Raw genomic sequence first — 194676 nt, forward strand, 5'->3', positions numbered from 1 at the left:
GTTTCACGCACAAATGGTAAAGATGCCATTGCGATTCAAATCGTGAAAGGTCAAGATGCAAATACAGTAACTGTCGTAAATGCAGTAAAAGACCTTATTAAAGATGAAGAAAAAAGAATTGACGGCTTAAAAGTAGATATCTCACTTGACCAAGGTGCGCCAATTGAAGATTCCGTCTTCACAATGATTGAAAAGGCAGTATTCGGTGGCGCTATAGCTGTATTAATTATTTTACTATTCTTACGCGATTTCAAGTCAACAATTATTTCAATTATTTCTATTCCAGTTTCTGTATTCATGGCTTTACTATTACTAAACTGGATGGATATTACGTTAAATATTATGACACTTGGTGCAATTACCGTTGCAATTGGGCGGGTTATTGATGACTCCATTGTCGTAGTTGAAAATATTTATCGACGTATCCACTTAAAACAAGAAAAATTAACAGGTCGCGCCCTTATCCGTGAAGCGACAATCGAAATGTTTAAACCAATCTTGTCTTCTACATTAGTTACAGTAGCGGTATTTGCTCCACTTATTTTCGTTGGTGGTATGGTTGGCGAATTATTCATGCCATTCGCCTTAACAATGACATTTGCTTTAGGTGCGTCATTATTAGTAGCGATTACAATCGTACCAGCTTTATCTCATTTCTTATTCCGTAAAAAAATATATGGTGAGAAAAAAGAAAGTCAACATCAAGAAGTTGGTAAATTAGCTACATGGTACAGAGGTGTATTAGAAAAAGCGTTAAATCATAAAATCATTACGTCTACGATTGCGATTTTAATGCTTGTTGGTTCACTTGCCCTCACACCATTAATCGGTTTCAGTTTCATGGGATCTCAAGAGGAAAAGGTGATGTACTTAACATATACACCTGGTACTGGTGAGTTAAACGATGAAACAGAAGCAAATGTGGCAAAAGTAGAGCAAGAATTAATGAAACGTAAAGATATTGATATTTTACAAGTTTCTATTACAGATGCTACAAATGCAGACCCTGCAACAATGATGATGGGTGGCGGAGCTGGCGGTGCATTAATGTACCTAATCTTTGATCCAGAGATGGAGGACTTCCCTGCAGCACGTGAAGAAGTAGAAGATTACGTCTTTAACATTGACCAATCAGGTGAATGGAAAAGCCAAAACTTCTCATCAATGTCTATGTCTTCAAACGAAGTTAGCTACACATTATACAGCGAAAACTTAGATAACCTACGTAGTGCTGTAAAAGACGTTGAAGAAACGTTAAAAGATGTTGATGGTTTAGAGGATGTTAAATCCGATAATGAAGACCCTTATGTAGAGCATGTCTTAAAAGTAGAGCAAGAAAATGTCTTACAATATGGTTTAACGACTGCTCAAATCGTCATGGCTTTAAATTCTACAACATCACAAGAAGTGTTAACAACAGTTGAACGTGATGGTAAAGACATTAATGTTATTGTAAAACGCGATGCAAAGGCAGCAGCCTTATCAATCGATGATGTTCTAAAAACTGAAATTAAAACAGCTTTAGGCACAACGATGTCTATTGGTGAATTAGTGGATGTTGAAGAAGGTACAACACTTAATTCATTATCACGCTCAAAAGGTGAATACTTTGCAACTGTATCTGCCACAATTATCGGCGATGATATTTCAAAAGCAACAACTGCAGCAGATAAGAAAATTGATAAGTTAGACTTACCTAAAGGTGTGACAACAGGCGTATCAGGTGTAGCTGCAGATATGCAGGAAACATTCACACAACTTGGCGTAGCTATGTTAGCCGCAATTGCCATCGTTTACTTCATTCTTGTCGTAACGTTTGGTGAAGGCTTAGCACCATTTGCAATCCTCTTCTCATTACCGTTTGCGGTAATTGGTGCATTTGTTGGCTTATACGTAACAAATCAAACAATTTCTGTTTCAGTTATGATGGGTCTATTAATGTTAATAGGTATCGTTGTCACAAATGCCATCGTACTTGTTGACCGCATTATCCATATGGAGCGCGACGGTCTCGGTATGCGCGAAGCAATTTTAGAAGCAGGTGCAACGCGTTTACGTCCAATTTTAATGACTGCTATTGCAACAATCGGTGCAATGATTCCAATGGCACTAGGCAGTGGCGGTAGCGGATTAATTTCCAAAGACCTTGCCATTACAGTAATCGGCGGTTTATTATCTTCTACATTATTAACATTAGTAGTCGTACCAATTGTGTATGAAATGCTATCAAAAATGTTAAAGAAAAACCGTAAAGATATTGAAGAAAATTAATTAATCTTAGCAATGCAAAAGAGGGCATTCCAGAAATGGAGTGCCCTCTTTTTACGTTGTGATAACTAAAAGTATTCTTAATATTTAATAATTGTTCTACCCAAATGTTGGCCATTCTTAATTGCTTCAATTGTATGGGGTAATTTTTCAAGTGAAATTTCATTGATGAGAGTTGTTTGAGAAATATTCCATTCATTCGCTATTTTCTCCCAAATATAATCACGATCTTCAATTGGTACATTTACAGAATCAATTCCCAAAAGGTTAATTCCTCTAAGTATAAATGGCAACACGGTTGATGCTAGTTTTATACCACCTGCATTCCCACACATACTCATACTTCCACCGTAGGAAATTTGAGAAATTAATACAGAAGCAATATCCCCACCAACAGTATCTAGGACAAAATCAAAATTTTGTTTATTTAATGGCTTATTTTGTTCTCCTAATTCATTTACGAAAATAACATTGGTAGCTCCTAAAGATTTTGCTACCTCTTTCTGATGTTCTTTTCGAACTAAAGCAGTAATATTTTTGTAGCCGATTTTAGCTAAAATCTGTAAAGCTATACTACCTACTCCACCAGTTGAACCAGTGACTAGAATCCTAGGGTTTTTATTTAAATCCATACCTTTCTCCTCTAATGCTATGATTGAAAGAGCAGCAGTAAACCCAGCTGTTCCAAAAATCATAGCATCCTTTAACGAGAGATTGACTGGTAATGGAACAATCCAATCTCCAGAAACTCTTGCATATTCTGCAAACCCGCCTGTATGGCTCATACCCATCGTAAAGCCTGTAACAATCACTTTCTGTCCCTCTGTGTAACGATTATCTGTCGTATGAACAATGGTTCCACTTAAATCAATGCCTGGGATCATCGGATAATTCCGAATAACTCCTCCATTTTTTTGAACAGCCAACATGTCTTTATAATTTATTGAAGAATACGCTACCTTAACTAAAACCTCACCATCAGAGAGACTGTCGAGATTAACATCTTCCAAACCATAAATTACTTGATCATGATTTTCTTTTACAACAATTGCTTTGAATGTATCCATTGATATTTCCCTCCTTTTGATACAAAACATTTTTGCACCAAAAATGTTTCTTATCAAAAACTAACATGATATTATAGGTAATGTCAATACGGAGGAGATGCTATGGAATTAAAAGATTGCATGAACTTTTTACTAAGTGCTAGTCAGAATAAAGTTTTTAAATATTTCAGTAAGCTTTTAGAAGAGTATGGTGTAACACCTGCTCAATACGGTGTGTTGAATTGTTTGTGGAGAGAAGGGCAATTATCTCCTAAACAAATCGGAGAAATGGTTTTTTTAGAAGCCCCTACTGTCTCAGGAATATTAGATAAAATGCAAAAAGCTGAATTAATAGAGCGTTCGGTAGATCCAAAAAATCGTAGAAATGTTTTAGTAATGGCTACTCAAAAATCTAAAGAAATTAGAGATGAAGTTGAAGCTGCAACCATTAAGTTAAATAATAAGGTACTTCAAAACTTGACAGACAGTGATAAAGAAGTGTTAAAAAAAGCATTAGAAGTAATAATAAAGTCTGAGTTTTGATTATACAACCTATGTTCTTTTAACAAATAGATGGAACAGTACTTGAACGTAGATTAAAGGTTGTAACTTTCTCTAACTATTTATGTTCGTAGTATAAAATTAAAGTAACCCCCATCATAATTTGTTGATGGGGGTATTGAGTATTTGCATTGGAAATTTTTCTTTATAAACAATCATTTAATGTGAAATACCAATCATTATTTTAAAATTTACAGCTGGAGCCGCCTTCTACGGGCATGGCTTAAATGTCTCCACCATTTTCAACTTGCGTTGCCTTTTACTTACCGATTTAGCCCCTAACCATCTTAAGTTGTTTTCAATAACTGATAGACAGCTTGCTCATGACCAAACCTTTCTAAAACCATTATTTTTTGCATCCCTAACTTTTCTAATACACGACAGGAGGCAATATTTGCAGTTTGCGTTTCCGCAACTATCTTCGATAAATTAAGACTGTCAAATCCATAATGGATAACTGCTAATAATACTTCAAACGCATACCCCTTGCCCCAATATTGAGGCAAAAATTGATAACTCAGCTCATATGTTGATTTTTCATGATATGCATCAATCGATACTAAACCAATAAACTCATTTTTATTTTTTAATGAAATGCAAAAATAGGAATTAGGATAAGGTGCCTTTAGCATGCTGTCAAAAGAAGCATAAATGTAGCTTTTATCTGGTATCCCTCCGAGAAAGGCTCTGACATCTTCATTACAATACAATGAATAAACATCTTCAATATCGTTTGGCTTCACAGACTGTATTTTACAATTTTCAGTTATTATCATAACTTGTTGCCTCGCTATTCAAATTTTCTTTATTATGACAAAGCTATAACAGGAAATCAAACACAATTTTACATAAATATGTTCCATTTACTAAAAATAAAAGACCTGCTTCGATACAATATCGAACACAGGCCAAAACGTTATTTCATTATTGGAAGCTCCTTTAAGCTTTCTTGTCTAGCTTCCCACTCTTCTCTTAACAAACCCATACGTATGGAATCATAATAGACACCCTCGTAAAAACGTACTTTACGAATTTTCGCTTCCAATTGCATCCCCAATTTTTCTCCGACGCGAATCATCCGCTTATTTCCCGACCATGTCGTAAAGCCAACACGGACAAGTGGCATCGTTGAAAATAAGTGATCAATCCATAGTGTCATTGCTCTAGTGCCAAGTCCTTTGCCCCAATTATGAGACTCATGAAAAACAATGCCCATTTCTAACCATTTAGAAGGCTCATGCTCCCAATAATAAGAAATAACGCCACAAATAATGCCATCAGCCTCGATTGCCCAAAAGTTTTTCTGATTAATAAATTGCTGTGATGTTAACATAAAATCATGCAATGATTTAGCTTGATGTGGAAAATAAGGAGCATCCCATTTTTTCCATTCTGGTTGCTCGTCTTTATAAATAAGCTCCCAAATGCGCTCTAAGTCTGACTCAATGATAGGACGAAGGTTTAATTCTTGATCTGTGTACATAAGCAGCCTCTTTTCAATGATTATTCATTTTTTTACTATTGAAAAGTGGCATATCCTCTATATGCTACTTCTCAATCACGTTCCCAAGCTGTTTCATATTCATCATTCCTTCCATTGTAATTAGGAAAATTATAGCATATTTCCATTTCTAGTATGCTTACTTGCAATTTAAAAATTACTTATTTTCTTTTTCGACCGATTAATAGTGTTACTTGTGCCATTGTAAATGGTAATGAAGATTTTTTTCGGTACGCCACATATTTTGGTTCCCAAAAATCAGCATATTTTAATTTGAAATTTTTTAATCCTTTAAAATGATAGAAGTAATGGCCATGTAAAAATATTTGTGCTGCAATTTTTTCGCTTAAAAAGGAGTATCTCGATTGACCAACATTTGATAATGGCGACATGCCCATATTAAACACGCGATACCCTTGTTCTTTCGCCCATTCAAACAGCGATAAAAAAATGAAATCCATCGTGCCAGACGGTGCTCCTGGTTTAAAACGCATAAGATCGACGGAAATTCTTTCGCCATCGTCATACATTGGCATAATACTAGCAAAGCCCATCACACCTTGAGCTCCTCTTAACACAGCAATGTTCGACTTACTCAAATAGTTTTCATCGAAAAAGCCAAGAGAAAAGCCCTTTTCAGCTCTTCCTTGTAGCCACTTTCTTGATACATCTTGCAATTCTTTCATGACTTCCTGTGAATAAGGCGGGCTTAATAATGCAACAGTGTAGTTCTCTCGTTCAAACTTATTCTTTACTGCCCTACTACTTTTCATCTCTTTACCAGTAAACGTGAATTTTTCTAAATCAACAAACGCTTCCTCACCAAGTTTAAAAAAGCTATAGCCATGCTCATGTAAAGAAGGGAAAATTTTATTGTTTATTTCATAAAAAACAGGTGTATACCCATGTTTATCTGCTAACTCTAAAAACTCTTCCATTGCCTGTAAGAAATCACTTTCTTGACCTACTGGATCGCCCAACACAACAATTTTATCTGCAATTATTTGATACGCAAATAATACTGTATTTTTCTCATTCCAGTATACAAATTTATCATGCAAAAATATTAAATGAGAAAACTCCGTCCCTTTATATTCCATTAAATGATTTTTAATTTTATCTTCCTGCTCTTTTGATAGGAGCTTCTCCATTTTTTTAGGTCCGCGCGTAAAATAGCCGAAGTAAAAAATGATACACGCTATGAGGATACCAATAATTGCACTATAAAATAAATCCCGATAGTCGGTAAGAATATAGTATTGTAACGCTGTCGGAATATGAATTTTTGCTGTAGGTAAGTTGACATAGCCGATTAACAAATACATTGTAGTAATGAAAATAACAGCAGCAATGTCAAATAGGATGGCACCCCATGTGAGGACATAACTTTCTCGATAAAATTGTTTTTTCGATGCCATGAGTAACACGGCGACAATTAGTAAAAAAATCGCTTCTTCATAATCAAAACCTTTAATAATGGAAAATATAGCTGAACTACCAAGCACAATAATTGCAAGCTGATAAGCTTTTTTCACCTTATAATTAATTCCCCTACACAACCCTAAAAGGATAAACGCTGCTGCGACTGTCAATTGATGGGAAATATTCATAATGGGTGATGATAAAAACTCCTGGGCAATTTTTAGCCGACTTAGAACGCCTGGTACCGAAGCCGATAGCAATAACACAATACCTGATACAAAAACTAATATCGTTAACAACTTATGACTAATTTTTTGAAAAATAACATTCGGTAAGTCATCCCAAGAACGATTCCAGCGTTCCCAATAATCTTTAATAAATAATAGTACGGATACTAAAAATGGTAATACAAAATAACCAACGCGATACAAAATTAATAAGAAAAGTACTTTTTCTTCACCTATGTCTACACTTTGGGTCCCCCACAGAAAAACAAGGTCGAATGAGCCGACCCCTCCTGGTATCATACTAATTATGCCAGCACACGAGGCTATTAAAAATATGGGTATAAGGGTCGTTAACTCAATAGGAATGTGCAAGATTAATGTTAACATCCAAATAACGAAAAAAACCGCAAGCCATTCTGCTACTGAAGTAATTATTAACTGAAAAGAAACTTTTATGGATAAGGAGCTGCCTTTTTTATAACGAATAAGGTGCATCCCAATAAACGCGGGAACATATAAGCTGACAAGAATAACAGCAATTGAAAGCCACCGATATTCTTTTAGCAATGGGAAATCCCAAAAGAAAATATACATTAGCCACGCTAGTAAGGAAATGCCAGTCAAATAAAAAAGAGTAACGGTGGCAATACTTTTCAGCAAACCTTCTCGATCCTCTTTATATTTTGAATAAAAATAATTGCGTAGAAAAACGCCTACTAAACCACCAAAGCCAATAAGGTTCGAAAATGTATTGACGATAAATGAATTGTTCACCAAAGTACGCTTCTTCATTTTAATTCCTAGTAGTTTCGTTAAAATGACATCGTAAAAAATCATCGGAGTAATCGCACAAAATGCGATGACAAAAATCAATAACAGTTCCCATATTTGCAATTGACTAACTTCATTCCGAAGTAAATGAACATCTACCCCACTTAACGATTGCTGAATTTCATAAATAGCTATCGCTAAGAGTACGATTGGAAATAAAATTTTCAGAAACCGCATTAATGGTTCTTTTCTAATTTTGAACATGTGCTAAACCTACTCCCAAGCTTTCTTAAAAATTTAAAATTGTGTGCGTGCCTGGCACCCAATTTTTATTCTTTCATCGCTTTTTTCACAAAACGATTTATATCCACATCTGCACCAATAAGAAGCATAATATCCCCAAGTAAAATTTTGTCACTTGCCTGTGGCGAAACAATAATATCTGATCCACGCTTTATACCTACGATGTTAATGCCATATTTTGCTCGGATATCTAAATCCATAATAGAGTAGCCTGCAATGGCATCATTTGCTTTTAACTCCATGATAGAGTGCTCATCTGAAAGCTCTAAATAATCGAGCACCGTATTAGACAGCATATTATTAGCAATACGAATCCCCATATCACGTTCAGGATGCACGACAAAATCTGCCCCAATTTTTCTTAGCACTTTTTCATGATAATCATTTTGGGCCTTTACAGTAATTTGCTGAACACCGATTTCTTTTAAAATAATTGTCGTTAAAATACTAGCCTGAATATCTTCGCCAATCGCGACAATCACATGTTCAAAATTACGAATGCCTAATGAATTTAAAACCGATTCATCTGTTGAATCTGCAATAACAGCCTGAGTAGCAATCGCAGCAAATTCATCCACACGTTCTGATGAATGATCTATCGCCATCACTTGCGCTCCTTGACTCATTAATTCACGAACAATGCTTCCCCCAAAACGACCAAGTCCAATGACAGCAAATTCCTTTTTCATCATTACAAATCCCTCCGAAAACTACAATTACTTTATTTTAACTTATATTTCCCCATATGTATCGTCAAAACTGGATACGATTCCCCATTTTATATATTCTATCTATAGCTTTCGACATTCTATCATACAACTATTATTTATACATAAGCTTAACAACATTTAAATATTTTCGAGCACGCTTGAAACGCATCTCTTAAATACCATGACATTCCATCTGCACGTTTCTATAATGGAAGTTAAAAAAAGACGAGGATGTAAATATCCCCGTCTTTCTACAATCAAAATTATGCGTTACGCATTTCATCAAGCACTCGATTTACACGCTTTTCAAGCATTTTCATGCCACTTCCACCAGCTTGCATATGACGAAGCTGACCATCTTTATCGAAAACGAAGTACGCTGGAACATATTGGTTTTCAAATGCATCCGTTAGCTTCATTTCACTATCAACAAAAATTGGTTGCGTAATATCATGCTCTGCCGCAACAGCTTTAATTGTATTTAAATCCGTATCTTCTTCAGAACGAGGCATATGCACAGCAATCACATTTAGTTCATCTTTATATTGATCACGGAAATTATTCACATCTGGCATTGCTTCTTTACATAAATGACAGCTAACTGACCAAAAATGAATTAAAGTTGGTTTTTCGCCTACTAACTCTGCTTTTGTTACTTCCCCATTTAACCACGTTGTTGCGCCTACTAGTTCAGGCATTTGTTCACGAAGTTTCATTAAAAATCCTCCCTAGAAAAAAATATCCCCACAAGCGTATCGTGGGGACCCATTATTTATTTTATGCATCCATAACGTTCTAGCGTAATGGTGTTTAGATTTTTTTCGAGCATGCTCGAAAATTATCTTATAAAATCAGTAATTAAAGTGTTGCTTGACCTGGGCGCCAGTTTGCTGGGCATAGACCACCTGTTTGTAAAGCTTGTAGTACACGTAATGTTTCATCAACATCACGGCCAATGTTATTATCGAATACTGTTTGATATTTTAATTCGCCTTCTGGGTCAATAATAAATAAACCACGTAGTGCGATACCTTCTTCTTCAATTAAAACACCATATTCTTTTGAAATCGCATGGTTTGTATCTGCTGCTAATGGGTATTTTAAATCGCCAAGCCCATTTTGAGTGCGATCTGTGTTGATCCATGCTAAGTGTGTGTGGATTGTATCAGTTGATACACCGATTACTTCTGCATCTAAGTCTTCAAACTCGTCATAACGATCGCTCATTGCAGTAATTTCTGTTGGACATACAAAAGTGAAGTCCATTGGGTAGAAGAAAAGTACAGTCCATTTGTCTTGTGCTTTAATTTCTTCTAAAGATACTTTACCAAAAGATTTGTCTGGAAGTACTGCTTCCATTGTGAAGTCTGGGGCTTGTTTACCTACCATGCGTTCTGCCATTATTAATCCCTCCGAATAATATGTAGTTTTATATTCTATTCGCACATGCGAACCGTCTTCTACGATAGCAAAGAAAGCTCAGTTTTTCAACGAAGTTCACTTCTCTATGCTAATCGTTTCCAACGCATTGACAATTATTTGTCATATACCCAAAAATAATCAACTCTACACATTAGTTATTCGCTTCTTTTCGCAAATTTATTCTTGAAAAGCCTAAAAATTTGCATGAAAATACATATGCATTTTTTCTATAAATTTCTTCTACTTTTTTTCTTTCAAAACGATTGCAAATTTTTTATTATTATGTATAATAGTAATGTTTTTAGTAAACTAAAAGTTTCGTTAAAGTAAACTTCGTTTTCTGAAAGTTTATGATTGCTAAACTTCTTCTAGGAGGGAAAGGATGCAAATTGGAGGAAAAATTAAAGCACTTCGTTTGAAAAAAGGTCTTACCCAAGAAGAGCTTGGAGAACGTACTGATCTAAGTAAAGGCTATATTTCACAACTGGAGCGAGATTTGAATTCGCCTTCTATTGAAACGCTTTTTTCATTATTAGAAGTTTTAGGATCGACGCCAAAAGAATTTTTTGATGATGATGCACCAGAACAAAAGGTTGTCTACACTGAGGAAGATCAATCAACCTATACTGATGAAGAAAAAAAATATGAAATTCAATGGCTCATTCCTACATCCAATGAGAAAGAAATGGAGCCTATCTTTTTGACACTCGCTGCTGATGGTGAATTTAAACAATTCGAGCCGTCTCTATCTGAAACTTTTATTTATATTGTCAAAGGGCGTATTCGTCTCGTTTTAGGGAATGAACAATATATAGCTAGTGAAGGCAATGCGCTCTATTTTGACGCAGCCGATCATCACCAAATTTTTAATGCACATGACGATGAGACGAAAATTTTACTCGTCGCAACAGATTCTTATTTATAGCTTAAGGAGGCGCTTCAATGACAACAAATTCAATTATCCGCTTTGAAAATGTTTCAAAATCATATAGTGACGGTACAGTCGTCCTACAAAATATTAATTTAGAGCTTGAAAAAGGAAAGTTTTATACGTTACTTGGTCCTTCTGGTTGCGGTAAAACAACTATTTTACGTATTATTGCTGGTTTCACAGAACCTTCTACAGGTAATGTCTTCTTCCACGATAAAAAAATAAATACTGTTCCAGCTAATGAACGCCAAGTTAACACAGTATTTCAGGATTATGCGTTATTCCCCCATTTAAACGTTTTTGAAAATGTTGCATTTGGACTACGCATTAAAAAGCTTCCTGAAAAAAATATTAAAGAACGTGTGTCAGAAGCGCTTAAATTTGTCAATTTAGCAGGTTATGGAAATCGTGAAATTTCTGAGATGTCAGGTGGTCAGCGTCAACGCGTAGCTATCGCACGTGCCATTGTGAATGATCCAGAAGTAATTTTACTTGATGAGCCACTTTCTGCATTAGACTTAAAACTACGTACAGAAATGCAGTATGAGCTTCGTGAATTACAGCAAAGACTCGGCAAAACCTTTGTATTTGTTACACACGATCAAGAGGAAGCCCTTGCCATGAGTGATGAAATTTTTGTACTAAGCGAAGGTCAAATTCAACAATCAGGCACACCTGTAGATATTTATGATGAACCAATTAACCGTTTTGTTGCCGACTTTATCGGTGAATCAAACATTGTTAACGGTGTGATGATAGAAGATTTTACAGTTGAATTTGCTGGTGAAGTGTTCGAGTGTGTTGACCAAGGGATGAAACCAAATGAGAAAATTGATATTGTTATTCGTCCCGAGGATTTAGAAATTACAACAGTCGACAAAGGAAAATTAGTTGTTAAGGTAGATACACAATTATTCCGTGGAGTACATTATGAGCTTTCCACGTATGACAAGGCAGGCAATGAATGGCTTGTTCATTCATTGAAAAAAGCTGAAGTAGGGACAGAAATAGGACTAGACTTCGATCCAGAAGCCATTCATGTAATGCGCTTAAATGAAACTGAGGAAGAGTTCGATAAACGTCTAGAATCCTATGGAGATGACGAAGATGCAAACTAAAACTTCGAAATCAGCGTTATTTCCATACGTTTTATGGATTGCACTTTTTGTTATTGCGCCGATTGCTCTCGTTGTTTACTATTCCCTACTAGATTTACATGGCAATTTTACGCTTAATAACTACAAAGCCTTTTTCTCTTCTGTCTATTTAAAAATGACGCTTAGTTCGTTTTGGTATGCGTTTTTAATCACTTTCTTTACACTGCTTATTTCATACCCGACGGCTTATTTTTTAACAAAGACGAAACACAAGCAGCTATGGTTATTGCTTATTATTATTCCGTCTTGGATTAATTTATTGTTAAAAACATATGCGTTTATTGGGATTTTTGGTTTATATGGCCCAATCAACGCTGCTATTGAAGTATTTGGCTTTGATCCGAAACAAATGCTATTCACCGATATTAGCTTTGTCTTCGTTTCCGTATATATTTTCATACCATTTATGATTTTACCGATTTTCAACTCATTAGATCGTCTAAATCCAACGCTTGTATACGCAGCGCGCGATTTAGGTGCATCTGCTTTTACAACATTCCGTCGCGTTGTATTACCATTGACGATGGATGGTGTTAAATCAGGGATTCAAGTTGTATTTATTCCAGCTTTATCTCTATTTATGATTACTCGCTTAATTGCAGGAAATCGTGTCATTACACTTGGTACAGCAATTGAACAGCAATTCCTTGTGACGCAAAACTGGGGCATGGGATCAACAATAGCCGTATTTTTAATTTTATTTATGGTGATCATTATGCTTATTACAGGTCAAAAGGATAAAGGAGGTCGCGTACGATGAGCAAACTTTCAACATCTGCAAAAGTGTATTTAGCGATCGTTTTTATCGTCCTGTATGCACCTATTTTTTACTTAGTCTTTTACTCATTCAATAGTGGGGATTCCATGAATAACTTTCAATCCTTTACATTGGACCATTACAAGGCAGTTTTCGAAGATTCAAGGCTAATCGTTATTTTAATTAATACGGTAATCGTGGCACTGCTTTCTGCCCTAATTTCCACAATTATTGGCACATTAGGAGCAATCGGTATTGTCACAGTAAAAGATTCAAAAATGCGCAATACCCTACTTTCCTTAAATAATGTGTTAATCGTTAGTCCAGATGTAATTATTGGTGCAAGCTTTTTAATATTATTTACAATGGTTGGCATTAAACTAGGCTTTGCTTCGGTATTATTAGCCCATGTAGCGTTTAGTGTTCCTATTGTTGTACTTATGGTTTTACCGAAGTTGCTTGAGATGAATAAGTCGTTAATTGATGCAGCTTTAGATCTTGGTGCTACAAAAAAAGATGTGATGATGCGCGTTATTTTACCGTATATTCAGCCTGGTATTTTTGCAGGTTTCTTTCTCGCTTTAACTTATTCATTGGATGATTTTGCCGTAACATTTTTCGTAACAGGAAATGGCTTTAGTACATTATCTGTTGAAATTTACTCGATGGCACGTGCAGGTATTTCGTTAACGGTTAACGCAATTTCTGGTTTAGTATTCTTCGTAACGATATTAGTTGTAGTTGGCTACTATTTCTTTACAAGCCGTACAAATAAAAGAACGGAGGGACAACGATGAAAAATTTAATTCAAGCAACCATTGCCATTCTTGTCGTGTCCGCCCTTTTAATGTACGCTGCTGACGCAATGAGTGCGAACGGTGGTAAAAGTGGTAAAGATACATTAACTATTTTTAACTGGGGAGAATATATCGACCCTGATTTGCTAAAGCAATTCGAAAAAGAAACGGGTATCCATGTTATTTACGAAACATTTGACTCAAATGAGGCTATGATGACGAAAATTAAACAAGGTGGTACGGCTTACGATATTGCCGTGCCGTCTGAATACATGATTGAAAAAATGAAGGAGGAAAACCTACTCCTTCCTTTAGATAAAACGAAAATACCTAATTTTAAAAATATCGATCCGTATTTTCTCGATTTACCATTTGATGATAACAATGAATACTCTGTTCCTTATTTCTGGGGCACAGTAGGTATTGTTTATAATCCAGATTTAGTCGGTGACTTAGATTTCTCTTCTTGGGAAGATTTATGGGATCCCTCGTTAAAACGTAAAGTCTTTTTAGTAGACGGTGCACGTGAAGTTATTGGCATGGGCTTAAATAGTCTTGGTCATTCTCTTAACTCGTTAAATAATCAAGAATTACGTCAAGCTACAAATAAGCTAATTACACTCGCTCCAAATGTGAAAGCAATCATCGGTGATGAAATTACACCTTTGATGATTAATAATGAAGCGGCTGTCGCCCTCACTTGGTCTGGTCAAGCAGCAGATATGTTATTCGAAAATGAAGATTTAGACTTCGCTGTTCCAGAGGAAGGCTCGAACTTGTGGTTTGACAATATGGTTATCCCAAAAACTTCGAAAAATGTTGATGGTGCACATGCTTTTATTAACTTTATGTTAAATGCGGAATCTGGTGCTCAAAATGCGGATTATGTAGGCTACTCTACTCCTAATATTGCAGCGACAAAATTAATGGATAAAGAAGTTGTAGCTGATGAGCGCTTCTACCCTTCCGAGGAGCAACGTAAAACATTAGAAGTATATAAAAACCTTGGTCCAGATTATTTAGGAAAATATAATGAATTGTTTTTAGAATTTAAAATGAGTATTCGATAAATACTAAAGAGAAAAAACAATATTTTTCTCTCTCATAGCGTCGACAAAAGACATCAAGAGTTAAATATTTGATGTCTTTTGTCATTTTTTCTTTTAATCGTTCTAATATAGAATTTCACTTTCGATGTGTTCAGTTGATTGGAGCGGAGGGGCAGCGACTCCTGCGGTAACACACAACACGTAAGAAGCAACAGACCACGCGCACCGAAATGGTTGAGGCTTACCGTGTGCCCACGAAAAGCGACCGCAAGGAGCGGAAATCAACGGTATTATTCTGAGGAAAAACAATGTCTTCGTTCCGCTAACCAAGTCATTCACCTACGACTATAATCTGATAGCCAAGCAATATTTCTTTATGATAGACTGTAGGAATGTTTCAATAGAAAAAAGGGGGGTATACGATGACCCAGCAGAAGTCCAACAAGGCGGCTTTGTACATTTTAATGTTTAATATGTTTATCGCAATGGGGAGTATCGGAATTATTATTCCTGTCATGCCAAAGTACTTACACATATTTGGTGCTGCAGGACAAGTTCTTGGCATGTTAATTGCAACGTTCGCCTTTGCACAGTTTATATTTTCTCCAATTGCTGGGAATCTTTCGGATCGATATGGTCGAAAAAATTTGATTGTTTTTGGTCTGATTGTAACTGGTATTGGGCAAATTTCATTTGGGCTATCTACAGATGTGTGGATGCTTTTTGTTGCTCGTTTCTTAGGAGGGCTAGGTTCTGCCTTTATAGCACCTCCAATTATGGCATTTGTAGCAGATATCACAACGTATGAAGAACGAGGTAAAGGGATGGGCATGTTAGGTGCTGCTATGTCTCTTGGTTTTATGATTGGACCAGGTATTGGCGGGTTCCTCTCTAAAGTTAGTTTGCATTTCCCATTCTTTATGGCTGGAGGAGCGGCTATTATAGCCTCTATCCTTTCGTTGGTGTTATTACCTTCTACAAAACCAACTGCTGCTCAAAAAGCACAAAAGCAAGAAAATCTTGCGAAGCAGATGGCGCGTTCAGTCCAAATGCCTTACTTTGTCATGCTTATTATTATGCTAGTGTTTTCGTTCGGAATCGCCAATTTCCAAACGACATTATCATTATTTGTAACCGAGAAATTTAACTATACACCTCCAGATATTGCAATCATCTTAACTGTAGGTGGCGCATTCGGTGTTATTGTGCAAATGTTCATTATCACACCACTCTTTAAGCGCTATGGGGAAATGAAAGTTGTATTAGTCAATTTATTTATTGCTGCTGTAGCAATCTTCCTCATATTATTTGTTTCTGGCTTCGCATTAATTTTAGTTGTCGCAACAATTTTCTCTACGGCAACAACACTTATTCGTCCAGCAGTCAACACACTGATTTCTAAGCTTGCTGGCAATGAGCAAGGCTTAGCCGCTGGACTTACCAATGCCTATATGAGTCTTGGAAATATGATTGGTCCTGCACTTGCGGGTCTTTTATTTGACTGGGATATGAACAGTCCGTATATATTCGGGTCGATTATTTTAATGACATGCTTCTTACTAGCGCTCATTTGGACCGTAAAAAAGGCTCCACATCTTATGCATCCTGATTCAAATTAGTCCATTGACAATTATTTCAAATATGGTACATTTATTATCGAAAAATTAAATCGTTTAACACCACTAGGGGAGTCTTTACAAGGCTGAGACGTATATGTTCATATACGGACCCTTTGAACCTGATCTAGTTCACACTAGCGGAGGGAAGTGGCGACACTTGCTTTTGTGTAATTTAAAAATGCAAGGCCGCTTCCTTTCGTTACTAGGAAGCGGCTTTTTTGTATTCATCAGGCAGTGCTATCGGCGATTTGTCCGATTTTATCGGCGATTTTGTGAGGTCTCTCGGCGATTTGCCCCGTTTTATCGGCGATTTCTCACATTTTATCGGCGATTCACTGAGTTCTATCGGCGATTCATCGCACAAAACTAAAAGGAGTAACTATCATGTCTATTCGAAAACTAACTACTATGGCTTTATTAGTAGCTATTGCAGTAGCAGGCTCTATTTTTGTCTCCATTCCAACTGGCATTGCACGTGCCTATCCTGTACAACATGCGATCAACGTCATCTGTGCCATTCTATTAGGTCCTATGCCTTCTATCGTCGTTGCTATAGTTACAGCATTGATTCGTATCTTAACAGGCACAGGCTCCCTTTTAGCGATTCCTGGAAGCGTCATCGGTGCAGCATGTGCGGCCTTTGCTTATAAATACAGTCGCAGCAATTGGCTTGCTGGTGCTGGTGAAGTATTTGGCACAGGTATTCTTGCCTCATTAGTCGCTGTTCCATATGCGCAATTATTTATGGGAACGTCTGTCGGTGCATTATTTTTTATGCCTGCATTTTTTACATCTAGTTTAATCGGGGCCGTTCTTGGCATGATGATGGCTAGCAGTCTACGGAAAACTGCGCCCCATTTTCTTATTACGAAATAGCTATGTTTATAAAAAAACGATGACACATGCTTTTTGCATTGTGCCATCGTTTTTTATTTATGAGCGTTTTTTCATGCCTTTTAATAACTGTGCAACATTCGTATCCTCTGACTGGACAGTCGCTTCTTCAACAGGCTTTTCTTTCTTATTCCTTGTTATAAAGCTCCATCCAAAGCGTCGAATCGTAATATCTACGAAGAATAATAGCATCCCCGTTAATAGTAACCATGTTGCAATATTTTGGCGCTCTGCTCCTTTGTTGGTGAAATTACGGAACACGTCTTGTGGTTCTTTCAAGACAGAGCCACCCGTTTGCTTCGTTAGTTGCTCGACAAGTGTTTCATTCACAGGACGTAATTCATATTCTGCACTGTACGGTACGCTTAGACCAGCCTGGTAAATAGCCTGCTCTTCGTCAGCAATACGGAAAAAAATCAATCCTGGTTTCGCTTGCACTACTGCCCGTACTTGCGATGCGGAAATCGTTTCAAGCTGTAAATCAAGCTCCTCACCCGCTTCATCGACAGCGACAATATCTAAAAACGCTGCTTCATTTGTCGGATCAGTGATGAGAAATGAGCCGTCTGTATCGAGTCGTACATCATAGGCCACATCATTATAGCTTGGTAGCATTTGCGAAATGATTGTTTGCCAAAATGATCCCCATTCCTGCCATCTTGCCCAGTCACCAGCCCATTTCCCTGTCGAATCTGATGTGAAAGCAAAAGTTTTACCAAGCCCATATTGCCATTGGGCCAATACAGGGTCTTCCTTCTCACTTTCAGCTATCACAGCAGCTCCCTGCTTTGCCGTCGTGCCAATATATGCATTCATTTGTGGCACACCTTTTGCAAATAGTGTATTCCATCCAGTTGCATTATAAATTGTAGGATAAAACGGATTGTCCTCTATATAAGTACGGGAAATCATCGCTGTTTCACGGGATAAAATTGAAGGAATTGTTTGTTCATCAATAACATCATAGAAACGACCACTACCCATTTCACTTAATGACTGAAGTAAGTTGCCATCTGCATCTTGTCCAATCGCCACTGTAGAAAGTGTAATCCCTTGTTCCTTCCCATTTTCAATTAAATCCTCATAATTGCCTGATTGTGACTGTCCATCTGTTAGTAAAATAATATGCTTTCTCTGCAATTTTAAATCTGCCAAACTATCATATGCTGCTGAAAGGGAGCTATATATTTCCGTACCCCCACCAGGCGTCACTGATAAAATCGTATCGACTGCTTCCTCTTTATTACCAAGGGGGGCCGTTTCGATGATTTCCCAAGGGCGATCATCGAAGGCAATAAACCCGAGCGTATCCTCATCACGTAACATTTCCACTGATCGTGCGGCTGCTTCTTTCGCTAGCTCTAATTTTGAACCATACATACTTCCTGAACGGTCTAGTACGATGACAAGTCCTAGCGATGGTAATTGCTCTTTACCTTTTATCTCCATTTCAACAGGTAACAATGTTTCAATCGGCGTTTTGAAATAGCCACCCAAGCCAAAGCTATTTTCACCACCGACCATTGTAAAACCAACACCGAAGTTTTTAACTGCCTGCTCAATAACACTCATCTTCGCTTCACCGACTAAGTGGCCTGGTACATTATCAAAAATAATAGCGTTATATTGCAAATAGCTAGAAAGTTCATTTGGCAAGCTTGCTGCATTTATCACATCATAGGAAATTGAATTCGTCCCTAGCGCTGCAGCAATAGGTGATGCCGTATCGTAGCCGTTAACAATAAGTAAATGTGGCTCGCTTTGCACCATTGTAATACTTGTTAATTTATTATTTTCAAAAATAGCATCCTGTCCAACTTGCACCTGTGCCTCATATTTTACAAGCCCCTCTGCAGTTGCGGTATGTTTATATGTGAAAACATTTGAACCTTGTGCAAGTTCCACCGACTCACGATGAATGAGTTCATCATTTTCGTACAGTAATAGTTCACCTTGTTCTGCAGCTGTAGCATTTACTTCCGTTACAAGCTGCTGCTGTTCACCTACATAAGCTACTTGTGGTGTGACAAAACTTTTAAGTGACACATCATTCGTCACGTTTTGATGGAACGGAACGACATCTACACTAATATTGGAGCCCTTTAGCTTCGTAGCAAAATCTATCGCACTGCCTTGGGTTTCATTAGCATCCGTTAGTAAAACAAGTCTTGTTGCCTTTTTCGGATCGACAATACCCGTAGCCAGTTGAAGACTTTGCTCAATATTCGTTTGGTCAGTTCCTTTAACTTCAGTAAATTTAGGAACTTCTTTTAAAGATTTCGATAAAATCGCTTCTGTTTGGAGAGTTGATGAAAAAGAGTAAATCCCTGCAAGTTGTTCATCCTTTTTCGATTTCAAACTTTCCTCTATAAAACTAGTCATTTCCGCTTCTGTGTTATTCATTGAAGCAGAACGGTCCATTAAATATAATACTTGCTCGTCCTTTACTGGTAATAAAATATAGGGCGCTGCGAGTGCGAAAACCAAACAACCGATTGCTATTATACGAATGCTCATGACGACTAGATGACTTTTTTTCAGGCGCATACGCTCTTGCCAATAAGACCATCCAAAGTATATAAACAATGGTACTAATAACAATAAGGCTAATGGCGTATCAATTCGTAAATCCACGGCGTCGTTGCACCTCCCACTCTGCTACAAGCAAACATAAAATAATGAGTATTAACCAAGGAACAAATGAAGCCTTTGATACTTCTTCCTTACCATTAGGCTGAAGTTCTCCAAGTGTATAACTTGTTCCTTCTTCTATTACACGTTCAGGTGCCTGTAGTTGCACGATAAGGCGTTTTTCTTCACTGCTTGAGCGAGCCGTGTAAATACCTGGCTGCATCGGTGCAGTTATTAAGCCATTAGTGATTGTCGATAAAAATTCATCGTCCTGAGAATAGACACTCCAATCACCTTGTGCTAACGCAACTGAACGTTGCTCATTTGGTACGAAAATGCCAAGAGAGCCTACTGATTCAGATAATTGTTGTGTCGCACTCCATAAAAATAACGGGAACGAAGGATATAACGGCCAGTCCGTATCAGCAATATCAGCTAAAACGATGATATCGCCTTGCGGTGATCGTTGAATAAATGGTTTATCACCTACTGTGGCAATTGTCTTATAGCCATCAAAAGCAGGATACAGAGCACTTACATAAATATCATTTAACTCACTAAATGCAAATAAAGCATCGCTCGTTGTTTTGACCTCACCATTGATTTCCCTTTTTTCTACATCATCACGTCCAATTAACACTAACGGTCGCTGCATGTTTTGAAGTAATGACGTTTGGTTTGTTACGATGGTAGCATTTTCGTTATCCGCTAGTTGTAATGACGGTACTATCTTTACATGATCGCTAATCGATTGGAAGCCCTTTTGAATAAGTTGATGCATGTTTTGATCGACAACGATATTCGATGTAGCTGTTTGAAGCACAACTGATTGTTTATTATCCACCACATAATCATCTTCCACATTAATGTTAGCTGTTATAGTATCCATTAACGGTAAATCTTTAAATGTTTTAGTCGTTGCCTCGTTTTCTGCTAAAGAAATTTGCTCTTCGATTACTACTTCACCTTGACTATTTTGTAATGCAATTGTCAGCTCATGTTTCTGGTCGGTATCATTTTGCAACTGCACTAATGCCATTGTAGATTGCCCATCTGTAGTAGCGGCAAAGCGTGTTATCGCAACATTTGCTAACCCCTTCTCAGAACCATATACGAGCCATTTTACTGAATTTTTCTCCATCGGCAATTGCTTTTTATCAAGTGAATCTGTAAAGACGTAAATCGATGTTTGTGTATCACCGACAAATGCTTGTGCGACGTCAAGCGCTTTATTCATTTGCGCAGTTTCATACGTTACATGTAAATCTTGTATCGCTTTTTCAATACTTTTCACATTCGTTTCCTGCTGTAGTACTGCTTGTGGCGTATTGCCAGTTGTAATCAACGTGATAGGTCGACCTTCAAGTTGATCTACTAATGATTGCATTTCTTTTTTATGTGCATCAAATGTGGATTGCTCTTTGCCAGCGAGCATTGTAGCAGACGTATCCACGATAAATATCGTCTGCGCACCAGCAATAGTGCTTTTTTTCATATACGGATTCATTAGTGCAAGCACTAATAGGAGCAATGCCAGCAATTGCAAATAGAGCAACGCATTTTTTTGTAAATGCTTTAAATATGGGGAAACCCTTGTTTCTTGCATAATTTCAGACCAAAAAAGTGTTGAGGACACCGTTTGATCGGTATATTTTTTTCGAAAGAAATAATAGAGCAGGACAATGACCGGGATGATGGCCGTCCAGCTAAACATAATTTGACTAAAGCCCAAAACGGCTCACCTCACCTAATCCAATGTGCTTTTAATAATTGCTGAAAGATTGCATGTTGCAACCCGTCCTCCACCTTAAGCTGCAGTTTACGTACACCAAAGCGACGGCAAATCGCTTCAAATTCCTCTTCGTGCTGGCGACGTCTTGCCTCATACGTATTTAGTACTTTTGATGACATTGTGACATTTACATCACGTCCTGTTTCACGGTCGAGTAAACGCACATCTCCTGCATAATGAGGGGATAGCTCCTCCTCCGTAACGATTTGTAAAATGCGGACATCACCTGCAAAACGGGGTAATCTTCTCAATAATTGCTCCCATTCCTCAATAGGTTCAAGCCCATCCGTCACGATGAATAGCACTGTACTATCCTTTGGTAAAGCCTTTAATGCACCTTGTGCAAAGCCTGCTGTATAAGTTGCTTCTTCAATATCTGTTACAACTTGCAAAAATGCACGACGATACATTGCTCCTTTCCGACGAAAAGGTGGCTTTACGTCATCTTGCACATAAGTAAACGATAAACGGTCATCTCGTCCAAGTACCATTAAACCAAGTGAAGCAACGATTTGCCTTGCGAACGTCCATTTAGCCGAATCGCCCATTGACTTTGTTGCATCTAATAAAATATGCACGCGCATTTCTTGCTCGTCTAAAAAACGTTTAATAAAATATTTATCGGTTCTTGCAAAAACGTTCCAATCTACTTGTCGCACGTCATCACCTAAATGATATTCGCGAAAATCAGAGAAATCGAGGGATGCCCCGAAGCGCTGCGAACGATGCGAGCCTTTATGTTGACCACGCAATTTGGAGGCAGTCGCCACTTGGAAACGACTAATTTTCGCTAACCAATCTTCGGGCAGGATGTTTTTTGTCATCGACTTACGCCTTGCTGTACTTTTTCTAAAATCACATCGATCACGTCATCTGCTGTCTTACCTGAAGCCTCCCCTTCATAATTCAGCAGCATTCGGTGACGGAATACTGGCTTCGCCACTGACTTAATATCACCTACAGATACATGAAAGCGTCCACTCATTAGTGCTCTAGCTTTCGCTAATTTAATTAAGCTTTGTAAGCCCCTTGGACCACTGCCATATTGTACATAGTGTTTTACTTCATCTATAGCTTCTTCTCTTTCTGGATGTGTTGCCACTACAAGATCTGCTGCAAACTCAAGCATCTCATCAGCAATCATCACTTCCTTAACCATTTGTTGTGCCAATATTAGTCCATCTGTATCCAAAACTTTTTGTAAGCTTACTTCTTGCGCACCTGTTGTTCGCTTCATAATTTCCATAAGCTCACTTTTCTCGGGATAAGGAACAAGTATTTTACAAAGGAATCGGTCCATTTGCGCCTCTGGCAACGGATATGTACCTTCCATTTCAATAGGGTTTTGTGTAGCTAAAACGAAAAATGGTTTTGCCATTTTCTTCGTATCACCTAAAATCGTAACTGTTTTTTCCCCCATTGCTTCAAGCAAGGCACTTTGCGTTTTTGGTGTTGCACGGTTAATTTCGTCCGCCAATACCATTTGACTAAAAATCGGCCCAGGCTGGAATGTAAATTGCTGTCTGCCGTCTGCTGTTCGCTCAATCATGCTTGTTCCTGTAATATCAGCGGGCATTAAGTCCGGTGTAAATTGAATACGAGAAAAAGATAAATCGAGCACTTCAGAAATTGTACGAATGAGCATCGTTTTCCCTAAACCTGGAAGCCCCTCTAACAGCGCATGGCCATCTGCAAGGACCGCATATAACGTGTAATCAATTGCTTCTTCTTGTCCAACAATAAAGCGATGAATTTCATCCTTTACTTGTTGTAATTTCGTACCCATTTCAACATACTGTTGTTCTGTAAATGCCATGTTTTCTCCTCCTACTGCTGCTCAATAGTCGTGAAATAAGATTGCACGACTTGTTGTAAATCCTTCGGCAATTGTAAACGCTCAGAGCTTTCTAAATAGCTATCTTTATACGAGCCAATTACTTCTTCATACGGTCGGATAGAACCTTTCGTAATCGGTCCATTTCCTTGTTGCTCCGATACATGCGAACCGTCCCCTAATTGCCCACTATCAACAGACGTTTCATTAGTTCCACCAAGTCTAGGTGTAGTTAATAAGTTGCGGCTACCTTGACCGCTCCCCGCACCTTTTCCAGAACCAGAACCAGAGCCGCTTCCTTGTCCTTGTCCTTGCCCTTGACCCTGTCCTTGACCTTGCCCTTGACCTTGCCCCTGTCCTTGACCTTGGCCCTGTCCTTGGCCTTGGCCTTGTCCCTGGCTCTGTCCTTGTCCTTGACCCTGGCCTTGCTGATTGCCTTGTGATTGCCCATTGCCTGTTGCTTGTTGGGAACCATTTTGTGAATTATTTTGCCCTTGCTGTCCCGCTTGCCCTTGTTGACTATTTGGCTGAGCGTTACCCGAAGTTTGATTAGCATTGGCATTACTTTGCTTGTTATTATTTGTACTATTCGCACTAGCAATCGCATTTTGTAACGTATTGCTTGCTGGTTTACCTAGATTGCTCATTGCAGTTTGTGTTGTATTTGCACTTTGTGTAAGCTGTTGCTGCATCTGAGCAAGCTCTTTTAACTGGGCGATTTCCTCTTTTGATAATGCATCATTGTTATTGTCTGCAGCGCCTTCATTACTCGCTGTTTGCTTATCTTTTAATTGCTGTTCTTTTAGAGCTAATTCCTTCTGCTTTTTCACAACTTCACGTAACGCTTCTTCCGCTGTTTGTGTTTCTTTTAATGTATTTTGTAATTCTTTTAACTGCTCTTTCACTTCTTTTGTCTCTGCTTTTTTCTCTAACTTGGCAACTTCTTTTTTAATGTCCTCAATAACCGCTTTTTCTTTTTCAACTTCAATCGCCTCGATTTGCGTTGCAGCTGGGAACATATAAAGTATTGCTAATACGACAGCTGTCACAAAAAGTCCGACGAATGCCTTAGGACGAAACAAATTCTTTTTTCGACCTTTAAATTCTGTATATGCTTTATCCGACTTTTGCATTGCTTTCGCAAGTAAAGACTGCACGAGTGGGTCTTTATCATCTTTAAAAGATAGTGCGGTTACTAATTCATTATGAGAAAAGTAATGATCAAGCGCATGCAATGCTTCCTTCTCTTTCACACGCCGCCACCACATTAAAATAACAGTAGCAAGTATGCCTATAATAAAGGTAGCAACAGCAATCTGACGGTAATAAGGCCATACAAATAATCTTGATATAAGGACGAGTGAAGCACTCGTAAGCAATGCTAAAAACAACCCGTACTGTGCAATTGGAAGACTTCTCTCAAAAGTTAAACTACTTTGTGCACGCTGAATAAATTTTCGTAATTGCTGTCGACGCTCCATGCTGTTTCCTCCTCATCGATTACTCTTCATATTGGCACGTAATTTTTTAATCGCAATCGATAAACTTAACACGATAATTAAAATATAAATTACTAAATAGGTAATCCATACAGGGAATTCTACTCCGCTTAGCTCTGTTAACGCATCTCCCATAGATGGAGAAATCAGTGTAAGCATTAAAGCTCCTGGATTAATAGATGCCCAAAAGTATGTCATAAATGAAGTACTTGTTGCGATCGTATTCCCCATTTGATGGAATGCCATTGATAGGAAGAAGAAAAACGCTGTAATTCCTCCTAAAAAAATGATAGAGCCATACGTAGCTATCATGGCAACAATGGTTTTCTTCGTAATAGTTGAAAACATAACTCCAATGCTGCCAATTGCAACGACTGTTAATAAGTAAAATAAAAAGATTGAAATAAGCTGTGAAGGTGATACACCACCAAATAAAAATACTAAACTATACAACGGTAGCCCTGCGATTAACATTAATACTAAAAACGCCACTGATGATAATAATTTACCAATAATAATTTGTGTTGAACTTTGTGTCGTTGTTAGCAAAATATTTAATGTTTGCTTTTCTCGTTCACTACTAATTGCCCCTGCAGTTAAACTTGGGGTAATGAAAAGAACGAGTGCCATTTGTAAAATTGTCAGTACGGCAAACATCATAAAGCTCGTATCAGGTCTAAAGAAGCCTCTGCCAGTAAATCCAGTCGTCAGCAGTAAAAACCCTGCGATAAAAATACAAATCACCGCTAGATAAAACATTAAACCTGAAAAGCTTTTAAAAGAACGGAAGCGTAACTTCAATTCTTTCACGAGTACGGGGTTATAAAACCTTTCCATCATTGATTGTCCGCTCCCTTCGTAATGGCCATAAAGACATCCTCTAAATCTTTTTCTTCCTCACTTAATGCATAAATTGGTAAATCCGCAAGCATTGCTTTTTTCAGTAGCATAATTTGATCGCGGTCTGTTCCACGATAATTAAAGGCAATTTCCAATCGATTGTCGATCACATCTATTGAAGAAATAAGTGGATCTTCCTCCAAAAATGCACGTACATCGTTTAATCTATCCGAAACCTTTATGACAATGCGTTTTTCTCCTTGTAACTGCGCTTGAATAGAAGCAACATTGCCATGAGCAATCAGCTTCCCATTATCTATAACGCCAATTTCATCACACATTTCAGCTAGCTCTGGCAAAATATGCGAGGAGATTAAAATGGTTTTCCCCATGGATTTTAAATTTCGTAATATATCACGCATTTCTACGCGTGCACGTGGATCTAATCCTGAAGCAGGCTCATCCAAGATTAATACCTTTGGATCATGGATGAGGGCTCTTGCTAAACATAGACGCTGCTTCATTCCTCGCGATAGTAAATCTACATATTCAAAACGTTTATTTGTTAAATTGACGAGCTCTAGTAACTGCGGTATTAATACTTTACGCTCCTGTATGCCAATGCCATAGCTCGCACCATAAAAATCTAAATATTCGTCTACCTTTAGTTGATCGTAGACACCGAAGAAATCTGGCATATAGCCTATTTGTTTACGAACTTCTTTTGGTTCCTTAATAACACTTTTTCCATTAATCAATGCATCGCCTGAAGTAGGGGAAAGCAATGTTGCTAAAATCGAAAATGTTGTCGATTTCCCAGCACCATTGGCACCTACAAAACCAAACACTACCCCTTCCTCCAATGACAGATTTAAATGATCTAGTGCTATGAAGGAGCCATATTTTTTTGTTAAATCACGAATTTCAATCATTACTTCGCCACTCCTTTCAGCTCTATTTCAGGTAATTTTGTCTGCTCTCCAGTTTGATCTGGTCCAAATTTAATTTCTAAAAGCAGTTCACCCTTATCATTGAAATACTGGGTAATATCTTTTGTAAACACCTGCTTTGTATCAACTAATGGCTCATAGGCACTCGTTGTATTATTCCAAATTGACAGCTGCATACGTTTCACATCTTTATTAGAAATTGTGAGCTCATTTAAAGATTGAACGAAGCTCATAAAGTTATCTGGCATCTCTATTGATAATTCATATAAGCCGTCTTGCATGTACCACGTATTCAACTGCTCATCTATTTTATCGAAATAAGCATTTGATGATTGTGGACTCAAATTATACGAAAAGTTGTTACGTTTCATCGTAAACGGACCAGACATTTCAACTTTTCCATCGAATGGCTGTACAAAATAGGAAATAGGCGACATTTTGACGCTTGTGTCAAGTTCTACGCCAACAATAGCTTGTTCCGCCCATGCAGTAATGACAGGTTGTTTTTCATTTTCTACTAAAAGAAGTGCTTGAGACTTCATGCGATCTATACGTAGTGGGTCAACTTCTTCCTTCTTCTTTGGATAATCATAATTATAATTATTAAAGTTTGAAGGCTTTTGAAGAACCGTTGTTTTCATCTCTTGATCTACCTTCAGTGTAGCATTTGGCTCAATATCACCAAGCTTCACTTCTTTCGTACCTGATATGACCGTGACATCCTTTAGAGCAAACGGGAAGTTATTTTTAACTGTTCCAGAAAGCTTTTCATCTTTTAATGTAATATCAACATCCATTTTACCAATATTTTGCGCTGCTGTTTTCCCTCCAAAAGATTGTACGGACCAGTAGCTTAAATCACGTAATGTTAATGTAGAGCCATTTGCGTGCTCCTTAATGTACGAAGATTCATGTAATGAACCCGCTGTACCAGTAAGATTATAGTTATTGCGGAATGCTAATGCAGAGGTGTTATTATCTGCATTCACAACAAAATCACCACTTCGATTGGTTAAAATGGATTCTACATAATAACCATTTACACTACTATCTTCATTTACTTTAAAAAATGCGGATTGTTGAACTTGTGGCTGTACTATACGATCTTTTGCACCAAATATAAATAATGCGATTGATAGGACAACAGAAATAGCAGGTATTACCCACCAAGCATGCTCTCGTTTATCCATTTTCTTTAGAACGAAGTAAAGGAGTGGACCAATTACTAAAATATAAAGAATGATGACGATAAGCATATAGCTAACAGACACTTCAAATGATGGGAATAACTCATTTATACTACCTAGCTCATAGGATAGCTGATCCATCGTAGATTGACCTTGCATTTGCGTTTGCTGAGACATTGTTTGAATATCTAGCATTTTCGCTGTTAACGCCGCATAGCCATCCATTGATGCTAGAGGTTGATCTCCTAAAGAGAACGTTGTTTGTACAACCTCTCCACTACCAACCTGTTTCTTAGCTGCTAGTATAATATTATTATCCTTTAATACAGGAATACTTCCTTTGTTTTCTGTTGCTGTATAAACAGGGATTGCTTGCGTGAAAATGCCGCCTCCAGATAATTTTGTTAAGCTATCTGCTGAGACGCTTGCCGTTTGTTGAGATAATGAAAGTGGTAAATAGTCTTTAAAAACGCCCGCTGTTTCATTAATCTGCTCAGCGCCTCCAAGTAATAATGTACCGCCATCTTGTACCCATTTTAATAACGCTTCCTGTTGTTTTGGTGATAAATCAGCAATGGCTATCTCATCTACTGCAATGATATTCGCCATCGCAAAGCCTTGCGCAACCTCTGGTAATGTATAGTCTTTTAATTGATTTAAATTAAACACTTCAACACTAGTGGATGGTGCAAATTGAGATAATCGCAAATATGCTGATAAACGGTCACTTTTATCTGTTAGCGTATAAACAAATGTGGAATTTGCTTCTAAGAAATTAGCTTGCAAACGTTTTGTTCCTTTATAAGCAACCTTTTTCCCTTTTTCAATATCGCCCTCATAAAAGGCAAATAAGTCGGCATCGGAATAGCCGTAGTCAGCTAGGCTGTCTAAATATAATGTGAATGTTTTTTCCTCACCAGCCGCTATATCAATTGGAACGACTAGTGCTGATGCAGCCTGATAAGAATTAAAGGCATTGATGGCCATATCACCCGAAAAATCAGCACCATTATTTTTTACTGTTACTTGCAATGGTGTAACGGATTGATATTTAGCCTTTCCTGAAATTCCTGCCTTAGCTTGTACCTCTAAAGTAGGTGCTGCACTCGCCTCGGAGACAGGCAGAGCATAACCTACAACAAGCATTAATAGTAATATTAGTACTGTAATATTTATTTTTTTCAAAAGCTCAACCCCTTTTTCTTACTTTTAGATGATTACATAATTATACGTTTTATCGGGCATTTTGTTCCATTTCTTATGATATCTTCATGAATATTCATAAACTCTTAAGATTTAGGGAGCTATTGTTGATGTCCGCTTCGGCGGATGCTTTCCGCGGGCACACACGTAAGCCGCAACCCTCGCTAACGCGCGGCTTGTTGCGTCTTACGTTCTGTGCGTTCCCGCAGGAGTCACCGCCTTCGCTACCATCAACTAGTGTGCTCTGCTAAATTTTTTCTTTGGCAGAAGAAAGTATTTCGTAGTTCTCCTTTTTATTAGGTATTGCAAAAAAGTGTTAGATTGACTGAAATCAATCTAACACTTTTTGTCCCAGACCCTTTTAGCATTGGGTTATTTATTTTGTATAATCAAACAGACATCGCGCATGATCTTGTACGACTTCTACAAATGCCTCCACTTGTCGTAATTCGAATGAAGACTCATAGCCAATTAACCATGTATCTCTAGTTAAACCGAATTCTTTTTCATCGTTTGTTAGTGCGATTTTATTGATATTATCATGCTCATTTAAAGTAATGGACGGTAAAATAGCATAGCCTATGCCATTTAGCGCCATCTGCTTACATATTTCAATTTGGTCCACTAAAATTTGTCTTCTTGGATTTGAAGCAAAATGCTGTTGCCACCATTGCTGTATTTCTTGATAATAATTCGAATCACTTTTGAATTGAATAAAAGGGCGATCAGTCGTTAACACATCTTCAACTGTTTTTAATTCCTGATCGACTAAGTACAATGTATCTCGGAAAAGATGAATCTTTTCACCTTTCCAATCGACCTGCCCACGCACAATTCCGACATGGGCTTCTCCTTCATATAAAGCTTTTACAATTTCTGAGCTCCAGCCAGTCATAAGTGAAATTTTAGCTTCAGGATATTTTGTCACAAAGTCCTTTAATATTTGGGGCAACCAGTTTTGTCCAACAATTGAAGCACAAGCAATCTTTAAAGTCCCATTAACTTTTGTCGTTAAGGATTGAATCATTTCAAAGATTTCCTCTTTTTTAGTGAGCATATCTGTTGCATAGGCAATAACATGCTCCCCTGCTGGTGTGGCTGTTAGACCCTTTTGTGAACGAATAAAAAGCTGTGCACCCCAATCTTTTTCAATCGATTGCAACCGTTGTGAAAGTGCAGGCTGCGATAAAAACAACCGCTCCGCTGCCTTACGCATATTACGTTCCTCAGCTAAAACTTTCAAAATTTCCGCCTCTGTTGCCATCAATTACCTAAACCTCCTAATACAAGTAAAGGGGGACCTCATGATTTTCATCTGAGCTCCCTCTTACACTACTTTTCTTTTTGATAGATATATTTTTTCAATTGCTTTAAAATAACGCGTCTTGTTAAAATCCCTGTAAATGTACCATCTTCATCTATAACACATAAAAATGCATGGTTAATAACCAAATCTAAAGCGCGTTGGAATGTATCCGTCATATTTAAAACGGCTATATTTTGCTCCATTATTGTATCCACTTTAATATCTGGTAATTTTTCATATTCAATATGTTCGAGACCTAGAATGGATTCGGTAATCATTTTCATGCTCAATAAACCTTGAAGTCGATATTTTAAATCTAATACAGGTATTGATGAGTACCCCGTACGTGTTAGAACAAGGAGTGCATGCTCAGCACTATTACCAATTTGTACATGCGCGACCTTTTCGGATGAAATAATAAAATCACTAATTGGCATTGCTAATAAGTCTTTGCTGTTAGTTGAAATCATGAAATTCTTCTCCTTTTCTGTCCTTGCTTTGCAGAACAGGATCCTTCTCTTTTATCATATCACAATGTTTCCGAATATGACCACGACAAGGTCAAGAAGAGTTTTTTATACACAACGCATAATATGGGCATTTCCCATTAACACCTTCTTCTGTTCTAAGCGTATTAGGAGGAATAATTTTATATTCTCCTGTTTTACAATAGATAATGCATATTTTAATGTACTATCTATTTATGTATGTAATGCTGAAATAACTTTATGTCGTTTACTAATAAAATTTCCTCATAACCCTTCGACTAAACCAGTAAGGCCTCTTTCCATATACAAAATTCATTTCACCTGTTCTCTACAATGTATTCGCATATGGAAAGGACATTTGTTCCTGTTAACTTAAATTTTCAGAATTTTTTGTGTGCCTGACACCCAATATAATAAAAAATATAATGCCTGTTAGTATTTCCAGAGTGCCACTTATGAGTGGGACAAATCGGATACCTAACCCTTCGATAATGATACCAGTAAGTAATGCACCCAATTGAATTGCAGCCAATGTAACAGTATTCCACAAGCCAAAGACTCTGCCCTGTAGATTTTCTGGAACTTGAGTCTGCATAATATATCTTTCAAATGGAGCTAGTATAGCTGCGCCGATTGAAAATATTATTAGTGCAAGAATGCCTTGATATATCCCGTTAGTAAAACCGAATAGTATCCATCCTAATCCAATCAAGCCATAAATAAAGCTATAGTTAATTTTATTGCTTAGCATAAATTTTTTCTGCGCTATTTTATACCCAACAATAATTGCGATGAAACCTTCCGCACAATACAAAATACTAATTCCGTAATTTTGCATTTCATAGATATTCGTTACATATTGCTGAAGCATTAAATTGAATGTCCCAATAATGATTCCCATTGAAAATGCAGAAATTAAGACGATTCCTACTAATTTATTTTGCTGTACCACTTTTAACCCCGTTATAAATTCTTCTTTAAAATTCTTTTCAGTTTTTATTTTCTCACTAAGCTTCCAGTTACATAAATAAATATTAACCGCTGATATTAGATAGAGGAATGAGGCAATAATCCATGCTATTTCAAGGGGGAAAAATGATATTACTAGTCCCCCAATTGAGGCACCTGTCAGTCTTATAACACTTGTAATTGTATAACTTAAAGAGTTAGCAGCAACTAAATCTTCTCCATTAACGATATTTTTCACTACTTTTTGAGAGGCAATAGAGGAAAACGAATTTGAAATACCAATTATAAATCGAATAACAAAAAATAAAACCCAAGATATTTTCATATCTAATTGAGGTACAAATATATAAACTAAAAACAACATTGCATTTAAAAAATCAGCCAATACAATGAACTTCCTAATATTTACCCTATCTACAAATACCCCTGTAAATAAGCTAAATAAAATAGGTGCAAGTCCACTTATTGACCATAATAACCCTAACTGTATTCCATTTTGTGTTATTTTATCTAATAGCACTAGCATCCCAATAAACGAAATCCATGATCCTAAACCCGTAAAAATGGAGGACATTTGTAATCTTTTAAAATCGGGATACTTTCTCCATATAGACGAAATTGTATTTATTTTAATGTTAATCACCTGTCTATACTAGTAGAGTTATAATAAATTTGATAAGGATTAAGTCGTATTAAATGCTCAAATTGTGTTTGGGGTGCCTTCTTCATAAATTTATTAACAATGTAATATCCCATCGTATAACCTAACCACAATGGATAATCCAACGTATTACCATACATAAATTTTTGAATTTCATCCACTTTCGTTAAAGAAAGCTTATGTTTAAAACGTCCTATATACTGATCTATTTCATTGTTACTTATAGCTGTTGCCCATCTTCCAACATAGTCTTTGCCCAGCGCATATTCTACAAATAATTCTGAGCAACCTTCATCTATTATTACGTCTAGTAAAGTTTTTGGATCTTTCTTTTTGACGATTGTATTGCGAACAACATGCTGGTATTCATGGAAGGAAATACTGTGAATATATTTTGACTCCACCCTTTTATCAACATTTAAATACATAAAAATATTCGATGTGCCATCTGTATGTGCCAAAATTCCGTTCATTTTTTCTAAATAAAATCTATCTGTCGTAATTAACGGGAGAAGGAACACATTCGTAGGAACTTCTATTAAATTGTTACTCGCTGACTGAATATAAGTCGCCACTTCATGTTCGATGTCATTATATAAGTTTTCCTTTTTATCATGTATCATTTGACTAAAACCAGTTTGTGATAATTGATTGATATCGAAAGCTGAGCTAAATATAACAAGCTTTTCTTTTACCTCGTCGATAGGTTTGTCAATTAAATTAATTACATTAACTATATCACTCACCTCATCTTGCTTTTATTATGTTGGTCCAATAAATAAATATAATCGTTCCCATCCACTTTAAAATTACTGACAAGTAAGTTCTTTAATTCTACTGAATTTGTATAGTCAAATTGGATATCTTGAATTTTTTCCCCTTTGTAAAATTCCTTATAGCTATTGTTAACTAGAAATAAAAAAGTCTCTGGATTCTTCCACTTATTAATATATAAATTTTGAAGAAATGTATTGTCTTCATGCATAGAATTTTCCCATTCGCACCAAAAATCATTAACAGTTAGGAAACGCCCATCCCACCATTTTGCTGGTTCTCCGCCACATAGAAGAGTACCACTTTGCGTTTCAGGTACATAGCGCCATTCAACAGAATGCACATGATTAGTTACAATCCAATTTTCCCTTAAAGGAAAGGGCTTAAATAACGGTGCCCAAAAACCAACATCTACGTAATACTCTTCTGCATCATAGCTGACAACTAACGCAAAATGTAGCTCCTCTAATTTAATTATTTGTACGTCATAATGAAGTGCACGTAACAGATTATAAAGACCCCACGTGAGATGAAAGCAGGTCCCTCCATAACCATTTTCACGAACAGATTCAATATATTTATTCACATCTGCATAATTCTCTTTTACAGTTTTTTTAGCATTATAATCTTGAAATTTTCTAACTGTATCGAATGGTATTGCTAACTGGTGATTTAAAATAATTCGTGAAAGTAACTCAAAACGCGGCAGTTGTAAAAGCATAGATTCATCAATGTTTAATAACCTTAAATATTCTTTATATGCCATCATCTATCCCCCCTTTTGACCAATACAATATAAATATAACGGCACTTCATCTAACGGTAGATTTAGTGCACGATGTAATTTGTCATCATAAAAGCCACCAATAGCACAACAACCTAAATTTGGATTATCTAACACTGCCCTCGAAATATTTTGACCTATATGCCCCGCTTCAAGAAGGGCGTATCTATATCCTCTAGCGCCATATTTATTAATTATTTCTTCCATTCTTGCCGTCATTACTATGACAAAGGAAGCACTATAAACAAAACTATTATTAATCGGTAGAAATGAGTCAAACGGGATTGCATCACGAATATAATTTAGCTTTGCTTCTGATCTAAGATAATGATAAGTTCCTTTTAAATAATGACTAGCAGATGTTAGTACATACATTTCAATTGGATATAAACCACCTGCTGAGGGGGTTAAAGATTTAATTTCATCCCCCTTTTTCTCTAAAAAGTAACTCTTTTTTAGTATTTGTAAAAGTACTTCCATTGTTAAATCCACTTGTTCATAATTTCTAAAAGAACTCGTTATAGTACCGTTCACATTCGGTACATCACCATAATTTTTATTACTAAGTGGATAATGTTTGCCGTTACTATCTATAGTAAAACTTTTCCCCGGAGCATTTAAAATTTGCGAAAGATAGTTTTTTGAATTGTTATGATAAAACTCGTATATATATGAATCTTTCAAATAAAGCCCTCCTTATGGAAATGGGTGTGGTTCTAGATTTATTTTTCTCCCTAATTTAGAAGCTGTTTCTTGTAATCTTAGACAATTGAGTAGAGGATCATTAATTGAGAGAAAACACAAAGTGGGTATTATCACCCTTACAACGGATAATCCCATTTGTTTTACATCTTCAGTTGTAATTTCGCTAAAATATATTTTATGACCTAGACGATTTATCCTTTCGACTGCATCAGTAAATTGCATACGATGGTTTTTGACAGCAATTTTAGGTAAAGAACTAGGCAGTAGTTGCGATAAAATTTCATCATTATTGCCAGCTAAATAATATAGCGGATGATCATCTAAAGTCGATGTATGGTCAAGTTTTTTAGGAATTGGTTCTTCATAGTGATGAATTAGCTCATAATAAATAGAAAATCCTCCCAAACCCTCTTCTAATGACTTTCTTATAGCTTGCAAATATTCAAGTGAGCTAGCACAACCTAAGTAAAATCCAGCATTCCCTTTAACTTTTACAACAGTTAATATTGTAGGAACTTCTAAATCAGTAGTAATATCATACAGACGCAATTGTAGGTTGCTATTTTCCGCAAGCTCTAATAGCCTTTTTATATATTCGTTGTGAACCGTATTTAAATCGATTTCTCCTCTAACACATCCAAGCAACCAAAATTGAATAAACGCATCGCGTTCTATACACTCATTAAAGCCACTTAATACCGCCTTCTCTAAATTTTGACCACACGCCAATCCAGTAGAAATTAAATCCCGTAATGGTAAATGATTAGGCGGTGATGCTAAAAAAATGAGTTCAAATGGAACTAATATTTTTTTATTATCTACGACATCTTTAGCCTCAACCCATGTTCTCTCTTCATGAAAGTTGACCTCTTTGTACTTCGTATTATTTTTGTATTGTTCTTCTGTATATCGAGTAATGATTGTTGGGTTAAGTGCCTGATGGCGAATATCAGCATATTTACCGACATAAATGTCTTTCATATGAAACTGATTAGCACAATACCTCTCAATACTCTCCCCAATTGCAGCAGACCGAGCATACTCCTTATTTATTGAAAAGCCAGAGCCGCTACTTAAATGATGATCCCCATTAATGACTGCTAAATAGCGAAATAATCTTGGTGACCCTGGCAATGGGTGAATTTCGTTTATTGTTGAAATAAAGCTTGCTCTTAAAGTATCCTCAATGATTATTTGATTACTCATAAACTAACCTCACCCCTACAATACTCACAGTCAGGCATTTGGAATACAGGGTATTTTTTAATTTCAAGTTCCTCCACATCAAAGACGATTTCAGTATTAAAACAAAGTGTTGGCGTTTTCGCTCTACAATACTTTAATAATTCTTTCTCCATAAAAGGTGCTAGAAAAGCATCTAAATTGCCTAAACTTTTATTTTTTATAGGCTCTTCTTCTGCTCTACTAAGACGTTTTTCGAAGCAATTGTAACAAGGACCCCCATCAGGAAAGAAAATTGGTCCCATAAAAATTTTAGAATAGCTAAAGGAATACTTTAACCATGGGACTTCAATCGCTCTTAAACGTCTATGTACCTGTGAAAAAAAACTACTACCATCATTATCAAGTGCTATTACAATGTCTGTATTTTCTATAGAGATATTTTCTAAAGTTGTACAAGTAATAATTTGATTTAAAGTAGGAATGTCAAAAATTCGTTGTAACTTCTCACTTTTTAAACTTCCAGAAACTATGCTTACTTTCAACAATGGTGCTTCATTAATGGACACAATCCCAACTTTCTCTAAATCACTTATATTATTCAATAATTCATGTTCTTCCATATGCACTAATTCACTTATTTTTGTCAAAGGAATTGTTCCTGTTAAATAAGGAAATAGTTCATTAAAATTTGTTACACCTTCTCCATCTATCTCATAACCTACTCTATCATTAATAAATATTAGCTTTTCAGATAAACGTTGTAGTTCCCCGTTTGATTGAATATACATATTTATCACCTCAAAGTTGCAAAAAAGTAGCAAATTTAAAATTCGCTACTTTTTTTAAATTTTTATATCTAGATGGTACGAAAATATTTGCTCTTATTTTTTTAATGGACGAGCTTCACTTCCACCTCCACAACAGCAACCAGCTTGAAGTAATTGTTGTGAATCTTTTGTAGTTTTTGTGTTTAATGCTTGAACATCTACACTTTTAATTGTTAATTTCATATTTAACACCTCCTTGTAAATAATTATACTAATTTTTAATATTTTTACAATAAGTTTATTTATTAAATTATAAAATTATTTATTTTAAATAGTATTTTATAAATAAATTTATTACATTAGTGTTATAATTAGAAAAAACAATTGGAGGAACCTTATGTGGACACAAAATATGATTGAAACCCCTCGAGGTAACTTTGAGTATTTTCAAATGGGCAGTGGAAAACCAATATGTATTACACATCAATATACAGAGTTTAATAGTAAGGGCAATATCTTTGCTGCTCCATTTACTAAATACTATACGGTCTATTTAATTAATTTAAGGGGCTGCGGAAACTCTATTGATTCAACATCACCTGATGACTTTAGTTTTATGAATAGTGTTAAAGATTTGGAAGCTATCAGAATTGCACTAGGCTTTTCACAATGGAGCTTTGCAGGGCATTCTGCTGGTGGTATGTTAGGTTTAACTTATGCCATAACGAATCCTAATTCTTTACAAAAAATTATAGTAGGTGGTTTGTCCGCATCGTCAAAATATATGTCGCATCCAGATAGCATATATTGCAAGAGTAATCCGTATAATTCGAGGTTATTAGAAATTTTAAAACTTCTTAAAGATCCTTCTAAAACTTTAGAACAACGAAGAGCGTTAAATAAAGAGTGGAATCTAATGTCCTTTTATAAAAAAGAAGATTATGACCGCATAATGTCTCGACCTAATAGTGGAAAGGCAGTAAACAAAAGATTAGATTATTTTATAACTACTGAATTAAAAGACTATGATGTCACTGATAGATTAAAAGCAATAAACATACCTGCTTTTATTTATTGCGGAAGGTTTGATACACAATGCCCTTTAGTTTTTTCTGAAGAAATTGCCAGGGCAATTAACCATTCTAGCTTAACGATATTTGAAAAAAGTAGTCATAACCCTTTTGTTGAAGAAGAAGAGGCATTTCATCATTTCGTTAAGTCTACTAAATAAAGAAAGAAGCTATTCCCCCACGTATAGGAGGAATAGCTTCTTTTCAACATAGGATTAGTGTTGGCTAGGTAAATCAGGTATATCCAGAACTTCTATTATATTGACTACTTCAATATTTTTCGGACTATCCACCATTGCTGTCGGCGTAGTTGTTGGTCCACTAATAAAAGTTACGAAAAGAGTAGATACTACTAAAAATTGCGCTATTATTTTCTTCATATATTACCCTCCTTTTGAAATATTATACATAAATATTTTGATTTTTTCAATAAGTATTTTTATATAAATATTTTTTATTAAAAAATTCCCGATAGCAGATTGCAATCAGGAATCCATTATTGTTATCGTTTTTCAGTGAAATAATCCAATTTTACTTTTTCTATCACATCAAGGAATTCATAGTTTCCTTCAATTTCAAAAATATGCTGCGCTTTCTCAAAATATTGTTCTGACTCCTTGACCCTATCTAAAATAACTAAGTTTCTACCTATTTGGAAATAAAGCTCTCCCAATAAATATAGTGACTCTTCTGTAACACAGATTTTAATTGCCTTTTTACATTCCAAAATAGCTTCTTCTTCTCTTTTTAAAGCAACTAACGTTTTAGATAGACCATATAAAATCCTAATCTTTAAAACACTATCTTTTAAATTACTTAAATCGTATTCCGATTTGCATTTTTGGAAGAACTCTAAAGAATTTTCATACTGTTGTACTTCAAAATAAATGATCGCAATACTATTATTTATACTAATAGTTTGCTCAGTGTAATTTTCTTTACCAGTTAATTTTAATGCAGTGTTTAATATATCTATAGCGTTTACACTATCTTTATTTAAATAAAAATCACATATGCCCTCATGCCATAGTAAAAACTGTTTGTCTTCATTGCTGCTAAAATTCGCCTTTTCTTTTTCAGTTTTGACAATATAGTTTATCGCTTGATAATCTCGATTTCTAATTAGTTTCCTTATTAGTTTTTTTGTTTCCTCATTATCATCATGGTGAGTTTTCATTGAATTTTGTCCGAAGAAGTAGTTAATATCTAACTTTAATTTTTGAGAAATTTTAAATAACACTATACTAGATGGTACACTTTCACCTTTTTCAAAATTACTTATCATCGCCTGCGTACAAATTCCATCTGCCAGCTCGGCTTGTGTAATGCCTTTATCCTTACGTGCTTCTTTTATTTTACTTGAAATAAGTTCTAACATAATTCTCCTTTTCTTCTACAGTATATTTGGTTCTTATACTTCCCTAATCACTACATTTTTTTATGTGAGCGCCACATGGTGCAAATTTTTTGAAGAAATTTGTTATTATATATTATTACTTATAATATAAACTCCTTATCATTATAACTATTCTAATAATAAAAAAGTAATATGTCCATAACACAATTATAGCTTCAAAAATATTACGGAGTGTTTATGTCATTCATTTCAAATTTACGGTTAAAAAGAAAAAAGTGCTGTCGCTCCAAATGTTTGAGCTCAGCACCGATTAGACGTTTAATTAAAGATAATAAAAAACACCTTATAATTTCTTTATTTTAAGGAAAAATAATAGTTAACACTTTAGCTTTTGCTTTTATTAAAAATGAAGTACCACATGTAAATGTGATACTTCATGTAAATCATGTTAATATCCTATTTTACTCCAGTAGTAAAAAATCATAATCCCTAAAAAAAGTAAAAAAACAATATACACCCAAACAATTGGATTCAGCATTGTTGCAAATTCTTCGACTGTCCCTGAAATCGGTTTATCTTTCTCCGATTCCCGCTCTGAAGTCATTTTGGCAATTCGCATTGTTGATACAAAGGAAATAACCGCAATGATTGTAATCGCAATTAGAGCTGGTATTAACCACATACCCATAGACAAAACTCCTTTCTTTGTCCTTAGTATGCATCAATACAGCGCTTCCTTATGCAATGATTTTATTCAAGACTTTAAATGCTCCCTTTCAAAATAAAGAAATCTTCAAGTGTATTGAACTGGATTCAACCATTCATACTTTTGCTGAAGCAAGTTAAAAAGGTGATTGATTTAGCCACTGTCCTCCATCCAATGTGACACATTCCCCATTCATATAACGCGCTTTATCCGACATCATGAATGTTGCTAAATCCGCTACTTCCTCTGGTGTACCAATTCGCCCAAGTGGAACGGAGTCAAGAGTCATGGCAGCTGCTTCCTCTGATACCCATAGTTTCGCTGCCCCACCTGTGCGTTCAATTGGACCAGGCGCAATAGCATTTACACGAATTCCATAACGTTTTCCCCACTCAACCGCTAATGTTCTTGTCATTGATAATACGCCTGCTTTTGCAGCAGATGAATGGATTACACCTGCGCCTGCATTCCAAGCATAGGTTGCCACCATATTAATAATGGAGCCTTTAATTTTATGTTCAATCCAATATTTACCGATGGCAGAAGAGCAAAAGAACGTACCATTTAAGACAATATCCACAACTGCTTTCCAACCATTTGGCGTCAAATCCTCTGCCCGAACGATAAAGTTACCTGCAGCATTATTCACTAGTCCATCAACTTGGCCAAATTTATCAACAGCAAACGCAACCATTGCCTCAGCCTGCTCTGGTATACGAACATCCATTTGGAATGTTTCAATTGTTTTTCCAGCTTCTAATATAAACTCCTTTGCCTTTGCTAATCGCTCTTCATTACGACCAGCAATAACTACATTTGCCCCTTCTGATACGAATTGCTTCGCCATATAAAGCCCCATACCACTTGATCCACCAGTAATAATAATTGTTTTCCCCTGCAACATTCTACTTCCCCCTTTTTTTTCAAAAAAATGAATACTCATTCATTTTATTTTACTATATTTTCTCGTAAATGTCATATTAATTCTACAAAACTCTTTTTTTATAGAAGTGTATTCACTATCTTTTCATACTTTCCTAACTTATTTATGTATTTTAAATTAAAAAATACTGTAGACAAACTCAAAGTTTTACTATGTTTGTCTACAATATAAGTGATTATTTAAGTATATTTATAAATTCTATTATTTAACAAAAGAAACTACCACTTTCAAAATAATATGATTTTCAAAGTAATAGTTCCTTTTTAATTGCATTATAATGACACAAGCATGAATGTGACGTCTAATTTTATGAAATATCAACTCCTTTTTATTTTCAACATAAATTTTCAAATAAAAAGTGCCTTCCTCTATTGCATAAAGGAAGACACTCTGACTCGAATTGTTTAAAATTCATAATGATAGGCAATTTTGTATAGCTCCATTAATTCGTCCTGTGTGGGCACTTTAGGGTTATTTCCTGGGCTACCACTTGCAATTGCATCGGTTGCCATTTTTGGAATTGCTGCATAAAAAGCTTCCTCCTCGATACCCCATTGGCGTAAATTACCGATCCCCATCTTTTTACATAGTTCTTTTATTGATTCGATAGCTAAAGTTGCTAGTTCTTCTTGTGTACCGCACTGTCCATCTTTGTTAAAGAATTGGCCTATGTCCGCTAACCGTTCTACACATGCATCCTTCGTATATTCTAATACCGCTGGTAGCAGCATTGCATTTGAAATTCCATGAGGCACATGGAAGAGTGCACCTATAGGACGCGACATCCCATGCACTAAAGCTACTGACGCATTGGAAAACGAAAGTCCTGCTTGCATCGAGCCTAGAGACATCGCCTCTCGCGCATCGATATCATCACCATGCTCATAAACTTTTAACATATTATGAATAATTAAATCCATCGCCGATAATGCCAGTACATTTGAATATGGATGTGCTAAACGTGATAAATAGCTTTCAATTGCATGGCTTAATGCATCAATGCCAGTCGCCGCTGTGATGGCTGGTGGAGAAGTTATCGTTAACATTGGGTCAACAATTGCAACTGGTGGCATAAAAGCTGCTTGTTTTATCATCATTTTTACATCATTTGTCGTGTTGGTAATAACGGTAGCATCTGTTGCTTCAGAGCCTGTGCCTGCTGTAGTCGGGACTGCTATATGTGGAATAGGTGCTTGCTCAGCGATTTTCGCCATTTTCATGTAATCACCAATGTATCCACCGTTTGTTGCTACAACAGCAATCGCTTTCGCTGTATCAATGCAACTTCCGCCACCAACAGAAATGATGACATCACATTGCTCAGATAGCAAAATTTCAAGACCTTCTGCTACATACGTATCTACTGGCTCAGTTGTTACCCCTAAATACGAAACCGCTTCCAAACCATTCGCTGTCAATAATGACTTACATTGATTGACAAACCCTAAGCTATCCATTATTGGATCGCTAACGATTAGTGCCTTCGTACCTAGTTTTTTAGCATATACCCCAACCTCTTCGAATGCATCTCTTCCATAAATAATCGTCCCTGGAGAATTTACAGTGAAAGTTGTTTTAGTTTGAATCATAACGCATCTCTCCCCCATTATTGAGCAGTATAACCACCATCTAACACTATCGCCTGACCAGTTAAGCCTTTTGCTACATCACTAGCTAGATAGAGAGCAAGTCCAGTAATCTCTGAAACGTCTAGCAAGCGCTTTTGAGGGACAAGTGGATATAACACCTGCTCTAGTACTTCTTCTACTTGGATACCTCGCGTCTTCGCTAAATCTGTAAACTGATTTCGGACTAATTCTGTATCCACATATCCTGGACATATAGCATTTACAGTAATGCCATCATTGGCTACTTCAAGTGCCGCGACTTTTGTTAATCCTATTAGCCCATGTTTTGCAGCATTGTATCCTGCTTTACCAGCAAAACCAATAACACCGTTTATTGACGCCATATTAATAATGCGACCAAATGTATTTTTCTTCATATGAGGTAATGCATATTTCATTGTGACAAATGGTGCAACAAGCATTACTTTTTGCATTTGTTCAAAGACTTCAGTCGGAAAATCCTCGATATAAGAAACATGTTGGAACCCTGCATTATTTATTAAAATATCAAGAGTGTTAAATTTCTCAATTGTAAAAGCGATTGCATCGCTAACTGCTTGTTCATCTGTAACATCACATGTAAAAGCTGTTAATCGTGGATTTTGTTCTACTGCCTCAGCTAAACGTTGCTCATTCATATCTGAAATAACAACATTCGCCCCTTGCTCAGCAAATGCTTGAGCGATTGACAGACCAATTCCACGTGCAGCGCCAGTAATAAATACTGTTTTGCCATCTATCACTTCGTTTCCCTCCTACATTCCAATTGAAAATAATAGTATTGCAATGATTGTACCAATAATTGGTATAACGACTGTCAATGCACCGAAAGGCAAATAGGCATCTTGATGTTTCTCATTACAGACAGAATTTATCGTCGTCACAACGTAACCACCATGTGGCAATGAATCAAGGGAGCCAGAAGCTATCGCGATTGTTCGGTGTAATGCTTCTGTATCTACGCCCATGTCAATATAGTGTGGAGCAAGTAATGGCATCGCAATCGTTTGCCCACCTGAGGCTGACCCTGTTAAGCCTGCAATAACAGCAATTGCAATAGCACCGCCAATCAAAGGATTACCAGGAATATTGGTCATTAAATCTACAGTTGCTACGAATGATGGTGTAGCTTTTACAACGCCTCCAAAGCCGACTACTGCTGCCGTATTTGCAATAGCTACAACAGCACCCATAGCACCTGCTGCAAGTGTCGCACTTACAGACTTTGAATATTTATAACTTACTAAATACGCCATAATACAACCACTCGTTAGCGCAACGATTAAAGCCGATGTGCCAAGTGAGTCGTGGAAAATAAACGAAATCACTAACACGACTAAAAGAGGCACTAAGCTTAATATAGGGCTAGGAAGCTTCTTCTTTTCGTCAACTACTGGATCCGTTGAGCGCTCAATAAATACTTCCCCATTTTTCACTGCACGCTTAATCATCCAATTTAGCCATAGCGCCCCTCCAACCCCCATAAAAATCGCGACGACTATACTCACTTCCCAACCTGCATATGGTGAAGTATGTAAATATTCAATGGGAATCCAGTTCTGAATCTCAGGTGAACCTGCAGATGTCATCGTAAAGGTCACAGAACCTAAGCCAAGTGCCGCAGGAATAAAGCGACGTGGGAAATTTGCTTGCTTAAATAAACTTATAGCCATCGGATAAACAGAGAAAGCTACAATAAATACAGAGACACCACCGTACGTTAAAACTGCTGCTGCAGCCACCACCGCAAAAGTCGCATATTTCACGCCAATTTTTTCAACAATCCACTTAGAAACACTATCCGCTGCACCAGTATCTTCCATCACCTTCCCGAAAATTGCACCTGCCATGAACATTAAATACCAAGAACCAACGAAGCCAGTAAAGCCATTCATATAACTCGTTAAATAATTTGCTTGATTGTCGTGTGCAGTTTGTGGAAAGATTGCTAGACCATTCGTTACAGCTGCGATTAATGCGGTTAATGGTGCTGAAATAAGTAAATTGACACCTCTCATTGTTAAAAAGACCAAAAGTGCTAAACTACCAAAAAGTCCAATATACGCTAACATTCACATCCCACCTATCTTTGTATAGAAAGTGCTATGTTACATCTCATATATTCGTATCAGTAAGCTGCAGGCAGTTACTTTCTGCTATCAAGCAGCGGGAGTCGCCGCCTACAGCTCCCTTGATGTTTGTTATAAAAAAATATGAAGTTTACTTAAGGGATACAACTTTTTCTTTAGCATTAATCGTTATTACTTGGGAAAGCAAATGTAGATGCTGAGGAAGCATTACTAGTCATCCAGCGTTCTGATATTGTTTTAGTTTTTGTAAAGAAACGTGCCTGATCTGGTCCAAACATATGCCCCTCACCGAAACGTGAGCCTTTAAATCCAGCAAAGTTATGGTAGCCAACAGGAATTGGAATTGGTACATTCACACCGACCATTCCTACATCAATCTCTGTTGTAAATTTTCGAGCTGCAAGCCCATCATTTGTAAAGATCGTGACACCATTTCCTAGCTCGTGCTCGTTAATAAGCTCGATTGCTTCTTCTAATGAATCAACACGTACAACATTTCGAGCTGGTCCAAATACTTCTTGTTCATAAATTTCCATTCCAGGTTTTACATGGTCTAATAATGTTGGTCCTACAAAGAACCCTTTTGATTCGTTAACGATAGCTAGCTCACGACCATCACATACAACAGTTGCCCCTTGTGATTGTCCTTTTTCGATTGCAGCAAGAATTGCTTCTTTTGATTGTTGTGAAATAACTGGACCAAAGTCTGTATCTGCATCTGTGTAAGCGCCTACTTTTAATGCCGTAATTTTTTCTTTTAATATCGCTACTAAACGATCTGCCGTTTCTTTACCAACAGGCATAATTGTAGAAATCGCCATACAACGTTGTGATGCAGCCCCATATGCTGCACCGATAAATGCATTTGCAACTTGCTCTAAATCTGCATCGGGCATTACGACCATATTATTTTTACCACCACCTAAAGCAGTGACACGTTTCCCATATTTTGACCCTGTTTCATATATATATTTAGCAACAGGTGTTGACCCTACAAATGAAATCGCTTGCACAATAGGGTTTTCTAAAAGCTCATTCACTGCATCTTTATCGCCATTGACTACTGTCCAAATACCATCTGGCAATCCAGCCTTTTTCCAAAGCTCACTTACATATAAGGCTGTCATCGGTACTCTCTCTGAGGCTTTTAATACAACGGCGTTCCCTACAGCAATAGCCATACTTGTTTGTGCTAACGGCACCATAATTGGGAAATTAAATGGAGAAATTGCTGCTACAACGCCTAATGGATACTTGGCTGAATAGGCATTAATTTGACCACCGACGTTAACAGAGTACTCACCTTTCACTAGATGAGGAGCACCAATTGCTAAATCCACGGACTCTAGCCCTCGTGTAATTTCACCTCTTGCATCTTCAATCGTTTTACCACTTTCCGTACAAATTATTTGTAATAATTCTTCCATATTATCTGTCACTAAATTACGGAACTTTAGTACAACCTCCGCACGTTTGGATACAGATGTATCACGCCATTTAGGGAATGCTTCCTGCGCTTTAGCAATTGCCTCACGTGTCTCTTCTACCGTTGCTAGCGGAACTTTCGCGATGACATCACCTGTTGTAGGATTATAAACCGAACCATACCGACCGCTTTGCCCCTCAATCATTTCTCCACCGATAAAATGCGTTAATGTTTTCACTTCTTGTGCTGTTGTCATAATTGTTTTCCTCCTTTAATGTTTAATGTTGTTTAATAATGCATTTTTCCTTCAAACTTAAATAAGCTGCAGACATATCGTTCTCACCATAGCCTTCCGCTGCTATATCATTGTAAAGATGGACTAGCTGTTCGCCTATTCGAAGAGGGACACCTGCTTCATCAGCCATATTTTTAGCTAGCCTTAAATCTTTTAGTAATAAATTCGTAGAAAACCCAGGCTCATAATTTTCATTTTTCATGTATTCTAAGTAATTACGTTCGTAAATACGACTTTGACCATAGCTATTACTTAATACTTCGTAAAGTGTATTAGCTGAAATCCCCATTTTTTCTCCGAGGACAATCGTTTCCGCTACAGCCTGCGTATAAAAACCAATCATTAAATTGTTAAGTAACTTAATACGTGTACCGATACTAGGTGATGTACCAAGGTGATAGATGTTTTTTCCAACTATTCCGAAAATTTTTTCACCACTTTGATAATCTTTTTCTTCTCCACCAACCATAATTGTTAAAGTTGCATTTATTGCTCCAATAACGCCACCACTTACAGGAGCCCCAAGATAACGTAAATCAAATGATTGCGCTTTCTTATATAGCTCATCATTTAGCTCAGGATTTACTGTACTAAAATCAATTAGCAGGCTGCCTTGCTGAGCATTTTGTAAAATCCCTTCTTCTGAGGTGAAGACATGTTCAACGACTTGCGGTGTAGGTAAGCTTGTCATTATAACATTACTGTGCTGAGCAAGTTCTTTCGTTGTTGATAGACCAATACCACCTTCTGCAATAAATTGCTCCATTGCTTTCGTATTCGTGTCAAAACCGTACACTTCATAACCAGCACGAAGTAGATTAATCGACATTGGTAACCCCATATTGCCTAGGCCTATAAAACCTAACTTCTCTTTCATTTGAGTCCCCCATTTCCTGCGATTTGCATAATAAGTGCTGATACACTAGCAAACTTTACGTTTTTATCGTAACATTAATAGCGAGATACTCTCGATGACCGCAGTCACTGACTTCGGTCACTTAAATCATAAACAAACTTAATAGAGCGCGTCAATTAAATTTTTTATATTTTCTGAATAAATTTGATTTTTATTATTATAGAATATTTTATTTACGGAGGCAGAAGGGCATGAATTCGTTAACTACACGCCAAAAGAAGGCATTAGAAACAAGGGAAAAGTTACTCAAAACATCATTAGAATTATTTAATAAGCATGGCTATGAGCATGTGTCTGTTGAACAAATTACGAAAGCATGTAACGTATCAAAGGGGACATTCTATACACATTTCCCATCTAAATATGATGTTATTTTGGAAAAGTTCGAGGAGCTTGATAGTTTTTATAGTACAGTTGAAAAAAAAATTGATCAAACATTATCAGCAAATGACAAAATTCTTGCGCTTTACAAGGAACAAATGTTGTATTTGACGAATGTTGTTGGCAAAGATTTATTACGAACAGTCTATTCTGCCGCAATGACTAATCAAGTTGAGCAAAACCATTATTTAATTAGCCCTCAGCGCAAAATCTTCCAAATAATTAATCGCTATATTGATGAAGGCGTGCAGCAAGGAGAGTTTGTTAACGAACTACAAGCGCAACAAATGCAACAAATTATACAGCGTTGTATGCGCGCAAATGTTTATGATTGGTTAATTCATAACGAGGAATTTGATTTAGTGTCAGAAATGGCAAACTTCACAGCGATTGTATTAAATGGCATGAAGGCATATCCTACAAAATAGGCAAAATTATAAAAAGAGCACCTCGATATTTTCGAGGTGCTCTTTGTGTTGACAGAAGGCATATAGTTCATGCTCTCTTTTTGTTAATTAGTTGATTGGCGCAGAGGGTGGGCGACTCCTGCGGGAACAGCACAAAACGTAAGACGCGGGCATTCCGCACGTTAGCGAGGGTTGCGGCTTACGTTGTGCCCGCGGAAAGCGCCCGCCCATAGCGGAAATCAACGGCAATGTGATATCAATTACCCTACAAAATATTGTGCAACAATCGTTTCAACAGGCAAAGGTTTATTGTATAAGTAGCCCTGCCCTTTTTGACAACGATGACGTTTTAAAAATGCTACTTGTGACGGTTCCTCAATGCCTTCTGCTATTACTTCAAGCCCTAAATTATGAGACATGGAAATAATTGCTTTAATAATCGCCTCATTTTTATCATCCTTTTCGATATCAGCAATAAACGATTGGTCAATTTTTATAATATCGATTGGATAACGTTTCAAGTAGCTAAGTGATGAATAACCCGTACCAAAATCATCTACCGAAACATATACCCCTAGCTGCTTCAGTTCCGTTAGGATTGAATATGTTTCATGAACATTGGTCATTGAGCTTTCAGTAATTTCTACTTCAATTAACTGTGGTGCCACATTATATTTCTTTAGTGTTGCTTTAATCTTGCGAGCAAAGTTTTCTTTTCTAAATTGTTTTGGCGATATATTTATCGCGATTCGGACTGGGCGATAGCCTTTCGCACTCCATTCTTTTTGATAGCGACAAACCTCATTAATAATCCAATCACCAATTTCAACAATTAAGCCTGTCGCCTCGGCAATTGGTATAAATTGCGCTGGGGAAACAAAACCAAATTTACGATTATTCCATCGTAATAATGCCTCAAAGCTATTAATGCTATTATCATTTAAATTCATCTGTGGTTGTAGATGGATACTTAGCTCATTAAACTCGATCGCACGACGTAAATGAGCCTCCATCAATGCCTCATTTGGAAACACATTTGTCATATCATCACGATAATAGCGATAATGTGAACGCCCATGCTCCTTAGCCGAAAATAATGCTTGATCGGCTTTTCTCACAAGCGTTTCTATATCCTTGCCATCAGCTGGACTTAACGAGATACCGATTGAAACACTGATAAAATACTCTTGTTCATCAATCATAAAAGGCTGTTTCAATGAGTCTAATATTGAATTCGCTAATTGCTCGATTTTGTCAATTGTTGCATCCTTTAGAATAAAAATAAATTCGTCACTATTATAACGATATAGTGCGCATTTTGCGTAACAAAGTTCACGAAGTCTATGACTAAACATCCGCATTAGCTCATCACCCTTGCTTTCACCAAGGGACTCATTAAATTTTTTAAAGCGATCTATATCTACTAAAATAATTGTTGCTTGCTGATGCTCATTTTGATTATCGTTCAAATGCTGTAGCCAATGCTCTTTAAATGCTCTACGATTCCAAATACCTGTTAGTTCATCCTTTAACGCTAAATAATAAAAGGCATCATGATCATTTATAAACGATTTCGGGTCTTTTACAAAAAAATGAACTCCTATTATTTCACCGTTAAAATAAGTTGGATGGATACGTAAATAAAATGGCTCGCTACTTAGTAAATTACGCTTAAATAAACATTTAGGCATGTCCAATGTAGCGCCCTCAATCGATTTAGCAAATAATAATTGTACTTCGTTTACATAGTTGCACTCTAATAATGAAAAAATATCAAGTCCTATTAGACTGTGATGTTCACTCGACAATACAGACGTAGCAGCGACGTTTTGATGGATAATATGACCTTGTAAATCAGTCGTCAGCACAGGACATACATGTTGTTCAACGAATTGCAAATAAGGCTTCGTATCCTTCTGTTCTTCACGTAAAATAACAGCTATCAGTGATGCCTCCAATTGCTGTACACTTACAGCAAATGTTTTTTTCATTTGCTCTGTCTCTGAATAAAGCTCCATCTTACGCGCAATGTTAAATTCTTGTTGCACGATTTTCAATAATTGTTGCCAACATTGCTTAGTAAAGAATTGGTCTGCTTTCGTTGCTTTCACATCCTGCAACACTGAAAATGGGAGTTTATCGTTATAGTGAACTATTTCAAATTCCCCATTATTAGCTTTTTTCAAGCATATAACTGCATCAAACGGATTAAGCATTGCCATCTGTCGATAGTTTGCGAATTGCGCTACATTATCTCTATATTTTTTCATTATATCCCTCTCTAGGTAGCGTGTTTACTCTAAGTCGTCTAGTACGCTTATTATTTATTCTTCATCTAGCGTAGGCTTTAGAGCATCCTTTAAGAAAATTTCCTGACTATTAATAGGGTCTTCGCTTCGATCAAATTCTTTATAATGATACTTTCCATTGGAATCTTGAATACGAGCCTTTGCTGTATCCTCAAGTTGTTTGTTCATAATATCCATAATACGGGCTTTTGCTTCAATTGAATAGACAGGGAAAAGAATTTCAACTCGTTTTATCATATTTCTTGTCATCATATCTGCTGAAGATAAATACACTTTATTTTCACCATTATGATGGAACCAATAAATCCGTGAATGTTCCAGGAATCGACCAACGATGCTTGTGACGGTGATATTGTCACTAATGTTCGGTATACCTGGCCGTATACAGCATATACCACGAATAATAAGCTCCACTTTTACACCAGCAATGGAGGCTTCGTAAAGCTTCATCATTAAATCCTTATCCGTTAATGAATTCATTTTAGCGCGAATAAACCCATTACCGTATTTCTTATGACAGCTAATTTCTTCATCCATTAAACGGATAAATTCATCACGAATATCGAATGGAGCAACGACTAAATGATTAAAAGTAGGCTTTTCCGTATAGCCACTTAAATAATTAAAGAAGTTTGTTGCATCGATACCAAATTCCTTATCAGACGTTATAATGCCCATGTCCGTATAAATTTTGGCTGTGGCATCATTATAATTTCCTGTGCCAAGATGTACAAAACGTTCAATTTTTCCATTTCGACGACTCACTACTAGCGTTATTTTAGAGTGTGTTTTTAAATTATTCATACCGTATATAACAAGACAGCCTGCTTGTTCCAGTTGCTTCGCCCAATGTACATTATTTTCTTCATCAAAGCGGGCTTTTAGCTCTACTAAAACGGTCACCTGCTTACCATTTTCAGCCGCGAGTTTTAATGCTTGTATTATTGGGGAATTACCACTAACCCGATACAATGTTTGCTTTATTGCTAATACATTGGGATTGATAGCGGCCTCTGAAATAAAGTCCACAATCGGTGCAAATGACTCATATGGATGATGGAAAAAAATGTCCTGTTGTAATGCTTTCTCAAAAATATTTTCATCTGATTGTAAATCTAAAGGTGGCTGCGGGATAAAGCTTTCGTACTCTAAATGTTCTCGTCCTACAGAAATACCTTTCACAAACGAAAACATAAATGTTAAATCCAATGGACCATCAATATGAAAAACATCGTTCTCTTCGATTTCAAACTCTTCTAATAAATAAGCAAGGACTTCTTCATTCATTTCTCCGACGCGTACTTCAAGGCGACTGCCGACTCCCCATTTGCGTTTCTTTAACTCTTTTTCAATTTCCACGAGTAAATCGCGTGCGCCTTCTTCATGAATCGTTAAATCCGCATTACGTGTTAAACGGAACGCCTGTGCAGATTTAACACTGTACCCATAAAAAAGCTTTTCAATATGGGCAACAATAACATCCTCAAGAAGTACAATAACCGTTTCTCCCTCAGCACAAGGTACTTTAATATAGCGATCCAATACAGATGGTACTTGCACTATTGCCACTTTTTCACGGCTTTCAAAATCTGTTTCATCTTGTTCCAATAGTACAAGTAAATTTAAAGTTTTTCCAAGCAATGTTGGAAATGGTCGATAAGCGTCTACTGCAACAGGTGTGAGTACAGGGAAAATTGTCTCAGCAAACATTTCATTAATAAATGCTTTTTGCGTACTATTTAAATCCTTCATGTCCGCAATATGTACATTATGCTGTGGCAATAAATCATATATTAAATGTCTGTATACTTCTGTTTGGCGACGTACTAAAGCTTGTGTACGCTCAGCAATTTTCGCTAATTGTTCTTTCGGTGTTAAGCCTGATTTATTTTCAGGTTTATGAAAGCCTGCACGCACTTGGTCCTGTAGCCCTGCTACGCGCACCATAAAAAACTCATCTAAATTGGAGCTAAATATCGCTAAAAACTTCAGACGTTCCAGCAGAGGATTATTGACATCCTCTGCTTCTTCTAAAACACGCTCATTAAATGCCAGCCAGCTTAATTCCCGATTATTATAATATTGAGGCTTTGCAATTTCTTCGAGTAAACGGCTATGTGCTTCTGAAAATTCATCTTCATGTAAGCGGTTGTTCGTTACTTCCGTTGTCATCTTGGTTCCACCCTTCTTCAATGAAATTTACTTTAATTGGTGTTTTTAGAGCACGTTCTAAATGTTTTTTATGACGATTGGCTTGATATTTTTCAGCAGCCGCATTTTTTTTAACATAGATGTTTAACTGAACAAAATTGTCCTTAGGTTGCAGTTCAATCGCATGCACGATATTTCTCTTTGATACATTTAACGCATAGACAAATTTTAACAATGAACCGAAATCACGCATTTTACGATATTCTTCGCGACTCATCCATTCTATAAAAGGTGCAGCAAATCGTTGAAAATAATCTTTATTTTTATATGATGCTAAAAGTGCAAGTTTTAGTCGTTCTTTATGGTTTAATCCATCAATGGATTGATTGGCAACTAAATAAAAGGTATGTTGACTCGCAGAGCTTAACTCGATATATTCCCCGATATTAAATATCTTTGCTGCCTTTCTCAACAATTGCCAATCTGACTCGTCAAATTGTAAAAATTTTAAATGACAACACTCACGGTATAATTGGTCTGCTAGGTGCATTAAATAATCAACTTCTTCCTCAGAGCGACCATACTGCCTAGCTAACCTTCTAGCGTTTCCCTCAAACACATTATACTTATCAAAAGCATTGGCATCCTTTTGCAAAATACGATGGATAATAAGCCCTTCTCGTAAACCTTTTTTCGTTAGTTGGAACACTTCACTACCAACAATGTCCATAAGTACGCGGAACACCTCTAAGGCAGGTACAATAATATCTGCGCGGTCTGTCGATAATCCATCTAAGTGTTTTAATTCTTGAAAGCTTAAACTTCCTAAAAACAAACTAAGCTGATCTAAATCACCTTTAGATATTTCGTAACCATGCACACTGGCAATGGGATATTGATGTCGTTGCTGATGAACTTGCGCAATATTTCTGGCACTGCCACCAATCGCAATAATCGGTAAGCCGACTTGCTGAATCCAAGGAAGTGTTTTAAATTGCTCTTTCACAAATGCAATTAGTTCTTTCTTTTCACTACTATTCATAATGTCACCTTTAACGAAACGTTGCTTTAACGACACCGTTCCAAAAGGAAAGCTGAAAGATTCAATCAGTTCTTTATTTTTAAACAATGTTATTTCCGTACTTCCTCCACCAATATCAATGGTCACAGCAGAAAGTGTGCCAATGGAATGTGCTACAGCAACATAACCGAAATACGCCTCTTCCTCCTCAGACAACAGCTCTATTTGTATACCAGTTCTCTCTTTCATTAACGCTATTATTTGTTGTCGATTCGTTGCTTGACGAATTGCAGCGGTCGCAGCAGCTTTCACATCCACAATTTCAAAATCATCGAGCATTGCTTTAAATGTTAATAATGTTTCTGTTAGTACTTGTATACCTTCTTCTGACATGTCACCAGTTGGTTGCAAATATGTACGTAAACGTGCAACCGTTTTAATATTCCCTAGCTCTCTAAGCCCTTCTTCATTATCATACTGATACAGTACTAAACGAATCGTATTCGAGCCAATATCAATAATAGCCGTTTTCAATTCATCCAAATAATCACTTCCTTTATAGAACAATCGGTAGTCTCATTATTTTGTGTAAGTAGCCCCTTCATTTATACAAAAAAAGTCGGAACCTAAAAGGTATCCGACTTTCATTTTTTATTAATATTTCAGGATACCAATTATTATAATTGTGAAGTTCCTTTTCACTAGCTTTATAAAATAAGTTGATCAACGCGTAAAATAAGCTCTGCAATTTCGGGTTTACTAATTTGGTCCTCTGCCCCTACTTGATCACCTTTATGGCGAAGATCATCTGTAATTAAACTAGAGAAAATAATGACTGGTAGCTTTTGTAAATCGGGATGCTCTTTAATTTTGCGTGTAAGATGGTGACCATCCATTTGTGGCATTTCAATATCTGTTACTACTAATTGAATGTGCTCAGTTACATTACTGCCACTTTTCGCCAATGTTTCTAAGTATTCATAAGCATCACGGCCATTTTCAAAGAACTCTACATTCTCGTAACCGGCTTCCTTCATCGTATCGAATAATAACTTACGTAATAATGGTGAATCCTCAGCAATTAAAATGCGTTTTTCTGAGCGTTCACGTTTACCAAGTTTTTTTACTGACTCTACACTTATACCCGAATCAGGGTTAATATCAACCATAATTTTCTCGAAATCTAGCAATAAAATCATTTGTTCGTTTTGCTTAATCACACCAATGACTTGTGAAGTACCACCCTGATACATATCTGAGGGTTTTTCAATTTGATTCCAAGAAATACGGTGAATTTGTGTTACGTTATCTACATGGAAAACAACTCGTTGTTTATTAAACTCAGCAACAATATATTTTTGTTGTGGATTACGTTCTGCGCTTTGTATCCCTAGTACTCGTAGCATGTCTACTACAGGTAGTACTTCGCCTCTTAATTGAATAATTCCCTCTACATGCGGGTGCGCGTGTGGAATAAACGTTACTGGAATCGGTTGAATAATCTCTTTTACTTTAATAACATTAATACCGAATTTATTGTTAGCTACTTCAAATTCAACGATTTCTAGCTCATTTGTGCCACTTTCTAATAATATGCCTTTATGTTCCAAAGCAACCCCGCTCCTTTCTATATCAACATCAAATAATAATTCAATTGTATCATAGGCGATACAATTCTCCTATCTGGTATTTCCATTTTTATCATTTACTTTTAGATGAACCAATAGACCAATAACCGTCATCAAAATTAATGTTGATAATGCAACGCGGCTTGCTAATGTACCGTAATCTTTCATCCATAATGTAACCGTTCCATATACAGCTGGTCCGATTATCGATGACACTTTACCAGAAAAGGCAAATAGGCCGAAAAACTGCCCTCGCTTTTCATCTGGTGATAGCTCAATAATATATGTTCTTGATGTAACCCACATTGAGCCTAATGAAATACCAAACATACTGCCAGCAATCCAAAACATCCACTGTTCTGTCGCAAAAACAGCAAAGGTTAATGCAATAATCATTAATACGGCTACAATGGTAATAGCCCGCTTAGCGCCAATTGCTTTCGTAATATAACCGAATGCAAGTGAGCCAATAATTGTCGATACAGTGGAAACTAAATATAGGATAATAAATTGACCTGAAGAAAACCCTACAATAGTCGTTGCATAAACAGCCATCATCGCTATTGTTGTCGCAATTGCATCATTTAAAAAGAAATAAGCAATCATAAAAGTAAAAATTGCTTTATGTTGCTTCATATCCTTAAATGTAAGAATAATTTCTTTGTATCCTTCAAAAAACTTAGCCGCTTTACGCTGTTCCTTCGGTATCGGCGTATCTTTATTAATAAAGAATAATGGTAATGAAAATAACAAATATAAAATTGCTGTTGGAATAAACGCACGGTGGAAATCACTGTTTCCTACATATAAATAAACAAGAAGTCCAAAAATAGTTCCTAAGTAACCAATTGCGACACCATAACCTGATATTAATGGCATTTCTTCTTTTGTTCCAAGATCCCCCATCATCGAATCATAAAATACGAGACTCGAATTAAAGAAAAATTTCGCAATGACAAAACTTGCAACGACTAAAAATAAACTGAGCGGTACACCTGAATAATTTGTTGTTGTCTCTAAATTAGCGAAAACACCCATCATAAAGGTAAATAAAATAGAGATTGATGCGAACCATACAATGAATCGCTTTTTATAGCCTGTTTGATCTATCCATACTCCAAAAAGCGGTGAAAAAACTACTAGAAAAAAGCTTGCTAATGCATTGGCATATGAAATAAATGTACTTGCTACTTGCTGCATGACTTCATTCGTACCTAAAACTTCGTCCATATAAAAAGGGAAAAAAACTGTATTAATATTTGAAGAAAATATCGTATTAGCAAAATCGTAAAACGCCCATGATAGAATTGGCAATGATAAATAGAGTGCTAGCTGACTGCGATGCTGTGTTTCCCCTGCTTGCCTCTGTTTCATTAAATCCCTCCTTTTCCTTTATATAATATTAAATTAATTCCTACTTGTATTAAAAAATACCTTTTGTTTAATAAAAATTAATATTATTTACAATATAACAAACATACCTATTAAAAGACCATAAATTGGTTAATCCTTTACTAAACCATTTTAAAAGAAAGAAAAAAAGATATTCAAGCCCCTCGCTTGAATATCTTTTATATTATTCCTCAGCAATAGTTACCCATTTACTAGACCATTGTTCAATTTCTTTTAGAACGGGTGTGATGGCATATCCTTTTTCTGTAAGCTCATACTCAATAACAACTGGTGTAGAAGGAATGACGGTACGTAACACGATTTGCTCGGTCTCCAACTCCTTTAATCGCTCCGTTAATACCCGACTACTAATATTCAACTGATTTTTAATTGTTGAAAATCGTTGTGGCCCATTAAGTAACTGATAAATAAGTAATGTATTCCAACGATGATTCAATAGCATAAGTGCTTTTTCAAATCGCGGACAAATATTTTTTTGATTCATATTACTCCCCCCTTTATTACTAGTTCCTATAAAAGATTATATCATTTTTTAAAAATCAGTTCTTAAAATCTACTTAGTTACTTGACAAAAGTTGTTTTTAAAAATAAACTAAGTTACGAAATGTAAGTTGAAGAAAAGGAGTAATTACATTATGCAAAACATTGGTTCAACTATTTTACGTGTCGTTCTCGGCATTATTTTTGCAGTACATGGTTTTCAAAAATTCCAAGGCGGAATTAGCTACACAGCTGACTTTTTTAATAGTCTAGGTATACCAGGTTTTATGGCGTATATCGTTGCGATTATTGAATTAGTTGGCGGAGTTGCCCTTATTTTAGGCTTTGCAACAAGGATTTTTGGTGCTTTACTAACAATGACAATGATTGTTGCTATCTTTACAGCAAAGCTTAGTATTGGGTTTATCGGAGAAAATGGATTGGCAGGCTATGAGCTTGATTTAGCATTAGGTGCTATAGCTCTATACTTTGCTCTTGCAGGGGCGTCTAGATTTTCTTTAGATTCTCAACTTTTTAGTAAAGAATAGTGCCAGGCACTCAACAACAATGCAAAAAAAGTGTTAGATTGATTGCATCAATCTAACACTTTCTCTTTTATTACTGTCTATTGATAATACTTTAAAAGAGCCTGTGTACCATTGTCACCATAGCCCTCAGCGATCAGCTTGTTATACATTTCATAAGCTAATGCTAGTCCTGGTAAAGAAATACCCATATTCTTTGATTCATCTAAAGCAATTTTCATATCCTTTACAAAATGTTTAATATAAAAGCCTGGTGCAAAATCTTCGTTCATCATGCGTGGAGCTAAATTGCTTAACGACCAAGAACCAGCAGCACCTGATGAGATAGATTTTAACACCGTAGCTAAATCTAACCCAGCCTTTAAGCCATACGCAAGTGACTCACATACACCAATCATGCCAGATGCAATAACGATTTGATTGCACATTTTGGCATGCTGTCCTGCACCTGCTTCACCTTGATACACTATATTTGCTCCAAATTGTTGTAGTACTGGTGTAACTTTATTAAAGGCATGTTCATTTCCACCAACCATAATGGATAATGTGCCATTTTGAGCACCAACATCTCCACCAGAAACAGGTGCATCCAAAGCTTCCACCCCTAGCGTTTGAGCATGGGTATAAATCTTCTTCGCTAACGTCGGCTCAGATGTTGTCATGTCGATAACAATATTGCCAGCCTGTGCAGTTTTGAATAGACCATGTTCACCGAAGTATACTTCCTCAACATCAGTTGGGTAACCAACCATCGTTAACGCTATATCCTTATCTTTAAAAGCTTCAGCTGGCGAACTAGCCCAACCAGCACCTAATGCCATTAACGGCTCTGCTTTTTCTTTAGTGCGAGTGTAAACTGTGACCTCATGTCCATTTTGCAGTAAGTGTTTGATAATGCTAGCACCCATAACACCAGTACCAATAAATGCAATACGCTCTTTTCCCATATGTAAGGACTCCTTTACTTGAATCAATTTCATTCGCAGCAGGATGCACTATTTGCGGGCAAGCACCGAGCACTTCGTTCGCTTATCTTTCCGCCAAAGTAGTCGCATTTTACGCGTTTAAATGCTATTAATTCATTTAGTAAAACTAAACAATTGTTTCCTCTGCCCATAAACTGAGCTATAAGGAGTTGTTGCTTAGCTTATGATGTGTTTTTAGTGTAGTTGAATCAGTTCAATAATTCAAATTCTTCTTAAAACTTGTACTAATTTTATTATGTATGGCATATATACCGAATAAGCAAAAAAAAGAGAGCAGGTGATGGGAATCACTGCTCTAAAGGGGGAAATGAGAATGTTGCTGTGTTCATATTAACTATTCCCCAGTAAATGCATTTTTAAACATCTAATCTAAAAAGTTTTACTCTGAATACTGAAACAAATCATCCTGATCTTCTTCTTCTAATGTTGTCTGTCTATAATAAGTATTCATTAACTGATCTAGTCTGCGACTCAGTTGAATGGTTTTTGCATTCTGTAACCCGTTTTCAACACCAGAGCGAATCATCATCTCACGAGTTTGTTCCATTTGTTTCAAGAGTAGATTGACCATTCATACAACCCTCCAACATACAAATAATCATACCATTATTATACATTTATATTTCATTTCTTACAGCATTAAGTTACGACAATGTTCGACAAATTTAACTCCTAGGAATTTCCAAATAAGTATAGATGATAATCCCATTTTGTTTTGCTTCACCTCTAAAATGTTTAAATAGCGGGTGCTTCACTAATACTTCACGAAACTCATAAAATTGGTCTTTCGTAATTTCAATACTTTGTATTTCTCCCTCTTGTAATTGTTTAAGTATTTTTTCATATTGTTCCATTTTTTCTATTCCCTTCTCTTTCTTTATTTTGTGTATCAAAATTATGAATTATTCAAAAAAAGCTTTACGTTTTCCTTTTTTTCATGCAAACTGTATATTATTAGTCGATGAAGGAGCTGACTGTCTGTGAAAATAGCTGAAGTTGGAAATATTATCGAGTTTAAAAATGGTTTGCAAGGTATTGTTGAAAAAGTAAATGAAAATTCGGTGATCGTTGATCTAACATATATGGAGAATTTTGATTCCCTTGAAATTGAAGAGAAAACGGTCGTCAACCATAAACGTTACAAAATCTTATATGCAAGTGAAGCTTAATATTCTGAATAGTCCCTTTTTGTCTTTATAGATGATTAGGGACTATTTTTTTGGTAAAATTAAAGTATGGAGGTCGAATTATGCAAACAAATTCGAAACAAACAATAATACTTCTCCTTTCTTTATTATTCGTTTATGGTATGCTTGCTTTCACATTTGCTAATCCAGCTGTATTTTGGTACTTGTATGCATTCACACTGCTCGTATGTATAGCTATTGCTATTCTTTCAGGTACGATTGAAGATCAATTGCCTACTTGGAAGTTTCTAATTTTCGGCATAGGGTATGGTACTATCACATATGGCATTATACGTTTTGGTTATTGGCTCGCTCCATATATAAATGATCGGCTAGTAGTAACTGTGAAAAAGTTTTTAACTGTTTACGGTCCACAAAATATTTGGCACTATATTTTACTTGTGTTTATTGTTGCCATTGGCGAAGAACTATTTTGGCGTGGATACGTACAACAACAATTAAAGCGTTTTATGCGCCCTGTTTTAGCAGTGGTCGTAACAGCCATTTTATGTTCCATCTCAATTGCATTTAGTGGTTTTAAGCTAGGTATAGTTGCAGCTCTTGTTACAAGTCTTATTTGGGGCTTTATTTATGAATGGCGCAAGAGTATGCCGTTAGTTATTGTGGCCCATGTTGTTTTTGTTCTACTGTTGTTTTTAGTGTTACCTTTAACATCATAACAAAAAAAATTGGAAACATTTTATCTTTTATTAGCGTTTAATATAGAAAAGGAGGGCTTTTCATGCAAAAAAAATTATTTTCAATGCTTGCATTATTACTAACAGCTGTTATATTCGTGGGGTGTAATACCTCTGATAAGACAGAACAATCAGATGCTGAACAAAATGAACCAGCGAACTCACAACAACCATCTGACAATGAAACTGCAGGCGATGACAAGCAAGAAACGCCTACATCAAATGATGCCAATACAGACACACAAGCTAAACCAGAACAAGAAGTGCAATACGTTCAAAATGGTGTCGACAAAAAGGAAACAGCAACTGAATCTGATAGTGTGGATCAAGGCTATAAATTCCAACAACTACCTGAATTTACGCTTTCTCAAGAAGAACCAGGAAAAGACATGTTAGTATCAAATGCTGATGATGAAGTATTTATGCGTATTGAAGCTACAAATGCTTCTGAAACAAGCTATGATGCTGTAAAAACATCTATGCAAGACTACATGAATGCAGTTGGAGGCACAGTACCATTATCTGCTGAAGAACTTTCTGCATTTAAGGATATTAAAAATATCGAAGGCTATGTTGTAGACTTTGATACAGAAAAAGTAGTGGGTGTCGTATTTGAAAAAGATGGACTCATTACAAAATTAACAATTCATGATAATGATAAACAAGATTTAACTGCTGCAATGCTTGCCATGGCAGCCACTATTTCTAAAAAATAATATAAATTATTTAAAAGGCCTTAGAATTCATTCTAAGGCCTCAGCTTGTCGACAAAAGGGATTAAGAATAGAATTCTTAATCCCTTTTTGTTATTTTCTTTGTAAAAAATGGGTTCTTACTTTAATTTTGACCATACTCTTCGAGCATTTCCTCTCTATGAAGCAGCTTGCCATGTCCAAGTAGCAAGCTTTTTCAAATTCATGGCAGCAAAAGTAATCATCGCCTGCATGGACAATTTTTTAAGACCTCTTAAGGTTGTCCATCGCATACCATGCTTTTCTTTTGCATCCGCAAAGACACGTTCTATCGTTTCTTTGCGCTTTGCATAAATTTGTTTAATATCATAAGAATGGCGCAAATGTTCAGCTTCTTCCATATAGGTTTCCCATATATGCCGTTGAATCAGTTTTTGATGATTCCTGCTTTCTGTACATTGTGATAGCAAGGGGCAATTCGCACAAATCGTTGGATTCGATTTATATTGGCGATACCCTTCCTTCGTCGTTGTCGTATATTTCAATACCTGCCCTTGTGGGCAAAGATAACAATTATAGTACTCATCGTACACATATTCATGCTTTCGAAAGAAACCATCTTTTGTTTTAGGACGTGTATAAGGGAGAACAGGTAACATTTGATTCTCTAATAAAAAGTTAGTGATGGCAGGTGTTTTATAAGCAGCGTCCGCAGCAATCGCTAATGGCTTTTTCACTTTTTCAATGATTTTTTCAACAAGTGGCTGCAATACATAGCTATCGTGCACATTTCCTGGAGTCACAATCGTTCCTAATACAAAGCCTTTTTCATCTGTCGCTGCATGAAATGAATACGCAAACTGCTTAGTCCGTTCATCCTTAACATAATAACCACTCTCAGGGTCTGTCGTACTTTCTTTGATTTCTTTCCATTCATCTTTTTCAAATTTCTCTGGAGGGAAGGGCTTTTTTCCGTTTTCCTCACGATCAATATTTAATTCCAGTTGGAGTTTCTCTTCATAAGCACGTGTTTCTTTTCGAACGACTTTTTTATCATACTTTCGTTTATTGGCGCTCGCTTTTACATGCGTCGAATCAATAAATACATGGTCCGCATGAAGGAGCCCTCGATTCATAATTTCTTTTAGAATACGATAGAATATCTGTTCAAACACATTTGTGTCTTGGAAGCGTCGTGCATAATTTTTACCGAAGGTAGAGAAGTGAGGAACTTCTGTATGGAAGCCAAAACCTAAAAACCAGCGATAGGCCATATTCGTTTCAATTTCTTTGATAGTTTGACGCATAGAGCGAATACCAAAAACGTATTGAATAAAGGTCATTTTAAAGAGAACAACGGGGTCAATACTTGGACGCCCTAAAGATGAATAGAGGTTTTCGACTAATGGATAGATAAACGAAAAATCAATCGCTGCCTCTAGTTTTCGAACTAAATGGTCTTGTGGCACCAATTGGTCAATTGTCAGCATTTCTAATTGGTCACGTTCATTGATTTGATTTTTCGACATCATTTTCCATCACCTCAAATAGATTATTTTATTTATAGTTGATTGATAGCAATTCATATCAAGTTGATTGGAGCGAAGGGCGGGCGACTCCTGCGGGAAAGCACAGAACGTAAGACGCAACAAACCGCGCGTTAGCGAGGGTTGCGGCTTACGTGTGTGCCCGCGGAAAGCGCCCGAACGTAGCGGAAATCAACGGCAGTAGACATCTATTTTTATTTTAAAATGAAAAAAGACTGTAGGCAAACTCGAAATTTTTCGAGTTTGTCTACAGTCTGAGGCCTTAGAATTCATTCTAAGGCCTTTCTTCTATTCACTAACAAAAAACATAGGGCGACGGAGTCATCCCCTTAAAAAACCTTTCTAACAGGCAAAAATAGCTATTAAAATCGATTCCTTGCCAAAAACTATGTTATGTTCCTTTTTAACATCCTATATTTGGGCATAGAAAAAAGAATCGCCTCAAAATCCATTTGAGACAACTCTTTTTAATAAGACAAGTCTTTAATCGATAGTCCTAATTTTTTTAATAAGCCTATTGCTTGATCTTTTTCCTCGACTGATAAAGCACTCATCAATTCATGTAGATGTTGTTCATGCTTTGGAAATAATTCGCCCATAAACGCTTCACCTTCCGCTGTAATTTCTGCATAGGTAACGCGACGGTCTGATGGACAGGAAACTCGTAAAAGATAGCCTCTTTTTTCAAGCTTATCAATTACATACGTAATAGACCCACTGGCAAGTAAAATTTTATTACCGATTTGCTGTAATGGTTGTCTCCCTTTATGGTAAAGGAGTTCTAAAACCGCAAATTCAGTAGGATTCAGACCATTCTCTTGAAAAAAATGATTTGTCATCTCATTAATTGCTTTATGGGCACGGGATAATACAATATATAATTTTAAAGTTTGCTTTAAATCTTCTTCTGACGTCATAACCTAGTCCTCTCAATTCGCTCTTTATACATGTCATTATAGCGACTTTTGAAAAGCATTGTCAAAAGCAATCAATAATAGCGCACTATTGAAATAATTTTCACTGTATTTAGGTTACTAAATACGCAGAATCCTTCGCAGAAACATCTAACGAGTCCAATTGATTGAATGTGTAAACTGGAAACTGCATATGGAAGCATGTCCCCTTCTGTACTTCACTTTGTACGCCTATTATACCTTCATGCTCTTCGATGACCTTTTTCACGAATGCAAGGCCTAGTCCTGTCCCTGATGATTTCGTCGTGTAAAAAGGTTGGAATAGGTTTTGGATTGTTTTACTATCCATACCACTGCCTTCATCTTTAATCATTAATTCTACAATCGTACAGTCAATAACATTCATTTCTACCGTAATTGTACCGCCATTATGCATCGCTTCCATCGCATTTTTTATAAGGTTCATAAATACTTGCTTTAGACGATTTTCATTGCCTCCAATATACACTTCTGTAGCAGTAGGAATATATTGAATCATAATTTTCTTCATCAAAGCATCTGGTAACATAAATTCGATTACTTGTTTTACAATTTGATCTAATTCGATTAATTCGATCTTCATGCTTGTCGGCTTCGACAAAACTAACAATTCTGACAAAATTTGCTCCATCCGTTGTAGCTCACTATCGATGACAGATAAATACATGCGCGATTCCTCATCTGCATTCAGCTTTAAAAGTTCCGTAAAGCCCTTTAAAGACGTTAAGGGATTACGAATCTCGTGTGCAATACTTGCCGCCATTTGTCCAACTACATTTAATGCTTCTTGATGCTCCACTTTATGTTGCAACTGCTTTTTCTCAGTTTCATCATTAATAACTGTAACGATAATATTATTATATTCATCGAAAACACTTGAGATTTCGTAATAGCAAGTTCTGCTTACTTGGGTTTCATCTACGACATGAATATTGGCATGTTTTTCACCCATCAATTTGGATAAATATGTTGTAATTTGTCCATTCTTCATTGTAAATGAGTCAAATATATGTTGATGCGCTTTATGAAGAAGCTGCGATTTTTCTATTTTTAAATACATTTCTGCATATTTGTTTAAACCAAGAATAATCCCACTCGCATCACTCACAATAACAGCATAGGGTAAATGATCATATGCACTGAAGGATTGTGAACGTTCCTGTTCCTTGCTAACATATAATTCAATCGCTCTGTCATTATTGATAGTTGATAGCTGTGCGACTATTTCTTCTGTGTTTGGATCATAGAAACATTTAAAGGACATCATTTCTAGATCGTTGTTATTTTTACGAATATTAAATATTTCTTCTGATCTTAACTCACTTTGTAGCTCCTTAACGAACTTAGCCCACTTAATATTGGATGGCTCGTCCATTGTTATATAACCTTTAAATGATGAATTAAGATCAAAAAGTTTAATAGCTGCCTCATTACAATTCAAAATTTTCCCTGATTTATTTAGAATAAGTGTTGGTGACGAAGTACTTTTCATAAGATTTCCAAAACATTGATTTATATCATTTTGCTTCAACTTTCTCACCGAACCTTTCAAAAGAGTAAAAAACCTCTCATTCGAATTTTGAGCCTTTACTATACTTTATGACTGTACGATTCTATTATTACAAAATTTAGTAAATTTAAGTATTTAAAATTATTTCACGAACCGTTCACAAAATAAATAGGTCTAAAGGATTATATTGTTTGTCAGCTACTTGACTGTTACAATTAGAAAGTGAAAGGAAGATTAATGCATGAATACTATTTTAACTACTTTAAACGCAAAATATATCCACACAAATTTAGCATTGCGTTATTTAAAAAGTGCTGCTTTACCTGAATACAATCCTGTCATTGCAGAATACACAATTAAAGACCCTGCATTTAATATTGTATCAGATTTATTTCAAAAAAACCCCGATATCGTAGGTTTCAGTTGCTATATTTGGAATATTGAAGAAACAATACACGTTATTAAAATGTTAAAAACGGTTTGTCCAAATGTTAAAATTTTGCTAGGCGGACCTGAAGTATCTTACGATGTCCATCATTGGTTACGTCGTATAGAAGAAGTTGATTTTATTGTCATGGGCGAAGGAGAAACTTCATTTAAGCAGTTACTACACCATTTGCATGGAGAAATACCTTTAGAAGATGTTCCAGGCATTTGTTACTTAGAGGACGGTAAAGTTCGAATTCACGCGCAAGCACCTAAAATTGACTTACGTGAATTGCCGAGCCCATTCCGCTTTGAAGAAGATCTACCACATCTAAGCAAGCGAATTCAATACATTGAGACAAGCAGAGGCTGTCCTTTTAGCTGTCAATTTTGCTTATCTTCTATTGAAGTGGGCGTACGCTATTTCAATAGAGAAAGTATAAAAGAAGATATTCGTTATTTAATGAATAATGGTGCACGAACTATTAAATTTGTCGATCGTACATTTAATATTAGCCGTAGCTATGCAATGGAAATGTTCCAATTTTTAATAGATGAACATCAGCCAGGTGTAGTCTTCCAGTTTGAAATAACAGCAGATATAATGCGTCCCGAAGTTATTCAATTTCTAAATGATAATGCACCAAAAGGGCTTTTCCGCTTTGAAATTGGTGTACAATCTACAAATGATTTAACAAACACACTAGTACAGCGACGTCAAAACTTCGAAAAATTAACGCGTACAGTAACAATGGTCAAAAATGGCGGCAAGATCGATCAACATTTAGATTTAATTGCTGGCCTACCAGAAGAGGATTATAGTAGCTTCAGACAAACATTTAATGATGTTTTTGCTATGCGCCCTGAGGAATTACAGTTAGGCTTTTTAAAGCTATTGCGTGGTACAGGTCTACGTTTGGAGGCTGAAAAGTTTGGCTATACGTATGTGGACTTAGCTCCATATGAAATTTTTTCGAATAATGTCTTAAACTTTGATGATATTGTTCGTATTAAACATGCGGAAGATGTACTCGAAAAATATTGGAATGCTCACCGAATGGATCATACAATCGAATATTTAGTAACAGAAGTATTTGATACACCATTTGATTTCTTCCAAAACTTCGGAACTTATTGGGAAACAAAGGGATGGTCACGTATTGGTCACCAGCTTGAAGATTTGTTCCGCCGTTTACTAGAGTTTTTAGAAACAGTGGAAAGTGCTAATTTACAAGTTATCCAAAGCTTAATGCAGCTTGATTATTTAAAGGCACAGCAATTCCAACCACGGAAATTATGGTGGAAAGATCGCCCAACCGAAGTGCAGCAAAAAGCACTTTACACTGCTCTACGTGAAAATCCTACCATTGCAGGCGAAGAATTTGCTAACTTGAATTTAACTGAAAAAGAATTATTCAAGCATACCCTTATCATTCCGCATAATTTAGATTATCAAAAATTTGCAAATGGCAAAATTGTACAAAAAAACGGCTATCTTTTAACCTACTTCCGACACGGCCAAGAACCGTATTTTGCAACAATCCCTTCTGTTTAATAAAAAAGCGCTATTCACTTGAAATATTTCAAGGAGTAGCGTTTTTTTTAATTTGAAACTAAAATAATTCCATTTTTTAATTCATTCCATATCCTTCGCATTACGAATCAATTATAAATTCTGCCTACTAATACTAACTTTTAGCGCTAGTAACGGACTCACAATGACAATAAAAACTATTAGAACAAATTACTTAAAATCTAGTTATTCACAACAAGTACTTTTTACCTATTATGCACTATTTTTATTCAGGAAATATTTTGTTAAATTTTCTAAATTTTTAGATATATTTTCGACAAATTTACTTTTTCGCTATTAAATGCTTAGTCTGAACGACTTTCAAAGGCAAATTTAAGCTTGTAAATTGCATAAAAAAACAATCAAACATCCTAAAAAAGCCTAGCGAATAAACCGAAATATAGTTTCGCATCCCTTTGTTTTCCATTGAGCAAAACCACATACTTCATAAATCCACTACTTTACAATTGCTTACATCTGTTTACATATTAAATATTAAATACAATATAATAGTAGAAAGTCATTAAGCCTCGTCCTTTTCGATATTACAGTAAAGTACTTAATCTACTTGCTTTAGAGTATAGCAATGTACATAGAACCTATTGTAGCATGTAGCTATTTCGATTAGTAAAATTTTACAATGTACGTTTTACAACAGAAATTAATAATCCTAATGCTTCGCTATCTGTCATACTGCTTACTCGATCACTATGATCTCTTTTCATAATTCCTCGTTTATGTGTTTCTTTTAGTAAGTCCTTTAATTCTTGTTTAGCTGTGCTTGTAAGTGACATAGTTAAGTTCTCCTTTTGTTTCTTTTTCATAACTGGGTTCACCGTTATCTGTTTTTTCTACATTCTATTTTAGATGCCCCTCAGTTCTAGTACAAGGTGGTGGTATTCAACCACTCTTAATAAGTTGTACCCGCACCCTAAAACAACTAAACTTTTTCTGCAGTATTTTTTCAGTGTATTTTTTCAGTGTCAGGCACGAAACAATTTTGAAAATTTAAGGAAAGCCCATATGACCTGTAGCACAAATCTACGACAATTAAATGCAAAAAAACTGTAGCTAAACGCTCGAAAAATTTCGAGTTTAGCTACAGTCTCGGGGGCACAACCATTTTATGCCCATTAAATCATTCTCGCCCCATACTTCTGAATAATTATCCGATAATCACTCGTTCTTTCGGGTAATGGTATTTGGATTTTTTACCTCTTCCGCCTCCACCAAGTGAATACAGGAAGGAAATTAAACCTACTCGCCCTATGAACATTAAAATAATAATGATGATTTTACCTACAACCGATAAATCGGAGGTAATTCCTAAAGACATACCGCATGTTCCGAACGCAGATGTAATTTCAAAAATGATTTGTATAAGCGTCGCATGTGGCTCTGTAATAAGTAAAATGATTGTCGCAATTAGCACCATAAAACAAGCTACTAAAATAACGACAAATGCTCGGAAGACATCAATTAAATGGATTTCACGCCCAAAAATTTGAATATCCTCTCTTCCACGTGCAAACGTGATTAAAAATAAAATCGCGATAGCGAAAGTTGTCGTCCGTATACCGCCCCCAACTGAGCTTGGAGATGAACCAATGAACATTAAAAAACTCATAAAAATATCTGTCGCCTCACTGAAGGATGTTACATCATATGTTGTAAGTCCCGCAGAACGTGTAGATACGGAATGGAACATTGCGGAAAAGATCGCTTCATGCCAAGGCATTCCTTTAAATGAATGGAATGACTCAAGCAGTAAAATAACGAGCGCCCCTACTACAAATAAAATGGCATAAGTCGTTGTCGTTATTTTTGTAAATAAGCTAAATCGGAAATTAGCATGTCGATTAAGTAAAAATGTTTTTATCTCGACGAGCACTGGGAAGCCAATTGCGCCTAACACAATCAATACCATGGTGATTAGTTGGACGAAATAATCATTATGAAATGGCAGTAAACTCATTCCTGTAATATCAAAGCCTCCGTTAGTGGTAGCTGATATAGAAGCAAAAACACCATGAATTAGAGCTTGTTCAAATGTATCGAAATAATTCGTAAAATGTGCAGTTAAAATAATAGCTCCTGCTAATTCTATACCGATTAAGATTTTCAAAATTTCTCGAATCAATTGGACAACGCCTGATAAATTATACTGATTATGATCAATCATAATTAGTTGACGTTCACGCATGCCGATTTTTTTTCCTACAAGCAACCATACAAAGGTTCCCAGCGACATAATACCAATCGCGCCGAGCTGTAAAATAACAAGTACCATGACGAGCCCAAATGTTGTATAGGTCTCTGAAATATTAAACGTTGTTAAGCCAGTAACACTAACAGCACTTACGGCAGTAAATAAGCTATCTAATAATGATACCTTTACACCCGTTTGATGAACGCCAGGCAGTCGTAACAATAGGAAGGATATTGCTATTGCTATGAAATAATAAGAAACTAGTGCCTGAAACGGTGTAATTAATTTATTTGATGATTTTTTCCAAGGCACCTCATCAACTCCTTCCATTCATGATGCCAAGATAGATATTAGTATAGAAAAAAACTATAAAAAAAGAAAGAGGCTGTTCTACACAGTATAAAATGAGCAACCTCGAGCTATTTATTCGATATAAAACAAAAATCCGCATTGAGACTTTCGCAGAAAAAGCAAGCACACAAAATCATGCTAGTGGAAGCAAGTAATGCGGCTCTGCCTTGCCCGCAGAAAGCAACGCGGATTTAAAATATATTTATAAAAAATATAAACGGCTATTTTGTTTGTTTTTTATTACGTACTCCTACTAAATAACCGACAAATGCAATGCCTATTAACACAATCCAAAACGTTAATTCCCAGCCTGTTGAATGAGGGAATTCTGTAGGTAATATGCCCACTTTTTCATGTGCTAATGTTAAAACAACAAGTTTTACCCCAACCCATCCAACAATTAAAAAGGCTGCTGTTTCAAGTGAAGGATAGTCGTTTAAAACTTTCACAAACCATTGTGCAGCAAAACGCATCATGATGACGCCTATAAAGCCACCTAATAGCATAATAATAAATTGTCCACCATTAATGCCACCAATATCAAAATTACCTAAGTGTGGAAGCGTCACAGCAATAGCAACTGCAGCAAGCATTGAGTCAATTGCAAATGCTATATCGGCAAGCTCAACTTTTAAGACAGTCATCCAGAAGCCAGAACCCTTTTTCACAGCCGCCTCATCATTTTCTTCTTCTTCATCTTTACCTTTTCTTAAGTCATAAATATTTTTCGCTGACATAAACAATAGGTAGGCAGCTCCAACCGCCTGAATTTGCCAGTAGTTAACTAATACTGTAATAACAAAGAGCGCAGAGAATCGGAATATTAATGCTCCAAATAATCCGTAAAAAAGTGCCTTTTTTTGTAGGTCATGCGGTAAGTGTTTAACCATAACAGCCATTACAACTGCGTTGTCTGCTGCTAGTAATCCTTCTAATACGACGAGTACAATCAGTACCCAGCCATATTGTAATAATATTGCTTCCATCCTCTGTTCCTCCTTTAAACTCTGTATACCCAAAATTGCGGTCATTTACTAGTCAAATGCAAAAGAAAAAACCCCTGCCTGAAAGAAGGCAAAGGTCTTGCTAAGCAAATTTGGATTTGTTACTTCTCTCATTACAAGTCTCAGCTTTGCACCTATTGCAAAGTAACAACATTTGCTATCACACCCGATGGCAAATACCATGTCTTGACGAATGTGAAATCAGATGCATCGCTCGCATCTGCTAGCTACTCCCCTTTAACAAATTGTCTAAGGATATTTCTTTTGTTCGTTTATTATAGCACTATCATTTAAAGCTGACAAAGAAATCCATCATTATTTAATTTGAATTTGGTAGTTTTTATCGTCTTTATGTGCTAGATAAAAATCCACCATCTTCGGCATTGTTTGTATAAAATCAGGACATGTAATATTTCCTTTTTGTAAAATGGCAACCGCTTCTGTTGTATCAAAGACTGCCTGCCATGTTAAATAATCTAAAGATTCTTGCTCCACGCCCAACATCTTCCGAATGAACGGTACTTTTAGCGATTGTTTTGCTAAAGACAAAGGAAAACGTCCTTTTGGATAATGATCCGTTAATAATTTTACCATTGTGCGATATACCTCTTGTACAGGATGTGGATTCGGATCTGTTAAATGTAAAGTTTTCCCTTCCGCACTTTTCTCATCCATTATATAAGTTACTGCATTGATAATATAATCGATCGGCACAACATTAATTGCCGTACTTGACACGCCTATATACGGTATAATCGGTAAACGTTTTAATTTTTCTACCATATTTAAAAAGAAATATGGCCCATCAAATTTAATCGTTTCCCCAGTCTCTGAATGCCCCCGCACAATGCCTGGACGAATTATCGTTATCGGTATCTCCGACTTTAAATCTTCTACACGATGCTCCGCCTCGTATTTTGTCTCCTCATAATAGTTTTTAAAAGCAGGAGGTCGAATCAATTCATTTTCACGTAAAACCCCTTCACGCAGTCCAGCAACATATGCTGTACTGAAATACATATACCGCTTTAAATTCGGTAGTGTTCGTACAAAATCATTTACCATTGCTGTGCCATGGACGTTAACTTTCCAAGCGATATCTCTCGGCACAGCTAAATCATAAATAGCTGCTAAATGCCAAAACACTTCAATTTGATGCTGAATTTCCTGTACGACTTGATTTGTCAGCCCTAAATTAGGTAGTGTAATGTCTCCTTCGACGATTTGTATCGAACAATGAGGGTAGTCTACTTCTATCTTGCTTTTTTCAACAGTTGCTTTTGGTAATTCCCCCGCTAGCACAATTGCGATAACTTGTTGCGTTTTATTTTTGTGAAATAGCTCACGTATTAATTGACTTGAAATGAACCCTGGAAAACCTGTAAAAAAATGAACACCCATATCTCATTTCCCCCTTATACTTAAGGCAATCTTCTAGTTTCTTTATCCATTAAGCTATAAACAGCTGGCACTATATATAATGTCAGTAAAGTCGAAGTAATAAGCCCACCAATTACAGCGATACCCATTGGCTGGTTCATCTCCGTACCTTCGCCAATACCAAGTGCAAGTGGTAGCAAACCTAATATAGTTGTTAACGCCGTCATTAATATCGGTCGCAGTCGATCTTGAGTAGCAAGTAATATCGCATCATAGGACTTCATGCCATTCATCTTTTGCTGATTAATATAATCCACTAGCACAATACCGTTGTTCACAACAATGCCCACAAGCACCAAAATCCCAATAACAGATGTCACACCTAGTAATGTCTTTGTAGCAAACATTGCAATCGTAACACCAATAATCATAAGCGGTACCGTAAACATAATGACGAAAGGATATTTAAATGACTCAAACTGCGCTGCCATTACAATATAAACAAGCACCACAGCCAACGCTACAGCTAAAAGCATATCATCAATTGCGCTATCATAAAGCTCACGATCGCCACTAAACACCACTTGTGTTTCAGAAGGTAAATTAGCTTTTTCAAGAGCCTTATCGACCTCTTTTGAAATACCCCCTAGTGACTCCTTCGTTGTATAATCAACGAAAAATGCAACTGCAGCAGCCTGATCGGAACGTCTAATCGATACTGGCCCTTCTTGTATAGATACGTGCGCGATTTCATCGAGCTTAACAAATAGACCTGCTGGAGAACGAAGCTCCATTGCCTTTAAGGACTCAATACTTTCATTAAATGACTGACCAAAGCCTGTATACACTGATAACACAGTTCCATCATCATCAATCATTTGCGTCGTCAGTTGCCCCTTTGTCATTTGATTAACCGTTTGGGCTATTTGAGCAGGTAAAAAGCCATAATCCTTAGCTTTTTCACGATCTACTTCAATTTGAATTTCTTGGACTGTATTATCTAAATCTGTCATTACATTTGTGACAATGTTAATGCGCTTTAGTTCTTGCTGTACTTTATCAACTGACTCTTGTAAACGTTGTTCATTTGAATCAGTTAATCGGAATGTCAATGTATTAGGAGATGAACCCGACGATGTTGATACATTAAATGTGATGTCAGCTTGCTCACCTAGCTCATTGTTTAAATCCTTTTCTACCTCTTCTACAAATTCAAAAATTGAACGTTTACGATCTGCAAGTGGTACTAGCTTCACATAGATTTCCGCTCGATTTGCACTTGTTTGTCCACGTGCTTGCGACTGCTGCGTACCGCCAATTAGGCTAACATAGACATCCACATCTTGCTCTTCTTTTAAGCGCTCCTCTATTGCTGTAACAACCTGTTCCGTTTTTGTTACTGCAGCCCCTCTATCAAGATCTACACTGATAGAAGCAAATCCTTCATCTGTTGCTGGTAAAAATTCCGTACCGATTCTCGATAAGCCAAACACGGATAAACCGAAGAGGATAACGGCCGATAAAATAACTAAAAAACGATGTTTTAAAACCCAAACAATAGATGCATTGTAGTGCTTATAAAATGCCGATGCCTTTCGCATTTCATTTATGTTTTGGTCTTTCATTTTTAACAGACGGCTTGCCAACATTGGTACAACGGTTAATGCGACTAATAATGAGGCAATTAAACTGAAGGAAATTGTAAGTGCAAATTCCGTAAAGATTTGCCCTATTAAACCTTCTATAAACATTACGGGAATAAACACAGCAATTGTTGTTAATGTAGATGCTGTTATTGCTAGCGCCACTTCCTTTGTGCCTTGCTTTGCTGCTTCGATTGGGTTTTTCCCAAGCCCTAGATGCCGTTCCACATTTTCAATAACAACGATTGCATTATCAACAAGCATCCCAATGCCTAATGCCAACGCACCTAATGTCATAATATTGAGAGTGAAATGAGCAAAATACATTAATACAAATGTGACGATGACAGAATAAGGTATGGCAATGCCAATAATAATTGGGCTTTTCACGCCTCGTAAAAAAACAAATAATACAAGCATTGCAAATAAGCCACCTAATAGTAATGAAGAACCAATGTTACTGATCGCTAAATTCACATAATTCCCTTGATCTACTAATACATCTGCTACTACACCTTTATATTGCTCCTGTGCTAGTAAGTCATTTAAGGATTGTTGGAACGCTTTTGATACTTCGGCAGTATTTGCCCCTGACTCTTGCAAAACGGACATTAATACAGCTGGATGGTCATTAGCACGCGTTTCGGTTAAGGATTTTTGCTCTGCACGCTCGACGGTCGCTACATCTCCTACCGTTAGTGTTTCCCCGTCTATTGGATTGACGGATACAATTAAATCCGCAATATCTTCTGGTTTTGTTAATGTGCTAATAATACGTGTCGACAGCATTTGGCCATCAGCGGTCAATACTGGTTCTCCAGGCAGTGACACATTATTCGTTTGAATGATTTGAATAATATCAGCTTGGGTTAAGCCTTTGGCAATTAATTTCGATTCATCTAATGTTACTTGTACTTCTTCTATAAGCTTGCCAGAGACATTTACACTTGCAACTCCTTCTGTACGACGGAGCTCTTTTTCCAATGAATCTGCTAAAATACGCACGTCCACCTGATCATTGTCTGCGCGTAATGAAAGCTGAATAATTGGAAACTGTGATGGGTCAAATTTTAAAAAACTTGGTTTTTGTGCATCACTCGGTAACGGTGTCATATCAATTCGCTGTAAAATGTCGAGTTGAACTTCTTCTATATCCGTTGTCCAATTAAACTCGAGCACAATTAAATTTGAACCTTCCTGTGAGGTAGATTGAAGTTTTTTTATGCCTGGCAAGGTGGCCAATGTCGCCTCTAAAGGTTTTGTTACCTTCTCATTCACTTCCGTTGAGCTCGCACCAGGATAGGAGGTAACAACAACACCTATTGGTGGATTTAATTCAGGAATTAAAGTGATTGGTATTTTTAACAATGATACGCCACCTAAAATAATGATTAGTAGCATCGACACAAGTGTAAAAACAGGCCTTTTTATCGAAAAGTTGCTAATGTTCATTTGTAAATACTCCTTTTCTTTCTCTTCTTTCCTATGATAGCCGAAAAGGGGGATTTTTTATAAATTAATACATTATATTGAAACAATTTCATAATTCGCATTTTCATCATTGTTTTTTTGAGAAATAAAATATTTCAATGGAGCGGAAGGCGGCGACTCCTGCGGGAAAAGCAAGCAAACCGAGACCCTGGACTGAGCGTAGCGAGGGAAGCGGCTCGGTGCTTGGCCGCGGAAAGCGTCCGCCTGTAGCGCAATGATGCCAGTACTCATAATGATTAAACATTTCCTTATATTGTATACATTCTACACCAATCGCTTATTTTCCTTGTAAAAAAACACGAATCGATGAAATGTCGATTCGTGTTTCTTTTTATAGAAGGCTATATAATTTAATATTTTCGTTTTTATCTGAGAACCAGCGCATAGCAAATTCATTTTCAAATAGGAAAACAAGATTGTCAAAGCGGTCTTTTACAAGCATTGAACGACTTGAAGACATTGATTCTTTTACATCTTCTTCATTTTCAATCCAACGTGCCATTTTTGAACCAATTGGCTCCATTCTTACTTCTACATTGTATTCATTTTTCATGCGGTGTTCAAATACTTCAAATTGTAATTGCCCAACTGCACCTAAAATAACTTCTTCTGTATGAAGTGTTTTGTAGTACTGAATGGCTCCCTCTTGCACCAATTGCAAAATCCCTTTATGGAATTGCTTTGATTTCATTACGTTTTTCGCCGTTACTCGCACAAATAGTTCAGGTGTGAACTGCGGTAATTTTTCAAATTGGAACGTTTTCTTGCCACCTACAACAGTATCACCAATTTGGTATGTGCCTGTATCGTACAAGCCAATTATATCTCCAGCTACCGCTTCGTCAACTGTTTCACGGTCGTCAGCTAAAAACTGTGTAGACTGGGTCACTTTAAACGATTTTCCTGTTCGAGATAGCGTCATATTCATACCGCGCTCAAATTTACCAGATACAATTCGTACAAAGGCAATACGGTCACGGTGTGCAGGGTTCATATTCGCTTGAATTTTGAAAATAAAGCCAGAAAACTCTGGATGCTCAACAGGGTCAATGAACTGCTCATCTTCTGTAATACGAGGCTGGGGTGTTGGAGCAAATTGTAAATAAGTTTCAAGGAATGTTTGTACCCCAAAGTTTGTTAAGGCAGAACCGAAGAACACAGGTGTTAATTCACCACGACGAATTTTTTCTTCTGAATAAGCATTACCTGCCTCATTTAGTAGCATAATGTCATCCATCGCTTGTGAGTAATAGGAAGTGACTTTCATCGGATTATCAACTGCTAACTCACCGTTCTCATCGATTGGTAGGAAACGTTCTCCCTCTTCAGTACGGAATTGCTCAATACGTTTGTTATAACGGTCATAAATACCTAGGAATTCTTTCCCCATACCAATTGGCCAGTTCATTGGGTAGGCTTGAATACCAAGCACTTCTTCAAGCTCTTCGATTAGCTCAAGAGGCTCTTTCCCTTGACGGTCCAATTTATTGATAAATGTAAAAATCGGAATACCGCGCATTTTACAAACTTTGAATAGTTTTAATGTTTGTGCCTCAATCCCTTTAGCAGCATCTACAACCATGACAGCACTGTCTACTGCCATTAATGTACGATACGTATCCTCAGAGAAATCTTGGTGTCCTGGTGTATCCAAAATATTAACGCGTGAACCACTATAATCAAACTGCATAACAGAAGATGTTACCGAAATACCACGTTGTTTTTCAATTTCCATCCAGTCTGATGTAGCAAATTTCCCTGATTTCTTACCTTTTACTGTACCTGCATCACGAATCGCTCCGCCAAAAAGTAAAAGCTTTTCTGTAATCGTCGTTTTCCCAGCATCCGGGTGACTAATAATAGCGAACGTACGTCTTGCTAATATATCTTTTTCTAAATTTGAAGTCATCTCTTCATTCTCCTTTTTTCATACCTACTAATAATAAAAGAAGTCTAGCCCTTCGTACAACCTTTTTACATGAATTCCCCAAAAAGAAAACCCTTTAGTCACTACTAAAAGGGTTCAGACTGTCGATACGTTTGAATTATTGTACGCATGGAAGCCATCACTACGTTGGCTGCCTTGCTAGTTGGGCTTGCTACTAAAGTTTTTTTCGCAATTAATTTAGACAAATTTTAAGTGTCCAGCCTCTATCGCAATTTCTGCATCACTATGTGGATATTTTGTATTTTCGATAATTTGGTAATCTTCATGACCTTTACCAGCAAAAATAATCATATCCCCTGGTTCAGCAATTTCTATTGCATGACGTACTGCCTCTGCTCGATCTCCAATACATGCATAATTTTTATGCAGCATGCCTTTAGCAAGATCACCTGTAATACTATCGTACTCCTCATAGCGTGGGTCATCTGTCGTTAAAATTACATAATCTGCTGCTGAAGCTTTTTCAGCCATTGCAGGGCGTTTAGATTTATCACGATTGCCCCCTGTGCCAACTAAGAAAATAAGCTTTCCTTTTTTATAAGGCGTAGCTGCTGCGATAGCCTTTTCTATAGCATCTGGTGTATGCGCGTAATCAACAAAGATTTGCACTGGCAAATCAGAGCATACTTTTTCCATACGACCTTTTACTGGTGGTAATTGCTCTATCTGTTCAATAATCGATTCCATAGAATAGCCTCTGCCATAAAAGGCAACCATTGCAGCAAGTACATTATAAATATTGAACTCACCAAGTAAATGCATTTTCACAGGGAATATCCCTTCAGACATCACTACATCAAATGAAGTCATGTAATCATGGTACTCACAGTTAATAGCACGAAAATCGGCTGTCTCATTGTTTAATCCATAAGTCCATACTGGGAATGGCGTCATCGCTGCATAGCGTTCTGACCAAGCATCGTCCGCATTAAGCACTACGAGTTTATTTTTTTCTAAGTCTTGTCCAAGTTGAGAGAATAATAAGCCTTTTGCATTCCCATATTCCTCCATCGTACCATGGAAATCAAGATGATCATGAGTAAGGTTTGTAAAAATAGCAACATCATAATCAACACCTGCTAAACGGCCAAGTGCTAAACCATGAGAAGAAACCTCCATCGTCATTAAACGGCAGCCTTCCATTTTTGCACGGAAAATCATTTGTTGCGTCGATAATGCATCACTTGTGGTATTCGCAGATTCATATAAAATACCATTTAAATTAAAACCAATTGTTCCCGACAATGCAGATTTCTCGCCCATACCGTGCATGATATTTTGAATAATACCTGTTACAGATGTTTTCCCATTCGTCCCTGTTACACCAATCATTGTCATATCTTTTGAAGGATAGTCAAAAAACTTAGCAGCTAACAAACCAACTGCACGATCTGTATCCTTCACAACAACTTGTGCAATCGCATCAGCTAATGGTAGTTCTCGTTCAGTGACAACAATTGTTGCACCACCATCAACAGCTCTTTGCGCGTAATCATGGCCATCCACTGTGTAACCTTTAATACATACAAACATGCTATTCGGTTGCACACTTCGAGAATCAATCACAATATCCGTCACTTGGTCTGGTAACACGCCAATTATTTTTTTCAAAGGTAATGCACTTAACAATTCCTCTGCATACATTTCATAGTCCTCCAATCAATCTCAACATTCATTTCATCATTTCTTGTTTTTCGACAAAAAAAGACAATCTGAATACCCCCACTTACCTAATGAATTTATTTTACTACTTATTCGCCTAGAAATGAAATGCCTCACAAGACGTTTTTTAAATGAAAACGCTACCATTTATAAAATTAAGTCCGATTTTTCCTATCTTATCAAAAATCGGCATTTATCGACAACTGCGAATCATGTATGATGGAAATATTGATTAAAAATTGAGGTGCTAAATATGCAACAATTGGAATTTTTACGTATGCGTAATGAGATTATCTTGCTATTTTATGTGACAGCTATTTTTGCCTATGGAGTGCTTATTATGTTAAATCTCTATAGTAGCCTCGAAGTACTGATCTGTATATTGCTAATATTATTTTTACCTTTACTAGCAGGCAAAATATTTAAAATTAAACCAGTGCCCATGCAATGGGTATTAATTATATCAGGCAATATAGCCATCGTTTACCTTAATATCTTTAGCTTTTCTTTAACTAGTTTTATTTGCTTTATTTTCTATATATTATTAATAACTATCTATCAATCGATAAAAATGAATACCCTTATTAGTATTGTTTCTTTGTTAGAAATTATAGCTCTATCTTATTACCACCATTTTCCCAGTGAATCCTTTGTGAATGCTCAGTATTTCGATACATTTATTTTTGTTGTCCTTTTACTTACTATTATTGGATGGATTCAATCACGCTATTTACAACATTTTTGGTATCGACTAAACGAAATGAATTTAGAGAAGAAACAAGAGCTGCTTTCGCAAGAAGCCTATTTGCATTTGTTTTTTCAACATGCCAATGATTGTATCGCGGTTTTTAGTTTAGATAATCGCATTATTGATGTAAATCCAGCTTTTGAGGAAGTATATGGCTGGACTAGAGCTGAAATTGTTGGCAAAAGCATCCCACTCGTGCCACCAGAAAATGTCTTGGAAGCAGAACAGCGCTATGCCAGTTTATTAGAGGGAAAAAGCATCAAACTATTAGAAACACAAGATATGCGAAAAAATGGTACAGTTTTCGATGTTGAAATTTCACTCTCGCCTATCTATGATCGCACAAACAAAATGATAGCTATTTCTGCTATTACACGCGACATATCTTATAAAAAAGAAAATGAACAACTTTTACTACAATCAGAAAAACTAAAAATGGCAGGCGAAATTGCAGCTGGTGTAGCACATGAAATTCGTAATCCTATGGCTGTTATATCAGGTTTTGTACAAATGATGAGTATAGAAAAGGATTCATCCTGTTATGCTTATACTGAAATTATTCAATCCGAAATCGAGCGTATTAATTTAATTATTGGTGAATTTTTAGTGCTGTCTAAGCCTCATGTAGAACAATTAAAAATCGTTTCCATAGACGATATTATTAATAGTATTAGTCACCTATTTCATCTAGAATTTCAAAAGCATAACATTACCTTTTCACTGCATACCGTCAGCGAAGATAATCGAATATTAGCTAATGAAAATCAATTAAAACAAGTATTCATCAATATTATTAAAAATGCCATTGAAGCCATTGAAGCACGTACAGCTGAAGGAGAAATAATTATTTTCATTGCTAAAGATACGGAAGGATTAATTATGGTGACAATTACAGATAATGGTGTTGGAATGTCTGAGGCTATGATTAAGCGTATTTTTGAACCATTTTATACAACCAAGTCTACAGGAACAGGTCTTGGTATGCTCATCACAAACAAGATTATCCAAGAACATGGTGGCACTATTGCAATTGAAAGCAAGTTAAACTATGGCTCAACGATAAAAATAAAACTACCGCCAGTAGAAAATGAAGAGGATGGAGGTGTCTAAAAAATAGACACCTCCATCATTTTTACTTCATAATAGTACGAATAAGTTTAACCTTTTGTTTATACGGTGGAAAAAGAATATTTGTCTCGAGCTTTGAAGATTTTTTTAATATTGATTTTGGATGTGTAAAATTATCAAAGCTTGCCTTTCCATGATACGCATTAACCCCTGAAGGACCAACCCCACCAAATGGCAAATGCTGATTTCCTACATGTGTTACCGTGTCATTTATACAGCCACCACCGAATGGCAATTCCTCTAAAAAGTATTGAATCGCTTTTTCATGTTCTGAGAAAAAATATGCTGCTAAAGGCTTCGGCAATTGTCGAACTTGATGAATAGCAAGGCGTAAATCATCATATACCATAACAGGTAAAATCGGTCCAAATAGCTCATCTTGCATGGAAGGACTTGACCACTTTACATATTCAATAATGGTAGGTTCAATATATAAATCATCCCGATCTGTCCGCCCACCATATGTAATAGTGTCCCGTTCCTCCACTAAAATTTTTTGCAGACGATCAAACTGTCTATCATTCACAATACGACCGTAATCGGGGCTTTTTATCGCATTTTTCCCGTAGAAAGAACGGACAGTGTCCTTTAACAATTTCATAAACCGATCATATATGTCTTTATGGACAAGCAAATAGTCTGGCGCTACACATGTTTGACCTGTATTTGTAAATTTCCCCCAAGCAATTCGTTTGGCAGCAACTTCTAAATTTGCGGTTTGGTCGACTATTGCAGGACTTTTACCACCAAGTTCGAGTGCTAATGGCGTTAACCGTTCAGCTGCTGCTTTCGCCACTATTTTACCGACAGCTACACTGCCAGTAAAAAATATATAATCAAACGAAGCATGAATTAGGGCAGTTACTTCTTCCTTTTCCCCTTCTACAACGCGAATATAGGATGGTTCAAATGTTTCTTCAATAATTTTCTTCACGATATTTGCTGTATTCACAGATGTTTCAGAAGGCTTGACAATAGCTGTATTCCCACCAATAATTGCACCAATTAAAGGTTCCATCACAAGTTGAAATGGGTAATTAAATGGCCCAATAATTAACGTAACGCCATATGGCTCTCGAACAATAAAACTTTTTCCCATTTGAAGGTGAATTGGCGTTTTAGCTATTTCCGGCTTCACCCACTCCTCTAAATTTTTCACCATATAAGAAATACTATCAAGGACAATTCCAATTTCTGTTGCGTATGCCTCAAACTCACTTTTTCTTAGATCTAAAAACAACGCATGTAAAATATCTTTTTCATACTTTAAAATACTTTTCTTTAAGTTCATTAATTGGTTTTTTCGAAACTTTACATCTTTTGTAGCGCGAGAAAAATAAAATTGTCGCTGCTCTGTAATCATATTTTCAACATCTTGTGGCGTAAAATTCATAAATAAACACCCCTTTTTTTTTATTGCAATACATAGTTTGGTCTTTTTTGAAACAAACTATCTTTGTCTATACGATACAACATTGAAGGCGAAAATTCCTCCTTCTGAAACAGGTGGTGTTGTAAAAAAAAAGTAATAGCAACTAATGATGCCATGTTTTTTTTTGTGAATCTCGGGAAATATACAATTACATATTAATTTGAAACGGGGGCGTAGATAATGACAACAACAACAGGAACTTGGTGGGAATCCATTTTTTCAGGAGTATTATCGCACGGGATATGTGAAGAGAAATTATTGTTATTGCAAGATGAGGCATTTTTATATCTTTCTACAATACCGTCGGAGAAAGAAACTTTATTGGATGAATCTGAAGTAAATTAATCGATTAAGCGCATCTTAGGAGTGCATTTCCTGCGATGCGCTTTTATACATTAGTTTACAGCTACAATATGCTGTATTTTTTTTAATTCGACCTCAAGGCGATGAATGGCATCCTCCTCAATAGCAAAACTGCCATCCTCTAGCCGAATAATTTGCTTATCGATAATATAAACAGAATGGGCAATATCTGTTGCACCTAATACAGCCAATACAGGTTTTAGAGCATATTCTAATGCGAGTAAATGCCCAATAGAGCCACCCACTGCCAATCGTTGCCACGCTTTATTTCTTGCACTAATTTACTGTGCTCTAACAAAATTTTAGATGGAATACAGCCAACATTATAGCAAGCGCCTCCCACTTTATCGCGTTCTACTAAAGCTACTTTCATACCACTTTTAGCTGCATGAATTGCTGACACATATCCTCCTGGACCTGCGCCAATAATAGCGATATCAAATTGTTTCACATCTATTCACCTCATTTATCACCTTAACATTTACAAAATTTGAATGCAATGACACATCCTTCTTCTTACCATATATAAAGAACTTCCGACATAACGGGATTCCCGCGGAATAAAACAATATTTCCGCGAAGTGAAATGTTATTTCCGCGGAACAAATCAGGATTCCCGCGAAGTGAAATGCTTTTTCCGCGGAGCAAATCAGGATTCCCGCGAAGTGAACTGTTATTCCCGCGGGACAAATCAGGATTCCCGCGAAGTGAAATGCTTTTTCCGCGGAGCAAATCAGGATTTCCGCGAAGTGAACTGTTATTCCCGCGGAACAAATCAGGATTCCCGCGAAGTGAAATGTTATTCCCGCGGAACAAATCAGGATTCCCGCGAAGTGAAATGTTATTCCCGCTGAACAAATCAGGATTCCCGCGAAGTGAAATGTTATTCCCGCGGAACAAATCAGGATTCCCGCGAAGTGAAATGTTATTCCCGCGGAACAAATCAGGATTCCCGCGAAGCATAGCGGTTTTTATTATTTATTAAAATTAATCCAAAAAACTTCTTTACTTCCGTCTTGTTTAATCATAATCGCTTTAACGGAATAACCACCCGCTTCATATTTTGCGATATTTTCTTCGGTTGACATCACTCTTGTACTCTTATTTGCTGTCACACAGTAACTGCCAAAATCACGTTGAAGCTGGCGCTCTCCATTCACCATTTTATAAAGCTCGAAACGTGTTTCTTTTGCTTGAAGTGGTCCTTTATTCATATCACTTTTTAACCAAGCTTTGAGTGTCACTTTATTTGAAGTCACTTGAGCCTCGACTTGTATATCTCGTTGTCGATATTGTTGCTCTGCAAGTGAATAATTTTTTTCTAAAATCTTTTTTAACTCATGCGCCGACACTCGATTGCTAGAATCGATACGTTTAATATGAACGGTTCCTTGTCCAAATAAATTATAGCCACCCTGTGTAGAGTAATCGATCGTGTAACCTGCTTTTTTGATTGCCTGCTCAGCAATTCGATCATAAACACCATATGGATATGCAAACGATTTAGGTGCTATCCCTGTATATTTTTCTATTAGCTGATGTGCCTTTGTAACATCCTCTTGAATGTATCGAAGACGCTCCTCATTTGTAAGTGGCTCTCCATTTTTTTTCTGATTAAGTATCATTGCCTCGTGTTTTGACTTATCATTGTTCCCTCGCCAATGTAAATCATATGTATGATTGCCAATACGCATAATACCAGAATCGGACATTTCCTTTATTTGTTGCCAATTCAACATAGGTACATTTTTTCTGGCACCTGTCTCTACATCATTTGCGATCACAAACAATGTTGCCTGCATGCCCATTTCTTTTAAAATAGGGTATGCCATTTTATAGACACTTTCATAGCCATCATCTATCGTTAAAAATACTGCTTTCTCAGGAATGCGACCATGCCCTTGTAAATATGCGATTAGCTGCTCCTCCGTAATGGTTGAATAGCCATTGTCCTTTAGCATCTTCAACTGCTCACGAAATAGCTTTTCTGTAATATTTATATTCGCTATTTCTTTATAATCCCCAAATGAATGATAGTTAATGACCGTAATACCTTTAGCATTACTATATTCATAGAATTTTGTTGCTTTTGCTGCCATTGCCTGTTCTGATATTGAGAGAAAGCAGCAAACAAGTACAACAAATAATAATATTTTCCTTATGTATTTCATAATATTGGTCCCTTTCTCAAACTATAGTCCATATAAGTATATACGAAATAATGACATACTGAAAGAGACTGTGCTATATTGAACAGTCTCTTTCTTGTGACAAATCGCTAAATTGTTTGAGTGCCTGACACTTATAAGCTGTTTCCGCACGGACCTCTTGCCAGCGCGTGATTTGATACGTCTAACATTGCATACGTTCTGAGCAGAAATCTAAGTTGGCGAAGAAGCACATGCTAAATTGTTTGAGTGCCTGACACCCTCATACAACACCCTCATACACCCGTCATGGACGTATATTAGAAAATATTGCGCTGCCAAAAACGTTGCTGAGCAATGGCATCAACAAATTTTTTGGCAAATCCAGCATTTCCAGTTGCTAAAATAATGCCTGGCCCTACGTTAGCATTGGACATATTAAAAAATGTTGTGCCTGTTGAGGCAATGCCAATTGGCTTAAAATGTCTGTACGCTTCATTAATATAATTGACAATATAAGTGTTAAACTTTGCTTGATTGTCAGCTCGAACTCCGACAACATATAAGGAATCAAAAAGCACCGCATCCGTTGTAATAAATGTATCGCTCGCTGTTAACTGCACACCATTAGTACCCGTCACCACACCGAGCCTATCAGAAATGATGCTATAGCGAACACCATTCTTTGTTAAATATTTAAGTACTTCTCCCACCTCATTGGCGTCAAACCCATCCCCTATTAATACTCCCACTTTAAGTGTCTGTGGCAATTTCACAGTATTCGCCTGACTCAATGCAGGTGAGGATATAGTAACGTTTGATTGCTCACCTGTAGGTCGATTAACACCAATATTATTGGCAACTATTGTAGCCATCTCTTTATCGACACGGACAAACATATCTACAACTTGCTGACGAACGTATTTACTTTTAACCTTCCCTACCTCGAAGCTAAAGGCGTCAATAATATGCTGCTTTTCAGGTGGCGACATACTATTCCAAAATAGTCGAGCTTGTGAGAAATGATCATTAAAGGACTTACTTCGAGCTCTTGTAATACGTCCCTCCACCTTTTCTTCATAATGGACAAATCCCCCTTCTTTTGCAGTGGATGTTGAAGGCGTATTACCTGCAAGCGAGTTTTTATGATAACTAACCTTTCCCGTATTAATCGTTTGTCGACTGAATCCATTTCGTTGGTTATTATGAATCGGGCAAACTGGCCTATTAATAGGAATCTCAGCAAAATTTGGTCCGCCTAAACGAAGAAGCTGTGTATCGATATATGAAAATAAGCGACCTTGAAGCAGTGGATCATTTGTAAAATCAATGCCTGGCACAACATTTCCAGGATGAAAAGCGACTTGCTCCGTTTCAGCAAAAACATTATCTACATTGCGATTCAATGTCATTTTTCCAATTCTTTTAACAGGTACTAGCTCTTCAGGCCATAATTTTGTTGCATCTAAAATATCAAAATCAAATTTAAATTCTTCCTCTGGCTCAATCATCTGGACACCAAGCTCATACTCTGGAAAATCCCCGATTTCAATTGATTCCCATAAATCTCGTCGTTGAAAATCGGCATCTTTGCCCCCTATAATTTGTGCTTCATCCCAAACAAGTGAATGCACACCTAGCACTGGCTTCCAATGAAACTTTACAAATCTCGACCTACCTTTGTCATTTACAAAACGGAACGTATGCACACCAAAGCCTTCCATCATCCGAAAACTTCTAGGAATCGTTCGATCAGACATATGCCACATAATCATATGCGCTATTTCTTGATTATTTGCGACAAAATCCCAAAATGTATCATGTGCAGAAGCCGCTTGTGGCATATCATTATGAGGCTCAGGTTTTACAGCATGAATTAAATCTGGAAACTTAATAGCATCCTGAATGAAAAACACTGGTATATTGTTACCAACTAAATCATAATTGCCCTCTTCTGTGTAAAATTTTGTTGCAAAGCCGCGTACATCTCGGGCCGTATCCATTGAGCCTAAGCTCCCTACTACGGTCGAAAATCTAACAAAAACAGGCGTCTTCTTTCCAGGCTCCTGCAAAAATTTGGCCCTTGTATACTCTTTCATCGATTCATATAGTTCAAACTCTCCGTGCGCGGCAAATCCTCTAGCATGTACAACACGTTCGGGAATCCGCTCATGATCAAAATGCGTCATTTTTTCCCGAAAATGAAAATCCTCCATAATGGTTGGTCCACGAACGCCAGCTTTCAATGAATCTTCATCATTGGAAACCTTCAGCCCCTGATTGGTCGTCATCTTTTTCCCATCATTATTGACGCGAAATGCCTCTAGTTGTTGATCCTTCGCATTCTCAGTCAAATCCTTGCCCTGATTTGATTTAGACTTATCCACGCGATCCCCTTTCCTTTTGTACTAATTACGCTCTATATACACTGTATGTTTTTCTGAAATAAACATGAATGGATGAGTCCATTCATAAAAAAGAACCTTGACTCAATAACGCCAGTCAAGGTTTCTTCATTCTCTATTTCGCTTTCGCTGTTGCCGTCATCTTCTCAAGCTGTCTAACTGTCGGTGTTAAATTAGCAAAGAAGTAGGCCTCGCGTAGCTTACGTGATGGTGTACTTCCTGCAATATAACCCGCTGAGCCATTATGGAGCATGTTGGCCTGCACTGCAGCCAATGTATTATAAACGACTTGTAAACGAAGCTGACAAATTGCTTGTAAATTTACTTCACCAGATTGAATTAGTGCTTGAAGTGTTTCTTGTAATGAGTGTAGATTTTCTGTTAGTTCATCCGCTTGCACTTGCAAATATTCATTACAACCATTTTGCTTAGCTTTAACTTTTTCTATCCCTTCAATGGCTGAGTCTACAACACCAAAACCTAGCGGGATTTGATACAGTACAAATATCGGGCGAATAGTATCTACAAATGTGCTTGCATCTTGTGCAATGATATAGTTATCAGCAACAAACACGTTGTCAAACTTACATGTATAGGTCGCACTGCCGTTGACACCTAAAAAGTGGATTTTTTCCTTTAGTGTAATGTTCTCATTGTCTGTATTAACGAATACCATCACTTCCTGCTCACCGTTATGGGCAATCGCCCCGAACCAGTGATTCGCTGCTAAGTTTGAAACAGCGGGTAACACTCCATTTACGACATAGCCACCGTCCACACGCTCAGCTGATAAATGAAGCTTCTCTAGTCCAGCATAAAACTTCATCGGATTCGATAAACCTGTCGCACCAAGTACTTTTCCACGTTCTAGTAATGGTAAAATATTTTCACGTAATTGCATATTATTCGTTTTACGTAAGTAAGTTAAAGCGGCAAGGTGGCACCATAAGCAAAATGCAGTTGTCATACAAACTTTCGCTGTCTCTTGTACAATCGTTAGCTCATCTAATAGCGTTGTTTGTTCATCTTTTTGTGTTGAAGCAAAAAATCCAGCCTTGCCGAGCTCCAATAAAAAATCCTCCGCGTAATAAGCTTCCTCATCAATCTTTTTTACGAACGGTTTTAATTTTTCTTCAATTAACGTTTGTAAAGCTACTGCATCTACTGCCATGGTTTCCACTCCTATCCTTTACTTATCAGCTAATTCAGTTAAAGACGTAATTGGTGTTTGCACTGCCTCACGAGCACGTTTTACAGCTGCTTCGTCTGGTGCGTCATAGAAGCACAGGCACTTTGTCATATCTTCACATACATATGTGCGAGAAAAATGTACTTCTGGTACTTCTTCATAGTGAACGGAGTTTTTCTTTTTACGTGCTAAATATTGATCCATTGTAATTTCTGCTGGAATTTCCCACTCTACTAAATAGTTCACAACTTCTTGATTTGTTTTAACTTCATCCAACTCTTTCCCAACTAGGCGAACTTCTTTTACTAAATCTGTTTGAATGTTTTGAGCTGCTAGTGCTGTTGTTGCTTGAGATTCTTCATTTGCCTCCACGATAAAGTACGCACGACTAAAATCCTTCGCTACTTGTACTTCGATAACAGTTACATCCTGCTCTTGTCCTACACGCTCTACTAATGCTGCAAATTGCTCTTTGTTCGTTACTTCACTAACTGTTGATTCTACCAAAAATAAACTCATAGTAAATACCTCCGAATAGTTTGTTTTTTCTTTATGTGAGTTATTTTATTATACTTACTTAATAAAAACAACTGAATTTACTAAAAATTATGATTTGTGCTACACTACTGCATGGAGGGAACACTATGAAAACACGATATGACTTACCATGCAATATTGCACAAACATTGAACATTATCGGTGATCGTTGGACATTGCTCATCTTACATGAACTATTAATCGGTCAATCGAACTTTAATGACATTAAATTAAATTTACCAGGTCTTTCAGCAAATTTATTGTCTGCACGTTTAAAATCTTTAGAAGAAGCAGGTTTAGTTGCTTCCACTCTTTACTCTGCACATCCACCGCGTTATGCCTATTCATTAACTGAATCAGGAAAGGCATTAGAATCTGTATTTAATGCAATGATTTTATGGGGCAGCGAATATTTGGACCCTTGCTATAAAGAAATTGTTGATGCGCATTCAGGTGACCGAGTAGAAATTGGTTACTATTCAAAAAACACTGGTGAGCGTAGCGATACGATTCAAATACGTGCCATTCAAAACGGAGCTAACCAATAATTTATTGGGCTAGCTCTTTTTTGCCCGCTCTAAGCCCCTTGTCCGCCCCAAATTTTCGAAACCCAGCCTTCAAAATAGCGAATGACCTTGTCGAGCAACAGACCAAGTACGCCAATAACAATAATGGCCGCCATAACTAAATCTAAACTAAGTGAATTTCTAGCATCGACTATTAAAAAGCCTAATCCTGATTGCGCCCCTACCATTTCTCCAGCAACTAAGAATATCCAGGCACTTCCTAATGCCATATGCAACCCGTTTGCAATCATAGGAAAAGCAGCTGGAAAAACAATTTTACGCAATAGGTTAAACTGCGACATTTCAAAATTGGCCGCAATTCGTAAATAAGTAGCATCAACTTTTTTCACTGCAGTCACTGTGGATAATAACACGGGGAAAAAGGCTGCAATAAATATTATGACAATGGCTGGCATATTGCCAATGCCAAACCATAGTACGATAAAAGGTGACCAAGCAATCGGTGATACAGGACGTAAAATTTGTACAATCGGATCTAGCACAGCCCAAACTTTCACCAATCTCCCGACAACTAATCCGACAATTACAGCGACAACAACCGCTAACAAATAACCGCTAAAAAAGCGAAACAAACTAATTTGTATATGCTCGAATATGGAGCCATCTTTGATAGTATCCAGTAATGCCGTAAAAACAGCTAATGGTGGAGGAAATAATGCTGCATCATGATCACCAATAATCGTTACTACTTGCCAAACGCCTATTAATAACACAAATCCAAGTAAAATTGGTCCTATTTTTTTCATACATATGCACCCTACTATTCTTCCAATAATGTCGTATCAACAAATTCCTCATATGATGGTGGGTTCTCTGACAAGCCCATCTCTATTAATGAATCTCTTAAAATGGTATACGCATCCACTTCAATTTTTAAGTTATGATACGAAATCCAATTCAACGATAAATCTAAAACATCCTTATCGACTTTAATATATTTAGCAACAACATCATTTGCATGGTCTCCCTCTGCATTCATGAGCTCACCAGCAGCGGCATAATCTTTAACGAATTGTTTTGCAATATTTTTATTTTTTTCGATAAAGTCATGACGAAGGACTAGTCCACAGTCAATTGAATCCTGCCAAATTTCCTCTGATTGGAATAACACTTTACCCTTTTCAAGCGCCACAGAAATAGCACCAAATGGTTCTGCTACTACATATCCTGCAATGCGACCTTCTGCAAGGGCAGCTGGCATTTCTGCTGGTGGTAGCTCTACAACATTTACGTCTTCATAATTTAAGCCCGCATTTTGTAACATCCGATATAACAAAATATTGTGTGTAGAATATTTATTTGGAATCGCAAAGCTTTGCCCTTTCAAATCCTCCACATTTTCTATCGTAGGGGCTACCACTAAAACATTGCCATCTCGATGTCCTAAAGCTACTGCCTTTAAGTCAATTCCTTGTTCTTTTGCCTTCATCGCTAATTGAATAAGCACTGATGCACCATCAATTTTTCCTGTATTTAAAGCATCCATTAGTTCGGGCCATGAACCAAATTTCACAAGCTCAATGGCATAACCTTCGTATTCTCTATCTGTTTGCATGTAAAGTGGTGCAGCATGCGTAATTGGTAAATACCCAATTTTCACTACCTTTTTATTGCCTTCTGTTTGGGATACTGCCTCTTTTTCATCCGTTCCACATGCCGCAAGTGTCAGCAATAGTATTAACGCTAGTAAAAAAATGCCTACCTTCTTGTTCATCGTTTTCCCCCTATTTTAAATGTTGTATTCAATCGTATCTTGCGGATGCGTAAACTGAAATTCATTGAAAATAATCTCACGAAAATGCTGGAATTCCGAATCTGAACGATCGCGTGGTTTCGTACTACGAATATGTAATTCACGATGGACGCGTCCGGGATTTGGACTCATAATAAAAATGCGGTCAGCTAAATAAATAGCCTCGTCTATATCATGTGTCACCAATAAAATAGTTGTTTGCTCCTTTTTTTGAATAGCAAGTAGCTCGTCCTGTAAGTAATAACGTGTAAAGGTATCAAGTGCTGCAAATGGTTCGTCCATTAAAATTACCTCTGGACGAATCGCTAATGCGCGTGCAATGGCAACACGCTGTTGCATACCGCCCGATAATTCACTAGGTAATGCGCTTAATCGATTTTCTAAGCCAACAAGCTTCAAATAATATTGCGCACGTTGCTGTCGTTCACTCTTCGTTAAAGTCTCTCCCTCTAATGCGAGCTCTACATTTTTTTGCACAGAACGCCAAGGAAGTAATCCATAATTTTGCATGAGCATAATACAACGTTTACTTGCTCTAGTAACAACTTGGTTTTCTAACAATACTTGTCCACTAGTTGGCTGCTCAAAACCCCCAACTAAATTTAACAATGTACTTTTGCCACAACCACTCCTTCCTAATATGGCAATAACCTCTCCCTTTTGAATATCCAACGAAATTTCATGAAGTACTGTCTGCTCAGCAAATGTTTTACTAACTTGTTGTATAGAAATTAACGGTGCTGTCATCATGCAATTGTCACCTCACACTTTAATCTTATAATTTTACTAGGTTTAATATGTTTTAAGTTATTTTATTATACTCAGTTTAAAATTTCAACCTAATTTTAAGAAGAATATTTGTATTCCGACAATTCGCATAAAAAAACAGGTTTTCTATTTTTAAATAAAAAACCTGCAAACTATTCATCGCCTGTACTTAAATAATGCTTCACCTTTCTCATTACGTTAGCTGAACAAGACATCCACCAGATTTAGAATATGTATTGAATCATGTCATGTATATTGCAATAAGGATTATCACGATTTTCTGTCGTTCGTAGGGACATCATTTCCGCACAATTTTTAATGGCTACCTCATGTAGTAGTGCAATCGGAGCAATAATAGACTCGTCTGCCTTGTGACGAAAATAGCGTGTTACCCCTAAATGCTCCTCCATCTTGTTGTTTAAAACAGCACGTGGATATTTTTCAGATACATCTACTTCTTCAAAATGTAGTAATAGCCACAATTCAAATGCCTCATTTGAATAAGCGATGTGAATATTTTTTTCCTCACAGAACATATTTACTTCGTCTAGCTGTTTATCTGTTAAATCATCCTTATCAAAAACAATCCATACTTCATCAAAATATTGGTAGCTGGAATCACGGAAGGCGTGTTGTGCTAGCTTGATCGCAGAGCGCTTAACGTTTTTTATTTTCACGCTCACTGTTTTCGAGCGCTTTAAAATACGCAATTGCTCAAAGTAAATGCGCTCCGTTTCTCCCTCACAATAAATTAATATTGTTTTACGTATTGTCCGATTACCATGTTGATGTACGCTCACTGGTCAAATACCTCCACTCCACGTAAATATTGATTGGATAAGTATTCATTTATAACTGGTATTGCAATGAGTACACTAGAAAAAATCGCCTTTCTTTTATTGTATGCAGCTACTATGACTCATGCTAAATACACCATTTGTACGTGCCTATAAAATCCATTTGATGAAAATGAACATAAACAAACACCCCATAGAAAAACTGCACCTCCAATTGTTAGATGTGTCTAACAATTGGGGTGCAGTTCACTCCTTGAGGTGTTTGCTTTTTTTACAAATTATGCTTTTAGAGGTTCTCCACTAAATACTCTAAGATCCATTGGTGCAGCCATAAAAGTTAGTGCTTTTTGAGTAAAAGCAGTAAAATGCTCACTCGTATTATGGATTGCAGTAGCTTCTACGTCTTTCCAAATTTCAACCATTGTATAATGGCAATCATGTTCAGTAGACTTCATCAAATCGTAGCTAATGTTACCCTCTTCAGCTCTTGTTGCTGAAAGAAGGATCTTTGCTTCTTCCAAGAATGCTTGCTCTTGCTCTGGTTTTACTTGTAAGTGTGCGTGAATAATAATCATAGTTACCCATCCTTTTAATTAAATTCATTTATTGAACTAAATGCTTCATTTTCAAATCAGTATATTGGTCAAAAAATTCAATAATCGATAATGTTGTTTTGCATGCGATTTAGCATGACAGGTAAGGATTCTAATTCTTCTTGATTAAAATCATGAAGCATTTGGTTAACGAAACGAACCTTTTCTTTTTTGTAACCGACAATTTGTTTACGACCTTCATCAGTCAGTCGAACAAATATTACACGATTATCGGTGGGGTTTCGTCGTCTTGTCACCATACCGCTTGCCTCAAGTTGTTTTAAATGACGAGTAATGGCACCACTGTCTATATTAACTGCTTTTTGGAGGGTAGATTGATTAATTTCTTCTGTTTTATAAAGCTGGTGTAGCAATTCATAGCGTGATGCGCTAATGCCTGTACATCGTTCAAATTTAGGGCTAATTTGATTATTCAGCTCTTTAAGAAGCTGTAAAATTTGTTCATGATTTGAAAGTGAACATTGCATCAATAACCCTCCTAATAATTTTGTGGTCAACTTTATAGAAGTGTCAACTAATCATTGAGTGCTCAATCATTGACCCGTCAATTAATATAATACAAAATGATCGATCCAGCAACAAATGACAACTTACCTAAATCAGGAAATCAAAAAGGTCTGTGCTCGAAAAAATCGAACGCAGACCGAATAAACCGATTAGTAGACTTCATTTTCAAAACAGCTCTTCTGTGTTTACCATTATTAAATTTCAACAATTTTCTCTTTCTGTAATGCCTGTATAGTAAGCTCGATGCCTTCTGCAAATGTTTTTTTCGGCTTCCAGCCAATCGCATTAGCAAGCTTTTCATTATTTAAAAATGAATGCTCAATATCGCCTTCTCTTGCAGGGGCATATTGGATTTCTAATGGATGATTTAAATGTTGTAATAATAATATCACTTGATGAAGTGACCACGCTTCGTTTGTTGAAACATTGTAGATACCTTGAAGTCTAGCTTCTACTCCAGCATAAATGGCATCTGCGATATCATCTACGTAGATGAAATCACGCGTCTGTTCACCGTCGCCATAAATAGTAAAAGGTCTACCTTCAAGACTACTTTTCAACATACTAGGGATAACAGCCGCCTCCCCTTGCATACGTTGTCTTGGACCAAAAACATTAGCAAAACGATAGATGAGCGTTGGTAAACGATAATCACGTTGCCACTTTTCACAATATGTTTCACCAATACTTTTATTTAGCCCATACATTGAAACTGGCTCACTAATATCTGTTTCCTCTAACGGTGGATAGTGACTATTACCATAAACCGCTGCTGAAGATGCGAACACGAAATGTTTCACCTTGTATTTAGAAGAATAAAAGAGCATTTGGCTTAGCCCCACGATATTTGTTAATATGTCCTTCATTGGCTCTTGGATAGAGAGCTGAACGCTCGTTTGCGCCGCACAATGAACGACTACATCAAATGCTACTTCCTTAAAGAAATGCTCACATACTTCATCTTCAACATTTAATAAGTACGATTTATGTTCGAAATCAATATTCCGTAAATGTCCTGTACTTAAATTATCAATTATATAAATATTGGCGCCTTCTTCAAAAAAACGCCTCGCCACGGCACTACCAATAAACCCATAGCCACCTGTCACTAATACATTCATCCCATCGCCCCCAAAAACAATATGATGTTTTATATGCATTAATTGCTAAAAATATGCAAGGAACATACTACTGGATTATTTTAACAGACCTTCGTCCGCAGGTAAAAGATTAATGAGCATTCTATTAAAAGACAAAAATCCACACAGTCTTCCAAGCATGTACACAAGAGAATCGCAAGCGTTAGCTAGCGACCCACCTCATACTATGCTCATGAAAGCCGAGCGGATTTTCACAAACTTATTCTTTATTTTTTTACAACATGGGCTAACATTATTACGCAGGGTTTACTTCTAGTTCAACTGAAATTTTAATATCTTTCCCTACAAGTACTCCACCAGTTTCTAAAGCAGCATTCCAAGTTAAACCGAAGTCTTCACGGTTAATTGTAGTTTCTGCCTCGAAGCCATATACTTCCTGACCCCATGGGTTTGTACCTTTACCATTGAATTCAGTATTGAAAGTAACTGGTTTTGTAACATCCTTAATTGTTAAATCACCAGTTAAGGCATACTCATCACCTGATTTTTTTGTAATGCTTGTTGATTTAAACGTAATATTTGGGTATTTTTCTGTATCAAAGAAATCAGCTGCTTTTAAGTGATTATCGCGATCTTCGCTACGAGTGTTAATGCTTGCTGCATCAATTGTAATGCTAATGTTTGCTGTTGTTAAATCTGCAAGATCTGCTGCTTCAATATCAGCTGAATAAGAATCGAATACACCTTTTACTTTTGATACCATCATGTGTTTTACTTGAAAGTTAATTGCTGAGTGTCCTAAATCGATATTCCATTTTGCCATTTTAAATTCCTCCAATTTGAATTGTTTTATATCTCGAATTCGAGATATATGTTAAAATATGAAGTAACTACTCTAATTATGTTACCCAAAAATAAATGGGTTAAACATATGTAGTTACTTCGCAGTACATCTTAGTTAATTTTCCGTTACTAAAAGTAATCAATTACTTTATGTAACTTACTATATATTAATAATTAATTTACGTCAAGTAATTTATTTAAATTATTTTCGACGTCATTCTTACTCATTTCAAGATGCAAAAGTAATGCTGATATCCGATGCTTTACGAAGGTTTACTGGCGATTTATAGTCTTTTATCGGCGATTTCTCCTGTCCAATCGGCGAAACGCGGACTGTAACCAGCGATTCATAAGTTTCTATCGGCGATTTTCAACTTAGTTAACGTTTCACTAATTTCCCTTGTACAACAAATCGATGGTCATCACTAATTACGGAATCTTTACATGTAGAAAGCGTAATAATTTTATCATCTGGTCCTATATCTACATTCATATCAATTGTAGAACGCTTTTGAACTTCTCCGATAAACTGAAGAAATTCCTCGTCTGTTTTAAATTCTGTTTCAATATAATAAAAATCAATCGTTGTCTCATATGCAGCGAATACTTCAATATCATACCCTTCATATAATGTATCTAAATAAATTGTACGATGTGCATCGGCATAATCCTGATTCAAGTAATTTTTCAAACTACCAAACATCGTCCCATCTTTCATGGCATGACCATACAAAATGGTATTACGACTAATATCAAGTGCGTCATTTCGATAATCCATAAAAACACTGCCTGCACGACTTTCCCGATCTTTATAATTATGGTTTAAATAGAATTCATTGTTATCCGCATGTAAAATTGGATTGTTGAGCTTTGTATTATCTACTGAAATCCAGCCAACTATGCGCTTATTTACAGCTAATAAATCATGAAATTGAGGTCTAATCGTATATTTGGTTTCTATTTCAGTAGTTGAAATGTCTTCCTCAACTACTTCTTCTTGAATCGTCGCCAATGTTTCAGCGTAAATCGTTTGCACTTCTTTTAAAGATTTTGATGATTCATAGTATGTGTAGACGTACTTTACTAGCACAAAGCCAGAGTATAAAAATATAGACAAGTATAAAACTGTTAAAAGCTTCGATTTCCATTTTTTCATCGTTTCACCAACTTAAATACCAAGAGGCACCATATAAAGACCGAGCTGTTCATCTTCATTGAAGATTGCGTCAACTCCATAGACTTCTTTAATAACTTCCTTTGTGATGACGTCACGCGGTGCGCCCTCAGCTATAATTTGTCCTGCTTTCATCAAAATAATATGATCACTATAACGAATTGCTTGGTTAATATCATGAAGCACCATAACAATTGTTAAACCATGTTCTTCGTTCAATTCTTTTACAAGCTCCAATAACTCCATTTGATAATAAATATCTAAATACGTAGTCGGTTCGTCTAAGCATAAAATTTCAGACTGCTGTGCTAATGCCATCGCGATCCAAACTCGTTGTCGTTCACCGCCTGATAGCGCTTCTAAATCATTTTTTCGCTTTTCTAATAAGTTTGTACATGCTAATGCCCAATCAATCGCTTTTTCATCTTCCTCATGATTACGTTTTAACATTGTATTATGCGGAAGGCGCCCAAAACTCACTAATTTTTCAATGGTTAAATCTTTTGGGACATCATTTTGTTGATAAACAATTGCTAGCTTTTTAGCAAACTCTTTTGGCTTATAATGGACTAAGTCTTTATTTTCCAAAGAAACATGCCCCGATTTCGGCATATTATTTCGTGACATCACACTTAGTAATGTTGATTTCCCACAGCCATTCGGGCCGATTATCGTTGTAATTTTGCCCTTTTGAATGCTCGTTGAGACTCCATCTAAATGATTGCGTGTATTATCATGCGAGACGATAAGGTCGTGCATTTCCATTTTCTTCACTCTTTTCGTAAAAGGAATATTAAGAACGGGCCACCGATAATTGCCATAATAGTTGATGCAGGGATTTCAATTGGTGCAACGATTGTTCGACCAATTGTATCTGCCACTAAAATTAATAAGGCACCTGCTAACGCCGTAAACGGTATTAGGTATCGATGATCATGTCCAACTAAACGTCGGGCAATGTGTGGAACTAATAAGCCGACAAAGGAAATAACACCTGCGACGACTACTGACACGGCTGCTAATAATACAGCAACTGCGGCAATAATTAAACGCGCGCGTGCTACGTTAAAGCCGAGACTTTTTGCCGTTTTATCTTGTAGAACGAGAAGATTACACCAGCTATATAACGCAAATGCTGCGACTAAGCCTATCGTTCCGTATGTTGCAATAGTCGTCACATCTTTCCATGTCCGCATTGTTAAATTTGATCCGACGACACTAGAAGCAGATGTATTCAATGAGCCACCTAGACTTAAAAATGCTTCTGTTAGACCAGTAAACATCGCATTAATCGCAATCCCTACTAATATTAATTTTAAAGGACTCAATTCCGATTTCCATGACAAGGCAAACACTAGCGCACAAGCAAATGCTCCACCGATAAACGCTAATATCGGTGTCATAAAAAAGAGAGCTGGAAAAAATGAAATAATAAATAATTGTACAAATGCTGCTCCTGATGAAATACCTATGACGCCAGCGTCTGCTAGCGGATTACGCATAACTGATTGCAATAATACACCTGAAACAGAAAGCGCAGCACCTGCAAATAAAGCGACTAGAATACGTGGAAAACGCAAATCACGTATTGCCTCCATCTGACTATTTCCTTCTTCAAACAATGCACCTATAAATTCAAAAAAGCCCATTTTAATACTACCTGTCGTGGCTGAGTAAATCATCGAAATTAGTAACAATAATATTACCAATGCAAAACTTATTATTTTTTTCGTCATATCGGATTCCTTTTTCTAATCGAATTCCGCAAAATCACATTGCACAGTGAATGTGCATCTTAGAATTGCGTCGATTTTACTTATTTAAAAGATTCGCTCACTACGACTGCTCAGGAACGAAAAAATACTATGTAATAGAATATAAGAAAAGCGCTCTACGGCAAGAGTTATCTTGCAATACGAGCGACAATTTCAGCTTACTTATTAGCGATAAAAAATTTCCATTAACTGTCCTAAAGCCTGTGGCACCTGTAAGGAAGCTGTCGTTCCAAATAATTCTTCTTCCAAATCATATACTTTACCATTTTTCACTGCGTCAAAATGCTTCCAAATATCGTTTGTTTTAAATTCTTCATCAAACATTTTAACAACTTCATCAGGCATGCCGTGCGATAGACGTAAAATAATATCAGGGTTGCTATTATGCAAGTACTCCGTATTTGATGATAAATACTCTGCTTCTTGCCCCTCCATTACATTAATTCCCCCCGCACGTTTGACAAGGTCGCCAGCATAAGAATTTTCAGTTGCTACTAAGTAACTTCCTGGAATACCAAGTAATATTAAAACACGAGGTCCTTCTTTATTGGCAGCGACAGTTTGTATAGCATCAATGTTCTTTTGTAGTCCCACCACTAATTCTTCTGCTTGAGCTGACCGATCATACCGCTCACCTAATGTTTTTATTTCAGCCATCATCGCATCAACACTTTGGAAATTCAAAAAATTTACAGGTATTTTTAGCTGTTCAAATTTATCTTGTAAATCATATTGTAATGTGGACACTGATAATACATCGGTAGGAGTTAATGATTTTACAATTTCCATATCTGGCTCCATTGCATTACCTATTGTAGGTAAACCTTCAAAGCGTTTTGCTAATACTTTTTCTGTTTCTGGTACTGCAATAGCATCAAGCTCTAGCTTATCTAAAATATCAGCTATAACAACTGTACCTGCAATAATACGATTTTCACTTGGTGTATTTGCTACTGATTCTTCAGCTTTTTTAGTAGATGCTTCATTCTTTGCTTGCTCGCCCCCACCGCTACAACCAGCAATTAAAAATACTGTCATAAGCGCTATCAATGCCAGCCAGTTTTTTTGTTTTTTAGACATATAGTCATCTCCTACTTTGTTCAAGTATTTTTGGAATTTCTTAAGCGACGAATGAGTAACCAGCCCGATAGTAAACAAATGACCACTAACAATAGTAATTTCACTTTATCTAACTGGGCAAGTTGTTGATCTACATTCGTTTTATTTTCAGCCTGCTCAATTTTCGGTTGCTTTTCCTCTTCAGTTACAGTAGGTTCTTCTACCTTGTCCTCAGCACTTGCATCAAGTGTACGGTCAAAAGCTAACTGTTCTTCTGGTAATGCTGTGAAAGGAGGCTGAACTGTTGGCAATGACTGCAAATTAGCATTTGTTATAGGTTCCTCTGTTTTTTCCTCTAATGGCTTCTCTATTTTGTCACTTGTGGCGTCAGGAGGCTTCACACTATCATCTTGCTTAGGAGGCTCCGCTTCGATTGGTTTTTCTAAAATATTCGCCACTTGTTGCGCATCAAATTGTAAATCAACAAAATATTGATGATGATATGCAATTTCTGGAATATCTACTTGTACCCACATACGCAATGGTCTTGTTAAATCAACTACTTCAAATTCGACAATTCTCTCATTTCCCACAATCGATACAAGTGTTGGTTCCACCTGTGTCCCTCGTTGATCAACTGTTAACCCCGTTACCCAAGCTGATTTTAAAATGGTCATCTGGGCATAATATTTGCCGTCTTTTTCTATCACCTTTGCCACTGGATTGACATACGTATTCATAATGGATTGCTCTTTTTTTCCATCAGCGTACAAAATATAATCAATGGACCATTGTTTTTTAGGTGTAGTTTCTTCTATTGTATTGTCTTGTTCATTGTCTTCGATTGGTGCTTTTAATATGATACGAAGTCGCTGAGCAAATTGAAAACTTTCCTCTACAGATTCTGAAGCTAAAAGACCCTTTATAATAATAGGTTCTTCTAAATCTTTTACATCAAACTGAACTAAATTTTCAGTCCATTTTAAAATTGAAGAAGACTCTTTTTCCGATTGTTCAATATGTATCTCTTGTAAACTATATGAATGATTTATCGCCATAGACAAAGTATATTGGCCATTCACTATGTTAATTGTTGCCTCTTCATTGAAAAATCGATTTGGTTCCACCCCATCAATGGATGAAAAACTTAGTTCAACTTGATAGCTCCCATTTTTTAACGAACTACCTACTTCGGCTTGTGCATGTAACGGCAATTGAGGGATAAACACCAAGATTATTGCACTGATAAAAGACAATAAAAAGATAACTTTTTTATTGTATGTTTTCATAAAATACCCCCAATTTCTATAGAAGCAACAGTAACTTCCTTCCTCATCTAAGTGAGAAAGGAAGTTGCTATTGTTTAATGCTTATTCTTATTCTTCAAATTCATAGAAGAATTTTAAAGAGTTATTTAAAATTTTTGCCATTTGTCCACGAGTTAATGGTTTGTTTGCATTGATATAAGTTTTACCATCTTTCGCAACAGATCCTGTCATAATGCCTTCTTTGTTCAGTAATGAGAAAGCTTCTTTCGCTTCATCATTCGCAATTGTAGCTACATCAGCATATGGTAATGAAATTTGAACATTTAAGTCGCCTTCAGTGACAGCTTGGATAGCACGGTAAATCATTAATGCACCTTGTTGACGTGTTAAAATGCCATTTGGATTGAATTTTTCACGTGATTCTACGATGCCATATTCAGCAAGAGCATTAATTGCATTTTCTGCTTCAATACCTTTAATATCTTGGAAGCCAGCAACTTCAGTAGCTTCTAACTCTAAAGTACGTGCAATCATTAATGCAAATTGAGCACGTGTTAAATTGTTATTTGGATTAAATTTATCTTGCGGCATGATAATCTCATAAGCTAGTAAGTTAAGGATTGCTTCTTTATTTTCGTTGTTATCGATATCTTTAAATGGATTTTCAACTGTTGTTTCTTCAGTATCTGTAACTGGTTTGCTTAAATCTACATTAAAGCTAAATTGTACAGTATGAACTGAATCATATTTTACACCCGCTGCAGGCTCATCTACGATAATATGAATTTCAGCGTTTGCAAGTGCTTTTAAATCTTTTACTTCAAAAGTATAAATACGTTCATTTGTTTCTTTATCTTCTTCTTCTAAAACAGCGTCTTTACCGTCCACTTTAAATGATTGAACATACTGCCCTTTAGGGAATACCATTCCTACAACGTATGTGCCATCTGCATCTCCAACAACTACAGTAGAACTAATATAGTTTTTCATGATGGATTCTTCTTTCGTTCCATCTTTATAAACTGTTACAGTACCTTCATATAAATCAACATCTTCTTCTTCGTCAGTAACAACTGTTTCCTCTTTTTCAGGTTGTTCTTCTTTTACTTCCTCAGTTGGTTCTGTAACCTCAGTTGTCGCAACTGGTTGGAAATCAAAGTCATACCATTTATCCATGTTTGCTTGAGAAGCAACTACATGTACTTTTGCCCCCGTTTTTACTTTTGGATCTACTGGGAATGACACGATGCTTGAACCATCTTGTTGCTTTTCAATTGTCGCATCTACATATTTATCGCCTTGTTTTATTTGGAAACCAGGAATCATTGCAGCAAATTGAGCTGGAATCGTTAGTTTCACTGTATATGTACCATCTTTCTCAACAAGTAAGCCTGTTCCAGCAAAATACTTATCCATGTATCCTGCTTCATCTGTACCAGGTTTAAACGTTTGGAACTTTACAACTGTCCCTTCTGTTGTTTCAGCCGTAGCTTCCACTTTTACATCTGTAGATATAGTTGTCGTTGTTGTGTCAGCCACCTTTGCTGATGCAAATGTTGGAACTGAAAGTGATGCTGCTAATAATGAAGCGAGTACGATTTTTGTTGCACGAGATTGACGATTTTTAGCCATTATTGACCCTCCATTTTTGTTTTGTATTTAGTTCTATAAAGTAAAAATGCTGATCCTGCAAATGCAACTAGTAATAAATAAGGCATCGCATCGCTTGTTTGTGGATTAGACACTTGACTTTCAGATCCTGTTGACGTTTTCGTATTATTTGTTGCTGTTGTTGTAGCTGCTGAACTTCCTGATACCGCTGCATCAAATACTAGTGAAACGCTATACTCATGGTGATAATTAATATCATCGATATCAATTTTCATAGATGTTACAACTGGCTTTGATAAATCTTTTACTGTGAATTGTACAACACGTGTATCAGCTGTTTTATCTTCGCTAACAACTGCTGCTCCACCTGGTGGTTGAAATTTAGTAATCCAAGCACTATTCTTTAATGTAATTTGTACAGTAGCTGTACCATTTTTCACTGTCACCGTAGCTGGCTTTACGAAATAATCATTGGCAATAGATGCTGAGCTACTATCTGGTTTATTCACCTGATATTTTACAGAATATGTGCCATCAGCCATTTGAGCAGATGCATGTGGTAACGCTAAATTAAAAATAACCATACTGACTAGCATGACCAACATCATTATTTTCTTCATGTGTTGCACGCCCCCTCTAATAATTATGGAAAATTTTTATTTAATTTCCATTAAACATTATAATTGATACGAATTATATTCTCAATATTTCCATGAAATCAATATTATGAGAATGAAAACGAAAATAATTCTCAATTACACTATCTATCCAAAGAATAATCTCTGTTACCTTAGTATGTCAACTAGCAATCCAAAAACGTCCTCAATATGTCAAAATTTCCTCATAAAAAAAAGAATATCACTGTTAAACATCAGTAATATCCCTTCATTTTATTATTTAGCAAAAACTTCAAACACCCCAATTAAAATTAATAACCATCCTGAAATTGCTGTCGAGTACATGCCAATATATGTTTTTGAAAGAAGGGCACCAAAATGAATTCCTACGCCGACAGTAATAAAGGAAAAGATTCCAATTGAGATAACCGTCCATATAGCTGAAATACCATTCGCTCCAATGGCAATTCCGCCTGCTAAACAGTTTGCCGATAAAACAAAGCCAAGTGTCATTGCCTCTCTAATTGAAATAATGTAGTTTTTATCTTCATCAAACACTTCAGGATTTTTCGCGATGCCGTTTTTGGAAAGGCGGTTAGAGAATAGCGTATACACCCCAATCGCACAGAGCAAAAGACTTCCCAAAAGATTGGCTGTGTGTGGAGAAATATACTCTACTACTGTACTACCAGCCGTTACTGCTACGTAAGTGACAATCATTGAAATGATGGCAATGACTGCGTTCGATACAATAGGAATCCTCACTCGCTTAACACCATATGCAAGGCCAATCCCTAGATTATCTAAATTGGCAGCTATACCAATCAGAATAATGGTTATCCAATGCATGATTTCCCTCCTGTCCATAACGCTTCGGCATAAATACGTCAAGAAATGCGTTTACCCATTGCTATAATATGAGGAGCAAATTTTGTTCAAGTAGGCGTTCATCTGTGATGCAATGTATTCGTTATGGAAAAAGGCTCTTTTCCACGGTAATACCTCGGGTTTCCGCGTTTGTAGCACCTTTTTCCGCGATAATACCTCGGGTTTCCGCGTTTGTAGCACCTTTTTCCGCGATAGCACCTCGGGTTTCCGCGAAACAAAAAACCACCTACTGTATGAAATGGCTTTCAACAGTAGGTGGTTTTACAATAATTTTATTTAACAAAAAATTCTTTAACTTGGTCTAACATAATATTCGCAGCTAGAATGCCTCCAGCAGTATTCCAAATGACATCATCCACTTTATGTGCGTTGCCTTTTTGGACAGCAGTTAGGTTTTTCCAAAGTGGATCTTGTGTCCACTCTTGTTCAGTTGCTAATGCAGTATCATCACCCGTTGGCATGTATGTGAAGTAGAATATAACATCCCCATCCATTTGAGGAATTGCTTCTTTTCCTAAATCAATAGCCAATTTCCCTAATTTTGCATTATCTTTAAATAAGTCTGCTTGAGCTGGAACACGTTTAAATCCTAATTCATCAAAAATAACACCAGAGAATGAATCCGTGTAATAGATGCGAGATTTATCTGCCATAAAACGTACAAACGAAATTTCTTTATTCGTTTGATCACCCAGTTCTTCTTTTAATGCTTGTAATTTATCTTCGTAGGCTGTTAATACTTCTTCACCTTTAGCTTCTTGATTTACTGCTTTTGCATATAATTTAAAATTCTCTTTCCAGTCACCACGTAATGTTTCAGAAAAAATTGTTGGTGCAATCTTGCTAAGTTTCGCATAGTCTTTTTCTTGTCTTAGTTTATTACCAATGATTAAATCGGGCTTTAAAGAAGCAATTTTTTCAATATTAACTTCATGTTCAACACCAACTACTTCTACACCGTCCATTTGATCTTTAATATGGTCATACCAAGGATCACCTGACCATGATTGAACTGCACCTACAGGCTTAATACCTAGAGCTAAAAGTGCTTCTGTACCTTCATTTGTAAGTACAACAATACGTTTTGGCGTATCTTTTACATCAGTTGTCCCCATTGCATGTTCGACACTATAGGCATTGCCCTCTTTTGAACTTTCTTCCTTCTCGTTATCTTTCGAATTGCCACACGCTGCAAGAACAAAAATAGCCATAACAGCTAGCAATACTAATAACTTTTGAAATGCTTTTTGCATCTTTTTTTCCCCCATTGTATATGATAAAATTGTTTGGTGATAATGATTATCATTTTTAGTAAGAACGAATCAATAATATTGTAAGAATTTATTACTGTCAATATATTTTTAATCAAACGTTAGTGCATTCTATATAAAGAAAGAGTACGAATTTATGATATTAAAAAATAATGCTTCAAAGTCTATAGCGTTAATAGTAGGATTGCTTCTTTTACTTATTTGCATGGGAATAAGTATTGTATATGGCTATGCAAATACCTCCATACAAACGACGATTGAATCTTTTACCCAGTTTAATAATTCTAACGAGCATATTATTATCCAAAATGTTCGTATTCCTAGAGCTTTAATAGCTACATGTGTAGGGGCTTCTTTAGCTATTACAGGGGTACTTATGCAAACATTAACGAAAAATCCACTCGCATCACCAGGGATTTTAGGGATTAATACTGGAGCAGGTTTTGCCGTCGTATTTGCCATGATTTTCTTCCATATTTCGAGTTTACAATCTCTAGCATGGGTTGCATTTTTAGGTGCTACAATTGCTGCTTTAGCAGTTTATGGCATTAGTTCATCTGGACGTGACGCCGTAACACCAGTCAAAATAACGTTAGCTGGGGCCGCCATCAGTGCCCTCTTCGCTTCTTTTACACAAGGTTTACTGGCAACAAACGAAGCTGAACTTGAGCAAGTACTGTTTTGGTTAGCTGGATCTGTACAAGGGAGAAAGCTAGAGATTCTAATATCTGTGTTACCATATTTAGTTATTGGATGGATTGCTGCTCTCCTAATCTCTTCTAAAATGAATATTCTTGCACTTGGGGATGATATAGCAAGAGGCCTAGGTTTACCACTAGGAATGATGAAATTAGCAGTTGGCATTATTGTCATCTTTTTAGCTGGTGGTTCAGTTGCTATAGCTGGCCCAATTGGGTTTGTAGGAATTGTAGTACCCCATTTTGCGCGAAAGTTTGTTGGCACAGATCATCGCTGGCTTATTCCAATGGCTGCACTATTAGGTGGCATATTATTATTGGTTGCTGATGTTGCAGCACGCTACATCATTATGCCGCAAGAAGTGCCTGTAGGCGTAATGACAGCCATGATTGGTACGCCATTCTTTATTTACCTTGCGCGAAAAGGTGGAAAAAAATAATGAAACAATTAAAAACAGTTCGTTTACTACAAAATAAAATATCCTTTTTATTAGATATAAAAGCTTCTAAAAAACTAACGTTTATTAGCCTCATTGCATTATTGGTTTTTTTCTTTAGTGCATCATTTGGAGATTCATTTATAAATCCGATAAAAGTATTGCAAACGATACTCGGACAAGGTTCGGATTTCGATCAATTAATTATTATTGACTTCCGACTGCCAAGAATTTTTATTGCGGCATTTGCAGGTATGGCGTTAGCCGTTGCGGGTGCTATTTTACAAGGCCTTATTAAAAACCCACTCGCTTCACCAGATATTATCGGTATTTCTGCTGGTGGTGGAGCTGCGGTAGTTGGGTTTTTAGCTATTTTTAGCGACTCTAATCATTCATTAACAGTTAGTATTGAATGGCTACCTCTCGCTGGATTTATCGGAGCTACTGTCGTTGCATTTATTGTGTATATCTTTGCTTGGAAAGATGGTGTGACAGCAACTCGTCTTGTTTTAATTGGTATTGGGGTTTCAGCTTTTATGCAGGCTATTACGACAATGTTAATGGTAATTGGTCCAATTTATCAAGCTAGTGAAGCCAATAAGTGGATTACAGGAAGCGTCAAAAGTGCTGATTGGAATCAAGTTCAAATTATAGTTCCGATTATTATCATCCTCCTGCTTCTAACAGTCTTTATTACTCGACAGTTAAATGTGCAAGAATTGGGTGATGATACAGCTGCTAGTTTAGGTCAAACTGTACAAAAAACTCGTTTTTTCCTATTACTTTTGAGTTCAAGTCTCGTTGCTTGTGCTATTTCATTTGCAGGCGCTATTGGTTTTGTCGGCTTAATGGCACCACACATTGCAAGACGCATTGTAGGTCCAGCATTCGGTGTATTAATTCCTACATCCGCTGCTATTGGTGCTTTATTAGTAATGGTTGCAGATATTATTGGACGAACTGCATTTAGTCCTTTAGAAGTGCCAGCAGGAGTATTTACAGCTGCTATTGGTGCCCCTTATTTCATCTACTTATTATTGCGAAACCCTAGAAAATAAAGGAGTCAAACTTCATGACTAAAACGTTAGAAACTAAATCACTTACATTAAATTATGGTGATTCCAATATTATTGAAGATCTTAATCTATCTATTCCTATGAATGAAATTACTGTGCTAATTGGGGCCAACGGTTGTGGAAAATCGACACTTTTGCGTTCAATTGCTCGATTATTAAAGCCGAAGCAAGGTACAGTATTATTAGATGGTCAAGATGTTTTTAAGTTATCGACGAAACAAGTAGCTAAAAAGCTTTCCATTCTTCCCCAATCACCAGTTGCTCCAGAAGGGTTAACAGTGTTACAACTTGTTAAACAAGGCCGTTATCCTCATCAAAGCTGGCGGAAGCAATGGACTGAAGAAGATGAAGCAATCGTGTTAAACGCCTTAAAAGCGACAGGCGTTGATCAGTTGCAAGATAAACCAGTGGACGAGCTTTCAGGTGGTCAACGTCAACGTGCTTGGATTGCTATGACACTAGCTCAAGATACAGATATTATTTTATTAGATGAACCTACAACTTACTTAGATTTAACACATCAAATTGAAATTTTAGACTTACTCTTTGAGTTAAATAAACAAAATAGAACAATCGTTATGGTTCTACATGATATTAATTTAGCATGTCGATATGCTGATCACATTATTACGGTGCGTGACCGAGGCGTTTACCAACAAGGAAAACCTGAAGAAATTATGACAACCTCTTTAGTCAAACATGTTTTCGATTTAGAATGTCAGATGACAAATGATCCTATTTATGGAACGCCTTTATGTATCCCTTTTGGTAAAGGAAGAGTTATTTCTTAAAGCTTATATCTAATTATTTTGTTAAAAAACTCTAATTAAAATGCCCCGTAAAGGTTAGATTTAATGTCTAACTTTTACGGGGCTATTTACTTGAAGAATACATTATAAGCAAAATAATTTTCAGCTGGATTTCTTTCACGTTACCCTGGCATGTGGTATATTTTATTCCCTTTAATGTTACAAAACTCTTATTGCTACTTGGATCATTTGAGGTTGCAATCGTCTTTTGACAATTAAGAAGAGCAAAGCACTGACCTTTAATTACAAGATAATGTCACACTACCGAGCACATCGAAATCTGCTACGACTGTATCCCCTGGCTGAAAAGAAATCGCCTCAGACATCGCACCACTTAAAATAATATCGCCTTTTTTAAAGCCTTTTCCTACCTTGGCTAATTCTTTCACTGCCCACACAATGGCAGTAGCAGGATGCCCTAATACAGCCGCGCTTGAGCCTGTTTGCTCCACAGTGCTGTTTTTACTTAGTACCATGCCGATTTGTCCCAAATCAAGCATATGAGGAGAAACCCACTTACTACCAACAATAAATTTCGCCGAGGAACAATTATCTGCGATCACATCTGCTAATGTAAAGCGAAAATCTTTATAACGGCTATCTATTACTTCAAGGGCAGGTGCGACATATTTTGTTGCCTTTACAACATCCGCCTCTGTAACTGCCTCCCCCGCCAAATCCTCACCTAAAAAAAAGGCAATCTCAGGTTCAACTTTTGGATGAATGAGCTGTGAAAATTCAATCGTTTCCCATTCTAGCGCGAGCATATCACTATGTAAATAGCCATAAATCGCTTCGTTGACTCCCATCATCTGCTGCTTTGCTTTACTCGTTAACCCTAGCTTTACGCCTACTTGCTTCGTGCCATTCTCCTCTAGCTTGCGCACTAGTAAAGCATCCTGTATCCGATAAGCCTCCTGTATCGTCAACTGTGGGTAGTCATCTGTCAGCTTGATGACTTCCTTTACATCACGCTCTGCATCATATAAATAATCAACCAATTTTTGCTGATTTATTTGTACCGTCATTTTCACACCTCAATTTCCCTTTTTTTAGCGAGCTCAGCAGCGACATCGATAATCATATCCTCCTGGCCACCTACTACTTTTTGTTTACCTAATTCAATCAGTATATCGCGTGGATCAAGACCAAATTTCTTCCCCGCACGCTCTGCATGAAGCAGGAAGCTTGAATACACCCCTGCATACCCTAATGCTAAGCTCCCCTTTCGAATTTCCTGCGAGCCTGGCAAGAGAGGGCCTACAATATTTTCTGCGACATCCATCATTTTATATAAATCAATACTTACATCTATTCCCATGCGGTCTAGCACAGCTAATAGCACTTCTGTTTGCGTATTTCCTGCACCTGCTCCTAAACAGCGCACACTCCCGTCAATCCGTGTCGCTCCTTCCTCTATAGCAACGACCGTGTTCGCCACTGCCAAAGATAAATTGTTATGAGCGTGGAATCCTACTTCTATTTGCAACGATTGTCGTAAAGCGCGCACACGCTCACGCACCTCATGCGGCAGCAATGCGCCAGCAGAATCTGTTATATAAACCGCTTCAGCACCGTAGCTTTCCATTTTCTTCGCTTGCTCCACTAACTTTTCCACAGGTGCAGAATGAGCCATCATTAAAAAGCCTACTGTCTCCATCCCTAGCTCGCGTGCCTTGCTCATATGTTGTGCTGACACATCCGCTTCTGTTACATGTGTAGCCACACGCACTAAGCGAGCACCTAAATCATTTGCCTGCTTCAATTCGTGTACAGTACCAATGCCTGGTATTAACAGCACAGCAACTTTTGACTTGGTACATGCAGCAACAGCTGCTTCAATGAGCTTCATCTCATTAACGAGCGATTTGCCATACTGAAAAGTGGAGCCTCCAAGGCCATCTCCGTGACTTACTTCTATATAATGCATGCCTGCATCATCTAATCCTCTTACAACATCTCGTACTTGCTGCTCTGTAAATTGATGTGCCACGACATGACTGCCATCTCGGAGGCACACTTCTGTTAATCGAATGGGTTTATTAACTTGCAAATTCATGTATTCTGCCCCCTTTCTTAATGCGTCTCTAATGTCGTTCTTTCTAACATGGCCCGCGCAAAATCTTCCGCAACACGTGTTGCAGCAGCTGTCATAATATCTAAATTCCCTGCATACGGAGGGAAATAATCTCCAGCACCTTCTACTTCTATAAAGATTGTTACACGGTTGCCATCAAATAATGGCTCCTGTCTGAGACGATAGCCTGGCACATATGCCTTCACTTTCTCTACCATTGTATAAATAGAATCACGAATTGCCTCTTCTTTCATATTTTTCACTTCACAATAAATCGTGTCTCGCATAAGGATAGGTGGGTCTGCAGGGTTTAAAATAATGAGCGCTTTTCCAGTATTTGCTCCACCTACTTCTTCGATTCCACGGCGCGTCGTAATTGTAAACTCGTCAATATTTTCCCTCGTCCCTGGTCCTGCACTTAAGCTTGAAATAGTCGCCACAATTTCCCCATATAGTACATCTGCAACTTGGTTGACCGCATAGACGATCGGAATCGTCGCCTGGCCACCACACGTAATCATATTGACATTGTGTAAATCGAGTAAGTTTTCCGTAGTCCCCACTGCTGGACAAAAGAACGGTCCTCTTGCTGCTGGGGTTAAATCAATCGCTAAAATCCCTAGCTCCTTCAATACTTTCGCATGGCGTACGTGAGCTTTCGCTGATGTGGCGTCAAACACGATAGCCGCCAGGTTAGGATTGGTAATGATAGCTTCGATGCCATTTGAATATGTCGCATACCCTTTCTCTGCGGCACGCTTCAAACCTTCTGATTGTGAATCTATCCCAATCATCGCCACCACTTCAATCACTTCACTGCGCTCTAATTTATAAAGCAAATCAGTGCCTATGTTTCCTGTGCCCAGTATAGCTGCTTTGATTTTGCCCATATCCTTCTCTCCTTTCACATTATTCAAAGTGAACTGTTACTGATCCGATGCCTCCAAATTTCGCTTCAATCCTATCCCCAACATTTACTACAACTGCCGCAGATAAAGCGCCAGGTAAAATAAGCTCGCCTTTTTTAAGTGTAATGCCAAACTCATGTAATTTATTTGCCAACCAAGCAATAGCGTGTGCAGGGTGTCCCAGTGCAGCAGCCCCTGCCCCTGTCGCGAGTAGCTCTCCATTTTTGTAAAGTGCCATGCTTGCTGTCCGTAAATCAACTTCATTTACCTTCGCCTTTTCATGTCCGACGATGACCTTTGCAGACGAGCCATTATCAGCTACTGTATCAATTAATTTAATGCGCCACTCCTCTACTCTGCTATCAATTACTTCAATTGTCGGCACGATATAGTCAGTAGCCATCATGACATCGAGAAAGGTTACATTCGGTCCTACTAAATCCTCTCCAAGTACGAAACCAATTTCCGCCTCAATTTTTGGGGAAAGCATGCTAGACACTTTTATAATAGCTTCATTTCCAAACACCATATCATCTAATATATGACCATAATCTGGCTCGTCCACATGGAGCATTTTTTGCATAGCTACACTTGTTAAACCAACCTTTTTACCAACGACGTGTCGACCTTCATCCAGCTTCATTTTTACTGTTTCAAGCTGTATTTCATAAGCATCCTTTATGCTTAAACTTGCATCCGACTCTGTTAAAGGAACGATGCTTTGCATTGTTTTTTCAGCTGTTAGTAATTGTGTGGCATAATGCTTAATTTTCTCTGACACCACATTCACTCTCCTTAGTAAAACAAACAAAAGCGGTTGCTATACCAACTTTTGTTTGTTTATTCATTCCTTATTTTTTCACGGTAATTGTTTTTGTTTCACTATAGAACTCAAAGCTATGACGACCGCCTTCGCGCCCAATACCACTAGCTTTCGCTCCACCAAATGGAGTTCTTAAATCCCGCACATACCAGCAATTCACCCATAATAAGCCCGCATGAATTTGGGCTGTCACACGCTGTCCTCTCCGTAAATCATTCGTCCATACTACCCCTGCCAATCCATAAATAGAATCGTTCGCTATCTGAATAGCTTCTTCTTCTGTTTTAAATGGAATAATGACAGGGACAGGACCAAATATTTCCTCTTGAGCAACGCGCATATGATTATTGACATCGTACAAAACAGTCGGCTCATAGAAGTTCCCTTCAGGTAATGTAGCGACAGCCTTACCACCGTAAGCTAGTTTCGCCCCTTCAGCTAGACCAATTTTCACATACTCATCTACAAGCTTTAAATGCCCCTTCGAAACTAAAGCACCCATATCTGTTGTCATATCGAGGGGGTTTCCGACTTTAATTTGTTTCACAGCTGCCACGAATTTATCTAAAAATTGATCATAAATACTTTCCTGCACTAAAATTCGGGAGCCTGCTAAGCAAATTTCTCCTTGATTGCGATAAATGGCTTCGATTGACCCTGATACTGCTTCTTCTAAATCAGCATCTTCAAACACAATATTAGCTGATTTGCCACCAAGCTCTAACGAAACTGGGATTAAATTTTGAGCAGCATTACGCATAACCGTTTTTCCTGTATTTGATTCACCCACGAAGGAGATTCTCTTCACAGCAGGGTTTGTCGCCATTTCTGTTCCAACAATACCGCCTGGACCTGTCAAAATATTTAGCACCCCTGGAGGTAATCCCGCCTCATTCGCTATTTCTCCAAGCATGATGGCACTTAGCGGTGTATAAGAAGCAGGCTTGATGACAACGGTATTACCTACAGCAAGAGCAGCAGATGCCTTCCACGTCATTTGCATAAACGGCAAGTTCCACGGAATAATTAAGCTTGTCACACCGACTGGGGCATACTGCACATATGAGTAATGCTTGCTTTGATCATAATGCTCGTGCGTCATATATTTCGCCATCTCCGCGAAGAAACGGAAGTTAGCAGCCGCTCGAGGTATATCAAATTCTAGACTCTCCCGTATTGGCTTACCTACGTCTAACGTTTCGACATAGGCAAGTTTTTCAACATTCTTCATTATTAAATCAGCCATTTTGCATAAAATGCGGGAGCGTTCCTCAACAGGCATCTTGCTCCATACACCACTAGCAAATGTTTTATGTGCAACTTCTATTGCGCGCTTTGCATCTTCTTGTCCGCCATTTGCTACTGATGCTAATATTTCATTTGTAGCGGGATTAATCGTATCGAAAGTTTCACCTGATAAGGCTTCTACATAATGGCCACCAATGAATAGTTTGGCATCTTTTAAATATTTTCCTTCGATTACTTTTTCATTAATCAATGCCACTCCTCCTATTCTTCGATTTCAATAATCATCTCTATTTCGATTGCTGTATTATTAGGTAATTGAGCCATACCAACAGCAGAGCGCCCGTGCTTACCCTTCTCTCCGAAAACCTTCCCAATTAAATCTGAGGCTCCATTCATTACTTTAGGCTGCTCAATGAAATCCTCCGTGCAATTTACCATCCCTAATACTTTGACAAATTGCTTCACTTTACTTAATTCGCCTATTTCATGTTTCACTACACTGAGTAGGTTAAGCATCGATTGCTGTGCTGCTAAATAACCTTCTTCTGTCGTCAAATCTCTCCCTAGCTTACCGTGGTACTGATCCACACCCTGTCCTGCGGTAAATAAAAGATTGCCTGTCCTTACACAACCTACATAGTCTCCCCAAGCAGGACGTAAAGGTGGTAATTCAAGTCCTAACTGTGCAAGTCTTTCCTCTGGTGTCATGATTCGATCTCTTCCTTTATCTCGATATTTAAAAAGGCTAGGGCATTTCTTCCTAAAATATCCCTTCTTTGTTCTTCTGAAAGATGAAGTGTCTCATCCACTATCTTCCCTGGTGGGATTTCCCTTAATAAGAAGGGATAGTCTGAGCCCATCACAATTTTGTCTGCTCCAAATCGATCGATTAAATATTGAAGATTTAGCGGATCATAATTTAAAGAATCAAAATAGAAATTTTTCGCATAATAGCTCGGTGGTTTACTCGTTAAGCGTAGATGCGGCCATACTTTCCACCCTTGATCTAAGCGAGGTAAAATATAAGGAAAAGAGCCGCCACCGTGTGCAAAACACACTTTAAGTTTTGGGAATTTTTCGATAACTCCACCGTTAATAAGACTAGCAGCAGCAAGCGCAGTTTCACTTGGCATTCCTACCGTGTACATAAAATTATGACGTGGCATTCGGTCCTTCCCAAGCGTTTCCCACGGGTGAATAAATAAAGGAACTTGCCATTTCTCCGCCATTTCGAAAAATGCTGTAAAAGCTGGGTCGTCTAAATTTTTGCCGTTTATATTCGTCCCGATTTCGATGCCTTTAAGCCCTAGCTCATGTATGCAACGATCCATTTCACGAATAGCTACCTCTACATCTTGGAGTGGCACTGTGCCAAGACCGATAAATCGCTTCGGATATTGCTTCACCGTATTCGCAATAAAGTCGTTTTGAATACGAGCCATTTCCTCTGCCGCATGTGGCTCAGCCCAATAGGAAAACGTCACAGGAATCGGGGACAATACTTGTATATCCACCCCTTCAGCATCCATATCCTGTATGCGTTTTTCTGGGCTCCATACTTGGTCTGTCACTTCTCTAAACACTTTTCCTGCCACCATAATATTCGCACCACATGTACATGTTTTTTCTAATGTTGGCCAGCGCTCTCCGCCAAACTTCTCCACAAAGTTAGGAATATCCTCTGGAATAATATGCGTATGGAAATCTACTCGCATTGCCATAAACTCACTTCTTCAGACATTACATGACCGCAATTTTTACATGTGCGCAGCTCTAAACTACCATTGAATTCTTCAATTGCACCTTTCACTTGTGTTTCGATATCTGTTAATTGCACTGTTTTTTTGTGCATTTGTTGATCACAGTTTTCACAGAACCATACGAAGTCCTCTAGCTCTCCCTCTGCTCGCTTCCTTTCTACGACAAGTCCATATGTGTCAGCAATTCGATGAGGAGAGTGCGGCACATTGGCTGGTAGCATGAACACTTCCCCTTCTTTAATTGTAATCACTTCACGCTTTCCTTCATTAATTACCTCAACGAAGCAATCGCCTTTAATTTGATAAAAGAACTCATCAGATGGATCGACATGGAAATCACGACGGCGATTAGGTCCGCCCAAAATCATACAAATAAACTCCGAATCCTCCCATAGCACTTTATTGTTAACAGGTGGCTTTAAAGAATGCTTATTTTCTTCGATCCATTTTAATAGATTAAATGCTTGTAATGTTGCCATACGAAAACCACTCCTCTAAAATTTTATATTTATGTTTTTTTATGGATTTTAAAACCGTGCTGAAATGGCTTACCGACTGCATACCATGATTGCCTACAGCTAAATAATCCCGCTTCCTGAGCTCTCTGTAGTATCTTCTACAATAACCGAAGATTTCGTGTTCGCCTTCTTCCAGAAGAAGTAACAAACTGTAATAAAGATTAACCAAGGGAACCCTAGTGTTAATGTAGCTTTAAAGTCTGGTGAGAACCACGTTGATAGTACAACAGACGTTAACAGGACTGCTCCGAAAATTGTTAAGTACGGATAACCAATCATTCTTACTGGTAATTTGCGCCCGTTCGTTTCATTCCATTTTTTACGGAAGAACAGGTGTGTAATAAAAATCATAAACCAAGCAAACATCGCACCAAAGCTAGAAAGCGAAATCATCGTTGCAAAAGCTGCATCTGGTCTGACAACTGTAAAAATTGTCGCGATGGCGATACCGATAACAGAAGCAAATAATGCAACTGAAGGTACGTTTTTACTATTTAATTTACCTAATACTTTCGGGGCATAGCCACCTCTTGATAAAGAAAACATCATACGTGTAGAAATATATAATTGACTATTCATCGCAGAAAGCGCTGCTACAAGTACGACGAAATTCATAATAGCTGCTGCTCCTGGGATATTCATAATTTCCATTACTTTTACGAATGGACTCTTATCGATTCCTGCCATCCCCCAAGGCACGATCATCAGCATTAAAGAAAGAGTTAATAAGTAAAACAGTACAAGTCGAACAACGGCTGAACGAAGCGCGATCGGCACTGCTTTTTCCGGATCCTTTGCTTCACCAGCACTAACAGCAATCATTTCAATACTTAAATAACTGAACAACGATACAAATATAGCAATCCACATTCCCCATACCCCATTAGGGAAGAATCCACCGTCATTTGTATAATTTTGAGTACCAATAGCTGCGCTACTATCCGCGCCAACAATGACATATACCGCTAGAATAATAAATCCAACAATCGCAGCCACTTTAATGATTGAAAACCAATATTCAACAGCACCAAATAATTTGACCGTTGTTGCGTTGACATACATAAGCACTGCTGCAAACAAGACTATCCAAACGATGGCAGGCACGGTCGGAAACCAATACTTCATATAAACGGCTACAGCTGTAACCTCCGTCCCGATTGCACATACTAAACTAAACCAATACGAATAGCGTACCGTAAAGCCAGCCCACGGATTAATATACTTCTCAGCATAGGCACCAAACGACCCTGTCACTGGATGAGCTACAGTCATTTCTGCTAAGCAGCCCATAAGTAATAATGCAATTAATGCACCGATTGTATAGCTAATAATGACACTTGGCCCTGCCAAGCCAATTGCCAAGCCACTTCCTAAAAATAACCCGGTCCCGATTGCTCCACCAATGGCAATCATCGTCAACTGACGTGTCGTTAAGCTCTGACTTAATCCCTTTTCTCTTTCAACGATATCTTGCAAACGATTGTCTTGTGACATACATTTCCCCCCTTTGATATTGTCGTTTAAGATACTACATTTCTTTCCTTCCCGTACTTTTCATATTGCTTTTCTGTCACGATTGCCTTTAATATTTCGACGGTTTCCCACACCTCCTCGAATGATGTATAAAAGGCGATTGGTGCGAGACGAATAATATTAGGCGGTCTAAAGTCTGGAATGACACCCTTATCAATTAAAGCTTTGCAAATTCGAACCGCCTCATCATGCTCTAAGCAAACATGCCCCCCTCGTCTATCATCTTCATCTGGATTGCCAATTGAAAAGCCAAGCTCAGTTAGCTCTTGCTCGATTAAGTCCATCATATATCGTGTAAGCTTTAATGATTTTTGACGAATATTTTTGATACCAGCCTCCGCAAACATTTCTAATGAGCCGATTATAGGGGCTAAGCTCAGCACGTGCGGTGTACCCATTTGAAATGCCCCTACAGATTCTTCCACATCTAATGTATGTGCCATATCAAACTGTTTATCTTTTTTGGAGCTGTACCAGCCAGCTAAGCCAGGATGAATGCCGAAATGCTTTTTATTCACATACAAGCCAGCGACTGAACCAGGACCACCGTTGAGATACTTATAGTTACACCATATAGCAAAATCAACATTCCACTCACTGAAGTAATGCGGAATTGCCCCAATGGAATGACAAGCATCAAAGCCAATGCAAATGCCTCTTGCATGTGCTTCGGCAGTTAAGCGTTTTATATCTAGTAGCTGACCACTTCTGTAAAGGACAGTTGGCAGCAATATGAGCGCTATCTCATCTGTCATCGCCGCGATAATATCCTCTTCTAAAATTAGCTTGCCATCACGACTTTTCACACGTACTAAATGCTCATCTGGATCATAGCCTTTTAACTTTATTTGACTTTGTAGCGCATAAATATCTGATGGAAATGTTAATTCATCCGCTAAAATTTTTGTTCGTCGCCCTTCTGGTTTATAAAATGTTGCGACAGCTTGATGAATATTGGAAGTCGTAGAACCAGCAATAATGACTTCGTTTTTCTCAGCTCCGATTAGCGGTGCACACATTTCTCCGAGCTTCTCTGAAATGAAAAACCATGGATACTTACCAGTTGTCCACCCTTTAATCCCATATGCTTTCCACGATTCCATTAATTCACTGACATTTCTCTCTGCTCTTTTGGACATTAAGCCTAAGGAATTGCCATCCATGTAAATAACACCTGATTGTAAATAAAATTCATCGCGGTATGATCGAAATGAATCATTCGCATCATATTGTTTTGCTTGCTCATTTTTGTAAACGCTTTCTCTAATCCCCAAAATTCTCTCCCCCCGTTTTTTAAATTTTCTGAATATGTTCATAGTCTAAAATAAAGTTGACATGGTGTCAATATTATTTCTACCAAATTTTTCAACGTCATTTGTAAAAATATTTCAAATGGTCTATGATTAAATGAAATAAATCATTGGATTATCAAGTAATCGCACGCTTATTATAAATAAAACAAGTCATATCTTGGAGGTCATTTTATGAGTGGAGAAACGAAGCAAATCGACGGAAGAAATATGCGCTCTATCGCAACGAAACAAAAATTATTGGATGCCGCGCGTGACGTTTTCTATGAATGTGGCTTTAAAAAAACTACTATCTCTCAAATTATTAAGAGAGCAGAAACTGGTTATGGAACAGCTTATGTACACTTCAAAGGAAAAGATGAGATTTTAATCGCACTCATGGAAACGGTCATGCAGGAATTTCTTGATATGGCACACACACCTTTCCTCCCTACTAGCAAAGAAGAAGCAAAAGAGCTTGTCTTAAAACAAGTCACTGCTTTTTTAACGATGGCAAAATCCAATAAAGATATTATGAAAGTATTCGCAGAAGCGATTAGCCTTTCCCCTGCCGTGAATGAAAAGTGGGATGACATCCGAAAAACGAACATTCATTTTATTATCCGCGATATTACATATGCGCAAAGTCAAGGCTTAGTTCGATCAGATTTAAAAATCGATATCGTCGCACGCTCATGGTTTTTAATCAATGAAAACCACCAATGGGACCTCGTGCGTGATGATACGTCTGCCTCTATTGAGGATATCGCATGGACGATTACAACGATGTATATCGATGGGTTATACAAATAAAAAAACTAGATCAAGAACTGACCTAGTTATGTGAGACACATATAAAACACCTCATTAGGCTGCTTGCTTCCCAAATTATAGGGGAGTTAAGTAGCCTAATTTTTTTCTAATCGTTTCTCATTATATTCTCTCATATATTTCACGACACGTAATCTCGTCACTTCATTATCCCCACAATTCCCTCTGTGTGACCTACTAGCCTGGCACCAATTTCCGAGCTCTAATTATTGCGTATAGAAGGATTGGAAACTAAAACAAAACAAAGTCTAAATATTCAGAAAATAAAAGTTGACACCGTGTCATATATAATTGTAGTATTTATTTAGTTCCGGAACAACTAAAGTACAATTTTTCAGCTTCAAATTATTTGTCACCTATCCAATCTACATGTCTTTAGTAAAATGCTCTTACGCTTTAAAAAATTCATACATTTCTAGGGGGATTGCGTTGATGAAAAAATTTAAGTCACATCCTTTTCTGAGTCATTTAGCTTTTACCTCTCTTATGTTGGGCATTATTTTATTCGTGTCTTTAGGTACTGCCGCAGCGAACGATGAAGCTAAAAAAGAAGAAAAGCAGGAAGCACCGCGCACAGGTCTGAACAAAAATGCACCTGATGCACCACTGCCAACGAAAAAGGAAGGCACAACAAAGCTTTTACCAGGTGAACCAAAAGAGCCCGCGAAAGACAGTTGGGGCTATGATGCAAAGACAGGCATTTTCACTCACCCAGCCGCAACACCAGATAATGAAGGTCCACAACCATTTGAAGGGAGTTTGCCTTATCTAGATCAAAATCAATATACAAAAAATATGAATGTAGAAGCATTCTATCCATACGTTATTGGTTGGGGACATAGCTGGCAAGCTACTTTCGATCTAGACGGTCGTCGCTATTTATACGATCTTGAAACAGATATGTACAATGTATTCGATATTACAGATCCTAAAAACGCCAAGCGTATTGCCAATAAATTAATTGACACAGATAAGGGAGACAATCGCTTCGGTCCAATGACAGTAAAATACAATAAAAAGTTGGACAAAACAATTGCCGTTCAATGTTACGAAGTACCACGTTATGGTGTTCTATCGAATAAGTATGAATACCCTGAGCAAGTAAAGGCTATTAAAGAAAAAGAAATGCTGCGTGGATTCCGTATTTTTGAAGTGACAAGCCCATTATTTTCAGAATGGGAGCTGCTATCTGAAACACCTTTAGATGCGAAAGCAAATGCAAGTGACCTTGTACAAGAAGGCTCTGGCTGTCAAGACGTACCTGTCTATGATGGTGGAGATTATTTATTTGTTGCAGGTGCACCTGATGATTCCTTCAGCAATACAGAGTATAAAAGCTATTTATACTCAGGTGCACAAATGGCTTTTGATATTTCAGACCCATCTAATCCGAAACGTCTTTCAACTTGGTGGGTGCCAGGTCAACGTGTAGGTGAAGAAGAAGCCTATAACAAAAACCCCCGCGCTGGCAACAAAACAACATGGATGGGCGCTCGCATGCCGCTATTCATTCCGACACCTGTAGAAAAAGGTGGCAAATACGGCTATGCAGCAATGGGTGGCTTTGGGTTTTATATTGTCGACATATCCGATCCATCAAATATGAAAACGGTTTCACATATTGACATGCCTATGAGTGTTAGCGGTACTGAAGGGGATAATATTGACGTTTCCAAAGTCGAAAGCACAGGCATTGTTTACTATAGCGGCTATCCACTTAGCGAAGATTGCCATGAGCCTTATAAGGATATTTACGCAATCGATGTCAACGATCCGCTTAAGCCTAAAATCATTAGTACGTTAAAACGCCCGACACCACCAGAATCAGCACCTTTCACAGACTTTTGCCAACGTCGCGGCAGCTTTGGACCGAAGCGTAGTGGCTATGCAACTATTAATCCAGGTGTTCCGAGCGAACAATATATCCCTTATGCCTTCTACAATGCAGGTGTCCAAATTTTTGACGTAACTAACCCAACAGAATCAACAATCGAAGCATACTTTGTGCCGAAGATGTCTGGAGAAATTCCAAATGAAGATGGCACAACTACAACAAGCGATCATTCTAATCCAGTACACGGCATTTTCGTCGAATGGGACCGAAATTTAATTTGGGCATTTTCCAACCATGGCATGTACGCCCTATCTACACCTTTACTCGGTGACCCGATCATCGGTTTACCGAAGCCCGTAGAGGAGAAAAAATAAACGCTAAAAAGTAAAAAGCAAACTAAAAAACCGAACGACTATTGAAAAGTCGCTCGGTTTTTTTATGCTCGGAAGTGAATTGTTCCACATCCCTTCAAGTGAAAAGATTTAGCAAAACAAAGGCTGCCAGAGCGTTGGACACGTAAGACACGCAATTGGTCAGCGCATCAACAAGTAATACTAAACCTAATAGGCGCTTATCCATAGATTACATACACGTTTATTACTTTATTTGTCGAGGCTTCAAATCTAAAAATATAAAACTTCAAATATTTTATTGCTTTGCTGGAACGAATCCATTTTCCACTGCCTCTTCCTCAGTACAAAACATTTCTTCCGCTACAGTATTGTCATAATCACGTTGACCAGGCATGTGGTATATTTTATTTCCTTTCGCATTAATATTTCCTTTAATTACACAACTATTATTATTAGTATTCTTAGATTCGCCATTATTTGTTGCAGCATCATCTTTCTGATCTTTTGTTGCAACATAATAGGCTTCTTTATCATAACCGCGATTTGTTACATAGTCTTCCACTGACCAGATACCAAGGGCTGACTGTTGGGCGGTTTTTTGAATGGATTTAAACCAATCGACATGCTTCGTATTTGGAGCATATATATAAGCTACACGTGCTAAGCCATTTTTTAATAACTGTTCTTGAACACTAATACCATCTTTAGTATAAATATATGCTAGTAATCTTTTATATTTATCTCGATAGGACACATCGAATTCTAAGTAAACCGTATCTTGACCAGCTAATAATTGCTTTGTAAATTCTTTCGCCTCAGGTCCGTACGGTTGGACGCCTAATGTCTCATGATTCGTTTCAGGCGTATCCACAAGTAAAAAACGAACTTTTTCAGAGCTGCCATTATATTTAATTCTTATCGTATCGCCGTCAATGACACTTTCTAGCTCAAATTCTTCAAATTTACTGACATCATGCTTTTCAGCAGTGTCCTTTGTGACAGTGACAATTCCTTGTATATCTTCAGTTTTTATACTTTCTGTGCTAGATTCTTCTTCCGTACATCCACTAATAAGCAATGTTAAAAAGAACAATGCAAAAAATAACTTTTTCAAATTCAAATCCTACTTCCTTCTATTTTCCATAACAAAAATCCTCAGTTCGATACAAAACTGAAGATGTCAAAATTCATCTAAATATTAAATACAACACAACTGCAAATATAATCGTTCCGCTAGTAATTAACGTCTTAATATCTTTGTCACTCATTTTTAGTACCTCTCTTCTTACCTTCATTATATTTAATACTATTATCAATAAAGTCGGCGAATAGCACAATGATTTTGATTTGTTTTCTTCTGCTAAATTTGTTAAGAAAACTTACAGTAATACTCCATTGTTCGACTTTAGTCGACCAATCTACCCGCGGCTTTATGCTAGACAATCGTAAGCTATGCCTTAGCAAAAATCAACTTGCTATGCAAAAAAGACTGTAGATAAACTCGGTCATGTTCGAGTTTATTTACAGTCTAAGCCTGCTTATATTAATGGAGAAATCAATTGCATTGATGTGCCATTAAATATTAAATTTCATTATGTGGTTTTGGTTTTGGGCCAAGTTCTTCTGGCTCAATATCTGCAAATGTTTCGCCTTCCTCTTCTAAGTCACGCATACGGTGCGCAATACGTGAGGCTGCCGAAGCTGCAATACTGCCAACTAAATCATCTAAAAATGTATTAACATGCTGTCCTGGCTCTGTGTCGAGTTTTTTTATGATACCGATTTTTTGTTTATCTAAATGTCCAAATGTTGTTACAGCAATACTTCCATATGTAAACACAGACCCCAGCGCAATTGTTTCATCTACTCCGAATAATCCTTCATCAGATTCGATAATTTGTTGAAGAGGTGATGATAATAGCCCTTTTTCAGCTAGCTCATCTAGCTCTATTCCAACTAATAGTGCATGCTGGACTTCACGTTTACGCAATACACGTTCAACCGAATGAATACAATGCTCTAATGTTAAACCTACATTGTAGGATTTTTGCATCTCATAAACAATTTCAGCAATGTCCTCTAATTTTACACCACGACGAATTAGTGCAGCTTGAGCCGCTTTCGCCACTTCTTCTGAATGTACGCGAATACTTTTATCGTGCATAACTAACCCTCATTTCAGTTTTTTTGCTAGTATTACGCTAGCCCAACCTATTATACCTTTACTTTCGTAATATGGTACAATTTTGTCACAAACACATGAAGGAGTGTCATCATTGGATAAGGGAACTGTACAAGATTTAAAATTCTATAGTGAAGCATTACAGGAGGAATTAGAGCTATATATTTATGTCCCTGCTAATTATTCTCCACTATACAAATATAATATTTTAATCGCATCAGACGGTAAAGACTATTTCCAACTAGGAGGTATTACAAAACTAGCCGATGAACTTATCGATGACTATGAAATCGAGAATTTAATCATTGCATTCGTTCCATATAAAGATATTAAAGATCGCCGACATAAATATATTCCAAGTGGCGAACAACATGAAGCCTATTTGCGATTTTTAGCACATGAACTTGTTCCTTATTTGGATGCTGAATATGCAACATACCAAATGGGTATGAGTCGCGCGGTTATTGGTGATTCTATGGCTGCAACCGCTTCCTTAATGGCTGCTTTAAAGTATCCAAGCATCTTTGGTAAAGTTATTTTACAATCACCTTATGTTGATGAAGATGTACTGAAAGCTGTTGAACAATTCAAAGATCCAGGGGCTATTTCTATTTATCATATCGTAGGCAAAAACGAAGATAAAGTTGTAACAATGGATAAAACTGTTAAAGATTTCTTAACTCCAAATCGTCGGTTGCATAATCTTATGTTAAGCAAAGGCTTTTCTACATTTTATGAAGAGTTCGATGGTAATCATACATGGAAATATTGGAAACCTGATTTAAGACGTGCATTAATCGAAAATTTCAATTAATGTTGGGCGATTCAAATTACGTATTTTGAATTTTCTGTTATACTTAGATAGAAAAATTGTTTATTTACGGGAGGTAATGGACTATGAAGTACGGAATTGTGGCATTTCCATCAAAAAAATTGCAAGATTTAGCGAACACGTATCGCAAGCGTTACGATCCGCATTATGCAAAGATTACACCGCATATGACGTTAAAGGACAGCTTTGATGCAACGGAAGAAGATATTCAATCTATCGTGAAGCAATTAGATGACATTGCTGCCAATCAAGCACCTTTAAGCATTCATGCATCACGCATTAGTTCGTTTTTCCCAACAACAAATGCGATTTATTTCCGCATCGAACCAACTGAACAATTACAAGCATTCCATCGTGTAATTGAAGAAAAAATTCCATTTGGGGATTCTAAACATGTATTTGTTCCACACATTACAATTGCACAGAAAATGACTGATTCAGAGCATGATGACATTTTTGGCCAACTCCGTATGACAGGGGTTGATGAAAAAGATAGTATTGATCGTATTCATCTTTTATATCAATTGGAAGATGGGTCATGGACAACATATGAAACATTCCGATTGACTGGAGCTGAATAATTTTTGTATAACGTTAAGATTGTTGAAACAGAGAAAGAGCATGATGATGCATTTGCGGTTCGAAAAAAGGTTTTTGTAGAGGAACAAGGTGTTCCACTTCATTTAGAATGTGATGCGCAAGATAAAACTGCAACACATTTCATTATGTATGAGGGCGATGAACCAGTTGGTGCTGCTCGTCTCCGTAGCATTGAAGACCAAACTGCAAAAATTGAACGCGTATGTATTTTACAAAGTCAACGTGGCAAAAAACTTGGGGCTTTAATAATGAAGGAAATGGAAAAATATGCGATTTCCATTGACCAAAAGAAATTAAAACTCCATGCACAGAGCTACGCTGTTCCCTTTTATGAAAAGCTTGGCTATACGGTAACATCTCCTGAATTTATGGATGCAGGTATACCACATCGTGCAATGGAAAAAAAGATTTAATTAATAGGTGTTACGATATGCAAAGCATAGTCGTAACACCTTTTTTTATTTCTTAGAAAATCGCTTTCTACTAATTAAGTAGCTATTTAAGCTCTTTCATATTCAAATGGTGCTAGCTTTGAAGTATTACTTCATCATTTTAGCAAGCTTTTCGAAATCTAGTGAAGCACCATCTTGAATAATGGAGTTTACGATTTTATCTTCCAACTCTTGTGTGATTTGTCTATTAGACACTTTGCCCACACGACGTACAATTTTTCTTACTTGTTTTTCATTGGTAAAATCCGCATGTTGAATTGCATTTGCTAATGCAAAGATTTCATCCATTGAAACGCCTGTCTTTTGTTCAATCGAATTAAAAAACGAGCGATGCATGTTCCCCCTCCTATCAATTCCACCTCAACATCATTGTCGTTAATGTTTGGAAGCAAACGCATAGCACTTGCCCAAAATCTATGACAACTGTTGGAGGCTTTAACCTAATTTAGTAAGCTATTTATATACTCACAGAAATAAAGTTAAAGCCTAATACTCAAAACCTTTTTAGAAAACACTAGTAGCTAGTAAATTAGTTTACAAAAGTTGCACCAACAATAATAAGAAGAATGAATAGGACAACTATTAGAACAAATGTTGAGCCATAGCCACTATTGTTGTTATTACCTCCACAATAATTATTGTTCCAGCTATTCATCCCTGCATAAGGTTGTGCACACCAGCCCTGATATCCCATAAAAGCACCCCTCCCTTCTACAACCTATAATATGTAAAGTTGCAGATAAGAGAGGGGTATTCGTCTAGTCAATATTCCCTTTTGGTTTAAAAATTAATGCTCCAATAAATCCAAAAACAATAGCAGCGCTGATTCCTGAGCTTGTTACTTCAAACATTCCCGTTAATACGCCTACTAATCCATGTTTTTCTGCTTCAGCCATTGCTCCATGTGTTAAGGAGTTCCCAAATGACGTAATTGGTACTGTAGCACCAGCACCCGCTAAATGAATTAGCGGCTCGTATAACCCCATTCCATCTAAAATGGCACCAACGACAACTAACGTACTTAATGTATGTGCTGGTGTCAATTTACCAACATCCATTAATAATTGACCAATCACACAGATAATGCCTCCTACTATAAATGCAAAAATAAATGTCGTAACCATGCTATTGCCTCATTTCATTGTAATTTCTATCGCATGTGCCGTACATGGAATTGTTTCTTTTTGTTGGAATGAAAGTGGAGATAGTAGCGCACCTGTCGCTACAAGAAGCACACGTTTATATGTGCCTGCTCGGAGTTCTTGAATAACATAACTAAAAAAAACAGCCGCTGAACAGCCTGCTCCACTTGCACCAGATTGAAATGCTTCATCTTGACCGTAAAATTCCGCTCCAGCATCGCGTAAAAGTGTTAGCTCTTCATTTTTTATGCCACTCTCAACAAGCATCCCTTTAAGAAGTTTTAAGCCAAGCTGTCCTAAATCACCCGTTAAAATTAAATCATAATGATAAATTTCTTGCTTTCGGTCCTCAAGATGTGCCTTGATTGTTTGAAAGGCAGCAGGTGCCATTGCAGCGCCCATATGGAAAGGATCATCCATTCCATAATCAATTACCTTTCCAACTGTCGCCGCTTCAATACATGGAGCGTCCTCTTGATGTTTGCCAATAAGTGCATACCCAGCAGCGGTTACTGTCCACTGCGCCGTTTGAGGTTTTTGTGCCCCGTAATTGATAGGATAACGAAATTGGCGTTCTACCGCATTGTGCTGACTTGATGCACCAGCAATTGAAAAATTTGCGGCTCCAATCTCTGTTAAAAGGCTAGCTACAATAACAGAAGAGACCGAGGTAGCACAAGCTGAAAATAGTCCGATAAATGGAATGGCTAATTCCCTTGCAGCAAAATTTGTAGGTGTCATTTGATTAACTAAATCGCCACCTAACAAAAAATCGACTTCCCCAGTTGAAATGCCACCTTTTTTCATTACAATTTCACTGGCTTCTTCAATCATTTTTCGATGGCCTTGTTCATTTGTTTCCATTTGCCAGCGCTCATCGTCGTAAATCGTATCGAAATATTGTTTAAACGTACTACGGTCCTCTAACGGCCCTGCCACCACACCACCAGCTAACAGTGATGGTTTGGATGGAAAAATGATTACCATGAGACCACCCCTATCGTTACAAGGATATATTTAATAAGTGCTACAAAAAATGCAGATACTACTCCAAATAAAACAACCGATCCAGCTAATTTGAATAAGTTACCGCCAACACCAAGTACTAGACCTTCTGATTTATGTTCAATTGCAGCCGATATAACAGCGTTACCAAAACCTGTAACTGGCACTGCTGAACCCGCTCCAGCGAATTGACCAATTTTTTTGTATAAACCTAAGCCAGTTAAAATCATTGCAAAAAATACCATTGTGGCAACGGTAGGATTCCCTGCTGTTGCTTCTGTGAAATTAAAGAAAACGATATAAAAAAGAGAAACTGCCTGTCCGATTGTACAAATAAGGCCTCCTACTAAAAATGCTTTTACAGCATTTTTTAAGTAAGGTGGAGTCGGTGTTATATTTTGCTCAAGTTGTTGATATTGCTCTTTTTCCATTATGTTTCCTCCTTTGCAAGCTTTGTTAGCTCCGTTATTTTTTTGCTTAGTTTATTATCTTCAAGTTGATCCTTTTTTATTTTATTTGCTTCATAAAATATTTTATAATCAGCTGAAACGAAAATTTCTTTGTTAGGGTATTTTTCATCAAACTTCTTTTGTAGTTTTTTCTCTAATTTAGTCTTATTCCATTTTTTTATTGGTTTAATTTGCACGGCAACAAGCATTTTATCGTCATATTGAATAACCGTTGATTTTTCAACAAATTTTTCTTCTTTTAATAACGATTCCAGCTCTTCCTCATTTTGAGGAGAACCATAAACAATAAATTTTTCTTTTTCCGTGCATCCAATAAGCAATGTCATACAAACTAATAGAGGCAACATCATTCTTAATAACCTCAAGTTATTTACCCTCCTTTTCTTCACAGTTTCTCCACACAGAAAAAAACTATTCATTTGAATAAGTAAACGAAAGCCCGAGTCCATTTTTTAAAAGTACATATTGTAGAAGTATTAGAAAGAAAGGAGGTGACGATATGGGTTGTGGTAAACCAACAAATCCTATTGGACCTATCCAATCAGCAGGCTGCGTATGTGACGTAGTTCGTGCAATTCTAGATATTCAAAATCAAGCGGTGCGAGATGAGTGTTCTCCATGTACAGCAAACTGTTTCTTAGAACCACTAGGCGGGATTGTAAGTCCTGCACGTTCAGCAGCAGACACACGCGTATTCATGTTAATTACAAAAGACGGTACTCCATTTAAAGCATTCTTTAGCTCACCATCAGCAGATCCTTGTAAATGTACATCAGTATTTTTCCGTGTCGAAGATATGTTTGATGAATGCTGTGCTACTTTACGTGTTTTAGAACCTTTATGTACTTATGATTCTACTGAAAGCACAGTTGACTTATTAAGTCGTGATGGCTGCTGCGTTAATATGAAGAAAATTTGTAAAGTAGATGATTGGAACTCCACTGATAGCTGTATTACTGTGGATCTATCTTGTTTCTGCGCTGTACAATGTATCGCTGATGTTGACTTAGGGATTTGTGATTAAGTCTTTCTCCTTTGACACACTACACATAAAAAAAAAGTGTACAGCATCCTCTGCTGTACACTTTTTTTATAATGTTGGCAATTTTTTTCCTCGCCATAATATTTGTTCGATATCTTCAAAGTAAATAATTTCTTGTGTATTAAATTCCCTCGACGTCAACATAAGTGAATCCTCTTGCATATCAGAAGCAGTTCCACTCAATTTTCTACCATCTTTTAAACTAATTAATAATGGCTGGTAGGCCTTTTGACGAAATGGTTTTTCCAAAAATCGCAACTGTTTAATTAAATACTCATCAATTTGTTCTTCTTTTACTTGTAATTCTACTTTTTCTTCCTTTTGTTTTAACAGCGCTTCTTCTTCACTCGACTCGCTTGCATATTGATCCCTTACATACACAGACGTACTTTCATCCAAATCAAGTTCATGTAGCATTTTGGAAATGTTTAAGAAATAAGTTGGTGATTTTATATATAGGCGTGGCTCTCGCTCCACAATTATCACTTCCCTTTTTTCCCTACAATATGCTAAAACGAAGAAATTGGTTCTTAGCCTATTTGACTTAAAAACATTGTCGCTAGTCCTAAATAAATTAAAATACTTGTAATATCGTTTAACGTAGTAATAAACGGACCCGATGCAACAGCAGGATCAATTTTCATGCGGTGCATTAATAATGGGATAAATGATCCAGCAAGCGTAGCCACTAAAATTGAACCACAAATAGCTGCCCCTACAAGCATGCCTAAAATTAATTCGTTTTTCCATATATATACAATACCAATAACGATAATACCACAAACAATACCAGTCAAAATTCCCGTACCAGCCTCTCGAAGTAGCAGTTTCATCTTGCTATGTTCTTCGACATCACCAGTAGCAATACCTCGAATGGCAACAGCCAACGCTTGTGTCCCACTATTCCCCGAAGTACCCGAGATAAGTGGAATAAAGACAGCTAGTAGTGCAACTTTATCGAGGGTATCTTCAAATTGGCCCATTAAATTTGCTGTTAGCATGCCTAAAAATAATAATACGACAAGCCATGGCAATCGTTTTTTCGCTGCTTGCCAAGGACTTGTATCAAATTTATCCATATCTGAAATACCCGCTAATTTAGAGTAATCCTCAGATGCTTCTTCATCAATAACATCGATAATATCATCGACTGTAATAATCCCCAAAAGTTCACCTTTATCATCAATAACAGGTGTCGCCAAGAAATTATAATCTTTCATAATTTGTGCTACTTCTTCTTGGTCATCCCCAACATGGACCATTACAACACGTTCATTCATAATGGAGCGAATAAGTGTATCTTCGTCAGCAATAATTAAATCACGAAGAGATATAACACCTGTAAGTCGATGCGCCTCATCCACAACGAAAATATAATAAATCGTTTCGGCATTCGGTGCCTCTTTACGTAATATCGCCATTGCCGAACGCACTGTAGAATTTTCAGGAATAGCCACATATTCCGTTGTCATAATAGAACCAGCTGTATATTCATCATAGCTTAAAAGCTCATTAATCTCTCCAGCTGTTTCTTCATCCATCATGCCTAAGTAGCTTTCTCGTTGCTGAGTATCTAGTTCATTTAAGACGTCTGCGGCATCATCGGCATACATATGAGACAGCATTTCCGCACCATAGGCGGGATCCATCTCTGCTAAATATGCTTTATATTCATCATCATCTAATTCGATTGCCTCAAAAATGTCAGCCATTTCCGTCGGAGACAAGTACGAATAGATGATCTTTCGTATATCAGGCTCCACCTTTTCATAAAACGTTGCCTGATCATATGGATGAAGTTCTAAAAACTCATCACGGAATGCGGTAATATCATTGGTCTCGAGCATACCTCGTAAATGTGCTTCGTCAAATTGCACATCATCCTTTTCATTTCTTTCCTCTATCATGCTTGTCCCCTCCTTCCGAGCGTTGAATTCATTTCATTTTACATACATTGATGTAAATCTACCTTTTATATAATAGTGTGCATGTACTATTTGTGCAAACTCTTTTTTTAGGTAGCAACAACTTTCTACTATACTATACCCTACAATTGCTTATTTTTCTGTTAACATGCTATTAAGATAATTTTTTTTAGTAAAAATGATAAGGAGATGCCCGTTTTTGCGAACACCTCCTCAATTATTTAATATTTGTAGCATATCATCCTTCAGCGGACTAGAGAAATAATGTTGCTCTTTTGTTAAAGGGTGCTGTAAACATAACGATACGCAATGTAACGCTTGCCGATCTATTAGATCGCGACTCCCTCCATATAAATCATCACCAACGAGCGGATGCCCCAAATAACTCATATGCACACGAATTTGGTGCGTTCGTCCTGTATGCAACTTTAAGCGGATATGCGTCATCGGCTCGCCTTGAACAGAAAAACGCTGTAATACAGTTACATCTGTATGTGCATATTGTCCATCTTGTCGTACCTCACGCTCAATAATACTTGTTTCTTTGCGTCCAATAGGCGCTATGATAGACTGGCGATTTTGTGTTAAATGTCCATGTACAATTGCTTCATATTCCCGTGATACTTCACCAAAGCGTTGGGCTAAACCCATTAGATGATGAATATGCGCATGTTTTGCAATGCATAACAAGCCAGATGTATCCCGATCAAGTCTTGTCACAATATGAACGGTAGAAGCTAAATTCTGTTGTTCGAAATAGCCGCAAACATCATTCGCAATACTTTTTGTTGGATGCTCCCGAGATGGAATAGTACTTTGATGTGCTGGTTTATCGAGTACTAACAGCGCATCATCCTCATAAATAACAGCAAGCTCGCCATATTCAATGGCAAGCCCATCACTTTTCTCTTCTGGTGGGAATTTTACTTCTACTTGATCGCCTATACGGAGAGGGTAACGTACATTTTGTTCGTTACCATTCACCATCAATAAGCCCCCTTCAAATTTAATAGCTGTTAAGGCCCGTTTGGATATTTGCCATTCTGCTAAAGCTTCACGCAATAATTGGCCATCCTTCTCAGCTAGAAACTGAAGCGTAAATCTTCTATCGCTATTATTCATTGGCAACAAATGACTCATGCACACGTTCCCAGAATGGAAAAGGTCTAAAGCGAGCAAAGCGAACTCTTTCATTGGCGACATTAAAAGCAATGGATTTTACATCGCCTTGTGTAACTTGAATATGATCAACTGTCATATTAAAGTTTTGCTCATTGACAGGGCGTAACACACAGTGATGATGTGCAGGTAATATCAATGGCGAGCCAACTGTACGGAAAACACGATTATTTATAGAGGCTATTTCAGTAATTTGAAGTGCAGCTAATGTTGGATGAATAATCGCTCCTCCAAGTGCTTTGTTATAGGCTGTACTACCTGAAGGTGTGGAAACACAAAGGCCGTCGCCACGGAAACGCTCAAATTGATTGCCGTTTAATTCTACATCCATTACGAGCGTAACATCTGGTGATTTCACTGTCGCTTCATTTAACGCCAAATAAGTATTTGAATCTGTATTATGATGCTCCACTTTTACTTCCAGTAATGGATACTCCACAACATTAAAGTCCTTCTTGGCAATAGATAACACCAATTTCTCTAATTCCGAAGGCTTCCAATCCGCATAAAATCCTAAATGACCTGTATGAATACCGACAAATGCTACCTGATCTAGCAAATGTGAGTAGCGATGGAAGGCGTGTAATAATGTTCCGTCTCCGCCTATTGATACAACAATTTCAGGCGTCTCTTCATCATAGGTTAATCCAAAATCTTGTAAATATGTTTTTGCTAGCTCCATTAATTCATTTGATTGTGCATCTCTACGTGATTGAATGGAAAATTTCATTGTGAGTCACGCTCCTTCTCTGATAGTAAACTAGGATTCGATGCCTCTTTAAATTCACTAAAATAGGCCTGCGCTTCTTGAATTTCACTGCGAATCGATGACATTTCTTCATCCAACCGAAAGGCAGCCTCAGCAGCACTTTGCAGACGATTCTTTATTTCCTCTGGAAACATGCCTTTATATTTGTAATTTAGTGAATGTTCTATTGATGCCCAAAAATTCATAGCTAATGTACGAATTTGAATCTCAGCTAGCACTACCTTTTTTCCTTGTATGGTTTCAACGGGGTATTCTACAATCATATGATGTGATCGGTAACCACTTGGTTTACTATGGGTGATATAGTCACGCTCTTCAACAACACGCATATCCTTCCGCTGTCGAATTAGCTCTGTCACCGTCGAAATATCATCTACAAATTGGCACATAATACGAACACCTGCAATATCGCCAAGCTCGTCGCCAAGTTGTTTCGAAGGTTCAAAGGCTAGTCCTTTTTCTAAAGTTTTATCGTAAATGCTTGCCAGTGGCTTTACTCGTCCAGTGACAAATTCAATTGGTGAATTTGCATTGACAATGCCAAACTGGGAACGCATACCTTTTAATTTTATTTTTAACTCATCTACTGCTTGTTTATAAGGACTTAAAAAAATCTCCCATTGTCCCATCGCTAAAACCTCCCGACATTCGGTATCGAACAATCGCAATACCGTCTGTTCGTTTTGTCTCTTTATTCAGCGAGAACTGCCTTGAAGTGTTGTTCCACTGCCTGAACAAATTCTGCTCCGTAATTGTAATTTCCTTCAATATTATACACGAGCATTTCCAATTCATCGTAAAAATTTGTAAGTTCAATGACTTCTTCATCTATTTTTAACATTGGGTTTTGTTTAGCTTGTAAAATATGTACAAGATTCTCCCAACTAGTCAATGGAAAACGTAAATAATGATAGTCCTCTCCTGCATCTAGTAAATAAATAAAAGCAAAATCATCTGAGTCTGCAATTAATTGAGCAGCAGGCTTTAACTGTAAATTTTTATTATTGTCGTTTAAACTAAAATGAGGTTGCTGGTTTTCAAAATAAAATGATTCTATTGTATATATTTTACGCACATGTGGGTCCCCTTTTCGTCGTTCTCTTCCTCTTATTTTAGCATATGGGGTAAATAGTTGCAGTGTGTAATTGCAAAACTACAAGCAAACGCTTGTTAAAAATCAATTACCTCTTAGTGACATTATTTTCGAGCGTACTTGAAAGAGGTGACCTCCACTTTAACAAGTGTATATTTGGAGAAATTCTGCATAAACAAGGTAAAAACTAATAATAAAGGGTGAACATAGATGGCACAACAACTTGAAATTGAATTTAAAAATGTGTTAACCAAACAACAATATGAACAATTACTAGAGGATTTCCAAATCAAAGAAAATGCTATTCATCGTCAAACAAATCATTATTTCGACACGCCTTCCAATGCTATTCGCAAATTGCAAAGTGGACTACGAATTCGAATAATAGACACTTATTACGAATGTACATTAAAAGAAAAATCTTCAAAACATGCCCATTTAGAGACGACAGACGTTTTAACTGCAACGCATGCTGAAAAAATGCTTGCTGGTCAAGGCTTTTATGCACCTGAAGTTGCAAAAAGACTGGCGCTACACAATATACCACTAGAGCAATTAGCTGTGTTCGGTTCCCTTACAACAGATCGTGTCGAAATCCCTTATAAAGACGGACTTCTTGTATTTGATCATTCTTTCTATTTGCAGTGTGACGATTATGAGGTAGAATATGAATCAAAAGATGAAATAAAAGGAAATGCAATCTTCGACGAATTTCTACAGCAATATGGTATAGAAAAACAAATTGCTGAAAAAAAAATCGCCCGATTTATGAAAGCACTTCAATCAATTAAGCAACAATAAATAAAGCAACTACAACTATAGTACAAACGAAAGGGTGACCAACTAATTGGATATCCAATCTTTAAGAACGATGCTTGAAATACAAGCACTGCAAACACTAGGTTCAACAGAAAATACTTCAGCTAATTCTTTCACAAATAGCAATTCATTATTTTCTGATATGATTGACGAAATGTTAGGTGATGCTACAACAACTAATAGTGCAAAATTATCTAGTTTGCTTGGTATGAGTTCTTCAAGCTCTGCAAATTTCATGGATCAGCTAAATAGTTTAACAGGTATGTCTGTCGGAACAACAAACAGCTCGCTGCAATCATTGCTTTATAATGGCTCTAATTCCGTGTATATACCTGCTTCGATTCAGGCTACGTTAGCAAAAATGCAATCCAGCACTAGCCTTGATTCCTATGTATCTGATGATGTAATTGGATCAACTGCCTATGCAAATTCACTTACTGGAGCAAATAAATACGCCGATATCATTGACAAGGCTTCGACTACTTATAATGTACCTGCCAAGCTTATCGCAGCCGTTATAAAGCAGGAGTCCAACTTTAATGCATTAGCTGTCAGCAATGCAGGAGCACAAGGCTTAATGCAATTAATGCCAAAGACAGCACAATTTTTAGGTGTAACGAATTCTTTTGATCCTGAACAAAATATTATGGCAGGCGCCAAATATTTACGTCAAATGCTCGATAAATTCGATAATGATCCAACACTTGCATTGGCAGCTTATAATGCTGGTGCTTCTCGTGTTACAAAATATAATGGAATTCCGCCATTCAAAGAAACACAGAATTATGTCAAAAAAGTGATGAATTACTACACTGTGTAAATCGCATAAAACCTGTAATTACGGTCTTTTTCAGCAAATTTCACCCACGTTGGTGAAATTTGTTCTTTTCTAGCGAAAACATTTTCAAAGTGCTCTTTGTTTGTGTAAACGAATGGACGTTGATAGAATGAAGGTAGTCACAAGATATTCACATTTTTCTATTCAACTTAGTATTAGATAAAATTGTACATCAACATATTGATTTGCACTTTACGATATACTTCCTATAAAGAATAAAAGGAGCATTTACTTATGAGTCGAAAATACACTGTTCCTTATGAGGAGCTGGGCGCTGAAAAACTTTCTGAACTCATACATGCGTTCTATAAAAGAGTTGCACAGCATCCTGAACTTATACCAATCTTCCCAAAAGATTTGACAGAGACAGCACGTAAGCAAATTCAATTTCAAACACAGTATTTAGGTGGTCCAAATCTTTTTACTGAAGAGCACGGACATCCGATGATGCGTGCGCGTCATATGAATTTTCCAATTACACCCGATCGTGCACAAGCATGGCTAGAATGTATGGCCGAAGCAATGGATGAAGTTGGCTTGGAAGGGAAGTTCCGTGAAACTTATTACCATCGCTTAGTATTAACAGCTCATCACATGATTAATACACCTAATGACGATGAGGGGGAATTATTACGTGAATAATATTCAAATGTTGCAAGAACCAACACCGACGATTTCTACTGCTAATAAGCCAATTGAATTGTATATTTTCGTAGATCCACTTTGTCCTGAAGCTTTTAGTATGCAATCCATCATTCGCAAACTACAACTAGAATACAATCATTATTTTTCATGGCGTTTTGTCTTAAGCACAGAGCTTTCATCACTTAATTGTCTGAGCAAGCGTATGAAAGGTTGCGAATCTGGGATTGAGCTGGATATTAATCACCCTGTGTTACCCTCTATAGCGATAAAAGCAGCTGAATTACAGGGTAAACGTGCAGGCGCTCGCTACTTATCGAAATTACAGGAATATGTTGTATTGAACTACCAGGATGTAAATTCCTATGCAACGCTTTTAAAAATTGCAGAGGATGTCCAATTAGATATGAATGAATTTGTTGTAGACTTTGGTTCAAAAGAAGCCGCACGTGCCTTCCAATGCGATTTATATATAAAACGGGAAATGGAAGTAGATGAAGTACCGAGTATCGTATTTTTCAATGAATGCATTGAGGATGAAGGTTTAAAGGTAAGTGGCAGCTATTCCTATGAAGTTTATGAACATATTTTACAAGAGATGTTGAACGAGCAGCTTATACGTCAACCGTTACCAACCATTGAAGAATTGTTTTCAAAGTATCAAACACTTTCTACAAATGATATAGCTTTTATTTATTCATTAACAGAACAAGCAGCTGAGCGTGAATTAAAAAAACGGATGCTGCAACAAAAGATAGAACGGATTCAAACAGATTACGCTACACTATGGCGTATTAAATAATGCAATTATACTTTTATTCCAAAAGGTTAGGAACTCTCTGAGTATATGAGAGACCTATCCTTTTTTTTATTTAGAAAACTGGTAATTAAAATAACGGATTTTCAAAGCCGTGCATCCAAAACATTATCGATAGACGAAAAATCGCATCAATAGTCTCAGCAATAAAACAACGCATCACTCGCATCATTAGTAAAAGAGATGCTTAATATTAAAACTACTAATGGCACATAAACTACATGCTGATAGCAATAAAGACCTAAAATAAAAGAGACGCCTCTATCCTCGACAGATAGAGACGCCTCTTTTTCACAAAGGGGATGGGAGAAATGTTCACGTTCAAACAAAGGGGTGTATGTTTGTTTTGTGATTTATTTCACAAGATTCACTTTATCATGGAATAATAAATTAAGCAATGTATCCTGCTTTAGATTCACAAATTTGTCATATAGAAAGCGATTACAATAGAGTATTTTTACAAGATGGTACCTTTTTTTCATTTGTAAATCAAAGAAAATCATTATTAATTATTTTTTCTAAAATGTCCTTTTCTAATTAGCAGAAAAAAACGGCTGTAGTAATTTTACTACAGCCATACAAATTAATTATTCAACAATAACTTTTCTAGTTCATTTAATCGTTGTTCAAATACTTTACAAGCATCATCAATTGGTTTTGCTACATTCATATCAACACCTGCTGCTTTTAGCACATCTATTGGGAAGTCAGAGCAACCAGCTTTTAAGAAGTTATTAATATAACGTTCTACAGCAGGTTCACCTTCCTCCAAAATTTGCTTACTTAATGCCGTAGCGGCAGATTTGCCAGTAGCATATTGATATACGTAGTAATTGTAATAGAAATGTGGAATACGTGCCCATTCTAGACCGATTTCCTCATCAACTACCATTGCCTCTCCGAAATAGAGCTTATTTAAATTATAATATACTTCCGTTAAACGTTCCGCTGTTAATGATTCTCCATTTTTGTCCATCTGGTGTATCATATGCTCGAATTCGGCAAACATTGTTTGTCGGAAAACTGTACTACGGAACTTGTCTAACCAATGATTTAATAAATAAATTTTTTGCTGAGGATCTTCTATTGTTTTTAACAGATAATCATTCAATAATTCTTCATTACATGTAGAAGCTACTTCAGCCACAAAAATTGAATAATCTCCGTAGACATATGGCTGATTTTGACGTGTGTAATAACTGTGTACGCTATGTCCAAATTCATGGGCTAATGTAAATAAATTATCTACATTATCCTGCCAGTTCATAAGAATATACGGATTCGTACCGTAAGTACCAGATGAATAAGCACCACTCGTTTTCCCCTTGTTTTCCAACACATCCACCCAACGATTATCAAAACCACTTTGTACGATGCTTTGGTATTCTTCCCCAAGAGGTGCTAGCGCCTTCACTAAAATATCCTGCGCTTCCTCATATGGCACTTGCATGTCAACTTCCTGGACAAGTGGTGTAAACAAATCCCACATATGCAGTTCATCCACACCTAATAGCTTTTTACGTAAAGCAATATAACGCTGCATAGCTGGTAAATGCTTATGAATGGTCTCGACTAATTGATCGTATACACTTTCTGGAATAAAGTTATTTGACATCGCAGCATGACGTGCAGAATCATAATGACGAATATTGGCACTTACATTATGTTTTTTTACATTGCCTGTTAATGTAGCCGCAAATGTATTTTTAAAATTACCATACGTTTCATACATCGCTTTAAATGCAGCTTCACGTACCGCTCTATTTTTACTTTCTAAAAACTTAATATAATTACCATGTGTCAGCTGGACTTCTTCCCCTTCTTCATTCTTCACTATAGGGAAAACTAAATCCGCATTGTTCAGCATACCAAACGTATTCGATGCGGTGCCTGTAACCTCTGCCATCTGTGCAAGTAATGCTTCTTGATCAGCAGGTAACACATGAGGACGAGTCATTGAAATTTCTTTCAATGATTGCTTATATAATTGTAAATCTTTATTTTCTGCTAAATAGCTTTCGATTGTCTCTTCACTTAATGATAAAATTTCAGGCGTTAAAAATGATAATGCCGTTGAAATATTAGTCGCTAACGTTTGAATACGCCCATACAAATCTTGATAAAAACTATTCGTTTTATCTTGATCATTACGCATATGTGCGTACGTATACAGTTTCATTGTACGCTGATAAATTTCATCGTAATATGTTAATACTGCTAATAAGGCATCTGAACCATTTTTTAAAGTACCTGCATAGCTAGGTGCTTTTTTTGCTAGTTCTGCGACCTTCTTAAACTCCTCTTCCCATAGTGCATCAGTGGCAAAAATATCTTCTAATCGCCAAGTTAACTCTACTGGTACTTCACTTCTCATTAATACTCGATTGCTGTTACTAGCCATGAGCCAGCCCCCTTTATATATGACTTTCCTTCTCCTAACATTTTCTCAATATATTGCGACAATTGCAAATAATAATCTACCTACCTTTTCCTCCTTATGAGGCTTTTATATGACAATACAAATGCTCATATACTTTTTCCAACATTCCCATACTGTCATCTTGTTGAAGGAAACTATGCCCTAACAGTTTTGCATAGTTTTCAATCACTTGCACTCTTATATTTGTTGGCTCTAGATTGAGAAGCGTTAGAAATAATTGAATATCCTCTTTACACAGCACTGAAGGTGGTAACTGCCGTTTCCTGCAAAAATCCAATAAAATGGCTTGCCATTCTATTGGAGAAATTGGAATAGCATTTGCATTTTTAACAGGTATGCCAATATAATTCGGCAATGCATTAAGTGAAAACCTCAATTCATAACAACTTCGTAAAAAAAGGTCCTGCACGCCTTTTTTACTGCGCATTAAACGTTGCTTTACATACTGTTGGCATAATCTTTTATACGTATGCCAGTAAATAATAAACGCTTCATACGTAATTAACTTTGGCTCATAAAATGGAAAGTGTTGTTTTTCAAGTGGGATATTTAGTACTTGCGCTATAAAAGTATGCCCGTGAACATGAAGAAGATTCGTCCAATAATTAAATTGAGCTGCATTCGCATCATATGTAACTAAATATGGCACATTGCTCGCTGAATAATTAATCACGTTTTGAAAGATAGGCGAAATTCTAATTTTTTGAATAGCATGCGCTTTATATTTGTTCTGCGGGGTTTGAAATAGCCATAACGCTTGGATGTGATTTTTCTCATAACCTTCTGTTCGTAATAGCCAGTTTTCGTTTGTTATCGCACTGCATTGATATTCCATTGCAATCGTTTGCTTTTTGCTTTGTAATAAAATATCTGGTCGTTGAGCTAATTTCGGTAAAAATGGCTCCAGCTCTACTGTATGCCCGAGCGATTTCAACCATTCGAATAATTGAATTTTTCCCCGTAAATGAAGCTGTGATTCTCCTTCTGAAAATTGTCGATCACAAGAATGGCTAGCAATATGAGCAAAGTGTGGGATTTTCAGCTGACCGATTTTTAATTGAACAGGCTGCTGGCATTGAGGGCAAAAAAATTGTTGAAGCTGGCGATACTTTTGTAAGGCTTCTCTCGAATGTTGATATGAGATAAATAATTGCTGTTGCTCTGTATAGGCAATTAGCATAACCATCTTTCTCCTTTTTGCACTCATTGTAAATAAAGTTATTCTTTAAGCCAACTAATTATCTGCTTTTCTTTGAAATTTGATTTTTAGCACAAAAAAAGACTGTAGATTTACTCAAATTTCTGAGTATGTCTACAGTCTAATAGCTCCATCAGAAGCTTAAAAGATGTTAACTAAAATATTTTCGAACAGTTTCGAAGCAATTGTATTCCATAATTTTTTCGCCATATTCTTCAAGACGATGAATTGTGAAATTTGAAGGGCTTAAAAACTCTTTAATGACTGCATTTTTATCATGACGATTTAAATCATCATCTGCGTTCCCAAAGTCTACTACTAAATAGTAACAACCTTCATATTTGAATAATGAGGAATCCACTAAATCATCAGTCATCCGTTTTGCAACGGGGATTAACTCATCTATATCTTTAAATTTATAAACATAAATGTCTGTATCCATAAATAACTCTGATTCATCCATGTCACCAAATTGAGTTAATTGACTAAGAAGATCCTCTCCTACTTCGTCGAATGGGGCAAACATACTTTTTTGTTCATCATAATGTGAATGACCATCTAATGTTTCACCGTCTTTTAAAATATGTGCACGTGTGACAATGATTTCTAAGCCTACTTCCGACGCATTGATATGAATCCAAATCGGACCCTCTACATCAAAATAATCTTCCGTATTCACTTCATCAATCATATCCCAAAAAAGTTGCTCACCCTTTGCTCGGTTGTACCAAATTTCTTCACGACTGTAGCCGCGATCCTCTATATCATTGTACGTAATAAAGAGCTTGAGTGTATTTTCATTTACACGTTCGATGTCCACTAGACCTCATCTCCCTTCACTGTCATTTGTCGAAAAACAGTATTATTCCATTAGTATGCTTTGATTCATTGTTTTTAACCTTCATACTCCCTTGTTTTTCAACCTTTGACCACACCACAGAAAAGTCATCGAGCAACTGTAATCATAAATTTTTTGTTCACAGTTGTCTCTAATTCTATTGTATGCTGTTCTTTCATAAAATGAAAAGGATATACACCATTTCAAAGAAGATATTTGAATTATTGAAATTGTAGTAAACTATTTTGATTAAATCAAGTTTAACATACTTTTAGGGAAATATATGACTTTTACCTATTAATTATTAGTTTTGTTTGAAGGTTTTTACATAAGTAAAACATAAAAAAATAGATGTCACAACATGCATGCTTCTGCATTTGTAACACCTAATACATTTAATCTATGCAATATAGGAGGATTTTAGTTCACCATGCGCTGTGCTTCTTGTAATTGATAAGCCCGAACCTTACGTGGTAAAAATCTTCGAATTTCATCTTCATTATAGCCTACTTGCAAGCGTTTCTCATCCAAAATTATTGGTCGTCGTAATAATCCTGGATATTCTTGAATTAGTTCATATAAGCGTTGTAACGGTAAGCTTTCAACATCTACATTTAATTTTTGAAATATTTTAGATCGAGTTGAAATGATTTCATCTGTTCCATCCTCCGTCATGCGTAAAATTTCTTTAATTTCACTAATGCTTAACGGTTCAGAAAAAATATTACGTTCTGTATATGGAATTTCATGCTCCTCTAACCATGCTTTCGCTTTACGACAAGACGTACAACTTGGTGATGTAAATAAAGTAACTATCATACTGACACATCCTTTCTCTTTGTTTTCGTTATCTATAGACCATTTTGTTAAATTAGAATTAATGTAATGTAAAACTACAGTTCCATTATACAGCACTCAGCTGTATTTGAATATAGTTCCAAGGAAAAAAAGAATGCATAGTAAATGACTTTGTTACAAAATATTCTGTCTTTTAATACTACCTTAAAGTGTCTAATTCCTTTGTATGTCCTACGAACTAATAATAATATTCCCATAAGCACGTCATTTTAAACATGAATATACGGAAACTAGTTGTTCTCAATTAAAAAATACAAACGAGAATAATGTCACTTAGACGTGTACAATCATGACGCAGCTTTCAAACTGCAGGTTGCTTTTTTTGACAAAACAAAAAAAGTTCAGTCTAAAGACTGAATTTGCAGACTTGCATTTAGATAAGTCTTTATACTATAATGTGGTGCAATAAGAAAAGCGCATTTGCGCTAAACATCTACATTTATAATGTAGTTAAAAACGCTGACGAAGAGTAGTACATATGCAATATACATGTATAGAGAGTCTGTGGTTGCTGGAAACAGATCATGTATGCATTTGGAATGGACTTCCGAGTTAGCTTTGTGAACGTACAAGTATATACTTGATACCTATTAGCAAAGCTCGTCTCTTCACGTTACGAAGCTAAGAGGCCTTTTTGGCAAGCAGGGTGGTACCGCGGATTCGAACATCATTCGTCCCTTCATTAGTTATTTCTAATGAGGACGCATGATGTTTTTTTATTTTCGAAACCGAGGAGGAACTTATTATGACAACAATTTTTTCAGGCGTACAGCCAACAGGTATTGTGACATTAGGAAATTATCTTGGTGCATTCAAGCAATTCCCAGCATTGCAGGAAGAAGGCAATGCTATATATTGTATCGTTGACCAACATGCTATTACGGTTGCTCAAGATCCAAAAGAGTTACGTCAAAACATTCGTAACTTAGCTGCTACTTATATCGCTACTGGTATTGACCCTCAAAAGTCTACATTATTCATTCAATCAGAAGTGCCTGCCCATGCTCAAGCTGGATGGATGCTACAATGTGTTGCTTCTATCGGTGAGCTAGAGCGTATGACACAATTCAAAGATAAATCTCATGGTAAAGAAACTGTTTCTGCAGCTCTTTTAACATATCCACCATTAATGGCTGCTGACATTTTATTATATAACACGAATATTGTTCCTGTAGGGGACGATCAAAAGCAACATATTGAGCTAACACGTGATCTTGCTGAGCGCTTTAATAAACGCTACGGTGACGTTTTAACTATCCCTGAAATTCAATTACCAAAAGCTGGAGCTCGTATTAAATCATTACAAGAGCCGACGAAAAAAATGAGCAAGTCCGACCCAAATACAAAAGCAACGATTAAACTTTTAGATACAGCAAAAGATATTGAGAAAAAAATCAAATCAGCCGTAACGGACTCAGATGGTATTGTAGCATTTGATGTTGAAAATAAACCAGGCGTTTCGAATTTACTAACGATTGAATCTGCTATTTCGGGTGTATCAATTGATGATTTAGTGAAAAAATATGAAGGTATCGGTTATGGCGGCTTTAAACAAAGTGTAGCTACAGCAGTTATCGACCACCTTACACCAATCCAAGAAAGATTTTATAACCTTGTAGAGTCTTCTGAATTAGATATCATTTTAGATGAAGGTGCAGAAAAGGCAAATGCTATTGCTAGCGCAACTTTAAAGCGTATGGAACAAGCTATGGGCTTAGGCCGCACACGTCGCTAAGAAAGGAATTAGCACATGTACTGTGAACATTGTAATAAACCAATCAAAGCGCTTTTGTTAGAAAGTGACTTTGGTGCTGATCCATTATGGTGTGGTCATTGTCGTACCAATTTAGAATTAGAACAACTTCCGTTAGAAGAGGCATTACAAGATGAGTTGACAACATGGATGTGTAAGTTTGGTGAATGGATTGATCTTGAAACAGATTCATTTATTGAAGGTATGGAATATTTAGCGAAAAATCATGATGTGCAAGGTGAAGACTTGGCCCAAAAAGTGGCAGTAGCATTAGCGATACCCGTTACATTTATACCTTATCTTTCAAATTAGCTGTTCGATCAACACCAAAATCAAGCACAACACTACAAAGTACAATACAGGCTCCAATTGCTATATAAAATTCTGTCGTATGCACAATAAATTTAAAGACAACCGACCAGGAATATCCAAGTGTCCTGTAATTTAAATATAAAATTAAATTGCCAATAGAAAGTATCATTAATCCATAGCTCATTAAAAATATAAAAAGACGAAACAAATAAACGGCATCCTTTCTATTTCTTCTTACTTTCTTTTCTATTCGCTAGCCTTAAAAAAAAGACGTCAGCCTTGTAAATTCGGCTGACGTTTTTTAATTATTCCTCAATTTTTTTAAATAATAGACTTGCGTTATGTCCACCAAAACCAAGGGAATTACTCATTGCATATTCGATATTGGCCTCACGAGCTTCATTCGGCACATAATCTAAATCACATTCTGGATCTGGCTCTGTTAAATTAATTGTTGGCGGTAAAATGCCCTCTTTTAATGCAAGTGCTGTAAAAATAGCTTCAACCCCACCAGCTGCACCTAATAAGTGACCTGTCATGGATTTAGTAGAACTCATCGCTAGTTTATAAGCATGTTCACCAAAAGCAGTTTTTACTGCTTGAGTTTCAAATAAATCATTGTATGGCGTACTTGTGCCATGCGCGTTAATATACCCAACTTGTGAAGGGTCTACTCCACCGTCTTCTAATGCTTGAATCATCGCACGCGCTGCCCCTTCACCTTCTGGAGCTGGTGCAGTAATATGATGCGCATCGCCAGTTGAACCGTAACCAAGAACTTCTGCATAAATTTTTGCGCCACGCGCTTTTGCATGTTCGTATTCTTCTAAAATAACAATCCCTGCACCTTCACCAATAATAAAGCCATCACGGTTTTTATCGAATGGACGAGAAGCCGTTTGAGGATCTGTATTTAATGATAATGCTGTATTCGCACAGAAGCCAGCAACTGCCATCGTTACGATTGGTGATTCGGCCCCACCTGAAATCATAACATCTGCATCGCCACGTTCAATAACTTTAAATGCATCACCAATTGAATTCGTCCCTGATGCGCAAGCTGTTACTGAACAAGAATTGATACCTTTAGCTCCAAAGTGAATAGACACTTGACCAGAAGCCATGTCTGGAATCATCATTGGGATAAAGAATGGACTAACACGTCTTGCCCCACGCTCTTGGAACGTTAAAAACTGGTTTTCGTAAGTTTCCATCCCGCCGATACCAGAGCCAATCCATACGCCTGCACGTGGTGCTAACTCTTCATCGATTGTAAGCTGTGCATCTTCCATCGCCATAATAGACGCTGCTAGTGCATAATGCGTGAAACGGTCCATTTTGCGAGCTTCTTTACGTTCAATATACTTTTCAATATCGAAGTCTTTTACTTCAGCAGCGATTTTGGCAGCAAATAGATCTTTATTTAAGCGTGTTAATTCACCAACGCCTGATTTACCAGCCTTGATATTTGCCCATGTTTCTTCGATGCTATTCCCTAGTGGTGTAACAGCGCCAATTCCTGTAATTACTACTCGTCGTTTACTCATTGTCTTACTCCTCTCAAGCAATTTTCTATGTTATTTTCCCCATCTCATTGCAACGGCACCCCATGTTAAGCCACCGCCAAAACCGACAAGTACTAATAAATCATCATCTTTTATTTTACCTGCTTCAAGCTCTTCAACTAAAGAAATACCAATAGAAGCTGCTGATGTATTACCATATTTATGAATCGTTTTAGACATTTTTTCTGCTGGTAATGCTAAACGTTCACGTGCTGATTCCATAATACGAATGTTCGCTTGATGTGGAATTAAAAAATCAACATCCTCTTTTGTTAAACCAGCTTTATCTAATACATTCACTGCTGATTCACCCATTTGACGTACAGCAAACTTAAATACTTCACGACCGTTCATCGCAATTGTTTCCTGCTGTGTTAAATAAAGATGTTTACCGCCTGTGCCGTCTGCGCCAAGCTCAAATGATAAAATCCCTCTACCTTCTGAGACAGGCCCGACAATGGCAGCACTTGCTCCATCACCGAATAAGACTGCCGTATTACGATCTTCCCAATCAATGACTTTTGACAGCTTTTCAACACCTACTACTAAGACATATTTATAAGCGCTTGATTCTACGAATTGTTTTGCTGTCACTAAGCTATATATAAATCCTGCGCAAGCTGCTGCTTGGTCCATCGCTGCTGCATTTACAGCTCCAATTTGCTCTTGAACCATACATGCTACACTTGGAAATGTTTGATCTTGTGTTACAGTTGCTACAAGTATTAATCCTATTTCTTCAGGTGTAATACCTGCTTTTGCAATAGCATCTTTCGCAGCTGCAACTGCTAAATCTGAAGTTTCTTGATTATCTGCAGCGAAATGACGTTCTTCAATTCCTGTACGAGTTCGAATCCATTCATCCGAAGTGTCCATAATTTTTTCTAAGTCAAAATTCGTAACGACCTTTTCAGGAACGTATCTGCCTAAACCTAAAATACCTGCGTTCATATAGCAACCCCTCTGCTTTCTTACTATCAATTATTAGTAACTGGTCATAATTATAACTCATCATGAAGGAATGGTGCAAGGTGAATTAAAATTTAGTATACCATATTGAAGATAGTCGTCCCATCGACGGTAATAGTCCTACTATCGCCGAATGAAGTCTCTTAATCACCGATAAAACTTCTGTTATCGCCATTAGAACTCGCTCCATCGCTGCTTAAACAATTCCGTTCTGTCAACAAGCTAAAATGTTGTGACAATATTGCCATAAATCACCGCTTGGAATGCGTCACTTTTTGATAAAAGGTTCTTTTTTTTTCGGCTTATGTTATGATATGATAATGTATATGTAATAAAAAAGTTCGGTTGAGGTGAAATTAATGCAATATATCGTAACGTTCATATGGTCATTCTTACTAGTTTCTATGTTAAACTACGTAGTAAGTGCTGTAATTGGAGTACCATTTGATTTCCAAACTGGTGCGATCCTTTCAGTTGTATTCTCTGTACTAATTTTTGTTATTGGCGCAATCATTCCAAACGAGCCAACACCAGAAGCTGCAGACCATCATTAATCAAAATCATAAAAAACCTGTCTCGCCTCATGCGAAACAGGTTTTTTTCTATTTATTATTTTTCAACTACACACTGGCCATTTTGCATTTTAATATGCAATGTTTCTCCTGGTAGCACTTCGCCACGCAGTAACTCCTTAGCAACTGCTGTTTCGATATACCGTTGCACAAAGCGTTTTAAAGGACGTGCACCAAACTGTGGATCTGCTCCATGTTCCACAACCCAATCAATTACGTCTTGATCAACATTTAACGTAATTTCCTGCTCAGCTACACGTTTTACAAGCTGCTCAACATATTTCCAAGCAATGGCTGTGAAATGTTCTTCAGATAACGCATGGAACATAATAATATCGTCCATTCGATTTAATAGCTCTGGCTTAAAGTGCTGGCGTAATGCCGCCATAACTAAATCCTCGACTCCAGCATCATCTTCTTGTGCTTCCATTAAATAGCTAGAGCCTATATTGGATGTTAAAATAATTACGGTATTTGTAAAGTTCACCATTCGTCCCTGACTATCTGTAATGCGACCATCATCTAAAATTTGCAATAAAATGTTCGCTACATCAGGATGAGCTTTTTCAATTTCATCAAGTAATACAACAGCATACGGATTACGACGAACGGCTTCCGTTAATTGTCCTCCTTCTTCATAGCCAATGTAGCCTGGAGGTGCACCAACGAGACGAGATACGCTATGTTTCTCCATATACTCACTCATATCAATACGAATAAAATGCTCCTCAGAATCGAACAGCTGGGCAGCAAGTGCCTTAGCGAGCTCTGTTTTACCTACACCCGTTGGCCCTAGGAATAAGAAACTACCAATTGGGCGATGTGGGTCTTTAATGCCTGCTCGTGCACGCCATACTGCTTCTGTAACAAGCTGAACTGCATTATCCTGCCCCACAACACGTTCATGTAATGTATCTTTTAAACGCAGTAATTTTTCACGTTCGCCTTCCACTAACTTCGTGACAGGAATACCAGTCCAACGAGATACAATTGAAGCAATCTCATCAGAAGTAACTTCCTCACGCAAAATACGTGTCTCACTACCTTTTTCTAAATGTTTTTCCATCTCTTGAAGCTCTTTTTCAAGGGCAGGAATTTTCCCATGTCGTAATTCAGCTGCTTTATTTAAATCATATTTACTTTCCGCTTCATCTAAATCACGACGATATTTATCCAGTAATTCACGTTTTTTCTGGATGCCTTGCAATGCTTCTTTCTCTGCTTCCCATTGTTTACGCATGCCTTCGGATGAATCTTTAAGTTTTGTTAACTCTTCTTGTAATTGCTCCAGACGTTTTTTACTAGCTTCATCTTTTTCCTTACGTAATGCTTGTTCTTCAATCTCTAATTGCATTATTCGACGAGTCACCGCATCTAATTCTTGTGGCATTGAATCGATTTCTGTACGGATCATTGCGCATGCCTCATCTATTAAATCAATCGCTTTATCTGGTAAAAAACGCTCTGTAATATAGCGATTTGAAAGCTCAGCAGCCGCTACAATTGCCCGATCATGAATACGAACCGCATGATGCAGTTCAAAGCGTTCTTTTAAGCCACGTAATATAGAAACAGTATCTTCGATAGATGGTTCACGAACAAGCACTTGTTGGAAGCGACGTTCTAAAGCGGGATCTTTTTCAATATACATACGATATTCGTCTAGTGTAGTAGCACCTATACAGTGAAGCTCACCACGTGCAAGCATCGGTTTTAACATATTGCCAGCATCCATTGCTCCATCTGTTTTACCAGCACCAACAATCGTATGGATTTCATCGATAAATAAAATAATGCGCCCTTCAGATTCTTTCACTTCTTTTAATACGCCTTTTAATCGTTCTTCAAATTGACCACGATAACTTGCACCCGCTATTAATGCGCTCATATCAAGCTCGTACAATACACACTCTTTTAATCCTTCTGGAACATCACCTTTTACAATACGTTGTGCTAACCCTTCGACAATGGCTGTTTTACCTACCCCTGGTTCACCGATTAATACTGGGTTATTTTTCGTTTTACGTGTTAAAATTCGAATGACATTGCGAATTTCTTCATCACGTCCAATTACTGGGTCCATTTTGCCGTTTTTTACTTCTTCTACTAAGTTACGACCAAATTGCTCTAATGGTTTTTTATCATCAGTTTGTTGAAATTGCATTGTAGCACTCCTCTTCTCTTTTTATATCTTTACCCTAATTTAATTTCAATTAAAAGTTTGACCTTTTTTGACTAACTTTATTTTACAACAATCGACAAACCGTAGCAAAAAAAAAGCTCAAAAATTTTTTACTGAAAAATGGAAAATTACGTTATAATAGTGGTATGTTTCGTTGTTTTAGTATATCGAAATGATTATCGTCATCCTTTTGTAATACAGGTAATTTCTATTACAAAAAGAAAGAGATGTGTTTGATATATGGTACTAATGGATAATATCCAAGAGAAAATGCATGCACTTTTTCAAAACAATGGTGTTTTTATTAAAGTGAATAAAGATAGTAAAATTTTCTTAGAAGGGGAACGAGCTAAAGAGATTTATTATATTAAAACAGGTGCTATTTCGATTAGCCAGGAAACCGAGAGTGGCAAGGAATTAACAATTCGAATTTGCGGTCCTGATAGTATAATTGGTGAAGGCTCATTATTTTGTAACCTTACTTATTTTTCGATGACAGCTAAAGTTTTAGAAACTTCAACGTTGTATGTTTTAAGTCGTAAATCATTAGAGCATCTATTAGTGGAGCAGCCACATTTAATGGTAGAGTATATGAAATGGTTGCAAACAGAAAATTTAAAATATCAAAGCCGACTACGTGATTTAGTGTTAAATGGTAAAAAAGGTGCTTTATTTTCAACATTAATTCGCCTTTCAAATACTTATGGCAAGCCATTAGAAAATGAGTCCATTTTTATCGATTTTCCATTAACGAATTCAGAAATTGCGAATTTATGTGCTACAAGTAGAGAAATGATTAACCGTATGTTGAATGATCTAAAAAAGCATCACATTCTATCCTTCGAAAAAGGTTATATTACGATTCTTGATTTACAATATTTAAAAAATGAAATTGCCTGTGAAAATTGCCCATTACAAATTTGCCGTATAGACTGATTTATTAACTATAGCGCGTCGTATGTAGGACATTTGCGATTTCATTTTGTCTACTTAACAGTAAAAAATAAATAAAAAATCCCCGCTTACAGTTATGTGCAAGCAGGGATTTTTTATTCATCTCGTTAGAAGGCCAACTTCTAACGGACACCTAATGCCATTTTCGCATAGCGAGACATTTTATCTTTAGACCATGGTGGATTCCATACAATATTTACATTTGTACTTTTCACCTCTGGTAGTTCACTCATAGCTGTATTTACTTGGTCGACAATAACTGGTCCCATTGGACAGCCCATTGACGTTAGTGTCATTGTAACTGTCGCTAACCCCTCGTCATCTAAATCTACATCATATACTAAACCTAAGTTGACGATATCAATTCCAAGCTCAGGGTCGATTACGTTTTCTAATGCACTTAACATGCTGTCTTTCATATCTTGATCCATCTGTATTTCTCCTTTCGTCACAGTGTTAACTTAATCATAGCAGATGCTTCTTATTATGCCAAATGCTGTGCAAGCCAATCAGTTGCCGCTAGCATACCTGTACGTGTTACAGTATGACCAGCATGTTTATCTGCAATAAATTTTAAGTTGCTCGGATTTTCATCGTAGTATGCACGTAATGATAAATAAAAGTCATACGTATCATTAAAAGGAACGGTTTTATCATGCTCACCATGCCAAAAGAATACTGGGCGGCCAGCGAATTGTTCTGGTGTTAAACTGATATCATATTTTGCGAGAAGTTCGTTCGTTTTTTGTACTTCTTGTTCGGACATCGGAAATTTCACACCGCTTTTAGCCATTTGCTGCAATTGATAGGCACCTAATTTAATAAAACCTGGGCCACCCATACATATTGCTGCCGTTTGAATCCAATCATAACGTTTTAAACAACCAGATGTAACGATTGCACCCATCGAAGTGCCAGCCACACCAATTTTATTGTTAGCTAGTAATTGCTTATTCTTTAATTCTTTATATAATTGCTCTACTTCATGAATAGAATTTAAAACGATATCCCAAAAATGTAGATTCATTTGAGTCTCTGTTAATCCTTCACTGCGATCACCATGAAGTTTTGCATCTGGTAATAGGACACGCACCCCTTTATTTACTAACTGGTATGCATAATGTAAGTTATGTTCTTTTGCGCTCATAAAGCCGTGTAAGAAAATTACTACGGGGGTATTTTCATTCATATTATCTGTCGATATATGTAACAAAGGAATTTGTCCCCAAATTTCATTCTTTACTAACATTCTTGTCACTCCCAACTTTTGTCTAACCTTTTTTATGTTAGCAAACTTTTTTCAATGTGACAAAATTTTGACGTATGGATTACAAAGAGATACTATTCAAACATATAGGAAAGGGGCAACATGCAATGAAACCGCATTTAATCGTTTTGGATTTAGACGGTACGTTATTGACGGACCAACAACAAATTTCTTTAAAAACTAAAAAAACATTATTGCAGGCTAAGGAACAAGGGCATCAAGTGATGATTGCCACAGGTCGTCCTTACCGTGCAAGTGACATTTACTATCATGAGCTTGGTTTAACAACACCTATTGTTAATTTTAATGGTGCTTATGTCCACCATCCTAAAAATGCTGCTTGGCAAACAATGCATACACCGATTGACTTGAACGTTGTACGAGAGGTTGTCGATTCGGTAAATAGCTATGAATATGAAAATATTATCGCTGAAGTAAAAGATGACATATATGTGCATACAGAGGATGATCGGATACTAAACATTTTTAACATGGGTAATCCCAAAATTACGCTCGGTGATATTTCGACAAATCTATTAGTTAATCCAACGAGTCTACTAATTCAAGCTAACGAAACTAACTCAATGATTATACGTGACCATTTACAAGAAGTTCATGCGGAAGTGATTGAGCATCGTCGTTGGGGTGCTCCGCTTCACATTATTGAAATTGTGCGTCGTGGCTTAAATAAAGCTGTCGGAATTTCACATGTAGCTAAAGATTTAGGTATTCCGCGTGAGCGTATTATCGCCTTTGGTGATGAGGACAATGATCTAGAAATGATTGATTATGCTGGTATCGGCGTCGCTATGGGGAATGGAATCGCTAGCTTAAAAAACATTGCCAATGAAATTACAACGACGAATAACGATGATGGCATTGCTAAAATACTGATTGAGCGCTTAAAATTATCATAGATAAGTAGCTATTGCCATTTTTTCAGCCATTTAAAATTTGGACGAAGTATAGAATTACTAATAAATATAATTTTTTAGGAGGTTAAGATGATGAAAATTTATACTGATAGTGGATGTGACTTACCGAAATCTTACTACGAAGAGAATGATGTCATTCTACTTCCACTACGAGTACAAGTAAATAACAACGAATATGATGATGTCCTATCGATTGATTCTAAAGAAGTTTACGACGCTATCCGACAAGGCGCACATCCAAAAACTTCACAAGTTTCACCAGAACTTTTTTTAAAGCATTTTGAAGACCTTGCAAAAAGCGGAGAGCAAGGCATTTATATCGCCTTTTCATCTGAATTGTCAGGCACGTATAGTACAGCTGTAATGATTCGCAACCAAGTAATCGAGCAATATCCTACGTTAAAGCTAGCAATTATCGATTCTAAATGTGCCTCATTAGGTCATGGCTTAATCGTTCAAGAAGCCGTTCAACTACGTAAAACTGATACACCGCTTGAGGAAATTGAAACAAAAGTCTCCTCACTCGCTTCACAGATGGAACATCTTTTTACAGTGGAAGATTTAGACTACCTTGCGAAAGGCGGTCGTGTTTCGAAAGCAAGTGCATTTCTTGGTGGGCTCCTTAGCATTAAGCCAATTTTAAATGTTGAGGATGGCAAACTTGTACCGATTGAAAAATCACGTGGTCGTAAAAAAGCGATTGCACGTATGTTAGATATTATGCAAGAACGCGGTGGTGATTTTTCTGACAAAATTGTTGGCATTAGTCACAGTGATGACGAGGCCTTCGCGAACGACGTAAAGGCATCGATACAGGAAAAATTCGCTCCAAAAGAAGTTCAAATAACAATGATTGGTTCAGTTATTGGTTCTCATGTTGGACCAGGTACGATTGCTATTTTCTTTACGAATAAGAGCTACCAAGCATAGCATAATGAGAACAGGACACAAGAGAAAAAGTGTTAGATTGATTGCAATCAATCTAACACTTTTTTACTATGCCGTTGATGTCCGCTACGGCGGTTGCTTTCCGCGGGCACCCCATAAGCCGCAACCCTCGCTAACGCGCGGATTGTTGCGTCTTACGTTGCGTGCGTTCCCGCAGGAGTCACCGCCTTCGCTACCATCAACTAATGTTCTCTTCTAAATTTTATCTACTGTAAAAGAATTTACTAACAGCTTTGTTCCTCTTTTAAAGTTTTGTCCCAGCCTCTTGGCTAATTTTGCTTTGCAGCGTCTTGTTCTTGACGACGTTTTTTACCTCGTTTAATAATAACAATGACAAAGCCAATAAATACAACATAGACTAATCCAAGCGCAGCCATGTAAGGAATGTTTAGTCCTTCATCGTCTTTTACTTGATAGATTTCTACAATTTCACGGTCTAAAATGACTGGGTACACATCTTTTTCATTTATACGTACCTTTTCTTCTTGTAAAATACCGTTTAGCATTTTGCCTTCACCAATTTGCTCTGGTGTTAAATCGACACGTTGTGTTTTCCCCGTATTGTTCACCATAATAATCCATTGCTCTTCCTCAGATTTTCGTGTAAATACAAGTAAACCATTGTCATTTGTAATGACTTCAAAATCACCTTTACGTAATGTCGCTGATTGATTACGTAAAGATTGTACGTTTTTAATATAATCAATTAACTCTTCATCTGTTTTAAAATTGTATAACTGATGTGTGTCAGGCTTCTCTTCCCCGTTCATGGCGATTTCTGTACCGTACTGAACTACAGGAATACCAGGCATCATAAATAATGCACCCAATGCCATTTTTAATCGTGTTGGTGGGAACATGTTTTCAGATGCCGAATCGAATGTAAAACGATGCGTTTGCAGTGAATCAATCATAATTTGTGTTGGTTTCTCACTAGCAAAAGGCTCCATTAACTTTGATGAGTCCTGATCAACATTTTTAAAAATATTACGGAAAATTTCAGCCGTTGCTGGCGAGAAGCTTGCATCAAAATTTGCATCACTTTCTTCATTTGTAATAACGTATAACGAATTTTTGGTATCTTTTAATGCTGTAATCATTTCATTGAGAAAATCAGAATCAGCATCCGCAATATTCGTTAAACGTATGCCCCCAACATCATATGTAGAAACAAATGTTGTCGCAGATTCAATTAAAGCAGCTTGTACATCTTTATTAGTTAAATCCCATTGAATATGGCCATTATCTGTAGAGACAATCCAATTTTGTTTTGTAGTGTCCTGTGCCCATTCATGATTAGGGCTCACATTATTTAAAGGAAAGTCTACCATCATCGACATATTTTTTTCTTTATAAGCCTTCACGACATTTTGGAATTCTTCTTCTGTTCCAAAATGCTCTTCGATTTTACTATAGCTTGTTGGCATAGAGCCATCGTATATTTCAGTATCGAAAATTGTTCCGATAGATACAATTGTATAGCCCATTTCGCCAATAAATTTTAGTTTATCTTGTAGACCTGTAAAGTCACCACCTGCAAATTTCGTTGGGTCTTTCGTATTTGTATCAAAATCGTTGGTACCCGAACCATTAAAGAAACGGTCAACGAGTAAATCAAAAATGCTTTCTTCTGCAATCGTTCTAGTTTGAACTTCATCCGCATGAGCTGGTGTTGCACCTATTAATGAAGTTGCCAGTAAAAGCGATGCGGCTGTTGCGCCTATCCACTTCTTAAATTTCACTTTTATTCCCTCTCTTTCAAAGCAATCCAACGTCATTTTACCAAATAAAACAACTACGTAGCTATCATTTCAAAATATTTTCGTGAAATGCAAAATGAATTACGACAAAAAGGTGTCAAATTAAGTCAACTTCAAAAATAAAAGGCATCGACAAGAGAGAAAAAGGAGGAATTAATCTTGCATCGTCGTTGTTGTTCGCTACAGCGGTGCTTTCCGCGGGCACACACGTAAGCCGCAACCGTCGCTGTCGCGCCGCATGTTGCGTCTTACGCTGCGTGCGTTCCCCCAGGAGTCACCGCCTCCGCTACCATCAACTTGTGCTCTCTGCTAAGTTTTATTTTTGCAAGGAAAGTATAACTAATGTCATTCGGTTTTTCTTTCAAAAATGAGATGGCCTCGTCTCTTTTGGCATGGTCGTTGTTGTTCGCTACAGCGGTGCTTTCCGCGGGCACACACGTAAGCCGCAACCTTCGCTGGCGCGCCGCCTATTGCGTCTTACGCTGCGTGCATTCCCACAGGAGTCACCGCCTCCGCTACCATCAACTTGTGCTCTCTGCTAAGTTTTATTTTTGCAAGGAAAGTAAACTTATTCCATTCGGTTTATTTACAAAAATGAGATGGCCTCTCCTCTTTTGCATCGTCGTGAATGTTCGCTACAGCGGTGCTTTCCGCGGGCACACACGTAAGTCGCAACCGTCGCTGTCGCGCCGCCTGTTGCGTCTTACGTTTTGTTCGTTCCCACAGGAGTCACCGCCTCTGCTATCATCAACTTGTACTATCTGCTAAGTTCTATTTTTGCAAGGAAAATTGTTTGGGTGACAGGCACTTAAAAAGCTGGGCACTAAAAAAGCCGTGAAGCAAAACTTCACGGCTTTTAAATCATTATGCTAAGAAATTTTGTCCCATTGGTAATTTGAACCCTAAGAACAGTGTAATTAGTAAAAACACTACAAATAAAATCCAGAACATTGTTGTTGGCTTGTTTTTCTTTTGACGGACTAATACCATTTCCATCATGCCAATAACTAAAATACCGCCAATAAATTTAAAGCCATAAAGCATTCCTTGACCGTAGTCCATTCCTTTAATAAATAATGCTCCACCTGTAATGATAATTAAAATGTAAAATAAACGTAATACCATATGTAAGCCTTTAGACTGCTTACCACTAAGTGCTGCGATTAAAAAGATAACGATACCAACTACCCAAGTTGTAATGTGTAAATGCGTTTGGTTAGTTAAAAAATCCATGTTTGTCCCACCTCATTTTTTTTCTATCAAACTATATCCTATCATGTGGTGGAAATGGTTTCAAATATTACAAATTGTGTTCACGAAATTGAATTAATTACGGCTGGATGGTGACGAATCTACTCTAAATTTATTGCTTTTTTGACATTTATCCCTACCATCTAAATAATAAAAGATTCCACTAATAAAAAATCCGCGGAGCATACACTCACGCGGACTAAACATATTATTCGAAATGATTGACTAACGTACCAATACCTTGAATAGATACTTTCACTGTATCACCCGCTTTTAAAAATTGCGGTGGATTCATGCCTTTCCCTACGCCTGCTGGTGTACCAGTTAAAATGACATCACCAGGCTCTAATGTTACGTGTTGCGATAAAATCGACACAAGGGATTCGACAGTGAACATCATATCTTTTGTTGTACCATTTTGGCGTACTTCATCATTCACTTTTGTTACGACTGTTAAGTCTTGTGGATTTGGAATTTCATCTTTTGTCACAAGGTATGGTCCTAATGGGCAAGTGCCTTCAAGACTTTTTCCTAAGAAAAACTGCTTATGTTTATCTTGCAAGTCACGCGCTGTAATATCATTCGCAATTGTGTAGCCAAATACATAATCAAAGGCTAAATTTTTCGGAATGTTTTTCCCACGTTTACCGATGACAACCGCAAGTTCACCTTCATAATCCATTTTTGAAGAAAGATCAGCATGAATAGATAATGTTTGGCCGTCTGCAGCAATTGCTGTAGGAGACTTCGTAAATACCATTAAATCGATTGGTGCTGCTTCTGCACCCATTTCCTTTGCATGCTCATCATAGTTTTTACCGATACACATAATATTTTTAGGCGTACGTGGAATTGGTGATAACCATTCAATCACTGTAAATTCACGCTTGAAGCTATTCGCACGATCAGATTTTTCTGCTGCCTCTACTAATTTACGAATCTGTTCAACAAAATCGAAGCCTAATGCAATGCCATCGACAATTGAACTTGAAAAAGAAGGGAGAACTTGAAGTTCGTTTTGAATAGCGAGTACATCCCATACCGCTTCTTCTTTTTTTACTTTTGGTCCAAAGCTTACATGTCCACCTAATTTAAATGATAAAATTTTCATGATTTTAAGAGCTCCTTCTTTTTTCTACATGATACAACAATATGATATAAATTACCTTACTTTTACGATAACAATTTTTAATGTTGCTAATTCTCTATCAATTAAGTGTATTACGAGCAATTTTTTAGCTTGACTCAGTCTTCGCTTTATATGTTAATTTGCGCCATAAAGCCTCGAAAGGACCTTGCTTCCACTTCGTTAGCCAAATTTCTGCCAAAATCATTTGTGCCACAATAATACCAAGAGCAATTAACACACCAGTAGCAACACTAACTTTCCCATACCAGCCTAATCCATATTGATAAAATATACATGTTCCGATAATGGATTGAAGTATGTACATCGTTAACGACATGCGTCCGATTTTCGCAAAGGGACTAAGTAATTTTGGGACAACGGGCAATAAACATAGTAAGACAATAAGCCCTATATAGCCGATTGATAATATTGGACCACCTATATAGACCTTTATATAATCGAGTAAATACGTACGAGAATATAAGATTGGGGTACTTTTCAGAAAAATACCTGCTGCGAGACCTACAATTGTTAATGCCAGCCACAACCATTTCAGCTCTTTCGCTCGCTCAACTAAATGCCATTTGGAAGCAGCAGCACCCATTAGCATAAATGGTAATACCATAAACAATGACGCAATCCACATTCCGATACCAGCCTGAACAGATAGGTCTGATAAACGTTGTAAAAAGGCATCCACCCAACTGCCTGTGCCATAAGCCGTGATTGCTTTTTCGACATCGGTAATATTTAAATACGTATCAACCTCCGTATTAAAGCTAATATACCCTACTACAAACAACATAAAAACATGCATAAGTCCATTAATAATAATTCCAGTCAATAAAAGCCAAATTGGCTGTAAACGTAGTAGTAACAATAAAAAAACACCACAAAATGCATACATCATTAAAATATCTCCCCACCAAATGAGGACCGCATGCGCCAAACCAAACATAAACAATACACTCAGCCTTCGAAGACCTGTTCCATAAAAGTTTTGCTCACGACTTTGGGCTTTTTGCCATTGCATCGCTAACCCATAGCCAAATAACATAGAAAATAACGGGTAAAAACTGCTTTGCACATAAATATCTAAATTTTGCTGCCAAACAATATCAGACGGTGTCGTAAACCATGACCCTAAATCGATGTGTGGCATTGGCAAATAAAAAGCATACATATTCACGAGCAAAATACCTAATAAACTCATTCCACGTAAAATATCTAATGTTGCAATACGCTCCTGCAACATCGTCGGTTTTAAATTCACAAAATAGCCTCCTCTTCTTTCCTATCACGTACATTGCAATTTGCTCCCTTCTGCATGTATGTAAGCTATATGAACGCTCACTTTCCACGCAGAAGTTTGCAGCTTGCATTTTCACGCGTATGAAAGGAATACTACCTAATTTCTAAGGCGACGGTTTCCCTACGCATAAAGTGCCTGCTCAATATCAAACAAGTACAACACTTTTTCATTTACTTGTATGTGTAAAATCGATTCAATCGCCTCACTATAAACACGTAGTTGTACACCATAGCGACCTATAAGTTCCTTCGATAGCGCTGGCTCCTCCATAAATGGGGGCCTAATACGGTCTGTTTTATAATCAAGTAATATCCAGTTGCCATAAACATCCTCAAACAAGCAATCCACAATCCCTTGAACGATTTGCGCGTCACCGTCTTCATCGACACGACTAATGGTAAATGGCATTTCTCTGCGAATTTGCTTGGCATTTTTAAAGCGTTGTCCAATCTCTGTTGTAAAGAAACGGAAAATTTTCTCGCACGGAACAATTTTGCTTTCTGCCTCCGTGAGCAACTGTTTTGCCACTAACTCAGCTACAAATTGCTCAACCTCTTGCACTGTAGAAAAGCCACTCTGTGGTACATGCTGCATAGCCGTATGGACAGCTGTACCCATTTCTGCACCTGTTAGCTGCTTGTCCTGTAAAAAGGTTGGTCTAGGTGCAATCGTAGCCTGATTCTTTTTAGGATTCATAAAGTAGTATTCTGGCTCTTCTTGACGTTGTAAACTTTCAACACGCTTTATTTCACTAACAGATGTTTTTGAGCGTTTTAGTGTCGATTTTTGAAATGCATACTGCGCTTGGAAGCGATTTGTAATTTCTGCGAGCAACGTCGCATCCTCGGGTGCTTCTAGCATCTGCTGTACGTCACTGTCGAGCGCTTGCGTGTCATACATAAAGTGATAGGTTGGTATCGCACGAATCCACCAATGAGATACATCTTGTCTCGCCTTATATGGTGAACTTGCGATGGATGCAAAATCAGCATGTCGTGCAACAGCAGGTCCAACCCAGTCAAAATAACTATTGGCACGTGCACGTAAATAATCTTGCAACGGTGCATCCACAGCCAAGTTTTGAGCATCCTGCCAAGCATCACGTGTTTTACCCCAGCTTTTTACTGAACCTACTAAAATAAGCCGTTCCTTGGCACGTGTCATTGCTACATATAAAACCCGCATTTCTTCGGCTCTCATTTCAAGCTCTTTTTTCTCCTTCATCGCAAGAAACGGTAAGGAAGTATAAGTTATACGATTTTCTGGATCAATCGCCTTGACTGCAAGCCCATAATCCTGGTCGAATAAATACGGATTATGGAAATCCATTTTATTGAAGGGACGTCCCATTCCTGCAACAAACACAACAGGGTACTCTAACCCTTTGGAGGAGTGTATTGTCACAAGTCTTACGACATCATCTTTTTCCCCAATGGACTTTGCCGTTCCTAAATCGTCGCCACGTGTGCGCATACGATCTATAAAGCGTAGGAAGCGGAATAAGCCTCGAAACGACGTTTTTTCATACATTAATGCTCGATCATGTAAAACGCGTAAATTTGCCTGTCGTTGTTTGCCATTCGGCATTGCGCCAACCATTTCATAATAATGTGTATCTAAGTAGATTTTCCAAATTAAATCTGACAAAGATCCTCGTCGCGCTAAATCTCGCCAATTTTCAAATGCCAGCATAAAACGTTGAAGCTTCTCAAATGTTTCAGATTGTACACCATGTCCTTCACTACGAATAAACTGCCTTAATGCATCGTAGAACGGTGTTTTTGTATCTGCTAAACGAATTTTGGCTAACTCGTTTTCTGTTAAGCCTACAAAGGGTGCTCGCAACACAGAGGCTAGTGGAATATCTTGATACGGATTATCTACGACTTTTAATGTGTTAAGCATAATCATCACTTCAAGTGCGTCAAAATAACCTTTAGATGACTCTGCATAGAGAGGAATTCCAGCAAGCTTAAATTCTTCCACTAAATCCGTTGACCATGTCATCGAACGCATTAAAATAACGATGTCACTGTATTTTAATGGGCGCTCTGTTGCGGTTTTCGTATCATATACGGTTGTGCCGTCTTCCATCATTTGGCGAATTCGATCAATAATAAATCTTGCTTCATACTGGGATTTCTTTAGTTCCTCAAGCTCTGATGCCTCGCTCATACTCTCTTCCAGTTCTTCATCCGTTGCTTCCTCCTCTAGTGGATGCAAAACAACGAGTTCAACAGGTACTTCTTTATCATCATACGGTGCTGCTGGCTTTAATGAAGCATTGTCATCATAGTGTATTTCACCAACACGTTCACCCATAATTTGTGCAAATACAAAATTTGTGGCATCTAAAACCTCACTACGACTTCGGAAATTAGCATTCAAATCAATGCGCATGCCAGTTGCATCTGGATTCTCTGAAAACTCACCATACTTTCGCATAAAGAGCTTTGGCTCTGCTAAACGGAAGCGATATATACTTTGTTTTACGTCACCAACCATAAAAAGGTTGCCATCTTGCTCTTCACCAAGTTTGACTAATTGTAATATCGTTTCTTGTAGCATATTCGTATCTTGATATTCATCTACGAGCACTTCTTTAAAACGTTTTTTCAAATCTAACGCGACAGGAGAAGGCTGTAGTTTACCATCTACCTCTTCCGTTAAAATTTGCAATGCATAATGCTCTAAGTCGGAAAAGTCGATAATTCCCCGCTCTAATTTTGCCAGACGGAATTGCTCGTAAAAAATAGTCGTCAACTCAACTAAAGTTGCAATCGTCGGTGCCATTAGTCGTATTTCTTCTAGCAGACGTGCTGGTGTGCGAACAAAATAAGTTTCTTTCAGCTTATTCATCATTTTTTTAGCCGACTCACGCTTTTTCTTTGCCAGCTCCTGAAGCTCTACATCGACTAATGCATCCTTTGACACGCGCTTCAATGTCGACCATTTGACAGTTAAAAAATAATCAAATAGCTGTTGCCACGTTCCTTCATGACTAATCCGAATCCCTTCTTGAATCATGGCAAAATCGAGCTCTGCCGTTTCAGCATATGGCGCAGGGCCGTCTGGCTGAAGCGTAATAGCACGCATTTCAGAAATTAGCACGAAAGCTTCCTCTAGACTATGTTTAACAGTTAATTTCACATACTTTGATAACTCTAAATCATCGATTGTCACATCATCTGCTAACTTATATGTTTCTGGTAAGCTTCGTAACCATTTTTTCGGTTCAGCATGAACGCGTGACGTATCATAAAGCTTACTCATTAATGTTTCAATCGCCTGATCATCACGATCTGATGTAAAACTATCCACTAATCGATATATGGCATTGATTTGAGCTTCGTCCTCTGTATCGTAGGCTGATTCTAGCACGTCAGCTAGAATATCATCTCTAAGCAACGCAATCTCAGCCTCATTCGCTATCCTAAAACCTGGGTCAATATCGAGCATATACGCATACTGCTTCACAATGGCTAAACAGAAGGAATGCAGTGTTGATATTTGCGCTTTATTAACTAGACTCAACTGACGTCGTAAATGGCTAGACGTCGGATTTTCTGCTATCGCCTTTTCAAGTGCCTCTGCCATACGATGGCGCATTTCAGCTGCCGAAGCATTAGTAAACGTTACAACAAGTAATTCATCCACATTAATTGGGTTTTCTGTTGCGACGACTTTCTCAATCATGCGATTAATGAGCACTGCTGTTTTACCAGATCCAGCTGCTGCTGAAACAAGAGTATCTTGTCCACTTGCATATATCGCTTTCCACTGATCATCTGTCCAAGTGACATTTGCTGGCTTCACAGGTATTTGCTGCACCATATTATTTCATCTCCTCCCGAATTTTTTCGACAACCTCTACTGGTTTTACTTGCGGTAGCTGACGATAGCTTTGTTTACCATCGGATGGGTCAAATTGGCACACTGATGCAAATTGACAATAATCACAGGCTGTTTTGGATTTTAGTTTATACGGGCTAATCGCTGTGTCCCCTGCTAAAATTCCATTCCCCGCTTCTTGATGCTTACGGCGGACGAAATGTTGTAAGTTTTTCATATCATTAACTGGCACAATACGTGATTGTGATTCTGATGGTGTACCATCTTTTTTCATATAGACAGGAATGATTTGGGAGTGCCCACTTGCTTCCTCAAGTTGCTCGTCCATCGATAAAATTGCTTCTGGATTTTCTGTTAAAAGCCCCTTCATCTTAAATTGCTTTAAACGATCTTCTTCAATTTCACTATCACTCAAGTCTTTATCAAGTTTTAACATTGGATTATGGACATGGACATACAGCACACCCGCAGGCTCTGCATCACCAGGTAGCCAATAGGATGCATTTTCCATCGCTACATCTAAATAAGTGAGCACCTGTAGCGATAGGCCATGATAGACCTCATTCAAGTCTAAATCACGAGCAGATGATTTATAATCGACGATACGTAAATAAGAGCGATCATCAATAGATGCACTATCTACACGGTCAATACGACCACGCATAAACATTTTTTTGCCACCGTGTAAATCAATTTCCAATGGCGGAAGCTGTTCGTGTTGCCCTGGTCCAAACGATGCCTCAATGGCAATTGGTTTAAAGTGGGAAACATTTGCGTGCTGTGTCAGTGCCATCATTGTGCGCTCTACAATACGGATAAGCTTGCGCTGGATATAACGATAGCGTGCACTCGATAGTAAAATTTGATGGGAGAAAACAGGCACTATTTGCTCAACTGCCTGTCGCGCAAGCTGTTGAATTTGCTGCTTCGTTAAACGAATCCACGATAGCTGTAAACGATGCGTCTCTTCAGTAATCCATTTCAACGCCTCATGGAATAAATCACCCATTGCAAATGTTTCTAAGCGATATTCTGCCCGTTCTTCCAACCGTAGCCCATACGTTGTGAAATGAGAGAATGGACAACGGAAGTATTTTTCAATACGTGACACACTAGATGTCAGCTTACGACCATATAACTCTTGTGTAATGTAACCTTCTAAAGGTTCTGCCTCATTTTTATGTGTAATTGGATGCATTAGTCGATGTAAAATTAACGCCCAATATGGATCTTGTTCATAATATTTTTGTAAAGCTACCCATTCTGGTGCAAGCTCACGAGTATGCTCTGCTTGCCGTAATTGCAGCGTTAAATGTGCTAATGCTGTACGAGGATGTCGTAAATAAGGCAATACATTATTATCGAGCAATTCAATTGGATCAATGACAACACGCTCAACATTTACCCCGCTTAAAAGTCCTTCCGTTTTATCGTTTCCAATAATCCTCTTAATGTATAACGAAGAGAGGAGTGCTTTTCCCTCTTCATCTGCCGTCGAATAGGTCATATATAGCTTTTCTGACGGTGTTGTTATTGCACGATATAGTAAGAAGTTTTCCTGCAATAATCTATTTTTCGATGTTGGTGCTAATTCATAGCCGATGTGCATAAACCAATCACGTTCTGTATCAGATAGTAATCCTTCATAATCCATACGCGTAGGGTAAACGCCATCGTTCATTCCTAGAACAAAGGCAACTTTAATATGCGATAAACGGGCTAAATCGACTGTTGCCACCATGACCTCATCTAAAGTAGGGGGAATACGGGAAAATTCTAATGTATCGAATCCTTCATCTAAAATTTTTGCCGCTTCTTCCACAGACATTTCCTGCTCCCCAAACATGTAAACAAACTGATCAAGTACTGCCACCCATTCTTTCCACGCTTGATCATGCTCACTTGCCGCTAATGCTTCTCCCCTATCAATTTCACGATCTTTCATAAGTTGTAGCTTGTCATATACTTGCACTTCCTCGACTAGCTCATATAACGCAGTTGCGACATCTCTACCAGTTGTTGCATGCATAAGCTTGTCCTGTAATGCTTTTAACGGTGCACGGATGACATCGCGAATTGCCTCGATTTCTGTCTGCATCGCACGCTCTTCATCCGTTTGAACACGGGAATGAAATTCGAGCCCTCTATATTTTTTGTAAAACCATCTAGCCTCTTCAAACCATCGTTCTCCGTAAATCCCTTGTGCTAAACAGTAATTTTCTAGACGATCTGCACGCTCACGCCAAACACTTTGCTCTGCATGCAATGGGAAAAATAAATCTGTTTTCACACTTCTAAAAAGCGGTTCATATTTCCAATTAGATGTTATAACTTCCAAAGCAGAACGACTAAACTCAATTAAAGGATGATGAAGCATCGTTTTTTTCGAGTTCACAAAAATAGGAATGTCATACTGTTGGAAAATTGTTGATATGAGCGGATCATATACATCTGCTTGTCTAAAGAGCAATACTATATCTTGATAACGATAGCCCTCCTGCCTTGTCAGCTTCGTTATTTCCCGGGCAATGGCATGAATCTCAGCCCGTCGATTCGATGCTTCAAAAACCTTCACATCACCTGTTGATTTTTTTGTTTGTGGCACCATTTTCTCAAATGTTGCTTCTACATGACGTAAATCTTCAGACTGGAATCGGTGTGTATTGAAAAAATGTATTGGTCCATCTATCTCGATGCCATTTTCCTGTGCTATATCTTGCAGACGTTGGTTTGTCATCGCCGCTTCATTGAAAAGCGCTTGCTCATCGTAAACTTCTTCGATATGGTCGAACGGCAGTACAACGGTAACCTGCTTTGATACTTTTAGCAGTTCTTTTACAAGCTCTAGCTCTCTAACAGTAAATGCGGTAAAACCATCTATATAAATTGTCGCCTGCTTCATCGTCTCCGAAAATTTTAACTGCTCTGTTAAAATCGGATAGTATCCCTCACTGTCGACATAAGTCGTGCCAAGTCGTTCTTCTAATGCTTGTAAAACAATTTGTAAATCATTTGTTTTTGCCTGTAATGTATTCGGTGCATCGACAGCCTTTAAGGAAGCTGTCACTTCTGCTAATACTGAACTGTTCACACTGTAACGGCTAAATTCACGTAATAATGTTTCGATTTCTTCTGTAAAGCCTCGTTTACCAGCAGCTTGTCGAAATAGAGAGAAATCGCTTTTTTGCTCCTCTAGTAATTTTCGAATAAGCATTCGATAGCCATAGCCATTAACTTCTTGGCGGGCAATCCCACCCGTTTCTTGTAGTACAAGCCAAGCTAAACGTTTAAACGTCATCACTTGTGCACGTATTAGTCCGTGTAAGCCATGTCTATTAGTAAGCTCATATTCAGTAGAATAAGACATTTGGTCAGGAACAATGATAAAAATAGGGTGACCTAATGGATCTGTAGATACTTGCTCGACAATCTCTCTATGAATAAACGCTGATTTTCCAGTACCTGCACGTCCTGATACAATTCGTAATGTCATTCACTCTTCCCCCTATTCGTAAAAAATTCAAATCTATTATAAAAAATCTATTGTAATTCGTTTCACCATAATTCTCCAATACCAAACTACTGAAATAAAAAAGACCCTCCTACCATTTTACATGATACAAGGGACTGCATGTGTAGATTCAGCCTAGAAGATTATTCATTTTTCGTCATTTTTCGCGCACGTTTCAAATCTTTTTCCACTCGCGCATTCAAACGCTTCTCTATAAGCTTGCCTATCCACCATAACAATACAATGGCTACACCAGCACTAATCAGTCGAATCGGACTTGTTAACAACGATTTTAAATCATAGCCAAGAACACTCATCCCTAAAATCATTACGAATTTTCCTGCTAGTAGCACTGTTAAATAATATTTTTTATGAATATGCGAGAGACCCGCAACTATATTGACAAGCACTGACGGTGTAAATGGGAAGCACAGTAAAACAAACAACGGGCTAATTCCGTTCATATCAACCCATTTGATAAGCTTTTGTACCTTTTTCCCCCGCGTTACAAAACGCAGCTTCGGATGCTTTCCGAAATGTCGGACAAGCAAAAATACTGCATATGAACCTGCTACTGAACCTAACCATGATAATAAAAAACCTATCCATAATCCAAACGCACTTGCATTTGCGACAACGAACACAACTAGCGGTAAAAAAGGAAAAAAAGCCTCTAAGAAAGGTAATATCACACCTATTATGGGTCCCAACGTTCGGTATTGTGCCGCAACATGCTCGATATTTTCTACAGTAAACCATTCATTCACTTTTGCCACCTCTATTTATATTGCAAGATTACATGTAAAATCGTAAGTTCTTCTGAAGCATTTTGATATTCGTGTGCTTGATGTCCAGAAAATACCAAAGTTTCTCCTTCAGTTAAAGTTTCGTGCATTACGCCAGCAGAAATAATTGCTTGTCCATGAATAACAGTTACAGTTTCTTCTACCCCTTCTGTATGGGCTTCACTCCTACTTCTGGCACCTGGCTCCATTTCTACTTTATAAAATTCCCAACCTCGTTCAGGATCATAAGGAATAATGGAGTAGACACGATAACGCCCGTCATCCTCATCGACATGTGGCGCATTTTTACTGCTAAACTTCATAAAATGGGCTATCGGTGGTTGTAAAAGGGATGAAAATGATATACGAAGACCTGCAGCAATTTTCCAAATTGTTGAAACAGTTGGATTCGCTTCACCTTTCTCAATTTGGGCAAGCTGTGCTTTACTAACGCCTGTTGCTTTTGCTACATCATCTAAGCTTAAACTACGTTGCTGTCGTATTTTTTTTAATTGGAATGCTAAATTTCGACTCATTTGTTCCATCTGACTCACCATTTCCTATTGTTTATTTTATCAGACATATGTATACTTTAATAAACATGTGTGAATTATCAAACTATTCCACTATAAGTATACATGGAAATTTTTCCGAAAGGATGACCTATTTATGACAAGCACAACAGATCTTCATAATGATTCAACAACCACTACAGAAGATAGCTTTTTACAAGGATTTAAAGATTGTGTACCTACTCTACTCGGTTACATTAGTATAGGACTGGCATTCGGGGTTGTAGGTTCCGCTTCTGGACTATCTGTAGTTGAAATTGCATTACTGACAATACTCGTTTACGCTGGCTCTGCTCAATTTATTTTTTGTGCACTTTTGCTAACGAGTAGTCCTGCCTCTGCTATCATTGTAACCATTTTTGTCGTAAATCTACGTCATTTATTAATGAGTTTAACATTGGCACCTCATTTTACGCGCTATTCTATGCTACGAAATGTTGGATTCGGGACATTATTAACAGATGAAACATTTGGAGTAGCCGTAACCAAACAAATGCAAAATGGTAAATTACATGGCAAATGGATGGATGGACTGAATATAACAGCGTATTCTTTTTGGATTTTATCTTGCGTTGCAGGTGCTTTTTTAGGGCAATGGGTGGCAAACCCCGAAAAGTGGGGCTTGGACTTTGCATTAATCGCCATGTTTGTAGCTTTACTCGTGCTACAGCTTAGTAGCGTTGGAAAAAATAAAATTATGCATTACCTAAAATTGATTGGCTATATGGTTATCATTATGTACGGCTTATCTTATCTCGTTCCTTCACATTTAGCAGTACTACTTGCAACTGTAATTGTGGCGACGATTGGGGTGGTGACAGATAAATGACGACAACAGCTTCGATGGTATGGCTTATTATCGGTTGCGCATTAGTTACATGGTTACCCCGTGTTATTCCATTTATGTTTGTACGCAGTGTAACACTGCCAGATGTTGTGCTAAAATGGCTTAGCTTTATTCCAGTTTGCATTCTCAGCGCCCTTGTTATAGAAAACTTATTAGATACTGAAAGCAAAAGTTTCGTGACACTAGATTGGCCTGTCTTTTTAACCTTTGTGCCTACTCTACTTATTGCATTAGTTACAAAAAGTCTATCTATTACAGTTGTGGCAGGCGTTATCATCATGGCTGCTGTTAGATTTTTTATGTAATCAATTAGGTTGACTTTTCCCTATAAAAAAATCCGCTTAGACGCTTGCGAATTAGCACGAGGTATAAGACGAAATCATCGCTATAAAGATGATCTCGTCTTACACAGTGCACGCAAATGCGACGCGGATTTTTATTTTTCACAGGAGTTAAGAAGACTTTTTATGACAGCCTTCCTTATTTTTTTTGCATTTTGCTCGCCAACCAAAAGCCAACAGTTAACGAAAATGCATCAATGACAAAAATAATAGGTGGAGAAGTATAACCTGCATATACTGAAGCCGCAATAAGTGCTATTGCTAAACTTAGTGCCACATAACGGTTATACGTAATTCGAGTAAACAATAACACGAGTAATGCTGGGAAAAATAATGCTAACATTATTTTCCCATATAGATCTATCATAGTTCTCTCGGCTCCGCCAACAATAACCCTATTCGATAATGGTCATTGCTGTAAATGACATGCTGTGTCAGGCGAATTTCGTTATTACGATCAAGCACCTCTAAACGACAATGTGCAGCATTCAATTGTAAAGCTTCATATAGTTCAACTTCTGTAGTAATCGTGTGTCCGTTTACTTTACGAATACATTCCCCTGCAAGCAAGCCCATTTTTTCTGCTGGTGAATCAGGAAGCACAGCAGCAATTATCGCTCCCTTTGTACTTGGTGCAACTGCATATGATTCCGTTTTATCTTGCAATGCATAATAAATTGAAATCAGTATTCGAATTAATACCCCTACTGCTAATGTTATATAGCCAATAGTTGGTGCCAAAAATGAAGCAAGTCCACCTATTAAAATCAGCTGACCTAACAATAAGACGGAGCGCCCTATTTTCGGCAACTGCACAATCGGTAATTCTTTCCTTAACAGCTTAGAAAATCCGATAACTACAGGGAATAATACGAAAGCAAAGTGATTATCTCCCAACGTAAACTGCGGCCAATATGGCAATGATGATGGAATGATATTACCTGGAATAATAAAGAATATAGGTAACACCCAAACATTCCGTGTACGATACACGATAGCCTGCATCCCACGCTTCGTATTTTCAATACCAGGAGTTACCACTTGTTTAGCAGTACGACGAATTAGCATGCCTTCTACGATAACGCATAGCCCTGTTATGATTGTAATTGTAACAATAGCTCCTTCTAATAAATTAACGCCTTCCAACGAAAGTTTCCACCAGGAGAACGTCCAATTGTATTGAAACATTGCCCATAATGCTAGAGTCGCCATTGCCATTGTGTAAATTGGTGATAATACATTGATGAAAAATAGCAACAAACCTAGAAAAGATATAGCCATTAGACTCAATAAAAATGATGGAGGAACAGTCAGCCCGACACCTAGACTAATTAGTGAAATGACTAATGCATAAGGCCATCCACGCTTCCATTGTTCTAACAGCTCTGTCCAACCCCAAATGATACGTCTGTTAAAAAATCTTCGCTCTTGCTTTACACGTCTATACCCTAATAAAATAGCAACTACTATCGCAATATAAACTACTGGATTAAGTAAAAAGCGGCCAATCGCTGTTACAATTTCTATTAATATGTTACTAGCCATACGAACACCCGCCGTTTCTGTCATGAATACTATGCATTCATTGTATCAAACGACCACTGTCTTGCGTAGTAGTAACTGGTAGAAAGCTTTGCAATTCCCATCATTTTTACTAGATTTATAATAACTATTGCATCTACTGCTCAATATTGTGCAACAAGAAGCTTGTAGCCATTTGGAATTGCAAGTCATTTTGACGATCTTCTTTGTATGCCTTTAGCGTTCCATTTAAACTATTGAAGAAAGTGGAGTCTACATATATATCATCTTCCGCTGCTGGTAATTCTTTTTGCTTGCGATAAAGCTTTACTGCCTCTTGAGTTGTCTCATCTAAATAGCCATCTAATCGGTCAATCTGATAACCAAGCTTTTGCAAGGCTTTTTGTGTATACGCAATTTCCTCACTCATATTGCCTACTTTGAATTGTCCTGTTAATGGATGCAATTGGAATGCAAATAATTCATTTTGTTCAATAACTAAGCTAGCCTCTATACCCTTCCCGTGAATCCATTCACGTTTTGGCGTAAGCCACTTATTTGTCGATAGCTTTAGTTCTCCTCCATTAGCAAGAGACCAAGATTCTTGTACTGTTCCCTTACCAAAGCTTTTAACGCCGATAAGTGAAGCACGATTCCAGCCTTTTAATGCTCCACTCAGTACTTCACTAGCAGATGCACTACCACCATTTTGAATAATGACAATCGGAATTTTATTCATCTTAGCTAAATATTTTTCATCAAAGCCTTTCGATTCAGTTTTTAACGGCTCCATAGCACCCTCTGCATTTTGCATATAGGCAAATACTTTACCATTTTCTAAAATTGTACTCAGTAGCGCTGCGACGCTATGTAAATAGCCTCCAGGATTATCTCGAACGTCAACAACGAGCCCTTCTACATCTTTGCGTAGCAGCTTACTTGTTTCTGCTACCCACTCATTAGCTGTCTTCTCACCAAATAACGAGATTTCTATATATCCAATTGAAGTATCTTCAATCTTCACTACTTCACTCGATACTGTTTTATTGGAGATTGCAGCACGTTCCATCGTCATTTTAATATGCTTATCCTCGCTTGGACGATAAACAACAATCGTAATTTTTGTCCCTTTCTCCCCTTGAATCAAATGCATGAGTTCACTCATTGTTTTCCCATCTACTTTTACACCATCAACTTGTACAATTTCATCGAGAGAGCGCATTCCAGCCTTTTCTGCTGGTGACGAACGAACAGGTGATACAATAATAAACTTGCCATTGTTTTCTGTCAGTTCAATACCAATGCCAACTCTTTCTTCTGCTAGCATTTGTCGATGTTGCTCAGCCTCTTCCTTCGTGTAATAGGTACTATACGGGTCCTTTATTGCATCTGCCATACCGCGCAAAGCGCCTTCTACTAGTTCTTCTTTTTTCGTGCTATATACAGATTTCTTTTCGATTAGTTGTAAAGCTTCGTTAATCGAATCAACCTCTGCCACTTGCACTTTTTTCTCAGCTCCAACAAAATCAAACCAGTCAAAGTAAACTCCACTACCTATCAATAAACTGCTGACAAGTACCCCGACTCCTGCCGTAATTTTGCGCAAACCTTCCCTCCTCTGTCTCTTTACTGTATGAATTTTTATTTTCAAACATACAAAATAATGTTTTGTTTTCTAAATAAGCGCTTGCCCTTCTTTTTTCAGAATTGTTTGGGTGCCTGACACTTGCGTTCTCGCGGGAGTCATCGTAGATTTTTACTTAGAGGAGTACTGGGAAAATTCAGAATCGTTTGAGTGACTGGCACTAAAAAGGCACTAAAAAATCCCCTTTGCCTTCCATGGGCACAGGGGATTTTAAAATAGTTCTAGTTAATCTAATGCTTCAACAGTATTTTTTAACATTTCGACATTCATAGGACCTTCAATTGCTTGCTGAATAGCCCCTGTTGAATCAATGAAATACGTTGTTGGAATTGTAATGACTTGATAATCTGAACCAGCAGCATTTTCTGGATCAAGTAAGATTGGAAATGTAAGTTCAAAGCTATCTCTAAATGTCATGACTGAATCAATTTTTGCATCAGCTGTTACGTCTCGCTCTGCTGATGTTAGATTGACAGCTAAAATTTCAACATTGTCCTCTGTTGCATATTGTTCGTAATATTTTTGCATATGAGGCATTTCGGCTTTACATGGCGGACACCATGTTGCCCAAAAATTCAATACTACTTTTTTTCCGCGGAGCTCACTTAACGTCACTTTCTCACCATCTAAATTAGTTAACGTGAAATCTGGCGGTGTATCTCCTTTTTTCAACCCTATTGTCCGTTCCTCTACCTCTTTACCAAGTGAAGCCGTTTCAATTTCGCGTTCTTTATCGATTTGCTGTCTAACATATGTACCAATCATCGCAGCTATTAACAACACGACAACAAGTAACCCAATATTTTTTTTCATTCTTTTCCTCCCATTCGTTGCATTCCTATACCTAGCATAAGTAATAGGAAGCTTACTCCAACAGCTGGTTGCCAAAAGCCATTTGGCTGTAAAGCTGCAACGATTACATACCCAGCTGTATACACTAATAACGCTAGAGTAGGTTCCGTTACTTTCCATAGTATGAAGATTGTTAGTGTGCTTAGCACTAACAAAGTGACGAGTTCGCTTTGGATAGAATTGTCATTCAATAATACCACGAACCATTGATAAATGGATTGTGTCAAAATAATTGCCCAACTACTTGCAGTTACGCCTTCATAATCGAATTGCAGTTGTTGTCGCTTCCACCACAATTGCAATAGTATGGCGACTGTTCCTAATAAGACGCCGACCGTTCCACCATTAAAATAAAGAAGTGCTAATGGTTGTGAAACGACAGATGGAAAATCCGTAATAATGAGACTAAATTTCCAAACAAGTATAAAAGTAAAAATTGCATCGCCGTATACCCCTGACCATATTTTGGGGAATTGTATTCGTAAAACAAGCCAGACGATGATAAATGAAGCTATTAATGCGACTGCCGTTGCTGGTAACGTTAATGCGCGAATAGAAAACCACTCAGTATTAATCACCCTAATAAATCCTCCACCAATATAGATAATTTTAGCATAGCATAGATGCATTTATGAAAACTTCCATTTCATACTGTGTTCGAAAACTTTTCTAAAAATACTCATTTTTTGAGCACTTCACTTGTAAATACCCCATATCGTATATCATAATATTTATTTCTTTCGAATGCGTGCTATCCACTGAAGGCAATTATATTATTCTGTTGTCCCTTACAGATAAAAAGAGCCGCCTCACAATGAGACGGCTCTCTTATTTAAATATTTACAATGGAATATATTTGAGTGGATTCACACTACCAACTGCTTGTCCTTGCCAAGAGCCGATGTGCACTTCAAAGTGTAAGTGTGGTCCTGTTGAACGACCTGTACTGCCCATTGCTGCAATTTGCTGCCCTTGGCTTACTTCGTCACCAACACTAACATTAAATGCACTTAAATGTGCATAAACTGTTGTATATATTTTTCCATCAATAGAGTGTGTTAAAATAACGACATTTCCGTAAGAGCTAAGTGGTGCGGCGTAAGATACGACACCGTCAGCAGCTGCCCAAATTGGCGTACCTGTTTTATTGGCAAGGTCAACTCCATAGTGGAATTCAGGACCAGCACCAAGATTACGCCAGCCATATGGTGATGTTAAACGGCCATTTGTTGGTTTTATCCATGTTCCATCCGAAGCTGGAGCATTTACCGTAGAACCACCAGAGCCTGAGTTCCCAGCAGCTGCAGCGGCTGCGGCCGCTGCTTTACGTTTTGCCTCTTGTTGACGAGCTACTTCCGCTAAACGGTTTTGCTCTGAAATGATTTGTTGCTGTAATTCAGCACTAATTTCTAGTGCCTCTGAATATTCTTTTTCAAGTAATACTTTTTCTGACTTTAGTTTTGCCTGTTCTTTTTCTAACTGCTCAACTAATGTGTTTTTCTCTTTTTTCTGTCCATCTAATGAGGCTTTTAGTCGTTCTAGCTTTGCTTTCTGCTCTTCTAGCTTTTGACGTTTGCTTTCTAGTACTTGCTTTTGCTCTTCTAATGTTTGCTTGTCCTGTTTTTGATCGCGAATAATTTGACGATCTGCTTCAAGCAATGCATTTACAGCGGAGAAGCGGTCGATAAAATCTACGAAGCTATTAGAACCTAGTAGCACATCTAAATAGCTAACGGAGCCACCAGCTTGAATTGCGCGTGCACGATCTTGTAATAGTAAATCACGCTCTTCAATTTTGCGAAGAAGCTCTTCAATTGTACCTTCTAATTCTTTTATCTCTGCATTTGTAGATTGAATTTCTGCCAATACACTTTTAATACTACTATTTGTAGTTTCAATTTCAGCGTTTAACGCTTGAATTTGGTCTAGTAATTTTTGTTGTTTTTCTTCATTTGCACTAATAGCATTTTCTTTATTGCTAATAGAAGAATTTAATTGATTTTTCTTTGTTTCTACTTGTTTTTTCTCTTCTTTTAAATCCGTTAAACTAGTTGCATACGCTGTTGGAGTTTGGATAATAAGAAGTAGTGCCGTTGTTGCTGCAAATGCTTTAATCGTGTTTTTTGCCTTACTTTTCATTTATTGAACTCCCCTTCGTTTATTTAATTCCATTTTGTTGACTATGTACGCCGTTATAAACGGCATTTTTATTGCGCTACATGTCTGACATACCATATCTTTCACTGGATTCAAGTGGAGGTAAATCCATACAGAATGCAATGTATCCCCCACTTAAAGTCTTTTCTGAAGCAAGTTAAACTTTTAAAAATTTACGTACAGACATGAAGCTTCCCCAAATACCAATAAGCACACCAATAAGCAGTAATAGACCACTTACTTGATAGACAAGTGGTGAGAAGTCAAGAAGTTGAACAAGCTCACCTTGTAAACGAGGTGCAATAATTCTATATACATTGTGATAAAGTGTTGCGATAACCGCAATTGGGATAATAGAACCTAAAATCCCCAGCCACATACCTTCTAAAAGGAATGGAATTCGGACAAACGAATTTGTTGCACCTACTAGTTTCATAATTTCGATTTCATCGCGACGTGCGATAATCGTAATACGAATCGTATTAGAGATTAAGAAAATAGCTGTGAATAATAATCCTAAAATCAGCACAAGACCTACATTACGACTAATATTTAAGAAGTTGAAAAGTTTTTCTACCTTACCTTCACCGTACTTCACGTCGTATGTATATTCATACTTATTAATTGTCTTTGCAACCGTGGCAGTTTGCTGTGGATCTGTTGCCTTCACATAAATAACATTTCGTAACGGGTTACTTTGCTCAAAAAGCTTAAAGTCATCCCCAAAATCTTTCACTAGCTTTGTCAATTCGTCTTCTTTCGTGGAATACTTAAATTCCGCAACATCAGGCAATTTTTCTATTTTTGCTAGTAATGCTTTTTCAGCAGCTTCATCTGCTGTTTCATCAATTAATACTTTTATTTCAACGTCGTTCTCTAAATCTGATGCTACTTTATTCAAGTTCATCATAATTAGCGAGAATACACCTACTAATATCAAAGTCACTGTAACCGCGCTGACAGAAGCAATTGTCATCCAGCTATTACGCCCAAGTGATTTTATGCTCTCTCGAAAATGTCGTTTTACTGTATTAAGCTTCATAGCCGTAGTCACCTCCGTGCTCATCACGGACAATCATACCGCCTTCAATCGCTATAACTCGACGACGAATGGTATTCACAATTTCGCGGTTGTGGGTTGCCATTACAATTGTCGTTCCCCGTGCATTAATTTCTTCAAATAAATTCATAATCTCCCATGATGTCTCTGGGTCCAGATTCCCTGTTGGTTCATCTGCGATTACTACCTTTGGTACATTTACAATAGAACGTGCAATAGAAACACGTTGCTGTTCCCCGCCAGAAAGTTCATTTGGGAACATTCTTGCCTTATGCTTTAATCCGACAAGATCTAAAACTTCCATAACTCGACGACGAATTTCAACAGGTTCCTCTTCAATTACCTCAAGTGCAAATGCTACATTTTCATAGACATTTAATCTTGGAAGTAATTTGAAATCTTGGAAAACAACACCTAGTTGACGGCGCAAGAAAGGCACTTTTTTGTTTTTTAAATCACCTAAATTAATACCATTAACAGTAATTTCACCTGAAGTTGCTTTTTCCTCACGGTACATTAATTTGATAAATGTCGATTTACCTGCACCACTTGGACCAACAACATAAACGAATTCACCTTGTTTTATATTAACCGAAATGCCATTTGTCGCAACTACACCATTCGGATACTTCTTTGTCACATTTTTCATTTCTATCATTTTTTTAAAACCACCTAAACCTCTTATATGTAAGATGTATTCTTTTTCTATTATATCACTCAATCTATGTTTTTTTATTACAGTTTTATTTCATTCGTTGGCATTATATTCTAATTATTTAATGTCATTTGGAATATTTTTTTAAAATACACCAAATGACAACAAATTAAAACAGGAATCGAAGGAAAGTACTAGTCGATTCCTGTTTTATATCAATAAAAATGCATGTAAAAAAGAGCATTCAAGCAAGTTGCTTAGCTTGAATGCCCTATATTATTTTACATTTGTTGTTCGTCAGTCGTTGTATAACGAATTAATACTGCTCCTGTTTTCGACTCTCCTTCGATAAATAAGCGATTTGCATTTTCCACTTCTTTATCAAAACGAACTACTTTAGTTAAAAATTGATCTTGCGTTTCAATTTTCGACGTATCTTGAATACCTACATCCACTTTGCCGAAGTTTGTTACAATTTTTCCGCTTAAAGACATTGTCCGTGGTACATAAATTTCAACGGCTCCAGCAACTGTATGTGCTTTAATTTTTGATGAATTACTAGAGCATGTTGTGACAACAACATGTCCATTTATAGATTTCGCTTCTACTTCATCTAATGCACCATCTAAATAAACACGTCCATTTAATGTTTCAGCTTCTAAATCTTTACCTCGTACATCTGTAAGTTCAATTGAGCCATTCGATGAATCTACTTCTGCCTTCGTAAATACTAGCTTAGAGCCTTTAATTGCTCCATTAAGTGTTTTAAGTTTTAACTGATCCAGCTCAATATCTTGCAGAGCAACACTACCGTTCATTAAACGGACCGACAATTTATCTAACTTTTCCTTTGGCACAAGCAATTGTACATTGACCTGCACGAGCTTTAGCTGACTTAAAATACGAAGTGTGCCTTCCTCATTTTTCACAACAAATTGCTCTAAAAAATGATTACGTGTTTCTTCTTCGTTATCATTAAGAAGTGGTGCCTTTACTTTACAAATAATTTGGAAGTTATCACCTTCACACGTTTCTAATGAAAAATTGCCATTCGGTAATTCAACAATGACATTTTCTACATTCTCTGCCGCTAGTTCTTCTGTATGTGTAAATTCAAATTTATCACCAAATGGCGAAGAAACATCGAATTCTTTTACTTTTTTAACCGCCGTATTCATCATATCCATAAAGATGGAACCGATTTGCGATAAATCCTTACGAAAATCATGCATTTCATCTTGGAAATATTTTGTGAAGTCTGCATCTTTTTTCTTTTCTTCTTCTTTAAACTCTGGATCTTTAAAGATAGACTCTTTCTCTGTTGAGGATTGCTGACCCATATTCGACACATCGCTATTACTACTTTGAGTGGACTTGCTAGGTTGCTCTAATGCTTCTAATAATGTAATCGCCTCTTGCGCTGAAATTGTTCCTTTTTCCACAAGTTCTAAAATTCGTTGACGTTCATTTTGCATAATCATATAGCCTCCCACAGATTGTTATATCTATTTATACGTATCCCTATGTGAAAAGTTTCACTGAAAAAATGAAAAAGCATTGACTAGCACAAATTATGAAATATTACATTGCCGCTATTAGGTATATTTTTGATATGTGCAATAAAATCTGCAAGATTTCCTAAGTGAGGACAAACCTTTTGCGAGCTGCTCCAAAAGCTAAAGAGTCTGCTAGGTGTTAAGTCCTTCACTCGGAAAAAGAGCAGATTTTTATAATAAAATTCCCCTATTTACTGATTGAAAATTTATTTAGATGCCTCTGCTAAAGCAGCTTCCATACGCATTCGATCACGTGTTAATATCGGTTTTAAATATTTCCCTGTATAAGAGCCAGCTACTTCCACTACTTCCTCTGGCGTTCCTGTTGCAACAATGGTACCACCCTTGTCGCCACCCTCTGGCCCCAAGTCAATAATGTAATCCGCTGTTTTAATAACATCTAAATTATGCTCTATAACAAGTACAGAGTCACCATTTTCAACAAGTCGTTGCAACACAAGCAATAAGCGTGCAATATCATCCGCATGTAAACCCGTTGTAGGCTCGTCTAAAATGTAAAATGACTTACCTGTTGAACGGCGATGTAATTCTGAAGCCAATTTCACACGCTGTGCTTCACCACCAGAGAGAGTCGTAGCAGGTTGTCCTAATTTCATATACCCTAACCCTACATCAACAATCGTTTGTAATTTACGTTGGATTTTAGGAATATTTTCAAAGAACACTACCGCATTTTCAATTGTCATATCTAAAATATCCGCAATACTTTTATCTTTATATTTCACTTCTAGTGTTTCTCGGTTGTAGCGTTTTCCATGACAAACTTCACATGGCACATAAACATCTGGCAGGAAATGCATTTCAATTTTAATGATTCCGTCGCCACGACATGCTTCACAACGACCACCTTTAACGTTAAAGCTAAAACGCCCTTTTTTATAGCCGCGTACTTTTGCCTCATTTGTTGTTGCGAAAACATCTCGAATATCATCAAATACACCTGTATACGTTGCAGGATTTGAGCGTGGCGTTCTTCCGATTGGTGATTGGTCAATATCAATGACTTTTTCCAATTCCTCTAACCCTGTGACTTCTTTATGAGCACCAGGCTTCACCTTTGAACGATTAAGCTTTTGTGCTAAAGATTTATATAAAATTTCATTAATTAGCGTAGATTTCCCTGAGCCAGAAACACCTGTCACTGCTACAAATAGACCTAATGGTACATCTACTTTAACGTTTTGAAGGTTATTTTCCTTTGCTCCTAAAATAGATAGTTTACGACCATCTGGTTTACGACGCTCGATTGGGAGAGGAATAAATTTCTTGCCACTTAAATATTGCCCTGTTAACGACTTAGGGTTATCCATTACTTCCTGTGGTGTACCTGAGGCAACAATTTGTCCCCCTTGTACACCAGCCCCTGGTCCAACATCAATAAGATAATCCGCTGCGAGCATTGTATCTTCATCATGTTCAACTACAATTAGCGTATTTCCAATATCACGCATATTTTGTAACGTACTAATAAGACGGTCATTATCACGCTGGTGTAGCCCTATTGATGGCTCATCTAAAATATAAAGCACACCCGTTAAGCGAGAACCGATTTGCGTTGCTAGGCGAATACGCTGAGCCTCCCCGCCTGAAAGTGTCCCCGCAGCACGATTTAATGTTAAATAGTCTAACCCTACATTCACTAAGAACCCGAGTCGTTCTTCAATTTCACGCAAAACCAGTTTTGCAATTTGCATATCCTTTTCAGATAAATCGAGCTCTTTGAAAAACGTATCGGCATCCTGAATCGAATACTCTGTTACTTGTCCGATATGCTGATCGGCAATTTTCACTGCTAATGTTTCGGGTTTTAAGCGGTAGCCTTTGCATGATGGACAAGCTTGCTGTGCCATATATTTTTCCATTTGTTCTCGTACATAATCCGAAGTTGTCTCCTTAAAACGACGCTCTACGTTACGAACAACACCTTCGAATTCAATCATTTGATCTCGCACATTGCCAAACTCATTTTCATAATGGAAGTGAATTTTATCTTTACCTGAGCCAAATAAAACCTTATCCATCTTTTCTTTAGGTATATCTTTGACAGGTACATCCATTGGAATATCGTAATGGTCACATACAGCTTTTAATAGCTGTGGATAATATTGTGAGCTTGTAGGCTCCCACGGTGCAATAGCATGCTCTAGTAATGAGCGATCCCAATCTGGCACGATAAGATCCAGATCAACCTCTTGTGTCGTGCCTAAACCGTCACAGCTTGTGCACGCTCCAAAAGGACTGTTAAATGAAAACATACGAGGCTCTAATTCCCCAATTGAAAATCCACATAATGGGCAAGCATGATGTTCGCTAAATAATAATTCTTCATGCTCCATTACATCTACAAGTACGCGCCCTTCCGCCAATCGAAGTGCTGTTTCTAATGAATCACTAAGACGAGCTGCAATTCCTTCTTTTACAACAACACGATCGACTACAACTTCTATCGAATGCTTTTTATTTTTATCAAGATCAATTGCATCATCTAAATCGCGTAATTCTCCATCAATTCGTACACGAACAAAGCCTTGCTTCTTCAAATCCTCAAGTATTTTTACATGTGTTCCTTTACGCCCAGAAATCATTGGTGCAAGTAATTGCATTTTCGTACGTTCTGGGTAGACGAGCAAACGATCCACCATTTGCTCAATCGTTTGAGACGTAATCTCAATACCGTGATTTGGACAAATCGGCTTGCCAATACGAGCAAATAGTAAACGCAAATAATCATAAATTTCCGTAACTGTTCCGACTGTTGAGCGTGGGTTTCGGCTCGTCGTTTTTTGATCGATTGAAATGGCAGGCGATAGCCCTTCTATTGCATCTACATCGGGTTTATCCATTTGGCCAAGAAATTGGCGAGCATATGCCGATAATGATTCGACATAGCGACGTTGTCCTTCAGCGTAAATCGTATCAAACGCCAATGATGACTTTCCAGACCCAGATAAACCTGTTATCACAACTAATTGGTCACGTGGAATTGTGACATTTATATTTTTTAAATTATGTGCTCGTGCACCTTGCACGACAATTTCTGTATTTTTCACAAGCCAATCACCCTTCTGCTTTCAATTCAAATATTGTATCGCGAAGCTCTGCTGCACGTTCGAAATCAAGTGCTTTTGCCGCTTCCTTCATCTCCAATTCAAGAGTAGCAAGTAATTTCTCTCTTTCTACTTTCGTTAACTTTTTGCCTTTTGTTGCTTTTGTTACATAAGACTCCTCTTCCTCTGCCACCTGTGTCGCACGAATAACATCTGGAATCTTTTTGACAATTGTTTTCGGTGTAATACCATGTTCTTCGTTGTAAGCCATTTGAATTGTACGGCGGCGTTTTGTTTCCTCAATAGCCTTTTTCATAGAATCAGTCATATTGTCCGCATACATGATGACATGACCATTCGCATTACGTGCAGCACGGCCAATTGTTTGAATAAGAGAACGCTCTGAACGTAAAAAGCCTTCCTTATCTGCATCTAAAATTGCTACTAGTGATACTTCAGGAATATCTAAGCCTTCACGCAATAAGTTAATGCCGATAAGTACATCATATGTACCTTTACGAAGTTCGCGGATAATCTCGATACGCTCTAGTGTCTTAATCTCTGAATGTAAGTATTCCACTTTTAAGCCCATTTCCTTCAAATAAGCTGATAAATCTTCCGACATTTTTTTCGTCAATGTTGTAACAAGTACACGCTCATTGCGCGCAATACGATCATGTATTTCATCAATTAAATCATCAATTTGCCCTTCAATTGGACGAACATCAATTAACGGATCTAATAATCCTGTTGGACGTATAATTTGTTCTACCATTTCTGGAGTATGTTCAATTTCATATGGGCCAGGTGTTGCTGATACATAAATTGCTTGATGAATATGTTTCTCAAATTCCTCAAAACGTAATGGACGATTGTCTAGTGCAGATGGTAAACGGAAACCATGCTCTACAAGAACACCTTTACGCGCCTGATCCCCATTATACATACCCCGTACTTGTGGTAATGTCACATGGCTTTCATCAACTACAAGTAAAAAGTCCTCTGGGAAGTAATCAAGTAACGTATAGGGTGTTGCTCCAGCTTCACGTAATGTTAAATGGCGTGAGTAGTTTTCAATACCTGAGCAAAAGCCCATTTCTCGCATCATTTCTAAATCATAGCGTGTACGCTGTTCTAAACGCTGCGCCTCTAATAGCTTATCTTCTGCCCGCAATAGCTCAAGACGTTGCTCTAATTCTTGTTCTATATTGTCAATTGCTTTAAGCATTTTTTCTTCACGCGTAACGAAGTGGGATGCTGGGAAAATGGCTACATGGTCTCGATCTGCCAATATTTCTCCCGTTAAAGCATCTACTTCTCGAATTCGATCAATTTCATCTCCGAAAAATTCGACACGTACGCAATGTTCATCACGAGATGCTGGGAAAATTTCCACAACGTCTCCTCGCACACGGAACGTCCCACGAGTAAAACTAATATCATTGCGTTCATATTGCACGTCGACTAATTTTCGAAGTAATTGATTGCGCTCAATTTCCATCCCTGTGCGAATTGATACAACCAATTCCCGATATTCTTCTGGAGAACCTAAACCGTATATGCAGGATACGGAGGCAATAATAATAACATCATCGCGTTCAAAAAGTGCCGAAGTAGCTGAGTGACGCAGTTTGTCGATTTCATCATTAATGCTTGAATCCTTTTCGATATACGTATCGGTTTGCGGAACATACGCTTCGGGCTGAAAGTAGTCATAATAACTTACAAAGTATTCAACCGCATTATTTGGGAAGAACTCTTTGAACTCACTATATAATTGACCCGCAAGTGTTTTATTGTGGGCCATAATCAGTGTTGGTTTTTTTATTTGCTGAATGACGTTAGAAATCGTAAACGTTTTACCCGTCCCTGTTGCTCCAAGTAATGTTTGATGTCGTTTCCCTTCACGTACACCCTCCACTAATTCTGCAATCGCCTGTGGCTGATCCCCATTAGGCTGATATGGCGCCTGTAAATCAAATGTTTGCACGCATGTCCCCGTCCTTTCCTTCCAATTTGTACATATATTTTAGCATAGCAGTATTAAAATATCGAACATTTAACGAACGAATGTTTGTTATTTTTTCATTTTCAATTTTTGGTATGTCTCTTTCAGTTACGATCAACTTCTATCCTTTATACCCATGATTAGATATATACCCATTCTTTAATCATAGAATTCTAGAAAAATAAAAGATTTTACAGCAAGCAATAATCTATCGGCACGCTTATCGTCTAGTTCATGAGACAAAAAAATCCGCTCTCCTGTAGTGGAGAGCGGTTTTATCATATTATTCACTTGCTACTTTGTGTAAAGCTTCTAGTTCAGTTGCGTATAAGTGAAAAGCTTTTTTATCTCGTTCATCGAGTGTTCTATCTATCAGAACCATTAGCTGTTCTTCACGATGTATACGCTGGATATGATTTAAAAATAAATCTAAATAAATCTCGTTCAATAATTTCTCTGCCTCATCAATTTTTTTGGACTGACCAACGGCTTTTAGAAAATCTGTGTACGAATAATATTTATCCAACGATCTCACCTCGATCCTTTTCTAAATTATAAGAAAATTTAGATTAAAATGCAACGCTAAACAAATAAAAATCATCTATTATTTATTAGAATTATAGCGTAATTTCGAGTAAATCCCTTAGGAAAAAGCATCAAATTTCTATATATTTTAAGCTTAAATCTATATTTCCAGATTGTATTTTTGTCATTTACACTACAAATAATCACTATCAAAAGGAGGTTTTTACATATGTCATCAAATTATGTGAATGGTTATTTAATGTCTTTCAATACTTATTTATTACAACCGATTCAGCATGAATCTAAAGTTTTTACTCGAGTTATCGACAAGCATAATGAGCTTATTGTGACACGCAAACCTTTGCATGTTTTACGCAAATCTTGCATCTCATTAGGCACGACTTATGAAGCGGCAAAACATTCAGCAAAGCGTTTTTTTGGTAATCAACATAAGCTTCCCATAGTCGTCGCATATGATTATGGCTTTCCATGTATTTTTTTACCGACCTATTCACCAAACTCTATACACAATATTTGGATTGGGCTTCATGCTATTTCAAATATTTCACCAAGTAATGAAGGCTGTATTATTACATTGAAAAATGATATGGAAATTGAATTGCCTATTAAATATGCTTCGATTAGTAAACAATTTGTGAATGCTTCCATGCTTTATAAACATTATATGGGTGAGCGTAAACAACTTAGCCATGATGCTCCGTATCATCCACCATTTTAATGAGAAGGTTCACTTGAGTATTAATAAAATATCTACTTGTTAGGGTTAGTAGGAGCTGTCACAAAAAATGCTCTATTCATGTGACTCTTCCTAAAGCGTAAAAACCCACTTCGCTTTCCGCGGGCACACACATAAGCCGCAACCTTCGCTAACGCGCGGTTTGTTGCGTCTTACGTTCTGTGTATTCCCGCTGGAGTCTACGTGGATTTTTACTTAGAAATTTATATATCAATGTTCTACTAGCAGTGCAAGGTGGATATTGCGTAGCGGATTTCCTCTTCTATTTTTTGCATTGGATATTCTAATGCGAAAAACCCACTTCGCTTTCCGCGGGCACTTCGTAAGCCGTAACATTCGCTGTTGCGTCGTTTGTTACGTCTTACATTGGGTGCATTCCCGCTGAATGCTTTGTGGGTTTTTTGTTTGATAACCTTACTAACAAAATTCTGAATTGTTTGAGTGACTGGCACTTATCATTAAATTTTAGAACGTAAATATGCATTGATAAATGGATCTAAATCTCCGTCCATTACTGCGCCTACATTTCCTGTTTCTTCACTTGTACGGTGATCCTTAACCATAGAGTATGGATGGAATACGTATGAGCGGATTTGAGAGCCCCAGCCAATTTCCTTTTGCTCACCGCGAATTTCATCAAGTTGTGCTTGCTGCTTATCGATTTCTAATTGATACAATTTCCCTTTTAACATCGTCATTGCTTTTTCACGGTTTTTAATTTGTGAACGCTCTGCCTGACATTGAACGACAGTGCCAGTCGGAATATGCGTAATACGAACAGCTGAATCGGTTGTATTAATATGCTGACCACCTGCGCCTGTTGCACGGTACGTATCAATTTTTAAATCCTCTGTACGAATATCTACTTCAATATTGTCATCGAATTCAGGCATAACATCACATGAAACGAATGATGTATGACGACGACCAGAAGAGTCGAACGGTGAAATACGTACTAAACGGTGTACACCCTTTTCAGCCTGCAGGTAACCGTACGCATTATGCCCTTTAATAGATAATGTAACGGATTTAATACCCGCTTCATCACCAGGAAGATAATCGACTGTTTCTACTTTAAATCCGCGTTTTTCAGCCCAACGTGTATACATACGTAATAACATAGAACCCCAGTCTTGAGACTCTGTACCACCAGCACCAGGATGGAGCTCTAAAATCGCATTGTTTTGATCATATGGACCACTTAATAGTAATTGCAATTCAAAATCGCCCATCTTTTGTTGGAATTCTGCAAGCTCGCTACCTAACTCTTCCTGTAATTCCTCATCGGGCTCTTCACGTAATAACTCTAGTGTCATATCTAAATTTTCATGTGTATCTACTAACTCTTTATATTCATTCACAATGGCCTTTAAGCCATTACCTTCATTGATGACTACCTGTGCTCCTTGTTGATCGTCCCAGAAGCCTGGCTCTAGCATCATTTCATCTAATTCTTGAATACGTGCCTCTTTGTTTTCTAAGTCAAAGAGACCTCCTAAAGTCCGCCAATTTTTTGGCTGTAGTGTCTAACGCGTTACGTACATCTGCTAATTCAATCATTGCTAAATCCTCCGAACATATTTAATGGATATTACAAGTAAAATCCGTATTATTCTATTATAGCGTTTTTCAAGCGGAAAACATAATTTTTTCAATACGCCAATCCATAATCCAAAAAAAATAGTAGTACAAAGCACTTAGCTTATACTACTATTTTTTATGTTCAATTTAGTTTGGCAAGTAAACTTTTCCGAGCTTCTGCATGAATTTTTTGGTCACAATGCTCACATGTCAATCGTCTATTGCGATCCACTTTATAAAGTTGATATTTCCGCGTTCCTTCTAAAAGCTTAAATTGTTTTTTACAGCAAATACAAATCGTTTCATAATAAATCATCAAAGCCTACACCCCTCTGTATTTATTAATTGGATTTCTAATTAGCTAATAATTTTAAGAACAGTTATTGGATAGTCCGTTACAATCAGAACAGAAAAACCTACAAAGATGAACTGCTTCTGTTTTCTAGCATTCATCTTTTTTCGTTTCATCCTCTACCTTAGAGCGAATTGCCATTCGTTGAAATACTTTGACACGATCAAACTGCACAAGTAAATGTTTTGTTCGTTTTTCAAGTTTGTATTTTAATAAAAAAGCTCTCTGAATACGATATTCAAATGCTTTCGGACTCACATCCACAATAATTTCTTGACCGTTCATAAATACAACCTTTGTTTGCTTTTTACCAATAGCAATATAATCATCTATATGATGGACAGCAAACCAAATACACTCTGGATGTAATGGTGACTTACTAGGGAACCACAAAATATTAAACCGTTCATGAACAACAATGGGATTTTTATTGAGCTTACCTAAGATCATCTTTGAACCATCAAAGGCCCCTCGCAAGCTCGAACCAAAATAACGGAGATTAAAATCCATTAATCTTGTAGGAGATAATTTGGATATATATTGATAGTCTCTTTCAATAACTCTCGTACATAAATTTCCAAAGGCATCATACTCAGGCATATACAACATTGTTTCACTACTCATAATGTCTTCACAATTATAATGCAATGATTACTCCTCCTTTAAATCATGTTTATCGTGTGAATTAAAAAGGAATGTACATGTTTATTGGTATATCTATGTACTTCCTCGAGCACGTCTGCTAAAACTACATTACTCGAGAATTTGATTCAACTAACGCATAAATTCACCTCCCCTTTTGTCAAAGAAAGTAAATTCATATGAAAGTGTCTTACTATTTATTTAAATAATCTGCTATACTCATTACTTTCGTTGAACTAAATACCTATTGTTACAATTATTGTATACTTTCGGTTGTCTATTGTCTATTAATTCAGATTTTGGTATCATTTCTTCCATGGCAAAAAAAGATCAACTCAACTTTTCGTTGAATTGATCTTTTCGTATCTTTATTGACCTGCACCATGGCAGTTTTTAAATTTCTTTCCACTACCACATGGACATAAATCATTACGTCCAATATTTTCAGCTTTACGTACAGGTTGTTTCTTCGGTGCTGGAGAACCATCCTCTTTCGGATTCACAGCTTGACCTTTCGCAACCTCTTCACGTTCTAAGTTACTGCGGATTTCTGCTTTCATCGCATATTTCGCTACATCCTCTCGAATTGAAGCGACCATATCCTCAAACATCGCAAAACCTTCTTGTTGATATTCTCGTAGCGGATCATTTTGACCATATGCACGTAAATGAATCCCTTGTCGTAATTGATCCATTGCGTCAATATGATCAATCCATTTCGTATCAATTGAACGTAATAAAATAACCTTCTCAAATTCACGCATACGCTCTGGTGTAAGCTCTACTTCTTTTTCATCATAGCGTTGGTGTACAGCATCAGAAATAATCGAATTAATTTCTTCGGCAGTTTTACCTTGGAAGTCTGCTACTTTTAATGTGCCTTCTTCTAGTAAGTTAGCTGCCACAAAGTCCTCAATCGCTTTTAAGTTCCAATCTTTTGGCTGCTCACCTTGTGTATAAAGACCGACAATATTATCAATTGTTTCCTGAATCATTGACTCTACAAGTTCACGCATATTTTCTGTTTCTAAAACGTCATAACGCTCTTTGTAAATAATCTCACGTTGCTGACGTAAAACATCATCATATTGTAGTAAACGTTTACGTGCATCGAAGTTATTCCCTTCAACACGTTTTTGCGCTGATTCTACCGCTCTTGATACAACTTTCGATTGTAATGGTTGTGAATCATCCATACCAAGACGCATCATCATAGACTTCATATTATCAGAGCCAAAGCGGCGCATTAATTCATCTTCAAGCGACAGGTAGAATTGCGTAACCCCTGGGTTCCCTTGACGACCAGAACGTCCACGTAGCTGATTATCGATACGTCGTGATTCATGACGCTCCGTACCAATTACAGCTAAACCACCAATTTCTAATACACCTTCACCAGGTTTAATGTCAGTACCACGACCAGCCATATTTGTTGCAATCGTAACGGCACCTTTTGAACCTGCATTCGCGATAATTTCTGCTTCACGCTCATGATTTTTCGCATTCAGTACATTATGAGGAATTTTATGTTTATCAAGTAACTGTGAAATAATTTCAGATGTTTCGATCGCAACTGTACCTACAAGTACTGGTTGACCAGCCTTATGACGCTCAGCAATATCCGCTGCTACAGCTTTATATTTCCCTTCCATTGAAGCAAAAATTAAATCTGGACGGTCATCACGTGCAATTGGTTTATTCGTAGGAATTGCAATAACGCTCATATTGTAAATATTACGGAACTCTTCTTCTTCTGTTTTCGCAGTACCCGTCATACCCGCAAGCTTTTGGTACATACGGAAATAGTTTTGGAACGTAATTGTAGCCATCGTCATCGACTCATTTTGAATCTCAACGCCTTCTTTAGCTTCAATTGCTTGATGGAGACCATCAGAATAACGACGTCCCTTCATTAAACGACCAGTAAAGCCGTCAACGATAACAATTTCGCCTTCTTGCACAACATAGTCAACATCATTATGCATACTCACATGCGCCTTTAACGATTGGTTAATGGCATGATTTAAACGTACATGTGTTAAATCAAACAAGTTGTCGATACCGAATGCTTTTTCGGCCTTTTCTACACCTGCATCCGTTAATGTAACGCCTTTTGTTGATTCTTCATACGTGTAATCTGTATCAGCACTTAACATGCGTACAAACGCATTAGACTGCTTGTACAACTGCGCTGATTTCCCAGCCTGTCCCGAAATAATTAATGGTGTACGTGCCTCATCAATTAAAATCGAGTCAACCTCATCGATTACAGCGTAGTGAAGTGGACGTTGAACACGTTCTTCTTTATAAAGCACCATATTGTCACGTAAATAGTCAAATCCTAATTCATTGTTTGTACTATACGTAATATCTGCATCATATGCAGCACGCTTTTCTTCTTTTGATAAGCTGTTTAAATTTAAGCCTACTGTAAGCCCTAAGAAATTGTACAGCTGTCCCATTTCAGCAGCGTCACGACTAGCCAAATATTCATTGACTGTAACAACATGCACGCCTTTACCAGTAATCGCATTTAAATAAACCGCCATAGTAGCAGTTAACGTTTTACCTTCACCCGTTTTCATCTCTGAAATATTACCTTCATCAAGTGAAGCAGCACCCATAATTTGCACGCGGAAAGGATACATTCCTAATACACGCTTCGACGCCTCACGACTAACTGCAAAAGCTTCAGCACGAATGGAATCTAATTTTTCGCCATCTGCATAACGTTTCTTAAATTCTTCTGTCTTCGCTTGTAGTTGCTCATCTGAAAGCTGTTCCATTTGAGAAGCGAATCCCTCAACTTGGTCAGCGATTTTTTCTAATTTTTTTAACTCACGTTTATTGAAATCAAATAATTTATTTAATAGGTTTGCCATGAATATTTTTCACTTCCTATACGAGTCTCAAATTCCATTTTACCATTGTGTAACAGTTTCATGCAAACAGTGTCCTATAGTAAGGTACAAAACATCGCAAAATAAGTTCATTTTACGACCTTTTTTTACCTTTTAAGTGTAAGACGAGGATATTACAAATGAAAAAGAAAATAATTTAGTTGCTTATCAATTGACTACACATCTACATTAAAAATGCCTGCCTCCATCTCAAGTAACTTTAACCTATCCCTCTCATAGCAAGTTCATCTAGATTAACAAATAAACACAATACCATTCTCCTCTTAAACACTTTGTTCTTATTTGCAATCCTTGTTCTTTCTTCAATAATCGGCAAGACAGCTCTATATAAAAGAAAACAGGTAATCTTGCAGTAGAAAATTATAAAAAAAAGCAGAGGTTTAAATCCTCTGCTTACTTTTTTGCCTAGCGACGTCCTACTCTCACAGGGGGAAGCCCCCAACTACCATCGGCGCTAAAGAGCTTAACTTCCGTGTTCGGTATGGGAACGGGTGTGACCTCTTTGCCATCATCACTAGACTTTATATTTAATTGAAAGATGTTATTCTTTCAAAACTGGATAAACGGTTCATTGAATGTTTCAAACTTTTTGGTTAAGTCCTCGATCGATTAGTATTCGTCAGCTCCATGTGTCACCACACTTCCACCTCGAACCTATCTACCTCATCGTCTTTGAGGGATCTTACTTACTTGCGTAATGGGAAATCTCATCTTGAGGGGGGCTTCATGCTTAGATGCTTTCAGCACTTATCCCGTCCACACATAGCTACCCAGCGATGCCTTTGGCAAGACAACTGGTACACCAGCGGTGTGTCCATCCCGGTCCTCTCGTACTAAGGACAGCTCCTCTCAAATTTCCTACGCCCACGACGGATAGGGACCGAACTGTCTCACGACGTTCTGAACCCAGCTCGCGTACCGCTTTAATGGGCGAACAGCCCAACCCTTGGGACCGACTACAGCCCCAGGATGCGATGAGCCGACATCGAGGTGCCAAACCTCCCCGTCGATGTGGACTCTTGGGGGAGATAAGCCTGTTATCCCCGGGGTAGCTTTTATCCGTTGAGCGATGGCCCTTCCATGCGGAACCACCGGATCACTAAGCCCGTCTTTCGACCCTGCTCGACTTGTAGGTCTCGCAGTCAAGCTCCCTTGTGCCTTTACACTCTACGAATGATTTCCAACCATTCTGAGGGAACCTTTGGGCGCCTCCGTTACCTTTTAGGAGGCGACCGCCCCAGTCAAACTGTCCGCCTGACACTGTCTCCTGCCCCGCTAAGGGGCATGGGTTAGAATTTCAATACAACCAGGGTAGTATCCCACCGACGCCTCCTTCGAAGCTGGCGCTCCGAGATCTCTGGCTCCTACCTATCCTGTACAAGTTGTACCAAAATTCAATATCAGGCTACAGTAAAGCTCCACGGGGTCTTTCCGTCCTGTCGCGGGTAACCTGCATCTTCACAGGTACTATAATTTCACCGAGTCTCTCGTTGAGACAGTGCCCAGATCGTTACGCCTTTCGTGCGGGTCGGAACTTACCCGACAAGGAATTTCGCTACCTTAGGACCGTTATAGTTACGGCCGCCGTTTACTGGGGCTTCAATTCGCAGCTTCGCTTGCGCTAACCACTCCTCTTAACCTTCCAGCACCGGGCAGGCGTCAGCCCCTATACGTCACCTTACGGTTTTGCAGAGACCTGTGTTTTTGCTAAACAGTCGCCTGGGCCTATTCACTGCGGCTCTCGTGCGCTTGCACGCTCAAGAGCACCCCTTCTCCCGAAGTTACGGGGTCATTTTGCCGAGTTCCTTAACGAGAGTTCTCTCGCACACCTTAGGATTCTCTCCTCGACTACCTGTGTCGGTTTGCGGTACGGGCACCTCTCACCTCGATAGAGGCTTTTCTTGGCAGTGTGAAATCAGGAACTTCGTCCATACGGACTCGCCATCACAGCTCAACGTTACAGTGTGCGGATTTGCCTACACACACGCCTTACTGCTTGGACGCGCACAACCAACGGCGCGCTTACCCTATCCTACTGCGTCCCCCCATTTCTCAAACGGTGAGGAGGTGGTACAGGAATATCAACCTGTTGTCCATCGCCTACGCCTATCGGCCTCGGCTTAGGTCCCGACTAACCCTGAGCGGACGAGCCTTCCTCAGGAAACCTTAGTCATACGGTGGACGGGATTCTCACCCGTCTTTCGCTACTCATACCGGCATTCTCACTTCTAAGCGCTCCACCAGTCCTTCCGGTCTGACTTCAACGCACTTAGAACGCTCTCCTACCACTGACATCGTAGATGTCAATCCACAGCTTCGGTGAATCGTTTAGCCCCGATACATTTTCGGCGCAGCGTCACTCGACCAGTGAGCTATTACGCACTCTTTAAATGATGGCTGCTTCTAAGCCAACATCCTGGTTGTCTGTGCAACGCCACATCCTTTTCCACTTAACGATTACTTTGGGACCTTAGCTGGTGGTCTGGGCTGTTTCCCTTTTGACTACGGATCTTATCACTCGCAGTCTGACTCCCGTGTATAAATATCTGGCATTCGGAGTTTGTCTGAATTCGGTAAACCGGGATGGCCCCCTAGTCCAAACAGTGCTCTACCTCCAGTATTCTCATCACGAGGCTAGCCCTAAAGCTATTTCGGAGAGAACCAGCTATCTCCAAGTTCGATTGGAATTTCTCCGCTACCCACACCTCATCCCCGCACTTTTCAACGTGCGTGGGTTCGGGCCTCCAGTAAGTGTTACCTCACCTTCACCCTGGACATGGGTAGATCACCTGGTTTCGGGTCTACGACCACGTACTAATTCGCCCTATTCAGACTCGCTTTCGCTGCGGCTCCGCCTTCTAAAGCTTAACCTCGCACGTAATCGTAACTCGCCGGTTCATTCTACAAAAGGCACGCTATCACCCATTAACGGGCTCTAACTACTTGTAGGCACACGGTTTCAGGATCTCTTTCACTCCCCTTCCGGGGTGCTTTTCACCTTTCCCTCACGGTACTGGTTCACTATCGGTCACTAGGTAGTATTTAGCCTTGGGAGATGGTCCTCCCAGATTCCGACGGAATTTCACGTGTCCCGCCGTACTCAGGATCCACTCTGGAGGGAATAAACTTTCGACTACAGGGCTTTTACCTGCTCTGGCGGACCTTTCCAAGTCGCTTCATCTAACTCATTCCTTTGTAACTCCGTATAGAGTGTCCTACAACCCCAAGAGGCAAGCCTCTTGGTTTGGGCTCTTCCCGTTTCGCTCGCCGCTACTCAGGGAATCGATTTTTCTTTCTCTTCCTCCAGGTACTTAGATGTTTCAGTTCCCTGGGTCTGCCTTCAAGACGCTATGTATTCACGTCAAGATACTACGCGATTAAACGTAGTGGGTTCCCCCATTCGGAAATCTCCGGATCAAAGCTCACTTACAGCTCCCCGAAGCATATCGGTGTTAGTGCCGTCCTTCTTCGGCTCCTAGTGCCAAGGCATTCGCCGTGCGCCCTTAATAACTTAACCTAGTTATTAAGCCTATAAAAAACTTAAAAAAATAAATGTGTTTGTTACAATTTCAATGTCGTTTTATCCAGTTTTCAAAGAACAAATTTT

Annotated in this window: 175 protein-coding genes, 2 rRNA genes, 1 pseudogene, 1 riboswitch and 1 other annotated feature (1 of these 180 running past the window's edge); of the genes and pseudogenes, 41 read left to right on the top strand and 137 right to left on the bottom strand. The window is 37.5% G+C overall.

Going from position 1 to position 194676, the window contains the following annotated elements:
- Positions 1–2271: the 3' portion of an efflux RND transporter permease subunit gene (locus tag JNUCC52_RS09415; protein ID WP_337981964.1), read on the top strand. Its footprint begins 819 nt before the window's first position; 2271 of the gene's 3090 nt are visible here — the last part of the coding sequence; the start codon falls outside the window, past its left edge; its stop codon occupies positions 2269–2271.
- Between the two features lie 77 nt (positions 2272–2348).
- Here JNUCC52_RS09415 and JNUCC52_RS09420 read toward each other — a convergent pair whose 3' ends face one another.
- Positions 2349–3335, bottom strand: a complete 987-nt coding sequence (locus JNUCC52_RS09420; RefSeq protein ID WP_337981965.1) for a YhdH/YhfP family quinone oxidoreductase — start codon at positions 3333–3335, stop codon at positions 2349–2351.
- A 102-nt stretch (positions 3336–3437) separates the two neighbouring features.
- Here JNUCC52_RS09420 and JNUCC52_RS09425 point away from each other — a divergent pair, with 102 nt between their 5' ends.
- Positions 3438–3857, top strand: coding sequence for a MarR family winged helix-turn-helix transcriptional regulator (locus tag JNUCC52_RS09425; RefSeq protein ID WP_173477928.1), 420 nt, complete (start codon positions 3438–3440; stop codon positions 3855–3857).
- 305 nt (positions 3858–4162) lie between these two features.
- On the opposite strand, the gene JNUCC52_RS09430 is transcribed toward JNUCC52_RS09425, so the two are convergent.
- The 6 genes from JNUCC52_RS09430 to JNUCC52_RS09455 all read right to left on the bottom strand — a co-directional run bounded on the left by JNUCC52_RS09430 (position 4163) and on the right by JNUCC52_RS09455 (position 10210).
- Complete coding sequence (locus JNUCC52_RS09430; RefSeq protein WP_337981966.1) at positions 4163–4651, bottom strand: GNAT family N-acetyltransferase; 489 nt, start codon at positions 4649–4651, stop codon at positions 4163–4165.
- A gap of 140 nt (positions 4652–4791) precedes the next feature.
- A complete protein-coding gene (locus JNUCC52_RS09435) occupies positions 4792–5358 on the bottom strand; it encodes a GNAT family N-acetyltransferase (protein ID WP_337981967.1) in 567 nt (188 codons plus the stop codon).
- Between the two features lie 179 nt (positions 5359–5537).
- Entirely contained in the window at positions 5538–8060 is a 2523-nt protein-coding gene (gene mprF / locus JNUCC52_RS09440) for a bifunctional lysylphosphatidylglycerol flippase/synthetase MprF (protein WP_337981968.1), read from the bottom strand.
- Positions 8061–8125: 65 nt separating this feature from the next.
- Complete coding sequence (locus tag JNUCC52_RS09445; protein ID WP_024362220.1) at positions 8126–8788, bottom strand: potassium channel family protein; 663 nt, start codon at positions 8786–8788, stop codon at positions 8126–8128.
- A 284-nt stretch (positions 8789–9072) separates the two neighbouring features.
- On the bottom strand, positions 9073–9525 hold the full coding sequence (locus JNUCC52_RS09450; protein ID WP_337981969.1) for a TlpA family protein disulfide reductase: 453 nt from the start codon (positions 9523–9525) through the stop codon (positions 9073–9075).
- A 142-nt stretch (positions 9526–9667) separates the two neighbouring features.
- Positions 9668–10210 (bottom strand): peroxiredoxin, encoded by a 543-nt coding sequence (locus tag JNUCC52_RS09455; protein WP_173477933.1) that lies wholly within the window; start codon positions 10208–10210, stop codon positions 9668–9670.
- Between the two features lie 403 nt (positions 10211–10613).
- Between JNUCC52_RS09455 and JNUCC52_RS09460 the strand changes: the two genes are divergently transcribed.
- The 7 genes from JNUCC52_RS09460 (at position 10614) to thiW (ending at position 17417) form a co-directional block, all read left to right on the top strand.
- Entirely contained in the window at positions 10614–11156 is a 543-nt protein-coding gene (locus tag JNUCC52_RS09460; RefSeq protein WP_024362223.1) for a helix-turn-helix domain-containing protein, read from the top strand.
- Positions 11157–11173: 17 nt separating this feature from the next.
- A complete protein-coding gene (locus JNUCC52_RS09465) occupies positions 11174–12280 on the top strand; it encodes an ABC transporter ATP-binding protein (RefSeq protein WP_337981970.1) in 1107 nt (368 codons plus the stop codon).
- Entirely contained in the window at positions 12270–13079 is an 810-nt protein-coding gene (locus JNUCC52_RS09470) for an ABC transporter permease (protein ID WP_173477935.1), read from the top strand. Before JNUCC52_RS09465 ends, JNUCC52_RS09470 begins: the two co-directional genes overlap by 11 nt.
- Positions 13076–13873 carry an ABC transporter permease gene (locus tag JNUCC52_RS09475; protein WP_337981971.1) on the top strand — a complete coding sequence of 266 codons (798 nt, stop codon included), beginning with the start codon at positions 13076–13078 and terminating at the stop codon, positions 13871–13873. Before JNUCC52_RS09470 ends, JNUCC52_RS09475 begins: the two co-directional genes overlap by 4 nt.
- Entirely contained in the window at positions 13870–14943 is a 1074-nt protein-coding gene (locus JNUCC52_RS09480) for an ABC transporter substrate-binding protein (RefSeq protein ID WP_173477937.1), read from the top strand. Before JNUCC52_RS09475 ends, JNUCC52_RS09480 begins: the two co-directional genes overlap by 4 nt.
- Positions 14944–15344: 401 nt before the next feature.
- Positions 15345–16541 (top strand): MFS transporter, encoded by a 1197-nt coding sequence (locus JNUCC52_RS09485; RefSeq protein ID WP_173477938.1) that lies wholly within the window; start codon positions 15345–15347, stop codon positions 16539–16541.
- A gap of 55 nt (positions 16542–16596) precedes the next feature.
- Positions 16597–16704: riboswitch (TPP riboswitch) on the top strand.
- A 221-nt stretch (positions 16705–16925) separates the two neighbouring features.
- On the top strand, positions 16926–17417 hold the full coding sequence (gene thiW, locus JNUCC52_RS09490; protein WP_173477939.1) for an energy coupling factor transporter S component ThiW: 492 nt from the start codon (positions 16926–16928) through the stop codon (positions 17415–17417).
- A gap of 57 nt (positions 17418–17474) precedes the next feature.
- Here thiW and JNUCC52_RS09495 read toward each other — a convergent pair whose 3' ends face one another.
- The 17 genes from JNUCC52_RS09495 to JNUCC52_RS09575 all read right to left on the bottom strand — a co-directional run bounded on the left by JNUCC52_RS09495 (position 17475) and on the right by JNUCC52_RS09575 (position 37253).
- A complete protein-coding gene (locus JNUCC52_RS09495; RefSeq protein ID WP_337981972.1) occupies positions 17475–20069 on the bottom strand; it encodes a VWA domain-containing protein in 2595 nt (864 codons plus the stop codon).
- Entirely contained in the window at positions 20053–21798 is a 1746-nt protein-coding gene (locus JNUCC52_RS09500) for a vWA domain-containing protein (protein WP_337981973.1), read from the bottom strand. The genes JNUCC52_RS09495 and JNUCC52_RS09500 overlap by 17 nt, the downstream gene beginning before the upstream one ends.
- Before the next feature lie 11 nt (positions 21799–21809).
- On the bottom strand, positions 21810–22682 hold the full coding sequence (locus JNUCC52_RS09505; protein ID WP_173477942.1) for a DUF58 domain-containing protein: 873 nt from the start codon (positions 22680–22682) through the stop codon (positions 21810–21812).
- The gene (locus tag JNUCC52_RS09510) at positions 22679–23674 is read right to left on the bottom strand and encodes an AAA family ATPase (protein ID WP_173477943.1); all 996 of its coding nucleotides are present in this window, start codon (positions 23672–23674) and stop codon (positions 22679–22681) included. The genes JNUCC52_RS09505 and JNUCC52_RS09510 overlap by 4 nt, the downstream gene beginning before the upstream one ends.
- An 11-nt stretch (positions 23675–23685) precedes the next feature.
- Entirely contained in the window at positions 23686–25173 is a 1488-nt protein-coding gene (locus tag JNUCC52_RS09515) for a DUF8809 domain-containing protein (protein WP_337981974.1), read from the bottom strand.
- Between the two features lie 12 nt (positions 25174–25185).
- Positions 25186–26031 carry an ABC transporter permease gene (locus JNUCC52_RS09520; protein ID WP_173477945.1) on the bottom strand — a complete coding sequence of 282 codons (846 nt, stop codon included), beginning with the start codon at positions 26029–26031 and terminating at the stop codon, positions 25186–25188.
- Positions 26028–26963, bottom strand: a complete 936-nt coding sequence (locus tag JNUCC52_RS09525) for an ABC transporter ATP-binding protein (protein ID WP_173477946.1) — start codon at positions 26961–26963, stop codon at positions 26028–26030. Before JNUCC52_RS09525 ends, JNUCC52_RS09520 begins: the two co-directional genes overlap by 4 nt.
- Positions 26963–29353 (bottom strand): DUF8725 domain-containing protein, encoded by a 2391-nt coding sequence (locus tag JNUCC52_RS09530; protein WP_173477947.1) that lies wholly within the window; start codon positions 29351–29353, stop codon positions 26963–26965. Before JNUCC52_RS09530 ends, JNUCC52_RS09525 begins: the two co-directional genes overlap by 1 nt.
- Before the next feature lie 394 nt (positions 29354–29747).
- Positions 29748–30635: a transcriptional regulator CcpC gene (gene ccpC / locus JNUCC52_RS09535; RefSeq protein WP_173478122.1), complete on the bottom strand. Its 888-nt coding sequence runs from the start codon at positions 30633–30635 to the stop codon at positions 29748–29750.
- Positions 30636–30703: 68 nt separating this feature from the next.
- Positions 30704–31147 carry a cyclic-di-AMP-binding protein CbpB gene (gene cbpB / locus JNUCC52_RS09540; protein WP_337981975.1) on the bottom strand — a complete coding sequence of 148 codons (444 nt, stop codon included), beginning with the start codon at positions 31145–31147 and terminating at the stop codon, positions 30704–30706.
- A 385-nt stretch (positions 31148–31532) separates the two neighbouring features.
- Positions 31533–32708 carry an MFS transporter gene (locus JNUCC52_RS09545; RefSeq protein ID WP_337982207.1) on the bottom strand — a complete coding sequence of 392 codons (1176 nt, stop codon included), beginning with the start codon at positions 32706–32708 and terminating at the stop codon, positions 31533–31535.
- Between the two features lie 65 nt (positions 32709–32773).
- The gene (locus JNUCC52_RS09550; RefSeq protein WP_337981976.1) at positions 32774–33541 is read right to left on the bottom strand and encodes a DUF2268 domain-containing putative Zn-dependent protease; all 768 of its coding nucleotides are present in this window, start codon (positions 33539–33541) and stop codon (positions 32774–32776) included.
- A complete protein-coding gene (locus tag JNUCC52_RS09555; protein ID WP_228134383.1) occupies positions 33538–34338 on the bottom strand; it encodes an arylamine N-acetyltransferase in 801 nt (266 codons plus the stop codon). The genes JNUCC52_RS09550 and JNUCC52_RS09555 overlap by 4 nt, the downstream gene beginning before the upstream one ends.
- Positions 34339–35037, bottom strand: coding sequence for a SagB/ThcOx family dehydrogenase (locus tag JNUCC52_RS09560; protein ID WP_337981977.1), 699 nt, complete (start codon positions 35035–35037; stop codon positions 34339–34341).
- A gap of 12 nt (positions 35038–35049) precedes the next feature.
- Positions 35050–36264, bottom strand: coding sequence for a YcaO-like family protein (locus JNUCC52_RS09565; RefSeq protein ID WP_337981978.1), 1215 nt, complete (start codon positions 36262–36264; stop codon positions 35050–35052).
- Positions 36261–37031 carry a hypothetical protein gene (locus JNUCC52_RS09570; protein ID WP_337981979.1) on the bottom strand — a complete coding sequence of 257 codons (771 nt, stop codon included), beginning with the start codon at positions 37029–37031 and terminating at the stop codon, positions 36261–36263. The genes JNUCC52_RS09565 and JNUCC52_RS09570 overlap by 4 nt, the downstream gene beginning before the upstream one ends.
- A gap of 93 nt (positions 37032–37124) precedes the next feature.
- The gene (locus tag JNUCC52_RS09575; RefSeq protein WP_255639661.1) at positions 37125–37253 is read right to left on the bottom strand and encodes a hypothetical protein; all 129 of its coding nucleotides are present in this window, start codon (positions 37251–37253) and stop codon (positions 37125–37127) included.
- A 154-nt stretch (positions 37254–37407) separates the two neighbouring features.
- On the opposite strand from JNUCC52_RS09575, the gene JNUCC52_RS09580 reads away from it, so the two are divergent.
- Complete coding sequence (locus JNUCC52_RS09580) at positions 37408–38241, top strand: alpha/beta fold hydrolase (protein ID WP_337981980.1); 834 nt, start codon at positions 37408–37410, stop codon at positions 38239–38241.
- A 54-nt stretch (positions 38242–38295) separates the two neighbouring features.
- Here JNUCC52_RS09580 and JNUCC52_RS09585 read toward each other — a convergent pair whose 3' ends face one another.
- The 9 genes from JNUCC52_RS09585 to JNUCC52_RS09625 form a co-directional block, all read right to left on the bottom strand.
- Positions 38296–38460 (bottom strand): hypothetical protein, encoded by a 165-nt coding sequence (locus tag JNUCC52_RS09585; RefSeq protein ID WP_173477956.1) that lies wholly within the window; start codon positions 38458–38460, stop codon positions 38296–38298.
- Between the two features lie 122 nt (positions 38461–38582).
- Complete coding sequence (locus tag JNUCC52_RS09590) at positions 38583–39458, bottom strand: helix-turn-helix domain-containing protein (RefSeq protein WP_337981981.1); 876 nt, start codon at positions 39456–39458, stop codon at positions 38583–38585.
- A gap of 427 nt (positions 39459–39885) precedes the next feature.
- Positions 39886–40125 carry a short-chain dehydrogenase gene (locus JNUCC52_RS09595; RefSeq protein WP_173477958.1) on the bottom strand — a complete coding sequence of 80 codons (240 nt, stop codon included), beginning with the start codon at positions 40123–40125 and terminating at the stop codon, positions 39886–39888.
- A 154-nt stretch (positions 40126–40279) separates the two neighbouring features.
- Entirely contained in the window at positions 40280–41047 is a 768-nt protein-coding gene (gene fadH / locus JNUCC52_RS09600; protein ID WP_173477959.1) for a 2,4-dienoyl-CoA reductase, read from the bottom strand.
- Positions 41048–41490: 443 nt separating this feature from the next.
- Positions 41491–42675 carry an iron-containing alcohol dehydrogenase gene (locus JNUCC52_RS09605; protein WP_337981982.1) on the bottom strand — a complete coding sequence of 395 codons (1185 nt, stop codon included), beginning with the start codon at positions 42673–42675 and terminating at the stop codon, positions 41491–41493.
- A gap of 17 nt (positions 42676–42692) precedes the next feature.
- On the bottom strand, positions 42693–43454 hold the full coding sequence (locus tag JNUCC52_RS09610) for a 3-hydroxybutyrate dehydrogenase (protein WP_337982208.1): 762 nt from the start codon (positions 43452–43454) through the stop codon (positions 42693–42695).
- 15 nt (positions 43455–43469) lie between these two features.
- The gene (locus tag JNUCC52_RS09615) at positions 43470–44786 is read right to left on the bottom strand and encodes a GntP family permease (protein ID WP_139859877.1); all 1317 of its coding nucleotides are present in this window, start codon (positions 44784–44786) and stop codon (positions 43470–43472) included.
- A gap of 179 nt (positions 44787–44965) precedes the next feature.
- Complete coding sequence (locus tag JNUCC52_RS09620) at positions 44966–46486, bottom strand: CoA-acylating methylmalonate-semialdehyde dehydrogenase (RefSeq protein ID WP_173477961.1); 1521 nt, start codon at positions 46484–46486, stop codon at positions 44966–44968.
- A gap of 22 nt (positions 46487–46508) precedes the next feature.
- Positions 46509–47402 carry an NAD(P)-dependent oxidoreductase gene (locus JNUCC52_RS09625; protein ID WP_337981983.1) on the bottom strand — a complete coding sequence of 298 codons (894 nt, stop codon included), beginning with the start codon at positions 47400–47402 and terminating at the stop codon, positions 46509–46511.
- A 230-nt stretch (positions 47403–47632) separates the two neighbouring features.
- Between JNUCC52_RS09625 and JNUCC52_RS09630 the strand changes: the two genes are divergently transcribed.
- Positions 47633–48250, top strand: coding sequence for a TetR/AcrR family transcriptional regulator (locus JNUCC52_RS09630; protein WP_173477963.1), 618 nt, complete (start codon positions 47633–47635; stop codon positions 48248–48250).
- 239 nt (positions 48251–48489) lie between these two features.
- On the opposite strand, the gene JNUCC52_RS09635 is transcribed toward JNUCC52_RS09630, so the two are convergent.
- The 6 genes from JNUCC52_RS09635 to JNUCC52_RS09660 form a co-directional block, all read right to left on the bottom strand.
- The gene (locus JNUCC52_RS09635; RefSeq protein ID WP_337981984.1) at positions 48490–50499 is read right to left on the bottom strand and encodes a putative bifunctional diguanylate cyclase/phosphodiesterase; all 2010 of its coding nucleotides are present in this window, start codon (positions 50497–50499) and stop codon (positions 48490–48492) included.
- A 54-nt stretch (positions 50500–50553) separates the two neighbouring features.
- Positions 50554–52710 carry an RNA degradosome polyphosphate kinase gene (locus JNUCC52_RS09640; protein ID WP_173477965.1) on the bottom strand — a complete coding sequence of 719 codons (2157 nt, stop codon included), beginning with the start codon at positions 52708–52710 and terminating at the stop codon, positions 50554–50556.
- On the bottom strand, positions 52676–54253 hold the full coding sequence (locus tag JNUCC52_RS09645; RefSeq protein ID WP_173477966.1) for a Ppx/GppA family phosphatase: 1578 nt from the start codon (positions 54251–54253) through the stop codon (positions 52676–52678). The genes JNUCC52_RS09640 and JNUCC52_RS09645 overlap by 35 nt, the downstream gene beginning before the upstream one ends.
- A gap of 164 nt (positions 54254–54417) precedes the next feature.
- Complete coding sequence (locus tag JNUCC52_RS09650; RefSeq protein ID WP_173477967.1) at positions 54418–55320, bottom strand: chemotaxis protein; 903 nt, start codon at positions 55318–55320, stop codon at positions 54418–54420.
- Positions 55321–55389: 69 nt separating this feature from the next.
- Positions 55390–56712 (bottom strand): MFS transporter, encoded by a 1323-nt coding sequence (locus JNUCC52_RS09655; RefSeq protein ID WP_337981985.1) that lies wholly within the window; start codon positions 56710–56712, stop codon positions 55390–55392.
- A gap of 202 nt (positions 56713–56914) precedes the next feature.
- Positions 56915–57235, bottom strand: coding sequence for a winged helix-turn-helix transcriptional regulator (locus JNUCC52_RS09660; RefSeq protein ID WP_337981986.1), 321 nt, complete (start codon positions 57233–57235; stop codon positions 56915–56917).
- 151 nt (positions 57236–57386) lie between these two features.
- On the opposite strand from JNUCC52_RS09660, the gene JNUCC52_RS09665 reads away from it, so the two are divergent.
- A complete protein-coding gene (locus JNUCC52_RS09665; protein ID WP_139860728.1) occupies positions 57387–57779 on the top strand; it encodes a DoxX family protein in 393 nt (130 codons plus the stop codon).
- 77 nt (positions 57780–57856) lie between these two features.
- On the opposite strand, the gene JNUCC52_RS09670 is transcribed toward JNUCC52_RS09665, so the two are convergent.
- The 3 genes from JNUCC52_RS09670 to JNUCC52_RS09680 all read right to left on the bottom strand — a co-directional run bounded on the left by JNUCC52_RS09670 (position 57857) and on the right by JNUCC52_RS09680 (position 59616).
- A complete protein-coding gene (locus JNUCC52_RS09670; protein ID WP_337981987.1) occupies positions 57857–58723 on the bottom strand; it encodes an NAD(P)-dependent oxidoreductase in 867 nt (288 codons plus the stop codon).
- Between the two features lie 418 nt (positions 58724–59141).
- A complete protein-coding gene (locus JNUCC52_RS09675) occupies positions 59142–59333 on the bottom strand; it encodes an aspartyl-phosphate phosphatase Spo0E family protein (protein WP_024362260.1) in 192 nt (63 codons plus the stop codon).
- A 94-nt stretch (positions 59334–59427) separates the two neighbouring features.
- Positions 59428–59616, bottom strand: coding sequence for a protein YkzS (locus JNUCC52_RS09680; protein ID WP_173477969.1), 189 nt, complete (start codon positions 59614–59616; stop codon positions 59428–59430).
- A 126-nt stretch (positions 59617–59742) separates the two neighbouring features.
- Between JNUCC52_RS09680 and JNUCC52_RS09685 the strand changes: the two genes are divergently transcribed.
- From JNUCC52_RS09685 to JNUCC52_RS09695, 3 genes are all read left to right on the top strand, one after another.
- Positions 59743–59931 (top strand): YkvS family protein, encoded by a 189-nt coding sequence (locus JNUCC52_RS09685; RefSeq protein WP_024362262.1) that lies wholly within the window; start codon positions 59743–59745, stop codon positions 59929–59931.
- An 80-nt stretch (positions 59932–60011) separates the two neighbouring features.
- Positions 60012–60629: a CPBP family intramembrane glutamic endopeptidase gene (locus tag JNUCC52_RS09690; RefSeq protein ID WP_173477970.1), complete on the top strand. Its 618-nt coding sequence runs from the start codon at positions 60012–60014 to the stop codon at positions 60627–60629.
- Between the two features lie 62 nt (positions 60630–60691).
- Positions 60692–61363: a DUF8580 domain-containing lipoprotein gene (locus tag JNUCC52_RS09695; RefSeq protein WP_173477971.1), complete on the top strand. Its 672-nt coding sequence runs from the start codon at positions 60692–60694 to the stop codon at positions 61361–61363.
- 155 nt (positions 61364–61518) lie between these two features.
- Here JNUCC52_RS09695 and JNUCC52_RS09700 read toward each other — a convergent pair whose 3' ends face one another.
- The 3 genes from JNUCC52_RS09700 to JNUCC52_RS09710 form a co-directional block, all read right to left on the bottom strand.
- Positions 61519–62871 (bottom strand): IS1182 family transposase, encoded by a 1353-nt coding sequence (locus JNUCC52_RS09700; protein WP_337981988.1) that lies wholly within the window; start codon positions 62869–62871, stop codon positions 61519–61521.
- A gap of 482 nt (positions 62872–63353) precedes the next feature.
- Positions 63354–63803, bottom strand: coding sequence for a MarR family winged helix-turn-helix transcriptional regulator (locus JNUCC52_RS09705; RefSeq protein WP_337981989.1), 450 nt, complete (start codon positions 63801–63803; stop codon positions 63354–63356).
- A 109-nt stretch (positions 63804–63912) separates the two neighbouring features.
- Entirely contained in the window at positions 63913–65331 is a 1419-nt protein-coding gene (locus JNUCC52_RS09710; protein WP_228134382.1) for a PAS domain-containing sensor histidine kinase, read from the bottom strand.
- A 259-nt stretch (positions 65332–65590) separates the two neighbouring features.
- Between JNUCC52_RS09710 and JNUCC52_RS09715 the strand changes: the two genes are divergently transcribed.
- The gene (locus JNUCC52_RS09715) at positions 65591–67330 is read left to right on the top strand and encodes a B12-binding domain-containing radical SAM protein (RefSeq protein ID WP_337981990.1); all 1740 of its coding nucleotides are present in this window, start codon (positions 65591–65593) and stop codon (positions 67328–67330) included.
- Positions 67331–67983: 653 nt separating this feature from the next.
- Here JNUCC52_RS09715 and JNUCC52_RS09720 read toward each other — a convergent pair.
- From JNUCC52_RS09720 to JNUCC52_RS09750, 7 genes are all read right to left on the bottom strand, one after another.
- A complete protein-coding gene (locus tag JNUCC52_RS09720; RefSeq protein ID WP_173477975.1) occupies positions 67984–68142 on the bottom strand; it encodes a hypothetical protein in 159 nt (52 codons plus the stop codon).
- Positions 68143–68513: 371 nt separating this feature from the next.
- The gene (locus JNUCC52_RS09725; protein ID WP_305068706.1) at positions 68514–69869 is read right to left on the bottom strand and encodes a TrkH family potassium uptake protein; all 1356 of its coding nucleotides are present in this window, start codon (positions 69867–69869) and stop codon (positions 68514–68516) included.
- 260 nt (positions 69870–70129) lie between these two features.
- Positions 70130–70894: a TerC family protein gene (locus tag JNUCC52_RS09730; protein ID WP_173478029.1), complete on the bottom strand. Its 765-nt coding sequence runs from the start codon at positions 70892–70894 to the stop codon at positions 70130–70132.
- Positions 70895–71227: 333 nt separating this feature from the next.
- Complete coding sequence (locus JNUCC52_RS09735; protein WP_337981991.1) at positions 71228–72313, bottom strand: SDR family oxidoreductase; 1086 nt, start codon at positions 72311–72313, stop codon at positions 71228–71230.
- Between the two features lie 20 nt (positions 72314–72333).
- Positions 72334–75387 carry an efflux RND transporter permease subunit gene (locus JNUCC52_RS09740; RefSeq protein ID WP_173478031.1) on the bottom strand — a complete coding sequence of 1018 codons (3054 nt, stop codon included), beginning with the start codon at positions 75385–75387 and terminating at the stop codon, positions 72334–72336.
- A gap of 370 nt (positions 75388–75757) precedes the next feature.
- Positions 75758–77335: a peptide chain release factor 3 gene (locus tag JNUCC52_RS09745; RefSeq protein ID WP_173478032.1), complete on the bottom strand. Its 1578-nt coding sequence runs from the start codon at positions 77333–77335 to the stop codon at positions 75758–75760.
- 216 nt (positions 77336–77551) lie between these two features.
- Positions 77552–79018 carry a UDP-N-acetylmuramoyl-L-alanyl-D-glutamate--2,6-diaminopimelate ligase gene (locus JNUCC52_RS09750; RefSeq protein WP_173478033.1) on the bottom strand — a complete coding sequence of 489 codons (1467 nt, stop codon included), beginning with the start codon at positions 79016–79018 and terminating at the stop codon, positions 77552–77554.
- A 271-nt stretch (positions 79019–79289) separates the two neighbouring features.
- On the opposite strand from JNUCC52_RS09750, the gene JNUCC52_RS09755 reads away from it, so the two are divergent.
- A complete protein-coding gene (locus JNUCC52_RS09755; RefSeq protein WP_337981992.1) occupies positions 79290–80894 on the top strand; it encodes a two-component system sensor histidine kinase NtrB in 1605 nt (534 codons plus the stop codon).
- 22 nt (positions 80895–80916) lie between these two features.
- Here JNUCC52_RS09755 and JNUCC52_RS09760 read toward each other — a convergent pair whose 3' ends face one another.
- Complete coding sequence (locus JNUCC52_RS09760; RefSeq protein ID WP_337981993.1) at positions 80917–82305, bottom strand: aldehyde dehydrogenase; 1389 nt, start codon at positions 82303–82305, stop codon at positions 80917–80919.
- 219 nt (positions 82306–82524) lie between these two features.
- On the opposite strand from JNUCC52_RS09760, the gene JNUCC52_RS09765 reads away from it, so the two are divergent.
- On the top strand, positions 82525–82689 hold the full coding sequence (locus JNUCC52_RS09765; RefSeq protein ID WP_173478036.1) for a hypothetical protein: 165 nt from the start codon (positions 82525–82527) through the stop codon (positions 82687–82689).
- Between the two features lie 50 nt (positions 82690–82739).
- On the opposite strand, the gene JNUCC52_RS09770 is transcribed toward JNUCC52_RS09765, so the two are convergent.
- From JNUCC52_RS09770 to JNUCC52_RS09795, 6 genes and pseudogenes are all read right to left on the bottom strand, one after another.
- Entirely contained in the window at positions 82740–82958 is a 219-nt protein-coding gene (locus JNUCC52_RS09770) for an NADPH-dependent FMN reductase family protein (protein ID WP_337981994.1), read from the bottom strand.
- Positions 82955–83158, bottom strand: a pseudogene (locus JNUCC52_RS09775) (FAD-dependent oxidoreductase); the annotation flags it as partial. The pseudogene JNUCC52_RS09775 and the gene JNUCC52_RS09770, both read right to left, overlap by 4 nt.
- Before the next feature lie 523 nt (positions 83159–83681).
- Entirely contained in the window at positions 83682–84878 is a 1197-nt protein-coding gene (locus JNUCC52_RS09780; protein ID WP_337981995.1) for a polysaccharide deacetylase family protein, read from the bottom strand.
- 296 nt (positions 84879–85174) lie between these two features.
- Positions 85175–87241: a catalase gene (locus JNUCC52_RS09785; RefSeq protein ID WP_337981996.1), complete on the bottom strand. Its 2067-nt coding sequence runs from the start codon at positions 87239–87241 to the stop codon at positions 85175–85177.
- A 133-nt stretch (positions 87242–87374) separates the two neighbouring features.
- A complete protein-coding gene (locus tag JNUCC52_RS09790; RefSeq protein ID WP_173478041.1) occupies positions 87375–88430 on the bottom strand; it encodes an acyl-CoA dehydrogenase family protein in 1056 nt (351 codons plus the stop codon).
- A gap of 18 nt (positions 88431–88448) precedes the next feature.
- Positions 88449–88967 (bottom strand): DUF4242 domain-containing protein, encoded by a 519-nt coding sequence (locus tag JNUCC52_RS09795; RefSeq protein ID WP_173478042.1) that lies wholly within the window; start codon positions 88965–88967, stop codon positions 88449–88451.
- A 125-nt stretch (positions 88968–89092) separates the two neighbouring features.
- Between JNUCC52_RS09795 and JNUCC52_RS09800 the strand changes: the two genes are divergently transcribed.
- Positions 89093–89533 (top strand): winged helix-turn-helix transcriptional regulator, encoded by a 441-nt coding sequence (locus JNUCC52_RS09800; protein ID WP_173478043.1) that lies wholly within the window; start codon positions 89093–89095, stop codon positions 89531–89533.
- A 29-nt stretch (positions 89534–89562) separates the two neighbouring features.
- Here the strand turns inward: JNUCC52_RS09800 and JNUCC52_RS09805 are convergent, their stop codons facing one another.
- From JNUCC52_RS09805 to JNUCC52_RS09885, 17 genes are all read right to left on the bottom strand, one after another.
- Entirely contained in the window at positions 89563–90318 is a 756-nt protein-coding gene (locus JNUCC52_RS09805; protein WP_173478044.1) for an ABC transporter permease, read from the bottom strand.
- Between the two features lie 14 nt (positions 90319–90332).
- The gene (locus tag JNUCC52_RS09810) at positions 90333–91286 is read right to left on the bottom strand and encodes an ABC transporter substrate-binding protein (protein WP_337981997.1); all 954 of its coding nucleotides are present in this window, start codon (positions 91284–91286) and stop codon (positions 90333–90335) included.
- Positions 91287–91301: 15 nt separating this feature from the next.
- Entirely contained in the window at positions 91302–92072 is a 771-nt protein-coding gene (locus tag JNUCC52_RS09815; protein WP_337982209.1) for an ABC transporter ATP-binding protein, read from the bottom strand.
- Between the two features lie 245 nt (positions 92073–92317).
- Positions 92318–92893 carry an RloB family protein gene (locus tag JNUCC52_RS09820; RefSeq protein WP_173478046.1) on the bottom strand — a complete coding sequence of 192 codons (576 nt, stop codon included), beginning with the start codon at positions 92891–92893 and terminating at the stop codon, positions 92318–92320.
- 275 nt (positions 92894–93168) lie between these two features.
- A complete protein-coding gene (locus JNUCC52_RS09825; RefSeq protein ID WP_173478047.1) occupies positions 93169–93465 on the bottom strand; it encodes a putative quinol monooxygenase in 297 nt (98 codons plus the stop codon).
- A gap of 77 nt (positions 93466–93542) precedes the next feature.
- Positions 93543–93971, bottom strand: coding sequence for a MarR family winged helix-turn-helix transcriptional regulator (locus JNUCC52_RS09830; RefSeq protein ID WP_337981998.1), 429 nt, complete (start codon positions 93969–93971; stop codon positions 93543–93545).
- A 234-nt stretch (positions 93972–94205) separates the two neighbouring features.
- On the bottom strand, positions 94206–95132 hold the full coding sequence (locus JNUCC52_RS09835) for an NAD-dependent epimerase/dehydratase family protein (protein ID WP_173478049.1): 927 nt from the start codon (positions 95130–95132) through the stop codon (positions 94206–94208).
- A 274-nt stretch (positions 95133–95406) separates the two neighbouring features.
- Positions 95407–95934 carry a YceI family protein gene (locus tag JNUCC52_RS09840; RefSeq protein WP_173478050.1) on the bottom strand — a complete coding sequence of 176 codons (528 nt, stop codon included), beginning with the start codon at positions 95932–95934 and terminating at the stop codon, positions 95407–95409.
- 399 nt (positions 95935–96333) lie between these two features.
- On the bottom strand, positions 96334–97110 hold the full coding sequence (gene srtB / locus JNUCC52_RS09845; RefSeq protein ID WP_173478051.1) for a class B sortase: 777 nt from the start codon (positions 97108–97110) through the stop codon (positions 96334–96336).
- Between the two features lie 12 nt (positions 97111–97122).
- Positions 97123–97893, bottom strand: coding sequence for an ABC transporter ATP-binding protein (locus tag JNUCC52_RS09850; RefSeq protein ID WP_173478052.1), 771 nt, complete (start codon positions 97891–97893; stop codon positions 97123–97125).
- A 5-nt stretch (positions 97894–97898) separates the two neighbouring features.
- A complete protein-coding gene (locus JNUCC52_RS09855) occupies positions 97899–98864 on the bottom strand; it encodes a FecCD family ABC transporter permease (protein ID WP_337981999.1) in 966 nt (321 codons plus the stop codon).
- A 204-nt stretch (positions 98865–99068) separates the two neighbouring features.
- Positions 99069–99983 (bottom strand): heme ABC transporter substrate-binding protein IsdE, encoded by a 915-nt coding sequence (gene isdE / locus JNUCC52_RS09860; protein WP_173478054.1) that lies wholly within the window; start codon positions 99981–99983, stop codon positions 99069–99071.
- A 20-nt stretch (positions 99984–100003) separates the two neighbouring features.
- Positions 100004–101251, bottom strand: a complete 1248-nt coding sequence (locus tag JNUCC52_RS09865; protein ID WP_337982000.1) for an NEAT domain-containing protein — start codon at positions 101249–101251, stop codon at positions 100004–100006.
- Positions 101252–101338: 87 nt separating this feature from the next.
- A complete protein-coding gene (locus JNUCC52_RS09870) occupies positions 101339–102862 on the bottom strand; it encodes an NEAT domain-containing protein (protein WP_173478056.1) in 1524 nt (507 codons plus the stop codon).
- Positions 102862–103461: a heme uptake protein IsdC gene (gene isdC / locus JNUCC52_RS09875; RefSeq protein WP_337982001.1), complete on the bottom strand. Its 600-nt coding sequence runs from the start codon at positions 103459–103461 to the stop codon at positions 102862–102864. Before isdC ends, JNUCC52_RS09870 begins: the two co-directional genes overlap by 1 nt.
- Before the next feature lie 273 nt (positions 103462–103734).
- Positions 103735–104307, bottom strand: a complete 573-nt coding sequence (locus JNUCC52_RS09880; protein ID WP_173478057.1) for a manganese efflux pump — start codon at positions 104305–104307, stop codon at positions 103735–103737.
- Between the two features lie 311 nt (positions 104308–104618).
- Positions 104619–105599, bottom strand: a complete 981-nt coding sequence (locus JNUCC52_RS09885; RefSeq protein WP_173478058.1) for an ABC transporter substrate-binding protein — start codon at positions 105597–105599, stop codon at positions 104619–104621.
- 154 nt (positions 105600–105753) lie between these two features.
- Here JNUCC52_RS09885 and JNUCC52_RS09890 point away from each other — a divergent pair, with 154 nt between their 5' ends.
- Genes JNUCC52_RS09890 through JNUCC52_RS09900 form a run of 3 tightly spaced genes read left to right on the top strand, consistent with a single transcriptional unit; the run spans position 105754 to position 108619 of the window.
- Positions 105754–106755: a FecCD family ABC transporter permease gene (locus tag JNUCC52_RS09890; protein WP_173478059.1), complete on the top strand. Its 1002-nt coding sequence runs from the start codon at positions 105754–105756 to the stop codon at positions 106753–106755.
- Positions 106755–107810 (top strand): FecCD family ABC transporter permease, encoded by a 1056-nt coding sequence (locus tag JNUCC52_RS09895; RefSeq protein ID WP_173478060.1) that lies wholly within the window; start codon positions 106755–106757, stop codon positions 107808–107810. The genes JNUCC52_RS09890 and JNUCC52_RS09895 overlap by 1 nt, the downstream gene beginning before the upstream one ends.
- A 14-nt stretch (positions 107811–107824) precedes the next feature.
- Positions 107825–108619, top strand: coding sequence for an ABC transporter ATP-binding protein (locus tag JNUCC52_RS09900; protein ID WP_173478061.1), 795 nt, complete (start codon positions 107825–107827; stop codon positions 108617–108619).
- Between the two features lie 257 nt (positions 108620–108876).
- Here JNUCC52_RS09900 and JNUCC52_RS09905 read toward each other — a convergent pair whose 3' ends face one another.
- The 10 genes from JNUCC52_RS09905 to kynU form a co-directional block, all read right to left on the bottom strand.
- Positions 108877–109665 (bottom strand): 2-keto-4-pentenoate hydratase, encoded by a 789-nt coding sequence (locus JNUCC52_RS09905; RefSeq protein WP_337982002.1) that lies wholly within the window; start codon positions 109663–109665, stop codon positions 108877–108879.
- A 2-nt stretch (positions 109666–109667) separates the two neighbouring features.
- Positions 109668–110696 carry a 4-hydroxy-2-oxovalerate aldolase gene (dmpG, locus tag JNUCC52_RS09910; protein ID WP_139860645.1) on the bottom strand — a complete coding sequence of 343 codons (1029 nt, stop codon included), beginning with the start codon at positions 110694–110696 and terminating at the stop codon, positions 109668–109670.
- A gap of 17 nt (positions 110697–110713) precedes the next feature.
- On the bottom strand, positions 110714–111604 hold the full coding sequence (locus JNUCC52_RS09915; RefSeq protein WP_337982003.1) for an acetaldehyde dehydrogenase (acetylating): 891 nt from the start codon (positions 111602–111604) through the stop codon (positions 110714–110716).
- Between the two features lie 19 nt (positions 111605–111623).
- Positions 111624–112349 carry a 2-keto-4-pentenoate hydratase gene (locus JNUCC52_RS09920; RefSeq protein WP_337982210.1) on the bottom strand — a complete coding sequence of 242 codons (726 nt, stop codon included), beginning with the start codon at positions 112347–112349 and terminating at the stop codon, positions 111624–111626.
- 124 nt (positions 112350–112473) lie between these two features.
- Positions 112474–113943 (bottom strand): aldehyde dehydrogenase, encoded by a 1470-nt coding sequence (locus tag JNUCC52_RS09925; RefSeq protein ID WP_443136913.1) that lies wholly within the window; start codon positions 113941–113943, stop codon positions 112474–112476.
- An 11-nt stretch (positions 113944–113954) separates the two neighbouring features.
- Entirely contained in the window at positions 113955–114401 is a 447-nt protein-coding gene (locus JNUCC52_RS09930; protein WP_139859705.1) for a RidA family protein, read from the bottom strand.
- The gene (locus JNUCC52_RS09935) at positions 114398–115414 is read right to left on the bottom strand and encodes an amidohydrolase family protein (RefSeq protein WP_337982004.1); all 1017 of its coding nucleotides are present in this window, start codon (positions 115412–115414) and stop codon (positions 114398–114400) included. Before JNUCC52_RS09935 ends, JNUCC52_RS09930 begins: the two co-directional genes overlap by 4 nt.
- Positions 115399–115932, bottom strand: coding sequence for a 3-hydroxyanthranilate 3,4-dioxygenase (locus JNUCC52_RS09940; protein ID WP_139859707.1), 534 nt, complete (start codon positions 115930–115932; stop codon positions 115399–115401). Before JNUCC52_RS09940 ends, JNUCC52_RS09935 begins: the two co-directional genes overlap by 16 nt.
- Positions 115933–116031: 99 nt before the next feature.
- The gene (locus JNUCC52_RS09945) at positions 116032–117465 is read right to left on the bottom strand and encodes an amino acid permease (protein ID WP_139859709.1); all 1434 of its coding nucleotides are present in this window, start codon (positions 117463–117465) and stop codon (positions 116032–116034) included.
- A gap of 26 nt (positions 117466–117491) precedes the next feature.
- Positions 117492–118772: a kynureninase gene (gene kynU, locus JNUCC52_RS09950; RefSeq protein WP_337982212.1), complete on the bottom strand. Its 1281-nt coding sequence runs from the start codon at positions 118770–118772 to the stop codon at positions 117492–117494.
- A 216-nt stretch (positions 118773–118988) separates the two neighbouring features.
- Here kynU and JNUCC52_RS09955 point away from each other — a divergent pair, with 216 nt between their 5' ends.
- The gene (locus JNUCC52_RS09955) at positions 118989–119606 is read left to right on the top strand and encodes a TetR/AcrR family transcriptional regulator (RefSeq protein WP_173478063.1); all 618 of its coding nucleotides are present in this window, start codon (positions 118989–118991) and stop codon (positions 119604–119606) included.
- 450 nt (positions 119607–120056) lie between these two features.
- A complete protein-coding gene (locus tag JNUCC52_RS09960; RefSeq protein ID WP_337982005.1) occupies positions 120057–121832 on the top strand; it encodes an LVIVD repeat-containing protein in 1776 nt (591 codons plus the stop codon).
- A gap of 274 nt (positions 121833–122106) precedes the next feature.
- Here JNUCC52_RS09960 and JNUCC52_RS09965 read toward each other — a convergent pair whose 3' ends face one another.
- Both JNUCC52_RS09965 and JNUCC52_RS09970 read right to left on the bottom strand, forming a co-directional pair.
- Positions 122107–122925 (bottom strand): thermonuclease family protein, encoded by an 819-nt coding sequence (locus tag JNUCC52_RS09965; protein WP_337982006.1) that lies wholly within the window; start codon positions 122923–122925, stop codon positions 122107–122109.
- A 468-nt stretch (positions 122926–123393) separates the two neighbouring features.
- Positions 123394–123975: a phosphatidylglycerophosphatase A family protein gene (locus JNUCC52_RS09970; protein ID WP_139860170.1), complete on the bottom strand. Its 582-nt coding sequence runs from the start codon at positions 123973–123975 to the stop codon at positions 123394–123396.
- A gap of 112 nt (positions 123976–124087) precedes the next feature.
- Between JNUCC52_RS09970 and JNUCC52_RS09975 the strand changes: the two genes are divergently transcribed.
- From JNUCC52_RS09975 to JNUCC52_RS09985, 3 genes are all read left to right on the top strand, one after another.
- Positions 124088–124807: an alpha/beta hydrolase gene (locus JNUCC52_RS09975; protein ID WP_139860172.1), complete on the top strand. Its 720-nt coding sequence runs from the start codon at positions 124088–124090 to the stop codon at positions 124805–124807.
- Between the two features lie 83 nt (positions 124808–124890).
- A complete protein-coding gene (locus JNUCC52_RS09980) occupies positions 124891–125406 on the top strand; it encodes a YjcG family protein (RefSeq protein WP_173478065.1) in 516 nt (171 codons plus the stop codon).
- A 3-nt stretch (positions 125407–125409) separates the two neighbouring features.
- Positions 125410–125838 (top strand): GNAT family N-acetyltransferase, encoded by a 429-nt coding sequence (locus JNUCC52_RS09985; RefSeq protein WP_173478066.1) that lies wholly within the window; start codon positions 125410–125412, stop codon positions 125836–125838.
- Between the two features lie 126 nt (positions 125839–125964).
- Here JNUCC52_RS09985 and JNUCC52_RS09990 read toward each other — a convergent pair whose 3' ends face one another.
- The 6 genes from JNUCC52_RS09990 to JNUCC52_RS10015 form a co-directional block, all read right to left on the bottom strand.
- Positions 125965–126213: a stage VI sporulation protein F gene (locus tag JNUCC52_RS09990; protein WP_173478067.1), complete on the bottom strand. Its 249-nt coding sequence runs from the start codon at positions 126211–126213 to the stop codon at positions 125965–125967.
- A 193-nt stretch (positions 126214–126406) separates the two neighbouring features.
- Positions 126407–126532, bottom strand: a complete 126-nt coding sequence (locus JNUCC52_RS23185) for a YjcZ family sporulation protein (RefSeq protein WP_173478133.1) — start codon at positions 126530–126532, stop codon at positions 126407–126409.
- A gap of 103 nt (positions 126533–126635) precedes the next feature.
- Entirely contained in the window at positions 126636–127001 is a 366-nt protein-coding gene (spoVAE, locus tag JNUCC52_RS10000; RefSeq protein ID WP_173478068.1) for a stage V sporulation protein AE, read from the bottom strand.
- 9 nt (positions 127002–127010) lie between these two features.
- The gene (locus tag JNUCC52_RS10005) at positions 127011–128006 is read right to left on the bottom strand and encodes a stage V sporulation protein AD (RefSeq protein WP_173478069.1); all 996 of its coding nucleotides are present in this window, start codon (positions 128004–128006) and stop codon (positions 127011–127013) included.
- A complete protein-coding gene (gene spoVAC / locus JNUCC52_RS10010; RefSeq protein ID WP_173478070.1) occupies positions 128000–128455 on the bottom strand; it encodes a stage V sporulation protein AC in 456 nt (151 codons plus the stop codon). Before spoVAC ends, JNUCC52_RS10005 begins: the two co-directional genes overlap by 7 nt.
- On the bottom strand, positions 128455–128859 hold the full coding sequence (locus tag JNUCC52_RS10015) for a YhcN/YlaJ family sporulation lipoprotein (protein WP_228134375.1): 405 nt from the start codon (positions 128857–128859) through the stop codon (positions 128455–128457). Before JNUCC52_RS10015 ends, spoVAC begins: the two co-directional genes overlap by 1 nt.
- 134 nt (positions 128860–128993) lie before the next feature.
- On the opposite strand from JNUCC52_RS10015, the gene JNUCC52_RS10020 reads away from it, so the two are divergent.
- Complete coding sequence (locus JNUCC52_RS10020) at positions 128994–129518, top strand: CotY/CotZ family spore coat protein (protein ID WP_173478071.1); 525 nt, start codon at positions 128994–128996, stop codon at positions 129516–129518.
- Positions 129519–129584: 66 nt separating this feature from the next.
- Here JNUCC52_RS10020 and JNUCC52_RS10025 read toward each other — a convergent pair whose 3' ends face one another.
- From JNUCC52_RS10025 to JNUCC52_RS10050, 6 genes are all read right to left on the bottom strand, one after another.
- Entirely contained in the window at positions 129585–130013 is a 429-nt protein-coding gene (locus tag JNUCC52_RS10025) for a hypothetical protein (protein ID WP_337982007.1), read from the bottom strand.
- A gap of 53 nt (positions 130014–130066) precedes the next feature.
- A complete protein-coding gene (gene mgtE, locus JNUCC52_RS10030) occupies positions 130067–131443 on the bottom strand; it encodes a magnesium transporter (RefSeq protein WP_173478073.1) in 1377 nt (458 codons plus the stop codon).
- Between the two features lie 231 nt (positions 131444–131674).
- Positions 131675–132583 carry an RluA family pseudouridine synthase gene (locus JNUCC52_RS10035; RefSeq protein ID WP_337982008.1) on the bottom strand — a complete coding sequence of 303 codons (909 nt, stop codon included), beginning with the start codon at positions 132581–132583 and terminating at the stop codon, positions 131675–131677.
- Complete coding sequence (locus JNUCC52_RS10040; protein ID WP_173478075.1) at positions 132576–133370, bottom strand: NAD kinase; 795 nt, start codon at positions 133368–133370, stop codon at positions 132576–132578. The genes JNUCC52_RS10035 and JNUCC52_RS10040 overlap by 8 nt, the downstream gene beginning before the upstream one ends.
- Positions 133367–134038 carry a GTP diphosphokinase gene (gene yjbM / locus JNUCC52_RS10045; RefSeq protein WP_173478076.1) on the bottom strand — a complete coding sequence of 224 codons (672 nt, stop codon included), beginning with the start codon at positions 134036–134038 and terminating at the stop codon, positions 133367–133369. Before yjbM ends, JNUCC52_RS10040 begins: the two co-directional genes overlap by 4 nt.
- 62 nt (positions 134039–134100) lie before the next feature.
- A complete protein-coding gene (locus JNUCC52_RS10050; protein ID WP_173478077.1) occupies positions 134101–134484 on the bottom strand; it encodes a UPF0738 family protein in 384 nt (127 codons plus the stop codon).
- 228 nt (positions 134485–134712) lie between these two features.
- On the opposite strand from JNUCC52_RS10050, the gene JNUCC52_RS10055 reads away from it, so the two are divergent.
- From JNUCC52_RS10055 to JNUCC52_RS10070, 4 genes are all read left to right on the top strand, one after another.
- The gene (locus JNUCC52_RS10055) at positions 134713–135303 is read left to right on the top strand and encodes a CYTH domain-containing protein (RefSeq protein ID WP_173478078.1); all 591 of its coding nucleotides are present in this window, start codon (positions 134713–134715) and stop codon (positions 135301–135303) included.
- Between the two features lie 46 nt (positions 135304–135349).
- Entirely contained in the window at positions 135350–136141 is a 792-nt protein-coding gene (locus JNUCC52_RS10060) for a lytic transglycosylase domain-containing protein (protein WP_228134373.1), read from the top strand.
- 252 nt (positions 136142–136393) lie between these two features.
- Complete coding sequence (locus JNUCC52_RS10065; protein ID WP_173478079.1) at positions 136394–136801, top strand: globin domain-containing protein; 408 nt, start codon at positions 136394–136396, stop codon at positions 136799–136801.
- On the top strand, positions 136794–137603 hold the full coding sequence (locus JNUCC52_RS10070; protein WP_173478080.1) for a ClpXP adapter SpxH family protein: 810 nt from the start codon (positions 136794–136796) through the stop codon (positions 137601–137603). The genes JNUCC52_RS10065 and JNUCC52_RS10070 overlap by 8 nt, the downstream gene beginning before the upstream one ends.
- A gap of 598 nt (positions 137604–138201) precedes the next feature.
- On the opposite strand, the gene pepF is transcribed toward JNUCC52_RS10070, so the two are convergent.
- The 4 genes from pepF to spxA form a co-directional block, all read right to left on the bottom strand.
- On the bottom strand, positions 138202–140019 hold the full coding sequence (gene pepF, locus JNUCC52_RS10075; RefSeq protein WP_337982009.1) for an oligoendopeptidase F: 1818 nt from the start codon (positions 140017–140019) through the stop codon (positions 138202–138204).
- A gap of 94 nt (positions 140020–140113) precedes the next feature.
- On the bottom strand, positions 140114–141238 hold the full coding sequence (locus JNUCC52_RS10080; protein ID WP_337982010.1) for a competence protein CoiA: 1125 nt from the start codon (positions 141236–141238) through the stop codon (positions 140114–140116).
- A 169-nt stretch (positions 141239–141407) separates the two neighbouring features.
- Complete coding sequence (gene mecA / locus JNUCC52_RS10085) at positions 141408–142076, bottom strand: adaptor protein MecA (protein ID WP_173478083.1); 669 nt, start codon at positions 142074–142076, stop codon at positions 141408–141410.
- A gap of 438 nt (positions 142077–142514) precedes the next feature.
- On the bottom strand, positions 142515–142910 hold the full coding sequence (spxA, locus tag JNUCC52_RS10090) for a transcriptional regulator SpxA (protein WP_024362527.1): 396 nt from the start codon (positions 142908–142910) through the stop codon (positions 142515–142517).
- Positions 142911–143402: 492 nt separating this feature from the next.
- Positions 143403–143634: a binding site (T-box leader), on the top strand.
- A 63-nt stretch (positions 143635–143697) separates the two neighbouring features.
- Between spxA and trpS the strand changes: the two genes are divergently transcribed.
- Together trpS and JNUCC52_RS10100 are read left to right on the top strand one after the other, a co-directional pair.
- A complete protein-coding gene (gene trpS / locus JNUCC52_RS10095; protein ID WP_173478084.1) occupies positions 143698–144687 on the top strand; it encodes a tryptophan--tRNA ligase in 990 nt (329 codons plus the stop codon).
- A 15-nt stretch (positions 144688–144702) separates the two neighbouring features.
- Positions 144703–145017 carry an immunity protein CdiI family protein gene (locus JNUCC52_RS10100; protein WP_337982011.1) on the top strand — a complete coding sequence of 105 codons (315 nt, stop codon included), beginning with the start codon at positions 144703–144705 and terminating at the stop codon, positions 145015–145017.
- Here JNUCC52_RS10100 and JNUCC52_RS10105 read toward each other — a convergent pair.
- The 3 genes from JNUCC52_RS10105 to JNUCC52_RS10115 all read right to left on the bottom strand — a co-directional run bounded on the left by JNUCC52_RS10105 (position 144995) and on the right by JNUCC52_RS10115 (position 147533).
- The gene (locus JNUCC52_RS10105) at positions 144995–145225 is read right to left on the bottom strand and encodes a YuzI family membrane protein (protein ID WP_337982012.1); all 231 of its coding nucleotides are present in this window, start codon (positions 145223–145225) and stop codon (positions 144995–144997) included. The two genes, JNUCC52_RS10100 and JNUCC52_RS10105, sit on opposite strands and share 23 nt — an antisense overlap.
- Positions 145226–145322: 97 nt before the next feature.
- Entirely contained in the window at positions 145323–146564 is a 1242-nt protein-coding gene (gene fabF / locus JNUCC52_RS10110; protein WP_173478086.1) for a beta-ketoacyl-ACP synthase II, read from the bottom strand.
- 30 nt (positions 146565–146594) lie between these two features.
- Positions 146595–147533, bottom strand: coding sequence for a beta-ketoacyl-ACP synthase III (locus tag JNUCC52_RS10115; RefSeq protein WP_173478087.1), 939 nt, complete (start codon positions 147531–147533; stop codon positions 146595–146597).
- Positions 147534–147910: 377 nt separating this feature from the next.
- Here JNUCC52_RS10115 and JNUCC52_RS10120 point away from each other — a divergent pair, with 377 nt between their 5' ends.
- Positions 147911–148105, top strand: coding sequence for a YjzD family protein (locus JNUCC52_RS10120; protein WP_024362521.1), 195 nt, complete (start codon positions 147911–147913; stop codon positions 148103–148105).
- 55 nt (positions 148106–148160) lie between these two features.
- Here the strand turns inward: JNUCC52_RS10120 and JNUCC52_RS10125 are convergent, their stop codons facing one another.
- Positions 148161–150287, bottom strand: coding sequence for an ATP-dependent Clp protease ATP-binding subunit (locus tag JNUCC52_RS10125; RefSeq protein ID WP_173478088.1), 2127 nt, complete (start codon positions 150285–150287; stop codon positions 148161–148163).
- Positions 150288–150545: 258 nt separating this feature from the next.
- On the opposite strand from JNUCC52_RS10125, the gene JNUCC52_RS10130 reads away from it, so the two are divergent.
- The gene (locus JNUCC52_RS10130; protein WP_228134372.1) at positions 150546–151241 is read left to right on the top strand and encodes a Crp/Fnr family transcriptional regulator; all 696 of its coding nucleotides are present in this window, start codon (positions 150546–150548) and stop codon (positions 151239–151241) included.
- Between the two features lie 140 nt (positions 151242–151381).
- On the opposite strand, the gene JNUCC52_RS10135 is transcribed toward JNUCC52_RS10130, so the two are convergent.
- Both JNUCC52_RS10135 and JNUCC52_RS10140 read right to left on the bottom strand, forming a co-directional pair.
- Positions 151382–151690: a metal-sulfur cluster assembly factor gene (locus JNUCC52_RS10135; protein ID WP_173478090.1), complete on the bottom strand. Its 309-nt coding sequence runs from the start codon at positions 151688–151690 to the stop codon at positions 151382–151384.
- A 53-nt stretch (positions 151691–151743) separates the two neighbouring features.
- On the bottom strand, positions 151744–152508 hold the full coding sequence (locus tag JNUCC52_RS10140; protein ID WP_173478091.1) for a serine aminopeptidase domain-containing protein: 765 nt from the start codon (positions 152506–152508) through the stop codon (positions 151744–151746).
- A 125-nt stretch (positions 152509–152633) separates the two neighbouring features.
- Between JNUCC52_RS10140 and JNUCC52_RS10145 the strand changes: the two genes are divergently transcribed.
- On the top strand, positions 152634–153443 hold the full coding sequence (locus JNUCC52_RS10145; RefSeq protein ID WP_173478092.1) for a Cof-type HAD-IIB family hydrolase: 810 nt from the start codon (positions 152634–152636) through the stop codon (positions 153441–153443).
- Positions 153444–153533: 90 nt separating this feature from the next.
- Entirely contained in the window at positions 153534–154391 is an 858-nt protein-coding gene (locus JNUCC52_RS10150; protein ID WP_337982213.1) for a DegV family protein, read from the top strand.
- Between the two features lie 287 nt (positions 154392–154678).
- On the opposite strand, the gene JNUCC52_RS10155 is transcribed toward JNUCC52_RS10150, so the two are convergent.
- The 9 genes from JNUCC52_RS10155 to JNUCC52_RS10190 all read right to left on the bottom strand — a co-directional run bounded on the left by JNUCC52_RS10155 (position 154679) and on the right by JNUCC52_RS10190 (position 168554).
- Positions 154679–156151, bottom strand: coding sequence for an alpha-amylase family glycosyl hydrolase (locus JNUCC52_RS10155; protein ID WP_337982013.1), 1473 nt, complete (start codon positions 156149–156151; stop codon positions 154679–154681).
- A 131-nt stretch (positions 156152–156282) separates the two neighbouring features.
- Positions 156283–156378, bottom strand: a complete 96-nt coding sequence (locus JNUCC52_RS23190; protein ID WP_443136914.1) for a helix-loop-helix domain-containing protein — start codon at positions 156376–156378, stop codon at positions 156283–156285.
- Positions 156379–157033: 655 nt separating this feature from the next.
- Entirely contained in the window at positions 157034–157402 is a 369-nt protein-coding gene (locus tag JNUCC52_RS10160; RefSeq protein WP_173478095.1) for a YisL family protein, read from the bottom strand.
- Between the two features lie 226 nt (positions 157403–157628).
- Positions 157629–158531: a fumarylacetoacetate hydrolase family protein gene (locus JNUCC52_RS10165; RefSeq protein WP_173478096.1), complete on the bottom strand. Its 903-nt coding sequence runs from the start codon at positions 158529–158531 to the stop codon at positions 157629–157631.
- Between the two features lie 124 nt (positions 158532–158655).
- Complete coding sequence (locus JNUCC52_RS10170) at positions 158656–159822, bottom strand: DUF418 domain-containing protein (RefSeq protein WP_337982014.1); 1167 nt, start codon at positions 159820–159822, stop codon at positions 158656–158658.
- A gap of 159 nt (positions 159823–159981) precedes the next feature.
- Positions 159982–163695: a helicase-exonuclease AddAB subunit AddA gene (gene addA / locus JNUCC52_RS10175; protein ID WP_337982015.1), complete on the bottom strand. Its 3714-nt coding sequence runs from the start codon at positions 163693–163695 to the stop codon at positions 159982–159984.
- A 1-nt stretch (position 163696) separates the two neighbouring features.
- On the bottom strand, positions 163697–167206 hold the full coding sequence (addB, locus tag JNUCC52_RS10180) for a helicase-exonuclease AddAB subunit AddB (protein WP_337982016.1): 3510 nt from the start codon (positions 167204–167206) through the stop codon (positions 163697–163699).
- A 161-nt stretch (positions 167207–167367) separates the two neighbouring features.
- On the bottom strand, positions 167368–167991 hold the full coding sequence (locus tag JNUCC52_RS10185) for a TVP38/TMEM64 family protein (protein ID WP_173478099.1): 624 nt from the start codon (positions 167989–167991) through the stop codon (positions 167368–167370).
- An 11-nt stretch (positions 167992–168002) separates the two neighbouring features.
- Positions 168003–168554, bottom strand: a complete 552-nt coding sequence (locus JNUCC52_RS10190) for a helix-turn-helix domain-containing protein (protein WP_173478100.1) — start codon at positions 168552–168554, stop codon at positions 168003–168005.
- Positions 168555–168678: 124 nt separating this feature from the next.
- Here JNUCC52_RS10190 and JNUCC52_RS10195 point away from each other — a divergent pair, with 124 nt between their 5' ends.
- On the top strand, positions 168679–169410 hold the full coding sequence (locus JNUCC52_RS10195) for an AzlC family ABC transporter permease (protein WP_173478101.1): 732 nt from the start codon (positions 168679–168681) through the stop codon (positions 169408–169410).
- Complete coding sequence (locus JNUCC52_RS10200; protein WP_173478102.1) at positions 169407–169733, top strand: AzlD domain-containing protein; 327 nt, start codon at positions 169407–169409, stop codon at positions 169731–169733. The genes JNUCC52_RS10195 and JNUCC52_RS10200 overlap by 4 nt, the downstream gene beginning before the upstream one ends.
- A gap of 175 nt (positions 169734–169908) precedes the next feature.
- On the opposite strand, the gene JNUCC52_RS10205 is transcribed toward JNUCC52_RS10200, so the two are convergent.
- From JNUCC52_RS10205 to JNUCC52_RS10260, 12 genes are all read right to left on the bottom strand, one after another.
- Complete coding sequence (locus JNUCC52_RS10205; RefSeq protein ID WP_173478137.1) at positions 169909–170133, bottom strand: CsbA family protein; 225 nt, start codon at positions 170131–170133, stop codon at positions 169909–169911.
- Positions 170133–171314 carry a PDZ domain-containing protein gene (locus tag JNUCC52_RS10210; protein ID WP_337982017.1) on the bottom strand — a complete coding sequence of 394 codons (1182 nt, stop codon included), beginning with the start codon at positions 171312–171314 and terminating at the stop codon, positions 170133–170135. The genes JNUCC52_RS10205 and JNUCC52_RS10210 overlap by 1 nt, the downstream gene beginning before the upstream one ends.
- Before the next feature lie 133 nt (positions 171315–171447).
- Entirely contained in the window at positions 171448–172896 is a 1449-nt protein-coding gene (locus tag JNUCC52_RS10215; RefSeq protein WP_173478103.1) for a S41 family peptidase, read from the bottom strand.
- Positions 172897–173160: 264 nt separating this feature from the next.
- The gene (locus JNUCC52_RS10220) at positions 173161–173748 is read right to left on the bottom strand and encodes a peroxiredoxin family protein (protein ID WP_173478104.1); all 588 of its coding nucleotides are present in this window, start codon (positions 173746–173748) and stop codon (positions 173161–173163) included.
- Positions 173745–174365 (bottom strand): hypothetical protein, encoded by a 621-nt coding sequence (locus tag JNUCC52_RS10225; protein ID WP_337982018.1) that lies wholly within the window; start codon positions 174363–174365, stop codon positions 173745–173747. The genes JNUCC52_RS10220 and JNUCC52_RS10225 overlap by 4 nt, the downstream gene beginning before the upstream one ends.
- Before the next feature lie 262 nt (positions 174366–174627).
- Entirely contained in the window at positions 174628–175926 is a 1299-nt protein-coding gene (locus JNUCC52_RS10230; RefSeq protein WP_173478106.1) for a murein hydrolase activator EnvC family protein, read from the bottom strand.
- A 175-nt stretch (positions 175927–176101) separates the two neighbouring features.
- Positions 176102–176986: a permease-like cell division protein FtsX gene (ftsX, locus tag JNUCC52_RS10235; RefSeq protein WP_173478107.1), complete on the bottom strand. Its 885-nt coding sequence runs from the start codon at positions 176984–176986 to the stop codon at positions 176102–176104.
- Positions 176976–177662, bottom strand: coding sequence for a cell division ATP-binding protein FtsE (gene ftsE, locus JNUCC52_RS10240; RefSeq protein WP_173478108.1), 687 nt, complete (start codon positions 177660–177662; stop codon positions 176976–176978). Before ftsE ends, ftsX begins: the two co-directional genes overlap by 11 nt.
- 278 nt (positions 177663–177940) lie before the next feature.
- Positions 177941–179134 (bottom strand): DUF4097 family beta strand repeat-containing protein, encoded by a 1194-nt coding sequence (locus JNUCC52_RS10245; protein ID WP_173478109.1) that lies wholly within the window; start codon positions 179132–179134, stop codon positions 177941–177943.
- Between the two features lie 287 nt (positions 179135–179421).
- Positions 179422–182286, bottom strand: coding sequence for an excinuclease ABC subunit UvrA (gene uvrA, locus JNUCC52_RS10250; RefSeq protein ID WP_337982019.1), 2865 nt, complete (start codon positions 182284–182286; stop codon positions 179422–179424).
- Between the two features lie 7 nt (positions 182287–182293).
- The gene (uvrB, locus tag JNUCC52_RS10255) at positions 182294–184273 is read right to left on the bottom strand and encodes an excinuclease ABC subunit UvrB (protein WP_173478111.1); all 1980 of its coding nucleotides are present in this window, start codon (positions 184271–184273) and stop codon (positions 182294–182296) included.
- A 301-nt stretch (positions 184274–184574) separates the two neighbouring features.
- A complete protein-coding gene (locus JNUCC52_RS10260) occupies positions 184575–184817 on the bottom strand; it encodes an IDEAL domain-containing protein (protein WP_173478112.1) in 243 nt (80 codons plus the stop codon).
- A gap of 228 nt (positions 184818–185045) precedes the next feature.
- On the opposite strand from JNUCC52_RS10260, the gene JNUCC52_RS10265 reads away from it, so the two are divergent.
- Positions 185046–185555 carry a competence protein ComK gene (locus JNUCC52_RS10265; RefSeq protein ID WP_337982020.1) on the top strand — a complete coding sequence of 170 codons (510 nt, stop codon included), beginning with the start codon at positions 185046–185048 and terminating at the stop codon, positions 185553–185555.
- Positions 185556–186031: 476 nt separating this feature from the next.
- Here the strand turns inward: JNUCC52_RS10265 and prfB are convergent.
- From prfB to JNUCC52_RS10295, 6 genes are all read right to left on the bottom strand, one after another.
- A protein-coding gene (gene prfB, locus JNUCC52_RS10270; protein ID WP_402891586.1) for a peptide chain release factor 2 occupies positions 186032–187133 on the bottom strand; the annotation gives its coding sequence in 2 pieces (ribosomal slippage) (positions 186032–187057 and positions 187059–187133; 1101 coding nt in all).
- A gap of 163 nt (positions 187134–187296) precedes the next feature.
- The gene (locus JNUCC52_RS10275; RefSeq protein ID WP_173477680.1) at positions 187297–187473 is read right to left on the bottom strand and encodes a hypothetical protein; all 177 of its coding nucleotides are present in this window, start codon (positions 187471–187473) and stop codon (positions 187297–187299) included.
- Between the two features lie 123 nt (positions 187474–187596).
- The gene (locus JNUCC52_RS10280; RefSeq protein ID WP_337982021.1) at positions 187597–188154 is read right to left on the bottom strand and encodes a competence protein ComK; all 558 of its coding nucleotides are present in this window, start codon (positions 188152–188154) and stop codon (positions 187597–187599) included.
- Positions 188155–188516: 362 nt separating this feature from the next.
- Positions 188517–191030 (bottom strand): preprotein translocase subunit SecA, encoded by a 2514-nt coding sequence (secA, locus tag JNUCC52_RS10285; protein ID WP_337982022.1) that lies wholly within the window; start codon positions 191028–191030, stop codon positions 188517–188519.
- A 442-nt stretch (positions 191031–191472) separates the two neighbouring features.
- Positions 191473–191588, bottom strand: a 5S ribosomal RNA gene (gene rrf / locus JNUCC52_RS10290).
- A gap of 70 nt (positions 191589–191658) precedes the next feature.
- Positions 191659–194586 (bottom strand): 23S ribosomal RNA (locus JNUCC52_RS10295).
- Between the last annotated feature and the right edge of the window lie 90 nt (positions 194587–194676).

Origin of the sequence: Lysinibacillus sp. JNUCC-52, assembly GCF_015999545.1 — a bacterium.
Taxonomy (GTDB): domain Bacteria; phylum Bacillota; class Bacilli; order Bacillales_A; family Planococcaceae; genus Lysinibacillus.

Coding starts and splice junctions, on each gene's coding strand:
- JNUCC52_RS09420 (WP_337981965.1), bottom strand. CDS start 3,335: ATGGATACATTCAAAGCAATTGTTGTAAAAGAAAATCATGATCAAGTA.
- JNUCC52_RS09425 (WP_173477928.1), top strand. CDS start 3,438: ATGGAATTAAAAGATTGCATGAACTTTTTACTAAGTGCTAGTCAGAAT.
- JNUCC52_RS09430 (WP_337981966.1), bottom strand. CDS start 4,651: ATGATAATAACTGAAAATTGTAAAATACAGTCTGTGAAGCCAAACGAT.
- JNUCC52_RS09435 (WP_337981967.1), bottom strand. CDS start 5,358: ATGTACACAGATCAAGAATTAAACCTTCGTCCTATCATTGAGTCAGAC.
- mprF (WP_337981968.1), bottom strand. CDS start 8,060: ATGTTCAAAATTAGAAAAGAACCATTAATGCGGTTTCTGAAAATTTTA.
- JNUCC52_RS09445 (WP_024362220.1), bottom strand. CDS start 8,788: ATGAAAAAGGAATTTGCTGTCATTGGACTTGGTCGTTTTGGGGGAAGC.
- JNUCC52_RS09450 (WP_337981969.1), bottom strand. CDS start 9,525: ATGAAACTTCGTGAACAAATGCCTGAACTAGTAGGCGCAACAACGTGG.
- JNUCC52_RS09455 (WP_173477933.1), bottom strand. CDS start 10,210: ATGGCAGAACGCATGGTAGGTAAACAAGCCCCAGACTTCACAATGGAA.
- JNUCC52_RS09460 (WP_024362223.1), top strand. CDS start 10,614: ATGCAAATTGGAGGAAAAATTAAAGCACTTCGTTTGAAAAAAGGTCTT.
- JNUCC52_RS09465 (WP_337981970.1), top strand. CDS start 11,174: ATGACAACAAATTCAATTATCCGCTTTGAAAATGTTTCAAAATCATAT.
- JNUCC52_RS09470 (WP_173477935.1), top strand. CDS start 12,270: ATGCAAACTAAAACTTCGAAATCAGCGTTATTTCCATACGTTTTATGG.
- JNUCC52_RS09475 (WP_337981971.1), top strand. CDS start 13,076: ATGAGCAAACTTTCAACATCTGCAAAAGTGTATTTAGCGATCGTTTTT.
- JNUCC52_RS09480 (WP_173477937.1), top strand. CDS start 13,870: ATGAAAAATTTAATTCAAGCAACCATTGCCATTCTTGTCGTGTCCGCC.
- JNUCC52_RS09485 (WP_173477938.1), top strand. CDS start 15,345: ATGACCCAGCAGAAGTCCAACAAGGCGGCTTTGTACATTTTAATGTTT.
- thiW (WP_173477939.1), top strand. CDS start 16,926: ATGTCTATTCGAAAACTAACTACTATGGCTTTATTAGTAGCTATTGCA.
- JNUCC52_RS09505 (WP_173477942.1), bottom strand. CDS start 22,682: ATGACAAAAAACATCCTGCCCGAAGATTGGTTAGCGAAAATTAGTCGT.
- JNUCC52_RS09510 (WP_173477943.1), bottom strand. CDS start 23,674: ATGGCATTTACAGAACAACAGTATGTTGAAATGGGTACGAAATTACAA.
- JNUCC52_RS09515 (WP_337981974.1), bottom strand. CDS start 25,173: ATGGAGCGTCGACAGCAATTACGAAAATTTATTCAGCGTGCACAAAGT.
- JNUCC52_RS09520 (WP_173477945.1), bottom strand. CDS start 26,031: ATGATGGAAAGGTTTTATAACCCCGTACTCGTGAAAGAATTGAAGTTA.
- JNUCC52_RS09525 (WP_173477946.1), bottom strand. CDS start 26,963: ATGATTGAAATTCGTGATTTAACAAAAAAATATGGCTCCTTCATAGCA.
- ccpC (WP_173478122.1), bottom strand. CDS start 30,635: ATGGCAACAGAGGCGGAAATTTTGAAAGTTTTAGCTGAGGAACGTAAT.
- cbpB (WP_337981975.1), bottom strand. CDS start 31,147: ATGATTTCAACTAACAGCAAAGACTTATTAGCAATGCCAATTAGTGAT.
- JNUCC52_RS09545 (WP_337982207.1), bottom strand. CDS start 32,708: ATGTCCTCCATTTTTACGGGTTTAGGATCATGGATTTCGTTTATTGGG.
- JNUCC52_RS09555 (WP_228134383.1), bottom strand. CDS start 34,338: ATGATGGCATATAAAGAATATTTAAGGTTATTAAACATTGATGAATCT.
- JNUCC52_RS09565 (WP_337981978.1), bottom strand. CDS start 36,264: ATGAGTAATCAAATAATCATTGAGGATACTTTAAGAGCAAGCTTTATT.
- JNUCC52_RS09570 (WP_337981979.1), bottom strand. CDS start 37,031: ATGTATATTCAATCAAACGGGGAACTACAACGTTTATCTGAAAAGCTA.
- JNUCC52_RS09575 (WP_255639661.1), bottom strand. CDS start 37,253: ATGAAATTAACAATTAAAAGTGTAGATGTTCAAGCATTAAACACAAAA.
- JNUCC52_RS09580 (WP_337981980.1), top strand. CDS start 37,408: ATGTGGACACAAAATATGATTGAAACCCCTCGAGGTAACTTTGAGTAT.
- JNUCC52_RS09585 (WP_173477956.1), bottom strand. CDS start 38,460: ATGAAGAAAATAATAGCGCAATTTTTAGTAGTATCTACTCTTTTCGTA.
- JNUCC52_RS09590 (WP_337981981.1), bottom strand. CDS start 39,458: ATGTTAGAACTTATTTCAAGTAAAATAAAAGAAGCACGTAAGGATAAA.
- JNUCC52_RS09595 (WP_173477958.1), bottom strand. CDS start 40,125: ATGGGTATGTGGTTAATACCAGCTCTAATTGCGATTACAATCATTGCG.
- fadH (WP_173477959.1), bottom strand. CDS start 41,047: ATGTTGCAGGGGAAAACAATTATTATTACTGGTGGATCAAGTGGTATG.
- JNUCC52_RS09605 (WP_337981982.1), bottom strand. CDS start 42,675: ATGATTCAAACTAAAACAACTTTCACTGTAAATTCTCCAGGGACGATT.
- JNUCC52_RS09615 (WP_139859877.1), bottom strand. CDS start 44,786: ATGTTAGCGTATATTGGACTTTTTGGTAGTTTAGCACTTTTGGTCTTT.
- JNUCC52_RS09620 (WP_173477961.1), bottom strand. CDS start 46,486: ATGACAACAGCACAAGAAGTGAAAACATTAACGCATTTTATCGGTGGA.
- JNUCC52_RS09625 (WP_337981983.1), bottom strand. CDS start 47,402: ATGAAAGAGAAGTTAGGTTTTATAGGCCTAGGCAATATGGGGTTACCA.
- JNUCC52_RS09630 (WP_173477963.1), top strand. CDS start 47,633: ATGAATTCGTTAACTACACGCCAAAAGAAGGCATTAGAAACAAGGGAA.
- JNUCC52_RS09635 (WP_337981984.1), bottom strand. CDS start 50,499: ATGAAAAAATATAGAGATAATGTAGCGCAATTCGCAAACTATCGACAG.
- JNUCC52_RS09640 (WP_173477965.1), bottom strand. CDS start 52,710: ATGACAACGGAAGTAACGAACAACCGCTTACATGAAGATGAATTTTCA.
- JNUCC52_RS09655 (WP_337981985.1), bottom strand. CDS start 56,712: ATGAAACAGAGGCAAGCAGGGGAAACACAGCATCGCAGTCAGCTAGCA.
- JNUCC52_RS09660 (WP_337981986.1), bottom strand. CDS start 57,235: ATGAATCAAAAAAATATTTGTCCGCGATTTGAAAAAGCACTTATGCTA.
- JNUCC52_RS09665 (WP_139860728.1), top strand. CDS start 57,387: ATGCAAAACATTGGTTCAACTATTTTACGTGTCGTTCTCGGCATTATT.
- JNUCC52_RS09670 (WP_337981987.1), bottom strand. CDS start 58,723: ATGGGAAAAGAGCGTATTGCATTTATTGGTACTGGTGTTATGGGTGCT.
- JNUCC52_RS09675 (WP_024362260.1), bottom strand. CDS start 59,333: ATGGTCAATCTACTCTTGAAACAAATGGAACAAACTCGTGAGATGATG.
- JNUCC52_RS09680 (WP_173477969.1), bottom strand. CDS start 59,616: ATGGAACAATATGAAAAAATACTTAAACAATTACAAGAGGGAGAAATA.
- JNUCC52_RS09690 (WP_173477970.1), top strand. CDS start 60,012: ATGCAAACAAATTCGAAACAAACAATAATACTTCTCCTTTCTTTATTA.
- JNUCC52_RS09695 (WP_173477971.1), top strand. CDS start 60,692: ATGCAAAAAAAATTATTTTCAATGCTTGCATTATTACTAACAGCTGTT.
- JNUCC52_RS09700 (WP_337981988.1), bottom strand. CDS start 62,871: ATGATGTCGAAAAATCAAATCAATGAACGTGACCAATTAGAAATGCTG.
- JNUCC52_RS09705 (WP_337981989.1), bottom strand. CDS start 63,803: ATGACGTCAGAAGAAGATTTAAAGCAAACTTTAAAATTATATATTGTA.
- JNUCC52_RS09710 (WP_228134382.1), bottom strand. CDS start 65,331: ATGAAAAGTACTTCGTCACCAACACTTATTCTAAATAAATCAGGGAAA.
- JNUCC52_RS09715 (WP_337981990.1), top strand. CDS start 65,591: ATGAATACTATTTTAACTACTTTAAACGCAAAATATATCCACACAAAT.
- JNUCC52_RS09720 (WP_173477975.1), bottom strand. CDS start 68,142: ATGTCACTTACAAGCACAGCTAAACAAGAATTAAAGGACTTACTAAAA.
- JNUCC52_RS09730 (WP_173478029.1), bottom strand. CDS start 70,894: ATGGAAGCAATATTATTACAATATGGCTGGGTACTGATTGTACTCGTC.
- JNUCC52_RS09735 (WP_337981991.1), bottom strand. CDS start 72,313: ATGGGTGTTCATTTTTTTACAGGTTTTCCAGGGTTCATTTCAAGTCAA.
- JNUCC52_RS09740 (WP_173478031.1), bottom strand. CDS start 75,387: ATGAACATTAGCAACTTTTCGATAAAAAGGCCTGTTTTTACACTTGTG.
- JNUCC52_RS09745 (WP_173478032.1), bottom strand. CDS start 77,335: ATGACTTCAAATTTAGAAAAAGATATATTAGCAAGACGTACGTTCGCT.
- JNUCC52_RS09750 (WP_173478033.1), bottom strand. CDS start 79,018: ATGTATGCAGAGGAATTGTTAAGTGCATTACCTTTGAAAAAAATAATT.
- JNUCC52_RS09755 (WP_337981992.1), top strand. CDS start 79,290: ATGCAACAATTGGAATTTTTACGTATGCGTAATGAGATTATCTTGCTA.
- JNUCC52_RS09760 (WP_337981993.1), bottom strand. CDS start 82,305: ATGAATTTTACGCCACAAGATGTTGAAAATATGATTACAGAGCAGCGA.
- JNUCC52_RS09765 (WP_173478036.1), top strand. CDS start 82,525: ATGACAACAACAACAGGAACTTGGTGGGAATCCATTTTTTCAGGAGTA.
- JNUCC52_RS09780 (WP_337981995.1), bottom strand. CDS start 84,878: ATGAAATACATAAGGAAAATATTATTATTTGTTGTACTTGTTTGCTGC.
- JNUCC52_RS09790 (WP_173478041.1), bottom strand. CDS start 88,430: ATGGCAGTAGATGCAGTAGCTTTACAAACGTTAATTGAAGAAAAATTA.
- JNUCC52_RS09795 (WP_173478042.1), bottom strand. CDS start 88,967: ATGAGTTTATTTTTGGTAGAATCAACAGTTAGTGAAGTAACGAACAAA.
- JNUCC52_RS09800 (WP_173478043.1), top strand. CDS start 89,093: ATGAAAACACGATATGACTTACCATGCAATATTGCACAAACATTGAAC.
- JNUCC52_RS09805 (WP_173478044.1), bottom strand. CDS start 90,318: ATGAAAAAAATAGGACCAATTTTACTTGGATTTGTGTTATTAATAGGC.
- JNUCC52_RS09810 (WP_337981997.1), bottom strand. CDS start 91,286: ATGAACAAGAAGGTAGGCATTTTTTTACTAGCGTTAATACTATTGCTG.
- JNUCC52_RS09815 (WP_337982209.1), bottom strand. CDS start 92,072: ATGACAGCACCGTTAATTTCTATACAACAAGTTAGTAAAACATTTGCT.
- JNUCC52_RS09825 (WP_173478047.1), bottom strand. CDS start 93,465: ATGATTATTATTCACGCACACTTACAAGTAAAACCAGAGCAAGAGCAA.
- JNUCC52_RS09830 (WP_337981998.1), bottom strand. CDS start 93,971: ATGCAATGTTCACTTTCAAATCATGAACAAATTTTACAGCTTCTTAAA.
- JNUCC52_RS09835 (WP_173478049.1), bottom strand. CDS start 95,132: ATGAATGTATTAGTGACAGGTGGCTATGGGTTTATTGGTAGTGCCGTG.
- JNUCC52_RS09840 (WP_173478050.1), bottom strand. CDS start 95,934: ATGGCAAAATGGAATATCGATTTAGGACACTCAGCAATTAACTTTCAA.
- srtB (WP_173478051.1), bottom strand. CDS start 97,110: ATGAAAAAATGGAAATCGAAGCTTTTAACAGTTTTATACTTGTCTATA.
- JNUCC52_RS09850 (WP_173478052.1), bottom strand. CDS start 97,893: ATGGAAATGCACGACCTTATCGTCTCGCATGATAATACACGCAATCAT.
- JNUCC52_RS09855 (WP_337981999.1), bottom strand. CDS start 98,864: ATGACGAAAAAAATAATAAGTTTTGCATTGGTAATATTATTGTTACTA.
- isdE (WP_173478054.1), bottom strand. CDS start 99,983: ATGTCTAAAAAACAAAAAAACTGGCTGGCATTGATAGCGCTTATGACA.
- JNUCC52_RS09865 (WP_337982000.1), bottom strand. CDS start 101,251: ATGAAAACATACAATAAAAAAGTTATCTTTTTATTGTCTTTTATCAGT.
- JNUCC52_RS09870 (WP_173478056.1), bottom strand. CDS start 102,862: ATGGCTAAAAATCGTCAATCTCGTGCAACAAAAATCGTACTCGCTTCA.
- isdC (WP_337982001.1), bottom strand. CDS start 103,461: ATGAAGAAAATAATGATGTTGGTCATGCTAGTCAGTATGGTTATTTTT.
- JNUCC52_RS09880 (WP_173478057.1), bottom strand. CDS start 104,307: ATGCATTGGATAACCATTATTCTGATTGGTATAGCTGCCAATTTAGAT.
- JNUCC52_RS09885 (WP_173478058.1), bottom strand. CDS start 105,599: ATGCAAAAAGCATTTCAAAAGTTATTAGTATTGCTAGCTGTTATGGCT.
- JNUCC52_RS09890 (WP_173478059.1), top strand. CDS start 105,754: ATGATATTAAAAAATAATGCTTCAAAGTCTATAGCGTTAATAGTAGGA.
- JNUCC52_RS09895 (WP_173478060.1), top strand. CDS start 106,755: ATGAAACAATTAAAAACAGTTCGTTTACTACAAAATAAAATATCCTTT.
- JNUCC52_RS09900 (WP_173478061.1), top strand. CDS start 107,825: ATGACTAAAACGTTAGAAACTAAATCACTTACATTAAATTATGGTGAT.
- JNUCC52_RS09905 (WP_337982002.1), bottom strand. CDS start 109,665: ATGACGGTACAAATAAATCAGCAAAAATTGGTTGATTATTTATATGAT.
- dmpG (WP_139860645.1), bottom strand. CDS start 110,696: ATGAATTTGCAAGTTAATAAACCCATTCGATTAACAGAAGTGTGCCTC.
- JNUCC52_RS09915 (WP_337982003.1), bottom strand. CDS start 111,604: ATGGGCAAAATCAAAGCAGCTATACTGGGCACAGGAAACATAGGCACT.
- JNUCC52_RS09920 (WP_337982210.1), bottom strand. CDS start 112,349: ATGCAAAGCATCGTTCCTTTAACAGAGTCGGATGCAAGTTTAAGCATA.
- JNUCC52_RS09930 (WP_139859705.1), bottom strand. CDS start 114,401: ATGACACCAGAGGAAAGACTTGCACAGTTAGGACTTGAATTACCACCT.
- JNUCC52_RS09935 (WP_337982004.1), bottom strand. CDS start 115,414: ATGGCAATGCGAGTAGATTTCCATACGCATATTATTCCAGAGGATATT.
- JNUCC52_RS09940 (WP_139859707.1), bottom strand. CDS start 115,932: ATGGCAACATTACAAGCATTTAATCTATTAAAATGGATCGAAGAAAAT.
- JNUCC52_RS09945 (WP_139859709.1), bottom strand. CDS start 117,465: ATGTCACAAGACAATCGTTTGCAAGATATCGTTGAAAGAGAAAAGGGA.
- JNUCC52_RS09955 (WP_173478063.1), top strand. CDS start 118,989: ATGAGTGGAGAAACGAAGCAAATCGACGGAAGAAATATGCGCTCTATC.
- JNUCC52_RS09960 (WP_337982005.1), top strand. CDS start 120,057: ATGAAAAAATTTAAGTCACATCCTTTTCTGAGTCATTTAGCTTTTACC.
- JNUCC52_RS09970 (WP_139860170.1), bottom strand. CDS start 123,975: ATGCACGATAAAAGTATTCGCGTACATTCAGAAGAAGTGGCGAAAGCG.
- JNUCC52_RS09980 (WP_173478065.1), top strand. CDS start 124,891: ATGAAGTACGGAATTGTGGCATTTCCATCAAAAAAATTGCAAGATTTA.
- JNUCC52_RS09990 (WP_173478067.1), bottom strand. CDS start 126,213: ATGCATCGCTCGTTTTTTAATTCGATTGAACAAAAGACAGGCGTTTCA.
- JNUCC52_RS23185 (WP_173478133.1), bottom strand. CDS start 126,532: ATGAATAGCTGGAACAATAATTATTGTGGAGGTAATAACAACAATAGT.
- spoVAE (WP_173478068.1), bottom strand. CDS start 127,001: ATGGTTACGACATTTATTTTTGCATTTATAGTAGGAGGCATTATCTGT.
- JNUCC52_RS10005 (WP_173478069.1), bottom strand. CDS start 128,006: ATGGTAATCATTTTTCCATCCAAACCATCACTGTTAGCTGGTGGTGTG.
- spoVAC (WP_173478070.1), bottom strand. CDS start 128,455: ATGGAAAAAGAGCAATATCAACAACTTGAGCAAAATATAACACCGACT.
- JNUCC52_RS10020 (WP_173478071.1), top strand. CDS start 128,994: ATGGGTTGTGGTAAACCAACAAATCCTATTGGACCTATCCAATCAGCA.
- mgtE (WP_173478073.1), bottom strand. CDS start 131,443: ATGATAGAGGAAAGAAATGAAAAGGATGATGTGCAATTTGACGAAGCA.
- JNUCC52_RS10035 (WP_337982008.1), bottom strand. CDS start 132,583: ATGAATAATAGCGATAGAAGATTTACGCTTCAGTTTCTAGCTGAGAAG.
- JNUCC52_RS10040 (WP_173478075.1), bottom strand. CDS start 133,370: ATGAAATTTTCCATTCAATCACGTAGAGATGCACAATCAAATGAATTA.
- yjbM (WP_173478076.1), bottom strand. CDS start 134,038: ATGGGACAATGGGAGATTTTTTTAAGTCCTTATAAACAAGCAGTAGAT.
- JNUCC52_RS10055 (WP_173478078.1), top strand. CDS start 134,713: ATGGCACAACAACTTGAAATTGAATTTAAAAATGTGTTAACCAAACAA.
- JNUCC52_RS10065 (WP_173478079.1), top strand. CDS start 136,394: ATGAGTCGAAAATACACTGTTCCTTATGAGGAGCTGGGCGCTGAAAAA.
- pepF (WP_337982009.1), bottom strand. CDS start 140,019: ATGGCTAGTAACAGCAATCGAGTATTAATGAGAAGTGAAGTACCAGTA.
- JNUCC52_RS10080 (WP_337982010.1), bottom strand. CDS start 141,238: ATGCTAATTGCCTATACAGAGCAACAGCAATTATTTATCTCATATCAA.
- trpS (WP_173478084.1), top strand. CDS start 143,698: ATGACAACAATTTTTTCAGGCGTACAGCCAACAGGTATTGTGACATTA.
- JNUCC52_RS10100 (WP_337982011.1), top strand. CDS start 144,703: ATGTACTGTGAACATTGTAATAAACCAATCAAAGCGCTTTTGTTAGAA.
- fabF (WP_173478086.1), bottom strand. CDS start 146,564: ATGAGTAAACGACGAGTAGTAATTACAGGAATTGGCGCTGTTACACCA.
- JNUCC52_RS10115 (WP_173478087.1), bottom strand. CDS start 147,533: ATGAACGCAGGTATTTTAGGTTTAGGCAGATACGTTCCTGAAAAGGTC.
- JNUCC52_RS10120 (WP_024362521.1), top strand. CDS start 147,911: ATGCAATATATCGTAACGTTCATATGGTCATTCTTACTAGTTTCTATG.
- JNUCC52_RS10125 (WP_173478088.1), bottom strand. CDS start 150,287: ATGCAATTTCAACAAACTGATGATAAAAAACCATTAGAGCAATTTGGT.
- JNUCC52_RS10130 (WP_228134372.1), top strand. CDS start 150,546: ATGGTACTAATGGATAATATCCAAGAGAAAATGCATGCACTTTTTCAA.
- JNUCC52_RS10135 (WP_173478090.1), bottom strand. CDS start 151,690: ATGGATCAAGATATGAAAGACAGCATGTTAAGTGCATTAGAAAACGTA.
- JNUCC52_RS10140 (WP_173478091.1), bottom strand. CDS start 152,508: ATGTTAGTAAAGAATGAAATTTGGGGACAAATTCCTTTGTTACATATA.
- JNUCC52_RS10145 (WP_173478092.1), top strand. CDS start 152,634: ATGAAACCGCATTTAATCGTTTTGGATTTAGACGGTACGTTATTGACG.
- JNUCC52_RS10150 (WP_337982213.1), top strand. CDS start 153,534: ATGAAAATTTATACTGATAGTGGATGTGACTTACCGAAATCTTACTAC.
- JNUCC52_RS10160 (WP_173478095.1), bottom strand. CDS start 157,402: ATGGATTTTTTAACTAACCAAACGCATTTACACATTACAACTTGGGTA.
- JNUCC52_RS10165 (WP_173478096.1), bottom strand. CDS start 158,531: ATGAAAATTTTATCATTTAAATTAGGTGGACATGTAAGCTTTGGACCA.
- addA (WP_337982015.1), bottom strand. CDS start 163,695: ATGGTGCAGCAAATACCTGTGAAGCCAGCAAATGTCACTTGGACAGAT.
- addB (WP_337982016.1), bottom strand. CDS start 167,206: ATGACATTACGAATTGTATCAGGACGTGCAGGTACTGGAAAATCAGCG.
- JNUCC52_RS10190 (WP_173478100.1), bottom strand. CDS start 168,554: ATGGAACAAATGAGTCGAAATTTAGCATTCCAATTAAAAAAAATACGA.
- JNUCC52_RS10195 (WP_173478101.1), top strand. CDS start 168,679: ATGACAAGCACAACAGATCTTCATAATGATTCAACAACCACTACAGAA.
- JNUCC52_RS10200 (WP_173478102.1), top strand. CDS start 169,407: ATGACGACAACAGCTTCGATGGTATGGCTTATTATCGGTTGCGCATTA.
- JNUCC52_RS10210 (WP_337982017.1), bottom strand. CDS start 171,314: ATGGCTAGTAACATATTAATAGAAATTGTAACAGCGATTGGCCGCTTT.
- JNUCC52_RS10220 (WP_173478104.1), bottom strand. CDS start 173,748: ATGAAAAAAAATATTGGGTTACTTGTTGTCGTGTTGTTAATAGCTGCG.
- JNUCC52_RS10230 (WP_173478106.1), bottom strand. CDS start 175,926: ATGAAAAGTAAGGCAAAAAACACGATTAAAGCATTTGCAGCAACAACG.
- ftsX (WP_173478107.1), bottom strand. CDS start 176,986: ATGAAGCTTAATACAGTAAAACGACATTTTCGAGAGAGCATAAAATCA.
- ftsE (WP_173478108.1), bottom strand. CDS start 177,662: ATGATAGAAATGAAAAATGTGACAAAGAAGTATCCGAATGGTGTAGTT.
- JNUCC52_RS10245 (WP_173478109.1), bottom strand. CDS start 179,134: ATGCAAAATGAACGTCAACGAATTTTAGAACTTGTGGAAAAAGGAACA.
- JNUCC52_RS10265 (WP_337982020.1), top strand. CDS start 185,046: ATGTCATCAAATTATGTGAATGGTTATTTAATGTCTTTCAATACTTAT.
- secA (WP_337982022.1), bottom strand. CDS start 191,030: ATGGCAAACCTATTAAATAAATTATTTGATTTCAATAAACGTGAGTTA.